The 230,686-nt window shown below is 44.0% G+C and carries 193 protein-coding genes, 3 tRNA genes, 2 pseudogenes and 1 riboswitch (2 of these 199 only partly in view); of the genes and pseudogenes, 116 read left to right on the forward strand and 82 right to left on the reverse strand.

Translation table 11 applies throughout. The features are described 5' to 3' along the window. A protein-coding gene (locus OCU50_RS03895; RefSeq protein ID WP_017056404.1) for a citrate synthase crosses the window boundary here: on the reverse strand, positions 1-574 show its start. The gene continues 716 nt to the left of window position 1, outside the view; 574 of the gene's 1,290 nt are visible here — the first part of the coding sequence; its start codon is at positions 572-574; the stop codon falls past the left edge of the window. A 417-nt stretch (positions 575-991) separates the two neighbouring features. On the opposite strand from OCU50_RS03895, the gene sdhC reads away from it, so the two are divergent. The 8 genes from sdhC (at position 992) to sucD (ending at position 10,608) form a co-directional block, all read left to right on the forward strand. Then, complete coding sequence (gene sdhC, locus OCU50_RS03900; RefSeq protein ID WP_019820486.1) at positions 992-1,384, forward strand: succinate dehydrogenase cytochrome b556 subunit; 393 nt, start codon at positions 992-994, stop codon at positions 1,382-1,384. Beyond that, positions 1,378-1,725: a succinate dehydrogenase, hydrophobic membrane anchor protein gene (gene sdhD / locus OCU50_RS03905; protein ID WP_017056406.1), complete on the forward strand. Its 348-nt coding sequence runs from the start codon at positions 1,378-1,380 to the stop codon at positions 1,723-1,725. Before sdhC ends, sdhD begins: the two co-directional genes overlap by 7 nt. Beyond that, a complete protein-coding gene (gene sdhA / locus OCU50_RS03910) occupies positions 1,726-3,492 on the forward strand; it encodes a succinate dehydrogenase flavoprotein subunit (RefSeq protein WP_060468257.1) in 1,767 nt (588 codons plus the stop codon). A gap of 12 nt (positions 3,493-3,504) precedes the next feature. After that, positions 3,505-4,218, forward strand: a complete 714-nt coding sequence (locus OCU50_RS03915; protein ID WP_017056408.1) for a succinate dehydrogenase iron-sulfur subunit — start codon at positions 3,505-3,507, stop codon at positions 4,216-4,218. A gap of 98 nt (positions 4,219-4,316) precedes the next feature. Then, positions 4,317-7,133 (forward strand): 2-oxoglutarate dehydrogenase E1 component, encoded by a 2,817-nt coding sequence (gene sucA / locus OCU50_RS03920; RefSeq protein ID WP_060468256.1) that lies wholly within the window; start codon positions 4,317-4,319, stop codon positions 7,131-7,133. Positions 7,134-7,154: 21 nt separating this feature from the next. After that, positions 7,155-8,363 (forward strand): 2-oxoglutarate dehydrogenase complex dihydrolipoyllysine-residue succinyltransferase, encoded by a 1,209-nt coding sequence (odhB, locus tag OCU50_RS03925; RefSeq protein ID WP_060468255.1) that lies wholly within the window; start codon positions 7,155-7,157, stop codon positions 8,361-8,363. 206 nt (positions 8,364-8,569) lie between these two features. Continuing rightward, positions 8,570-9,736, forward strand: a complete 1,167-nt coding sequence (gene sucC / locus OCU50_RS03930) for an ADP-forming succinate--CoA ligase subunit beta (RefSeq protein WP_010436793.1) — start codon at positions 8,570-8,572, stop codon at positions 9,734-9,736. After that, the gene (gene sucD, locus OCU50_RS03935; protein ID WP_060468254.1) at positions 9,736-10,608 is read left to right on the forward strand and encodes a succinate--CoA ligase subunit alpha; all 873 of its coding nucleotides are present in this window, start codon (positions 9,736-9,738) and stop codon (positions 10,606-10,608) included. The genes sucC and sucD overlap by 1 nt, the downstream gene beginning before the upstream one ends. A 135-nt stretch (positions 10,609-10,743) precedes the next feature. On the opposite strand, the gene znuB is transcribed toward sucD, so the two are convergent. Both znuB and znuC read right to left on the reverse strand, forming a co-directional pair. Continuing rightward, entirely contained in the window at positions 10,744-11,529 is a 786-nt protein-coding gene (znuB, locus tag OCU50_RS03940) for a zinc ABC transporter permease subunit ZnuB (protein ID WP_060468253.1), read from the reverse strand. Next, positions 11,529-12,311 carry a zinc ABC transporter ATP-binding protein ZnuC gene (znuC, locus tag OCU50_RS03945; protein ID WP_060468252.1) on the reverse strand — a complete coding sequence of 261 codons (783 nt, stop codon included), beginning with the start codon at positions 12,309-12,311 and terminating at the stop codon, positions 11,529-11,531. Before znuC ends, znuB begins: the two co-directional genes overlap by 1 nt. A gap of 83 nt (positions 12,312-12,394) precedes the next feature. Between znuC and znuA the strand changes: the two genes are divergently transcribed. The 5 genes from znuA to OCU50_RS03970 all read left to right on the forward strand — a co-directional run bounded on the left by znuA (position 12,395) and on the right by OCU50_RS03970 (position 20,193). Continuing rightward, positions 12,395-13,285 (forward strand): zinc ABC transporter substrate-binding protein ZnuA, encoded by an 891-nt coding sequence (gene znuA / locus OCU50_RS03950; protein ID WP_060468251.1) that lies wholly within the window; start codon positions 12,395-12,397, stop codon positions 13,283-13,285. A 280-nt stretch (positions 13,286-13,565) separates the two neighbouring features. Next, positions 13,566-16,916 (forward strand): AraC family transcriptional regulator, encoded by a 3,351-nt coding sequence (locus OCU50_RS03955; protein WP_060468250.1) that lies wholly within the window; start codon positions 13,566-13,568, stop codon positions 16,914-16,916. A 554-nt stretch (positions 16,917-17,470) separates the two neighbouring features. Continuing rightward, a complete protein-coding gene (locus OCU50_RS03960; RefSeq protein ID WP_008221191.1) occupies positions 17,471-17,692 on the forward strand; it encodes a FeoA family protein in 222 nt (73 codons plus the stop codon). After that, on the forward strand, positions 17,693-19,966 hold the full coding sequence (gene feoB / locus OCU50_RS03965; protein ID WP_060468249.1) for a Fe(2+) transporter permease subunit FeoB: 2,274 nt from the start codon (positions 17,693-17,695) through the stop codon (positions 19,964-19,966). Continuing rightward, positions 19,963-20,193: a FeoC-like transcriptional regulator gene (locus tag OCU50_RS03970; RefSeq protein WP_017630655.1), complete on the forward strand. Its 231-nt coding sequence runs from the start codon at positions 19,963-19,965 to the stop codon at positions 20,191-20,193. The genes feoB and OCU50_RS03970 overlap by 4 nt, the downstream gene beginning before the upstream one ends. 136 nt (positions 20,194-20,329) lie before the next feature. Here the strand turns inward: OCU50_RS03970 and OCU50_RS03975 are convergent, their stop codons facing one another. Together OCU50_RS03975 and argS are read right to left on the reverse strand one after the other, a co-directional pair. Continuing rightward, positions 20,330-20,758 carry an HIT family protein gene (locus OCU50_RS03975; RefSeq protein ID WP_060468248.1) on the reverse strand — a complete coding sequence of 143 codons (429 nt, stop codon included), beginning with the start codon at positions 20,756-20,758 and terminating at the stop codon, positions 20,330-20,332. Between the two features lie 110 nt (positions 20,759-20,868). Then, the gene (argS, locus tag OCU50_RS03980) at positions 20,869-22,602 is read right to left on the reverse strand and encodes an arginine--tRNA ligase (protein WP_060468247.1); all 1,734 of its coding nucleotides are present in this window, start codon (positions 22,600-22,602) and stop codon (positions 20,869-20,871) included. 347 nt (positions 22,603-22,949) lie between these two features. Here argS and OCU50_RS03985 point away from each other — a divergent pair, with 347 nt between their 5' ends. Further along, the gene (locus OCU50_RS03985) at positions 22,950-23,546 is read left to right on the forward strand and encodes a VOC family protein (RefSeq protein ID WP_060468246.1); all 597 of its coding nucleotides are present in this window, start codon (positions 22,950-22,952) and stop codon (positions 23,544-23,546) included. 96 nt (positions 23,547-23,642) lie between these two features. On the opposite strand, the gene purU is transcribed toward OCU50_RS03985, so the two are convergent. After that, positions 23,643-24,476: a formyltetrahydrofolate deformylase gene (gene purU / locus OCU50_RS03990; protein WP_029626983.1), complete on the reverse strand. Its 834-nt coding sequence runs from the start codon at positions 24,474-24,476 to the stop codon at positions 23,643-23,645. A gap of 316 nt (positions 24,477-24,792) precedes the next feature. On the opposite strand from purU, the gene yoaA reads away from it, so the two are divergent. The 7 genes from yoaA to rnd all read left to right on the forward strand — a co-directional run bounded on the left by yoaA (position 24,793) and on the right by rnd (position 32,512). Next, entirely contained in the window at positions 24,793-26,721 is a 1,929-nt protein-coding gene (gene yoaA, locus OCU50_RS03995; RefSeq protein ID WP_060468245.1) for a DNA repair helicase YoaA, read from the forward strand. Positions 26,722-26,780: 59 nt separating this feature from the next. After that, a complete protein-coding gene (gene tsaB / locus OCU50_RS04000; RefSeq protein WP_060468244.1) occupies positions 26,781-27,482 on the forward strand; it encodes a tRNA (adenosine(37)-N6)-threonylcarbamoyltransferase complex dimerization subunit type 1 TsaB in 702 nt (233 codons plus the stop codon). 133 nt (positions 27,483-27,615) lie between these two features. Then, complete coding sequence (locus OCU50_RS04005) at positions 27,616-27,921, forward strand: hypothetical protein (protein ID WP_017074520.1); 306 nt, start codon at positions 27,616-27,618, stop codon at positions 27,919-27,921. Positions 27,922-27,960: 39 nt separating this feature from the next. Then, positions 27,961-28,521 (forward strand): Slp family lipoprotein, encoded by a 561-nt coding sequence (locus OCU50_RS04010; protein WP_060468243.1) that lies wholly within the window; start codon positions 27,961-27,963, stop codon positions 28,519-28,521. A gap of 47 nt (positions 28,522-28,568) precedes the next feature. Beyond that, a complete protein-coding gene (locus OCU50_RS04015; protein ID WP_060468242.1) occupies positions 28,569-29,450 on the forward strand; it encodes an alpha/beta fold hydrolase in 882 nt (293 codons plus the stop codon). A 105-nt stretch (positions 29,451-29,555) separates the two neighbouring features. Next, complete coding sequence (gene fadD / locus OCU50_RS04020; RefSeq protein ID WP_060468241.1) at positions 29,556-31,250, forward strand: long-chain-fatty-acid--CoA ligase FadD; 1,695 nt, start codon at positions 29,556-29,558, stop codon at positions 31,248-31,250. A 143-nt stretch (positions 31,251-31,393) separates the two neighbouring features. Then, positions 31,394-32,512, forward strand: coding sequence for a ribonuclease D (rnd, locus tag OCU50_RS04025; RefSeq protein ID WP_060468240.1), 1,119 nt, complete (start codon positions 31,394-31,396; stop codon positions 32,510-32,512). A 127-nt stretch (positions 32,513-32,639) separates the two neighbouring features. On the opposite strand, the gene minE is transcribed toward rnd, so the two are convergent. From minE to minC, 3 genes are read right to left on the reverse strand one after another with little or no spacing between them, the layout of a single operon-like run. Continuing rightward, positions 32,640-32,903 carry a cell division topological specificity factor MinE gene (minE, locus tag OCU50_RS04030; RefSeq protein WP_017056428.1) on the reverse strand — a complete coding sequence of 88 codons (264 nt, stop codon included), beginning with the start codon at positions 32,901-32,903 and terminating at the stop codon, positions 32,640-32,642. Positions 32,904-32,909: 6 nt separating this feature from the next. Beyond that, positions 32,910-33,722, reverse strand: a complete 813-nt coding sequence (minD, locus tag OCU50_RS04035; protein ID WP_017056429.1) for a septum site-determining protein MinD — start codon at positions 33,720-33,722, stop codon at positions 32,910-32,912. Between the two features lie 21 nt (positions 33,723-33,743). Next, entirely contained in the window at positions 33,744-34,406 is a 663-nt protein-coding gene (gene minC, locus OCU50_RS04040) for a septum site-determining protein MinC (protein WP_060468239.1), read from the reverse strand. A gap of 221 nt (positions 34,407-34,627) precedes the next feature. Here minC and OCU50_RS04045 point away from each other — a divergent pair, with 221 nt between their 5' ends. From OCU50_RS04045 to OCU50_RS04060, 4 genes are all read left to right on the forward strand, one after another. Further along, entirely contained in the window at positions 34,628-34,918 is a 291-nt protein-coding gene (locus tag OCU50_RS04045) for a YcgL domain-containing protein (protein ID WP_017056431.1), read from the forward strand. 30 nt (positions 34,919-34,948) lie between these two features. After that, the gene (locus tag OCU50_RS04050; RefSeq protein ID WP_060468238.1) at positions 34,949-35,947 is read left to right on the forward strand and encodes a lytic murein transglycosylase; all 999 of its coding nucleotides are present in this window, start codon (positions 34,949-34,951) and stop codon (positions 35,945-35,947) included. A gap of 152 nt (positions 35,948-36,099) precedes the next feature. Continuing rightward, positions 36,100-37,020 carry a LysR family transcriptional regulator gene (locus OCU50_RS04055; RefSeq protein WP_082710344.1) on the forward strand — a complete coding sequence of 307 codons (921 nt, stop codon included), beginning with the start codon at positions 36,100-36,102 and terminating at the stop codon, positions 37,018-37,020. Between the two features lie 205 nt (positions 37,021-37,225). After that, positions 37,226-38,425, forward strand: coding sequence for a NupC/NupG family nucleoside CNT transporter (locus OCU50_RS04060; RefSeq protein WP_017056434.1), 1,200 nt, complete (start codon positions 37,226-37,228; stop codon positions 38,423-38,425). 114 nt (positions 38,426-38,539) lie between these two features. Here the strand turns inward: OCU50_RS04060 and folD are convergent, their stop codons facing one another. Then, complete coding sequence (gene folD / locus OCU50_RS04065; protein ID WP_017056435.1) at positions 38,540-39,397, reverse strand: bifunctional methylenetetrahydrofolate dehydrogenase/methenyltetrahydrofolate cyclohydrolase FolD; 858 nt, start codon at positions 39,395-39,397, stop codon at positions 38,540-38,542. 211 nt (positions 39,398-39,608) lie between these two features. On the opposite strand from folD, the gene OCU50_RS04070 reads away from it, so the two are divergent. Both OCU50_RS04070 and aroC read left to right on the forward strand, forming a co-directional pair. Continuing rightward, a tRNA-Arg gene (locus OCU50_RS04070) sits at positions 39,609-39,685 on the forward strand. A 271-nt stretch (positions 39,686-39,956) separates the two neighbouring features. Next, positions 39,957-41,042 (forward strand): chorismate synthase, encoded by a 1,086-nt coding sequence (gene aroC / locus OCU50_RS04075; protein ID WP_060468236.1) that lies wholly within the window; start codon positions 39,957-39,959, stop codon positions 41,040-41,042. Between the two features lie 150 nt (positions 41,043-41,192). On the opposite strand, the gene OCU50_RS04080 is transcribed toward aroC, so the two are convergent. Beyond that, entirely contained in the window at positions 41,193-41,816 is a 624-nt protein-coding gene (locus OCU50_RS04080; RefSeq protein WP_017056438.1) for a trimeric intracellular cation channel family protein, read from the reverse strand. 301 nt (positions 41,817-42,117) lie between these two features. On the opposite strand from OCU50_RS04080, the gene OCU50_RS04085 reads away from it, so the two are divergent. The 3 genes from OCU50_RS04085 (at position 42,118) to OCU50_RS04095 (ending at position 43,618) form a co-directional block, all read left to right on the forward strand. Continuing rightward, the gene (locus tag OCU50_RS04085) at positions 42,118-42,648 is read left to right on the forward strand and encodes an elongation factor P hydroxylase (protein WP_060468235.1); all 531 of its coding nucleotides are present in this window, start codon (positions 42,118-42,120) and stop codon (positions 42,646-42,648) included. Between the two features lie 9 nt (positions 42,649-42,657). Beyond that, on the forward strand, positions 42,658-42,921 hold the full coding sequence (locus OCU50_RS04090) for a YfcL family protein (protein WP_017056440.1): 264 nt from the start codon (positions 42,658-42,660) through the stop codon (positions 42,919-42,921). A 175-nt stretch (positions 42,922-43,096) separates the two neighbouring features. Beyond that, the gene (locus OCU50_RS04095) at positions 43,097-43,618 is read left to right on the forward strand and encodes an NADPH-dependent FMN reductase (RefSeq protein WP_046222661.1); all 522 of its coding nucleotides are present in this window, start codon (positions 43,097-43,099) and stop codon (positions 43,616-43,618) included. 130 nt (positions 43,619-43,748) lie between these two features. On the opposite strand, the gene mnmC is transcribed toward OCU50_RS04095, so the two are convergent. Then, positions 43,749-45,827, reverse strand: coding sequence for a bifunctional tRNA (5-methylaminomethyl-2-thiouridine)(34)-methyltransferase MnmC2/FAD-dependent 5-carboxymethylaminomethyl-2-thiouridine(34) oxidoreductase MnmC1 (mnmC, locus tag OCU50_RS04100; protein WP_060468234.1), 2,079 nt, complete (start codon positions 45,825-45,827; stop codon positions 43,749-43,751). 128 nt (positions 45,828-45,955) lie between these two features. On the opposite strand from mnmC, the gene fabB reads away from it, so the two are divergent. The 10 genes from fabB (at position 45,956) to purF (ending at position 60,588) form a co-directional block, all read left to right on the forward strand. Then, complete coding sequence (gene fabB / locus OCU50_RS04105) at positions 45,956-47,182, forward strand: beta-ketoacyl-ACP synthase I (protein WP_060468233.1); 1,227 nt, start codon at positions 45,956-45,958, stop codon at positions 47,180-47,182. 471 nt (positions 47,183-47,653) lie between these two features. Then, a complete protein-coding gene (locus OCU50_RS04110) occupies positions 47,654-48,787 on the forward strand; it encodes a 4-phosphoerythronate dehydrogenase (protein ID WP_060468232.1) in 1,134 nt (377 codons plus the stop codon). Positions 48,788-48,799: 12 nt separating this feature from the next. Further along, positions 48,800-49,813, forward strand: coding sequence for an aspartate-semialdehyde dehydrogenase (locus OCU50_RS04115; RefSeq protein WP_060468231.1), 1,014 nt, complete (start codon positions 48,800-48,802; stop codon positions 49,811-49,813). A 208-nt stretch (positions 49,814-50,021) separates the two neighbouring features. Next, positions 50,022-54,557 (forward strand): FimV/HubP family polar landmark protein, encoded by a 4,536-nt coding sequence (locus OCU50_RS04120; RefSeq protein WP_065311173.1) that lies wholly within the window; start codon positions 50,022-50,024, stop codon positions 54,555-54,557. A 154-nt stretch (positions 54,558-54,711) separates the two neighbouring features. Then, positions 54,712-55,506, forward strand: coding sequence for a tRNA pseudouridine(38-40) synthase TruA (truA, locus tag OCU50_RS04125; protein WP_060467290.1), 795 nt, complete (start codon positions 54,712-54,714; stop codon positions 55,504-55,506). Between the two features lie 176 nt (positions 55,507-55,682). Then, a complete protein-coding gene (gene accD, locus OCU50_RS04130) occupies positions 55,683-56,609 on the forward strand; it encodes an acetyl-CoA carboxylase, carboxyltransferase subunit beta (RefSeq protein ID WP_060467291.1) in 927 nt (308 codons plus the stop codon). A gap of 42 nt (positions 56,610-56,651) precedes the next feature. Continuing rightward, the gene (gene folC, locus OCU50_RS04135; protein ID WP_060467292.1) at positions 56,652-57,914 is read left to right on the forward strand and encodes a bifunctional tetrahydrofolate synthase/dihydrofolate synthase; all 1,263 of its coding nucleotides are present in this window, start codon (positions 56,652-56,654) and stop codon (positions 57,912-57,914) included. Then, positions 57,915-58,487 carry an SPOR domain-containing protein gene (locus OCU50_RS04140; protein WP_060467293.1) on the forward strand — a complete coding sequence of 191 codons (573 nt, stop codon included), beginning with the start codon at positions 57,915-57,917 and terminating at the stop codon, positions 58,485-58,487. A gap of 61 nt (positions 58,488-58,548) precedes the next feature. Further along, a complete protein-coding gene (locus tag OCU50_RS04145) occupies positions 58,549-59,040 on the forward strand; it encodes a CvpA family protein (protein WP_017056451.1) in 492 nt (163 codons plus the stop codon). A gap of 33 nt (positions 59,041-59,073) precedes the next feature. Continuing rightward, a complete protein-coding gene (gene purF, locus OCU50_RS04150; RefSeq protein ID WP_017056452.1) occupies positions 59,074-60,588 on the forward strand; it encodes an amidophosphoribosyltransferase in 1,515 nt (504 codons plus the stop codon). A gap of 98 nt (positions 60,589-60,686) precedes the next feature. Here purF and OCU50_RS04155 read toward each other — a convergent pair whose 3' ends face one another. Beyond that, positions 60,687-61,562, reverse strand: a complete 876-nt coding sequence (locus tag OCU50_RS04155) for a LysR family transcriptional regulator (protein WP_060467294.1) — start codon at positions 61,560-61,562, stop codon at positions 60,687-60,689. Positions 61,563-61,790: 228 nt separating this feature from the next. On the opposite strand from OCU50_RS04155, the gene OCU50_RS04160 reads away from it, so the two are divergent. The 7 genes from OCU50_RS04160 to recR all read left to right on the forward strand — a co-directional run bounded on the left by OCU50_RS04160 (position 61,791) and on the right by recR (position 67,701). After that, positions 61,791-62,894, forward strand: a complete 1,104-nt coding sequence (locus tag OCU50_RS04160) for a response regulator (RefSeq protein WP_060467295.1) — start codon at positions 61,791-61,793, stop codon at positions 62,892-62,894. Between the two features lie 155 nt (positions 62,895-63,049). Beyond that, positions 63,050-63,187 carry a hypothetical protein gene (locus tag OCU50_RS04165; RefSeq protein WP_004734169.1) on the forward strand — a complete coding sequence of 46 codons (138 nt, stop codon included), beginning with the start codon at positions 63,050-63,052 and terminating at the stop codon, positions 63,185-63,187. Between the two features lie 119 nt (positions 63,188-63,306). After that, the gene (locus OCU50_RS04170; RefSeq protein ID WP_077680152.1) at positions 63,307-63,678 is read left to right on the forward strand and encodes a YbaN family protein; all 372 of its coding nucleotides are present in this window, start codon (positions 63,307-63,309) and stop codon (positions 63,676-63,678) included. Between the two features lie 161 nt (positions 63,679-63,839). Continuing rightward, positions 63,840-64,385, forward strand: a complete 546-nt coding sequence (apt, locus tag OCU50_RS04175; protein WP_060467296.1) for an adenine phosphoribosyltransferase — start codon at positions 63,840-63,842, stop codon at positions 64,383-64,385. 18 nt (positions 64,386-64,403) lie between these two features. Beyond that, positions 64,404-66,542: a DNA polymerase III subunit gamma/tau gene (gene dnaX / locus OCU50_RS04180; protein WP_060467297.1), complete on the forward strand. Its 2,139-nt coding sequence runs from the start codon at positions 64,404-64,406 to the stop codon at positions 66,540-66,542. Positions 66,543-66,693: 151 nt separating this feature from the next. Then, entirely contained in the window at positions 66,694-67,023 is a 330-nt protein-coding gene (locus OCU50_RS04185) for a YbaB/EbfC family nucleoid-associated protein (RefSeq protein WP_009848672.1), read from the forward strand. Between the two features lie 78 nt (positions 67,024-67,101). Continuing rightward, positions 67,102-67,701: a recombination mediator RecR gene (recR, locus tag OCU50_RS04190; protein ID WP_029626987.1), complete on the forward strand. Its 600-nt coding sequence runs from the start codon at positions 67,102-67,104 to the stop codon at positions 67,699-67,701. A 220-nt stretch (positions 67,702-67,921) separates the two neighbouring features. Here the strand turns inward: recR and OCU50_RS04195 are convergent, their stop codons facing one another. Beyond that, entirely contained in the window at positions 67,922-68,170 is a 249-nt protein-coding gene (locus tag OCU50_RS04195; RefSeq protein WP_017056459.1) for a YkgJ family cysteine cluster protein, read from the reverse strand. A gap of 159 nt (positions 68,171-68,329) precedes the next feature. Between OCU50_RS04195 and OCU50_RS04200 the strand changes: the two genes are divergently transcribed. Next, positions 68,330-68,767, forward strand: a complete 438-nt coding sequence (locus OCU50_RS04200; RefSeq protein ID WP_060467298.1) for a YcgN family cysteine cluster protein — start codon at positions 68,330-68,332, stop codon at positions 68,765-68,767. A 122-nt stretch (positions 68,768-68,889) separates the two neighbouring features. On the opposite strand, the gene OCU50_RS04205 is transcribed toward OCU50_RS04200, so the two are convergent. The 5 genes from OCU50_RS04205 to rlmA all read right to left on the reverse strand — a co-directional run bounded on the left by OCU50_RS04205 (position 68,890) and on the right by rlmA (position 75,137). Continuing rightward, a complete protein-coding gene (locus tag OCU50_RS04205; RefSeq protein WP_060467299.1) occupies positions 68,890-70,467 on the reverse strand; it encodes an alkaline phosphatase in 1,578 nt (525 codons plus the stop codon). Positions 70,468-70,660: 193 nt separating this feature from the next. Next, positions 70,661-72,547, reverse strand: a complete 1,887-nt coding sequence (locus OCU50_RS04210; protein ID WP_060467327.1) for a BCCT family transporter — start codon at positions 72,545-72,547, stop codon at positions 70,661-70,663. Between the two features lie 111 nt (positions 72,548-72,658). After that, positions 72,659-73,012, reverse strand: a complete 354-nt coding sequence (locus OCU50_RS04215) for a hypothetical protein (RefSeq protein ID WP_046222669.1) — start codon at positions 73,010-73,012, stop codon at positions 72,659-72,661. 274 nt (positions 73,013-73,286) lie between these two features. After that, positions 73,287-74,246, reverse strand: a complete 960-nt coding sequence (locus OCU50_RS04220) for a ChaN family lipoprotein (RefSeq protein WP_060467300.1) — start codon at positions 74,244-74,246, stop codon at positions 73,287-73,289. A 75-nt stretch (positions 74,247-74,321) separates the two neighbouring features. Next, on the reverse strand, positions 74,322-75,137 hold the full coding sequence (gene rlmA / locus OCU50_RS04225; RefSeq protein WP_060467301.1) for a 23S rRNA (guanine(745)-N(1))-methyltransferase: 816 nt from the start codon (positions 75,135-75,137) through the stop codon (positions 74,322-74,324). A 205-nt stretch (positions 75,138-75,342) separates the two neighbouring features. Between rlmA and OCU50_RS04230 the strand changes: the two genes are divergently transcribed. Then, the gene (locus OCU50_RS04230; RefSeq protein WP_060467302.1) at positions 75,343-76,311 is read left to right on the forward strand and encodes a nucleoside hydrolase; all 969 of its coding nucleotides are present in this window, start codon (positions 75,343-75,345) and stop codon (positions 76,309-76,311) included. A gap of 101 nt (positions 76,312-76,412) precedes the next feature. Here the strand turns inward: OCU50_RS04230 and OCU50_RS04235 are convergent, their stop codons facing one another. Together OCU50_RS04235 and gap are read right to left on the reverse strand one after the other, a co-directional pair. Further along, positions 76,413-77,297 carry a D-hexose-6-phosphate mutarotase gene (locus tag OCU50_RS04235; RefSeq protein WP_060467303.1) on the reverse strand — a complete coding sequence of 295 codons (885 nt, stop codon included), beginning with the start codon at positions 77,295-77,297 and terminating at the stop codon, positions 76,413-76,415. 242 nt (positions 77,298-77,539) lie between these two features. Beyond that, positions 77,540-78,535 (reverse strand): type I glyceraldehyde-3-phosphate dehydrogenase, encoded by a 996-nt coding sequence (gap, locus tag OCU50_RS04240; RefSeq protein WP_017056468.1) that lies wholly within the window; start codon positions 78,533-78,535, stop codon positions 77,540-77,542. A 319-nt stretch (positions 78,536-78,854) separates the two neighbouring features. Here gap and msrB point away from each other — a divergent pair, with 319 nt between their 5' ends. Beyond that, entirely contained in the window at positions 78,855-79,292 is a 438-nt protein-coding gene (gene msrB / locus OCU50_RS04245; protein WP_082710317.1) for a peptide-methionine (R)-S-oxide reductase MsrB, read from the forward strand. 147 nt (positions 79,293-79,439) lie between these two features. Here the strand turns inward: msrB and OCU50_RS04250 are convergent, their stop codons facing one another. Next, positions 79,440-80,246, reverse strand: a complete 807-nt coding sequence (locus OCU50_RS04250; RefSeq protein WP_017056470.1) for a DUF2989 domain-containing protein — start codon at positions 80,244-80,246, stop codon at positions 79,440-79,442. A 114-nt stretch (positions 80,247-80,360) separates the two neighbouring features. Between OCU50_RS04250 and OCU50_RS04255 the strand changes: the two genes are divergently transcribed. After that, a complete protein-coding gene (locus OCU50_RS04255) occupies positions 80,361-80,642 on the forward strand; it encodes a YeaC family protein (protein WP_017056471.1) in 282 nt (93 codons plus the stop codon). Positions 80,643-80,802: 160 nt separating this feature from the next. Here the strand turns inward: OCU50_RS04255 and ansA are convergent, their stop codons facing one another. Together ansA and sppA are read right to left on the reverse strand one after the other, a co-directional pair. After that, complete coding sequence (ansA, locus tag OCU50_RS04260; RefSeq protein WP_060467305.1) at positions 80,803-81,819, reverse strand: asparaginase; 1,017 nt, start codon at positions 81,817-81,819, stop codon at positions 80,803-80,805. Between the two features lie 110 nt (positions 81,820-81,929). Further along, complete coding sequence (gene sppA, locus OCU50_RS04265; protein ID WP_060467306.1) at positions 81,930-83,780, reverse strand: signal peptide peptidase SppA; 1,851 nt, start codon at positions 83,778-83,780, stop codon at positions 81,930-81,932. 289 nt (positions 83,781-84,069) lie between these two features. Between sppA and OCU50_RS04270 the strand changes: the two genes are divergently transcribed. The 3 genes from OCU50_RS04270 to OCU50_RS04280 all read left to right on the forward strand — a co-directional run bounded on the left by OCU50_RS04270 (position 84,070) and on the right by OCU50_RS04280 (position 88,961). Next, on the forward strand, positions 84,070-86,079 hold the full coding sequence (locus OCU50_RS04270; RefSeq protein ID WP_060467307.1) for an NADPH-dependent 2,4-dienoyl-CoA reductase: 2,010 nt from the start codon (positions 84,070-84,072) through the stop codon (positions 86,077-86,079). 206 nt (positions 86,080-86,285) lie between these two features. Further along, positions 86,286-86,834: an NAD(P)H nitroreductase gene (locus tag OCU50_RS04275; protein WP_060467308.1), complete on the forward strand. Its 549-nt coding sequence runs from the start codon at positions 86,286-86,288 to the stop codon at positions 86,832-86,834. Positions 86,835-86,948: 114 nt separating this feature from the next. Continuing rightward, on the forward strand, positions 86,949-88,961 hold the full coding sequence (locus OCU50_RS04280; protein ID WP_060467309.1) for a DNA topoisomerase III: 2,013 nt from the start codon (positions 86,949-86,951) through the stop codon (positions 88,959-88,961). An 18-nt stretch (positions 88,962-88,979) separates the two neighbouring features. On the opposite strand, the gene OCU50_RS04285 is transcribed toward OCU50_RS04280, so the two are convergent. Both OCU50_RS04285 and OCU50_RS04290 read right to left on the reverse strand, forming a co-directional pair. Continuing rightward, positions 88,980-89,981, reverse strand: coding sequence for a DUF3080 domain-containing protein (locus tag OCU50_RS04285; RefSeq protein WP_060467310.1), 1,002 nt, complete (start codon positions 89,979-89,981; stop codon positions 88,980-88,982). Between the two features lie 7 nt (positions 89,982-89,988). After that, the gene (locus OCU50_RS04290) at positions 89,989-90,675 is read right to left on the reverse strand and encodes an SDR family oxidoreductase (protein WP_060467311.1); all 687 of its coding nucleotides are present in this window, start codon (positions 90,673-90,675) and stop codon (positions 89,989-89,991) included. A 261-nt stretch (positions 90,676-90,936) separates the two neighbouring features. Here OCU50_RS04290 and OCU50_RS04295 point away from each other — a divergent pair, with 261 nt between their 5' ends. Further along, on the forward strand, positions 90,937-91,857 hold the full coding sequence (locus tag OCU50_RS04295; RefSeq protein ID WP_060467312.1) for a histone deacetylase family protein: 921 nt from the start codon (positions 90,937-90,939) through the stop codon (positions 91,855-91,857). Positions 91,858-92,051: 194 nt separating this feature from the next. Then, positions 92,052-94,178 carry a methyl-accepting chemotaxis protein gene (locus tag OCU50_RS04300; protein ID WP_060467313.1) on the forward strand — a complete coding sequence of 709 codons (2,127 nt, stop codon included), beginning with the start codon at positions 92,052-92,054 and terminating at the stop codon, positions 94,176-94,178. A gap of 77 nt (positions 94,179-94,255) precedes the next feature. Here OCU50_RS04300 and OCU50_RS04305 read toward each other — a convergent pair. The 3 genes from OCU50_RS04305 to OCU50_RS04315 form a co-directional block, all read right to left on the reverse strand. Then, positions 94,256-94,346: transfer RNA gene (locus OCU50_RS04305), tRNA-Ser, on the reverse strand. Between the two features lie 138 nt (positions 94,347-94,484). Beyond that, positions 94,485-96,287, reverse strand: coding sequence for a DUF3413 domain-containing protein (locus OCU50_RS04310; RefSeq protein ID WP_060467314.1), 1,803 nt, complete (start codon positions 96,285-96,287; stop codon positions 94,485-94,487). A 28-nt stretch (positions 96,288-96,315) separates the two neighbouring features. Further along, positions 96,316-96,543 (reverse strand): YejL family protein, encoded by a 228-nt coding sequence (locus OCU50_RS04315; protein ID WP_017056482.1) that lies wholly within the window; start codon positions 96,541-96,543, stop codon positions 96,316-96,318. A gap of 84 nt (positions 96,544-96,627) precedes the next feature. Between OCU50_RS04315 and yejK the strand changes: the two genes are divergently transcribed. From yejK to OCU50_RS20740, 3 genes and pseudogenes are all read left to right on the forward strand, one after another. Further along, a complete protein-coding gene (gene yejK / locus OCU50_RS04320; protein ID WP_017056483.1) occupies positions 96,628-97,632 on the forward strand; it encodes a nucleoid-associated protein YejK in 1,005 nt (334 codons plus the stop codon). 106 nt (positions 97,633-97,738) lie between these two features. Next, on the forward strand, positions 97,739-99,166 hold the full coding sequence (locus tag OCU50_RS04325; protein ID WP_060467315.1) for an Hpt domain-containing protein: 1,428 nt from the start codon (positions 97,739-97,741) through the stop codon (positions 99,164-99,166). A gap of 83 nt (positions 99,167-99,249) precedes the next feature. Beyond that, positions 99,250-99,390 (forward strand): annotated as a pseudogene (locus OCU50_RS20740) (chemotaxis protein); the annotation flags it as partial. A 92-nt stretch (positions 99,391-99,482) separates the two neighbouring features. On the opposite strand, the gene nhaC reads toward OCU50_RS20740, so the two are convergent. Further along, complete coding sequence (gene nhaC, locus OCU50_RS04335) at positions 99,483-100,919, reverse strand: Na+/H+ antiporter NhaC (protein WP_060467316.1); 1,437 nt, start codon at positions 100,917-100,919, stop codon at positions 99,483-99,485. A 509-nt stretch (positions 100,920-101,428) separates the two neighbouring features. Between nhaC and asd the strand changes: the two genes are divergently transcribed. Further along, positions 101,429-102,547 (forward strand): aspartate-semialdehyde dehydrogenase, encoded by a 1,119-nt coding sequence (gene asd / locus OCU50_RS04340; RefSeq protein WP_060467317.1) that lies wholly within the window; start codon positions 101,429-101,431, stop codon positions 102,545-102,547. Positions 102,548-102,626: 79 nt separating this feature from the next. On the opposite strand, the gene OCU50_RS04345 is transcribed toward asd, so the two are convergent. Both OCU50_RS04345 and OCU50_RS04350 read right to left on the reverse strand, forming a co-directional pair. Then, on the reverse strand, positions 102,627-103,472 hold the full coding sequence (locus OCU50_RS04345; RefSeq protein ID WP_060467318.1) for an ion transporter: 846 nt from the start codon (positions 103,470-103,472) through the stop codon (positions 102,627-102,629). Between the two features lie 145 nt (positions 103,473-103,617). Further along, on the reverse strand, positions 103,618-104,256 hold the full coding sequence (locus tag OCU50_RS04350) for a YchE family NAAT transporter (protein WP_060467319.1): 639 nt from the start codon (positions 104,254-104,256) through the stop codon (positions 103,618-103,620). 638 nt (positions 104,257-104,894) lie between these two features. Between OCU50_RS04350 and adhE the strand changes: the two genes are divergently transcribed. Next, positions 104,895-107,600: a bifunctional acetaldehyde-CoA/alcohol dehydrogenase gene (adhE, locus tag OCU50_RS04355; protein ID WP_060467320.1), complete on the forward strand. Its 2,706-nt coding sequence runs from the start codon at positions 104,895-104,897 to the stop codon at positions 107,598-107,600. A gap of 203 nt (positions 107,601-107,803) precedes the next feature. Here the strand turns inward: adhE and OCU50_RS04360 are convergent, their stop codons facing one another. The 3 genes from OCU50_RS04360 to sodB form a co-directional block, all read right to left on the reverse strand. Beyond that, a complete protein-coding gene (locus tag OCU50_RS04360; protein WP_060467321.1) occupies positions 107,804-108,487 on the reverse strand; it encodes an SDR family oxidoreductase in 684 nt (227 codons plus the stop codon). 269 nt (positions 108,488-108,756) lie between these two features. Further along, positions 108,757-109,260 (reverse strand): VC2046/SO_2500 family protein, encoded by a 504-nt coding sequence (locus OCU50_RS04365; protein WP_261809198.1) that lies wholly within the window; start codon positions 109,258-109,260, stop codon positions 108,757-108,759. Between the two features lie 248 nt (positions 109,261-109,508). Beyond that, positions 109,509-110,093 carry a superoxide dismutase [Fe] gene (gene sodB, locus OCU50_RS04370; protein ID WP_010437112.1) on the reverse strand — a complete coding sequence of 195 codons (585 nt, stop codon included), beginning with the start codon at positions 110,091-110,093 and terminating at the stop codon, positions 109,509-109,511. Between the two features lie 269 nt (positions 110,094-110,362). Here sodB and OCU50_RS04375 point away from each other — a divergent pair, with 269 nt between their 5' ends. Together OCU50_RS04375 and OCU50_RS04380 are read left to right on the forward strand one after the other, a co-directional pair. Next, positions 110,363-110,701, forward strand: a complete 339-nt coding sequence (locus OCU50_RS04375) for a Grx4 family monothiol glutaredoxin (RefSeq protein ID WP_017056493.1) — start codon at positions 110,363-110,365, stop codon at positions 110,699-110,701. 98 nt (positions 110,702-110,799) lie between these two features. Next, positions 110,800-111,429, forward strand: coding sequence for a DsbA family protein (locus OCU50_RS04380; protein WP_060467323.1), 630 nt, complete (start codon positions 110,800-110,802; stop codon positions 111,427-111,429). A 231-nt stretch (positions 111,430-111,660) separates the two neighbouring features. On the opposite strand, the gene OCU50_RS04385 is transcribed toward OCU50_RS04380, so the two are convergent. Then, entirely contained in the window at positions 111,661-112,986 is a 1,326-nt protein-coding gene (locus OCU50_RS04385; RefSeq protein ID WP_060467324.1) for a Na+/H+ antiporter family protein, read from the reverse strand. A 65-nt stretch (positions 112,987-113,051) separates the two neighbouring features. Continuing rightward, positions 113,052-113,696 (reverse strand): ribonuclease T, encoded by a 645-nt coding sequence (gene rnt, locus OCU50_RS04390; RefSeq protein WP_017061178.1) that lies wholly within the window; start codon positions 113,694-113,696, stop codon positions 113,052-113,054. A 188-nt stretch (positions 113,697-113,884) separates the two neighbouring features. Here rnt and motY point away from each other — a divergent pair, with 188 nt between their 5' ends. After that, complete coding sequence (gene motY, locus OCU50_RS04395) at positions 113,885-114,766, forward strand: flagellar protein MotY (RefSeq protein WP_060467325.1); 882 nt, start codon at positions 113,885-113,887, stop codon at positions 114,764-114,766. A gap of 111 nt (positions 114,767-114,877) precedes the next feature. On the opposite strand, the gene OCU50_RS04400 is transcribed toward motY, so the two are convergent. The 10 genes from OCU50_RS04400 to OCU50_RS04445 all read right to left on the reverse strand — a co-directional run bounded on the left by OCU50_RS04400 (position 114,878) and on the right by OCU50_RS04445 (position 123,474). Continuing rightward, positions 114,878-115,312 (reverse strand): DUF2753 domain-containing protein, encoded by a 435-nt coding sequence (locus OCU50_RS04400; protein WP_017056498.1) that lies wholly within the window; start codon positions 115,310-115,312, stop codon positions 114,878-114,880. Between the two features lie 212 nt (positions 115,313-115,524). Beyond that, positions 115,525-115,941, reverse strand: coding sequence for a lactoylglutathione lyase (gloA, locus tag OCU50_RS04405; protein ID WP_060467326.1), 417 nt, complete (start codon positions 115,939-115,941; stop codon positions 115,525-115,527). A 173-nt stretch (positions 115,942-116,114) separates the two neighbouring features. Then, positions 116,115-116,750 (reverse strand): endonuclease III, encoded by a 636-nt coding sequence (gene nth / locus OCU50_RS04410; RefSeq protein ID WP_060467328.1) that lies wholly within the window; start codon positions 116,748-116,750, stop codon positions 116,115-116,117. A gap of 178 nt (positions 116,751-116,928) precedes the next feature. Next, positions 116,929-117,621, reverse strand: a complete 693-nt coding sequence (locus OCU50_RS04415) for an electron transport complex subunit E (RefSeq protein WP_029626991.1) — start codon at positions 117,619-117,621, stop codon at positions 116,929-116,931. Then, entirely contained in the window at positions 117,621-118,250 is a 630-nt protein-coding gene (rsxG, locus tag OCU50_RS04420) for an electron transport complex subunit RsxG (protein WP_060467329.1), read from the reverse strand. Before rsxG ends, OCU50_RS04415 begins: the two co-directional genes overlap by 1 nt. A gap of 12 nt (positions 118,251-118,262) precedes the next feature. Further along, positions 118,263-119,309 (reverse strand): electron transport complex subunit RsxD, encoded by a 1,047-nt coding sequence (gene rsxD, locus OCU50_RS04425; protein WP_060467330.1) that lies wholly within the window; start codon positions 119,307-119,309, stop codon positions 118,263-118,265. Next, positions 119,309-121,855, reverse strand: a complete 2,547-nt coding sequence (gene rsxC / locus OCU50_RS04430; protein WP_060467331.1) for an electron transport complex subunit RsxC — start codon at positions 121,853-121,855, stop codon at positions 119,309-119,311. Before rsxC ends, rsxD begins: the two co-directional genes overlap by 1 nt. Positions 121,856-121,862: 7 nt before the next feature. Beyond that, complete coding sequence (rsxB, locus tag OCU50_RS04435) at positions 121,863-122,456, reverse strand: electron transport complex subunit RsxB (protein WP_060467332.1); 594 nt, start codon at positions 122,454-122,456, stop codon at positions 121,863-121,865. A gap of 2 nt (positions 122,457-122,458) precedes the next feature. Further along, a complete protein-coding gene (gene rsxA, locus OCU50_RS04440) occupies positions 122,459-123,037 on the reverse strand; it encodes an electron transport complex subunit RsxA (protein WP_046222689.1) in 579 nt (192 codons plus the stop codon). Between the two features lie 361 nt (positions 123,038-123,398). Further along, positions 123,399-123,474 (reverse strand) — tRNA-Asn (locus OCU50_RS04445). Between the two features lie 509 nt (positions 123,475-123,983). Here OCU50_RS04445 and uvrB point away from each other — a divergent pair. From uvrB to luxU, 3 genes are all read left to right on the forward strand, one after another. Beyond that, a complete protein-coding gene (gene uvrB / locus OCU50_RS04450; protein WP_060467333.1) occupies positions 123,984-126,014 on the forward strand; it encodes an excinuclease ABC subunit UvrB in 2,031 nt (676 codons plus the stop codon). 301 nt (positions 126,015-126,315) lie between these two features. Beyond that, positions 126,316-127,704, forward strand: coding sequence for a quorum-sensing sigma-54 dependent transcriptional regulator LuxO (luxO, locus tag OCU50_RS04455; protein ID WP_060467334.1), 1,389 nt, complete (start codon positions 126,316-126,318; stop codon positions 127,702-127,704). A 23-nt stretch (positions 127,705-127,727) separates the two neighbouring features. After that, positions 127,728-128,072 (forward strand): quorum-sensing phosphorelay protein LuxU, encoded by a 345-nt coding sequence (gene luxU / locus OCU50_RS04460; protein ID WP_017056506.1) that lies wholly within the window; start codon positions 127,728-127,730, stop codon positions 128,070-128,072. Between the two features lie 99 nt (positions 128,073-128,171). Here the strand turns inward: luxU and OCU50_RS04465 are convergent, their stop codons facing one another. After that, positions 128,172-129,059, reverse strand: a complete 888-nt coding sequence (locus OCU50_RS04465) for a YvcK family protein (protein ID WP_060467335.1) — start codon at positions 129,057-129,059, stop codon at positions 128,172-128,174. 193 nt (positions 129,060-129,252) lie between these two features. After that, positions 129,253-129,405, forward strand: a riboswitch (molybdenum cofactor riboswitch). Here OCU50_RS04465 and moaA point away from each other — a divergent pair. The 11 genes from moaA (at position 129,394) to OCU50_RS04520 (ending at position 139,806) form a co-directional block, all read left to right on the forward strand. Next, complete coding sequence (moaA, locus tag OCU50_RS04470; RefSeq protein ID WP_060467336.1) at positions 129,394-130,383, forward strand: GTP 3',8-cyclase MoaA; 990 nt, start codon at positions 129,394-129,396, stop codon at positions 130,381-130,383. It overlaps the preceding riboswitch by 12 nt. 356 nt (positions 130,384-130,739) lie before the next feature. Then, on the forward strand, positions 130,740-131,252 hold the full coding sequence (moaB, locus tag OCU50_RS04475; protein WP_010437177.1) for a molybdenum cofactor biosynthesis protein B: 513 nt from the start codon (positions 130,740-130,742) through the stop codon (positions 131,250-131,252). 12 nt (positions 131,253-131,264) lie between these two features. Beyond that, a complete protein-coding gene (gene moaC, locus OCU50_RS04480; RefSeq protein WP_060467337.1) occupies positions 131,265-131,744 on the forward strand; it encodes a cyclic pyranopterin monophosphate synthase MoaC in 480 nt (159 codons plus the stop codon). Continuing rightward, complete coding sequence (gene moaD / locus OCU50_RS04485) at positions 131,741-131,986, forward strand: molybdopterin synthase sulfur carrier subunit (protein ID WP_055319720.1); 246 nt, start codon at positions 131,741-131,743, stop codon at positions 131,984-131,986. The genes moaC and moaD overlap by 4 nt, the downstream gene beginning before the upstream one ends. Before the next feature lie 2 nt (positions 131,987-131,988). Further along, positions 131,989-132,462, forward strand: a complete 474-nt coding sequence (gene moaE / locus OCU50_RS04490; protein WP_060467338.1) for a molybdopterin synthase catalytic subunit MoaE — start codon at positions 131,989-131,991, stop codon at positions 132,460-132,462. A 638-nt stretch (positions 132,463-133,100) separates the two neighbouring features. Continuing rightward, entirely contained in the window at positions 133,101-134,732 is a 1,632-nt protein-coding gene (locus tag OCU50_RS04495) for an ABC transporter substrate-binding protein (protein ID WP_060467339.1), read from the forward strand. 116 nt (positions 134,733-134,848) lie between these two features. Then, a complete protein-coding gene (gene oppB / locus OCU50_RS04500; RefSeq protein ID WP_017054957.1) occupies positions 134,849-135,769 on the forward strand; it encodes an oligopeptide ABC transporter permease OppB in 921 nt (306 codons plus the stop codon). A gap of 15 nt (positions 135,770-135,784) precedes the next feature. Then, entirely contained in the window at positions 135,785-136,687 is a 903-nt protein-coding gene (oppC, locus tag OCU50_RS04505; RefSeq protein WP_017054958.1) for an oligopeptide ABC transporter permease OppC, read from the forward strand. 42 nt (positions 136,688-136,729) lie between these two features. Then, positions 136,730-137,701, forward strand: coding sequence for an ABC transporter ATP-binding protein (gene oppD / locus OCU50_RS04510; protein WP_060467340.1), 972 nt, complete (start codon positions 136,730-136,732; stop codon positions 137,699-137,701). Further along, positions 137,698-138,684: a murein tripeptide/oligopeptide ABC transporter ATP binding protein OppF gene (gene oppF, locus OCU50_RS04515; RefSeq protein WP_017054960.1), complete on the forward strand. Its 987-nt coding sequence runs from the start codon at positions 137,698-137,700 to the stop codon at positions 138,682-138,684. The genes oppD and oppF overlap by 4 nt, the downstream gene beginning before the upstream one ends. Positions 138,685-138,867: 183 nt before the next feature. Then, positions 138,868-139,806, forward strand: coding sequence for a glutathione S-transferase family protein (locus OCU50_RS04520; RefSeq protein ID WP_060467341.1), 939 nt, complete (start codon positions 138,868-138,870; stop codon positions 139,804-139,806). A 92-nt stretch (positions 139,807-139,898) separates the two neighbouring features. On the opposite strand, the gene pta is transcribed toward OCU50_RS04520, so the two are convergent. Next, positions 139,899-142,064: a phosphate acetyltransferase gene (pta, locus tag OCU50_RS04525; RefSeq protein WP_017054962.1), complete on the reverse strand. Its 2,166-nt coding sequence runs from the start codon at positions 142,062-142,064 to the stop codon at positions 139,899-139,901. Positions 142,065-142,211: 147 nt separating this feature from the next. Continuing rightward, positions 142,212-143,408 carry an acetate kinase gene (locus OCU50_RS04530; RefSeq protein ID WP_046222695.1) on the reverse strand — a complete coding sequence of 399 codons (1,197 nt, stop codon included), beginning with the start codon at positions 143,406-143,408 and terminating at the stop codon, positions 142,212-142,214. A 342-nt stretch (positions 143,409-143,750) separates the two neighbouring features. Here OCU50_RS04530 and yfbV point away from each other — a divergent pair, with 342 nt between their 5' ends. The 3 genes from yfbV (at position 143,751) to OCU50_RS04545 (ending at position 147,163) form a co-directional block, all read left to right on the forward strand. Then, positions 143,751-144,203 carry a terminus macrodomain insulation protein YfbV gene (gene yfbV, locus OCU50_RS04535; RefSeq protein ID WP_017054964.1) on the forward strand — a complete coding sequence of 151 codons (453 nt, stop codon included), beginning with the start codon at positions 143,751-143,753 and terminating at the stop codon, positions 144,201-144,203. A 267-nt stretch (positions 144,204-144,470) separates the two neighbouring features. Then, the gene (locus tag OCU50_RS04540) at positions 144,471-145,436 is read left to right on the forward strand and encodes an ABC transporter substrate-binding protein (protein ID WP_060467342.1); all 966 of its coding nucleotides are present in this window, start codon (positions 144,471-144,473) and stop codon (positions 145,434-145,436) included. A gap of 254 nt (positions 145,437-145,690) precedes the next feature. Then, entirely contained in the window at positions 145,691-147,163 is a 1,473-nt protein-coding gene (locus tag OCU50_RS04545) for a sensor domain-containing diguanylate cyclase (protein WP_060467343.1), read from the forward strand. A 123-nt stretch (positions 147,164-147,286) separates the two neighbouring features. Here OCU50_RS04545 and dusC read toward each other — a convergent pair whose 3' ends face one another. Further along, complete coding sequence (gene dusC, locus OCU50_RS04550) at positions 147,287-148,243, reverse strand: tRNA dihydrouridine(16) synthase DusC (protein ID WP_082710318.1); 957 nt, start codon at positions 148,241-148,243, stop codon at positions 147,287-147,289. A 203-nt stretch (positions 148,244-148,446) separates the two neighbouring features. Between dusC and OCU50_RS04555 the strand changes: the two genes are divergently transcribed. Further along, positions 148,447-149,067: a YecA/YgfB family protein gene (locus OCU50_RS04555; RefSeq protein WP_060467345.1), complete on the forward strand. Its 621-nt coding sequence runs from the start codon at positions 148,447-148,449 to the stop codon at positions 149,065-149,067. Positions 149,068-149,188: 121 nt separating this feature from the next. Here OCU50_RS04555 and dsbB read toward each other — a convergent pair whose 3' ends face one another. Further along, positions 149,189-149,698, reverse strand: coding sequence for a disulfide bond formation protein DsbB (gene dsbB / locus OCU50_RS04560; RefSeq protein WP_060467346.1), 510 nt, complete (start codon positions 149,696-149,698; stop codon positions 149,189-149,191). A 147-nt stretch (positions 149,699-149,845) separates the two neighbouring features. After that, complete coding sequence (nhaB, locus tag OCU50_RS04565) at positions 149,846-151,438, reverse strand: Na(+)/H(+) antiporter NhaB (RefSeq protein ID WP_060467347.1); 1,593 nt, start codon at positions 151,436-151,438, stop codon at positions 149,846-149,848. 640 nt (positions 151,439-152,078) lie between these two features. Here nhaB and fadR point away from each other — a divergent pair. Next, entirely contained in the window at positions 152,079-152,918 is an 840-nt protein-coding gene (gene fadR, locus OCU50_RS04570; protein ID WP_060467348.1) for a fatty acid metabolism transcriptional regulator FadR, read from the forward strand. A 126-nt stretch (positions 152,919-153,044) separates the two neighbouring features. On the opposite strand, the gene OCU50_RS04575 is transcribed toward fadR, so the two are convergent. Both OCU50_RS04575 and metG read right to left on the reverse strand, forming a co-directional pair. Then, on the reverse strand, positions 153,045-153,524 hold the full coding sequence (locus OCU50_RS04575) for a YehS family protein (protein WP_060467349.1): 480 nt from the start codon (positions 153,522-153,524) through the stop codon (positions 153,045-153,047). A 220-nt stretch (positions 153,525-153,744) separates the two neighbouring features. Further along, positions 153,745-155,820 carry a methionine--tRNA ligase gene (metG, locus tag OCU50_RS04580; protein WP_060467350.1) on the reverse strand — a complete coding sequence of 692 codons (2,076 nt, stop codon included), beginning with the start codon at positions 155,818-155,820 and terminating at the stop codon, positions 153,745-153,747. 156 nt (positions 155,821-155,976) lie between these two features. On the opposite strand from metG, the gene apbC reads away from it, so the two are divergent. The 3 genes from apbC to OCU50_RS04595 all read left to right on the forward strand — a co-directional run bounded on the left by apbC (position 155,977) and on the right by OCU50_RS04595 (position 160,177). Further along, positions 155,977-157,053: an iron-sulfur cluster carrier protein ApbC gene (gene apbC, locus OCU50_RS04585; protein WP_060467351.1), complete on the forward strand. Its 1,077-nt coding sequence runs from the start codon at positions 155,977-155,979 to the stop codon at positions 157,051-157,053. Between the two features lie 247 nt (positions 157,054-157,300). Beyond that, positions 157,301-157,942, forward strand: coding sequence for a uridine kinase (udk, locus tag OCU50_RS04590; RefSeq protein ID WP_017054975.1), 642 nt, complete (start codon positions 157,301-157,303; stop codon positions 157,940-157,942). Positions 157,943-158,050: 108 nt separating this feature from the next. Continuing rightward, positions 158,051-160,177, forward strand: a complete 2,127-nt coding sequence (locus OCU50_RS04595; protein WP_060467352.1) for an AsmA family protein — start codon at positions 158,051-158,053, stop codon at positions 160,175-160,177. A 215-nt stretch (positions 160,178-160,392) separates the two neighbouring features. On the opposite strand, the gene cobO is transcribed toward OCU50_RS04595, so the two are convergent. Next, a complete protein-coding gene (cobO, locus tag OCU50_RS04600; protein ID WP_017054977.1) occupies positions 160,393-160,998 on the reverse strand; it encodes a cob(I)yrinic acid a,c-diamide adenosyltransferase in 606 nt (201 codons plus the stop codon). A gap of 84 nt (positions 160,999-161,082) precedes the next feature. Here cobO and OCU50_RS04605 point away from each other — a divergent pair, with 84 nt between their 5' ends. Continuing rightward, positions 161,083-161,532: a low molecular weight protein-tyrosine-phosphatase gene (locus OCU50_RS04605; protein WP_060467353.1), complete on the forward strand. Its 450-nt coding sequence runs from the start codon at positions 161,083-161,085 to the stop codon at positions 161,530-161,532. A gap of 111 nt (positions 161,533-161,643) precedes the next feature. On the opposite strand, the gene OCU50_RS04610 is transcribed toward OCU50_RS04605, so the two are convergent. Together OCU50_RS04610 and rne are read right to left on the reverse strand one after the other, a co-directional pair. After that, positions 161,644-163,191: a SulP family inorganic anion transporter gene (locus OCU50_RS04610; RefSeq protein WP_060467354.1), complete on the reverse strand. Its 1,548-nt coding sequence runs from the start codon at positions 163,189-163,191 to the stop codon at positions 161,644-161,646. 259 nt (positions 163,192-163,450) lie between these two features. Beyond that, a complete protein-coding gene (gene rne / locus OCU50_RS04615; RefSeq protein ID WP_060467355.1) occupies positions 163,451-166,627 on the reverse strand; it encodes a ribonuclease E in 3,177 nt (1,058 codons plus the stop codon). A 618-nt stretch (positions 166,628-167,245) separates the two neighbouring features. On the opposite strand from rne, the gene rluC reads away from it, so the two are divergent. Further along, positions 167,246-168,190 carry a 23S rRNA pseudouridine(955/2504/2580) synthase RluC gene (gene rluC, locus OCU50_RS04620; protein ID WP_060467356.1) on the forward strand — a complete coding sequence of 315 codons (945 nt, stop codon included), beginning with the start codon at positions 167,246-167,248 and terminating at the stop codon, positions 168,188-168,190. Between the two features lie 188 nt (positions 168,191-168,378). On the opposite strand, the gene OCU50_RS04625 is transcribed toward rluC, so the two are convergent. Next, complete coding sequence (locus OCU50_RS04625) at positions 168,379-168,960, reverse strand: Maf family protein (protein WP_060467357.1); 582 nt, start codon at positions 168,958-168,960, stop codon at positions 168,379-168,381. Positions 168,961-169,109: 149 nt separating this feature from the next. Between OCU50_RS04625 and yceD the strand changes: the two genes are divergently transcribed. The 15 genes from yceD (at position 169,110) to OCU50_RS04700 (ending at position 182,192) form a co-directional block, all read left to right on the forward strand. Then, positions 169,110-169,637 (forward strand): 23S rRNA accumulation protein YceD, encoded by a 528-nt coding sequence (gene yceD / locus OCU50_RS04630; protein ID WP_050711771.1) that lies wholly within the window; start codon positions 169,110-169,112, stop codon positions 169,635-169,637. 35 nt (positions 169,638-169,672) lie between these two features. Then, positions 169,673-169,843, forward strand: coding sequence for a 50S ribosomal protein L32 (rpmF, locus tag OCU50_RS04635; RefSeq protein WP_004737376.1), 171 nt, complete (start codon positions 169,673-169,675; stop codon positions 169,841-169,843). A gap of 9 nt (positions 169,844-169,852) precedes the next feature. Further along, positions 169,853-170,878: a phosphate acyltransferase PlsX gene (gene plsX, locus OCU50_RS04640; RefSeq protein WP_060467358.1), complete on the forward strand. Its 1,026-nt coding sequence runs from the start codon at positions 169,853-169,855 to the stop codon at positions 170,876-170,878. Positions 170,879-170,883: 5 nt separating this feature from the next. Further along, entirely contained in the window at positions 170,884-171,834 is a 951-nt protein-coding gene (locus OCU50_RS04645; protein ID WP_060467359.1) for a beta-ketoacyl-ACP synthase III, read from the forward strand. A 78-nt stretch (positions 171,835-171,912) separates the two neighbouring features. Then, entirely contained in the window at positions 171,913-172,836 is a 924-nt protein-coding gene (gene fabD, locus OCU50_RS04650) for an ACP S-malonyltransferase (protein ID WP_060467360.1), read from the forward strand. Between the two features lie 25 nt (positions 172,837-172,861). Then, on the forward strand, positions 172,862-173,596 hold the full coding sequence (gene fabG / locus OCU50_RS04655) for a 3-oxoacyl-ACP reductase FabG (RefSeq protein ID WP_026084209.1): 735 nt from the start codon (positions 172,862-172,864) through the stop codon (positions 173,594-173,596). A gap of 166 nt (positions 173,597-173,762) precedes the next feature. Next, positions 173,763-173,996: an acyl carrier protein gene (acpP, locus tag OCU50_RS04660; protein ID WP_004737381.1), complete on the forward strand. Its 234-nt coding sequence runs from the start codon at positions 173,763-173,765 to the stop codon at positions 173,994-173,996. Between the two features lie 93 nt (positions 173,997-174,089). Further along, entirely contained in the window at positions 174,090-175,334 is a 1,245-nt protein-coding gene (fabF, locus tag OCU50_RS04665; protein WP_060467361.1) for a beta-ketoacyl-ACP synthase II, read from the forward strand. A 104-nt stretch (positions 175,335-175,438) separates the two neighbouring features. Then, positions 175,439-176,299, forward strand: a complete 861-nt coding sequence (gene pabC, locus OCU50_RS04670) for an aminodeoxychorismate lyase (RefSeq protein ID WP_060467362.1) — start codon at positions 175,439-175,441, stop codon at positions 176,297-176,299. Next, positions 176,296-177,312, forward strand: coding sequence for an endolytic transglycosylase MltG (mltG, locus tag OCU50_RS04675; RefSeq protein WP_060467363.1), 1,017 nt, complete (start codon positions 176,296-176,298; stop codon positions 177,310-177,312). The genes pabC and mltG overlap by 4 nt, the downstream gene beginning before the upstream one ends. A 9-nt stretch (positions 177,313-177,321) precedes the next feature. Beyond that, complete coding sequence (gene tmk, locus OCU50_RS04680; RefSeq protein ID WP_060467364.1) at positions 177,322-177,954, forward strand: dTMP kinase; 633 nt, start codon at positions 177,322-177,324, stop codon at positions 177,952-177,954. A 6-nt stretch (positions 177,955-177,960) separates the two neighbouring features. Further along, a complete protein-coding gene (locus OCU50_RS04685; protein ID WP_060467365.1) occupies positions 177,961-178,926 on the forward strand; it encodes a DNA polymerase III subunit delta' in 966 nt (321 codons plus the stop codon). Beyond that, entirely contained in the window at positions 178,917-179,684 is a 768-nt protein-coding gene (locus OCU50_RS04690; RefSeq protein ID WP_060467366.1) for a TatD family hydrolase, read from the forward strand. The genes OCU50_RS04685 and OCU50_RS04690 overlap by 10 nt, the downstream gene beginning before the upstream one ends. 444 nt (positions 179,685-180,128) lie before the next feature. Beyond that, positions 180,129-181,559 (forward strand): PTS glucose transporter subunit IIBC, encoded by a 1,431-nt coding sequence (gene ptsG, locus OCU50_RS04695; protein ID WP_017054993.1) that lies wholly within the window; start codon positions 180,129-180,131, stop codon positions 181,557-181,559. 228 nt (positions 181,560-181,787) lie between these two features. Then, a complete protein-coding gene (locus tag OCU50_RS04700; RefSeq protein WP_060467367.1) occupies positions 181,788-182,192 on the forward strand; it encodes a hypothetical protein in 405 nt (134 codons plus the stop codon). 127 nt (positions 182,193-182,319) lie between these two features. Here the strand turns inward: OCU50_RS04700 and OCU50_RS04705 are convergent, their stop codons facing one another. Next, positions 182,320-182,913 carry an outer membrane protein gene (locus OCU50_RS04705; RefSeq protein ID WP_060467368.1) on the reverse strand — a complete coding sequence of 198 codons (594 nt, stop codon included), beginning with the start codon at positions 182,911-182,913 and terminating at the stop codon, positions 182,320-182,322. Between the two features lie 145 nt (positions 182,914-183,058). Between OCU50_RS04705 and cydH the strand changes: the two genes are divergently transcribed. Together cydH and OCU50_RS04710 are read left to right on the forward strand one after the other, a co-directional pair. Further along, on the forward strand, positions 183,059-183,148 hold the full coding sequence (cydH, locus tag OCU50_RS20745; RefSeq protein ID WP_099049783.1) for a cytochrome bd-I oxidase subunit CydH: 90 nt from the start codon (positions 183,059-183,061) through the stop codon (positions 183,146-183,148). Between the two features lie 41 nt (positions 183,149-183,189). Next, positions 183,190-184,392, forward strand: coding sequence for a patatin-like phospholipase family protein (locus OCU50_RS04710; RefSeq protein WP_060467369.1), 1,203 nt, complete (start codon positions 183,190-183,192; stop codon positions 184,390-184,392). 151 nt (positions 184,393-184,543) lie between these two features. Here OCU50_RS04710 and pyk read toward each other — a convergent pair whose 3' ends face one another. Beyond that, positions 184,544-185,992 (reverse strand): pyruvate kinase, encoded by a 1,449-nt coding sequence (gene pyk, locus OCU50_RS04715; protein WP_060467370.1) that lies wholly within the window; start codon positions 185,990-185,992, stop codon positions 184,544-184,546. A 318-nt stretch (positions 185,993-186,310) separates the two neighbouring features. Between pyk and mlc the strand changes: the two genes are divergently transcribed. Further along, on the forward strand, positions 186,311-187,528 hold the full coding sequence (gene mlc / locus OCU50_RS04720) for a sugar metabolism global transcriptional regulator Mlc (RefSeq protein ID WP_060467371.1): 1,218 nt from the start codon (positions 186,311-186,313) through the stop codon (positions 187,526-187,528). 159 nt (positions 187,529-187,687) lie between these two features. Then, entirely contained in the window at positions 187,688-188,629 is a 942-nt protein-coding gene (locus tag OCU50_RS04725; protein WP_017054999.1) for a chemotaxis protein CheV, read from the forward strand. A gap of 163 nt (positions 188,630-188,792) precedes the next feature. Here OCU50_RS04725 and OCU50_RS04730 read toward each other — a convergent pair whose 3' ends face one another. The 4 genes from OCU50_RS04730 to OCU50_RS04745 form a co-directional block, all read right to left on the reverse strand. Continuing rightward, positions 188,793-191,885: an error-prone DNA polymerase gene (locus tag OCU50_RS04730; protein WP_060467372.1), complete on the reverse strand. Its 3,093-nt coding sequence runs from the start codon at positions 191,883-191,885 to the stop codon at positions 188,793-188,795. 97 nt (positions 191,886-191,982) lie between these two features. Next, positions 191,983-193,455, reverse strand: a complete 1,473-nt coding sequence (locus OCU50_RS04735; protein ID WP_060467373.1) for a Y-family DNA polymerase — start codon at positions 193,453-193,455, stop codon at positions 191,983-191,985. A gap of 3 nt (positions 193,456-193,458) precedes the next feature. Beyond that, the gene (gene imuA, locus OCU50_RS04740; protein WP_060467374.1) at positions 193,459-194,166 is read right to left on the reverse strand and encodes a translesion DNA synthesis-associated protein ImuA; all 708 of its coding nucleotides are present in this window, start codon (positions 194,164-194,166) and stop codon (positions 193,459-193,461) included. A 154-nt stretch (positions 194,167-194,320) separates the two neighbouring features. Beyond that, positions 194,321-195,061, reverse strand: coding sequence for a YciK family oxidoreductase (locus tag OCU50_RS04745; protein WP_016792973.1), 741 nt, complete (start codon positions 195,059-195,061; stop codon positions 194,321-194,323). A gap of 137 nt (positions 195,062-195,198) precedes the next feature. Between OCU50_RS04745 and sohB the strand changes: the two genes are divergently transcribed. Beyond that, positions 195,199-196,266: a protease SohB gene (sohB, locus tag OCU50_RS04750; protein WP_060467375.1), complete on the forward strand. Its 1,068-nt coding sequence runs from the start codon at positions 195,199-195,201 to the stop codon at positions 196,264-196,266. 184 nt (positions 196,267-196,450) lie between these two features. On the opposite strand, the pseudogene OCU50_RS04755 reads toward sohB, so the two are convergent. The 8 genes and pseudogenes from OCU50_RS04755 to OCU50_RS04790 form a co-directional block, all read right to left on the reverse strand. Beyond that, positions 196,451-197,999: pseudogene (locus tag OCU50_RS04755) on the reverse strand (SpoVR family protein). A gap of 11 nt (positions 198,000-198,010) precedes the next feature. Further along, positions 198,011-199,282, reverse strand: coding sequence for a YeaH/YhbH family protein (locus tag OCU50_RS04760; protein ID WP_060467376.1), 1,272 nt, complete (start codon positions 199,280-199,282; stop codon positions 198,011-198,013). Positions 199,283-199,367: 85 nt separating this feature from the next. Continuing rightward, positions 199,368-201,302, reverse strand: a complete 1,935-nt coding sequence (locus OCU50_RS04765; RefSeq protein ID WP_017055006.1) for a PrkA family serine protein kinase — start codon at positions 201,300-201,302, stop codon at positions 199,368-199,370. Positions 201,303-201,925: 623 nt separating this feature from the next. Then, a complete protein-coding gene (locus OCU50_RS04770) occupies positions 201,926-202,426 on the reverse strand; it encodes a YfbU family protein (RefSeq protein WP_060467377.1) in 501 nt (166 codons plus the stop codon). 219 nt (positions 202,427-202,645) lie between these two features. Next, positions 202,646-203,386, reverse strand: coding sequence for a pyruvate formate lyase 1-activating protein (gene pflA / locus OCU50_RS04775; RefSeq protein ID WP_060467378.1), 741 nt, complete (start codon positions 203,384-203,386; stop codon positions 202,646-202,648). Positions 203,387-203,549: 163 nt separating this feature from the next. Next, positions 203,550-204,551, reverse strand: a complete 1,002-nt coding sequence (locus OCU50_RS04780; protein WP_060467379.1) for a lipid A deacylase LpxR family protein — start codon at positions 204,549-204,551, stop codon at positions 203,550-203,552. 207 nt (positions 204,552-204,758) lie between these two features. Continuing rightward, entirely contained in the window at positions 204,759-207,035 is a 2,277-nt protein-coding gene (gene pflB / locus OCU50_RS04785) for a formate C-acetyltransferase (RefSeq protein ID WP_046222727.1), read from the reverse strand. A gap of 308 nt (positions 207,036-207,343) precedes the next feature. Continuing rightward, positions 207,344-208,885 (reverse strand): DUF3360 family protein, encoded by a 1,542-nt coding sequence (locus OCU50_RS04790; protein WP_060467380.1) that lies wholly within the window; start codon positions 208,883-208,885, stop codon positions 207,344-207,346. Between the two features lie 790 nt (positions 208,886-209,675). On the opposite strand from OCU50_RS04790, the gene OCU50_RS04795 reads away from it, so the two are divergent. The 4 genes from OCU50_RS04795 to OCU50_RS04810 all read left to right on the forward strand — a co-directional run bounded on the left by OCU50_RS04795 (position 209,676) and on the right by OCU50_RS04810 (position 212,852). After that, on the forward strand, positions 209,676-210,446 hold the full coding sequence (locus OCU50_RS04795) for an ABC transporter ATP-binding protein (RefSeq protein WP_017055012.1): 771 nt from the start codon (positions 209,676-209,678) through the stop codon (positions 210,444-210,446). 136 nt (positions 210,447-210,582) lie between these two features. After that, positions 210,583-211,353, forward strand: coding sequence for an ABC transporter substrate-binding protein (locus OCU50_RS04800; protein WP_010437364.1), 771 nt, complete (start codon positions 210,583-210,585; stop codon positions 211,351-211,353). A gap of 78 nt (positions 211,354-211,431) precedes the next feature. Beyond that, positions 211,432-212,172 (forward strand): ABC transporter permease, encoded by a 741-nt coding sequence (locus tag OCU50_RS04805; RefSeq protein WP_060467381.1) that lies wholly within the window; start codon positions 211,432-211,434, stop codon positions 212,170-212,172. Between the two features lie 2 nt (positions 212,173-212,174). After that, positions 212,175-212,852 carry an ABC transporter permease gene (locus tag OCU50_RS04810; protein ID WP_017055015.1) on the forward strand — a complete coding sequence of 226 codons (678 nt, stop codon included), beginning with the start codon at positions 212,175-212,177 and terminating at the stop codon, positions 212,850-212,852. 82 nt (positions 212,853-212,934) lie between these two features. Here OCU50_RS04810 and xthA read toward each other — a convergent pair whose 3' ends face one another. The 3 genes from xthA to emrD form a co-directional block, all read right to left on the reverse strand. Next, entirely contained in the window at positions 212,935-213,741 is an 807-nt protein-coding gene (gene xthA, locus OCU50_RS04815; protein ID WP_060467382.1) for an exodeoxyribonuclease III, read from the reverse strand. A gap of 169 nt (positions 213,742-213,910) precedes the next feature. Then, positions 213,911-216,001: a S9 family peptidase gene (locus OCU50_RS04820; RefSeq protein WP_060467383.1), complete on the reverse strand. Its 2,091-nt coding sequence runs from the start codon at positions 215,999-216,001 to the stop codon at positions 213,911-213,913. Between the two features lie 333 nt (positions 216,002-216,334). Further along, the gene (emrD, locus tag OCU50_RS04825; protein WP_060467384.1) at positions 216,335-217,540 is read right to left on the reverse strand and encodes a multidrug efflux MFS transporter EmrD; all 1,206 of its coding nucleotides are present in this window, start codon (positions 217,538-217,540) and stop codon (positions 216,335-216,337) included. Positions 217,541-218,247: 707 nt separating this feature from the next. On the opposite strand from emrD, the gene OCU50_RS04830 reads away from it, so the two are divergent. Continuing rightward, entirely contained in the window at positions 218,248-220,365 is a 2,118-nt protein-coding gene (locus tag OCU50_RS04830; protein ID WP_060467385.1) for a methyl-accepting chemotaxis protein, read from the forward strand. Between the two features lie 139 nt (positions 220,366-220,504). Here the strand turns inward: OCU50_RS04830 and OCU50_RS04835 are convergent, their stop codons facing one another. The 5 genes from OCU50_RS04835 to dinG form a co-directional block, all read right to left on the reverse strand. Then, the gene (locus OCU50_RS04835) at positions 220,505-221,638 is read right to left on the reverse strand and encodes a ribosomal protein uL16 3-hydroxylase (RefSeq protein WP_060467386.1); all 1,134 of its coding nucleotides are present in this window, start codon (positions 221,636-221,638) and stop codon (positions 220,505-220,507) included. A 36-nt stretch (positions 221,639-221,674) separates the two neighbouring features. Continuing rightward, on the reverse strand, positions 221,675-221,845 hold the full coding sequence (rsmS, locus tag OCU50_RS04840; protein ID WP_017055021.1) for a pleiotropic regulatory protein RsmS: 171 nt from the start codon (positions 221,843-221,845) through the stop codon (positions 221,675-221,677). Further along, positions 221,835-222,383: a primosomal replication protein gene (locus OCU50_RS04845; protein WP_060467387.1), complete on the reverse strand. Its 549-nt coding sequence runs from the start codon at positions 222,381-222,383 to the stop codon at positions 221,835-221,837. The genes rsmS and OCU50_RS04845 overlap by 11 nt, the downstream gene beginning before the upstream one ends. Before the next feature lie 22 nt (positions 222,384-222,405). Then, positions 222,406-223,185, reverse strand: a complete 780-nt coding sequence (locus tag OCU50_RS04850; protein ID WP_017055023.1) for a sulfite exporter TauE/SafE family protein — start codon at positions 223,183-223,185, stop codon at positions 222,406-222,408. Between the two features lie 127 nt (positions 223,186-223,312). Then, positions 223,313-225,388: an ATP-dependent DNA helicase DinG gene (dinG, locus tag OCU50_RS04855; RefSeq protein ID WP_060467388.1), complete on the reverse strand. Its 2,076-nt coding sequence runs from the start codon at positions 225,386-225,388 to the stop codon at positions 223,313-223,315. A 512-nt stretch (positions 225,389-225,900) separates the two neighbouring features. Here dinG and OCU50_RS04860 point away from each other — a divergent pair. Both OCU50_RS04860 and OCU50_RS04865 read left to right on the forward strand, forming a co-directional pair. Then, entirely contained in the window at positions 225,901-226,899 is a 999-nt protein-coding gene (locus OCU50_RS04860) for a porin (RefSeq protein ID WP_060467389.1), read from the forward strand. A gap of 191 nt (positions 226,900-227,090) precedes the next feature. Next, the gene (locus OCU50_RS04865; protein WP_060467390.1) at positions 227,091-227,747 is read left to right on the forward strand and encodes a DUF2057 family protein; all 657 of its coding nucleotides are present in this window, start codon (positions 227,091-227,093) and stop codon (positions 227,745-227,747) included. Positions 227,748-227,827: 80 nt separating this feature from the next. Here OCU50_RS04865 and OCU50_RS04870 read toward each other — a convergent pair whose 3' ends face one another. Next, a complete protein-coding gene (locus OCU50_RS04870; protein ID WP_060467391.1) occupies positions 227,828-228,562 on the reverse strand; it encodes a pseudouridine synthase in 735 nt (244 codons plus the stop codon). A 321-nt stretch (positions 228,563-228,883) separates the two neighbouring features. Between OCU50_RS04870 and OCU50_RS04875 the strand changes: the two genes are divergently transcribed. After that, positions 228,884-230,686: the 5' portion of an NADP-dependent isocitrate dehydrogenase gene (locus OCU50_RS04875; RefSeq protein ID WP_060467392.1), read on the forward strand. 423 nt of this gene lie beyond the right edge of the window; only the first 1,803 of its 2,226 coding nucleotides appear in the window; the start codon lies at positions 228,884-228,886; its stop codon lies beyond the right edge, outside the window.

Here is a 230,686-nt window from a genome sequence, read left to right on the forward strand (position 1 = left end):
GGTCGTTACGTGGGTAGATAAACGGTTGACCGATTGAATATTTATAACACATTGCGGCCAGTGTTGGCATTTTTGAAATCAAGCGGTAAGCCGCAATTTCACGGTGTGTGTCGTTGTGAATATCAAGTGAGTCGTGGTAGAACGCTGCTAGAGCGCCTACAACACCACACATTACAGCCATAGGGTGAGCGTCACGGCGGAAACCGTGGAAGAAACTAGCAATTTGCTCATGCACCATAGTGTGACGTGTTACGGTAGTCTTGAACTTTTCGTACTGAGTTCGAGATGGGGCTTCACCGTAAAGAAGTATGTAACACACTTCTAAGTAATCAGCGTTATTGGCAAGTTGGTCAATTGGATAACCACGATGTAAAAGAATACCTTTTCCACCGTCAATAAAAGTGATTTGAGACTCACAGGATGCAGTGGCAAGAAAACCAGGGTCAAAAGTGAAAAAACCGTTAGAACCTAGTGTTCGAACATCGATCACAGGCGTACCGAGTACACCCTCTGTAATCGGTAGCTCGATTGGCGCTTGACCTTCAATGTGAAGGGTCGCTTTCTTATCCGCCATAACAATCTCCTTTGTTTATTATTTAATCCATCCAGGATGTTTATGTGCCGTTTTTTTACTGGTCTTACGTGAGAAAGTCAATTTTTCTGCAGCTTTGTGTGCACTTGTTAGTGTTTTTTAGATTAAATTCGTTAAAAGTCTGGTCTGTGTAGCATTATTTGTTACGTCAATTGTATTAGAATGTTGCCAGCCGTATAGTGGCGCTGAAAAGTTTGGTTAAAACCTTATAAACGCAAGGCTAAGAAGAAATGTGAGGTGGCTTTCTTAGTCTAGCGATTAACAATTATTTTACAATTATCTAAGGCTCAACTTCAGTTATTTGTTAAGTTAATGTTAAATTTTGAAGGTTTGCGATCAAATTTTGTCCATAACAATATCATAAGGTTATTTAATGACCATAATGCTCAATGGAGCTGAGTGAGCAAGCCCGTGAAAGAAAGAAAGACAAGACCTGTTAATTTAGATTTACAGACCATCCACTTTCCGATCACAGCAATAGCTTCCATCCTACACCGTGTGTCTGGGGTGATAACTTTTGTCGCGATTGGAATTTTGCTTTGGTTACTATCCATTTCCCTCTCATCCCCAGTAGGCTTTATGGAAGCTAGCGACATTGTCGATGGTTTCTTCGTGAAGTTTATTCTGTGGGGCATTTTAACCGCTTTGGCTTACCACATTGCTGGTGGTATTCGTCACCTTCTTATGGACTTAGGTCACTTTGAAGAGCTGGAGTCTGGAGCTAAGAGCGCTAAGGTTGCATTCGCAGCAACAGCGGTATTGTCTCTATTAGCGGGGATCTTAGTATGGTAAACAACGTTTCCACTTTTGGTCGTAATGGTGTTCACGATTATCTACTTATTCGTGCAACTGCCATCATTATGACTCTTTACACTATCTACCTAGTGAGCTTCTGTGCTTTCTCTGGTGATATCTCTTACGTATCTTGGACTCAATTCTTTGGTGGAACTTTCACTAAAGTATTCACCATGTTAGCGCTTACTTCTGTTTTGGTTCACGCGTGGATCGGATTATGGCAAGTACTAACTGACTACATCAAATGCGCAAAACTGCGTGTTGGTCTTCAAGTCGGTGTTGTTGCAGTTCTTCTTGGATATTTCTTCTCTGGTCTGTTTATTTTGTGGGGTGCGTAAGTGACTATTCCTGTTCGTGAGTTTGATGCCGTAGTTATCGGCGCTGGTGGTGCAGGTATGCGTGCCGCACTGCAAATTTCTGAGCAAGGCCTATCTTGTGCATTGCTTTCTAAAGTTTTCCCTACTCGTTCTCATACGGTTTCAGCACAAGGCGGCATCACTGTTGCTCTTGGTAACGCGCACGAAGACCATTGGGAACAACACATGTACGACACCGTTAAAGGTTCTGATTACATCGGTGACCAAGACGCTATCGAATACATGTGTAAAAACGGTCCTGAGTCGGTAATCGAACTTGAAAAAATGGGCCTACCTTTCTCTCGTTTCGAGAACGGTACTATTTACCAGCGTCCTTTCGGTGGACAATCTAAAAACTTTGGTGGTGAGCAAGCGGCTCGTACTGCAGCTGCAGCCGACCGTACTGGTCACGCACTGCTTCACACACTTTACCAACAAAATATTAAGCACAAAACGACGGTTTTCTCTGAGTGGTATGCACTGGATCTTGTTAAGAACGAAGATGGTGCAATCTTAGGTACAACCGCGCTTTGTATGGAAACGGGCGAAGTTTGCTACTTCAAAGCGAAGGCAACAATCCTTGCGACTGGTGGTGCTGGTCGTATCTACGCTTCGACAACTAACGCACACATTAACACTGGTGATGGTGTTGGTATGGCGATTCGTGCTGGCGTTCCAATGCAAGACATCGAAATGTGGCAGTTCCACCCAACGGGTATCGCTGGCGCAGGTGTATTGGTAACGGAAGGTTGTCGTGGTGAAGGTGGTTACCTTCTCAATAAAGACGGCGAACGCTTCATGGAACGTTACGCACCAAACGCTAAAGACTTAGCGGGTCGTGATGTTGTTGCTCGTTCAATGATGGTTGAAATCCGTGAAGGTCGCGGCTGCGATGGTCCTTGGGGTCCACACATCAAGCTGAAACTTGATCACCTAGGTAAAGAGACACTTGAGTCTCGTCTTCCTGGTGTATGTGAACTGTCTCGTACCTTTGCTCACGTTGATCCAGTGAAAGAGCCAATTCCAGTAATCCCAACATGTCACTACATGATGGGTGGTGTCCCAACACAAGTTTCTGGTCAAGCTATTACGCAAACTGAAGACGGTAGCGATGTTGAAATTCAAGGCTTATTTGCTTGTGGCGAAATCGCATCGGTATCAGTACACGGTGCAAACCGTCTGGGTGGTAACTCACTGCTTGATTTGGTGGTATTTGGTCGTGCGACAGGTCTACACCTAGGTGAGACACTGAAGAAGCAAGACGAAGCGAAACCAGCAACAGAAGCTGACATTGAGCGTTCACTAGAACGTTACAACCGTTGGGAAAACAGTACTGACGGTGAAGACCCAGCGCAAATCCGCAAAGATCTACAGCAATGTATGCAGAACAACTTCTCTGTATTCCGTGAAGGCAAAGCAATGGCGGAAGGCCTAGAAGAGCTTAAAGCGATTCGCGAGCGTCTGAAGAATGCACACCTATCTGACAAATCGACAGAGTTCAACACGCAACGTATCGAGTGTCTAGAACTTGAAAATCTGATGGAAACGGCATTCGCAACGGCTGTTGCTGCAAACTTCCGTACAGAGAGTCGTGGTGCACACGCTCGATTCGATTTCCCTGACCGTGATGATGAGCAGTGGCTATGTCACTCTCTTTACAATCCAGAGTCAGAGAGCATGACTAAGCGCGGTGTCAATATGGAACCTATTCATCGTGAAGCGTTCCCACCTAAAGCTCGTACGTACTAAGGAGATATGATCATGAAACTTAATTTCTCTTTATACCGTTACAATCCGGATGTCGACCAGAAACCTTATATGAAGGAATACACCTTAGAGGTGGATGAAGGTTCAGACATGATGCTTTTGGATGCGCTTATTCTGTTGAAAGAGCAAGATCCAACTATCTCATTCCGTCGCTCATGCCGTGAAGGTGTATGTGGTTCGGATGGTTTGAACATGAATGGTAAAAACGGTCTGGCGTGTATCACTCCATTGTCTGCGCTTTCTGGCCAAGACAAGATTGTGATTCGTCCATTGCCTGGCTTGCCTGTTGTTCGAGACCTGATTGTCGACATGACTCAGTTCTACGATAACTACGAGAAAGTGAAGCCATTCTTAGTGTCTGATGGCAATGTACCACCGGCACGTGAAAACTTACAAAGCCCTGAGGAACGTGCGCACTTAGATGGATTGTACGAATGTATCATGTGTGCATGTTGTACAACATCTTGCCCATCGTTCTGGTGGAACCCTGATAAATTCATCGGGCCAGCAGGCCTGCTAGCGGCGTACCGCTGGCTAATTGATAGCCGAGATACTGCGACAGACGAACGCTTGTCCGATCTTGATGATGCATTTAGCGTTTTTCGTTGCCATGGCATCATGAATTGTGTAAGTGTTTGTCCTAAGGGATTAAATCCGACGAAAGCGATTGGTCACATCAAGACCATGTTAGTGAATCGCTCGGTTTAAGTGATATGAAAAATTGCCGCCCTAGAAGCTTTGGGGCGGCCTTTTAATAGCTCGGCATAGACCGCAGCAAACGTGAAAACTACTGGTTAAGGGAAAATATGCACAACGGCGTGATGAAGGCATGGCTCGAGTCTTCACACTTGGCTGGCGCCAATGCAACGTACGTAGAAGAACTCTACGAACTGTATCTAAGTGACCCCGACTCGGTAAGTGACGAATGGAGAAGTGTTTTCGAAGAATTGCCTGTGCAAGCTTCAGAAACGGTGGAACAACCACACTCTCGCATTCGTGAATACTTCCGTCGACTCGCTCAAGAAACAAAGCATTACAATGTCCAAGTTAGTGATCCAGATGTCGATGCGAAACAAGTAAAGGTTCTGCAACTAATTAATGCTTATCGATTCCGAGGGCATCAAGCAGCAAATCTAGACCCCCTAGGTTTATGGAAAAGAGCGACAGTTGATGAACTGGACCCTTCTTTTCACACTCTTACCGAAGATGACCTCAATGAGACGTTTAACGTCGGCTCTTACGCGATTGGCCAAGAGACGATGGTGCTTAAAGATCTCTACAAATCTCTAAAGCAAACTTATTGTGGCTCTATTGGTGCTGAATACATGCACATGACAAATACAGAGCAAAAGCGTTGGATACAACAACGTTTAGAGTCTGTATCTGGTCAACCCTCTTTCAATAAAGAAGAAAAGCAAGCTTTCCTAGAAGAGCTAACTGCTGCTGAAGGTCTTGAGCGCTATCTTGGTGCTAAATTCCCAGGCGCAAAACGCTTCTCATTGGAAGGTGGTGATGCGTTGATCCCAATGACGAAGGAACTTATTCGTCATGCTGGTGGTCAAGGTATGCGTGAAGTTGTTGTTGGTATGGCGCACCGTGGTCGTCTAAATATGCTGGTCAACGTGCTCGGCAAAAAGCCACAAGACCTATTTGACGAATTTGCAGGTAAGCACGACGACACATGGGGAACTGGGGATGTGAAATACCACCAAGGTTTCTCTGCGGACTTCGCAACACCAGGCGGCAACGTTCACTTAGCATTAGCATTTAACCCATCTCACTTAGAAATTGTAAACCCGGTAGTTATCGGTTCAGTACGTGCTCGCCAAGATCGCCTAGACGATAAAGATGGCAGTCGTGTACTTCCAATTACTATCCACGGTGATTCTGCTATTGCTGGCCAAGGTGTGGTACAAGAGACGTTTAACATGTCTCAAGCGCGTGGTTTCTGTGTAGGCGGTACGGTTCGTATCGTTGTAAATAACCAAGTTGGTTTTACAACATCTAACCCTCGCGATACTCGTTCTACTATGTACTGTACTGATATTGCAAAGATGGTTCAGGCGCCTATTTTCCACGTGAACTCGGATGATCCAGAAGCGGTGGCATTTGTGTCTCGCCTTGCATTAGATTACCGAAATACGTTCAAACGTGATGTTGTTATTGATTTGGTTTGTTACCGTCGCCACGGTCACAACGAAGCCGATGAGCCGAATGCAACACAGCCCTTGATGTATCAAAAAATCAAGAAGCATCCAACACCACGCAAGCTTTATGCAGATGTGTTGATGGAGCGTGGTGAGTTTGGTATTGATACTTCTACGCAACTCGTTAACGAATATCGTGATGCGCTTGATCACGGTGAAGTTGTGGTTAAAGAGTGGCGTCCGATGGCGCTTCATTCAGTAGACTGGTCTCCTTACCTAGGGCACGACTGGAATATTGAGTGGGATAACAAAGTTGATCTCGAGCGTCTAAAAGAGCTTGGTAACAAACTTTGCCAATACCCAGACAGCCATAAGCTGCAAAGCCGAGTCAATAAACTGTACAACGATCGAATTGCCATGGTGAATGGTGAGAAACAAGTCGATTGGGGTATGGCTGAAACTCTGGCTTACGCAACACTGGTTGACGACGGAAAACGTATTCGTATTTCTGGCCAAGATTCTGGTCGTGGTACTTTCTTCCACCGTCACTCAGTACTGCACAACCAATCTGATGCTAGCACGTATGTTCCTCTTGAGAACATTCATGATAAACAAGGGCCATTCCAAGTGTTTGACTCCGTGTTATCTGAAGAAGCTGTACTGGCGTTTGAGTATGGTTACGCGACAGCAGAGCCTGGTGGTCTAACGCTTTGGGAAGCACAATTTGGTGACTTCGCAAACGGTGCACAAGTGGTTATCGACCAATTTATCTCGTCAGGTGAGCAAAAGTGGGCACGTTTATGTGGTCTAACAATGCTACTTCCTCACGGTTATGAAGGCCAAGGCCCTGAGCACTCTTCCGCTCGTCTTGAGCGTTACCTTCAGTTATGTGCTGAACAAAACATGCAGGTTGTTGTTCCTTCAACACCGGCTCAGGTTTACCACATGATCCGCCGTCAGGTTGTTCGTCCAATGCGTCGTCCTCTGATTGTAATGTCACCAAAATCATTGCTTCGTCATCCTCTGTGTACTTCTTCTATGGAAGACTTAGCAGAAGGCACGTTCCAACCAGCTATCGCAGAAATTGATGATCTGGCTCCTGAAAACGTAAAACGCGTCGTATTCTGTTCAGGTAAGGTTTACTTTGACCTACTTGACCAAAGACGTAAGAACGAGCAAGACGATGTCGCTATTGTGCGTATCGAGCAACTTTACCCGTTCCCTTACGAGGACGTGAGAGCTGCAATCGCACAGTACACGAATGTAGTCGATTACGTTTGGTGTCAAGAAGAGCCTCAAAACCAAGGTGCTTGGTACAGTAGCCAACATAATTTCCGAGCTGCTATCCCAGTGGGTGCTGATATTCAATACGCAGGTCGCCCTGCATCAGCTTCACCAGCTGTTGGCTATATGTCGGTACACTTGAAACAACAAAAAGCGTTAGTTGACGACGCTTTGACCCTACTTAAGAACTAGAAGTAAAAGGAAAATACGCACATGACAATTGAAATTCTGGTTCCAGATTTACCTGAATCTGTGGCTGATGCAACAGTTGCTACTTGGCACAAAAAACCGGGTGAAGCGGTTGCACGTGATGAAGTCATTGTAGATATCGAAACAGATAAAGTAGTTCTAGAAGTTCCGGCTCCTGAAGCGGGTGTTCTGGAGGCTATCATCGAAGAAGAGGGTGCTACGGTACTTTCTAAGCAGCTTTTGGCTAAAATCAAACCTGGCGCTGTCGCTGGTGAGCCAACGAAAGATAAAACGGAAGATACAGAATCTTCTCCTGATAAGCGCCACAAAGCTGCGCTTACAGAAGAAAATAACGACGCGCTAAGTCCAGCGGTTCGTCGCTTGCTTGCAGAGCACAACCTACAACCAGCTGACGTTAAAGGCACTGGTGTTGGTGGTCGTATTACTCGTGAAGATATCGACGCACACCTAGCAGCAGCGAAATCGGCGCCGGCAGCAGCATCTGCACCAGCAGTTGAAGCGCCAGCAGTGGCTCGTAGCCAAAAACGCGTACCGATGACTCGCCTACGTAAGACAGTTGCAAACCGTCTTCTAGAAGCGAAGAACAGCACTGCGATGCTGACTACTTTCAACGAAGTGAACATGAAGCCAATCATGGACCTTCGTAAGCAATACAAAGACCAATTCGAGAAGCGTCACGACACGCGTCTTGGCTTCATGTCTTTCTACGTGAAAGCAGTAACAGAAGCGCTAAAACGTTTCCCAGAAGTGAACGCTTCTATCGATGGTACAGATATCGTTTACCACAACTACTTCGACATCAGCATGGCAGTATCAACGCCACGTGGCCTAGTGACTCCAGTATTGAAAGACTGTGACACACTAGGTTTCGCTGATATCGAAAAAGGCATCAAAGAGTTAGCAATCAAAGGCCGTGACGGCAAGCTAACAGTTGATGAACTGATGGGCGGTAACTTCACTATCACAAACGGTGGTGTATTTGGTTCTCTAATGTCTACGCCAATCATCAACCCGCCTCAAGCGGCAATTTTGGGTATGCACAAAATCCAAGATCGTCCAATGGCTGTTGATGGCAAGGTAGAGATTCTACCAATGATGTATCTAGCGCTTTCTTACGACCACCGTCTAATCGATGGCCGTGAATCAGTTGGCTTCCTAGTGACCATCAAAGAGCTACTAGAAGATCCTGCACGTCTGCTATTAGACGTTTAGTATCGCTAAAACGTCTAGTTAACCCCGTTAGCTAGACGTAAAAAGTTTCAAAGGCTAGGCTGCTCAACGTCTGGCCTTCACTTGAACTGTAAAGCCATTAGAAAATGGACAGCAGTTGATTTGAGAAGACCCTACAGACGTAACACAGGAAACTGTGTCGTTATGGAAATAATAATCCCTTAAGGGAAAATAAACGGAATATCAAAATGAATTTGCATGAATACCAAGCCAAACAGCTGTTTGCAGAATTCGGTTTGCCTGTACCAGAAGGTTTCGCATGTGATACTGCACAAGAAGCTTTCGAAGCTGCAGGTCGTATCAGTACAGCCAAGAAAGTCGTTAAGTGTCAAGTACACGCTGGTGGCCGCGGTAAAGCGGGCGGCGTAGAGCTACATGACACAAAAGAAGGCGTTAAAGAGTTTGCACAAAAGTGGCTAGGTAAAAACCTAGTGACTTACCAAACAGACGCTAATGGTCAGCCTGTAACAAAGATCCTAGTTGAAGAAGCATCGAACATTGCTAACGAACTTTACCTAGGTGCTGTTGTTGACCGTGCAACGCGCAAAATTGTATTCATGGCGTCAACTGAAGGCGGTGTGGACATTGAGAAAATCGCTGAAGAAACTCCAGAGTTGATTCACCAGTCAGCGATCGATCCTCTAGTGGGTCCTCAAGCTTACCAAGGCCGTGAACTTGCGTTCAAACTTGGTCTAGTTGGCGATCAAATTAAACAGTTCGTTAAGATCTTCATGGGTCTTGGCCAAATGTTCTCTCAGTACGACCTAGCGCTACTAGAAATCAACCCGCTTGTGATTACTGGCGAAGGCAACCTGCTTTGTCTAGACGGCAAGATCAACATCGACTCAAACGCGATGTACCGTCAGCCTAAACTACGTGAAATGCACGATCCATCTCAAGAAGATGAGCGCGAAGCACACGCAGCACAGTGGGAACTGAACTACGTAGCACTAGATGGCAACGTTGGCTGTATGGTTAACGGTGCAGGCCTTGCGATGGGTACGATGGATATCGTAAACCTACACGGCGGCAAGCCAGCAAACTTCCTTGATGTAGGCGGCGGCGCGACAAAAGAACGTGTAGCTGAAGCATTCAAGATCATCCTTTCTGATGATAATGTTAAAGCAGTACTCGTAAACATCTTCGGTGGCATCGTTCGTTGTGACATGATCGCTGAAGGTATTATCGGTGCGGTTAAAGAAGTTGGCGTAACCGTTCCTGTCGTTGTTCGTCTAGAAGGTACCAACGCAGACCTAGGTCGCGAAGTACTTGCTAATTCTGATGTTGATATCATTGCAGCTGAATCTCTAACAGATGCTGCTCAGAAAGTTGTTGCTGCTGCGGAGGCTAAATAATGTCTGTATTAATTAACAAAGACACTAAAGTAATCTGTCAGGGTTTCACTGGCGGTCAAGGTACATTCCACTCAGACCAAGCTATCGCATACGGTACGCAAATGGTTGGTGGTGTTTCACCTGGTAAGGGTGGTCAAACTCACCTAGGCCTTCCAGTATTCAACACAGTACGTGAAGCAGTGGAAGTAACTGGTGCAACAGCAACCGTTATCTACGTACCAGCACCTTTTTGTAAAGATGCAATCCTAGAAGCGATTGATGCAGGTATCGAACTGATCGTAACGATCACTGAAGGTATCCCTACAACAGACATGATCGACGTTAAAGTGAAGCTAGAAGAAACTGGCGTTCGCATGATCGGTCCTAACTGTCCAGGTCTTATCACTCCAGACGAGTGTAAGATTGGTATCATGCCTGGTCATATCCACAAGAAGGGTAAAGTAGGTATCGTATCTCGCAGCGGTACTCTGACGTACGAAGCAGTTAAGCAAACAACAGATGAAGGCTTTGGTCAGTCTACATGTGTTGGTATCGGTGGTGACCCTATCCCGGGTTCAAACTTCATTGATATCCTAAAACTTTTCCAAGAAGACCCAGAGACTGAAGCAATCGTAATGATTGGTGAGATCGGTGGTACTGCGGAAGAAGAAGCGGCTGAGTTCATCAAAGCGAACGTAACTAAACCAGTAGTTTCTTACATCGCTGGTGTTACTGCTCCTCCGGGTAAACGTATGGGCCACGCAGGCGCAATCATCTCTGGCGGTAAAGGTACTGCTGAAGATAAATTCGCAGCACTAGAAGCAGCAGGCGTTAAGACAGTTAAGTCTCTTGCTGAGATCGGTAAAGGCCTACGTGAAATCACAGGTTGGTAATCAGCTAACTTTTATCGAATGAGATAGAAGCTAACTGAACGATATTAAAAAGGCTTGGTCACTGACCAAGCTTTTTTTGTATGTCTTCAATGATACGAGATACGAGATACGAGATACGAGATACAAATCGTATGATTACGCTCGGGTTTTGACCATCTGAGATAGCATAAACATTGCAGCTGCACTGATAACCACAGAAGGGCCTGCAGGCGTGTCATAGAACCAAGATAAGCTTAATCCACCGAATACAGCGATAGAGCCAATAATCGATGCGAGGAATGCCATCTGCTCAGGGGTATTGGAGAACTTCCTTGCCGTTGCTGCAGGAATGATCAGTAGCGATGTCATTATTAACGCACCGACAAACTTCATACCCACCGCGATAACAATACCAACTAGTAGCATCAAGATAAGACGCATTAAATCAATGTTTATACCGTCAACAGCTGCGAGGTCTTCGTTGACCGTCGTTGATAATAGTGGTCGCCAAAAGATAGCCAGTACCAGTCCAATTACAGCGGCACCCGCATAGATGAACACTAAATCAGTCGGAGATACCGCCAGCAAGTCACCAAATAGATAGCTCATCAGATCAACACGAACATTATCTAAGAAGCTGACAGCAACCAAACCAAGTGATAGTGCACTGTGCGCCAAAATACCGAGTAGGGTATCGGTCGCGACGAGCTTTTGTTTTTGCAGTGTCACGAGCAACACAGCCAGCATCAAACAGCAAATCAACAGCGCAAAGTACAAATTAATATTGAACAGGAAACCAAGCGCTAAGCCCATTAGAGAGGCGTGTGCAAGGGTGTCACCAAAGTAAGCCATCTTGCGCCACACCACGAACGAACCCAGTGGGCCAGCAATAAGAGCAATGCCTAGGCCTGCAAGAATAGAAGGTAGAAGAAACTCAAGCATTAGTGGTGATGTCCGTGTTTATGGTTGGAGCAGTCGTGCACATCCCCAGAAACTGGCTGGCCGGTCAAGTCATGGTGATGGTGGTCATGTTGGTGGTGGTAGAAAGCCAAACTCTCTTGAACCGCAGTACCAAATAGCGCGATATAAGAAGGGTGATGTTTAATATCAGCCGGTGCGCCAGAGCAACAGATGTGGTGATGCAAACAGATCACGTCGTCTGTTTTTGCCATCACTAAATGCAAGTCATGTGAAACCATAAACACAGCGCAACCGAAGCGGTGACGAATGGAATCGATCAGATCGTAAAGATCGATTTGGCCTTGTACATCAACACCTTGTGCGGGCTCATCAAGAACGAGCAGGTCGGGTCTTTTCAATAATGAGCGAGCGATCAGCACACGTTGGTTTTCACCACCAGACAGTTGATGCATGTTACTTTTCATTAGGTGCTCAGCGCCCACTAGCATCAAAGATTCTAGAATTTCTTGCTTGCTGAATTTTCCGGTGAGCTTAAGAAAACGCTCTACATTGAGAGGCAGAGAGTCGTTCAGCTTTAGCTTTTGAGGAACGTAACCAATTTTTAGTTTTTTTGATTTGGTGATCTCTCCGGAATATTTGTGCTGGAGCCCCAGTAGTACCTTAACTAAGGTTGATTTTCCCGCGCCATTTGGCCCAATTAGGGTAGTGATTCTACCACGCTCTAAATTTAGAGAGATGTTGTCTAAAACTTTTCGACCGTCAAATTCGACGCTCACAGAATCTAGTTGGATTAAGTTATCCATGAATAGAACTCATTTGCAATTCGCTAATGTTATAATGTAACATTTACCTCAAGCCTAAGCTACTTTTCTATTATCGAGGGATTATGTCACGTTCATTTTTTATACTTGCTACTTTGCTTTTAGCGCCAAGTGTTGCAAGTGCCAATACTATTTTAACAAGTTTTAAACCAATTCAAATGATTGTGACGGAATTAACGCAAGGCGTTAGTGAACCGGGTGTGTTGATGAACAGCAACGCTTCGCCGCACGATTATGCGCTTAAGCCATCTGATGTGAAAAAAGTTCACAGTGCAGACATGGTGGTTTGGTTCGGTCCTGACCTAGAAGCCTTCTTGACGAAAGTGATCGGTTCAAAAGAGAACGTTATCCAGATCAGTGAGATCCCTGGTATTAACTTGAGAGAGTTCGGACATGAAGAGCATGATCACGATGCCCATGAAGGACATAACCACGGCAGCCATGATCCTCACTTCTGGTTAGGTATCGATCAGGTTGAGGTAGCAGCAAAATACATCTCAGCTAAGTTGATTGAATCTGATCCTGACAACGCAATGGCGTATCAAGAGAATTTAGATTCATTCTTGATTACTCTGAAAGAAAAACAGCAGTCAATTCGCGAACAACTTGCGCCAGTAAAAGACAAAGGTTACTACGTGTTCCATGATGCGTATGGCTACTTTGAGCAAGAGTTTGAGTTGAATAACCTAGGTCACTTCACGGTAAGCCCTGAACGTAAACCGGGTGCAAAAAGCCTAATTGCTATCAAGAAAACCCTAGTGCGTGAGAATGTTCAGTGTGTGTTCTCTGAGCCTCAATTTACGCCTGCTGTAATAGAATCAGTGACGCGCGGAAGCAATGCGAAGCAAGGTCAACTTGATCCAATCGGTTCAACCGTTGAAGTGAAGAGCGGAAGTTATTTCGATTTTCTTCAACAAGTTACAGACAGCTACACGAGCTGCCTAAGTGCTAAGTAATCGCTAGAGAGTATTCCTTACTCTAGTTTGCTCTCGTTAATTTATGAATCATGCCGCTTTTTGCGGCATTTTCGTGACCGCTAAGATAAAACCTTCCAACAAATCGCAAACCTCCTTTCTCCTTTGTTAATTTCAGCTAAAATAGAAAGATAATAATAAGCACAAAAAAACTCAGTTTTTGGTTAAGCAACGATAAGCGTTGTGGGCACACAAATTTTCATGTGTTTTTTCTGTTCAGGATTTAAAGTTGTATCGAATTATCTTCAAAATGTTCATATTAATGAGCATTTCATTTAGCGTTCTTGCGGTAAATACATCATCCTCTGTTTTCTACCCTTTGCCCGTTCAAGCGCAAGGGAACTTTCTTGCGGCTAAAAAGCTATACCTGGGTGCCGGAGGTGGGCTCTGGCTTCATGATGTACATGGAAAAATACTTTTTTATGATGGTCGAACCCTGTTTCCTAGAAAGGGTAGCCTTTTGCAATTCTCCTCAGAAAGGGTCGCGTTTCTTAATGATGAATTTTGGACTTTTTTCGATAATGAGGTGTATCGACATAGCCCAGGTATTGGCAATGAGCTTGTATTTAGTCTCAGCCCTGGTTCTGAGATCGCGAATATCGGATCATCTGGTGATTTTATATGGGTGACAGATGGCAGTAATTTTTATACTTACAACACCCAGTCTTTAGAATTTGATACCTATTCACTGCTCAAGTTATATCGATATAACAACAGTAGTGACATTGTAATTAATGACGCTGAAAAGGTGCTGTCGAAGTGGGTGTTAGCGACAAACGCAGGTGTTTACCTTTCAGAGGACCAAGAGTTTACTCATGTCAAAGCATCAGAGAAGAACCATATTGAGACGGTTTATTTCTCGAAGGCAAGACGAGAGCTCGTGATTGGTACATTAAATGGTGCAGTGATTGTCGATCTCACTAATTCAAATAAAGAGACTTGGGTTCGTGGGTCGCATGTCCTCTCTTTTGCTGAAACGCCTGACCAATATTGGATAGGCACGGAACATGGACTTATTAGCTATAATTTTATTACGGGTAAAATTACACGATTTGCACAATCGACCAATCAAGGTTTTTCGTTACCAGGCGAGAAAATATATTCGCTGGTAAACGACCACGCTGGTGGAATGTGGATCGCGACGAATAATGGGATTCGGTACTTCTCATTGTTCAGCAAGACGTTCTCCAGAACGCCATTAGATGAGATTGACATGCATTCTAGTAATGTCGTGATAAATAAGGTATTGCCAGTTAATGACCGTAGGTCTTGGATTGCGTCTTCAATGGGGCTGTATTTAGCCGACTCTGATAGCGATGAACGTCCGATTCGTGTTTATCCCAAACCAGTTCAAGATATTGAGATGTTTTCCTCCTCTATTTGGCTTGCGACCGAAGAGGGAATAATTAGCTTTGATACTAATACCTTAAAGCCTAGACCTCTAGATTTACCAAGAGCAATCGTGGGCGTACACGTCGAAAACTTTGCACTTCAGGCAAACCAAGTTCTTTGGATGAGTTCTGGGCAAAACCTTTATTCTTTATCTATTGAGGCAATGGAACTGACATCTTATGGAGCAGATTGGTTAGTTGATAAGTTTTTGCCGGCGAAAATAACGGCTCTCGATATAGGCTTAAAAGACAGCATTTATATCGGCACGGATCACGGTTTTTATTCCTTTGTTGATAAAAGAATCAGTTTTAGCCGTTCAAGTGAACGATTTGGCAAAGTGCTTGATATCGAGAAAGCCAAAGATGGGTCGCAGTGGTTTGCTAGTAGTTACGGCGTATACCGAATTCCTTATGATACCAACGTCATCGAAGAGGTTGCTCTCATTGAAGATAACATTAGCCCTAATTGCTTGATTAGTGACGATGATGGTATTTGGTTAGGGTCCTCAAAAGGTATTAGCTACTATGGACTCGATGGGCAATTGTATAAACACATCGGCTCTCCATTTGGTTTAATTAATAATGAGTTGTCAGTTGGCGCTTGCACGGTGTTTTATAGTGAAGAAAGTCAATCATCCAGACTGGTCTTGGGCTCTAAGTATGGTGTAGTGAGTGCATTGTCTAATGAGCTATTGGTATCAACAACTCCTCATAGCCGAGCATTGCTTAGTAAGATAAGTGTCAATCAACAAACCGTATCACTTGGCGGAAAAGCGGTTGATTTAGAGGAAATGCCTTACGGTTCATCCATTAGTTTTAAGCTTGGTATTTTACCTGCATCATTTGCACCCGCTATGGAATATCGACTGAACGACGATGAACCTTGGAGCGAATTTGAGGGGGGGCTATTAACATTGGATCATTTACTTCCTGGTGATTACACACTTGAAGTTAAACCAGTGCAGGACTCTCACTATCGATTTGTGTCTACTACCCAAAGCTTTTCAATTGCAGAGCCTTGGTACTTGAGTCGCTGGGCTGTAGCGAGCTCTTTTATTATATTAATCGGCTTGGTTACTGTTCTCGTTTTTTGGCGCTCGCGCTATGTCACTTTTGCCAACAGACACCTAAAAGCGCAAGTCGCATTAAAAACGGACCAAATGAGGCACCAAAGTCGCATCTTGTTGACAACCAATCAACAACTTAAAAAACAGCTGTTGGTTAAAAATGTTTTAGTATCTCATACAGCGAAAGAGCTTTCCGATGAAGTCAGCCATGTTGCTGCGCTGCTTCCTAGTTGGAATGATGACCTAGGTCGGTCACCAATCCTGGCATTGAAAAACGGGCTTGCTCAACTTAGTAATAGCCAAGAAGAATCGGGGACTGTTTGTTGCGATGTGATCTTAGTTTTGGAATCTGTGCTTAAAGCGTGGAAAAGTGAGTTGGCAAAAACAGGTATTGAGCTCGATGTTAAAGTTGAAACTAAGTACAGACATGTGTCGTTGCTGTATTTCAATCTGGATATCATTTTTAACAGCCTAGTTGCGAGCATCATTAAGAGAAATTTTAAATCGCAGAGCATGTTGGTCTTAGTAGAAGAGGTGGAAGAGCATTTAGTCGTTACCATTCGCGATCATGGCATGCCTTTCCCCAAATTAGCTTCATCGATAAATGAGAGCAATGGAAAGCCAACAGATATTAATATCGATAAATTACCGTTATTGATGAATCAAAGCGGTGGTCAACTTAACGTTTTTGTCTCTGACTCTCAGAATAAGATTCAGCTTTCGTGGCCTATCGAGTTTCAAGTGTTAGACAGGCTCGAAGCAAGTACGATTGAGAGAATTGAAACCATCAAACATGCAACCTCAACGCCTGAGCAACAGAAACTTAGCGCAGAACAAGAGTGGCAAAATAAAGTGTCTCAGCTTGTTAGTGAGCACTATGCCGATGCGGAGTTTGGTACTGCAACTGCTGCTAAATACCTGTTTATGTCTGAGAGAAGCTTACAACGGCGCTTCAAATCTGCCTATGATAAAACATTTAAAGAACACCTTAACGAGGTTCGTCTGGAGCATGCGTGTGAAAGGTTATTGGCCGGAGAAAAGGTATCAGACGTCGCTTTTGACTCAGGCTTCAATGACCCTTCCTATTTCAGCCAGCGGTTTAAGCACCATTTTGGTATGTCTCCGTCTAAGTTTGCGGAAAATAACGAAGATTGATCAGTTGCGGCGCAAAAATAGATAAATATACAGGAGCCTCGACATTAGTGTTGGGGCTTTTTTATGAGATATGGGGGCTAGAAGTATTCAATGTTTTTGTGGATAGAGAGATTGGAAACGAAAAAAAATATCGTGGTATAGCCGGGGGACTATACCACGGGTGCCAAGGGCACCTTCGCTTGCTGCCGGAGTGATATGGAAAACCACATCACCTCTGGAATAAAATTAAAGAGAAGGAGTTTCTCTTCGATGGAGTAACTATACGGTTTGCTACTTATTTTACTTATAAAATTAACGCCAGATATCTGTGATAAATACGACAATGTTGTAACTTGTTGATATATATGTACTTGTTTGGTGTTTTTATGATTGATAGCCATAGGAAAGACCTCGATAACTGTTGAAAATAACGTTTTTGACGTAAACGGTTTTAACGAAATTTACGAGTATGTATTTCCGAAAACTTTGATTTTACACAATAGAATTGTGGTCATGCATGTGTATTATGACGCTAATAACAATATTTCTCATTATCAGTCACAGATTGGGTACTTATGAAACTCTCACAACTAGAGCAAGGCAAAGCGGCTTCTATTGTTGCGCTAACCGGTTTAACACCAGAAGTTAGAAAAAAACTTATGGTCATGGGTATGTTGCCGAAAACCGAGGTGACTCTGATTCGCCGTGCACCTATGGGGGATCCGCTTCAAGTTGAAGTGAGAGGGGTTTCAATTGCCATTCGTGAAAGCATCGCAGAACAAATCGAGGTTATCTAAATGGATTATCAAGTTCTCACCGTTGGTAACCCGAATAGTGGTAAAACAACATTATTTAATGCATTGACTGGTGCCAAGCAGCACGTTGGTAACTGGGTTGGTGTAACTGTAGAGAAAAAGACAGGTGTATATTCGCACGCTGGTGATCAGTTCCAGCTTACCGACTTACCAGGTATCTATGCGCTAGACAGTGGTAATGACGCGAACAGCATCGATGAGTCGATTGCATCTCGCGCGGTTCTTACTCATCCAGCGGACGTAATCATTAATGTGGTAGATGCAAGCTGTCTGGAACGAAGCTTATACATGACATTACAGCTGCGAGAGTTGGGAAGACCAATGATCGTTGTATTGAACAAAATGGATGTACTAAAGCGCGAGCGCCAGACGATTAACCTTAAAGCGCTTGAGAAAGAGCTTGGTTGTCCAGTATTAAGCTTGTCTGCAAACGACAAAGGCCAAGTGGTTCGCTTTAAAGAACGCCTACATAAATTGCTTGTTCAAGGTGTGAGCCTTGATCCGATCTCTATTGATTACGACGCAGCATTAGAAGCGCTTATCCCTTCTGTTGAATCACAATTTGATGATGCTGATGTTTCTCACCGAGCTCTGGCAATTCGTGCTTTAGAAAATGATTACTTGGTATTGAATGGACTGGCTCCTCAAACTCGTACTCAAATTGATGGCGTACGTCTTGGTGCTGACTTTGATATCGACCTTGCAGTCGCTGACGCGAAATACACATTCTTACATGACCTTTGTAAACGAGTGCGTCGTAGCGAAGGCAAGCTAAGCCGCAACTTCACAGAAAAAGCAGACCAATTCATTCTGAACAAATGGGTCGGTATTCCTTTCTTCTTTGTGATCATGTACTTGATGTTCATGTTCTCTATCAATATCGGTAGTGCGTTTATCGACTTCTTTGATATCGGTGTTGGAGCTATTTTGGTTGATGGCGGTCATCACCTATTAGATGGTTACTTGCCTGTTTGGCTAGTCACTGTATTGGCTGATGGTATCGGTGGTGGTATTCAAACCGTTGCGACCTTCATTCCGGTTATTGCAGCTCTTTACTTGTTCTTAGCAGTGCTTGAAAGCTCAGGCTACATGGCTCGTGCGGCATTTGTACTTGATAAAGTGATGCAGAAGATTGGTCTGCCGGGCAAAGCGTTTGTACCACTGGTGCTTGGTTTTGGTTGTAACGTGCCTTCAATCATGGCAACTCGTACACTTGACCAAGAGCGCGAACGTAAACTTGCTGCATCAATGGCGCCGTTTATGTCATGTGGTGCTCGTCTTCCTGTATACGCACTGTTCGCAGCGGCATTCTTCCCAGGTGCTGGACAAAACGTGGTATTCGCTCTGTACATCATGGGTATTGTAGCTTCTGTGTTTACGGGTCTGTTCCTCAAGAACACCATCTACCCAGGTAGCAGCGATAGCTTAGTAATGGAAATGCCAGATTACGAATTGCCGACAGTGCAGAACGTAATGCTTAAAACGTGGCAAAAACTGAAGCGTTTCGTACTTGGTGCAGGTAAAACAATTGTAATGGTTGTGGCAATCCTGAGCTTCTTGAACTCGCTAGGTATGGACGGCAGCTTTGGTAATGAAGACAGCGAGAACTCTGTGTTGTCTAAAGCGGCACAAGTAGTGACTCCTGTGTTCCAACCCATTGGTATTACTGAAGAAAACTGGCCTGCGACGGTTGGTATTATTACAGGTATTTTCGCAAAAGAAGCCGTTGTAGGTACATTAAACAGCCTATACACAACGCCTTCTGATGAAGAAGCAGCTGAATTTGATTTAGCAGCAAGCTTGCAAGAAGCGGTGATGACGATTCCTGAAAACCTGTCTGGTTTGAGCTACTCAGATCCACTAGGTATTGAAGTGGGTGACTTATCAGACTCTGGCTCAGTGGCTGAAGATCAAGAAGTTGATTCATCTATCTTTGGTAACCTGAAAAACAAGTTTGTTTCCGGCCATGCGGCATTCGCTTACTTGATTCTTATCCTGCTTTACACACCTTGTGTTGCTGCAATGGGTGCTTATGTACGTGAGTTCGGCCAGACGTTTGCACGCTTCATTGCAGTTTGGACAATGGCGCTTGGCTACTTTGGGGCGACCTTCTATTACCAAGCGGCAAACTTTGCTGCGCACCCAGTGACAAGTGCTGTGTGGATGGTGGTAATTGCTGGTGGCTTTGTGGTGACATATCGCGTGTTCAAGAAAATTGGTAACAAGCAGAAGGCGCTAGAGGTGCAAGTCGTATGATCTTAACTGAACTTCATCAATACATAGACAGCCAAGGTGTCGCGGCTCGTAAAGAACTCGCTGCAAAGTTTGGAATGAGTGAAGATGGCGTCGATGCGATGCTAGGTGTGTGGGTCAAGAAAGGGAAAATTTCTCGCTTGGTCGATACTAACAAGCATGGCCATACAACGCGCATTCGCTACACAATCAGCAAGCAAGATGGCCTGTCGCTTAATGTGATGATGTAGTTTTGGTTTTATACTCTCGTTGAAACGGCGAGATTAGACAATAAAAAGGCCGCTCACTTATTTTTTGATGAGCGGCTTTTTGTCATTTGTCTTTCCTGAATTGTCTTACTTTAAAGCGTAATGAGATGAACTCGAATTACGCTTTCTTGAAGATAGAGCTCAGTGACAGCACGTTTTGAATACGAGTCAGAATAGCGGCTTGATCTTCTTCACTGCGTTGTTCGCCTTTGGTGTTACCCCATACAGGGCCTGGCCACGCGATGTCTTCTTTGAAGCGTGCGATATGATGAATGTGCAGTTGAGGCACCATATTACCTAGCGCGCCTAGGTTGAGTTTGTCTGGTTGGAATGTGGCTTCTAGTGCTTGGCTTACCGCCTGAGATTCATGCAAGAACTGCTGTTGTTCTTTCATTGGTAAGTGGTGCAGCTCTTTTAGGTTGGCACGTTTTGGTACCAAGATAACCCAAGGTACGGCGCTGTCTTTGCTTAGCAGTGCTAAGCTCAGTGGAAATTCGCCGATAAGCGTGGTGTCTTTTGCTAACTGTGGGTGAAGTTCAAAGCTCATTGTTGTCTTCCCATTCATATAGTTTGAATCAGTATACGTCAGATAAAACAAAAGGTTGGCGCTTTCACGCCAACCTTTCTAATTTTCTCGAATCTCGAATCTCGAATCGCTTACATGCGCTCTAGCGTGTCGATACCTAGAAGCGATAGACCTTGCTTAATTGTCTTCGCTGTTAGTGCAGCAAGCTTCAGGCGGCTCTGTTTAACTGTCTCGTCTTCAGCCACAAGGATAGGGCACGCTTCGTAGAAGCTAGAGAACTGACCAGCAAGTTCGAACAGGTAGCTACACATGATGTGTGGTTGACCTTCACGAGCAACAGAATGCACGGCTTCTTCGAATTGTAGAAGTTTCGCGATAAGCGCTTTTTCTTTCTCTTCAGTGACTTTGATTGTCCCTTCAAGAGAGTCCATAGAAACGCCAGCTTTAGCGAATACAGAAGCAACACGAGTGTATGCGTACTGCATGTATGGTGCCGTGTTGCCTTCGAACGCAAGCATGTTGTCCCAATCGAACACGTAGTCAGTAGTACGGTGCTTAGAAAGGTCTGCGTACTTAACCGCTGCCATCGCAACCGTGTTCGCGATGGCTTTCTTCTCATCTTCTGCTAGTTCTGGGTTCTTAGACTCGATCAGTTGTGCAGCACGACCTTCTGCTTCATCAAGAAGATCAGCAAGACGAACCGTACCACCAGCACGAGTTTTGAATGGCTTACCGTCTTTACCTAACATCATGCCGAATGCGTGGTGTTCAAGAGAAACCGATTCAGGGATGTAACCTGCTTTACGAACGATAGTCCAAGCTTGCATTAAGTGCTGGTGTTGACGTGAGTCGATGAAGTAAAGCACACGGTCTGCGCCTAGTTCTTCAAAACGGTATTTAGCACAAGCAATGTCGGTTGTTGTGTAAAGGAAGCCGCCGTCGCGCTTCTGGATGATAACGCCCATTGGGTCACCATCTTTGTTTTTGTATTCGTCTAGGAATACAACTTGTGCGCCGTCATCTTCTTGAGCAATCCCTTTCTCTTTCAAATCCGCAACAATTGTTGGAAGCATGTTGTTGTACATGCTTTCGCCCATTACGTTATCACGTGTTAGAGACACGTTTAGACGATCGTAGTTGCGTTGGTTTTGAATCATAGTAACGTCAACTAGCTTCTTCCACATCTCTGCGCAGAACTCGTCGCCGCTTTGCAGTTTCACTACGTAGCCACGTGCTTTAAGTGCAAACTCTTCGTCTTCGTCGTAAAGTTTTTTAGATTCACGGTAGAAGCCTTCAAGGTCAGCAAGTTCCATTGAAACTTCACCAGATTCAGCCTGAACGCGCTCAAGGTTTGCGATAAGCATACCGAATTGAGTACCCCAGTCACCGATGTGGTTAGCACGGATAACGTTGTGGCCTAAGAATTCTAGAGTACGAACAACCGCATCACCGATGATAGTTGAACGTAGGTGACCAACGTGCATTTCTTTCGCTACGTTTGGTGCCGAGTAGTCAGCAACAATAGTTTGCGTTTCAGCAACGGCAACACCAAGGCGAGAGTCAGCTAATGCTGCGTCTGCTTGTTTTGCTAGGAAAGCTTCATCTAGGAAGATGTTTAGGAAACCAGGGCCGGCGATTTCAACTTTAGAAGCGATACCGTCTAGGTTTAGAACGTCCAATACTTTTTGAGCAAATTCTCGTGGGTTAGTGCCTAGTCGTTTAGCTACGCCCATAACGCCGTTTGCTTGGTAGTCACCAAATTGTGGTTTTGCAGATTGACGAACAGCAGCAGGAGAGCCTGCAGGTGCGCCAGCGGCTTCTAGAGCCTGAGATACTTTGTCATTAATAAGTGCTTGGATATTCACACGCGTTTCCTTCAATTCAAGGATGATAAGAGTGGCTGTTAATTCTTGGTCATTAAATTGGTTAATTATGCTTCTAGTTAACGGTTTAATGCCCAAACTGGCAGCAGACTCTGTTTAAGTTCATAGAAATGGCGTTAATCATACCAATTTTGTGAGGTTTCTTATAGGTGGAATTGATAGAAAATTAACATTTCATGAGGGGGTTTTGACAAACAACTTTTGCCAAGTCGAATTTGAATGTTTAAGGAATAGAATGAGCATACTTATTGAGTATTTTTTGCAAAAGCAACGCTTGTTGGAGAAAGCAAAAATGATAACATGCAGCTATTAATTGAAAAATACTGGCAATGATGATGAGCCTCAAACAAGCCGAACTAGAACCACAACAAATGATTGCCCGCCTTGATACGTTTATGGCGAAAATTGAGAACCTAGGCAACATACTGGGTTTGGACTTAAACTTTGCTCAAGCGGATCATATTGCGCTAAGAATCAATGAAACAGAACTTGCGAAATCTGCACATCAAGCATGGTCTGAATACGGTTCTACTATTTCACAGGCGATGATCAACGGTCGTCCTATTGTGGTGTTGGCTTTCGATGATCCATTGCAAAGTCTTGGCTGGAGCATTGAATGCTTAGAGTTGCCATATCCAGCAGAAGGTAAGATTTACCCAAGCCAAGATTGGGAGCATGTTGAATTCGTGATTCCTTCTCACGCGCAAACGGCTGATGAATATTTAGCGGATCTTAAAGAAACCTACCCACAGTTCGCTGCAAAGTTTGAAACTTTGGCGGACCAAGGTATCAAGATCAAACTCTCTAGCCCGAAAGGCGAAGGTGAACGTTTGAATAACCCGACGGTTGCATTTAAACATCAAGGGGTTTGCATCAAGTTACACCCTCATTCTTTGAAGAAGATTGTGGAATCAGAGCAAGCTTAAGCTCACCTGATAATCAGATACAAAAAACGCGTAATGGAGAAATCTTATTACGCGTTTTTATGGGTTCTAACGGTAAGTTGTACTTAAATAAGCGACTTACAGAATCACAGTCTTGTTGCCGTAAACAAACACGTGATCGTTGATCACCTTATTTAGCGCCTTACTCAATACATTCTTCTCTACGTCACGACCTGCTTGCGCCATGTCTTTCGCGCTGAAGTTGTGATCGACAGGGATAACGTCTTGCTTAATGATCGGGCCTTCGTCCAAATCATTAGTCACGAAGTGTGCCGTTGCACCAATGATCTTTACACCGCGCTCATACGCTTGCTGGTATGGTTTTGCACCAATGAATGCAGGTAAAAAGCTGTGGTGGATATTAATAATCTTGTGGTTGTACTTTTCAACAAATCCCGGAGTAAGCACTCGCATGTACTTCGCCAATACAAGGTAATCAGCTTGATATTGGTCAATCACTTCCAGCATCTTTTTCTCATGTTCTTCACGGTTTAGTCCTTCGTGAGCAACATGGTGGTAAGGAATATCAAAACGTTCGGTTAGGCTTTGTAGAATGTCATAGTTGCCAACAACGGCTGCGATTTCTACGTCTAAACTGCCATCGAAGTTCTTCATTAGAATGTCGCCAAGGCAGTGCGCTTCTTTGGTTACAAGTATCACAACACGCTTGCGAGAAGAGCTCATTAGTTTACGTTTCGCATTTTCTGGCAGCGCTTGGTCTAAATCAGCTAGCAAGGTTTCGTCATTGAAATACCCTTCTAGCTCAGTACGCATGAAAAAGTGACCACTTGTGTTATCTACGAACTCATTGTTGTGGACAATATTGAGTTGGTGCTTGTAACAAATGTTGGTGATTTTTGAGATGAGGCCAGGGGCATCAGTACAATGTGTTAGTAAAGTTTTTCTTTCCATTTGCATCTTACTTCCATGAAATATTTTTATTTTTCAAATTAAATGCAGGCCGTCGAACGGTGAACTGAGCTGCAATATCACCGTTATAATTAATCTATTATCAAGTTGGTTTCAACAAATTCTGCCGCGTTATCTCGTTATTTGAATCGTAAGTAGTTCAACAGCCCTTTTGTTTGTTTTGGGCTAGGTTGGTAAGAAGAGCTTAGCCTGCCATGTTTTATTCGATAGACTCCTCCTGTGATCAGTCATTTCTGATTCGCGCCAGCTCATTAAACCTGCCATAATTCGCCTTCTATTTTTCTAAATCTCGTACTCTATGATATCTAAAACGTTTTCTGCTGATGGCGCTCTGGGCAAAGCAATCCCTGGGTTTCAACCAAGACAAGCTCAGTTGGACATGGCTGAAGCCGTTTTACAGGCCATTCAGCAACAGAGCCAATTAGTTGTTGAAGCGGGAACAGGTACCGGTAAAACGTTTGCTTACTTAGTGCCTGCGCTGCTTAGTGGCAAGAAAACCATTATTAGTACGGGGTCTAAAAACCTTCAAGAACAGCTGTTTCATCGCGATTTACCATTAATGGTCGATGCGCTTGGTTTTTATGGTCAGGTTGCATTACTCAAAGGACGTTCAAACTATTTGTGTTTGGACAGGCTGAGTCGTCAAATGATCGAGAGTCATGGTACCCATACCGACCCAACGCTGTTAGCGCAACTGGTGAAAGTTCGTAGTTGGTCGTCAGCGACACAAACGGGTGACTTAGGGGATTGTGATGATATCGCGGAAGACAGCCCAATCATTCCTACAATTACCTCAACCAATGACAACTGCTTAGGGAAAGAGTGCCCAAGCTACACCGATTGCTTTGTGCTGAAAGCGCGTAAAAAAGCGATGGATTCCGATGTGGTCGTCGTAAACCACCACCTTTTCCTAGCGGATTTAGCGATTAAAGAAACCGGATTTGGTGAACTGATTCCTGAAGCCGATGTGTTTATCTTCGATGAAGCGCATCAGCTTCCCGATATTGCTAGCCAATACTTTGGTCAGTCTGTGTCGAGCCGACAGATCAATGAGCTCGCTAAAGACATCGAGATCGCCTACCGAACTGAAGCCAAAGACATGCGTCAGTTACAAAAGGTAGGGGACCGGCTCGTTCAGTCTGCCGCCGATCTACGTATTGTCTTGGGCGATACGGGCTTTCGTGGTAACTGGCGTGAGGCCTTAAAATCGGAGTCGATCGCCAGAGAACTTGTTCGTCTACAAGATGCGCTGCAACTGGCCGTTGATGTATTGAAATTAGCATTGGGTCGAAGCCAACTGTTAGACACCGCTTTCGAACGTGCAAACATGATTAAGTCACGCATTGAACGTGTGTGCGATGTGTCGATTACGGGATACTCTTATTGGTATGACACAACACCAAGGCAATTCGCTTTGCACATCACACCACTCTCGGTAGCGGATAAATTCCACGAGCAAATCGAACTTAAACCGGGCGCTTGGGTATTCACCTCTGCAACCTTGGCGGTGTCGGATGATTTCGACCATTTTACCTCGCGACTTGGCTTAAAGCCGTCGGCTCAGTTTTCACTGCCGAGCCCATTTGATTATCCGAATCAGGCACGTTTGTGTGTGCCTCGTTATCTTCCTGAACCGAATAGCCCGGGCTTGGCGGATAAGTTGGTTCGAATGCTGACTCCGGTGATCGAGCAAAACCAAGGCCGCTGTTTCTTCTTGTGTACTTCACACAGCATGATGAAAGAGTTGGGCGAGCGATTCCGAGAAACCCTCTCGGTTCCTGTTCTATTGCAAGGTGAGACAAGCAAGCAAAAAACCTTAGCCGAATTCATGGAATTAGGTAACGCATTGCTCGTCGCGACAGGCGCTTTCTGGGAAGGGATAGATGTTAGGGGCGATGCATTAAGCTGTGTTATCATCGATAAATTGCCCTTTACGGCCCCTGATGACCCTTTACTTAAGGCTCGAATCGAGGACTGTAAGCTAAAAGGGGGTGATCCTTTTGCTCAAGTGCAGTTGCCAGACGCAGTGATTACCTTGAAACAAGGTGTCGGCCGATTGATACGTGACAAGCGCGATAATGGCGCTTTGATTATTTGCGATAACCGATTGGTGACTCGCGATTACGGAGGCATATTTTTGGCGAGTTTACCGCCTATCCCTCGTACACGTGACTTAGGGATCATTAAAGAATTCTTAGCTAAAGACCATTCAACCGCTGCTGAGTAATTGGCATTGTTGAGTTTAGCCATTATTTTTAGATTAGATAACGAATATTTGAGACACGAATGAGCGCGAAAATTCTTGCAGTAGATACCGCAACTGAAAACTGTTCAGTTGCACTAGTAATGGGTGACCAGGTGTTCGCACGTAGCGAAGAGGCTCCTCGAGACCATACGAAAAAAATTCTACCTATGGTTGATGAAGTACTGAAAGAAGCGAATGTCGCTTTAACCGATATTGATGCTATCGCGTTTGGTCAAGGCCCAGGCAGCTTCACGGGTGTACGTATTGGTATTGGCATTGCTCAAGGCTTGGCTTTTGGCGCGGATTTACCAATGATCGGTGTCTCTACACTGACAGCGATGGCGCAAGGCAGCTACCGTAAATTTGGTGAAACTCATGTAGCAACAGCGATTGATGCGCGTATGAGTGAAGTGTACTGGGCTCGTTATAGCCGTGAACAAGACGGTCGTTGGACGGCAGTTGATGCTGAATGTGTCACACCACCAAGCGAATTGGCTGCGCAGCTTGAAGCGGACTCTGAAACATGGGCAAAAGTTGGCACTGGTTGGGAAGCGTACGCAGAACATATGGATACGCTAGCGATCAACACCAAAGCGTGTGAAGTGCTATTCCCAGAAGCTCAAGATATGGCGTTCCTTGCTCAATTTGCTTATGCAGAAGGCAAAGCGGTTGCAGCTGAAGAGTCTGAGCCAGTTTATCTTCGTGACAAAGTGACGTGGAAGAAACTGCCAGGTCGCGAATAAGCGGCTAGTTTGTGAGTAAACTACAATTAAGGCGTGTTGTTTCACGCCTTGTTTTGGTTCTGTCATTCATTTCACAGAGCCAAAATTAAAACAGATAAAGAATCATTAAACTCAGGTACAAAATTCCTTAAGCATGGTTTCAATAAACGGCTTACCTCCTTCTTCGATAGGCAATACATCCAAAACCAATCGAACCAATAAAAAGAATGAGGTAAAAAAAGGCGATGCAAAAACCTCAGTTGGTCAGCCAACTAAGGTTGCGAATGCTGTCTCGCATTCCATTCGCCAAGTCAAAGAATCTGAGATTCACAAAGCTCAGGTTCAATATGATCTTCCAGAAGGGCGTGGACGCCGTGCGATGGAGGAGTATATGGATGTGATGAATCAAGCTAAAAAAGAGGAACTTGCGAAGCTTATTGGGGTCGACATTTATATATAGCTTTGTGCTTTCATTTCTCCTGTTCTAAGGATCAGCATTATGTTTTCTCTCATGTCTAAATCTCGCTTATTTTTCCTTGTTGCCTTCTCTTTGATGGTGATGGGGTGCTCATCCCTACCTGAAGAACTGAATGCAAACTCTGAACAAGTGGTAACCGATTACCAAGAGTGGGTAAACACAGTACCAGACGCTGGTGATGTTCGTTTAGGTGGTGTGATTGCCAAGGTAACAAACTTACAAGATAAGACTCGAGTTGAAGTGGTTAATATGCCGATCTCAAGCAGCGGTAAGCCTGATATTGATGCTGAGCCCAAAGGCCGTTTTGTTGCTTATATCGATGGTTATGTTGAGCCATTGAGTTTTGCGGAAGGTCGTTTAGTGACCTTAGTGGGAACATCAAATGGCACGGAAGATGGTATTATTGGTGATTATCCTTACACCTTTCCAGTGATGAATGTATATAACCAACGACTGTGGAAAATCACAGAGCGAGTCGTGATCAACGACTTTGTACCAACGTATTATTCTTGTCGCAGTCTACATTGCCGTAGCTTCCAAACTATGCCTCAGCACGGGCGTGTGATTCAAGATGTGGAATAGTCGAGCCTTCATTCGACAAACTCAACTATAGGGGCAACATACAATCAATGATTGAAAAGTCATATTCCCTCGCGAGCGGGACGCTTGCTACACAACAGATTGGAAACCCAAAAACGACCGCAATGACGGTCGTTTTTATTCATGGTTGGTTAGATAATTCCGCGAGTTTCTCTTCTGTTCTCTCTAATCTAGCAACACTTTCACCAAACTCTCACTTGGTTGCGATTGATCTCTTTGGTCATGGCTTTTCGTCGCATAAGACGGACAGTTACTACCCGTTTCACGACTATATCGATGATTTGCACCAGTTGGTGATGAAATTATCGCCAAACAGACTGGTGTTAGTAGGACATTCACTTGGTGCATTGATCGCAAGTTGCTATAGTGCCGCCTTTCCTGAAAAGGTGTCAGGATTAATTCAAATTGAAGGTCACGGACCTCTTTCAGAAGCTCCCCAAGAAACGGTCTCTCGCTTGAGAGATGGGGTACTCAGTCGTCTTCGACAGCGAAGAAAGCCTTCACGTCTTCTAGCAAACCTTGAGGACGCTATTAAACTGAGAGCTCACGCCAATCAAATCAATGCTGAATTAATCGCTCCTATTGTTGAGCGAGGGGTTATTGAGCAAGGAATTGTTAATCAAGGTACTGCTGAACTAGAAAACGCCTGGCAATGGCGATGCGACCCAAAGCTTAAATGTGACTCGTTGTATCGCATGTCACAGGCGCATACCGAAGCGATTATGGCGGCTATTGAATGCCCTCAATTAATAATTTTAGGGAATGATGGATTTCGACATTTGCGGCACAATCGCTACAAATCAGCCCATAATTCTCTGAATGTAGAGACGATCCCTGGCGGACATCATTGTCATTTAGAGAGCCCAGAGCTAGTTTCAGAACTAATTCTTGGTGTAGTTAACAAAATTTAAACAAGTGTTTGAGCCTTTTAGTGCTCATGCTCTAAAGCTGTGCTGTAATACTGCTATGATAAATAGCGGCGAGCAGTCGTCAGCTGATAAACGAGGAGTAACATCGTGGATAAACCTTGGCTTTCACGTTATCCAAGTGGCGTACCAGAGACGATCAACCCAGATCAGTACCAATCTCTTGTAGAAATGTTTGAACAGTCGGTACAAAAGTTCGCGGACCAACCTGCATTCGAAAACATGGGGTCGATAATGACATTCCGTAAGCTTGAAGAGCGCAGCCGTGCTTTTGCCGCTTATTTACAGAATGATCTGAAACTGAAGAAAGGCGATCGTGTTGCATTGATGATGCCTAACCTGTTGCAATACCCAATTGCACTTTTTGGAGTATTGCGTGCTGGTATGATTGCTGTGAACGTCAATCCACTGTACACACCCCGAGAGCTTGAACATCAACTGAACGATTCTGGTGCAAAGGCGATTGTTATCGTTTCAAATTTTGCGAGCACGTTAGAGAAAGTCGTTGATAACACGCCAGTTAAACATGTTGTACTCACCAGTTTAGGGCAAATGCTGCCACGCGCTAAAGGTACGATTGTCGACTTCGTAGTGAAATACGTAAAAGGCATGGTGCCTAAGTATGATCTACCGGGGGCTATCTCCTTTAGAAAAGCACTACATAAAGGTCGCCGTCTTCAGTATGTGAAGCCTTTCATGGCTGGCGATGACATTGCATTCCTTCAGTACACAGGTGGTACAACTGGCGTAGCAAAGGGCGCCATTTTAACGCACCGCAATATGATCGCGAACGTACTTCAAGCAAAAGGCGCATACGGCCCTGTATTGCAAGAAGGTCGTGAGTTGGTCGTAACGGCACTGCCGCTTTACCACGTGTTTGCTCTTACCGTGAACTGCTTGCTGTTTGTTGAGATGGGGGGGCGCAACCTTCTAATTACTAACCCTCGTGACATTCCTGGCTTTATTAAAGAGCTGCAAAAGGTTCCGTTTACTGCAATCACAGGTGTCAATACACTGTTCAATGCGCTAGTAAATAATGAAGATTTCCACGAGTTAGATTTCAGTAATCTACGTCTATCTGTTGGTGGTGGTATGGCGGTTCAGCGCTCTGTTGCTGAGAAATGGAAGAAAGTGACAGGTATTCACTTGCTGGAAGGTTATGGTTTAACTGAATGTGCTCCGCTAGTTACAGGTAATCCATATGACCTGAAAGACTACACCGGTGCAATTGGCCTACCAGTACCGTCGACAGAAGTACGTATTGTTGATGATGAAAGTAAAGTCGTAGCCAATGACCAAGTAGGTGAGTTGCAAGTTCGTGGCCCTCAAGTGATGCAAGGCTACTGGCAGCGCCCAGAAGCGACCAAAGAAGTCATCGACCAAGATGGTTGGTTGTCTACGGGTGACATCGTTAAGTTCGATGACGAAGGCTTGCTGCATATTGTTGACCGTAAGAAAGACATGATTTTGGTGTCTGGCTTTAACGTTTACCCGAATGAGATTGAAGACGTCGTGGCTCTGCATGGTAAAGTGCTGGAAGTGGCAGCTATCGGTCAACCTCACGAAGTGTCCGGTGAGCTGGTTAAAATCTACGTTGTGAAGCGTGACCCTAGCCTGACCAAAGAAGACATTATCGCGCACTGTCGTGAGCACTTAACGGGTTATAAGATCCCTAAATTAGTCGAGTTCAGAGAAGACCTGCCAAAGACTAACGTAGGTAAGATCTTACGCCGCGTGCTACGTGAAGAGAACGATGCAGAGCTTGCGAAACGTGCGAGCGAATAATAAGCCAATGATGAGAAATCACTGCACAAGAAACCATTCAGGCGCTTAACCTAAGCGATCGTTGAAAAATGGTGTTAGAATGCCGACAGTTAATGTCGGCATTTTTGTGTCCGGCGATCAAATAGAAACCAGTGAGAGCTTTTGTGGATTACCAAATCATTACCCAATTGAAAGACCTTGAACGAGTTTGCCAACAAGCACGTCAAGCTGATGTTGTTATGCTTGATACGGAGTTTGTTCGTACAAGAACCTATTACCCTCAATTAGGCTTGATTCAGTTATTTGATGGTGAAACGCTATCATTGATTGACCCTATTGCTCTTGATGACATGACACCGTTTGTCACACTAATAAAAGATGCATCAGTGTTGAAAGTGCTGCACGCGTGTGGCGAAGATTTGGAAGTGTTCCAGAATGCATTTGGCTGTACACCAACACCAATGGTTGATACGCAGATCATGGCGGCTTTCTTAGGTCATGGTTTATCAACGGGCTTTGCTGCTTTAGTTTCAGAGTTCGTGGGAGTAGACCTAGACAAGAGTGAATCTCGCACAGACTGGCTGGCTCGTCCGCTTTCTCAAAAGCAATTGGACTACGCAGCGGCAGACGTGCATTACCTAATGCCAATGTACAATAAGCTTCTAGAAAAAGTGATGGAAGCTGGCTGGTGGGAAGCGGCTCAACAAGAGTCTGACTTACAAGTTGCCAAGCGCATCCGTAAAGTCAACCCAGACACTGCCTACCTTGATATTAAAGGTGCATGGCAGCTGAAACCTAAGCAGCTAGCGATTTTGAGACCGTTAGCCACTTGGCGTTTAAAAGAAGCGATTAAGCGTGATTTAGCGTTGAACTTTGTTTTCAAAGAACAAGATTTGTGGGCAGTGGCGCGATTCGCGATGAAAGATCCTAAGCACATGGAGCAAGAAGGTTTTGATTACCGCTCTGTACGCCGTCATGGCGCAAAGATTAGCTCAATCGTTAAGTTGGCTGAACACACGCCAGAAGAAGAATATCCAGCGCCAGTAGAACGTCTAATGGATTACCCGGGTTACAAACAAATCTTCAAAGTGTTGAAAGATGAAGTGAAAACGGCGTCACAACACAGTGGTTTAGCGACAGAGTTCTTGGCATCGAAGAAGCAACTTAACCAAGTGTTAAGTTGGGTTTGGAAGCACGATCGCAACCCAGAGAAGCTACCTGATGTGATGCAAGGTTGGCGTTTAGATGTGATTGGCGAGAAGCTGAGTAAAGCGATCAAATAATCTGTAATGGCGATAAAACGTCGCCAGCGACAGAGATAAAATTCCGACACAAAAAAGAGAGCCGAGGCTCTCTTTTTTATTCAATCAATATAAATCGCGTATGGCTTGTTGAGCTTGTTCAGAAAGATTATCGATCTTCTTCTGGCAGCTTAACGTTCAGCTCTAAGACTGAAATGTCGTCATCTTTGTGTTCGAAAGTCAAATCAACCATTGATGGATCGACTTCAACATACTTAGCGATAACCTTAAGAATATCTTCTTTTAGCTCTGGTAAATATGATGGTGCTGGATCGTCATGGCTGCGTCGTTCAGCAACAATGATCTGCAAACGCTCTTTGGCTAGGTTTGCGGTTGTCTTTTTCTGTGGTCTAAAAAACTCTAATAGTGACATTGCGTATTAGCCTCCGAATAGTCGTTTGAAGATGCCTTTCTTCTGCTCCGTTAAGAAACGGAAGTCAACTTGGCTACCCAGTAGGCGTTCTACAGTATCATTGTAAGCCATACCAGCATCGGTTGCTTCATCAAAGATAACTGGAACACCTTTGTTCGATGCGTTCAGTACCGCTTGGCTCTCTGGAATCACCCCCAGTAGAGAGATGTGTAGGATTTCTTCTACATCTTCCACGCCCAGCATTTCTCCTTGAGTAACGCGAGCAGGGTTGTAGCGAGTGAGTAAAAGGTGGGTTTTTACTGGCTCCAAGCCATCTTCAGAACGGCGAGATTTAGAATCCAGAATCCCGAGAATACGGTCTGAGTCACGGACAGAAGAGACTTCAGGGTTAGTGGTTACAATCGCTTCATCAGCAAAGTACAGTGCCATCAGAGCGCCTTGCTCGATACCTGCTGGAGAGTCACAGATGATGAAATCAAAGCCCATTTCATCAAGTTCATCAAATATACGGCGAACACCGTCTTTAGTGAGTGCATCTTTATCGCGAGTTTGAGAAGCAGGAAGAATGAACAAGTTGTCTGTGCGTTTATCTTTGATCATCGCTTGATTTAGCGTTGCTTCACCATTGATAACGTTGACGAAATCGTACACAACACGACGCTCACAACCCATAATTAAATCTAGGTTACGCAGGCCGATATCAAAGTCGATAACTGCGGTTTTTTTTCCTTTTAAAGCCAGGCCTGAGGCTATAGCTGCACTGGAGGTCGTTTTGCCTACCCCGCCTTTACCTGACGTTACAACGATAATGCGTGCCATTCTTTTTTCCTTTTATTTCTTTTATATTGCGAGGACATCAACGTGTAATACATCGTTTGCCATACTGAACATGGTTTTTTTCTGCCAGTACTCGCTTTCAATTTGATCGCTGAGCCAGTAATTTCCAGCAATGGAAACCAACTCGGCTTGTAAATCATTACAAATTATTTTTGCTTCAGTTTGACCACTGGCTCCTGCAATCGCGCGGCCGCGTAGCGTGCCATGAATATGAATGCTGCCATCGGCTATGACTTCGGCGCCTGCACTTACATGATTGAGTATTAACAGGTCACTATCTTTAGCATAAACCTGCTGACCTGAACGAATAGGGGTTCTCACCACTTTAATCGGTGCCATTTCGGCTGGTGCTTGAGATGGAGACTTACTGGCTGTCATGACTGCAAAACCCGCTTCTTTCGCTAGGTTTTGGGTTCGCCTATCTGAACAGCCTGCCACACCAACTGGGATCATCCCCGCTTGAGAGATCCCCTTTTTCAGTTGCACAAAATCGATATCGCCAACCACTTTACTAATGTTGATGACAACAGGTGCAGCAGCGAAAAAAGTGGGTGCTTGGTTTACCTTCTCTTGAAGAAAAGACACTGCATTTTCGACTTGATCATCGGATAAGTGCAAAACAGATAGCGTGAAACTACTACCTTTTAGATCTGGGTTACTAGACATCGAAAAACTACAGGACCTCAATTGCGGATTGGTACAATTTCTTTATCAATAAAATAAAGGGCATTGCCTGAAACTAGGTGTATCATGTTATATTCACAAACCAAGCACAGCAAGTAATCTTGTTGTCAAATGAACGTTTTGTTCCCAATATTTCGTTAACATAAACTATTGCTCTCGCAAGTGAGAGTTTTGTAGTCATAAACATTTAAAAAAGGTTTGTCATGCTGTGTTCTATATATAAAAGTTCAAAGAAAGAAGGAACATACCTTTATATCCCTAAGAAGGATGATTTTTCACAAGTTCCTGACGCATTGATGCAAATGTTTGGTAAACCTAGCTTTGTAATGGTAATTAAAATGGATGGCCGTAAACTGGCTCAAGTGAACATCGAAAAAGTGAAAGAATCACTGAATACCGATGGTTTCTTTTTGCAAGTTCCGCCCCCACCAGTTAACGAACTTGAACGTCACAAAGAGCGTAAAGCTCAACAAAAAGTTCAAGACGAAGAGTGATAGCCACCTCAATTCAAGGAGGAGTGATCGTTGAGTAAATTTTCGAAAAGCATATTGGTTGTGTCGGCATTACTATTGGGTAATAGCTTGACCATAAGTTCCGTACAAGCTGAAGAACTGAGCTTCGAACAATATGTAGAAAAACTAAAGCAACAAGGCCGTGAAGAAGGCATTTCTGAAGCGATCATTGATGAAGCCTTTGATGGTGTCACGTTTAAGCCAAGAGCGGTGAAAGCCGACAAAAATCAACCTGAGAAGAAGCTGACTCTGGATGAATACATTCCACGAGCAGTACCCGATTGGAAAGTGAAGCAAGCCAGATCACTTTATAAGAAGCATTACACAGCGTTAAAGCGCATTGGTGATGAATATGGTGTTCAACCGAGATTTATTGTCGCGCTATGGGGCGTTGAGAGTAATTTTGGTAAGTTCACGGGTAATTACAGTGTTATTGATGCGCTAACGACCATGGCTTACGAAGGGCGCAGAGAAGCGTTTTTCCGTAGCGAAGCAATGGCGGCATTGAAGATTCTTGATCAAGGCCATATTGCACCAAAAGAGATGAAAGGCTCTTGGGCTGGTGCCATGGGTCAGCCTCAGTTTATGCCAAGCTCATTCTTAGCGTTTGCCGCTGATGGTAACGGTGATGGTAAGAAAGATATCTGGGGGACTGAAGAAGATGTGTTTGCTTCGGCAGCCAATTACCTTAGCCAATCCGGTTGGGATGATAAGTACACTTGGGGCCGCCAGGTTCACGTACCGTCAACCGTGTCTATTGATTTGCAAGGCCGAACTGAAGACAAAGCGAAGTACTTAAAAGAGTGGTCTGAACTCGGTATTAAGCGTTATGACGATCGCCCATTGCCAACGCTTGATGAAGACATTAAAGCTTGGTTGATTATGCCGGACGACGAAGCGGGTCGTTCGTACCTCATTTACAACAACTACAATGTGTTAATGAAGTGGAATCGTTCTTACTACTTTGCTTTGGCAGTTAGCCACCTAGCAGACAGAATTAAGTTTGATTAATTGACTTGATTTGATTAATCGGAATAGTTTGCTTTGATAGCATTTGGCCTACCATAGGCATAACGAACTAAAGGACTCTTCGGAGTCCTTTTTGATTTTATATTTCAGAGATTTAATAAGGTGGTCTCGTGCTAACAGATAGAGCTGCACAGATGGTGATATTCCATGCGTTAATTAAGTATGAAGGCTTTACCAGTGCTGCAAAAAGCTTGAACGTTTCCGTGTCTCACATCAGTAAACAAGTTGCTTTGCTTGAAGACTCAATCGGCATCAAGTTGGTACAACGAACCACACGTAGTCTAACGTTGACCGAAGCGGGGGAGGTGTTCTATCAGCATTGTGAGCAACTGTTTAACACGGTAAAAGCAGCACAAATGGATATGGACAGCCAGCGTGAGGATATCTCTGGAATATTGCGCGTGGGGTTGTCACAGTCATTTGGTACCTTGCATATCATTCCGGCGATTGATCTGCTCAGACAGCTTTATCCTCAGCTGAGAATCGAGGTGCACTTGTTCGACTACAAGGTGGACATGATTGAAGAGCGTTTGGACCTTTGGATTACCAACAATGAAGACCTACCAGAAGGTTACATTGCGCAGCGCCTAGCAGACAGTCAGTTCGTGGTGGCAGCATCGCCCGATTATCTGATTAAGGCAGGGACTCCTCATACACCTTCTGATTTGATTGACCATAACTGTCTGATCTATCGCAGCCGAGAACGAGATTACACATCGTGGGCCTTTGATAACGGGCAAGAGAACCTTAGCGTTAAAGTTGCTGGTGATTACTCGGTCGATTTAGCCGAGGCTGTACGAGACGCAGCGGTAGCTGGGTGGGGCGTTGCTTATTTGGCAACCTACTTAGTCAAAGAAGAGTTTCGAACCGGTAAGCTAATCCAAGTATTACCAGAATGGCGAGCGAGTCAGTTGATGCCATTTTATGCCGTGTACCCGAGCCGAAAGAATATGCCGAAGAAGCTTTCAGCTGTAATTGAGTTCATCAAAGATCATATTGGGTCACCAACGTACTGGGACAAAAACCTCCAAACTTGCGTTGAACTGCATCACTAACTGTTTCCTAATTTATAAATATAATTTCCATATGGAAAAAGTATGCTTTTTAATCAATGCTAATTATTAAAATTCAATGACTTAATTATATTCATAGCTAAATGGTGATTACCCCAACATCACGTTAACAACCTCAACTTGCCGCAAACGATTTCCTCTATAGAATGCGTCGCCTTTCCTACCTACAACTTTTAGGTTGACGCACATGGCTTCCCTACTTGGAATTATCACTATTTTAGTTGCCGCTTGGTTACTATCTACGGACAGAAAAAATATTCCACTAAGAACAGTCTCTTTGGCTTTCTTATTACAAATCTCATTCGCGCTATTGGTTCTGTATGTACCAATGGGTAAAGAAGCGTTGAATGCAGCCACGGGTGCGGTATCTAGCTTGATCAACTACGGTCAAGAGGGGATTAATTTCTTATTTGGTGGCCTAACGAATAACGGATTTGTTTTCGCGATTAATGTTCTAGGCATCATTATCTTTTTCTCTGCACTGATCTCGGGTTTGTACCACATTGGTTTTATGCCAAAGGTGATCAACCTTATTGGTGGTGCGCTGCAGAAGTTCCTGGGTACAGGCCGTGCGGAGTCACTGTCTGCAACGGCGAACATCTTTGTTGGCATGATTGAAGCGCCATTGGTGGTTAAGCCTTACTTGAAGCACATGACGGATTCTCAGCTGTTTGCCGTGATGGTATGTGGTTTGGCTTCTGTTGCTGGTGGCACGCTAGTGGGTTATGCATCGCTTGGTGTAGACCTTAACTACTTGATCGCTGCGGCATTCATGTCGGCGCCTGCTGGCCTGTTAATGGCTAAAATCTTAGTACCGGGTAGTCCAGATGACGCTCAAGAAAATATTGAGTCTGATGTAGAAATTCCACGAGCAACAAACGTTGTTGAGGCAATGGCTGATGGGGCTATGTCTGGACTTCGTATTGCCGTTGCTGTAGGTGCAACACTTCTTGCCTTTATCAGTGTGATTGCAATGCTGAATGGTTTACTCGGTATCGTTGGCGGTTGGTTTGGCGTAAACCTAAGCTTCGAACTTATCCTAGGTTATGTGTTCGCCCCCGTTGCATGGTTGATCGGTGTACCCTGGTCTGAGGCTGTGGTTGCAGGCTCGCTGATCGGGAACAAGATTGTTGTGAACGAGTTTGTGGCTTTTATCCAGTTAATGGATGCTAAAGAAGCACTGAGTGAACACTCGCAAGCGATCGTGACTTTCGCTCTATGTGGTTTTGCTAACATATCAACCATGGCGATTTTGATTGGTGGCTTGGGTAGTTTAGTTCCAGAGCGTCGCTCTTTCATCTCACAATACGGCTTCAAAGCAATTTGTGCTGGTGTGTTTGCTAACTTAATGAGTGCAGCGATTGCTGGTGTGGTACTTTCGCTTTAACAGCGGCATCTTAAGTTACTTATACGTCTCGTTTTGTAATGGGTAATCATCAAAAAAGCCGCAACGTGATGAACGTTGCGGCTTTTTAATTCTGTTTATACCGTCATTCGCAGATTACTTCGAGTGAAACTGCTCACAAGCGATCATTGTGTTCTCGATTAGGCTCGCAACCGTCATTGGGCCGACCCCCCCCGGTACTGGGGTGATGAAGCTTGCGCTCTCTTTAGCGACATCGTATTCAACGTCACCCACTAGCTTGCCAGATTCTAAACGGTTGATACCAACATCGACCACAACAGCCCCTTTCTTAATCCAAGCTCCTGGAATGAAGTTAGGCTTGCCTACTGCAACCACAACAACGTCTGCTTGACGTACGTGGCCTTCAAGGTCTTTGGTGAAACGATGACAAGTCGTCGTCGTACAACCTGCTAAAAGCAGTTCTAGCGTCATTGGACGGCCTACAATGTTTGATGCGCCAACAACAACCGCGTGTTTACCACGTAAGTCGATGTTGTAGCGGTCAAGCAGCGTAATAATACCTTTTGGCGTACAAGAGCGAAGCTTAGGCATACGCTGAGCCAAACGACCTACATTGTATGGGTGGAAGCCATCCACGTCTTTCTCTGGTGTGATACGCTCAAGAATGTGAGTGCTATCAATGCCAGCAGGTAGAGGCAGTTGAACCAGAATACCGTCGATCTCTGGGTCTTGGTTAAGTTGGTCTACTAATGTTAACAGTTCATCTTCTGTCGCAGTGGCTGGCAAATCGTAAGATTTAGATACGAAGCCAACTTCTTCACACGCTTTACGCTTACTTCCAACGTAAACCTGAGAAGCAGGGTCTTCACCCACTAAAACAACCGCTAGGCCCGGAGCGCGTAATCCAGCTTCAGTACGAGCTTTTACACGTGCAGCAACTTCAGAGCGAACCGTTTGAGAAATTAGCTTTCCATCAATATTTTGAGCAGTCATGAATTTCCTTAGTATTGATATTCAAGTTAGTGGCTGATGTTTTTGGCGCATTATTCCAGAAAATCTTTTTGATTACCATTAAGCAAACGATTGCTTTGGTTTAATTTCCAACACTTATATGTTTGCTGCCCTTTTTTTACCCACTTAGATCAGAATGTTACATAAAGCCGTTGCTTTACTGATTCGAATTCGTATAATTCGTTCCTGTAGCGCGCCCTTAGCTCAGCTGGATAGAGCACGTCCCTTCTAAGGATGTGGTCGAAGGTTCGAATCCTTCAGGGCGTGCCATTATTTAAAGAAACCCGATAGCTCTCAGAGTTGTCGGGTTTTTTGCATTTCACCTAGCATAAAAACATCCGCGTTAAAGTGCCATCCTGTTTCCTTCCTTATTCATTTCATTTGGCTCATGTTATCGAAAGTTAAAATTGTTCGTTTTTTGGGGTTTACATCATTTGGTAATAGAGCCACTATGAAATCATGAAAAATAGACAAGTAAAGTAATTAGGCAGTGGGTTTATAAAATCACACCTTCTGATTAATTGCTGATTTAGAGGAAGTAATGGCAGGAAACAGTATCGGACAACATTTCAGCGTGACCACGTTCGGAGAAAGTCACGGTATCGCACTAGGATGTATCGTAGATGGGTGCCCACCAGGATTGGAAATTACTGAAGCAGACCTTCAAAGAGATTTGGATCGTCGTCGCCCCGGTACTTCTCGCTATACAACGGCTCGCCGTGAAGCGGATGAAGTAAAGATTTTATCCGGTGTATTTGAAGGCCAAACTACGGGAACTTCTATTGGTCTATTGATTGAAAATACAGACCAACGCTCTAAAGACTATTCCGAAATTAAAGACAAGTTCCGTCCTGGGCACGCCGACTATACGTACCACCAAAAGTACGGTGTGCGTGATTACCGAGGTGGAGGTCGTTCTTCTGCTCGTGAAACCGCAATGCGTGTTGCCGCAGGTGCAATTGCGAAGAAATATCTTAAACAAGCATTTGGTGTTGAAATCCAAGCTTACCTTTCTCAAATGGGTGATATCTCTATTGATAAAGTGGATTGGAACGAGATTGAAAACAACGCTTTTTTCTGTCCTGATGTCGACAAAGTACCGGAATTTGATCAACTGATTCGTGACTTGCTAAAAGAAGGTAATTCTATTGGTGCGAAGATTCAAGTGGTTGCGACTAAAGTGCCGGTGGGTCTTGGTGAGCCAATCTTTGATCGTCTAGATGCTGATATTGCGCATGCTCTAATGAGCATCAATGCTGTAAAAGGTGTTGAGATTGGCGATGGCTTCGATGTGGTTAATCAACGTGGTAGTGAACACCGTGATTCATTAACGCCTGAAGGGTTCAGTAGCAATCATGCTGGCGGTATCTTAGGTGGTATCTCTACTGGGCAAGATATTGTGGCAAGCATCGCGCTTAAGCCGACATCAAGCATTACGGTTCCTGGTGACACAATCACGAAAGAGGGTGAAGCAACGCAGCTAATCACCAAAGGTCGTCACGATCCATGTGTTGGTATCCGTGCGGTGCCGATTGCTGAAGCAATGCTGGCTATCGTGTTGCTTGACCACTTGCTACGCCATCGCGGTCAAAACTTTGGTGTGACAACGGAGACACCACAAATCTAGTTCTGCTTCTTTTCATTCAGACCAGAAAACAGATGTGCTAGAGACAAAAAAGGGTTGCTTCGTAATGAAGCAACCCTTTTTTACATTCGTAGGATTATTCATCCAGTTAGAGACCATCAATGAGCGTTATCAATACAAGGCTCTAAGCGATTAATGCACTGAACTTTCAGAATCAAGTTGGAACGACGGTAAGCGCCATTTGAATCTCACTGCAGCCATACGCAGCAAGTAACCAACCACAAGTGTGACGATGGTCGCGGTTACGTCGTTGATACCAAACTCAAGTAAACCTAGGTACAAACCTGAAGCGATAAGCGCGATAGAGGCATATAACTCCTCGTGCAGAACCAATGGCGTTTGGCGACAGATAAGGTCGCGTAATAAGCCACCAAATACACCGGTAACCAAGGCTGATACCATGCAAATCATTGGGTGCAGACCCATTGTCATCGCTACCTTAGTACCAATGATGCTGAATACAATTAGGCCTAGTGCATCCAAACGAATGAACAAGCCTTTTAGCTTGATGACCCACTTCGCCAGGCCTGTCGTGACGACGCCAGCGACACAAGTGATAGCCAAAAATTCTGGATTTTCAACCCAACCTAAAGGGTAATGGCCGAGTAGTATGTCTCGCACTGTACCGCCGCCAATTGCCGTTGCACTCGCAACTAGCATTACACCAAACCAATCCATTTTTTGTTTGCCAGCACTGAGAGCGCCGGTCATGGCTTCTGCCGTGATGCCAATGATATACAAAACACTTAGTAGCATTGCTGTAGCTCTATAATTTAGGTCTATAAATTCGAGTCTTATAGGCCTTAGGGATATAAAAATGAAGCGCGAGTGTAGTAGTAAAAATGCTTGTTGACGAATGAATATTTGTACCGTGAATGAGCGTTTCAGATTAGTTCCAGTAATCTGTTGAACCAGCTTGAGGTTACCTACCTTGAAGATAAACAGGCGTGCAATCACGGGGCTTGCTTGAACGGGGAAGGTTACGCTTGATATGGGGTTTACCAAGACGCGAAAACAGAGCAAAATACGGGGGTTTATTTTATTCTAAGCCAGTTTTATGACGCACCAATACTCAGACCTTATCGATATTTTTAATCAGACCTTTTTTGAAAGCTTTAATACCAAATTAGAGCTAGGTGATGATGAGCCGATCTATTTGCCTGCTGATGACACTATTCCACACCATCGAATTGTCTTTGCACGTGGTTTTTATGCTTCTGCTTTGCACGAAATTGCACACTGGTGTGTTGCTGGCTCTGAACGTCGGTTGCTGGAAGATTTTGGCTATTGGTATGAACCTGATGGTCGAACGGAATCGGTTCAAGCTGAGTTTGAAAAAGTAGAAATTCGCCCACAAGCGTATGAATGGATCATTGCGATGAGCGCAGGCTTTCCTTTTAATGTCAGCTGTGACAATCTACACGGCGATTTTGAGCCAGATCGTTTGGCCTTTATGAATAAAGTACACAGCGAAGTCATGGGGATCTTCGAAGTTGGCCTTCCGCCTCGCGTAAAAATGCTCTCTGAAGCATTACGCAGCTTCTACGATGTAGAACCTTTATGTGCTAGCCAATTTATTGTGAAATAAGAGAATATTATGATTATCGAATTTGAAGAAAAACTACTTGAAGTAATTGATGCTCGCATTGAAAACGCATCAGAGGACGAACTGTTTGCCGGTGGTTACTTACGTGGTCATATTTCTCTTTCAGTGGCTTCATGTGAAGAAGAAGGCATTGAAGACGTGGCTGAAGTTAAAGCCCGCATCGAGAAGAGCCTAGATGACGCTCGCTCTGAACTAACGCCTGCAGATCGCACTATTGTTAATGACCTTTGGGTTGAGCTGCAAAACCAAGCTTAATCGCTAACCATTTATCATTATCCGCTCAGTCCCTTCCTTTTCATTTTGCTGAGTCGTGAATTATTTGAGACTCATTCGAAATTTTTGAATGAGTCCGTTCAATCCTTGTGATGGTTCCATTTCCCGACTACGTTATTCTAAGCTCACTTAACGGAATTACAGAAAAGGTCACATCATGAAAGTTATCGCATTCGGCGCAAGCACAAGCTCTACCTCTATCAACAAAACTCTAGCAACTTACGCAGCTAACTTGATTGAAGGTGCTGAAGTAAAAGTCCTAAACATCAACGACTACAACGTTCCTATGTTCAGTGAAGACACTGAAAAAGAGATTGGCCAAGCGGAAGGTGCTCAAGCATTCTTGCGTGATTTAGCAGAAGCGGATGCGTTTGTTATCTCTTTTGCCGAACATAACGGTCACTACCCAGCGGCATATAAAAACCTATTTGATTGGGCAACACGTATTGAGCGTTCAGTGTTTGGCGAGAAGCCAGCGGTTTACTTAGCGACATCTCCGGGCCCTGGCGGCGCACAAACGGTACTTGGCGCGGCAACGGGGTCTGCATCATTCTTTGGCGGCAACGTGAAGGCTTCACTATCAGTGCCAAATTTCTATGATAACTTTGACTTTGAGTCCGGCGCTATCAGCAACGAAGAGATTGCTCAGCAGATCAAAGACGCGGTTGCTAAGCTGTAAATACTGCTCCGTTTAGAACATCTGTTTAGATCAACAAGAACAATAAAAAGCCCGAGTGACATAATGTCGCTCGGGCTTTTGAGCTTTTAGTTTCAGGTATTTCAGATGTTCAGAATAGTTGAACTAGAAACTATGGGCTTGTTCTAGAGTGTTTGTCTGCAACCCAACCAGCGGTTAATGCCTTACCTTTACGCAGCCTGCGCACCCACATTCTGCTTGGGTGAATCGCTTCAAGCACATCAACCGGTAAAGGTAGCGGATCGCCACATATTTGTGATGCTAACACTTCGGCCAGCAATGGAGCAGAGCTTAAGCCGCGCGAACCCAGCCCGATAAAGCAGTACAGATTAGGGAAGCTTGCTACCGTTTGAACACCATCAATCGAGTGGCGCTGTGGGTTAAAGTTGTGCAGATCTTGGTACTGCGCTTTGATTGATTCAAAATCACCAACATTGCCGACAAATGGTAAGTGATCACGGCTTACGCTTCGGATACCTTGGCGCGCTAAGTTGTCACTGGTGTCGACATCTTTTGTCCATGCTTGGTCTGGCAATGACCCGTTCAGGCGCTCGCCATTATGCTGTTGAACTTCAATATCAAACTCTTGGTCAATATTGGTTTTGTCGTAGTTCGCACCAATACAGTGATGACCATTGTTTGGGTTTTGCGGCGTTAGGTAGCCATCAAAGCACAACACGGTTTTTAACTTGGTTAAGTTTTCCGTGGTCGGAATATGGCTTACTTGGCCTTTAACCGGAGTCAGAGGTACTGGTTGAGTCTGCTCAAACTGGGTGAACTTGTGGCCGTTCGCAACAACCACTTGGTCATGTTTAGTTTGAATCTCACCTTGTGGTGTCTCAATGGTAAGTTGCCATAGTTGTTCAGCTTCGAGCCACTCAAGTTGAGTCACTTGATGTTGATAGTGAGCGCTAACTTGGTCGGTATACTCTAACTTTTCGATCAAGCCTTGTGTCAGTTGTATAGGGCTTAACCAACCACCCAGTGGGAAGTAAACACTCTCTTTATCAACTGGTAAGCCAATCTTTTCGTTCGCTTGTTCAGGGGTTAAGCGCCGAATCAAGTCTGTATGGAAATTGCCTTCCAACATGCGGTTAAGCTTTTTGGTTGAGCCTTCATCCCACATCAGAATGTTCACGCCACACCAGCTGTGGTCAAATTGAATAGATTGAGCCGCCTGATTGATGAACTGGCGAGCAAACAGTAAACCGGGGCCAAACACGCGAGAAACGTTCGAAGTCGCTTCGCTTAATAACGGATAAATTGCACCTTGATTGTTGCCTGAGGCATTGCTCGCGGCAAGTGGGTGTTCACAATAAAGGGTGATGTTTTTACCACGTCGGCTTAACGTTTTTGCAAGCGCAGCGCTGGCAACACCACCACCGATAATGGCGATATCTTGTGAATCACTGTGTTGAGCTAGGCTATACCAAGGTTTGATGTTGGTATGAGCGTGTTTCTCGTCAAGGCGGCCTGCAATCATTTCCCGCTTAGTACCAAAGCCTTTAACCTTCTTCATCGCAAAGCCAGCTTCGATTAAACCGCGTCGAACAAAACCAGCGGCGGTGAAGGTCGCACAGCTACAATCTTGTTTAGCCAGCTTGGCCATGCCGTTGAACAGGTTTTGATTCCACATCTCTGGGTTTTTGCTTGGGGCAAAGCCATCTAAGAACCAAGCATCAACCAAGCCTCGTTTTGGCGTAGGCACGTTAGGCATACAATCTTTAATATCGCCAAACCACAAATCAAGCGTGATTGTACCGTCGCCTAGCACAATGCGGTGACATTCCGGCAGAGCAATCGGATAATGTTCTTGGAGTTGCGTCGCATACTCGGCTAATTCTGGCCATGATTGGTGCGCTTTGATCAGATCCTCTTTGTTTAAAGGGTATTTTTCAAAACTGATGAAATGTAACTCTTTGGTAATAGCTTGTGGGTTATCTTTAAGGAAAGTATCGAACCACTGCCACACAGCAAGAAAGTTTAAACCGGTACCAAAGCCGGTTTCAGCAATCACAAAACGACGTTGTTGATGTTCAACCCAACGCTCTGGAAGGTGGTTTTGCTTTAAAAAGACGTAGCGAGTTTCTTCTAAACCGTTAACATTGGAGAAGTAAACGTCGTCAAATTGGTCTGAAACTGGCGTGCCAGACTCATTCCATTCCAGTTCTGCATTAGTAATTGAAGTCATAAAATCTATCATTTTGTGATTTGAAGCGATATGTTGGTAGGGATTGTACGAATTTCTAGGAAAGCTGACCACTTTTGTTAGGCTTCTTAGTTATCATCTAGCTGAATTTAGAATTATAGGAATGTCACATGAAACGAGTCGTAATCACCGGTATGGGTATTGTTTCAAGTATCGGTAACAACGTCGAAGAAGTTTTAGCATCACTGAAAGAGGGTAAATCTGGTATTACCGCTTCAGAGCAGTTCAAGGAAAATGGCTTGCGCTCTCAAGTTTGGGGTAACCTAAAAATGAACCCAGCTGACCATATCGATCGCAAAAAAATGCGCTTTATGGGTGATGCGGCGGCATTCGCATATCTTTCAATGGAGCAAGCAATTGCTGATTCTGGTTTAACGGAAGATCAAGTATCTAATGACCGCACGGGTATCGTTGCGGGTTCAGGTGGTGCTTCATCTCTAAACCAAGTAAACGCAGTAGACATCATCCGTGAAAAAGGCGTTAAGCGCGTTGGTCCATACATGGTTCCACGTACAATGGCTTCTACGGTTTCTGCTTGTCTAGCAACGCCTTTCAAAATCCGTGGTGTGAACTACTCTATGAGTTCTGCATGTGCAACATCTGCACACTGTATTGGTCACGCGATGGAGCTTATCCAACTTGGTAAGCAAGACGTAGTATTCGCTGGTGGCGGTGAAGAACTGGATTGGTCTCTGACTATGATGTTCGACGCAATGGGCGCACTTTCTACTAAGTTCAACGATACTCCTGAGCTAGCTTCTCGTACTTACGATGCGGACCGTGACGGTTTTGTTATCTCTGGTGGTGGCGGCATGCTAGTTATTGAAGAACTTGAGCACGCAGTTGCTCGTGGCGCAAAAATTTACGGCGAGATCGTAGGTTACGGCGCAACTTCAGATGGCTACGACATGGTTGCTCCTTCTGGTGAAGGCGCGGTTCGTTGTATGAAGATGGCGATGCAAAACGTTGATGGCGTTGACTACGTGAATACTCACGGTACTTCAACGCCCGTTGGTGACGTTAAAGAACTTGGCGCAATCCAAGAAGTTTTCTCTCAAGATAATGGCGGCGGCAAGAGCCCTGCAATTTCTGCAACTAAAGCGATGACAGGTCACGCTCTAGGTGCTGCTGGTGTACACGAAGCAATTTACTCAACACTAATGCTAGACAACGGCTTTATCGCACCAAGCATTAACGTTGTAAACTTAGACGAAGCAGGTAAAGGCCTAGACATTGTAACGGAAGCTCGTGAACAAGAGCTAACGACGGTTATGTCTAACAGCTTTGGTTTCGGCGGTACTAACGCAACGCTAGTAATCAAAAAGTATCAAGCTTGATTTAAGGGACAAGATTAATCGTTAAAGGGGGGCGAGTGCAGACTCAACACGCGCAAGTCTTCTAATAATAACGGCTATCAGAAGCTTGTTTAGATATAGGTTTTTAAGCGTGGTTTTTTAAACGTGTTTTTAACATGGTTTTTAAAATCGGGGTTTAGAAATTGAAAGGTTTCCAGAGCTTGATCAGTAGTGACTTAGTTAGTACTGGTTGAACAGACGCAAGACTCTGTCTCCTGGAGAGCGAGATAGGATCCTTTTGTTCTGGATGTTTGCCCGATTGTTTATTCAATCGGGCATTTTTCGTTTTGACCTTGGATATAACTCAATTCCTTTTCTTGTTTGTGAAGGCTAGGGGATTCAGCCCCTTATTCATAATGTATTCCAATTGTTACTCGACACCGTGTGTGTAATTTTGCACAATCATTTCAATTCACATTTAGGTCGATAGACCCCAACAAAAGTACTCGCCAAATGAAAATCTTAATCGACGAAAATATGCCTTACGCTGAAGCGCTGTTTAGCCAGCTAGGTGAAGTGACAATGAAGTCTGGTCGCACACTCACTGCTGACGACCTAGTTGACGTAGACGCATTGATGATTCGCTCTGTTACCAAGGTAAACGAGTCATTAATCAGCAAAGCCAATAAGCTGAAGTTTGTTGGTACTGCGACGGCTGGTATGGATCACGTTGACCAAGAATTGATGAAAGAGCGTGGCATTTTCTTCACTGCAGCGCCTGGCTGTAACAAGGTGGGTGTCGCTGAGTATGCCTTCAGCGCGATGATGGTGCTTGCTCAACAACAGGGTTTTTCTGTTTTCGACAAAACGGTCGGTATTATTGGTTGTGGTCAAGTGGGCAGCTACTTAGCGAAATGCTTAGAAGGTATTGGTATTAAAGTGTTGCTCAACGATCCTCTTAAGCAACTGGAGGGTGACACTCGTGAATTCACCGACCTTGAAACGTTATTAGAACAATCTGATGTGATCACGTTACATACGCCTATCACCAAGACGGGCGAATTTCCAACGCACCATATGATCAATGAGCAAGTGCTACACAACTTCCGCGCCGACCAAATCCTGATTAATGCGGCTCGTGGCCCAGTCGTTGATAACCAAGCACTAAAAGCTCGCCTGCAAAAAGCTGACGGCTTTACTGCCGTTCTTGATGTATTTGAGTTTGAACCTGAAGTCGACATGGAATTGCTTCCACTGCTTGCTTTCGCAACGCCTCACGTAGCGGGCTACGGTTTAGAGGGCAAAGCGCGCGGTACCACGATGATCTTTAACAGCTATTGTGGGTTTTTAGGTGCGGAACAACGTGCTTATGCAAGCGATCTTCTACCGACAGCCCCAGTGCCTCAAATGAAATTAGATAGAGCTTGGGATGAAGCAACACTGCACAATTTGACTCAGTTGATCTATGATGTGCGCAAAGACGACGCCTTATTCCGTCGCAATATCTCTACGCCGGGTTCTTTTGACAAGATGCGTAAAGAATATTGGGACCGTCGAGAGTACAGTGCTGTCGAGTTAACGGGCGACGAATCTTGTAATTTAACGCCGTTATCTAAACTCGGTTTTATGGTAAAGCCAACTTTATAAAAGAGAGAAACAATGAGCCAAGAATTTAATATTGCTATTTTAGGTGCGACTGGTGCGGTTGGTGAAACCATTCTTGAAGTACTTAAAGAGCGTAAATTCCCTGTCGGTGAAATGCACTTACTAGCAAGTGAACGTAGTGAAGGCAAAACTTCCCGTTTTAACGGCAAAACAATACAAGTACAAAACGTAGAAGACTTTGATTGGTCTCAAGTACATATTGCGTTTTTCTCTGCAGGTAGCGAACTTTCAGAGCGTTGGGCTCCAATCGCTGCGGATGAAGGTGTGGTTGTTATCGATAACACATCACGTTTCCGCTACGAATACGATGTTCCTCTGGTGGTACCAGAAGTGAACCCTGAAGCGATTGCTGAGTTCCGCAACCGTAATATCATTGCGAACCCTAACTGCTCTACTATCCAAATGGTTGTAGCACTTAAACCAATTCACGATGAAGTGGGCCTTGAGCGTATTAACGTTTCAACTTACCAATCTGTATCTGGTGCAGGTAAGCCGGGGATCGATGAGCTAGCGGGTCAAACGGCTAAGCTTCTTAACGGCATGCCAGCGGACAAGTCAGCGTTCTCACAGCAGATCGCCTTCAACTGTATTCCTCAAATCGATGAATTTACAGAGAACGGCTACACGCGTGAAGAGATGAAGATGGTTTGGGAAACTCAAAAAATCTTTGCTGACTCTTCAATCACGGTGAACCCTACGTGTGTTCGCGTACCTGTATTCTACGGTCACGCTGAATCTCTACATATTGAAACTCGCACTCCAATCGCTGCAGAGCAAGTGGTTCAGCTTCTTGAGAACACAGAAGGCGTTGAAGTATTTCAAGCGTTAGACTTCCCAACTCAAGTTCGTGATGCGGGTGGTAAAGATCACGTAATGGTTGGCCGAATTCGCAACGACATCAGCCATCACAGCGGCGTAAACATGTGGGTGGTTGCTGATAACGTTCGTAAAGGCGCAGCGACAAACGCAGTGCAAATCGCTGAAGTTCTGATTCGCGATTACTTCTAAGTTTCATTGCTTTGATAAATAAGCCTCACTCTTTAGTGGGGCTTTTTTAATCAATTGAAAATATTGTTAGGAAAATTGTGTGAAATTGCTGCGAATATTGTTGTCGTAACACATTTTTTGTCTTCGTCTCTATAGTTTTATGTCATTTATCCGATATATTTAATAGTTCATCACTTTATCCGAATTTAAGCACCTAGCTGAGCACTTTATGTTTCAAATTTTTAAGCCTTGGTTAATGCCTTTGGCCGTTATCATTGCGACTCAGATTCCCGTTGTTCGTGCAGATTCCATTCGAGTTGTAGGGCCTAATGGCCAGATACAATCAGCGCCTACTTTTTCCGAACCTCTGCAAAGAGCGCAGCCGCTTAGCGCCTCCAATGGTACTAGTGAGCCCTCACGTTTCTATGGTCCAACTCGTGGTTCAGAGACGCTGTGGTCTATCGCCTCAAAATTACGCCCGGATAACTCCGTGTCAGTCCAACAAACCCTGTTGGCGATTTATCGCTTAAACCCTCAAGCGTTTGAAAACCAGAATATTCATAGCCTGTTGCCTGCGAGCAACTTACGTGTGCCTTCTTTAGAACAAGCTCGTGCCAGCTCAACGCAGCAAGCTGTCAACATCATGACTTCGCATCTTGCCAAGCTTGATGCTCCAGTGGCTAAGCCTGTCGCGCCAAAAACAAAACCAGCGCCAGCGCCAACTCGACCTGATGTGAGTGATAAAAATGCGGCTTCAGCAAAGCAAGTAAGTACAGCTAAAGCGCCTACAAATCCATCTTCTCCAACTGATTCAACGTCTCCAACCAAGGAGATGAACGAATTAGAAAAGACACTAAAACTTTCAGAAACAGAGTTACTGTCATTGGAAGAGAAAAATCATCAGCTTCGTTTAATGCTGTCGAACGTGCAGTCTGAAGTGGATGTACTTAAAACGGAACTTAGCGACGAAGACCGTATCCGCAGCGAAGTTGAGAAGCTGCTTGCTGAAGAGCGTAAAAAGAACGCCGAAATCGAAAAAATGGCACCGACTGCTACAGAACAGTTGTTATCTAATGGCTGGCTAGTGGCAGCACTTGCGAGTATTCCAGGCCTTTTACTTGGCCTTATTATTGTGATGCTGTTGGGGCACCGATCTAAAAACGATGAACAGCAACAAACGACGCAAGAACAACCTATTCAACCTGAACCAAGCAGTGTGGCTCCTATCTCTTTAGGCGAAGAGATGAGCGATCTTGATAATGAGCTGTCTTTGGATGATGAACTTTTTGATACTGAAGACGACGCTACCAAGCTATTTGACGATCAAGCATTGGCTGAAGAAGACGATGTATTTGCAGGCTTAGATGAATCCGATCTTGATTTTAATCTTGATGGTGAAGACGATGACCCGTTTGCAAGTATCGGTGAAAACGGTGATTTAGACACCAACTTCGACGATCTGGACTTAGACAGTAACACCGGCATCAGTGTTAATGGTGAAGAAAAGGCGCTTGGTCTGGAAGAAATGGAACGCGCTCTGGATAAAACAGCGGAAAGTTCTCTTGATTCTGATGACGAGGACTTCGACCTTGCGGATGATAACGCGATGTCTGCTGATGAGGTTGAATCCCTACTATCTCAAGAGTCTGAGACTGAAGACTTAGGATCGAATGAACTAGATCAGTCTCTATTAGATGATCTGTTCGCGCTTGATGACGAAGACGATGGTAGTTTCGATATCGATGCTTTGATTTCGGAAGAGCAAAGTGATTCGCCTTCTAATAACAGCACCCCAGCAACCGATGATTTTGACATTGATGCGCTTATTTCAGAGCAACAGAGCGATGCCAAGCCAGCTGACTTGAGCAATGACGAGTTCGATATCGATACTTTGATTTCCGAACAGCAAACCGCTGAACCTTCGGCTTCTAGTGTCGAAGAGGATATTGATGATATTTTTGCTCAGGTTGCAGCTCAGAAAGGTGAAACGAATGCTCCCTTTAACCTTGATAATGACGATGAGATTGCCGCTAACCTAAACAGTGGTTTGGCGTCTGATGATGATATCGAAAACATCCTGTCTCAGTTTGATAAGCCAACTGAAGATGAAGAAGCTCAAGACAGCGTTGATCTGCTCGATGAGCAATTGGCAGGGGATGACGTAGACCTAAGTTATTCGACCGATCTTCTTGATGAAATGTTGGAAGGTGAATCGGATGATGAGTCTGAAAACGAACCTTTAGGGTTTGACGCTTTGTCTGAACTTGAAGAGCTTTCTGGCATATCGGCGGACGATGACCTAAACATTGCGGAAGATAGCACGGAAACCTTAGATGAGCTGATCGGTGATTCTGACGGTGATGATTTCGAACTCGATGCAGATAGCACTGATTTGCTTGATGATTTTCTTGATAGCGAATTGCTAGCCGATGATGCATCAACAGATGAAGCGGGCGAGAAGGAGACTGAATCTTTAGATCCGTTTGATGATCTACTAACAAGCGGTATTGAAGGTGAATTAGAATCGGAAGAGCAAACGTTTGATAAAGAACTAGAGGCGGCCTTTGACAAAGCCAATGAGGAGCCTATCAAAGAGTCAAGCGTTGAGACGACTCAGTCAACATCGGACCCTTCTGAAGCTGAGCCAGCGCAAGCTGCTGAGGTGAGTGAAACATCACAACCTGAACCAGTTAGTGATGAGCCGTTAGATTCGGAACCGACGCAAGCCAGCTCAGAACTTGAGCCAGAAAGCGATGAAGCCTTTAATCGTGATGACTTCATCGATGATCTATTTGGTGTAGCGCCAGCAACAGATGCTCTGCTTGATGATTCATTAGAAACCACAGACGAAGCGTTGATTGATGAGTTAATGACGTCTGATGACAGTGGCGTGTTGGAAGCGAATGAAGCGCAAGTTGAAGATCCAATCGAACAGGTTTCTGAACCAGATCAAACTCCAAATTCGGATATTCAAGAAGCACTTCCGGAAGAAACCGCATTACCTGTTGAAGAAAATGACGAACTGGATATTGAGTCGCTGTTATCTGAAAATTCTGATGTTGAAGAACCCGCTTTCGCTGAATCAGAACAAGAAGCGCTTGAGCCGAAAGCAACAGATACACAAGACAGTCACGAAGAAATTGCGCCTAGCTCTGAAAACCAAACTTCACCATCGTCACTGAGTGATGTCTCAGAAGACGAAGAAGAGACGGTTGAAGATTGGTTAGCAGAATCGATCGACGATGTTGAGTCGCTATCGAACATCGACTCTGATTTTGACTTTGAACCGAAAATTCAAGGTAGCGATGAATTTGAGGATGTTGTTGAATCCTTGCCAGAGCCAGAGCCAGAGCCAGAGCCAGAGCCAGAGCCAGAGCCAGAGCCAGAGCCAGAGCCAGAGCCAGAGCCAGAGCCAGAGCCAGAGCCAGTTCGTGCAGCAAATATGCCAGAGAGCATTCCAAATGAATTCGGCGTACCAGAAGATGACGATTGGCTGATTGAAGATGAGACGCCTGCACCAGAGGCAGAAACAACACCAGAACCAGCTGTTGAACCTCAATTAGACGCAGAACCGCAACCAACAGCTGAGCCGCAAGCTGAAGCGACACCGCAAGCAAGTGAAGAAGAGTTTTCATTTGATGATTTCGAACTGCCAGAGTTTGGTGAAGAAGACGCATTAGCAGAAGTGGCTAGCGAACCGGATGAAGCACAGTTAGAGCAAGATCTCTCTGATGGTAATGAAAAGTTTGAGTTTGATGACCTTGAGCTGCCTGAATACGATGAAGAGAGCGCAAAAGCCGATTCTGTTTTAGACGATATTGAACAAAGCAGCGCCGAGCCTGTAGCGGAAGAGACAGGTATAGAGTTCGATGAATTGGATTTACCAGAATATGGTGAAGATGAAGCAATCTCTGATGCGTTTGCTGAGAAACCAACACCGCTAACTTCTTTCAGCCCACAAGGCGAAGAGCAAGATGCGTTGCATGATTTGTTCTCAAACCCACAAAGCTTTGCTCATGCTGATGCTCTCTCGGATGTTGAAAGCTCAGAGGCTGATTTTACACAACCAGATGAATCACTGGACGCGCCTTCAGAGCCAGGCTCAACGTCAAAAGCGGTTCAAGATGAACCACTAGAAGATTTTGATGAGACTGCTCTGGCTGAGTTACTTTCAGAAGATGTTCAAAACACTGTCGATAATATGTTTGACAAACCACTGGATGCAACATCGATTGATAGCGCAGGTCTAGATATTGATGCGATGCTTGAAGTGGGCGGCGAAGATTGGAAAGGGTTTAACTTAGCGCCAGAGCAACAGTCGAGTATGCACAAGGATGTCCCTGATGATCAACAAGAGATTTGGGCGTCGGCAGAGCAACAAGCTGAACCTAAAATTAAAGAAGAGAATTGGGGACAACAAGACAACTTAACCGAATCAGGCAGAAGTCGTGATAAGCCATACATGACGATTGATGAATTGATGGCTCAAGTAGAGCAAGAAGGTGAAGAGGTCACTAATCCAGACGATGAAGAATTGAAGCTGGATGTTGGTTTAAATGAGTTCCCTGATGTTATCGGTGATATAGGCAATTTTGATGTTGATAGCAATGCAGAAGCTGCAGGTAAACTCGATTTAGCTAAAATCTACATCGAGATGAGCGACTCGCAAGGTGCGATTAAGCTTCTAGAGGAAGCTATTGTTGACGGAAGCGATGATATTCGTCGCGAAGCCAAGAATATCATCGATAAGTTAAACGGTCGGTAAGCTCAACGAAATAGAAAGGGTAGCATTGGCTACCCTTTATTTTAGGGCGAGGCTAAGAGCCTTTGTTTTATTATTACAGTTTTAGCCCCATCCTATTTGGGATAGCACCGATTTCCGTATATACTTCTCGCCCATTTTCAAAGAGAACAAGAACATGAAAATTGCTTTAGGTATTGAATATAACGGTACCCACTACTTTGGTTGGCAGCGCCAACGAGACGTGAAAAGTGTCCAAGAAGAATTGGAAAAGGCTCTTTCAGTTGTCGCGAATCACCCTGTTGAAGTTATGTGCGCAGGTCGCACAGATGCCGGTGTTCACGGTACGGGACAAGTCGTTCACTTTGAAACTAATGTCGATCGTAAAATGGTGGCATGGACAATGGGCGCTAATGCCAACATGCCAAAAGATATTGCGGTTCGTTGGGCGGCAGAAGTGAATGAAGATTTCCATGCTCGTTTCTCTGCTACTGCACGCCGTTACCGTTACATTATCTTTAACCATGCACTACGCCCTGGTATTTTGAATTCAGGTGTTAGCCATTATCATGGTCATCTTGATGAAAAAAAAATGCATGAAGCGGGTCAATACTTACTTGGTGAGAATGACTTTACTTCGTTCAGGGCAACACATTGTCAATCTCGTAGCCCGTGGAGAAATTTGATTCACTTAAATGTGACTCGTCATGGGCACTACATCGTGATCGACATTAAAGCGAATGCGTTTGTTCACCATATGGTGAGGAATATTACTGGTAGCCTTATTGCAGTAGGTAAAGGTGAGCAGAAACCAGAGTGGATCCAGTGGCTTTTAGAGGCCAAAGATCGAAAAGTTGCCGGCGCGACTGCAAAAGCGGAAGGCTTGTATCTGGTGGATGTTGATTATCCTGAACATTTTGAGCTACCACGAGAGCCGGTTGGCCCTCTTTTCTTACCAGATAATTTGAACTAAATGTGAGACTTAGGTTCAAAAAACATGGTGATTTCGTGTGTAAGATGGTGATAGAAAATAGGTACAACCAGTTTTTTATCTACAGTCGCTGTTTTATGTGCTTTAATTCCCACGCATAATTCCCAAATTTATTTCTTTCGCAATCAAGCGCAAGAATCGAAACAAAAAGGTCTTCCATGAGTTGGCTTGAAAAGATTTTAGAAAAAAGCAACATCGTAACATCTCGTAAAGCGTCTATCCCTGAGGGTGTTTGGACTAAATGTACTTCTTGTGAGCAAGTGCTTTACCATGCTGAACTAGAGCGTAATCTAGAAGTATGTCCAAAATGTGATCATCACATGCGCATGAAAGCACGTCGCCGTCTGGATACATTCCTAGATAAAGGTGAACGTGTTGAACTCGGTGCTGAGCTTGAACCACAAGACAAACTGAAGTTTAAAGACTCTAAGCGTTACAAAGAACGTATCTCTGTTGCTCAGAAGAACAGTGGAGAGACAGATGCATTAGTAGCAATGAAAGGCGAACTGCTTGGTTTACCTATCGTAGCGTGTGCTTTTGAATTCTCATTCATGGGCGGCTCTATGGGTTCCGTTGTTGGTGCTCGTTTTGTGAAAGCGGTCGATGCTGCTATTGAAAACAATTGTGGTTTAGTTTGTTTCTCTGCAAGTGGTGGTGCGCGTATGCAAGAGGCGCTTATGTCTCTAATGCAAATGGCGAAAACCAGTGCAGCGCTAGAGCGTTTATCGGCGAAAGGCTTGCCGTTTGTTTCCGTAATGACTGACCCAACAATGGGGGGGGTTTCTGCGAGTCTAGCAATGCTAGGTGACATCAATATCGGTGAGCCAAAAGCATTGATCGGTTTCGCTGGACGTCGTGTAATCGAACAAACGGTACGTGAAGATCTTCCTGAAGGTTTTCAACGTAGTGAGTTTCTACTAGACCACGGTGCTATCGATATGATCGTTGACCGTCGTGAGATGCGCCAGCGCGTAGCTAGCCTAGTTGGAAAAATGACCAACCAGCCTTCACCATTGGTAGTTTCTGTGAACGATTCACCGAATGAAGCCACTTATGAAGTACCAGAAGCGCCAGAAAAAGGGTAAAGTACCTTCTAACAAACCTACTTAATTATGGTTATGAGTTAGATGAGTCAACAACCTATTCCTCAAGCCACATCCTCTTTGGAGATGTGGCTTGATTATTTATCAAACATCCACACAAGCGCTATTGATCTTGGGTTAGACCGAGTTCAGGCCGTCGCTTCTAAGGTAAACCTCACCAAACCTGCTCAACACGTGATTACCGTTGCTGGAACCAATGGCAAAGGCTCAACGTGTGCCCTGATGGAAGCAATTCTGTTAGATGCTGGTTACTCCGTTGGTGTCTACAGTTCCCCTCACTTAATCCGCTATAACGAACGTGTTCGTATCAACGGCCAAGATCTATCCGATAAAAAGATTGTGCAGTCATTCGATTTTATTGAAAAAGAGCGTGGCGAAATCAGCCTTAGTTTTTTCGAGTACGGCACCTTAGCCGCGTTACGCGCATTTCAAACGGAAGCGGTAGATGTCGTGTTATTGGAAGTGGGATTAGGCGGTCGTTTAGATGCAACGAATATCGTTGATCATGATGTGTCTGTGATTACCAGTTTGGCTGTCGACCATGTTGATTGGCTTGGTGACGACATCAATGTGATTGGCTTTGAGAAAGCGGGTATCTATCGTAGTGGTAAGCCTGCTATCTGTGGACAGCCTAAGCCACCAGCAACAGTTGCTGCACATGCAGACGATATAAAAGCTGAATTTTACCAAGTGGGTATTCAATACACCTATGATGTTGACGGTGATATTTGGAACTGGCGCAGTGGTGCATTCCAATTAGAAGCTTTACCAATTCCAGATTTACCGTTACCTAATGCGGCAACCGCATTGATGGCGTTGGGAACTTCAAAATTGAGTATTAGCGATATAAATATCACTAATGGTCTAAAGAGCGCACAGCTTCCCGGACGTATGCAGAAAGTCAGCGATCAACCTGTGATTGTGCTTGATGTAGCGCATAATCCACATTCGGCTGAGTATTTTGCACAACAAGTTATTCAAAAGTATGCTGGGAAAAATTTACACGTTGTAGTCGCCATGCTTCATGACAAAGATATTCCCGCAACATTGGAAGTATTAACACCAGTTGCAACACATTGGTATCCAGCTTCACTACAAGGCCCTCGTGCGGCAACCGCTGCCGAATTGTGTGAAAGCCTACCAAAAGGCGTAGAGCAGTATTCAACCCCTGTAGCGGCGTTTGAAGCGGCTTTAGCTTCTGTCCAAGGTGACGATGTTGTGTTGGTGGTCGGTTCTTTCCATACTGTAGGTGAAGTGTTGGAGCATTGGCAGAAAAAAGGAAACTAAATGGCAAGTAAATTCCAAAGCCGATTAGTCGGCACTATCATTTTAGTGGCCATAGGCGTGATTGTATTGCCAGATGTGCTTGATGGTAAGAAGCTTCATTATAAAGAAGAGTTTGCAAGCATTCCAATTAAGCCTGAGCTTGATAGTAATGTTGAGGTTTTTGAAGTTCTCGATCCTGTTGAAGATCAGATTGCTCTGCCGGAGTCTCCGGTTGAGCAGGTGGTTGAAAGTGGTGGCGACAGTTCAAAGACCCAAACAGCGTTAACGTCTGATGATACAGAATCCGACAAAGTGGCTGTTGTGGTTAAGCCTGTACCTGAAAAAAATGAATACCAAGATAGCGCGTGGCTCATTCAATTGATGGCTTTAAAAAATGCTGACAACGCCAAAAATGTTGTTAAGGATTTACAAAAGCGTGGTTACCAGGCTCACACCAAGCAAGAAAATAGTTTTACGCGAGTAATTATTGGCCCGGATGTCTCTAAATCCAAACTTGAGCGACAAATTAAGGAATTAGAGAAAATTACGGGTTCAAAAGGTCAGTTGCTCAAATTTAAACCGTTAAATCCATAAGAAAACGTTTGCGTCAGCATTTTTTCTGTTAAAATGCGCGCCAACTTAAGATGAAGAATTCATGAATTGGTTAGATTTTGTCATTTTAGGCGTGATCGGCTTCTCTGCCGTGATCAGTTTAGTTCGTGGTTTCGCTAAAGAAGCGTTGTCATTGGTTATTTGGTTTGGAGCATTTTTTATTGCTAGTCAGTACTACGCTAAATTAGCCATGTACTTTACCAATATCGAAGATGAGATGTTTCGAAACGGAACTGCGATAGCAGCATTGTTTGTTGCAACGTTAGTTGTCGGTGCCTTAGTTAACTATGTCATCGGTCAGCTAGTTCAGAAAACAGGCCTGTCAGGTACAGATAGAATCCTCGGTGTCGTCTTTGGCGGTTTACGTGGTGTTTTGATTGTCTCTGCAGTGTTGTTTTTCATGGATGCGTTTACTGCATTCCCAAGTTCTGAGTGGTGGAAGAGTTCGCAATTGGTTCCAGAATTTAGTCGAATCATTGCGCCGTTCTTCGAGCATTTACAAGCAACATCTAGTTTCTTATCTGGCGCGCTTTAGCGCCAGTTAATATCGAAAATCGAGGGTTAGGACATGTGTGGTATTGTTGGAATCGTGGGTTCAACACCTGTAAACCAGTCAATTTATGACGCTTTAACGGTATTGCAGCATCGTGGCCAAGATGCCGCTGGTATTTGTACCATAGAAAGCAATCGTTTCCGTCTGCGTAAGGCGAACGGTTTAGTCAAAGATGTTTTTGAAGCAAAACACATGCAGCGCTTACAAGGTGAAGTTGGTATTGGTCATGTTCGTTACCCTACTGCGGGTAGTTCAAGTGCATCTGAAGCTCAACCTTTCTACGTAAACTCTCCTTTTGGCATCACGTTGGCTCACAACGGCAACCTGACAAACGCAAACGAAGTGCGTGAAAAGTTGTTCGAGAAAGACCGTCGTCATTTAAATACAACTTCTGACTCTGAAGTTCTATTGAACGTTTTGGCTCATGAGATCGATACCGTTAAAGGTAACGTGACTTCAGATGATGTTTTCCGCGCTGTCTCTAATGTGCACCGTACGATTCGCGGCGCTTACGCAGTAACGGCAATGATTATCGGCCACGGTATGATTGCATTTCGTGACCCACATGGTATCCGTCCTCTGTGTCTTGGTAAGCGTGAAGTTGATGGTAAAACAGAGTACATGGTTGCGTCTGAGTCAGTCGCGTTAGACGCTGTTGGTTTTGATTTTATGCGCGATGTTGCTCCTGGTGAAGCTATCTACGCAACATTCGATGGTGATCTTTTTACTAAGCAATGCGCAGACAACCCACAACTAAACCCATGCATCTTTGAATTTGTATACTTTGCACGCCCAGATTCATTCATCGACAAAATCTCGGTTTACAGCGCACGCGTTGAGATGGGTGAGATGCTAGGTAAACGTATTAAAGAAGAGTACGCCGACTTAGATATTGATGTGGTTATCCCAATTCCTGAAACTTCAAACGATATTGCGCTACGGATAGCTCAAGCGATCAACAAGCCATACCGTCAGGGTTTCGTGAAGAACCGTTATGTTGGCCGCACGTTTATCATGCCTGGTCAGCAACAGCGTAAAAAATCAGTTCGCCGTAAGTTGAACGCAATCCGTTCAGAGTTTAAAGGTAAGAATGTTCTATTGGTTGACGACTCTATCGTTCGCGGTACAACATCAGAGCAGATCATTGAGATGGCTCGTGATTCAGGTGCAAGTAAAGTCTTCATGGTTTCAGCAGCTCCAGAGGTGCGCTTTCCGAACGTTTACGGCATCGATATGCCGAGCGCGATAGAGCTGATTGCTCATGGTCGTGACAACGAAACAATTTGTAAGCAGATTGGCGCAGATGCTTTGATTTTCCAAACGCTACCAGATCTAATCTCTGCGGTAGGTATGGGCAACCAAGACATTTCTCGCTTCGATACTTCGGTATTTAACGGTGAGTATGTAACAGGTGATATCGACCAAGCGTACTTAGATTTCCTAGATTCTTTGCGTAATGACGACTCAAAGGTTCAGCGTGAAATCCAACAAGACCTAGCGAACCTAGAGTTACATAACGAAGGCGCTTAGTCTTTCCGTTAGGAATCGCGCTTTTTTGCTAGCGATTCAGAATTTAAAAAACCAGAGTATTCGCTCTGGTTTTTTTATTTTCGAAAAGAGAATTGGTTTTAATGAATGTGGTATGCGATCACAAAATCAATAAACAATCTTACCTTCTCTGGCAGGTGGTCTTTGTGATTATAAAGCATGTAAATATCACGAGGGTTAGCGCTCCAGTCTTCTAGGACCTGCACTAAGCTGCCATCTTCAATATATTCACGAATCATCACATCAGGCATTAGGGTGATACCTAGGCCTCCAGAACATGCTTGTCTCACTACATTGAGTGCATTGGCGTTGAAACGACCTTTCTCGCTGTTAACCACCGTCTCATCATTAGAGTTACTCAGTTGCCACTTAATTAGCGGGTAGCCTTTTAGAAGAGAGTGGTTAGCCAGTTCTTCCGCGTGGCTTGGTGCCGGGTTCTTCGCTAAATAATCAGGGCTCGCGATAAGAATATCTTTTACTTCACTGATTTTTCTTGCGATTAGACTTGAGTCACGTTGTGGGCCAACGCGGAAAATTACGTCCCACTCGGTTGGATCAAGTTGATCGGCTTGGTTGTTCATCATCAATTCAATATTGATATCTGGGTATTGAATCATGAAGTCGCTGAACATTGGCATCATCATGCGTTTGGTCAGGTTGGATGGGGCCGTAATACGAATCTTACCGGAAGCTCCTTTGCACACGTCCGTGAGCTCTTCTGCAGTAGAAGATAGGCGTTGCAATAGCGGAGAGCATTCATTGAAAAAACGTTCGCCAGCTTCTGTTAAAGAGAGTTTACGCGCGTGTCTATTGAGAAGCCTCAGATTCAGAGAGTCTTCTAAGGCTTGAATACGTCGTGTAATGGTCGCAACCGGAATCATAGTCTTGCGCGATGTTGCGGTGTAGCTCCCATTTTCAACGACGAGTCGAAAGAGGTTTAAATCATCTAATTTCATAAATCCAGACACATTTGTTTACAATCTCATCTAATTTATACGTAACAGTGAGATCAATGTTTGCGTTACGTCAACTCGTTGCACTATTTACAAGTATTCCAACCCTCGTCACGAATTACCAGTAAAGAGTGAACATTTGTGTATTTAGCATTTTGTTACTAAGTTTTATATTAGTTCTTAGAACAGATAACAATAATAATTCGACTTAGTTTTGTGAGGTTATAGATTATGTACAAAACTCACAGTCAGCCAGTAATGACCTCGGCTCAGGAAGTAATCAACCAGAAATGCGTAATGTTGGTTGATGATGATCCTATTTTTCGCCGTATAACCAGCGCGTACTTAGACACGATTGGTTATAAAGTGGTTGAGGCTGAAAATGGACTGGACGCTCTGCAAAAGCTCAGAGACTCGGCGCCAGATTTAATTGTGTGTGACTTGTCAATGCCGATCCTGGACGGCATTGAGCTTGTGGAAGAGCTCAGTTTAGAGTATCCATCATTGCCTATGATCGTTGTCTCAGGGACAGACGATATGTCGGATGTGGCGAAAGCATTACGATTTGGCATCAAAGACTTCTTAGCCAAACCTTTAGAGGATCACGGTCACTTAGGCAGTGCGATTGCGAATACGTTAAAAGATTCATTCGACAACATTTCGGATCAACGAGATTTTTCAAGCCAATGGTTTTGTGTGGATGACGGAGGAGAGATCCCCGAAGATCAAGAGCTGCATTGGCACCTGAATTATTTACAAGAAAACCCAAGTGCAGCAAAAGACTTACTGCATGCGCTGCTGCCTGAAAAAGATACAAGACAAGGCTCATGGTGTTGTAGTTATCGATTATTGCAATCAACAGAGATGATGCCGCTTGTGTTTGACTACGCATGGATGATGAATGGGCAGTTTGCTTTTTACCTCGTCGATTCGTCCTCTTCTGATAATGCCAGCTCAGCGTCTACATTGTTGGTGCGAGCGCTATTTCACGATTACATAAGAAATAGAAAAGATTTTAATGTTGATCTCAAAGATATTGCTGAGATTTTAGAGAAGGGGATTGAGTGCTCCAAATGTGCCACGCCCGTTAATGCATTGTTTGGTGTCGCCAACCTTGCCGAGGGTACCATCTCTGTTTTGCCTGCGGGTCTAGATGGACGCTGGTCGAATGGTGAGATGAATCAAAACATTGCCGCTGGTGAGCGTTTAGGCGAAAACTGTAAGAAGAATTTTATTACGAGAGACTTGCCGATTGAACAAGGCTGCCAACTCTCATTGAGCTTGCTTGGAGCGGCGAGCTTTAGTTTAGACATACACCAAGGGTCTACCGATTAACCCTATATTTCCTCGGTTTTTGTGAATAATTGATTAAGGTATAGTTGCGCAAATGGTGTGGCTATGCCTTTTTTGTTAAATGTCGATTTAGCAAAGCGGGTTTGGTTCGCCAGATAACAGATACTTACCTTTACTAACAAAAACAAGAAGCAATCATGGCAGATAACAAAGACTTTCAAGACCCGTTTAATGTATTCTATTTTTTAGGATTTTTAGCCGCATTTTTAGCGATTCCATTGTTACCAGCAACATTAACGTTGATCCGTGTATTCAATGGTTACGCAACATTTTAGTTAACCGATTTCCGTTTGCTGAATCGTAGTTGACTGATTCAGAGTTGACTGATTGAAAGTTAACGGGTCGTGATTAATTTAAGGAGGCCACAATTAGCGTTCGAGTTTTAAGTCTCAATATTGCTGGTGGCCTTTGCATATTTCTCGCAGTGCTAGGGATAGTTTTACCTGTTCTGCCAACCACGCCTTTTCTCCTTCTTGCTAGCGCATGCTTTATGCGAAGCAATCCTAAAGTTCATAAATGGATGCATGAACACAAAACGCTGGGTCCTTTACTGAACAATTGGTATCAACATGGTGCCGTCACCAAACAAGTTAAAACGCGCGGTGTGTTCTTTATCTTGTTGAGTTTTGCGTTATCCATCTGCTTTTCCCCGATCATTTGGGTTAAGGTTTTCCTAATTTGCGTACTTGTTATTCTTCTCACATGGTTTATGCGACTTCCAACCCATGAGTTGGTTGCTGACAGCAAAGAAAATCACTACCATTAAGCCAATGTGCCTGCTTGTAAAGCGGGCGTTTATTATTTTAGCAATCAGGGCTATGACTCTCGTTGCAATGAATACCAATCGTACCTTTCCTTAATTCCAAGCGTTGATGTTTGATTCGTTAACGAGGGTTTGGAAAGCGGCCTAATGAAGTGCATAAGATTATGAACACAGAAAAAATCTCTCTGATCAAAGCAAGCATCAAAAGCATCCCTGATTACCCTAAAGCAGGTATTTTGTTCCGTGACGTAACAAGTTTGATGGAAGACCCTGCGGCTTACAAAGCGACTATTGACCTGCTAGCGGAAACATTCAAGGACATGGGCTTTACTAAGATCGTTGGTACGGAAGCTCGTGGTTTCTTATTTGGTGCGCCTTTGGCTCTTGAGCTAGGTGTTGGCTTCATTCCTGTTCGTAAACCTGGCAAGCTGCCTCGTGAAACTGTGGCTCAATCTTATGAACTTGAGTACGGTACAGATACACTAGAAATCCATATCGACGCTATCGTTGAAGGCGATAAAGTGCTGATGGTTGATGATTTGTTAGCAACAGGCGGTACGATTGAAGCAACAACAAAGCTGATTCGTAGGCTCGGTGGTGTGGCAGAGCACGCTGCATTTGTTATTAACCTTCCAGAAATCGGTGGTGACAAGCGCTTAAAAGGCTTAGGTCTAGAAGTGTTTAGCATCTGCGAATTCGACGGTCACTAATCCTTTTCGGAATTATTCATGAGCTATCTTGCGTTAGCGCGAAAATGGCGACCAACCAAATTCAAAGAAGTGGTTGGTCAAGCCCATGTTTTAACAGCATTAGAGAATGCCCTTAGCCAAAATAGGTTGCATCACGCATACCTGTTCAGCGGCACACGAGGTGTCGGTAAAACGACCATCGGCCGTTTATTTGCTAAGGGTCTCAACTGTGAAACAGGCATTACCTCAACCCCTTGTGGTGAGTGTGCAACCTGTAAAGAGATTGATGAAGGTCGTTTTGTTGATCTTCTTGAAATCGATGCTGCCTCTCGAACTAAGGTAGAAGATACCCGCGAGCTTCTGGACAATGTTCAGTACAAGCCAGCACGTGGTCGCTTCAAGGTTTACCTTATCGATGAAGTACACATGCTTTCTAGGCACAGTTTTAACGCGCTTCTAAAGACCTTAGAAGAGCCGCCTGAGTATGTGAAATTTTTGCTCGCAACGACCGATCCACAGAAGCTTCCAGTGACGATTCTATCGCGTTGTCTGCAGTTCCACCTTAAGCCGATCAGTGTTGATAATATTCACGAACAGCTTGACCACATTCTTGAACAAGAAAGTGTGGCGTCTGAGTCTCGTGCGCTTGGCATGATTGCTCATGCGGCTGACGGCAGTATGCGTGATGCTCTGAGTTTAACGGATCAAGCTATCGCATTAGGCAACGGCAATGTTGTGACAGACACTGTGGCTCATATGCTCGGTACGCTAGACACCGACCAAGCCATTCACTTGCTAGAAGCGATCAGCAGTAAGCAGCCGCAAGTAGCAATGGCTTGCATCGAAGGTCTTGCCGAGAATGGTGTGGAATGGGATGGTTTATTGAGTCAACTTGCGACCCAGTTACATCGCCTTGCAATGTTTCAAGCATTGCCATCAACCCTAGATAAAGCACAGCCTGATGCTGAACGGATAGAACTGCTTAGCAACGCATTGAGCCCACAAGATATCCAACTGTACTATCAGATTGTGTTGAAAGGACGTCAAGACCTACCGTTATCACCCACTGCGCGTGTTGGTATTGAGATGGTGGCTTTACGTATGTTGGCGTTTAGACCTGCAGAACAAGCAATGGCAACGGCAATATCGACTCAGTCGACGAGCACTGCGCCAGTGGCAGCTCCGGGAGAGCCTCAGAGGCAACAACAGGCTCAGCAGCAGGGTTCAGCACAGTATTCCGATTCGCAAGGTTACGCTGGCCATTCAGGCAGCCAAGGTTATCCTGAGCAGGATTACTCGCACAGTCAGTATGATGCACCACCGACTTATGACGAACGCCCTAGCTATGGTGCAGAGCAGCCTCAACAGCAAGCAAATTATCAGAATCAGAGGCCAGCTCAGCCACACAACGATGCTTCACCTGTTTCTTCTGCTCCGCAAGGACAATCAGAACGTCCTGCTTCGCCTGTAAGTGGTTTACGCCACCAACTGCGTTCTCAACGCAGGGGCAGCGCAGCACCAGAGAGCAAAGGTTCAGCGCCAAAAAAGACTAAAGCGACACCGGCTAAAACTTCAGTTCTTGACCGAGTTGCTCAGCAACACGGTGGCTCTGAGCGGGTGTCGCCAGCTTCTTTATCTACCTCTTCGACAGAAAAGGTAACCAATGATAATGAACCTTATCGCTGGAAACCGTCTAAACCTGTAGTGAAAGAGGTGAACAAAGAGCTTACCCCCACTCAGATCAAGCGCGCGTTGGAGCATGTTAAGACACCAGAAATGGTCGAAAAATTGCTTCAAGAGTCTATTTCTCAAGATCAATGGTCCGCCACGATTCAAAAGCTAGAGACAGCCAAGCTTGTTGAACAGTTAGCATTAAACTCAGTGTTTTCTAAAAATGGAACATCAATTACTCTAACGTTAAGAGCGAGTCAGGCTCACTTGAATACGGACCGTGCGCAGAGCGAACTATTACAGTCTCTCAATGCTGTACTCGGAGAAGAGTGTCATTTGAGCGTTGAAATCGGTGAGGGTGGAGAAACGCCTCTAGAACTACGAGAAAGATTGTATCAAGGCAAGTTGAAAGACGCGTTTACCAGTTTGGAAAACGATGCCAACGTACAGTTTATCGAAAAGCGTTTTGCTGCGGAGCTCGACAGAGACAGCGTTCGTCCTATCTAGAACACTATTCGTTTAGTGACCGGCATATCATCGCAGATAATCAAATCTGAGAACTGAACATCGAGGGGTTGAATCGCATTGTTTTAACCCCCATTTAGGCACGTATAGCTTAATTAATTTTAATAAACCAATTAGACCAGAGAGTATTAACATGTTTGGTAAAGGCGGTATGGGCAACATGATGAAGCAAGCCCAGCAAATGCAAGAGCGCATGCAAAAGCTTCAAGAAGAAATCGCAAATATGGAAGTTACAGGTGAGTCAGGTGCTGGCCTTGTAAAGGTAACGATCACTGGTAGTCACAGCGTTCGCCGTGTTGATATCGATGAAAGTTTAATGGAAGACGATAAAGAGATGCTTGAAGATCTTATCGCTGCTGCTTTCAACGATGCGGCTCGTCGTGTTGAAGAAACTCAAAAAGAGAAAATGGCTGGCGTAACTGGTGGAATGCAACTTCCACCAGGTATGAAGATGCCTTTCTAAGTAACTTATTCTTAAAGATTAATTCAAGTAATGGTTTGTTGTGAACGAACGGTTACCTGAAAATCAGAACGGTTAAATATGCGTACCAGTCACATGCTGGAGCATCTGATGGAGGCCTTACGTTGTCTACCTGGGGTTGGTCCCAAGTCGGCGCAGCGTATGGCCTTTCATTTGTTACAGCGCGATAGAAAAGGCGGCCTACAGTTGGCTGAAGCTCTTAGCCAAGCAATGACTGAAATTGGTCATTGTAATGAGTGCCGTACTTTTACCGAAGAAGATACTTGCCATATTTGTACTAATCCTAAACGTCAGGATAACGGTCAGATATGTGTAGTAGAAAGCCCTGCAGATATTGCAGCAATTGAAGCTACTGGCCAATATTCAGGTCGTTACTTTGTGTTGATGGGGCATCTTTCACCATTAGATGGTATTGGTCCAAGTGATATCGGTCTCGATGTTTTGGACTACCGCTTACGCCGTGGTGATATCTCTGAAGTAATCCTAGCGACGAACCCGACAGTTGAAGGGGAAGCAACAGCGCATTACATCGCAGAGCTGTGTAGTGCCCATGAAGTGAACGCAAGCCGTATTGCTCATGGTGTTCCCGTTGGTGGTGAGCTAGAGCTGGTGGATGGCACTACGCTTTCTCACTCCTTACTCGGTCGTCATAAGATCTAAAAAAGCCGCTTGGTGAATTATCACTAAGCGGCTTTTCTTTTACCTGCATAGGTAGAAGCGACGATTAAGACGACACTACCACCTAACACCACCCCAAATGTTCCGACCATTTCTAACGTATACCTATTCATAACCATTCTTATTAATCTGGAATAGTCTCAACAAGACGTTGAGATTTCGAAAATTTGTGAAATCTGGGGGGATATAAGAGCAAATACGCTTAGGTAATCGCTTCTAACTCGATAAGGTTATCGAGTGCTTCTTGGTCCGTCTTTCCACAAACACTAGGGCAGGCTTTGAACTGATGGCACACTTTAGGGCGTGAAGGTTGCCCGAATAACTTACATAGGTCTTGTTCATTTAATTGGATGCAGCGTACACCAGCAGGTTTGCCATTAGGCATTCCAGGAATAGCAGATGTAATACTCGGAGCGATACAACAAGCTCCACAACCTAAACGACATTCCATCAAATTAAACTCACTAAATAACAGGGGGCGCGATAGTAGCAAAAAATGATGAGAGTGACAGCTGTTGATTGAATCAAAGAATGAACAATTATTATCCTTGAACTTTTTATGGGCTAGCGGTATAACACGCACCCCAGTAAACAAGTATGAAGTAATCCTATGACGAACCCATTTTGGCAAGAAAAAACACTAGAGCAGATGACAGAGGATGAGTGGGAATCACTGTGTGACGGTTGTGGTAAGTGTTGCCTACATAAACTAATGGATGAAGATAGTGATGAAGTCTACTACACCAACGTGGCGTGTAGCTGGTTAAATGACAAAACATGTTCGTGTAAAGATTACCCGAACCGCTTCACGTCAGGTGAAGAGTGTTTGAAGCTGACTCGTGACAAGATCGATGAATTTCATTGGCTACCAGACACCTGTGCTTACCGTCTTCTATCAGAATCTAAGCCGATTCCCAAATGGCACCCATTGATCACGGGTTCTAAATCAGAGATGCATGCAGCAGGTGAAAGCGTTCGTAATCAAGTGGTATACGAAATTGATGTAGTTGATTGGGAAGACCACATATTGAACCACCCGAATCGCTAGTTATTCTAAAAACAGCCGCTCTTGAGCGGCTGTTTTGCTATTCGGTAGTACCAAAAAAAACCAACAACTAGAATCAAAAAACGCCCCGAAGGGCGCTTGCTTAAACGAGTAAAAAGTTCAGGCTAGTTTACTTGTTGTTTAATGTACTCACCCAGTTCTGAGTGGTGCATGATTTTCGAAACTGGCAGTATTTTCTCTGCTGGGCCCCAAGCAAAAACGTTCACTGGTGTGTGAGTGTGTGTGCCTGTACCCCAAACGATGTTTTGACCTGTTGCTTGTTCACGAGCAAGTAAATTGCCACGGTCGTTATAAGGGAAGAACGCATCAAAATCGTTGATAGCAGGCACTTCTTCTGCAGACAAGTATTTGTGCTGAGCCAATCGGTATGGGTTCGGCTTACTGGCTAATATGTTTTTCGCCTGTTCCGCTGTGATAGGGAACTCACTATTCTGGTTGACGATCTCAGCCAGCTTTTCAGGTGTTTGCTGCGCTTTATCCAGCTTCTGATATTCGCTGATCATGCCATAGTAGCTTTGTTTCTGATTATATAAACCATCTAGAATGTCGAATGCACCAAAGTTAAAGTTGGGTGCATAGTCGCGATCAGCGAAAGCTTCGCCAGAACGTTTCTGTGGTTTTGGTAGGTTGTCAGAAGAGTAGCTAAACCCGAAAGAACCCGTTTCGTGGTCTGCGGTCACTATCACGATCGTGTCTTCACGATCTTTTGCCCATTCATACACCGTTTGGATCGCTTCATCAAACTTGAGCAGTTCATGCAGCATAGTGCCGGCATCGTTACTATGGCCCGCCCAGTCGATTTGACCGCCTTCAACCATTAGGAAAAAGCCGTCTTCATCTTTGGATAAGACGTTGAGTGCTTTTTGTGTCATCTCTTTCAAGCTTGGCTGAGTACGGTCGCCACTTTTTTTCTTGTTGCTGTAAGCGATGCCGTCATCCATGCCTGAGTAGGCGAACAGGCCAAGTAGCTTATCGCCTTTAGCTTCTTCTAACATGCTACGGTTAAACGCCAGTTGGTAGCCGTCCTTTTCTGCTTCAGTTAGAAGGTTACGGTCGTCTTTACGTTTTGATTTTAGGTAAACATCGCCCTGAGTCAATTTCTCAAGTTGCTTGTAGGTTTCGCCTTTGTCATTGGTCGATTTTGGAATCCAGTGACGTAGCCCGCCTGAAAGCATTACATCAACGCCCGTTTCTAGCATGTCGTTAGCAATTTGGTTTTCGAGTGAACGGTGAGGTTGGTGAGCCGCAAAAGAAGCGGGTGTCGCGTGAGTTAAACGCGTGTCGGACACTAGGCCAGTTGCTTTGCCTGCTTTTTTGGCTTTCTCAAGTACCGTCTCGACATGATTGCCTTGCGAGTCAATGCCAATCACTTCTGAACCACTATAGATACCCGTTGCAAGCATGGTTGCAGAACAAGCGGAATCTACCACAATCGCATCTTCTGGGTGAGTCAGGGATGAACCAATGACCCCTTCTTGAGCTAATTGGTAAAGGGCGGTTTTATTCCCTTTATAAATGGAATTTGGCGCCTGGTTCGCGTAGGTTTCCAATAAGCCAACTTGCTGAGGTCCCATACCATCACCAATCATCAGAATGACGTTTTTGATTTCTGCTGAAAGTACGTTGAATGAGAGTGTTGAGGTTGCCACTGCGGCAATGATTGGTTTAATAATGTGCTTCATTAGTTGTCCCTTTTCATATAAGCCGGATGATTAGAACATCAAAACATGTCAAAGTCGTTTCACATTTGTTTCATAATTATAAATTTGAGTAATAACTCAAAGTTCTGAGAGAACATAAAAAAAGGCTCACATTTCGGTGAGCCTTTTGCTTACTTAGGAGTGTCCAAGTAAATGGACGACGTTATGGCTAATGTTAAGCAAGTGGTAGTTGCGTAACCACTTGATTGAATGCAATTCGAGCATTCTGAGCTTGCTCAGATAACTCGATCTTCTTAGCTTGTGCGGTACTTAGATTACTCTCGGCCTGCTCAAGTGCTTGTTGCAGATTCTCTGGTAATTCGTGAGTTTCCATTTGTGAACCTTGTTCTAACACATAAGCGCGAATTTCTTTCTTCACTGTAGCAAGTTCTTTGTATGCAATACGCTCCAGTTCAGCGGCATCTTGTGCTGCATCTCTTTCTTTCTCAAACTGAGCCAGTGCCATACCTTCTGCAGACCATGGATCCATGTCTGGCAACTCTTCGATGTTAATCGTTGGTTCGATGTACGCATCTTGGTGGCGCAGGTCGAGGTTAGTCGCACGAACTGCTGAGATCATCAGCATCACAGAAATAACAAGCAACGGTAAACCACCGACAATTGCCGCGGTTTGTAGTGTACTTAAACCACCCAAGAACATCAGAATCGTTGGTAAGAACGACAGAGTGAATGCCCAGAACATACGGTTCCAACGCATTGGTTCTTCAGTCACATTGTTTTGAACCACAGACGCAAGGATGTATGAGATAGAGTCAAACGTCGTTGCTGTAAAGATGATACAAAGCAGAGTGAATACCGCGATAACTAGAGTGCTCATCGGCAGTTGCGCTAGCATCGAGAAAATGGCCTTAGTTGCGCCTTCGGCATTCAGGATAGCAACCACATCGAGTTCACCGGAAAGTTGTAGTGATAATCCGTAGTTACCTAGGATCATGAAGAACAAGAAACACCCTAGTGAACCGAAGAAGATAGAACCTGACACCATTTGTTTGATGGTTCTGCCGCGAGAGATACGCGCAACAAACAGACCCATACTCGGTGCAAATACTAACCACCATGCCCAGTAAAAAATGGTCCAGTCTTGTGGGAAGTGGGTGTTTTCAAAGGTACCGTAACCTCCAAATGGTTCTGCCCATGTCGCCATCACGAAGAAGTTAGACAGTAGGCGACCAATTGAATCTAAACCAGTTTCAAGCATGAAGATGGTTGGACCCGCAATCAACACGAAAACCAGTAGACCCATCGCACCCCAGAAATTGATATTACTTAGAATCTTGATGCCTTTTTCTAATCCTGCATAAGATGAGTAAGCAAAAATCGCAGTACACACTAAAAGCACCATCACTTGCGTTAGGTTATTTTTAGGTAGACCAAATAGGTGGTTCAGACCTTCAGTAATAAGAGGGGCTGCTAAACCTAATGTTGTCGCCGCACCGCCAAGTAGGCCGAAAATGAATAGGATATCGACGATTTTTCCAGGTACGCCTTTACTGCGGTGCTCACCAAGAACAGGCATCAGCGCACTAGAGATCTTTAGAACGGGCTGTTTACGAACATAGAAAAAGTAAGCAATAGGAATTGCAGGGATTAGATAGATAGACCAAGCAATAGGTCCCCAGTGGAACAAACCGTAAGTTGCTGCCCAGCGAACCGCCTCTTCGCTGCCCGGCTCTAGTTGGAAAGGAGGTGATTGGTAGTAGTAAGCCCACTCAATACAGCCCCAGTACAGGATACTTGCACCGATACCACCACAAAATAGCATTGCAGCCCATGATGCTGTTTTGAATTCAGGCTCTTCATCAGCTTCTCCTAGTTTGATTTGTCCCATATCACTGAAGACAACGTAAACCATAAATGCGCAGGCAGCGAGACCTAAAGCAAGATAGAGAAATCCAAGCTGATCTGTCATGAATGTTTTTGCAACCGCAATCCAGTCTGCGCCCTGAGTCGGGAACAAAATGAGCGGGAAAACTATCGTGAGTAGGAGTGCAATTGCACCAAAGAAGGTTGGCTTATCAATAAGCTCAAAAGCGTTTTTCACGAGCATAATTCCATTAAAATGAGAGAGGAATTATGGAGTGAACTCATTTTTTAGGGCAAATCGAATCTATTGTCGTAACAACAAATAGATTTAATTCATGAGGGGAGGGCGTTAAACCAGAGCGAGAAGGATCCCACCAACGGTTGCCGCTGCGGACAGGTATTGCCCTGCAGAATAAGAACCATCGTCCTCTTCTTCAATCTTATCTGGGTGATCCATACCTAAAGCGCCATGAGCAAATGACTCAACCTTATCGGTAACGGTCGCGTTTTCAGCTTCGACCTTTTTGGCTTCTTTATCGATCTCTTTAAGGGCAGATAATAGGGCTTTGCCTTCATCAGAAAGCTTCACGGTATTTTGCTCAACCTTAAGAGGTGCAGGCTTTTCAGCTTCATTGCTTTTAGCTTGTGCGCTCATTTGCGAAGGTGAATACAGCTGAGTGTTACTCGTTCCTACTGGCGTCATATCGCTCTCCTTACCTATCCTTAAATATAGTATCGGCAGAGGTGTGAAAAACTTGTGCAATTAATCATCGATAGTGATGCTTTTTATTCGCACATTACATTTTCTTCTGCTTAATCAAAACCGCTTGGTAATTAAGCAATTCCTATGCCGATATTAATATTTAACTTAGAGCGCTATTGAACAAACTTTTAGCGTGCCAGACTTCTAGGTTACCAGGTTTCTCGCTTACCAGACTTCAACTTAAATAAAGCTTAAGGCTGGATTGAGAATGTATTTAGTCGCACTTGAGATCAGAACCGCGTTTAGATAGGTGCTTGTATGCCTTCATTCGGTTCTCTTTTTGAACAAAGCGAGCGGGAGGCGAAAGTACTTTTAGTTGGTAGTCGCTCGTATCCGCTGATAACTCTTCAATAGGGCTGATAACGACCACTTTCAAATCAGGGTTACGACGTAGAATCGATACTGCCGTCCCTAAACCACCCTCGGTGTGGAACTTGCCAGCCACATGAATTACTTGTTTATTCGGATTCGACGCTAGGTAATCCACAATCGACTCTGCCATGGTTTCGTCCCACGTTACCTGAGCGGCAAACTGCTTTTCTGTTTGCTCTGGGGTGCCGTGATGCATCGAAGCCATGAACTTTTCTTTGTAAGGGCTATCACCAGTATCCACTTCGGCAGCAATCCATTGGCGTTGCTCGGTCGATAACTGGTCTAGGTAAGACAATCCTTTACGGCCAATACACTGAACAAATGGCTTTGGTGCATTTGCCGCAATAACATCGACGTCGTTGGCTTTTGCGAACTCAACTAACGCGCGGTAATCACTTTCGTAATTTGGCCAAGCTGCCGCTTGAGACATGAGAGTTTGTTCACCAATTTTGCCGCTTAAGTATTGGTCGAGTGTGGTTTGGTGTTCTCGAGTGAACTGTTCCATTGAAAGCGCAATGTTTGATGTGGCGTTGCGGCGCGCTTTTAAGAAGTCGGTTTGAAAGCGATGGATTGCCGAGTGAGTGTGCCATTCACCAATAAGAACCACATCAGCGTCAATCAACTGCTCAGGTAAAGCATTGAGAGAAAGCGTTTCACCTTGTGGAGAAGCAAGCTGGTAATCATAGAATGTGGAAATGGTTTCCGTTTGCGTGTTAGCCACTTTTTGAGAAGTGCTGTTTGAAGGTTGATTAGCACAAGCCGTGAGCAGGGTAGCTAATCCGATAAGAATAATACGTTGCATGAAATGCCTCCTTGAAGAACACGCATACTAAAGGAGGCAAGATTAGATTTCAATGCAAACGATAATCAATATCAATTAAATGTGTTTGCGATACACTCTTAGCATAAAGTCTGCTTCACAGTTGAATTGCTCAGCTTCGGTGAGTTGTTGTTTAAATTCCTCAGTCGCTTTCCAAGCAAACGGCGTCATCTGTAGCAGGTCGAATGCATCTGATCCCGATAGTTCCATTACATAGTTTAGTTGCTCTTGGTGCTCAAGCGTAAAACCTTCGATCACTTCTGGATCTTCGTCATGCAAGCGAACACCATCATAAATCGCATCACGCAGTTGGTATAAGTGTCGACTGGCTGGTGTCACAGTGATCACGACGCCATTATCTTTGATGGTACGTTGCAGCTCTTCAGCCTTACATGGCGCGTAAATGCGCAGAATGCCATCTAAGCTGTTTTCAGCAAAGGGGAGACGATGACTAGAAGCAACAGAAAAGTCGACAGCAGGGTAGCGCTTAGCGGCGTATTTGATAGCAATCTTTGAAATATCTAGGCCAAAAATAGCGCTGTTTTTATTTTGAAGATTCAACGCGATTTCGTTGGTGTAATACCCTTCGCCACAGCCAATATCCAACAGGCTAGGATCAGAGTCTGGCAGGTAGCTTGAGCATAAGCCGATTACCGCTTGGCGCATTGGGTGGTAATGGTTGCCTTCCAGGAAGCGACGACGTGCCTGCATCATCTCTTTATTGTCACCTGGATCTTTTGAGCGTTTGTGGTGTGCTGGCATCAAATTGACATAGCCTTCTTTCGCTAGGTCGAACTGATGGTTCTTTTCACACTTAAACGTACGATCGTGTTGAGACAAAGGTTGGTGACACAAAGGGCATTGGTAAGTCATGACGCTCTCAGGGGCATAGAGTTGGGCGCAAATTCTACCAAAAAGGTCTGCATCAGGCTAAATAAAAAGACGAAAACATTCGCTCTTAGAGTGATGAGTTTAAGTACTATTTCAATCAAAATCATAGCATTAGGTTTAGATCACGTTTATCTGATTTTTTTATGGGTATCGTTCCCTCCTTCCTACTGTTTAATTAGAAGCTGATATGACAAAGAAAATCATCTTAGACACAGATCCGGGCATCGATGATGCAATGGCAATCCTATTTGCAGAAGCGCACCCGGATATTGACCTGATGGGCATCACCACGGTTTATGGTAATGCGACGATAGACAACGGTACTCGGAATGCTCTCTATTTGAAGCAGAGATTTGGTATGAACGCGCTCGTGGCTAAGGGGACGGATAAACCCTTAATCAGAGATCCCGTTGGAGCCACGGTTGTTGTGCATGGCGAGGAAGGTTTTGGTGATGTAAAAGCGCCAAGTTCGTTAGATGTCACAGCGATTGATAAGCCAGCTTATCAGTTCATTGTCGACAGTGTTAGAGCTGAACCGGGAGAGGTTACTCTTGTGGCGGTTGGCCCTCTTACTAACCTCGCACTCGCTCTGGAAGCCGACCCAGAAATTGTCGATTTGGTAAAAGAAGTGGTCGTTATGGGAGGCGCGTTCGGTGAAAATGACCATAGAGGTAATGTGACTCCATTTGCTGAAGCGAATATCCATGATGACCCTCATGCAGCCGACAAGGTATTTACTGCCTCATGGCCTGTTGTGATTATCGGTCTTGATGTTACTGAGGAGAGCTTTTTTACTCGCCAATACCTAGATGATTTGCGAGACGAAGCTGGGGAGGTTGGACAGTTCATCTGGGATGTCAGCCGTTACTACTTAAAGTTCTATTCCGAAAAAGTAGGCATGGAAGGGTGTCATGTTCACGATCCTTCAGCGATTGCTTATGTTATACAACCATCTCTGTTTACCTGTCGTAGTGGCTCGGTCAGAGTCGTGACTGATGGCCCAGCTGAAGGGATGACAATTCAGAAAGGTGACCAACGTAAATATATGAATGATGAGTGGAGCCCGTTCCCTGCTCAAAAAGTCGGAGTTAAAGTGGACGACAATACGTTACTGTCACTCTATCGAGAAACTTTAGTTCACTATTCACAGCAGTAGAGCTAATTGATAGCCATCATAGTATTGTCAATAAGTCGCTTAAAAAAGTAGCTGTAAAAAAGGCCGGATGAGCCGGCCTTTAAATATTCTTATTGAGTCGCTTACTGAGCGGCAATCACCGTAATCAGTTGGTGATTTTCGCCAGGCTGTAGCGTTTTTCCTGCTTCTAGGCTTGGTGCATGCAGTGTTGATTCTACGCACAGCATGGTTAGGTAACCGTCGTCTTGCATGTCGCCCATACTTGCAGCGCCTTCAGCCCAAGGGTTCCATAGTACGGCAGAGTTATGACCGTGGTTTTCAACTGTTAGCGTGCGATCCAGCTTCTTGTCAGCAACAAAGATTTGCGCTTCTGGTTGTGTGTAAACACGGTCAATCGTGTCGGTCAGTACCAGTTCAGATCCACCTTGGCAGATCTTGCCACCTTGTAGGCTATCGATGTACTCAGCGCCCATACCTGTTGTGGTTGTGGTGTGAATATCACCAACGTTTAGGTAAGTGTGCAAGGCACCAGAGAAAGTCCATGGCTGAGAATCAGTGTTTTTCACATCCAAAGTTACTTTTAGTTGGTCGCCAATCTCAACGTTCAATCGAGCATCGAATTGATGAGGCCATACTGCCAGCGTCGCTTCGTTAGGTTTCAGACCTAAGCTCACAATCACGCCAGCTTCGCTTTCACGATGCTCAACCAATTGCCACTCACTTGAACGAGCAAAGCCATGAGCAGGTGCTGCAATGCGACCAAACCAAGGCCAACATACCGGAATACCGCCACGTAGAGCCGTTTTTCCGTCGAATTTAGCTTGTTGGCTCATCCAAACCAGGTCTTCTTGACCTTGTGGCTGGAATGACACGACATGACCGCCAAACAACGAAATCGCAGCGTTTGCTTTATCGTGGATAACGCGAACCAGTTTTACACCTTCGTGTTCAACGATAGTGACGTTATCAGAAAGTACCGCTAGTGCAGGTAGAGTAGATAAATCCATTACATGATCCTTCTAAGGAAATTGAATTCAAATGCTGACTAGAGTGATGCTTGATTTTTCATGAGTAACAAGCAGAGTAAGTATTAGAATTGAATTTTGCGTTTGGGCTATCTTGATGAGTTTAGATAGATGCGGTTTAAAAGATAGCAGGTATTAAAAAGGCGACACTAAGGTCGCCTTTTTCAAAGTCTGCTCAAAGCAGTCTTCGCTAATGCTTATCTAAAGCGATTTCTAAAAAGAAATTACTTAGAGATGTGAGCGATTAGGTCTAGAACTTTGTTTGAGTAACCGATTTCGTTGTCGTACCAAGATACAACTTTAACGAATTTGTCAGTTAGAGCAACACCAGCTTTAGCATCGAATACTGAAGTTTGAGTTTCGCCGATGAAGTCTTGAGAAACAACTTGGTCTTCTGTGTAGCCTAGAACGCCAGCCATTTCGCCTTCAGAAGCTTCTTTCATTGCAGCACAAATTTCTTCGTAAGATGCAGCTTCTTTTAGGTTAACAGTTAGGTCAACTACAGATACGTTAGCAGTTGGTACACGGAAAGCCATACCAGTTAGAAGGCCGTTTAGTTCTGGAAGAACAACGCCTACAGCTTTAGCAGCACCAGTTGAAGATGGGATGATGTTTTGAGAAGCACCACGGCCACCGCGCCAGTCTTTAGCAGAAGGGCCATCTACAGTTTTTTGAGTTGCTGTAGTAGCGTGAACAGTAGTCATAAGACCAGACTCAATGCCCCACTTATCGTTAAGTACTTTAGCGATAGGTGCAAGACAGTTAGTCGTACAAGAAGCGTTAGAAACGATGTCTTGGCCAGCGTAAGATGCTTGGTTAACGCCCATTACGAACATTGGAGTTGCATCTTTAGAAGGACCAGTAAGAACAACTTTCTTAGCACCAGCAGTGATGTGCTTACGTGCAGTCTCGTCAGTTAGGAAAAGACCAGTTGCTTCAGCAACTACGTCAACGTCGATAGCATCCCACTTAAGATCTTCTGGGTTACGTTCAGCTGTAACACGTACAGTTTTACCGTTAACGATTAGGTTACCGCCTTCAACTTCAACAGTACCGTTGAAACGGCCGTGAGTTGAGTCGTACTTAAGCATGTATGCCATGTACTCTACGTCGATTAGATCGTTAATACCTACTACTTCGATGTCTGCACGCTCTTGAGCTGCGCGGAATACGAAACGGCCGATACGGCCAAAACCGTTAATACCTACTTTGATAGTCATTGTAGTTGCTCCACAACTTAATTTCTGATTAAAGATAACTGGTAGTAAAATTACAGAATCCAGTATACATCTGCAATAGATAATCCGACTTAACTTGTTTAAAGTCAAAAAAAAGCGCCGCTTTTCTTAACAATTGGGTGTAAGTGGTTGAAAATTGACCATTGCGAATGGCTCTGTACCCTTCCAGTTGGGTAAAATACCCCTAAATGATGATTCATTTATGAGTGTATATGTACAATGTTTTCTAGTGAGAAAGTATGTGCTACAAAATGACTTACATGCAAGCCTTTATAGAAAAAAGTAAATATAATAAATGAGAATGTGGAGATATATTAACGTGATTCAAAAGGAAGAAAACATGATAAAGCCTGATGAATACTGGCGCGAGCGCCTATCAGACGACGAGTTTGCAGTGTGTCGTCAACGTGGTACTGAAGCCCCATATAGCGGTAAGTTACTACACAACCAAGAGACGGGGATCTATAGTTGTACATGCTGCGAAAGCCCTTTGTTTCTGTCGGATAACAAATACGACTCTGGGTGCGGTTGGCCTAGTTTTGATGCCCCTGTGACGGATGAAGCCGTACGCTATATAGAAGATCTAAGTCACGGAATGAAACGTGTAGAGATCCGTTGTACTGCTTGTGATAGCCATTTAGGTCACGTTTTCCCTGATGGTCCGAAGACAACCGGTGAGCGATTTTGTGTTAATTCGGTGTCGTTAATTTTCAACAAAAATGACAAAAATACGAAATAACTTGTCACTATTGTTTAATCCTTACAGATCGCATTTGTCGATTAAGGAACCTTGAACGACTCATATTACAGAGTTAACTCTAGTACAAATAAAAACAGCTACCATCATGGTAGCTGTTTTTATTTTTAATATGTGGGAACGGCAAGCTCAATAATTTGGGATTACGGAAGAGCTGTACACTCCATCTTCAATGGCTTCGACAATTTTATCAGCGTCTTTGTTTAACTGTTTGTATTTTGGCTTGGCGAAACGATAAAGAACAGCCAACTCCGCTTCAGATGCTATCGGTACATTAAATTCTTTAGCTACCATTGCCCACACGTACGCTTTTTCCATGTGACCTAGGCTGTGGTTGATGCTGGCCATAGACTTGAAGATTTCAGTATTAACGATTGAACCATTAGATAATGTCAGGGCATTATTGAGCAATTTTAACGTTTTAGCATGATCTCTCGTGGTATAGAAAGTCGCTAAGGCATACTGCATTTCTGCGGTATTTAAGGCTTCTTTTCCTTCTAACTGTAAGAAACTGCGCCTTGCACTGATGTCGCCAGTTTGTGACCACAAAAAGTAGAGTGTTTCAGGCGTGTCTGATTGAGCGAGTTCTTCAACAATGCGTTCAGACTCTTCAATGCTGTGCATTAAAGAAGTAAAGCGGCGTTCTTGAAGTTTGGATTGGTCAATCGTCTCGATCTGTGCGGCAAGCTCTAGGCATTTCTTATAGGCAGTGACCAGTTTAAATTCTTTAATCTTATTGGTTTCGGTTGGTTGTTTTTGGACTTCAAATCGATGCCATATAAGGTCGGTACGCGCAACGCGACATTGACCGTCATTCATGTTCAATTGCTCACACTGTAACGCCGGGTTGCTTTGGCACAACTGATCGGTATTTTTGTTCCCTTCAAGACACCCAACTAAAGTGAGAGGCAATATGCCAACCGCCAACCATTTCATAATTTTCATATTCCTTCACTTGTGATCAAATACACTTATTTTCGGTCAGGTTCTTGACTCAATTCTGTTACGGGTTATTTTCTGGTGAAAATTGTTAAAACTAAGGCTTTTACCATGGATGCAGAACAACTTCTTAGCGCAATGACTCCCGAAGTCTACGAACGTTTAACTTACGCTGTTGAAACGGGTAAATGGCCAGAAGGTACGGTGCTCTCAAAAGAACAGCGCGATTCGTGTATGCAAGCGGTTATGTTATACCAATCTAAACATAACTCTGAAGCTCAACATATGACAATTGCAGCTGGCGGTGAGATGAGTTTTAAATCTAAGTCTGAACTAAAGAAACAGTTTAAATCAGACCAAGAAGATATTGTTAGGGTTAACCCAAATCATTAATCTTAAATTACAACAAAGGGGTGGCACTGTGCCATCCCTTTTATTGTTAAGTTGTTTATTTGTAAGCAATAAAACGACTTAGTTCACGTTAAAATCTTTTGATTATCGTGAAGAGACAGGATTCACATCAAGGTCTTGGATCAACGAACAGTTAACAATCTTATAAGTTCATCTCACCACGTAACACTTGTTGCATCTGAATCTTCACTTCTTCGTAGCTCAAGTTTTGGCTTAGTAGATAGTGTAACTTCGCTAGTGCCGCTTCTGGGGTCATATCGTAACCACTGATTACACCTGCTTCCGCCAAGGCACAGCCTGTTGCGTACCCCCCCATGTTGACTTTACCCGCCAAGCATTGAGTTAAGTTCACCACAATGACACCTCGCTCTGAGGCCTCTTTTAAGTGTTGAAGAAGTTCGGGGTTTTGTGGGGCGTTGCCTACACCAAAAGTAAGCAGAATCATTGCGTTAACAGGCTGTAGTAACGTGTTACGGATCACTTCGTGTGAGATGCCTGGGTACATAGTGATGACGCCGATAGGTTGCGGAGTAATGTTATGAACCTTGAAATCACCTTCCGGTTGTTCGTTTACCTTTACGTTATTGCTAAGTTGGATGTTGATACCCGCTTCTAGCAATGGGGTCAGGTTTGGGGAGGTAAACGCATTGAAGCCATCAGCGTGTGATTTGGTGCTGCGGTTGCCACGCATCAATTTGTTGTTGAAGAACAGTGTCACTTCGTTGATAGGGTAGTTCGCCGCGATGTGCAGTGCGTTCAGTAGGTTGGCTTGTCCATCTGAACGTAGTTCTGCGAGTGGAATCTGAGATCCCGTTACAATCACAGGCTTGCCTAGGTTTTCTAACATGAACGACAGCGCAGATGCGGTGTAAGCCATAGTGTCTGTGCCATGCAGGATAACGAAACCATCGTATTTATCGTAGTTCGCCCGGATATCATCAGCGATAGTCTGCCAATCAAGCGGCGTCATATCTGAAGAGTCCATTAACGGAGAGTATTCATGAATGGTGTACTCAGGCATCTCTGGGCGATGGAATTCAGGCATGCCAGCTAGCTGCTTGTCCATGAAACCTGCGACTGGGACATAACCGTGATCAACAGATTTCTGCATGCCAATAGTGCCGCCAGTGTACGCGATATAGATGTGTTTTCTTTCCATAGCGATTAATACTTAGTGTGATATAGGGAACAGGGAGGCGATTATAGCGAATTGTCATGCAATAAAAAGAGGCACCTAACACAGAGGCGCCTCTTGGTTATTGGTTTAGCTTATTGAACTTGGCAGTTTAAGCAAAAAGCATAACGGCCTTGTGGGTCGTTAAAGTTGCCTAACAGTTGGCTATCTTGAGCTAGCTGCTGAGTAACTGGCTGTAAACTGCTTGGTATCATGGATTGAATATCAAGACCAATCGACATCTGAACTTGATTCATGAATTCTTGAATAAATTGTTCAGTTGCTGAAAGAGGCTCTTCTACCCAGTAAATGTTGTAGGCTTCTAACTCGGCAAGCGAAGCTGCCGCTGCAATCGCATCATCAAAATCACCAATTTCATCGACTAGGCCTCTCTGCATCGCATCTTGACCTGTCCATACTCGACCTTGAGCGATCTCGTCGACGGAACCAATGTCCATGCCGCGATTTTCTCCAACCAGGCTGATAAAACGGCGGTAACCATTTTCAATGCCCATTTGGAAAGCGTCTTTAGCACCATCACTTAGTCCTGTCGTAATACCCAGATCGGAGAAGGGTGATGTACCAACGCCATCAGTGTAAACACCAATGTCATTTAGTCCTTTTTCGAAGGTCGTGATAACGCTGAAGATGCCAATCGAGCCCGTTAGTGTGGTTGGTTGAGCTAAGATTTTGTCCGCGCTCATAGAGATCCAATAACCACCAGAAGCGGCGAGGCTAGACATAGAGACGACAACAGGTTTGCCTGCTTGTTTGATTGCTTCTATTTCATTACGTATTACTTCTGAAGCAAATGCGCTGCCACCGGGGCTGTCTACTCGAAGTACGACGGCTTTCACTTTGTCGTCGTTACGAGCTTGGCGAAGTAGTGCGGCAGTCGTGTCCCCACCAACCGTACCACGTGGTTGCTTACCATCCATAATGGCACCACTGGCAACAATTACAGCAACATCATGCGATTCACTTGTTAGGTCTGGAAGCATCGTTGCACGGTATTCGTAGTAGCCAAGCGCGTTGTAGCTGTCTTGACCGTCGCTGCCAAACACATCTGCAAGTTTGAGTCGTACTTGCTGGCGAGTCGCTAGCTCATCAATTAAGCCAAGCTTTTCTGCCAGTTTTGCGATATCACCGTCTACTGACTCAAGGTCTTCCAAGAATGATTCCATGCTTGGGTTTAGAGTTTTAGCATCTATTTGGCGATTGTTGGTCACGTCATCGACGTACGCACCCCATAGTTGGCCTAACCAACGTGATGCTGACTCTTTGGAAGCATCTGACATGTCATCACGAATAAAAGGTTCGATTGCAGACTTGTAAGTGCCTACTCGGAACACATGGGTGTTCACGTCTAGCTTTTCTAATAAGGTTTTGTAATAAAGTGAGTAAGCGCTGTAGCCTTTAAGAAGGACACCACCATCTGGCGACAAGAATACTTTAGTCGCGTAGCTCGCTAGGTAGTATTGGCTCTGGTTGTAAAAGTCACCTACCGCATAAATCGGCTTACCAGCTGCTTTGAACTCGTTCAGTGCCTTAGCAATGTAACGAAGCTTGGTTAGATTGGTTTCTGGTAGCTCTTTAAGCGCTAATACAATGCCCGTTACGTTTTCATCGTCTTTGGCGTAGCGAATCGTTTCAACAATATCAAACAGTACGTTTTCTTTCGGAAAGTCTTTACCAAGCAATGACCCTGTTACGGAGTCCATCGGGTTGATATAACGGCTTTGTTCTACAATTGGACCCGATAGGTTAAGTACTAAAGCCGATTGTTGTGGAACGACCGGCTTAGTCGTAGTCGAGTGGAAGTATACAAAGTAAATGATGGCGATACTGAGTAAAAAGATGATGTTAACAAGCGCAAGACGTACAAACGTAATGAGCTTCCAAATCCCTTTAAAAATCATACCGATAAATTTGAATATTTTTTTCATTCTTTCTCCACGGTGAGATAACGTTGCCTGAACAAGCCGTAAACCATTAATCTCATAATATTAAGCTGCTTAGTATCCTACGATAATTCCCAAGCTCAAACTACACCAAGAATAGTTTATCGATATATATTCTCATTAAGTATAGGGTCTATTGACCTTTAGAGTTGGCTTTTGAAGCATGAAAATTCAAAGCACTATGATCGGTGTTACAAAAATGTAAACGGTTGTTTGAACTTTTGATGATTGAACTATAGTGTGGTCAGACCACAAGGATAAAATAATAGAAGTGATGTCTGCCATGTACCCACATTTACTTGAACCACTCGATCTTGGATTTACTCAGTTACGTAACCGTGTATTGATGGGATCAATGCACACAGGTTTAGAAGAAAATAAAGAAGGCCTACACAAACTCGCCGCGTTTTATGAAGAGCGAGCAAAAGGAGGCGTTGGTCTTATTGTTACCGGTGGTTTCTCTCCTAATTTACGTGGCAGATTAACCCCATTCAGTGCTGAATTCAGTAAAGTAAAGCACGCCAAAGCGCACCAAGTTGTTACCGAAGCTGTCCACAAGCACGGCGGTAAAATTGCGCTTCAATTGTTGCATGCAGGTCGTTATGCGATGCACCCATTCGCGCAAAGTGCTTCTGGCATTAAAGCGCCTATCGCTAAGTTCGCTCCAAGTGAGATGAGCCCTCGCCAAATCAAAAAGACCATTGGTGCCTTTGCCAACAGTGCCGAGCTCGCTCAAGTCGCTGGTTACGACGGCATTGAAATCATGGGCTCTGAAGGTTACTTAATTAACCAATTCATCTGTAAGCGTACCAACATGCGTTACGACGAATGGGGCGGTTCTTATGAGAAGCGTATGCGTTTCCCACTGGAGATCGTTAAATCGATTCGCGAAGCAGTGGGTGATGACTTTATTATTATTTTCCGACTGTCGATGCTGGATTTGGTTGAGCAAGGCAGCACCTTTGAAGATGTTGTTCTACTGGCTCAAAAGCTAGAAGAAGCTGGCGTTACCATTATCAATACCGGTATCGGTTGGCACGAAGCGCGCATTCCGACCATCGCGACACAAGTACCACGCGGTGCGTTCTCTTGGGTAACCGAGAAAGTAAAACCGCATGTTTCTATCCCAGTGATTACTTGTAACCGTATCAATACACCAGAAGAAGCCGAACGTATTCTCAGCTCTGGACAGGCTGATATGGTGTCTATGGCGCGTCCTTTCTTGGCGGACCCTGATTTCGTTAATAAAGCCGCTCAAGACCAAGCTCAGTTCATCAATACCTGTATCGGTTGTAACCAAGCTTGTCTTGATAACGTATTCAAAGGCAAACGAGCGAGTTGTTTGGTTAACCCTAGAGCCTGTTACGAAACGGAAATGGTTGTTCAGCCTGCGGAAGCGACTAAAACCATTGCGGTTGTGGGCGCAGGCCCGGCAGGCTTGGCTTGTGCAACGACGTTGGCACAGCGTGGGCACAAGGTTGACTTGATTGAGAAAAATGACCGCATTGGCGGCCAGTTTAGATTGGCAATGCAGATCCCAGGTAAAGAGGAGTTCAGAGAAACCATTCGTTACTTTGCCAACCAAATCGATGCGTCAGGCGTCAATTTAAAACTGGATACCGAAGCGACGTTCGAGATGTTGTTGAAGTACGATGAAGTTGTTATGGCGGCAGGTGTCGAACCAAGAAAGCTCGATATTGAAGGCATTGATCAAGAAAACGTGGTTGATTACCAAACCTTGATTCGTGATAAGACACCAGTAGGAAAAAAGGTCGCAATTGTTGGTGCTGGTGGTATCGGTATTGATGTGGCAACTATGCTGACAGAGCCGACTTCACATAGCTTGGATGACTGGCTGCATGAGTGGGGCATCGATAAGAACATGGAACACCCAGGCGGGCTTTATCCTTACCCTGATTCGTTCAGCGATAAAACGGTGTGGGTAATGCAGCGTAAAGAAGGTCGTGTTGGTAAAGGCCCGGGTAAAACGACGGGCTGGATTCACAAACGTACGCTAGAAAAACGAGGTGTGAACCTACTTGGCGGCGTGAGCTACAATAAAATTGATGACCAAGGTCTGCATATCAGCGTTGGTAAAAAAGACCAAGTGTTGGATGCCGATTCCGTTGTTGTGTGTGCAGGCCAAGTGTCGGTTCGACCATTTGAAGGTATGTGGCAAGAGTTTGGTGGCAAACTGCACGTGATAGGCGGTGCCGATTATGCCGGAGAGCTGGATGCCGTACGTGCGATTCGTCAAGGTGTTGAGCTAGCTATTAAGTTATAGAATCAGCTATCAAACGGTAATTTTATCGGTAGATATTGTTACTTAATTTACTGAGCTAGATTTTGAACAAGGCTCCTAAGTCATAGATTTAGGAGCCTTTATTGTTTCTAATCTAGGTTAAAGAGACAGTCGTTGAGATTTATTATCGTTTGTATTCTGTGCTAAAGTTCAACTATACAAACAATAAAAATTAGTAAGGACTTCAAATGGATGCTTTGGATCTATTGCTCAACAGACGCTCAATCGCAAAACTCTCTGATCCGGCACCTGAAGGTGTCGCGTTAGAAAACATCATCAAAGCGGGCTTACGTGCACCAGATCATGGCGCACTAACACCTTGGCGCTTTGTTATCGCGCAAGGGTCAGGGCTACAGAAACTTTCTGATATCTTGGTTCGTGCTGCTGAAGCGGATGAAAGCGAAGAAGCTGTGATCGAGAAAGTTAAGAAAGCGCCGTTCCGAGCTCCAATGGTGATCACCGTGATTGCTAAAGTGACTGAGCACGAGAAAGTGCCCGCGATCGAACAACACCTTTCTGCTGGCTGTGCTGCGCAAGCAATGCAAATGGCAGCCGTCGCTCAAGGCTTCCAAGGTTTTTGGCGTTCAGGTAAGTGGATGTTCCATCCAGAAGTTCACCAAGCATTTGGCCTAGAAGGCGATGACGAAATTGTTGGTTTCTTATATTTGGGTACTCCGGGCTGTACGCCAATGAAAGTGTCAGAGCGTGAATTCTCAAAGTTCGTCGAGTTCTTATAAAGAACGTGGAAGCTGAATAGTGGAATGCTAACTGTATAAACAACCAGTTTCCCTTGATTTCTAGGGGCCACATTAGATAATGTGGCCCTAATTGTTTGTAGTATCTGGAAAAACATGTCTCGCCTTATTATTGCTGAAAAACCAAGCCTAGGCCGCGCGATCGCCGCCGCTCTACCGAATCCACAGAAGAAAGACCAAGGGTTTATCAAATGTGGTAATGGGGATGTGGTGACTTGGTGTATTGGACACTTATTGGAGCAGGTTGAGCCGGATGCTTATGACGACCGCTATAAAAAATGGAACTTGGCCGATCTTCCTATCATGCCAGAGCAGTGGCAATTAAGACCGCGTAAGACTTCAAGCAAACAGCTTACGGTGATCCGAAAGCTATTGAAGGACGCGACACAAATTGTTCACGCTGGCGACCCGGATAGAGAAGGGCAGCTGCTGGTTGATGAAGTGATTGACTACTGCAAGGTGTCCAAGGCCAAGAAAGAGTCAATGGACAGGCTGCTGATTAGTGACTTGAACTTGCCAGCGGTAAAGCGAGCGCTCTCTCAAATGCGCAGCAACCGTGATTTTATTCCACTGTCTATTTCGGCTTTAGCACGCTCTAGAGCTGATTGGTTGTATGGAATGAACATGACTCGCGCCTATACCTTGCTTGGCCAAAAGGCGGGCTACCAAGGCGTACTGTCGGTAGGACGAGTGCAGACTCCAGTACTTGGCTTGGTGGTGAGACGTGATGAAGAAATCGAAAACTTCATTCCAAAAGATTATTTCACTTTGCATGCGCTGATCCCTTATCAAAACAATGGGCAGAGCTTTGATATTAGAGCGCGTTGGAAACCAAGCGAAGCATGTAAACCATGGCAAGATGAAGAAGGCCGAGTACTCAATCGAAAGTTGGCTGAAAATGTGGCTAACCGAATTGCGAATCAGCCTGCGACAGTGACAGAATCAGAGCAAAAGCAAAGTAAACAAGCGGCGCCATTGCCTTATTCGTTGTCTGCGTTGCAGATTGATGCGTCTAAACGTTTTGGCATGAGTGCTCAGCAGGTGTTAGACACTTGTCAGTCTTTGTACGAAAAACACAAGCTCATCACTTACCCGCGTTCTGATAGCCGCTATCTCCCTAAAGAGCACTATTCTCAGCGAGAGTCGATCGTGGATGCTATCGCTAACAATGCGAAAGAGCTGCAAAGTGGGGCTCAAGGCGCGGACCTTTCTCTTAAATCCAAAGCATGGAACGACAGCAAGGTCGATGCTCACCACGCGATTATTCCTACTCCAAAGAAATCATCGGTGAATGGTTTGTCTGCCAATGAGATGAAAATCTATCAACAGATCGCTCGCCAGTATCTAATGCAATTCTACCCACCTGCTATTTTTGCCGATGCCAAGTTAGTCTTTGATATTGCTGGTGGCGTGTTCATCGCGAAAGGGCGTCAGCTTATCAACCCGGGTTGGAAAGTGTTGATGGGTAAAACCGACACCGAAGAGAAAGGTGATGGTACTGATACGGTTCCACCGCTCGATAAAGGGACTGTGTTGACCTGTCGTGAAGGTGTGATTGGCGATAAGAAAACCGAACCGCCAAAGCACTTCACCGAAGCGACCTTGCTACAAGCAATGACTGGTATCGCGCGCTTTGTCGCAAACAAAGACCTCAAAGCCATCTTGAAAGAGACCGATGGCCTTGGTACTGAAGCAACCCGTGCAGGCATTCTAGATACCCTTTTCAAAAGGCAACTGCTAACGCGACAAGGCAAAAATATTCACAGTAGCCCTGCAGGCAGAGGTTTAATTCATGCCTTACCTGAGGATTCTACCTTCCCAGACATGACGGCACACTGGGAGCACCAGTTGCAAGGTATGGCAGAACGAAATCAAGCATACCAACCTTTTATGCAAGCGCTGGAAAGCAAGATAGATGGGCTGATGGGTAAAGTAAAAACGGGAGAAGTTCCTGAATCACTCCGCCACCTTCCTAAAGTCGAAAGACCAGCGTTTAAACGTCGTAAAGGAGGTGGTGCGAAGAAGTCTTATGCCAAGAACGGTTCGTATGCTAAGAATGGCTCGTATGCTAAGAAAAGTACTTCCGCTAAAAAGGGCACTAAGAGCTAGTACTTATCGGTAGAGGGATTAACGTCCAACCTTGCGTCCGCAGCGCTTAAACAACTGCTGCCAGTAATCCACATGGCGGCGCGTTGAGGCGCGAAAGGCTTGGTGCGTATCTCGGATAGGAAAGTAGTAGCTGTGAAGTTCTGGCTGAGCATCAAACATAACAAGCTGCGATGCTAACTGCTGATAATAGCCATCCAGTTGCGCCATGTAAGGCTGAACTTTATCAATATACTGTTGTTCGAACACATTGTTGAGATAACGAAACTTAGTGGTGTCTCGTTGTTTTCCGCAGATGATATTGGCATCAAAAGTTGTGAGTTGTTTGGTGATGGTATCGAGCTCAACTGAAGCACGAGCGAGTGAGTAATACAAATCTCCAAGCGTAGAACTCTTCTCCAGTACTTCTTGCACTTCAATGGTTTTGCCCGAAACGAGCGACGTGTTTAACGCCTGATTGATATGTTTTAGGGCGTCACTTGTCTGTCTCACTTGATCGCCAATATCAGCACGTAACCACTGACTCCCCCGCATTTGCGACTGCATAGCATCACTGGCGTAGATGAGATTCCATTGATGTAGCGGAAACTGTACGAGTTTCTGTTGTTCAATTTCTCTTAATAATTCCACGATCTCTGGGTCTAACTCGTTATTAGCTAAACATTGACCAATACCCTCGAGTAGATCGACTTGATAATCGTAATTGCGGAACTCATCCGCGACTTTTCCGAGAACTGAATTCCTCTTGGCAATCAGATTAAATAACCCACACTGACGAAGCTGGTAGCTGTTGATGAGCCCGATAGAGAGCGAAGGTACATCCAATAACAGCTCTCGCTTTCTCGGTAAGCTTTCGAGTTCCCAGTTCTCTTTGATCTCATCGGCGTCTTGTACTCTGGCTATTTTAGTTTGATAGTCGTCGAACAAGTCTCCAGGGCCTTCCCCAAAACACCCACCGAGCACCATGGTTAACAGAACCAGTGGTGAACGCCGCAGTAAATTTGAAAGAAGGCGAGGATTCATGGGGAGCCTACCAATCTATATCGGTGCCATCGAAATTGAAGAAGTGACCACTTACTTCGGTATTGGCAGATTCGATGACTTTGATAAGGCCAGATGTCGAAGTGTCTGTATCGATTAGAGCATTTGGCCCACCCATTTCGGTCTGTACCCAACCTGGATGCAGTGCTAACACAGTAAAGCCACCATCGGTTAGGTCGTTGCTTAAACTCTTCACAACGGAGTTGAGAGCCGCTTTAGAGGAGCGATAGATGTAGCCGCCGCCGGAGGTGTTCTCTGTCATGCTGCCCACTCGAGAAGACAAGCAAGCGACCTTTTTCAGGTCACTGTTTTCTAAAACAGGTAATAGCGTTTCGACAAGCTTCAATGGTGCAATCGTGTTGACTTCAAAAACACGTCGCCACTCTTCAACATCGGTATTACCCAGTCCGTAACCCTTTGGCCCATAGTAGCCAGCATTGTTAATCAAGATATCAATCGACGGAATTTGAGAAGGAAGCTGGCTCACCGCTTGGTAATCGGTTATTTCTAACTGAATGCAGGTTAGGTTACTGTTGTGGTCTGCGAGTGAGAGCAGTTCTTTTGCTGAAGAGGCGTCACGGTAAGTTGCGTACACCTTGTGATTACCTTTCAAGTATTGTTGAGTCAAACTTAAGCCAATGCCGCGGTTCGCTCCAGTAATAAAAATAACGCTCATGGTGATTCCTTTTCAGTTCAATTAGTTAAGTTTGATGGCTTAACACGAGAAAATCAACGGTCCACCAACTGGCCATTAGCATTCCTACAAAAATCATTACTGCAGCCATCGAGCCGCAGATCACCCCAAGGATGAGTATTACGTTTTTCATTGTTGCCTCTGAAATGCATTGTAGATAATGATAATTGTTATCATTAATTAAGGTTGTCGCCAAGTCTGAGGCTGTTATGATTTTAAGAAAGATACGCAATTAACTTGATTATGATTCCTTTAATTTACCACCCAATCTATTCGCAACTGCCTTTACCTGAAGGTCACCGTTATCCGATTAACAAATATCAGTTGTTACACAGTGCTGTTGAGGTGCTAATGGATAGCGAGCCAGAATGGAAGAGCAAGTTCGAAGTGTTCCAACCAACGCCCGTTTCGGTTGAACAAGTCAAACAGGTACACGATAGCGAGTATGTGGATTTGCTTGTGTCTGGTAATTTGCCTGCGGCAAAGATGAGACGTATCGGCTTCCCGTGGAGCGAGTCTCTTATCGAAAGAACGCTCTATTCTAGCGGTGGAACCTGCTTGACCGCGGAAATGGCGATAGAGTGTGGTTTAGCGATTCATTTGAGTGGTGGCTACCATCACGCGCATCATGATTTTGGAAGCGGCTTTTGTTTGTTGAACGATTTGGTGTTAGCAGCAAAGCACGCCTTGACCTTTGAGCACGTAGATAAGGTGCTGATCGTTGATAGTGACGTACACCACGGTGACGGCACAGCGACACTCTGCCAAGACTGCGATGAGATTGTTACTCTTTCTTTTCACTGTGATAAAAATTTTCCAGCTCGAAAGCCATTATCGGATTTAGATGTGCCACTAAGTCGCGAAACCGAAGATGAAGAATTTTTGCGTTGTTTCGAGCAAGTCACCAAGCTTGCGATTGCCCATCACCAACCTGACCTCATCATTTATGATGCGGGTATCGATATCCATCAAGACGATGAACTGGGCTATTTGAATGTGTCTACACAAGGGATCTTTGAACGTGACTGCTTGATGATTGGCCTAGCGAAATCAGAATCCATTCCGATGGCGTGTGTCGTTGGGGGAGGCTATCGAACACAGCATGAAGATCTGGTTCCTATTCACATGCAATTATTGAAAGCGGCTCATCATGTTTACGATTAACTTCTCAAATTAACCACTGAACCCTCATTAAAAAGGTGATAAAGAAGAAGCATCGGTTGCACCAAAAAAGACACGACTTGCACCATTTTGATACGAAGAAAGTACTTTTTTATTAATTAGTTACGTATTCGTGTGATTAATTCTGGTCTGTAAATTGCTTTACCCATGTGAATATAAAAACACAAGGGATGTAAATGAACCTGACGGACAAGGAACGCAGTTGGCTTAAGTGGTTTGGCGCAACAGGGAAACTGGCAATGCGTAGAGCCTGTTTTCTAAATCGAAGTAGGACAGAAGAGCTTGAGCAAACATTTGAAAGTATCGCTCATACTCGGGTTCAACTTCTTCATCATTGGGTGAAGAACCAATGGGGCTTTTTAGAAGACTCTGCCGTTTATTTAGCAAGTAGAACAGAAGAGCAAGCTGAAGGTACATTGTCGAGTCTTCTTAAGCGCAGCACGGACTTTTCTGAGTTGGCGATTGTCGATTCGAAAGGCGTTGCACAAGCATCGAGTTATCACGACCATATCGGAGCTACTCTCGCAGATAAGAAGGCTTTAGTCGAAGGGGCATCGAAGCGTTATCTACACGGGCCGTATATGGACCAACGCACGTTGAATGTAGGGGCATCGAGTTCATCGTTTCATGATCAAGTCACGCTGATGTTTTATGTCCCCTTTTCTCGGGACGAAGGGACACAGCAGTTTTTATGTGGTCGTGTTCCAAATGATGTCATTGGTGACATTATTCAGAGAGAAGCGGGGCATATTTATAGTGAGTCGGGTGATAACTATATCTTTATGGTCGACTCTATTCATGACCCTCAAATTCAACCAGGTGTTGCGCTCTCTCGCTCCCGCTTTGAAGATAATACCTTTTCACATGGCGAGAACTTAAAACAAGGGATTCATACTGATTGGGGAACGGTTAAGATCCAACATCACACTGAATTTGAGATACGTTTTACGGATCCTGCCACGAATCAACTTCATCCCGGCGTCAGAGAAACCATCAAAAATGGCAGTAATCTGTTTATCGGTTATCCGGGGTATTCCGACTATCGCCACATACCGGTTATCGGTAAAGGTATTACTTTTCAACTGGACGGTTCACCAGACACCTTTGGTATGATGTGTGAATCCGACTTAGAAGAGGTCTATAGAGACCGCAGTCTCAGTTACACCTTATCTAAACATTTTATCGGCTGCATGTTACTGCCTTTGTCTGTTCCATTGCTGCTTGCTAACCTTTATAAGTTAACTCCTCTTCTGCACGGCGGTGTCATGTTCGCTTGCGCGCTTCTTGCTCTCGGTTTATTTCGTCTAGTGAGTGCTAAACCACTAGCAAATAAGGTTCATGAAATGACCGGGGTGATGCAAACTTTAGCCGAAGGTGATGGCAATTTAAGTCGGAGACTCGACCCAACCACATTCAGTCATAATGAACTTGGTAATTTGGGGCGATGGACTAACAGCTTCATCGATAACTTAGATAGCACGGTGAGTGACTTGATTCATGCGAGCCACGAAGTTAGGGAAGTATCGGAATCGATGTTTCGTCGCAGTGTTGTGATGAAGCAAACCAGTGATGATGCCTCACATGCGCTGAGTAATATGTTGGATCTGAGCCAGTATCAGCAGAGTGAAATCACTCATGCGACCGTTTCGGCTACGCAAATGGATACTGTGATGAAGCAAGCCGTTCTCAATGCGGAGAAGGAATACAATCAGTCGGTTGAAGGCATGGAGGTTGTTCGGAATATTGTAGAAAGCTCAGCCCACAGCGTAAATGAGGTGAATAATGAAATGACCAAAGTGTCTGACATTATAGACATCATTACCGACATTACTGCGCAGACTAACCTTCTGGCATTGAACGCGGCCATAGAGTCTGCAAGAGCAGGTGAACACGGAAGAGGGTTTTCTGTGGTTGCCTCTGAAGTAAGAACGTTAGCTGACCGCACTTCACAAGCAGCCAATCATATTAGTGACCTAATGAAAGAGCTGCATACCAAGTCTCGTAGTGCTGTTGAGTCTATGGAACGAGGTGTTGAGAATGTGAGTAAAGGGAATTTAACCGTCGACTCGAACGCCCGCAGTGAGCAAATTCAAGCAGCAGTGGCCGATCTCTTTACGACCATGTCAAACCTAGATGAAAACAGTCAGAAAAATGGACAAACGGCAGACAAAGCCCAACGTTCTATCTCTGACCTACAACTGTCGACGAAACAACTCGCACGCCGAGTCTCGTTAATGGGTAATGCATTGAGCCGCTTAGACCAATTGATAGGACGCTTTGAAGTGAGCCGAAAGGTGGCGTAGTGAAAAGGCTGTGTAAGCCCGATACGTAAACTTCAGATACAAAAAAGCCGCTGATTTATCAGCGGCTTTCTTTAATGTGGTGGAGGGATAGGGATTTGAACCCTAGAACCGCTATTAACGGTTGCCGGTTTTCAAGACCGGTGCTTTCGACCACTCAGCCATCCCTCCAGTGGCGTGAATAATATAAGGGGTAGAGGAACTTGTAAACCCTTAATTTTCATAATTTTGTTTGGTTGCTTGTTTTCTAATCGTTCATGGTTATAAAAAAAGGAAGCGACTGGCTTCCCTTTTATAATTGACGATCATTTAATCATTTTTTGTGTAGAAACGCTGTAGCTCAGTAAGGCCTTGCATCAATACAGGTAAGCGAGGGCTGGTATCTTTTAGGCGTTTATAGTTTTGGTCGTATAACTTGTAGTTACCAAATTTATCTAACACCGTTGTTTGCGTGTCTGTGATTAGAGCTAGCTCACGAGAGTCGCCAGCTAAAATCCATTTTCTATTACGTTCATCAAACAGATTGCGACCGCTGCTGAAATCGGTGGGGTTCGAAGATACCCCCAGTAATTCTTGCATTAGCGTGACAGACACGTCCAGATGACTCGAGCGATGAGTGTACTCAGATGGTGACTTCCCCGGCCAGCTGATAAACAGAGGAACCTGTAGCTGGTAACGACTATAGTTAGAGTTTGCACCCCAGCTATTAGTTTTAGTCTCATTAAATTCTGTACCGTGATTTGAGGTAATGATAACCACAGTATTATCGCTAAGCTCTAAACGTTCTAGTTCAGCATAAATAGTAGACAACTGCTTGTCAGCTGCTTGTGCTGATTTTTTGTAGTCAGCAGCAAAGCGTTCTTCAGTGCTTAACCCAGAATCAGAATTTAAATCGTAGTTCGAAAAGTTATCAAGTGTAGTCAGCTCAATAAAGTTGAACCAAGGACCTTTGGTTTTTGGTGACTGAACCCAATCAGACCATGCTTGAATAGCACTCTGATCATTGAGAGTCGCTTGCTCTGGCGCCACTTCACGACCACGGAAAATAATTTCTGAATACAGTGGATCTTCAAAGTTATCACCACTGAACGCAGCAAATTTATAATTATGATGCTCTAACACATCTAATAGCACGGCGCTTGAGCCTTGTGCTTTGATGCTGCTTGAATAACTACTTGGAAGGCCGTAAAACAAACCAAAAATACCAAACATATCGTTACTTGAGCTGTAATGATTTGTGAAGTTGATTGCTTGTTGAGAAAAGGTGTAGCTATTCGGCATTGCTGTTGCGTTTAATGCATCAGAGCGAAGGTTGTTTACACTTACCATCAGGATGTTTAGGTCATCACTGCGACGGTTGTATTGAATTTTTTCTAGCGGATAGCTAACTAAATTTACGCTTTCTTTGTTCTCTTCCAAGCGCTGTAGGTACTCTTCACGATCTAACAGACCATGTTTTTCCATAAAGCTTTTCGCTGTCATTGGGTAAGACAGTGGGAAGTTGGCTTTTTGGCTTGTTATCGGGTTATAGAAAAAGGCATCAGCCCACATATAAGTGAGGTGACTGCTGATGAAACATAAAAAGAAAACTGCCGCAATTGGTCGGCCGATGTGCTTGTGAGATAGTTTACGCTGTTTACGCCAAACCCATTCAGACAGACCTAGCTGTAATAAGAAGATAAGTGGCATAACAATGAAGAGGTGTTGCAAATCAGAAGTGAATGCAGACTCCTCTCCACTAAATAGAACCTCCCACACGACAGGTGTCAGGTGGAGGTTTATATTTTGATACGTTTGGGTATCAATTAGCAGGACAGTTAAACCTATGGTCGCGAAGCAAACGGCAACCAAACGTAATAACTTCCTCGACGGAAGAACAAAAGTGAGCGGAAACAGCACTAATAGATAGAGCGCGAAGACTAAAAAGCCAAAATGACCAACCCATGATGCAGCCAAATAAAATTGACCCAATAGGGTTTCTGGCCAAGCAGATTGAGTAATATAACGAGTACCGATCAACATCGCAGCAATGATGTTGAAAAATGCAAACCAGTGACCCCAACCAACCAGTCGAGATACGCGATCGCTATATGAGTTTGCGCTGTCTACCATTTATAATTCTTTTATCCGTCAATCAAACTTAGTGAGACTTTTTATCTTCAAGAGAAGAAATCAAAGCTTCGGCAAATTTTTCAGCAATTCCTTTGCGCTGTGAAGCAGCAACGTTCTGATTTAAGACATTGGTTGCGATATTTCCAGCGATCATCAGTGAAAGTTCTGGTGAAGCTTTGTGCTTAGATAACACAGCACCTACTTCAGCTAGGATTTTTTCAACTTGATCATCTGTGTATTTAGATGTAATCGGCATAAGGACTCTAATAATGATAGTAAAAGCGGCTTATGATAACCTACTATGCACAACAACTGAAACCTGAACGGTAATATTTTCACTATGAGCCTTCACCTTTCCAACGTAATTTTACATCAACTAAGCAAGAACGATCAGGAAGAGCTGATTGTTAACTATCGTGCTGAATCTCTAGAAAACGATGCTTCATCTGAAAGCCTAGTCGCTGAACTTCATCGAGTGTTCAACTCAAAAGCAGGTAAAGGGTTTGGTTCTTTCAAATCCGACAGCGAATTCCAGCAGTCGTTGCATGAATTTCGGGCGGGAGAGCAAAGTTTCTATGATTTTTCTCAGAAAAGTGCGCTACGTCTAAAAGATGAACTTTCAAAATACCCTTTTGCTGACGAAGGTACTTTGGTGTTAGCCGAATACCAATCACTGGCAACGGACTATCTTTTTATTGGTTTGTTGCCTTCGAATCAAAGTCTGAAAGTAACGGAAGGGCTAGACATTAGCGCGACTGACTACCTTGACATTTCAAAGATGGACATCGTCGCGCGTCTCGATCTTTCTACATACGATACAGATAAAGAATCGAACCGTTACCTCACTTATATTAAGGGGCGTGTTGGGCGAAAAGTTGCCGATTTCTTCCTCGATTTCCTTCAAGCCGAAGTGGGCTTAGATGCTAAGCAGCAAAACCAGGTACTGATGCAAGCGGTAGAAGATTTTGTTTCTGACTCTAAATTAGAGAAAGAAGAAGCGATTAGCTATAAAAAGCAGGTGGCGGATTACTGCAATGAACAGCTAAAAGCCGGTGATGAGGTTCAAGTTCGTGAGCTGTCTGGCGAATTACCAGCAAGCACTGATGGCACTAGCTTCTTTGACTATACTAGTGAACAAGGCTACGAGTTAGAAGATAGCTTTCCTGCAGATCGCGCAACCATGCGTAAACTAACAAAATTTGTTGGTGCGGGTGGTGGTTTGAATGTTAGTTTTGATAGTCTGCTTCTTGGTGAACGTGTTTTTTACGATCCGGAGACAGATACACTAACGATTAAAGGCACACCCCCGAACTTGCGTGATCAATTGACTCGTAACAAGTCATAACACCTGTTCATAGATAATAGCGGCAGCGGGATGTTGTCGCTTATTTTTCGCTTTACACTCTCTGATAACTGCAATGGTGTGAAGTCGATACGTACAAGGAATATTGATGGAACAATCAGTGGCAACGCCCCATCGCTTTAAAAAGCCTGCAACTTTCTTGGTTGTACTTCTGACTCTATGGTTACTTCCTGCGTTGGCCATCCTTCAGCTTAGCCGTTCTTACAACCATTCCCTTGCTCAAATTGAAGAACTCGGCATTCGTGTTACTGAGTTGAGGCAGTCGCTTTACTTCTCTGAGCCGCTTCGAGTCTCTCGTATTAATGACTTGGCCCTTGATGCACAGTTAGTGTATTCGATTCGATTGCAGATTGAATCTGATTTTCAACACACATTCTTTCGGCCTGATGTTAATCAGCTACTTTATGTTGTGGACCAATTTCTTGAGAAGTTTGATGAATTCATCCCAATAGAAAGTCAGGTTCAAGACCTTGTCGATAACATAACGATATTACGCGCTGATACTGGCCTGTATCCTGAGCTAAAACCATTACTGAATGAACTCGGTGTGGTTGTTTTTGAAGCCATGTATTCCGACACTCATAGTTCATCAGCGACTTATCGAGCTTTTGATTCTATTTTGGATAAGTCTTATTTGTTAGAAGATGAAGAGAAAGATGCTATCCAACAGTTACTGGCTGACGCTTCCGTATTGTTGGGTGATTATGCTCGGATAAATTTTCTGGTTGATAAAATTAAGAAAAACTCGGTTAACGAACAGATCATTAAACTCGAAGCTGAATTTAATGACCGTCAATTCAATCTATTAACTGTCATGCTAGGCTTAAGTTTAGTTGCGATAATAGCGTTGGTTTGGTGGGGAGTTAGCTCTAAACGAGTGATGCAAGAAGTAGAGCCAGAACTGGGTCAAGAGCCTGAAGTGAAGTCTAGTGAGGACAATGTCCCCCCGTTTTCTAGTGCAGAAGATAGATCGTTTGAAGAACATAATGACAATGTAATGTCCTCGGCTATCAAGCCGTCTGAAAATGATTATTACCTTGCGGAAAGGGACTCACGGGACCAAAACTTCGATCTTCAGCCTCCACAGCAGTCTGGATCTGCAAGACAACAATCTATTCAGCACAACACAGAAGAGGCCCCAATGTCTGAGGGATACATTGCCAGCGTGACGGATTCAAAGCCTGAGATTAATATCGAAGAGATGTTAGACACGCTCGATGGTGATGTTGAGTCCGTAGAATTGTTGCTTGGTGTCTTTGTACAAGATCATGCTGACGATTTCGCTAAGTTCCAATCTTTACTCACTCAAGATAAACCTGCTGCTGCTCGTGTTGTACATAGCCTAAAAGGTGTTGCTGGTAGCATTAAAGCGTCCCGATTAGCGATCATTGCCGCAAGTATTGAAATGACAATGAAGCAATCTAGACCTATCAGTGAACATGATTTAGAAGAGTTAGAGAAGGCGATTGAAGCCTCTGTTAGTTCTGCTCTCGAATATTTAGATAGCTTGCATTAATCGTTCAAAAGTTGGACATGTTAAGTGAAGAGCGAGTAGCGTTGGAACAATACGGTCACGAGTTACTTTGTCGCGTTTCTTAAGAGGTCGTTGTACTGGCGATAGAATAACTCACGGAATTCATCAAGAGTGTGATTATCTACTTCATCCTATTTATCTTTGTGGTGTTCTTTGCACCATTCGGTACTGGTTATTGGTTGGGTAAACGAACGGCCAACAAATAAGTAAATCAGCAGATAAGAAAAGAGCGCTCTAGAGCGCTCTTTTTGCATTTATACCATTAACGTTTTGTTTTTACGTTCTGAACGATGAAGCACTAGGCTTGTTGCTTAGTCAGCTCAGATGTTTCTTCAGTGTCAAGTGCTGGCGCTGTAGGTTCACACTTATCAACGAACCAGCCCATGTAAGACGTTACGATCGTTACGATGATACAGATAAAGCTTAGCCACATGAACGGTGCGTAAGACAGCGTCGCAACGCCAAGAATACTCGCCATGTAAATGCCGTTATCACTCCACGGAACCATGCCTGACGTTAACGTGCCACCAAACTCAGCGTTACGAGAAAGATTCTTACGTTTGTAGCCTAAACGGTCGTAGTTTTTCGCACAGATTTTTGGCGTAAGGATAAGTGATACATACATAGCCGAACCGAATACGTTACCCATGAAAGCCGTACCAATGGTGCTAGTTGCTAGTGAACCTGCACTGTTTACACGGCGCTCGAACACTTTAGCGATCGTCTCTAGTACGCCTACTTTATCCAGCAAGCCACCAAAACCTAGACCAAATACGATAACCGCAACCGAACCAAGCATTGAAGACATACCACCACGATTAAGTATCGAGTCAATGAACTCTACACCAGATGAGATAGAGAATGGTGCCCAAGCTGTATTAAATGCCGTCAGGAAGTCTATCTCTTGGATCATCACGGCCCAGATAATACCTAGTAGAGAACCGAAGCTGATCACTGGGAATGAAGGCATGCGGAATGCCAGCAGGCCAAGCACGATCAGTACTGGAACGAATGAGTAAGGCGTGATGTAGAACTGTACTTCCATTGCTTTAATCACAGAATCTACTTGGCTCATGTCAACGTTGCCCGCGTAGTGGAAGCCAAATGCGGTAAACATGATGCCTGTAATTACGTAGCTGATTAATGCGACAGGCAACATGCCTTTAATGTGTTCGACCACTTCGACACCAGACATAGATGAAGCAAGGATCACTGAATCAGAAAGAGGTGACATCTTGTCGCCGAAGTAACAGCCCGAAAGTACAGCGCCTGCGGTGATTGGTGCTGGAACACCTAGGCCTTGTCCAATACCCATCATTGCAATGCCGGCTGTACCCGCTGCGCCCCAAGAAGTGCCAGTAGCCAATGCGGTTAGAGAGCAGATGATCATGGTCGCCAAAAGGAAGATAGAAGGATGAATAGCTTTCAGACCATAATAGATGATAGTAGGTACGATCCCGCCCGAGATCCAGGTACCAACAAGAGCGCCCACAGCTAAAAGTATCAAAACTGCGCCTAAACCATTGGATATACCTTTGAGTGCTGCTTTTTCTAAATCTTTGTATTGGTGGCCAAGACGAATACCAAGAACCATGATAATGAACCAACCAATATACAAGGCAAGTTGAATAGGAAGGTCAAGCTTTGCTGTAAAGGAAAAAGCAAGGGATAGGAATAATCCTAACGCGATGAATACCTGCAATAAGTTCGGTAGGCGGGTTTTACTCTGCTTCATAAAAGCCTCTTGTGATTTCGAGCATTTATAGTGCTTCGTTATAGTGTATTTTACGAAGTGGACACTACAGTAATTAGTTTATTATATCGAAAAAATACCTCTAAGTTGTGATATTTGACTGTTAAGTGAATTAAATTTGGTTGCATAATCTGAAAAAGTGTTAAATTCATGATTATCATATGTTGATATTTATTGTTTGTTGTTTTTATTTTGTGAAGTATTATGCTGCTTAACCTTTCTTAAGTAGTGGTTATTGCTATTGTAGGGCGAGAGGGCCGTTTGAAAATTGAACGTTTTATCGAGGTAAACGTTTGAATTCAATAAATAGTGAGTGTTTTGTCAGTGATAAAGGAATGGAATGCTTAACTGAGATAACTGCACTATTCATCGTGTTCACTTAAAATAAACGAAAAAGTTACACTTTTTTACAAAAAGCACTTGAGTTCTGTTTCTGAAAAACTTATAGATGGGGGGTAATAATTTTTTAATTTATACATGGAGAGTGAGAGATGAGAGTAGGTCTAGTTGGTTGGCGTGGTATGGTTGGTTCTGTACTAATGCAACGTATGGTTGAAGAGAAAGACTTCGACCTAATTGAGCCTGTTTATTACAGCACATCTCAGATTGGTATTCCTGCTCCTGTTTTAGGTGGTAAAGATGCGGGTCTACTTCAAGATGCTTTTGACATTGATAGCTTAAAACAACTTGATGCAGTGATTACTTGTCAAGGTGGCGATTATACATCAAAGGTATACCCAGCACTGCGCCAAGCAGGTTGGAAAGGTTACTGGATCGATGCGGCTTCTACCTTGAGAATGGACACCGATTCAATCATAGCTCTTGATCCTGTTAACTTGGCTCAAATACAGCAAGGTATCCATGACGGTACAAACACTTTCGTTGGTGGTAATTGTACTGTGAGCTTAATGCTTATGGCGCTAGGCGGCCTATATGAGAAAGGCATGGTCGAGTGGATGAGTGCTATGACTTATCAAGCGGCATCAGGTTCTGGCGCTAAGAACATGCGTGAGCTTATCTCGCAAATGGGCGTAATCAACGACAGTGTAAGTTCTGAGTTAGCTAACCCTTCAAGTTCTATTCTTGATATTGATAAGAAGGTTGCCGATACGATTCGTTCATCTTCCTTCCCAACCGATCAATTTGGTGCTCCTCTTGCGGGCTCACTGATTCCTTGGATCGATGTAAAACGTGAGAACGGGCAAAGTAAAGAAGAGTGGAAAGCGGGCGCAGAAGCGAACAAGATTCTTGGCCTAGATGGCCAGCCAGTTCCCATCGATGGTACGTGTGTTCGAATCGGTGCAATGCGTTGTCACGCTCAAGCATTGACGATCAAGCTTAAGCAAGACGTTCCAATGGACGAAATCGAAGAGATCATTGCGACTCACAATGATTGGGTGAAAGTGATACCTAATGATCGTGATATCACAGCGCAAGAGCTGACGCCTGCTAAAGTAACAGGGACAATGTCGGTACCTGTTGGCCGTCTGCGTAAGATGTCTATGGGGAACGATTTCTTGAACGCGTTCACTGTGGGTGACCAATTACTTTGGGGTGCAGCAGAACCACTACGTCGTACCTTACGTATTATCTTGGCTGAGAAAGCATAACTGACTGATTTACTGAAAATAGTGAGTGAAGAAGCGCCTTAGGGCGCTTTTTTTTGTTTTTAATGACAAGGATTTATGTTCACTCTTGTTCTTTAACAACGACTCGCTTATCTGGGTCAGCCAATTCACTTGCACAGTGTTTGCAATACATTGCATCAGAATCATGGCCTGAACGGTTGCAGTTAGGGCACTTAACCAACTCTTTGTGAGAATTCATTTCATTGCTCAATTCTGCTGTGATAATTCCAGTAGGAACGGCAAGGATAGAATAGCCTAGTAGCATGGTTAGAGAAGCAATGGCTTTACCAAAAGCGGTTTGTGGTGTGATGTCGCCGTAGCCAACGGTGGTAATAGTAACAATGGCCCAATATATGCTCTGAGGTATGCTGGTGAAGCCATTTTCTGGCCCTTCAATAATAAAAATCAAAGCGCCGAATATCGTAACAAGAATACCGACGGTACTGAAGAAGATGAATATTTTCCTTCTTGCCATCAACAGTGAGCGCAGAAGGATATTAGAGTCCTGTAAGTAGCGAATCAATTTAAGAATTCTAAATATACGCATGACACGCAATAACCTAATAACGCTCATGAACGATGCGCCGGGGAAAAAGATAGCAATGTAAGTTGGAAGAATTGCTAATAGGTCAACCACACCGAAGAAGCTAGTGGCGTAAGATTTTGGGTTAGGTGAGCAATAGAGCCTTAACAGGTATTCCAATGTGAATAGTGCCGTGAAGCTGTACTCGATGTAGCGTAACTGTTGTGACCATTCGGTCGCCACACTAGGAATTGACTCTAAAATCAGGACGATAAGTGAGGCCACAATCGCGATGATAAGTGAGATATCAAACGCACGTCCAGCAGGTGTGTGGGTACCAAAGATAATGACGTATAAATGATGCTTTATAGGCTGGCGTGACATAAGGTGAAGTTCATCTTTTGTTAAAGTTGTTAATAACCATTATACAAGCTTCATAATAACGAGGCGAGTGAAAGTCCAATCGCTTTACCCACCTCATTGATATTACATAGCTGATTACCACTAATTAGATGACCCAAGCTAAACGTTACGCTAACCCTGGAAATAGGTTACGTAAGCCGTTGGCGATGAATTCGATACCTAATGCACCAAGAATCAACCCCATGATACGTGTAATAACGTTGATACCCGTTTGACCTAGGAAGCGAACGATAACCGGAGCTGAACGGAACAAAAGCCAAGAGCAGGTTGTGAAAGCAATAATGCTAATGCCGATGCCTACCGTATCAATAGCAGCGGGGTAGCGGGAACCGTAAACAATCGTAGAACTGATTGCACCCGGGCCAGCCATTAGAGGCATTGCCAATGGAACAACACCGATTTGCTCTTTACTGATGTATTCCGATTTCTCTTGTTTGTTCTGCTTATCTTCACCGAGTTTACCGCTCATCATCGAAAATGCGATGCTTAGTAATAGCAGGCCACCTGCAACGCGGAATGAATCCAGTGAGATGCTAAACATATCTAGGAGTAATTGTCCTGCAATCAGCGATACAATCAAGATAACGGCAACAGCAATATTGGCTTGCAAGGCTGTCTTGTTCCTCTCTTCTGGCGGCATATGGGCAGTAAGAGAAACAAAAACAGGCATGATGCCGATTGGGTTTACGGCAGCAACAAGCCCAAGGAAGAATTGCATAAAGATTGCGAGTTCTAAGCCTTGCATGAGAGCGATCTCCAGTTAGCGTACTTAATGTGGAAGGTTTGATCTGTGAATATTCTGAGCGCGTAATGTAAGGGACAATTTTAATTTGTACGAATGAAAAAAACTAACTTGAAATAGGTGATTGTTTTTAGAAAAACTAATTGAATCTCACTTTTGTATTAGTCTTGTTTCAAGTTAGTCGTTAGTGTTTCATTTTGTAACTTCTTGTTGGGTAACTGTTAGCTGTCGCACGAAATTAATAAAAGTTATGTCAGAAGCTAGCCCGTGCAATAGTATGGATATACCCTCAGTAGCACGAATATAGCTGTATACATGTAATTTAAAGGACTAAAAATGAAATTTTTTTACAGTTTATGACGCTATGTGGAAAAAACTTGTCTGTTTGATTGTTTTTTGTACGCGCGATAAGTGTGATTTTAATCTATATAAATCATGCTCTTAAGTTAAAGTTTGTGATTGTCTTACTACTTTCTGGTTAATTATTTTTGGGTAACTGATCTGGGTCAATTTTTTTCACACAATGAAATAATATACTCAGTCCTGAAAGCAATTTACTAAGAACGTTGTCGATTAAAGTTAAAGACAAGCAGCGAATTTAATAAAAAGTTTTTAATATTTATTATTTTAGGAGATCCACCATGCCTGTAACTAACTTAGCGGAACTTGATGCTCTGGTAGCACGCGTTAAAGCAGCACAAGAAGAGTTTGCAACATTCTCTCAAGAGAAAGTAGATGCAATCTTCCGTGCAGCGTCTCTTGCTGCTAACCACGCTCGTATTCCACTTGCACAACAAGCAGTTGCTGAATCTGGAATGGGTATTGTTGAAGATAAGGTTATCAAAAACCACTTTGCATCTGAATTTATCTACAACAAATACAAAGACGAAAAAACATGCGGCATCTTAGAAGAAGATGACAACCTAGGCACAATGACTATCGCTGAGCCTGTAGGTATCATCTGTGGTATCGTTCCAACAACGAACCCAACATCTACAGCAATCTTCAAATCTCTAATCTCACTTAAAACTCGTAACGGCATCATCTTTTCACCACACCCACGTGCGAAGAACTCAACGAATGATGCAGCGAAACTGGTTTTAGACGCAGCTGTTAAAGCTGGTGCTCCAAAAGACATCATCGGTTGGATCGACCAACCATCTGTAGAGCTTTCTAACGCGCTTATGAAGCACGACGGTATCGCACTTATCCTTGCTACTGGTGGTCCAGGCATGGTTAAAGCAGCATACTCTTCTGGTAAGCCTGCTATCGGTGTTGGTGCAGGTAACGTTCCTGTCGTTATCGATGAAACAGCTGACATCAAACGTGCTGTAGCATCTATCCTAATGTCTAAAACATTCGATAACGGCGTTGTATGTGCTTCTGAGCAAGCTGCGATCGTTGTTGGTGATGTATACGAAGAAGTGAAAGAGCGTTTCGCTTCTCACAAGGCTCACGTTCTATCTAAAGCTGACGCTGATAAAGTACGTAAAGTTCTGCTTATCGACGGCAACCTAAACGCTAAAATCGTAGGTCAACCTGCTCCAGCAATCGCTGAAATGGCGGGTGTTAAAGTGCCTGCTGATACAAAAGTGCTTGTAGGTGAAGGTCTTGGTAAAGTATCGATCGATGACGAATTCGCTCACGAGAAATTATCTCCAACTCTAGGTCTATTCCGCGCAGACGACTTTGAGGACGCCGTTGCTCAAGCGGTAACTATGGTTGAAATCGGTGGTATCGGTCACACATCTGGTCTTTACACTAACCAAGATACTAACGCAGACCGCATCCGTTACTTCGGTGACAAGATGAAGACGGCTCGTATCCTAATCAACATCCCTACTACTCACGGTGGTATCGGTGACCTGTACAACTTCAACGTTGCACCTTCTCTAACTCTAGGTTGTGGTTCATGGGGTGGTAACTCTATCTCTGAGAACGTAGGTCCTAAGCACCTTATCAACAAGAAAACTGTAGCGAAGCGAGCTGAAAACATGTTGTGGCACAAACTACCTAAGTCTATCTACTTCCGTCGTGGTAGCCTTCCAATCGCAATGAGCGACCTAGAAGGTAAGAAACGCGCATTCCTAGTCACTGACCGTTTCCTATTCAATAACGGTTACGCAGATGACGTAGTTAGGCTGCTGAAAGCACAAGGCATCGAAGTTCAAACTTTCTTCGACGTAGAAGCGGATCCAACGCTATCTGTTGTTGAGAAAGGCGCTGAAGCAATGAAGAGCTTCCAACCTGACGTAATCCTTGCTCTAGGTGGCGGTTCTCCAATGGATGCTGCTAAGATCATGTGGGTTATGTACGAGCACCCAGAAACTCACTTCGAAGAACTAGCAATGCGCTTTATGGATATCCGTAAACGTATCTACAAGTTCCCTAAAATGGGTCAAAAAGCTGAGCTTGTATGTATCACTACAACTTCAGGTACTGGTTCAGAGGTTACTCCATTCGCCGTTGTTACAGACGACAAGACTGGCGCTAAGTACCCACTAGCTGACTACGAAATCACGCCAAACATGGCTATCGTTGATGCGAACCTAGTAATGAACATGCCTAAGTCTCTAACAGCGTTCGGTGGTTACGATGCAGTAACTCACGCTCTTGAAGCTTATGTATCTGTTCTAGCGAACGAATACTCAGACGGTCAAGCTCTTCAAGCTCTTAAGATGCTTAAAGAATACCTACCATCAAGCTACAAAAATGGTGCGGCTGACCCAATCGCTCGTGAGAAAGTACACAATGCAGCAACGATCGCTGGTGTAGCATTTGCGAACGCATTCCTAGGTGTGTGTCACTCAATGGCTCACAAAATTGGTGCTGAGTTCCACCTACCACACGGTCTTGCTAACGCACTACTTATCTCAAACGTTGTACGTTACAACGCGAACGATAACCCAACTAAGCAGACTGCATTCTCTCAGTACGACCGTCCACAAGCACGTCGTCGTTACGCTGAAGTTGCTGACCACCTAGGCCTAAGCCAAGCTGGTGACCGTACTGCTCAGAAGATTGAACGTCTACTGACTTGGTTAGAAGAGCTTAAAGTTGACCTAGACATCCCACTGTCTATCCAAGCTGCGGGCGTTAACGAGTCTGACTTCATCGCAAAACTAGATGAGCTAGCGGTTGAAGCGTTCGATGACCAGTGTACAGGTGCTAACCCACGTTACCCTCTAATCACCGAGCTAAAAGAAGTTCTAACAACATCTTACTTCGGCCAACCATACGTTGAAGGTGAAACTTTCGAAGGTACTACAGTTATCCTTAAGAAAGCGGACCAAAAACCAGCTGAAGCGAAAGCGCCAAAAGCTAAAAAAGAAAAAGCTAACGCGTAATAAGTAAGCATTAGTTTTGAGATAAGTTTTCGCTAGCACGAACCTTATCTAATCGGGCAAAGAACAAAGCCCCAGTCGAGAGACTGGGGCTTTTTATATTTGTTTGTTTTTTTGGGTGATCTACTTAACGAAGGGTTATAGCTTTTTGCCTGCGCTACCCCGTAGGTTTAAGTTGCTTGTTTTTAATTTAAATGGGAGAGGAGTTAAACCTCAGCGGCAACTACTCGCCCACTGAAGTAGTCATTAGAGATGATGTATTCAGCGGTTCTGGTTAGCTCGTCTTGCAGCTGTGCCCAATGACAACGGTTGAACTTACCGTCGGCATTGTGAATAGCAGGAACAACACCACCTACACGGATATTAAACGGGGTTAATTCTTTGGCCCAGCTGTGGGTAAAACCCGTAATCATCGAGTTTGCACTCTCCAAGCCCGATACATCATGAAAGTCGTCGTGAGATATCACATTAACGATCACCCCCTCCTTATCCGCTTCACGTAATCTCTCTGCGCTAATCTGCCCAAATGCAAAAAGGGTCGACGCTTTCGAAGACAAATCCTCGATAAAGCTGCTGACTGGTTGGTCGCCAATCAGACTAGGCATTGGGGAGCTGATCCAATTATTTACTAATACATCAGGTGTGGTGTTGAAAGTGCGTTGGACAAAATCAAAGACATCTAATATGGCTTGATTATGGTTATCTTTGAGTTTGTAACGGTAGACGGAGTCTGAGACGCGAGAGCATTGGAGATAGGTTTCTTCAAGTGCTGTAGGATCCTTATCACAAAGGATAACAGTGGCTCCGAGGTTAACAAAGTGGTTCGCAATCGTCCCTCCTAAACGCGATCCTGCTGATGTCACCAATATGATTGAGCTTTTTATTTCCATCTCAGTACCTAAACAAATCGTCCATGTGGGATAAGGATGGGTTAAATTTTATACAATGGGTGTGAATTGGTTCAAACTAAGGTGTGCCAATTAATAAGTTTTTATGAACTTAGTGGCAAGTCACATTTTGTAGTAACTTCAAGAAGTAATCGACAACTCAAGTTTTGAGTTCACCCAAGGCCGGTGGTTCATATCACTCATATCAATCATTCTTAAACGTGAATGAAAGCGAGTACAGATGAATATAGAGCTAGAAAAGGAGAGTAAAGCTATACTTGAGCTTGAATTTGATACTGACGTTGGGCTGTAGATAACGCGTTATAGAGCGTGGCATGAGGCAGATCAGGGACATGCTTGTTCGCCAGCTTACGACGGTCGTGACCAGAAAGGTTTTGGTAAACCTCTTCCGGGAAGTCGGCGGTATCTTCAGGCCTAAAAGCGAGCGCTTCAGGTTTCAAATAATGGCTGAGCTTTGCGCTGGCGAGACTAGCTTGATGAAAATGGTCTGATTGTTGCGCCGAAATTTCATACGACGATTGGGTCGAACGCAGTTGTTGCGGCTCTGCTACGCCAAACTGGTTACGCAGGCGATCTTCACTTGTCTCTATAACTTGGAGGGTGTCGATGGGAGTGCAATCGCGCACATCATTAGAAAACATAGATAACAGCAACGAGAAATCGGCACGGCGACCTTGCTCAACCGCTTGGCTGATTCCGATGCCGAACTTCAGTTCGTTGATGACTCCTGCTTTGTCTAAAGTATGTATTTGCATGACGCCTCTCATTTGATACACCTTTAACGGCATGGAGTCAGCAAACTTTAGTCTTTAATTACAAGCGAATAGAGAATTTATGCAGGCTGGTTGAGAAAGGTAACCATAGGTTAAAAAAGCAAGCTTGATCGGTTACTTAGTTTTGTAATCTTCGTATGAACTAGAATACGGCAGATACAAAAAAGCTCACGCCGAGGCATGAGCTTTCAATAGGTAACTCGCTATAAATAGCGCAGCTTAAGTAATAATTACTTAGCTAGGTTCTCTTCTACGAAAGACCAGTTTACTAGGTTCCAGAATGCAGCCATGTAGTCAGGGCGAACATTGCGGAAATCGATGTAGTAAGCGTGTTCCCATAGGTCAACAGTTAGAAGTGGAGTAACACCTTCTTCTGTTAGAGGAGTAGCAGCGTTAGAAGTGTTAACGATGTCTAGAGAACCGTCAGCTTTCTTAACTAACCAAGTCCAAGAAGAACCGAAGTTGTTGATTGCTGAATCAGTGAATTTCGCTTTGAATTCTTCGAAAGAACCGAATGCAGCGTTGATAGCTTCTGCAACAGCGCCTGTTGGTTCACCGCCTGCTTTAGGAGCAAGACAGTGCCAGTAGAACGTGTGGTTCCAGATTTGAGCTGCGTTATTGAAAACACCACCCGTAGAAGTCTTAATGATCTCTTCTAGTGTTTTACCTTCAAACTCAGTACCAGGGATAAGGCCGTTTAGCTTAACAACGTAAGTGTTGTGGTGCTTACCGTGGTGGAAATCTAGCGTTTCTGCTGAAATGTGTGGTTCTAGTGCGTCTTTCGCGTAAGGAAGAGCCGGTAGTTCAAATGCCATTGATCAATTCTCCATTGATATGAAAGAGTTAACTCTTTCGATTGCTTCCAGTGATATTATTATTCATGGTTCGCTATACGGCTAACCATGGTCAATTTTCTGACTTGGGATATAGTTTAGCAAGTTTTTACTTTATTAAAAGCCCAATTCATCACTTTTATTTGAATTGCTAGCTCAGTTTTTTAGCCTTTTTTTTTATATGGTTTTTATTCTTTTGGTTTGGGGTAGAATAAAGGCAATAAAAGCCGTAATCCATCAACGAGGAAGCAATGGAAACTATCGATAAAATCAAACAGCAACTTGAAGAAAACACGATTCTACTTTACATGAAAGGTTCACCTAAGCTACCAAGCTGTGGTTTTTCTTCTCAAGCATCTCAAGCTCTAATGGCGTGTGGTGAAAAGTTTGCTTACGTAGATATCCTACAAAACCCTGATATCCGTGCAGAGCTTCCGGTTTACGCACAGTGGCCAACTTTCCCACAACTTTGGGTTGAAGGTGAGCTAATCGGTGGTTGTGACATCATTCTTGAGATGTTCCAAAAAGGTGAACTTCAGCCAATCATCAAAGAAGCGGCGGCTAAAGTTGCTGGCGATGACGCTGAGTAAGTTCTAGCCTTTGCGCTGAATAGTTAAAATGAGGGGCCTTAATCAGGCTCCTTTTTTATTGGAATTGATAGAAGAGTCGACTCGATAAGGAACGAACAATGAACGTAAAACTTCATTATGTGCATGATCCAATGTGCAGCTGGTGTTGGGGATACAAGCCAACGCTTGAGTTGTTGAAACAACAATTGCCTGCGAGCATTGAGTTTAACTACGTAGTGGGTGGCTTGGCGCCGGATTCTGATGAGCCAATGTCAGAAGAGATGAAAGGCAAGCTGCAAGCGATCTGGAAGCAGATCGAAGCTAAGCTAGGTACCGAGTTTAACCACGAGTTTTGGACTGAGTGCAAGCCTGTTCGCAGCACTTACCCTGCGTGCCGTGCTGTGATTGCCGCAGGTTTTCAAGATCACTACGAAGCGATGCTGGAAGCGATTCAACACGCTTACTACCTTCGTGCGATGTTGCCACACTGCCAAGAAACGCATATGCAGTTGGCTGAAGAATTAGGCATGAATGTACAACAGTTTGAAAATGACCTTTCTAGCAAGTTATTGGAAAGTGAGTTGGATGACCAATTAGGTTTTAAAGAAGCGATGGGTGTACATTCTTACCCGACCTTAATGCTTGAAGTGAATGGTATCTTTAGTGAAGTTGAATTGGATTATCAATCGACTGAAGTGACATTACGCTCAGTGAGAAGTGTGCTGGAAGAAAACCTAACACAAGGTTAGTCATCACTTTCATAAAATCAAAAGGCCGCTATATCGTTGTCTTACTCTAAGTGCTTAGTTAAAAACTAATTCTTAGTTGTCATCCGAGAGATAACGGCCTCTTTTATAAGTATTTACTTTCAATAAAATATCGAATTAAAGTAAGTGCTTACTAGCTGATAAATTGTTTAACTATCTAACTATGCGTTATTACAGTTTAGCTATGTATTATTTCAGCTAAATACAATGTAACTACAGCGTCATCGCTGCAATCCAACCGAATACGATCAGCGGGATGTTGTAATGCAGGAATGTTGGTACTACGGTTTCCCATACGTGCTCGTGTTGACCATCAGCGTTAAGGCCTGATGTTGGACCTAATGTTGAGTCAGAAGCCGGAGATCCCGCATCACCAAGCGCTGCCGCTGTACCTACTAGAGCGATCGTTGCCATTGGTGAGAAACCAAACGCTGCTGCTAGTGGAACGTAGATAGTTGCGAGGATTGGAATCGTAGAGAACGAAGAACCAATACCCATAGTTACCAGTAGACCAACAATTAGCATAAGCAGTGCTGCTAGAGGCTTGTTGTCACCGATGCTGGTTGAAAGCGCTTCAACTAAAGATTCAACGCCGCCAGTTTGCTTCATTACTGCTGCGAAACCTGCCGCTGCAATCATGATAAAACCAATCATTGCCATCATGTGAACACCCTTGGTGAAGACATCGTGTGTCTCTTTCCAAGCGATTACACCACCGAAAGTGAATACCATGAAACCAGCCAAAGCACCGATGATCATAGACCCCGTCGATAATTGAACCGTTAGTGCAGCAACGATACCTGCCGCCGCTACTAGGATGTGCTTCTTGTTGATCTCTTTTGTCTCAGTAGAAACAGCCGTATGAGACGTTTCTTTGTATTGGCGAGGCTTACGGTAAGTAAAAAACACTGCGGTAAGAAGGCCGAAGATCATGCCTGCTGCTGGTAGCAACATTGCCATAGGTACTTGGCTTGCTACAACGTTTTCAAGACCGTTGTCGTGAAGATTTTTAAGCAGGATGTTGTTTAGGAAGATGCCGCCAAAACCAATCGGCAACACCATATAAGGCGTAATCAGACCAAAAGTCAGCACACACGCAACCAGGCGACGGTCTAGGTTCATTTTTGCGAATACGCCTAATAGAGGTGGGATTAAGATTGGGATGAAGGCGATATGTACCGGAATCACGTTTTGCGAAGACATGGTCACTAAGATCAACGACGCAAGGATGCCGTATTTAAGACCGGTCGATGCCGCACTGTTCTCTTTACCGTGTATGCGTTTGATCACATTTTGAGCAAGGAGATCTGTGATTCCAGATCGAGAGATCGCAACAGCGAATGTACCAAGCATAGCGTAGCTAAGTGCGATCGTTGCACCGCCACCTAATCCACTTTCGAAAGCTGCTACAGCATCGTTCACACTCATACCAGAGGCTACGCCACCGATAATTGCGCTGAACGTAAGAGCAACGACAACGTTTACGCGCATCAAAGCTAAAACAAGCATGATGCAAACTGAAATTACAACAGGATTCATATTATTCTCGGGATGTTGTGTTTTTTATGAAGGTAGTACGAACAAACGTTTACCGACTTTATTTGTTATTCTTCGTCAACAAGCGGCCAACCACCAAGGGCTTTCCATTTGTTTACTATGCCGCAAAATAACTCTGTGGTTTTTTGCGTATCATACAAAGCAGAGTGTGCTTCTTTGTTGTCAAATTCCATCCCTGCAGTGCGGCAAGCTTTAGCCAAAACGGTTTGACCGTAGGCAAGACCACTAAGAGCTGCAGTGTCAAAAGTTGCAAATGGATGGAACGGGACGCGTTTAAGCTTACAACGTTCACTTGCCGCATTAACGAAGTTCAAATCGAATGTAGCATTGTGAGCGACCATGATTGCGCGACTGCAATCTGAAGCTTTTTGTTCTTTTCTCACTAGCTTATAGATTTCTTTAAGGGCTTCTTGTTCCGACACAGCACCACGTAATGGGCTAAATGGGTCTTTAATTCCGTTAAAGTCTAATGCTGCCTGCTCTATATTTGCGCCTTCAAAAGGCTCAATGTGAAAATGAAGCGTTGATGCAGGGTGCAAGTCTCCGTTCTCATCCATTTTTAATGTAATGGCACAGATTTCTAATAATGCATCGGTTTCTGCGTTAAACCCTGCGGTTTCCACGTCGATGACCACTGGAAAATAGCCGCGAAAGCGTTTTTTTAGGGTCAGAGCCTCGTTTTCTACAGTCATGTTAGCCCAAATAAGTGTGATTAAGCCTGCATTATTGCAGATAATAGCAGTGATAAAAACTAGGGAAGGGCAATAAATCATAAATTAGCCACCCCATTTCGGCTTGATAATTGCATATTTAAACGCGAGAGAAAAATGCGGCAATTGGCTGCATTGTTAAACGAATTGCTTAAGAGATACTCCACTTTATGAAGAAACAACTCATAACAGGTTCAATGCTATTTTCGCTACTTATGTCGTCATCGGTAATGGCACAAGAAAAGCGTTACGGAGCATCTCCTCAACAGTCAACGTGGGAGATGGTGGCAAACACGCCACTAGAATGCCGCTTAGTTCATCCAATCCCCAATTTTGGTGACGCTGAGTTTTCATCTCGCGCGAGTAAAAAAATCATTTTGGACTTTGAGCTTAAAATGCGCCGCCCAATGGGTGCGACACGCAATGTCAGCTTGATTTCCATGCCACCACCTTGGCGTCCGGGCGAAAGTGCCGATCGCATGACAACCATTAAGTTCTTCCAACAATTTGATGGATACGTAGGCGGACAAACGGCTTGGGGTATCTTGAGTGAGCTGGAGAAAGGGCGCTACCCGACATTCAGTTACCAAGAGTGGCAGAGCCGAGATCAGCGTATCGAAGTGTCGTTGTCGTCGGTGTTATTCCAAGAAAAGTACAATGTATTTAGTGACTGTATTGCAAACTTATTGCCTTACAGCTTTGAAGATATCTCTTTTACTATCCTGCATTACGATCGCAATAGCGATCAGTTGAATAAGTCGTCACGTAAAAGGCTAAGCCAGATCGCAGATTATGTTCGTTACAATCAAGATATCGACCTTGTGCTAGTCTCGACGTACACGGACTCTGCAGACAGTAAAAGTATTAGCCAGAACCTCTCTGAGAGAAGAGCTGAGTCGTTAAGAGAGTACTTCAAGTCACTTGGTTTACCCGGAGACCGTATTCAAGTTCAAGGTTATGGTAAACGTCGTCCGATTGCCGATAACAGCTCACCAATTGGTAAAGATAAAAACCGACGCGTTGTTATCTCTTTAGGTCGTACACAGGTTTAAGCTGAACGACCCTAAATGTAAAGAGACGGGCTTTTTTGTGCTTAAAATGGGGTGCTGAAATGTAGGCGCCTTAGCCACGAACAAACGATCTGAGTTTAATCAAAAGTAAACTTAATTTAGGCGAAAGCGGGCGATAATTTCACAGTTGGTTGCGGTATCTATTTTTTCAACCATAGAGGCAATTTTAGGGTTGGGATGGCGCTTCATGAAATCGATAAGTGCCTTTTTACAGCAGCCAATAGAGTCAATGAAGCTTGAACATTGCGTATTAGGGCATTGAGGAATAAGTGTCAGCACTTTTTCTGAAGCCAATTGGAGATATTTGAGTTCATAATCTGTCTCGCCAGCCCATCGCCAAAACTGGGCGAGATTATGGCAAGAGATGACTGAAATAAGTAAGCGTTCATCGGCTTGAATATCGGTACGCTCAGTGATTTTTTCGCTTAAGTTCAATGCCTGCTTATAGTGAAGAATACTTCGTACAGGATCGTCGAGTTGTAATGCCGTGTCGGCAAGTAACGTGTGTTTTTCCCATTCGCTAATCATTGTATGACCTCACTGGTTTAGAGAGGTTTAATTTAAATGATAATCATTATCATGTAAAGCTTATTAGATCGGATTGTTACAATAAATGATTGAGCGAAAAATATGAGCGATTGCAATAAACAAAAAGCGAGCACTATGCTCGCTTTCTACTATTGGTCAATCCACGTTTGAGGATTACTTTTCAAAGTCATCCTTGGTCTTTTAGGTTTAAATTAACCTTCTAAGCCCGCACTTGCTTGCTTGTTCTGAATAAGCTCAATCATGTAGCCATCTGGGTCTTTTACAAAGGCAATGTGTGTTGATCCTCCCTTAACTGGCCCCGCTTCTCGAGTCACATTACCACCCGCGGCTTTAATCGCATCACACGTTGTGTAGATATCGTCTACACCAATCGCAACGTGACCAAAAGCAGAGCCAAGGTCGTATTCAGACGTTCCCCAGTTGTAGGTAAGCTCAATTACAGCACCTTGAGATTCGTCACCAAAGCCAACGAAAGCTAGCGTGTATTCGTACTCTTTATTTTCGTTCTTACGTAATAGCTGCATGCCCATTACTTTTGTGTAGAACTCGATAGACTTATCTAGATCACCAACGCGTAGCATGGTGTGTAAAATACGACCGTTTGACATGATTTGCTCCTAGCTTTAACTATGTATACGTTTTGTAATTCTGTTGTTGTACCGCAAGAAGAGTGCGGCATTGTTTAGCTTCTTAGCTTCTTAGCTTCTTAGCTTCTTAGCTTCTTAGCTTCTTAGCTTCTTAGCTTCTTAGCTTCTTAGCTTTTTGATTAAACCTCATTAGTCTAGATGTCTGTTTTTTCTTTAAACTCGCACAGATCTTCAATGATACAGCTGCCACAACGTGGTTTACGCGCGACACAAGTGTAGCGTCCATGAAGAATGAGCCAATGATGGACATCCAGTTTGAATTCTTTTGGAATGACTTTGAGCAGCTTAGCTTCAACATCGTCGACCGTTTTGCCCATCGCTAACTTAGTGCGGTTTGATACACGATAGATGTGAGTATCCACGGCAATGGTTGGCCAACCGAAAGCGGTGTTCAATACTACGTTGGCAGTCTTACGACCAACGCCAGGAAGGGCTTCTAATGCCGCACGATCTTCCGGTACTTCACCATTGTGTAGGTCAAGCAGCATTCGACACGTTTTAATGGTGTTTTCTGCTTTTGAATTAAATAGGCCGATTGTCTTTATGTACTCTTTTAAGCCATCGACACCTAGGTCGAAAATCGCTTGTGGAGTATTCGCCACAGGGTAAAGTTTATCCGTTGCTTTGTTCACGCTGACATCGGTTGCCTGTGCAGACAAAAGTACGGCAATCAGCAACTCGAAAGGGCTGTTCCAGTTAAGCTCAGTCTCTGGCTTTGGGTTGTTCTCTCTTAAACGCTCAAGTATTTCTATTCGTTTTACATTGTTCATAGCGACATTACTTTCAAATAGTTAGGGCTTGAGTTTCGTTATTCAATTAACTCCGAATACTCAGGCTTTATCATCGGTTACGCGCTCTTATGAGCGTCATTATTATTTGTACTTGGTCAATCTATATAGCTGCTGAGCGGTTGAGCTTCTCAGCAGGGTTTTAAGCTACTGTAACTTATCAGGCATTGGTAACGCGAGCGCGTTCAATCGTTGGTTTTTCTTGTTTTGGCTGTCTAGATTTTACTTGGTTGTCGATGATGTTTTTCAAAGCAATCAAGAAACCAACACCAATAAAGGCACCAGGTGGAAGCAGAGCTAATAAGAAGCTGTTATCAAATTGGAATATCTGGATGCGTAACATTGAAGCCCAGTCACCAAGAAGTAGGTCGGCGCCATCAAACAGCGTCCCGTTACCTATCACCTCACGCATCGCACCTAACACAATCAGTACCGATGTCATGCCAAGACCCATCCAAAAACCATCTTGAGCAGCAGGCAACACCGCATTTTTTGAAGCGAATGCTTCCGCTCTGCCAATGATGATGCAGTTGGTTACGATCAGTGGTATGAAGATACCCAAAGATAGGTAAAGTCCGTACGCGTAGGCATTCATCAGAAGTTGGACACAGGTTACTAGTGAAGCAATGATCATCACGAATACTGGGATGCGAACTTCTTTCGGTACATGGTTACGAACTAAAGAGACACAAACGTTCGAACCGACCAGAACAAGTAACGTGGCAATGCCTAATCCAAGCGCGTTAGTCACGGTTGAGGAGACCGCGAGTAGAGGACATAACCCAAGAAGTTGCACTAGGGCAGGGTTATTGGCCCACATGCCATTTTTAATTAGTGTTTTATGTTCATTCATCATTCACCACCACAATTTAGAGGTTGAGCAAGCAATGCTTGGCGATTTTTATTAACGTATTCAACCGTTTGTTTCACTGACTTTACGACGGCTCTCGGCGTAATAGTTGCGCCGGTAAACTGATCGAAATCACCGCCATCTTTGCGAACCTTCCAGCGAGAAAGATTCGACTCAGTTACTTGCTTGCCTGCAAAAGAGAGAATCCAATCACTGACTCGCAGATCAATCTTGTCACCCAATCCCGGCGTTTCTTGGTGGGAAAGAACGCGAGTACCTAAAATAGTTCCGTCGATTTTCATCCCAACAATCACCTTGATTGCACCGTTGTAGCCGTCTGGTGCAATGGCTTCGATCGCGATTGCACTCGGTTCTTCGTTGAGTCTAGCAATGTAAGCTGGCATGGCTTGTTTGGTTCCAAGCGCCTCGGCTTCAACTAAGGTACAAGCTGAAAACAGCTCATTGTCATGTAACTCGTGTGGGATGACTTGGTTAAGTACTGATAGCAATTGAGCTTGTTCTTGCAGTGTTATCTGCTCTTTGGTTAGCTCGTGAGTCACCGCTACCAAACCGGTGGAAGCACACGCAAAAATAGCGAGTACAAGACCGTTTTTCTTAATTGCATTTAGCATGGTATCCGCTCCTTAGTGACCGTATGTACGAGGTTTGGTGTAGTAGTCAATCAGTGGAACACACATGTTGGCTAACAATACAGCAAACGCTACGCCGTCAGGGAAGCCACCCCAACTGCGGATGATAAAAACGAGAGCACCAATCAGGGCACCAAATACTAAACGGCCTTTCACTGTTGTTGAGGCTGAAACCGGATCGGTAGCAATGAAAAAAGCACCCAGCATGGTGGCACCAGACAATAGGTGAATGGTTGGAGAAGCGGTTTCTCCGGGAGTGAATATCAAGAACACTAAGCTAAATACAGTCAAACTGCCCAGAAATGCCACTGGGATATGCCACTGAATCACGCGTTGTTTAATGAGCACAAGGCCGCCGACTAGATAAGCAAGGTTCACCCATTCCCAACCTACACCAGCTAACCAGCTGAATTGTGGCTGAGACAGAGCTTCGGAAGCGGTGTTGCCTGCCGTTAATGCGGTTTTGAATGCATCGAGTGGTGTTGCCATTGTGGTGCCATCAATACCAAGACGCGCTTGTTGAAGAGATAACCCTTCATTGTTGAAGCCAGTAAAGATCATCAAAAATGAGTCAACAAAGCTCGTTGCTTCAGCCGTTAAACTGGTCGGTGCATTCCAACTGGTCATCTGGACTGGGAATGAGATCAGCAAAACAACGTAAGCGACCATCGCCGGGTTAAATGGGTTTTGTCCAAGACCACCATATAGGTGTTTCGCAATAATAATAGCAAAGAACATACCTATCACTACAATCCACCACGGTGAGTGCGGAGGAATAGCGATACTGAGTAGCCAAGCGGTCACAACAGCACTGTAATCACGCAGCGCCATCACTGACGGACGTTTTCTCAATAGCATTACGGCTGCTTCAAAGCTAACAGCAAGTGCGATAGCAAATACTAACTGGATGAGCGTACCCCATCCGAAGAAGTAGGTTTGAGCTAGTAGACCTGGCAATGCACAAATAGCGACCCATTTCATCAGATCTGGGGTGCTTCTACGATTGTGTGCGTGCGGTGAGCTGGCGATAAAGAAGGCCACTACTCTTTCTCCTCATTATTCTTTTTGTCTTGCTCTTGCTGCGCCTTTCTTGCTTTAGCACGAGCAATTGCGGCAGCAACAGCTGCTTTCTTAGGATCGACGGATTCTGATTGAGCTTCCGTTTCAATTTTATCTGCAGGTTCAGGAGCGGTTTCTTGTGCTTCGACCTGCTTAGCTTGTTGCGCTTTCTTCGCTTTAGCGCGAGCTATTGCGGCAGCGACGGCAGCTTTTTTTGGATCGACTGACTCTTGTTGAGTTTCAGCTTCAACGTCAATCACTGGCTCTGGAGCTTCTGCGGTTTCATCTTGCTTAGCTTGTTGCGCCTTCTTGGCTTTAGCACGAGCTATAGCTGCAGCGACAGCATCTTTCTTTGCGTCGCCAGAGCTTTTAACCGGAGCTTCACTTTCGGTTTGAGCAGCTGATTCCGCTTGCTGAGCTTTCTTCGCTTTAGCGCGAGCAATCGCAGCGGCGACTGCATCTTTCTTGGCATCACCAGTACTTTCAGCAAGAGCATCAGAAGCAGATTCCGCTTGCTGCGCCTTCTTCGCTTTGGCACGCGCGATAGCTGCAGCAACCGCATCTTTCTTAGCATCGCCAGAGCTTTCAGCTGGAGCATCAGAAGCAGATTCCGCTTGCTGCGCCTTCTTCGCTTTGGCACGCGCGATAGCTGCAGCAACGGCGTCTTTCTTAGTGTCGCCAGAGCTTTCGGTTGGAGCATCAGAAGTTGATTCTGCTTGCTGAGCCTTCTTCGCTTTAGCGCGAGCTATTGCGGCAGCGACTGCATCTTTCTTGCGATCACCAGAGCTTTTAGCCGGGGTATCAGCAGCAGCTTGTTGTGCCTTGCGTTCTCGAGCTTGTCGTTTACGCTCTTCACGTAGCTTCGACATTTCAGAGTTGTCTGGTTCAGCACCGTCTGCTTTCTGAGCCGCAGCTTGTTTCGCTTTTGCTTTAGCAATCGCAGCTGCAACCGCAGGTTTCACTGCTGGCTCTTCATTTGGAACCTGATCCGCAGCGGCTTTTTGTGCTTTAACACGAGCAATCGCGGCAGCAATTGCATCGTCACCGTCTGCCGCTTTCATGTCTTTGCGACGATTATCCGCGGCTTTCTTGAAGCGGTTTTCGCGTTCTGCCTTGTCACGCTCCATACGAGCGTTTTTCTCTTCGAAACGAACTTTGGCGCGCTCTGCGGCCGTCGCTTCGTCTTTTCTTGTTTTGATTTCGGCTTTTGCTTGGCGATAGTACTGAACGAGCGGGATTTCACTTGGGCAGACAAACGCACAAGCACCACATTCAATACAGTCTTTAATATTTAGCTCTTCGCACTTGTCCAGCTCATTGGCTTTCGCGTGCCATTGCAGCTGTTGAGGCAGTAGAGAGGCAGGGCAAGCTTCGGCACATGCACTGCATCGAATACATTCCATCTCGTAAGTGCTTGGTGAAATCTCACGACGCGTTGGTGCTAAAATACAGTTCGATGTTTTAGTGATTGGCACATTGGCGTGTGGCAGGGTGAAACCCATCATAGGGCCACCCAAAATCAAACGCGGCAGCTTTTTATCGGCTTTGTAGCCAAACTCTTCAAGCAACTCATGTACTGGTGTGCCGAGCAGCGCCCAAACGTTACGAGGCTGCTTAAAGGTTTTTCCGGTTAAAGTCACAACGCGGTTAACGACAGGTTCACCGTCGACTACTGCTCTTTTAATCGAGTAGAGAGAGCCGACGTTTTGAACCAATACACCAATGTCCGCAGGAATACCGCCAGCAGGCACCTCTTTGTTAGTGAGGATCTTGATGAGTTGCTTCTCACCACCAGAAGGGTACTTGGTTGGGATAACACGAATGACGATGTCTTTGTTTTTCGCTGCTATTTCAAGTGCTTTTATTGCATCAGGTTTATTGTCTTCAATACCGATAACGGTCAGCTTTGGTTGAAGGATATGTTCAACCACTTCAATGCCTTTTAATACTTCTTCGGCATGTTCTTGAAGTAACTTGTCATCAGAGGTGATGTAAGGTTCACATTCAGCAGCGTTGACGATCAAAATGTCGGTACGACCAAGGCCTGACTGAAGCTTTTTCGCGGTAGGGAAGCCTGCGCCGCCCATACCCGAAATACCAGCTTGGCGAATTACATCAAGCAGTTCGTCTGAGGTCTTGGTCGAAAAGTCTTCAACTGTTTTTTTTTCAATCCAAGTGTCTAAACCGTCAGGTTTAATAACCACACTGAGTTCGCTTAAGCCCGAAGGGTGAGCCGTGGTTCTTGGTTCGATAACGGTAATCACACCCGATGTTGGTGCGTGTACCGGCAACGTAAAACCCGTGTCCAAGGCTGTCAGTTGTTGGCCTTTTAGCACGGTGTCACCAGCAGCAACCAATAAGTTACCTGGCTTGCCGATGTGTTGTTTTACAGGAAGAACGATTTCTTCAGGAAGCCTTGCATGAACGATGTCAGTGGTATTGGATTGTTTCTTGTTTTCAGCAGGGTGCACGCCGCCCGGGAAGTTCCAAATAGAGCCCGTGCGAATTTGTTCAATTAAAGAGATCATACTAACCCTACGCCTTAGGCTCTGACGCAGCCGCATCAGTCGCTTGGTTAGTGATATCAGTAACAGGAATGATGTTCATCTGCCATTTCCAATTATCAGTCGTTGTTGCCACTGGAATCATTTCGATACAGTCAGTAGGGCACGGTGCGACACATAGATCACAACCTGTACATTCATCTTTAATTACTGTGTGTAGAGCCTTGGTGCCACCAACAATGGCGTCAACCGGACAGGCTTGAATACACTTGGTACAGCCGATACACATATCTTCATGAATGAAAGCAACGGTTTTTACTTTGTTATCTAAGTCATGAGCGGAGTCTTCAACTTCTACGCCCATTAAGTCTGCTAGCTTCTCAATGGTTGCTTGTCCGCCAGGAGGACATTTGTTGATCTTGTCTCCGTTAGCGATCGCCTCTGCGTATGGACGACAGCCTGGGTAGCCACATTGGCCACATTGAGTTTGCGGTAAAATGGTGTCGATTTGATCAACGATAGGGTCGGCTTCTACTTTAAATCGGATAGAAGCAAAGCCCAAAATAGCGCCAAAAACAGCGGCTAAAACGGCTAGCGCAATGATCGCAATTAAAATGGTACTCATGCTTATTTCACCAACCCAGTAAAGCCCATAAATGCCAGGGACATTAGGCCTGCTGTGATCATCGCAATCGATGCGCCTTTGAATGGCATTGGAACATCAGCAACCGTAATACGTTCACGCATCGCAGCGAATAGGATAAGAACAAGAGAGAACCCCACCGCAGCGCCGAAACCATAGATGATCGACTGAATGAAGTTGTGGTTTTCATTGATGTTCAAAAGCGCCACACCTAACACCGCGCAGTTGGTGGTGATAAGAGGCAGGAAGATACCCAACAGGCGGTATAGAGTCGGGCTGGTTTTGTGAACGACCATTTCCGTAAATTGAACGACCACCGCGATAACCAAGATGAAACTCATGGTACGCAGGTATTCAATACCCAGAGGGGTAAGGATGTAGGTTTCTACTAGGTATGCAGATACCGACGCTAACGTCAGAACGAAAGTCGTCGCGAGGCCCATGCCAATCGCAGTCTCCAGCTTCTTGGAGACTCCCATAAATGGACATAGCCCTAAAAACTTCACTAGCACAAAGTTATTGACCAGCACTGTGCCAACCAGCAACAAAAGGTATTCGGTCATAATGGATTAATTCTTGAGATTCCGATCCCGATATTATCCTGCTTTGCTCACCTAATAACAACCAAGGATCACTAGGGATTTAGACACTTGGTGAAAAAAACATCAGGTAATCGTTTGATTGTTAAAAGTCACACTAAGTATAGACGGCCAATTTTTACTTGCTGAGACACGTTTATAGCAGTGGCTAAATTGGATCTTTAATGAATGGAGACAGATCTTAGCACTAGCGACAAGGCAACAATCGTTGGTTCTTTGGGTGCAGGTTTATCCCAAGGAATCGTAAAAGGGGACAGTATAAGAAAAAGAATAAAAGGCATCAAAACGCAAAAAGCCGTATCGAGTGATACGGCTTCTTTAAATTTGGCTCCCCTTGCAAGACTTGAACTTGCGACATACGGATTAACAGTCCGCCGTTCTACCAACTGAACTAAAGGGGAATTACTTGTGAACGGCGAGAATTCTAATAACAGTCCGTTTTTCTGTCAACAAAAAATAGCAGAAAAAAGTAAGATAAAAAACTTTACTTTCTTGAACACCTTATTGGATTTAGCTTGGATGTAGTTATCCACCAAAATTGTGGATAAGTGTGTGTGTTAAACTTTAATAACAATAATTGAAATAAATCTAAAAATGTAACAAATGCAGCTAATCGTATGTATTTTAAGGAATTATTTAGAGATGTCGCTATTGTATAACTTTTTTAGATTACAGCGATAACAGTAAAATAGGCGGTATTTTTAGATTTTTTGGGGAAAAGTAGTGGATTAAAAATAGAGTAATTTAGCTGAAGAGATCTTGCAGGGGCACGGATAATACCAAGTTCTAAACGTAAAAGCTATAACTGATATCGAGTCTTAAGAAGCATTTCTCTAGATAATAGTTGCAACAACACTCCTCCTAGAGTGACAATGACCTGATTAAAAAAACAGTATGGAAATGGCGACCTATGAGTAAACTCTTTGACTTGGTATCGGACTACAGCCCGTCTGGGGACCAGCCGACAGCGATAACCAAATTACTAGACGGATTAGATTCTGGTTTGGCACATCAAACGCTATTAGGGGTAACGGGCTCAGGTAAAACCTTTACGCTTGCCAACGTCATTTCCCAATCTCAAAGACCTGCGATCTTGTTAGCGCCGAATAAGACGTTGGCCGCTCAACTTTATGGTGAAATGAAATCTTTTTTCCCCAATAACGCCGTAGAGTATTTTGTTTCTTACTACGATTACTACCAACCAGAAGCCTATGTGCCGACCACAGACACATTCATCGAGAAAGATGCGTCTGTGAATGCCCATATCGAACAAATGAGGCTTTCGGCAACCAAGGCCTTGCTTGAACGAAAAGACGCCATTATCGTCGCGTCTGTATCGGCTATCTACGGTTTGGGTGATCCTAAGTCTTACTTGAAGATGATGCTTCACTTGAGTCGCGGTGAGGTTATGGACCAACGTGACATCTTACGCCGCTTAGCTGAACTTCAATATTCGAGAAATGATGTCGCCTTTGAACGTGGTCAGTTCCGTGTTCGTGGTGAGGTCATTGATATCTTCCCTGCTGAATCTGACCAAGATGCAGTGCGAATCGAAATGTTCGATGATGAAGTCGACTGTATAAGCATCTTTGATCCCCTGACTGGCGCAATTAAACAAAGAGATTTACCGCGCTTTACCGTTTACCCCAAAACTCACTATGTAACGCCGAGGGAGAAAATCCTTGAGGCGATTGAGAACATTAAAGATGAACTTCGAGACCGAGCTCAATACCTAAAGGACAACAACAAGCTTTTGGAAGAGCAGCGTATTTCTCAGAGAACTCAATTTGATATCGAGATGATGACGGAACTTGGTTTCTGCTCCGGTATCGAAAACTATTCACGATACTTGAGTGGTCGTGAAGAAGGGGAAGCGCCTCCGACATTATTTGATTACTTGCCTGATGATGGCCTGTTGATTATCGATGAGTCACACGTGACTGTACCGCAAATTGGCGCCATGTATAAAGGTGATCGCTCTCGTAAAGAGACTCTGGTTGAATTTGGTTTCCGCCTGCCTTCTGCATTGGATAACCGCCCAATGAAATTTGACGAGTTTGAATCGATAGCTCCGCAGACTATTTTTGTATCAGCAACGCCAGGCAACTACGAGATCGAAAAGTCAGATGGTGAAATTGCTGATCAAGTCGTGCGTCCGACAGGTCTTTTAGACCCAGTTATTGAAGTAAGGCCTGTGTCGACTCAAGTTGATGACCTGTTGTCTGAAATCAGAATACGCTCAGTGAAAGAAGAGCGTGTTTTGGTCACAACATTGACTAAGAGAATGGCGGAAGACTTAACTGAATACCTAAGTGAGCATGGTGTTAAGGTTCGCTACTTGCACTCAGATATCGATACGGTTGAGCGTGTAGAGATCATTCGAGATCTACGTCTGGGTGAGTTTGACGTGTTAGTGGGTATTAACTTACTTCGAGAAGGGTTGGATATGCCTGAAGTGTCGCTGGTGGCAATTCTTGATGCAGATAAAGAGGGTTTTTTGCGTTCTGAACGTTCTCTTATTCAAACCATTGGTCGAGCCGCACGTAACTTGGAAGGTCGAGCTATCTTGTATGGTGATTCGATTACCAAATCAATGAGAAAGGCGATTGATGAAACTGATCGTCGTAGAGAAAAACAACAAGCTTACAATGAAGAGCAAGGTATTACGCCGCAAGCGCTTAAACGTAATATTAAAGACATTATGGAGCTGGGCGACCTAACTAAGTCGAAACAGCAGCGACAATCTAAGCAGGTTCCACTATCGAAAGTTGCCGAGCCTTCAGAAAATTACACAGTGCTTACGCCGCAGCAGCTCGATAAAGAGATCAGTAAGCTAGAAGCTGCGATGTATCAACATGCTCAGAACTTGGAATTTGAATTAGCGGCTCAAAAGCGTGATGAGATAGAGCAGTTGAGAAAGCAGTTCATTACCAACAGCTAATCTCACCCTTATTCATGAAGTTCATACCGGAAAAGTCTAAAGTAGAAAGTGTTCAGACAAAAAAACAGCCAGTAGTAAATGTTCTACTGGCCTACGTTTGTGAACAATGAGTCCACTAACAACGTCAGTTGGCTAGGTGACCCGAAGGTCAATTTAGCCGCTGCATCGTTCGTGCCATGTAGCTAATACATTGATTATTTGAAGCAGGCAAAGAAATACAGTACAAATGCTGTGGTTGATTTGCATAATGCAAAGCGGAATGCGATTATAATAAGAAATGCAAATTATAAATGGCTAGGATATGCAATCAAAAACGCTAGATAACAAATCAAAGTATTTGTTGATGGTGGAGGATACGGCTTCGGTCGCAGCTTTATATCGCTCTTATCTGACACCGCTCGAAATTGATATCAACATTGTCGGTACAGGTCGCGATGCAATTGAGAGTTTGAATCATCGAATCCCAGATCTAATTTTGTTAGATCTGCGTCTTCCTGATATGACGGGCATGGACGTGCTGTTTGCAGTAAAACAAAAATACCCTGAAGTGCCCGTTATCTTCATGACGGCTCACGGTTCTATTGATACTGCTGTAGAAGCCATGCGTCATGGTTCTCAAGACTTCCTTATCAAACCGTGTGAAGCCGACCGACTCCGTATTACGGTGAATAACGCGATTCGTAAAGCCACCAAGCTTAAAAACAGCTCGGAGCATCCAGGGAGCCAAAACTATCAAGGCTTCATTGGTAGTAGCCAAACCATGCAGCAGGTTTACCGAACCATCGATTCTGCCGCATCAAGTAAGGCGAGTATTTTTATCACAGGTGAAAGTGGTACTGGTAAAGAAGTATGTGCAGAAGCCATTCATGCAGCGAGTAAGCGTGGTGATAAGCCTTTCATCGCCATCAACTGTGCGGCAATTCCTAAAGACTTGATTGAAAGTGAGCTGTTTGGCCACGTCAAAGGTGCCTTTACGGGCGCGGCAACCGATCGCCAAGGTGCTGCTGAACTTGCTGATGGCGGAACTTTGTTCCTCGATGAGCTGTGTGAGATGGACCTTGAACTGCAAACCAAGCTTCTGCGTTTTATCCAAACGGGTACTTTTCAAAAAGTCGGCTCTTCGAAGATGAAGAGTGTGGACGTTCGTTTTGTTTGTGCAACCAACCGTGACCCTTGGAAAGAAGTACAAGAAGGTCGCTTTAGAGAAGATTTATACTATCGTTTATACGTGATCCCTCTTCACTTGCCGCCACTGCGTGAGCGTGGGGAAGATGTCATCGAGATCGCATACTCGCTACTAGGCTACATGTCGGTTGAGGAAGGTAAGGCTTTCGTACGCTTTGCTCAGGAAGTGCTTGATCGCTTTAATCAATACGAGTGGCCGGGTAACGTTCGTCAGCTACAAAATGTGTTGCGAAACGTGGTGGTATTGAATAATGGTAAAGAGATTACTCTGAACATGCTCCCACCTCCACTGAACCAGCCGATTGAGAATCGTCTGCGGTTGAAAGAGAAACAGAATGAAGACATCACGGTAAAAGATATTTTCCCATTGTGGATCACTGAGAAAACGGCAATCGAACAAGCCATTAAAGCGTGTGACGGTAATATCCCTCGCGCGGCTGGTTTCTTGGATGTCAGTCCATCAACGATTTACCGTAAATTGCAAACGTGGAATGCGAAGCCGTAATTACCAAACAATAAGAACGAACGATGATGAAAGTATTAAATCAGCAAAAAGTTGATGAGCTTGCCGGTGAAATAGGGCAAGAGAATGTTCCGGTGTTGCTGGAGATCTTTTTAGGTGAATTGAAGGGATACTACGAGCACTTGGAGCTAAATAAAGATACCGATACGTCCAAGTATTTGGCCGATATCAGTCATGCATTGAAGAGCAGTGCTGCGAGTTTTGGTGCTGATTCTTTGTGTAGTTTCGCCATTAGCTTAGATGCAAAAGTTAAGCAAGCGTTGCCAGTGACAGAGGTGGATTTTAAAGATATGCAAGAACTTCTGTTATCAACGTACACGGAATATCAGCAGTTGATGACTGATCTCTAAAACGGTTGATGATATAAGCGGGTATTAAAAAGGAGCATAACGCTCCTTTTTTGCTTTTACTGGTCTCTGTCGTTTATTCCGAGCTATAAGCTATGTGCATTAAGCTAGTTGAGCCCGAATCGCTTGTTGAAGTTTTAAACGGTCATGTCGCCAATCTCGGTTAGGAGAGGCAAGGTCGGTGGTCACGCAGTTCCAAAGTCCTTCAAGTTCAGGGTGCGGCGCATTACCCAGCACGATATCAATTTTTCTCGCTTTGCAGGTACGTTCACACCATTCAAGCTGTTCTTGAAGCGTCATTTTTCCTGCAGGGCCATGTTCTGGCGAAAGGTTTTCGATGAAGATAACCTTAGCCTTGGTGTTCTCAGCAATGGCTTTCCCAATCTCAGGAAGGAGAAGAGGGGGCATAACACTGGTCAGGAAGCTGCCAGGGCCAAGAACGATACAGTCGGCTTGTTCTACGGCTGCAACGGCTTCTTTGGTTGCCGGCACTTCTGGAGACAAGTCCATCATGCGCAGTTTTTCTGTCATGTCGTCAACGTTGGTTTCCCCCGTAACCCAGCGACCATCCATTGATAACGCTGTGAGATCGGAAGGATGCTCTGTCATCGGGACGATATTGACATCAACCTTGAGCATATTTCGAATTAGGTTAATTGCTTCTAGTGGGCGAACAGAGAGGTTGTCTAATGCTGTGAGCATCAGGTTACCCAGGTTGTGGCCGTCCAGTTCACCTTGACCGCGAAAACGGTACTCAAACATCATCGAACTGATGGAAGGTTCGGTGATCAATTGGTTGATGCAGTTACGAGTGTCTCCCCAAGCGATGCCCCCTTGGCAGTCTCGAATTCGTCCGGTTGAACCACCGTTATCTGTTGTTGCGACAATGCCAGTCGCATTGCTACCAAAGTCTTTTAATGCAGCAAGCATACGACCTAAGCCATGGCCTCCACCGATTGCTACGACTTTCTTTGATGAATAAATGTTCATTTTTTGTTCTATTAAATTATTACTAACTATAATTTAGGTTAAATGCTTCTTGTCAGATACCTAACAAGAGTTAATTTGAGGGTTTGGTACATTTTTTTTGTTGATATGACCCGTTTTTGGTTATCAAAGCTAGATTCACGTACAAATATTAAGTATTTTATTACTCAGCTACTGTACGTATAAATATAACGTGCAGTTGCCATAACTCCGAGCTCTCGCATGCTAAGTCGCACAGTGGTATTTGCTGTACCGATACGCCTCAAGAGCCAGTGACATGTTGTCACAAGGGCTTAATTGGAAATGATTAAGCCTCCCGTGTTTGGAAAGGTGTTCCGTGGCGCAACAATTCGAAGATAGATTCCATCGCAAATTTTATTATTTGCGCTTGTCGGTTACAGACGTCTGTAACTTTAAATGTACTTACTGCTTGCCGGATGGTTATAAACCGTCAGGGCAGAAAAACTCGTCTTTTTTAAGTGTTCCCGAGATCAAACGCATTGTAAAAGCGTTTGCAGATTGTGGTACCTCAAAGATCCGCATTACAGGCGGAGAGCCGAGCCTGCGTAAAGACTTTCCTGAAATCATACATACCGTTGCTTCTACTCCAGGCATCGAAAAAGTAGCCACGACAACTAATGGCTACCGCATGGAGAAACAAGTAGGGCAGTGGCGTGATGCTGGTTTAACCCATATAAACGTGAGCGTGGATAGTTTAGATTCACGTATGTTCCATCAGATCACTGGTGAGAATAAGTTTACTGAGGTTATGCGAGGCATTGATAAAGCGTTTGAGGTTGGCTACGAACAAGTCAAAGTCAACGTTGTATTGATGAAAGACCTCAACAGTCAGGAATTACCAGCCTTCCTTAATTGGATCAAAGACAAACCTATTCAATTACGTTTTATCGAGCTGATGAAAACCGGCGAGATGGACGAGTTGTTCGATAAACACCATGTCTCTGGCGTTGCGATTCGCAATCAGCTTATTGCTAACGGTTGGCTGTTAAAAGTCAAAGCTGTTAACGATGGCCCAGCACAAGTGTTTGTCCACCCTGACTACAAGGGTGAAATTGGTTTGATTATGCCTTACGAGAAAGACTTCTGTGAGAGTTGTAACCGACTGCGTGTATCTGCGATCGGTAAGCTTCATCTATGTCTGTTTGGCGACCACGGTGTTGAACTGAGAGATCTGTTGCAAGAAGATCGACAAGAGCAAGCGCTCATCGATCGTATTCAGGCTCAGCTTCAAACCAAGTCCGTTAGCCACTTCTTGCATGATGGCAACAGCGGTATGACTCCAAACTTGGCGTCAATCGGCGGTTAACCCGCTACACACTCTAAAGCATTTTATCGCTCAGCTTATTTAGGCTGGGCGAATCAGTCTAGGGTGTGTTGCTCTTTCGAGCTGATTTTTGCAGCGAGTTGCTGGGTATTTATACAAGGCAGAGGCTTTGATGTGTAGCTAGCCTACATGAGAAGCCGATAACGTAGTAGAAATGACCAGCAAACGCTGCCCGAAGGGTTCGGCTAAAAGCGTTTTACTCTTTGTTGAGGGAGATTTGCTTAGAATGACTAGGCTACTTCCCCCTCGCCGCGATTAAAACGCTTTTATCTCGAACAAAATTTAATCACGAAAGGTCAACACGCCCTAATAATTGAAAAGTTTATATAGGTGAACAAATGGGTCACGCAGAAAGCAAATTTCAAGCAGCAAACATTGCAGTACTAACCGTTTCAGATACGCGTACAGAAGAAAATGATACGTCAGGTGGTTATCTAGCTGAGCATGCTAAAGAAGCCGGCCACAACGTGGTTGATAAGCAAATCGTTATCGACGACATGTATAAGATCCGCGCTATCGTATCTCAGTGGATTGCTGATGACAGCGTACAAGCGATCATGATTACTGGTGGTACGGGTTTTACGTCTCGAGACAGCACACCTGAAGCGCTTAAGCCTTTGTTCGATAAAGAAGTAGAGGGTTTTGGTGAGCTATTCCGTCAAGTGTCTTACGAAGAGATCGGTACATCGACAATTCAATCTCGTGCGATTGCGGGTTTTGCTAACCACACGGTTATCTTTGCAATGCCAGGCTCTACGGGTGCATGCCGCACAGGTTGGACTAAGATCATCAAGCAACAGATGGATGCGAGCCACCGTCCTTGTAACTTTATGCCACACCTTTCTGTATAAGGCGGTTTGAGTATGAGCCAATTTACACACATTAACGCGTCTGGCGAAGCGAACATGGTCGATGTATCGGCTAAAGCGGAAACGGTACGCGAAGCAAGAGCGGAAGCGTTCGTTCAAATGTCGGCAGAAACGCTTGAGCTGATTGTCTCTGGTAGTCATCATAAAGGTGATGTTTTCGCAACGGCGCGCATTGCTGGTATCCAAGCGGCTAAGAAGACATGGGATCTGATTCCACTGTGTCATCCTTTGCTACTGACTAAAGTAGAAGTTCAGCTTGAAGCAATCAAATCTGAAAACAAGGTTCGTATCGAATCTGTCTGTAAGCTTGCGGGTAAGACAGGTGTAGAGATGGAGGCACTGACCGCAGCTTCGGTCGCTGCGTTGACTATTTACGATATGTGTAAAGCTGTTCAGAAAGACATTGTTATCGAGAACGTACGCCTGTTAGAGAAGACGGGTGGTAAATCAGGTCACTTCAAGGTGGAATCATGATTACAGTACTTTTCTTTGCTCAAACTCGTGAACTGGTTGGTGTGGACAGCGTGGAAGTTGATGCACAGTTCAAGACGATTGAAGCGATTCGTAGCCACCTTGTAGAACAAGAAGGGAAATGGGATATTGCATTGGAAGAGGGCAAGCTTCTCGCTGCGCTTAACCAATCCATCGTACCTTTGACTACGGAAGTGAAAGATGGCGATGAAGTCGCTTTTTTCCCTCCAGTAACTGGAGGCTAAGTATGAATGATTCTCGAGCTATTGATCCAAGAGTATTAGTGACTGCTGAAGACTTTTCTGTGGGTGATGAATACGACTACTTGGCTCAAGGTACAGCTGCTGGAGCGGTAGTGACGTTTGTTGGTAAAGTTCGCGACATGAATCTTGGCGACAATGTGATTGGTTTGTCTTTGGAGCATTACCCTGGCATGACAGAGAAGTCGCTGAGCGAGATCTGTGATCAAGCTGAAGCGCGCTGGCCTATTCAGAAGATGCGAGTGATTCACCGCGTTGGTGACCTAGATATCGGTGATCAGATTGTTTACGTTGGTGTATCCAGTGCACACCGCGGTTCAGCCTTTGAAGCCTGTGAGTTTGTTATGGATTTCCTCAAAACCAAAGCACCGTTTTGGAAAAAAGAACGTACTACCGAGGCGACTCGTTGGGTTGATTCTCGAGATTCAGATGCAAAAGCTGCGGAGCGTTGGGGAAAGTAAGCCTCTCAACATTGTGTTTGATCCAGAAGTAAACAGTAGAAAGCCGACGATTAACGTCGGCTTTTTTTGTGGATACTATAAAGTTTTTGTATAAAAAACGTGGTCCTAATAAATAATTACTCGGCTAGATTGCATGTAAATTCAAGGGTTTATTTGGTCTGGATTGGTGCGTCGCTTTATCCGTTTTAGTGCAGAGCACTATGCTGTTTTGTTTAAAGTGATGACCCTCACAAATAGTGCAGTCTGTTTAGGTGATATGTGATATGCAATTAGATTTAATGTGGCATTAATGTTAATTTTCTGGCGGTGTTATAGGACAAGATGCTAAAAAAAAGTATCAATACAGATACATCAACACTAAAGGCTGTTTCTTAATAAAGTTACTCTGTGTAATTCACTACGCATTAGGTTTTTATTAGATATTTACACTGATATCATGAATATTTTGGGAAATTCTCCGATTTTTTGCGACATGTTAATAGCAAATTACTTCAATGATTGATAGTGTGAGCCGCAATCTTTGTAAGGTTTTAGGTTTTAATGCTTAATATTTGAGCTAAATACATCTAAATCACTGCCTTTCAGTGAGCCGAACAAAGAAGTCATGGATGCAATACAAAAAACTTGGAGTTTATTAAATGTACAAGAATAAAATCACTCAAGCCCTTCTTCTAGGTGCAGGTCTGGCAGTGGCTGCCACTTCTACTCTTTCTATCGCTGCTGACGTTCCAGCAGGTACAGAACTAGCAAAAGTTCAGGAACTGGTCCGCGGTAACGGTACTGAAGTTGCGACTATCGACCCTCACAAATCTCAAGGTGTACCAGAATCTCACGTAATTCGTGATCTTCTAGAAGGTCTAGTGAACCAAGACGGCGAAGGTAACACTATCCCAGGGGTAGCCGAAAGTTGGGAAACGACAGACAACAAAACATTCACTTTCCACCTACGTAAAGATGCAAAATGGTCTAACGGCGATCCTGTAACAGCTGAAGATTTCGTTTACAGTTGGCAACGTGCAGTCGATCCTGCCACAGCTTCTCCATACGCTTGGTACATGGAATATACCAAGATGGTGAACGCGAAAGACATCGTAGCGGGTAAGAAAGACAAGAGTGAACTCGGCGTTAAAGCTGTAGATGAATACACGCTTGTTGTTGAATTAGAAACAGCGGTACCATACTTCGTAATGATGATGGGCCATACCACAGTGAAGCCAGTGCATAAGGCAACTGTTGAAAAATACGGTGACCAATGGACTAAGCCAGACCACTTCGTTGGTAACGGTGCATTTGTTCCAAATCAATGGGTCGTTAATGAGCGTCTTGAGTTAGTTCGTAATGAAAATTACTGGGATAACGATCATACCGTTCTTAATAAAGTAACGTTCCTACCAATCGAAAATCAAGTAGCGGAAATGAACCGCTTCCTATCTGGCGAAATCGATTTCACATACGAACTTCCAGTAGAGCACTTCAAGCGTCTTAAGAAAGAACACGCTGAAGATGTATCGGTAGCGGGTAACCTATGTACTTACTACTACATCTTTAACACTAAGAAAGCACCATTTGATGATGTTCGTGTACGTAAGGCTATCTCTTACGCAATTGATCGTAATATCGTAAGTGACGCAATCCTAGCGCAAGGTCAAAAACCAGCTTACTTCCTAACGCCTGAAATTACAGCGGGCTTCAATCCTGAGCTACCAGTTTACGGTAAGATGTCTCAAAAAGAGCGTAACGCAGAAGCAGAACGTCTTCTTGAAGAAGCAGGTTACGGTAAAGATAACCCACTTAAATTCAACCTACTTTACAACACTTCAGAGAACCACAAGAAGATTGCTGTAGCGCTAGGTTCTATGTGGAAGAAAACACTGGGTCTTTCTGTAACACTTGAGAACCAAGAGTGGAAAACGTACCTATCTTCTAAAGATTCTGGTGACTTCGAAGTAGCACGTGCTGGTTGGTGTGGTGACTACAATGAAGCGTCTTCGTTCCTAACGCTAATGAAGAGTAATAACACTACCGGTGGTGTTCACTACGATAGCGCTGAGTACGACCAAATCATTGATAAAGCACTTAACTCTACATCAGCAGAAGAGCGTGAAGCACTTTACCTAGAAGCTGAGGCGTTAATGGCTAAAGATATGCCAATCGCTCCTATCTACCAATACGTGAAATCACGTCTACTGAACCCGCATGTCGGTGGCTTTCCAGCTAATAATGCGGAAGAGAAAATCTACTCAAAAGACCTCTATATCAAAGCTCAATAATAAGCGCTTCGATTATAAAAAGTTAATATAACTATAACGATACAGACACTACATGCACAGGGCGTGCATGTAGCGTTTTTCTAATTTTCATTGTCACAGACTGAAAGAGTGAGTTTATGTTTAAATTCATTATGAAAAGGATATTTGAAGCGATTCCAACCATGTTGGTGTTGATCACTATCTCTTTTTTTCTTATGCGTTTTGCTCCGGGCAATCCGTTTTCAAGCGAACGTCCATTACCGCCAGAGGTTATGGCGAACATCGAAGCAAAATATGGCTTAGATAAACCTGTATTTGAGCAGTACACCACGTACTTGACCAATATTCTACAAGGTGATTTTGGCCCTTCGTTCAAATATTTAGATTACTCTGTTAACGAGTTAATCTCGGTTGCACTTCCCGTATCGGCAAAGGTAGGCCTTGTTGCTTTTATCTTTACGTTATTAATGGGGGTTACCATAGGGACGATAGCCGCGCTGAAGCACAACACCTGGGTTGATTACACCATAATGTCGACCGCCATGCTCGGTGTTGTAATGCCTTCGTTTGTATTGGCTCCAGCTCTTATCTATGTGTTTTCTTTACACTTAAATCTTTTTCCTGCCGGTGGTTGGCTCGATGGGTCGGCTAAATATCTCGTGCTACCGGTTATTGCGATGTCTCTTCTATATGTAGCAACCTTTGCTCGTATCACTCGCGGGAGCATGATCGAAACCTTAAATAGTAACTTTATCCGTACTGCTCGAGCTAAAGGTCTAAGCTACCGTTATATTGTTCTTAAACATGCACTTAAGCCGGCAATGCTACCTGTTGTTTCATACATGGGACCAGCGTTTGTCGGTATCATTACAGGTTCAGTTGTTGTAGAAACCATCTTCGGCTTACCAGGTATCGGCAAGCTGTTTGTTAACGCCGCGTTTAACCGTGACTACTCGCTAGTAATGGGTGTAACCATCTTGATTGGTTTCCTATTCATCTTGTTCAACGCAATTGTTGATATTTTACTAGCGCTTATTGACCCGAAAATTCGCTACTAACAGGGACGCATGGTTATGTTGAATAAAAAAGAAAATTTAGAAGCGATCGAAAACTTCTCTGAGAGTTTGGAAATTGAAGGTCGTAGCTTATGGCAGGATGCACGTATTCGTTTTATGCGAAATAAAGCCGCAATGATCAGTCTGTTCATTCTAACGATTATGGTGCTATCGGTAATCTTTTTACCGATGCTGGCACAGCATGCTTACGATGACACTGATTGGTACGCAATGCACGTAGGTCCAAATGCTGATCACTGGTTTGGTACCGACAGCTTAGGTCGTGACCTATATGTTCGTACGATGATTGGTGGCCGTATCTCTCTTATGGTGGGTGTGATGGGCGCATTCGTAGCGGTACTGATCGGTACGCTTTACGGTGCTGCTTCAGGCTTCATTGGTGGTCGTACTGACCGAGTGATGATGCGTATCCTAGAGATCTTATACGCGGTGCCATTCATGTTCCTAGTGATCGTATTGGTAACGTTCTTTGGCCGTAATATTGTACTTATCTTTGTTGCTATCGGCGCGATTGCTTGGCTCGACATGGCGCGTATTGTACGTGGCCAAACATTGAGTTTACGCAGTAAAGAGTTCATTGAAGCTGCGCACGTATGTGGTGTCAGCAAATGGAAAATCATTACACGTCATATCGTACCGAACGTATTGGGTATTGTTGCGGTTTACTCAACGCTACTGATTCCAAGCATGATCCTTACAGAATCATTCTTATCTTTCCTTGGTCTTGGGGTTCAAGAGCCTATGACAAGTTGGGGCGCGCTGTTACAAGAAGGTTCGCAAACAATGGAAGTTGCTATTTGGCAACTGGCATTCCCTGCGGCATTCATGGTAGTCACGTTGTTCTGCTTTAACTACGTAGGTGATGGTCTGCGCGATGCGCTTGATCCAAAAGACAGATAACGAAATAGCAATCAAAAGCTATAAAAGATTAAGGAAGCAATAATGAGCTTATTAGATGTCAAAGATCTGCGCGTCGAATTTACCACTCAAGATGGTATTGTCACTGCAGTAAATGATCTGAATTTCTCACTCAACCAAGGCGAAACGCTAGGTATCGTGGGTGAGTCAGGTTCGGGTAAATCTCAAACGGTATTTGCACTGATGGGACTGCTGGCGAAGAACGGCATCATCTCAGGCAGTGCAAAGTTTGAAGGCAATGAAATTCTCAATCTGCCAGAGAAAGAACTTAACAAGGTTCGCGCCGAACAGATCGCAATGATCTTTCAAGATCCAATGACCTCACTGAACCCTTACATGAAAGTAAGTGATCAGTTGATGGAAGTACTTATGCTGCATAAAGGCGTGGGTAAAGCCGAAGCGTTTGAAGAATCAGTACGCATGCTTGAAGCGGTGAAAATCCCTGAAGCTCGCAAGCGTATTACTATGTATCCGCATGAGTTCTCTGGCGGTATGCGTCAGCGTGTGATGATTGCAATGGCGTTATTGTGTCGTCCAAAACTACTGATTGCTGATGAACCAACAACCGCTTTGGATGTAACTATTCAAGCGCAAATCATGGAATTGCTGAACGAATTGAAAGATGAGTTTAATACGGCAATTATCATGATTACCCATGATTTGGGGGTGGTTGCGGGTTCTTGTGAAAAAGTACTTGTGATGTACGCCGGTCGTACCATGGAATACGGTACGGTTGATGAAATTTTCTACGAGCCAAGCCACCCATACGCCGAAGGCTTACTGAAAGCGATTCCTCGTTTGGATACCGAAGGTGAAATTCTACCGACGATTCCAGGTAACCCTCCTAACTTACTTCGCCTGCCTACAGGTTGTCCTTATCAGGATCGTTGTCACCGTGTAATGGACCGTTGTAAGCAAGAAGCACCAATTTTGCAGCCATTTGCAAAAGATCGTCAGCGTGCTTGTTTTTCTGATTGGGAGACTTGGACAAAATGAGTAAAGAATTACTATTAGATATTAAAGACCTGAAAGTTCACTTTAGCATCGCGGCTAAGTCAGCTTGGCCATGGGCGAAACCATCAAATCTTAAAGCGGTTGATGGTGTAGATGTTCATCTTTACGAAGGTGAAACGCTGGGCGTAGTCGGTGAGTCAGGTTGTGGAAAATCAACGTTTGCACGCGCTATTATCGGATTGGTTGAAGCAACTGACGGTCAAGTAATGTGGTTAGGTCAAGACTTAACTAAGATGCAAGAAGTGAAGCGTCGTGAGACTCGTAAAGAAATTCAGATGATCTTCCAAGATCCGCTAGCGTCGCTGAACCCACGTATGTCAGTAGGCGACATTATTGCCGAGCCTCTACAAACTTTCTATCCAGAGCTTTCTAAACAGGAAGTGAAGGACAGAGTTAAAGAGATGATGGCAAAGGTTGGTCTGCTGCCAAACGTAATCAACCGTTATCCGCATGAATTCTCTGGTGGTCAATGTCAGCGTATCGGTATTGCGCGTGCGCTTATTCTGAAGCCTAAGATGATCATCTGTGATGAACCTGTTTCAGCATTGGATGTGTCTATCCAAGCTCAAGTCGTAAATCTTCTTATGGAACTACAGAAAGAGTTAGGTTTGTCTTTGGTATTCATCGCACATGATTTGTCAGTGGTTAAACACATCTCTGACCGCGTGTTGGTGATGTATTTGGGTAATGCGGTAGAGCTGGGTGAATCGGATGCTTTATTCGCTGACCCCAAGCACCCGTACACCAAAGCCCTGATGTCTGCAGTTCCGATTCCAGATCCTCGCTTAGAGCGCAGCAAAACGATCCAGATGTTGGAAGGTGATTTACCATCGCCAATCAACCCGCCATCGGGTTGTGTGTTCCGTACTCGTTGCCCACAAGCAACCGAGATCTGCGCACAGACCAAGCCAACCATTCAAGGTAATGACGTACACGCAGTCTCTTGCTTGCATGTACAAGTCTAGAACCTATTGATATCGGTTCAGCCTGTGACAGGCTTAAGCGCAACTTATTGATGAGTTGCGCTTTTTTTGTATCTGAACAAACCTCCTTCAAATAATTCGAACAACTAAGCCAACTTATTCTAGTTTTGAAAAAATGGGCCTTTTTTATACTAGAGAAAAGATTTGCAAGGCAGAGGTTTAGATATGGGCAAGTTAGTTGAAGGTGTTTGGCACGATGTGTGGTACGACACCAAAGAAAACGGCGGTAAGTTCGTTCGTGAAGACGCAGGCTTTCGTCACTGGGTAGAGAATAAGCCGGACGCACAGTTTCAACCGGAAAGCGGCCGTTATCACTTATACGTATCATTGGCTTGTCCCTGGGCGCATCGCACTCTGATCTTCCGTGAGCTGAAAGGCCTAACCGATCATGTTGATGTGACGGTGGTTTGCCCTGATATGATGAGCGAAGGGTGGCAAATGGGGTTACCGGAACCTCTTTTCGGCCACACTCGTATGCACCAAATCTACACCCAAGCCAAACCGGACTATTCAGGAAGAGTAACAGTACCTGTTTTATGGGATAAGAAAACCAACACTATCGTGAGTAACGAGTCGTCTGAAATCATCCGAATGTTTAACTCAGAATTTAACGAGTTAACAGGCAACACGGATGATTACTATCCGTGGGAATTGGCGAGCAAGATTGATGAGTGGAACGATTATATCTATCCGAACATTAATAACGGCGTTTATCGTACCGGCTTTGCGACAACACAAGAAGCCTATGAAGAAGCGTATGACGCCTTATTTGAAGCGTTAGATAAAGTTGATGCTCATCTTAGCGAACACCGTTATCTGGCGGGTAATAAGATTACAGAAGCGGATTGGAGATTGTTTACCACTCTAGTTCGATTCGACGCAGTGTATGTGGGTCACTTCAAGTGTAACAAGCAGCGAATAGCGGATTACGCTAATATTCAGGGCTACCTGAAAGAGCTGTTTCAGGTCGAAGGTATTAAAGAAACAACTGATTTTTACCACATCAAACGTCACTATTATTACAGCCACACAGGTATTAACCCAACCCAAGTTGTGCCGAAAGGGCCTGCACTTGATTTAGAATCGGCCCATGGACGAGGTTAGATTAATCTTAAGAGTATCAAATAACCTCAAGCATTAGACATAAAAAAACCCTAGATAAGAATCTAGGGTTTTTGCTTTCTACAAAAGAAAAATTAGTTAATTACTTTTTCTTCAGCTTGAGCTGCTTGATCTGCTTGGATAGCCGTTAGAGCTACGGTGTAAACGATGTCGTCTACTAGAGCGCCACGAGACAAGTCATTTACTGGCTTGCGCATACCTTGAAGCATTGGACCGATAGACACTAGGTCTGCTGAACGCTGTACCGCTTTGTAAGTCGTGTTACCCGTGTTTAGGTCTGGGAATACGAATACTGTCGCTTTACCTGCAACTGGAGAGTTAGGCGCTTTAGAAGCAGCAACGTTTTCCATGATAGCGGCATCGTACTGTAGAGGGCCGTCAATCACTAGATCAGGACGTTTCTCTTGAGCAAGTTTGGTTGCTTCACGTACTTTATCTACATCTGCACCTTTACCAGATTCACCAGTAGAGTAAGAGATCATAGCAACGCGTGGGTCGATACCGAATGCCGCAGCAGAATCTGCAGATTGGATAGCGATTTCAGCAAGTTGTTCCGCTGTTGGATCTGGGTTGATCGCACAGTCACCGTATACAAGCACTTGATCAGGCAGAAGCATGAAGAAGATTGAAGATACGATAGAAGCATCAGGAGCCGTCTTGATGATCTGGAACGGAGGAACAATAGTGTTCGCCGTTGTGTGAACAGCACCAGAAACTAGACCGTCAACTTCACCCGCTTCGAGCATCATAGTGCCTAGGAATACAGAATCGTTTAGCTTTTCGCGAGCGACGACTTCAGTCATTCCTTTAGCGCCACGAAGTTCTACTAGACGAGCAACGTAGTTTTCGCGAACTGATGCAGAATCAATGATCTCAACGCCAGCGCCAAGCTCAACACCTTGCTGTGCAGCAACACGACGAATTTCTTCTGGGTTACCAAGAAGTACACACGTTGCGATACCGCGCTCAGCACAAATAGCCGCAGCTTTCACTGTACGTGGCTCATCACCTTCAGGAAGAACGATACGCTTAGCCGCTTTACGAGCGAATTCAGTTAGCTGGTAACGGAATGCTGGTGGGCTTAGACGACGAATACCTTGAGTTCCTTCAGATAGAGAATCAATCCAAGGGCCATCAATGTGGCTAGCAACGTGATCGTTAACGAACTCGATACGCTCTTTATCGTCCGCAGGAACTTCTAGGTTGAAGCTTTGTAGGTTTAGAGACGTCTGCCAAGTGTTACCTTGAGCTTTGAAGATCGGCAAGCCTGAAGCAAATGCTGGTGCACAAAGTTTAGCAATGCTTTCTGGGATGTCGTAACCGCCAGTCAGCAAAATTGCACCAATTTCAACACCGTTTTTCGCAGCAAGTGCCGCAGCAACGATAACGTCAGGACGGTCTGCAGAGGTTACTAGCAGTGAACCTGGCTTAAAGTGCTCAATCATGTGCGGTAGAGAACGTGCACAGAAAGTGATGCTCTTAATACGACGTTTAGAGATCTCACCTTCATTAACGATTTCAGCGTTAAGGTGCTTAGCCATATCAACCGCACGAGTTGCGATTAGGTCGATGCTCCATGGCACGCAGCCAAGAACACGGATAGGACTAGAGTTGAAGATTTGCATGACTTCAAGATTCGCTTGTTGAGCGCTATCTGCATCATCGAAGATTTCAGAAAGGTCAGGACGAGTACGGCCAGCTTCATCAACAGGAGCGTTAAGCTTGTTGATGATGACACCTTTAATACTCTTGTTCTTAGTACCGCCGAAGTTAGAACATGCAACTTCGATACGCTCTTTAAGTTGCGTAGGGTTGTCAGTACCAGGAGTCGCAACGAATACGATCTCCGCGCCAAGTGTCTTCGCGATTTCTGCGTTTACTTGGTTTGCAAATGGGTGCTTACGAGTTGGAACTAGGCCTTCAATAAGCGTGACTTCTGCGTCTTTGTTGATCTTGTTGTATTGTTCAACAACAGACTCAAGAAGTTCGTCCATTTTTTCGCTACCGATCAAAGCTTCAGCTTTAGTCATCGCGATCGGCTCACCAATCTTAATGTCGCTGTTTACGCTGATAATAGTAGACGTTAGATCGGGTTGATCACCACCGCTACGAGGTTGAGCAATTGGCTTGTAGAAAGAAACACTTACGCCCTTGCGCTCCATAGCGCGAAGAACACCCATGCTAACACTAGTAAGACCAACACCAGCGCTTGTAGGGATAAGCATAATAGTACGTGACATTGACGAACACCTTTGACTATTGGAAATAAAAAAAGCTCAACGGCTATCCCCACCGATATTTAAATTGGGGTAGGAATAGAAGTTGAGCCCCATTTTCTTAGTATGAAAAGCTGACTAGCTTCAAGTGAAACTAGTCAGAAAAATCAATTAAAGACCTGCTAGTTCCGCAGTGTCTTCAGCAATGACTAGCTCTTCGTTAGTTGAGATAACCATTGCAGGGATGCGGCTGTTAGCTGTAGTGATAGTACCTTCGCCGCCGAAACGAGCTTTAAGGTTAGCTTCGCTGTCAACTTCGATGCCGAAGATGCCTAGGCGGTTAAGCACCATTTCACGGATTGGACCAGAGTTCTCGCCGATGCCGCCAGTGAAAGTGATTGCGTCTAGACGACCTTCTAGAGTTGCAGTGTAACCAGCAACGTACTTAGCTAGACGGTGACAGAACACGTCCATTGCACGAGTTGCTTCTTCTTTCTCACCGTAGTTGTCTTCAACGAAACGACAGTCAGAAGTCACTTCAGTCAAACCAGCAAGACCAGACTCTTTAGTTAGCATGTTGTTGATTTCTTCAACAGAGTAACCAAGAGCGTCGTGTAGGTGGAAGATGATCGCAGGATCTAGGTCACCACAACGAGTACCCATTACAAGGCCTTCAAGAGGAGTAAGACCCATAGACGTATCTACAGATTGACCGTTCTTGATAGCGCATACAGAAGCGCCGTTACCTAGGTGACAGTTGATGATGTTAACTTCTTCAACTGGCTTGTTTAGTAGGCCTGCAACTTCACGAGTGATGAATAGGTGAGAAGTACCGTGCATGCCGTAACGACGGATACCGTGCTCTTTGTATAGGTTGTACGGTAGAGCGTATAGGTAAGACTCAGAAGGCATTGTTTGGTGGAACGCAGTGTCAAATACAGCAACGTTCTTAAGGCCAGGGAAGTTCTGTTGAGCCGCTTCGATACCGATAAGGTGAGCAGGGTTATGAAGAGGTGCGAAAGTCGCAGCGTCTTGAATACCTTTAAGAACTTCATCAGTGATAAGGGCAGAAGAAGTAAATTGCTCGCCACCGTGTACGATACGGTGACCGATAGCGCCAAGGTTAGCTTTAAGCTCAGGCTTAGAAGCAAGAATAGTTTCTACCATGAAAGATAGTGCTTCTACGTGAGCTGCGCCCGCGCCTAGTTGTGCTTCGTGCTTGCCATCAAGTTTCCACTTCATACGAGCTTCTGGAAGACCTAGACACTCAGCAAGACCAGTGAGGTGCTCCGCACCTGTTTCTGCATCAACCACAGCGAATTTAAGAGAAGAACTACCACAGTTTAAAACTAAAACTAGCTTAGACATTAATGACTACCTGTTAATTTTTCTGATCGAAATCAGTTAAGGATGAAAATTAATCTCAAGAATAGACGAAGCACGTGGGCTTGCGTACTAACCTTGGTCAAAAAAACGTTAATTTCCGTATAAAGTGAAAGCGCACTTTTTCAAAAAAGAGGCTTGAGCATTCCTTGCAGAAGTCTTCTCAAAGTTGCTTAAATTGTAAATAAGGGCAACAATGAGATTGAGGTCTGCAAATAATAGCGATATTGTGCAAATATAACAAAAAAATTTGAAATAATATTATTTTTCGTCAAATTCTTGTGTTTTTAGTTGATGATTTCAACTTTTTTTTAGTGGGAGACTCATATGAGCAATAGAGTTGGTTTAACGAGCAGTTTAAAAGATGGCCAAAAATACATGGATCTTTGGCCTGTCCGAAAAGAGTTAAACGCTATTTTCCCAGAGCAACGCATCATTAAAGCGACGCGCTTTGGTGTAAAAGTGATGCCCGCGATAGCTGCTATCAGCGTTCTGACGCAAATGGTCTTTAATAATAACCAAGCGATACCGCAAGCAGTGGTTATGGCTTTGTTTGCTATTAGTTTACCGCTTCAAGGTATGTGGTGGTTAGGCAATCGCTCAAACACTCAACTCCCGCCAGCGTTAGTATCGTGGTATCGCGAACTGCACGAGAAGATCACTGAAACGGGTTTTGCTTTAGAGCCAATGAAGCCACGCCCTCGCTATAAAGAATTGGCGATCATTTTGAATCGTGCATTCCGCCAGTTAGATAAATCGTCAATGGAACGCTGGTTCTAACAATACCTCATCGATCCCTATCGTCTGAGAACGGCTACACATCGTGGTGGCTTGTTCTCAGATGTTGTGCATTTACTTGTGCTCACCTAGTTTGTTATCTACTGATTCATCCCGACCAATTTTTCTCACATAATTCGAACTTTGTTGTGTTTCTGTTAGATATCACTTCAAGTTATTAATGGTTGTTATTAATACTATCAGTAGTGGGTGTGATATTATTCTCTTAGATCGAACAATAACAACGAGATCTTGATGAAGGAAGTATTGATGGTTTCGGGAAAAAAAATATCAACGGCTGCTTTGAGTGGTTTTCTGTTGCTATGGACTGGCAGCGTGATGGCAAATATCGCCAAAGTATCAGTATCGCAAGTGGTAGACCATCCTGATTTAAACGCGACACGTTTAGGATTGATTGAAGGGCTACGAGCTAACGGTTTTGAATCCGGTAAAAACTTAGAGTTTTCCTATGAGGTGGCTGATGGAAATCCAGCGCAAGCTGCGAAAATAGCTAGGAAGCTAGTCAGTGAAAATCCTCATGTGTTAGTCGGCATCGCGACACCTACCTCTCAGGCTCTGGTCTCGGCAACACGATCCATTCCTATTGTGTTTACAGCGGTGACAGATCCAATCGGGGCAAGGCTTGTAAAACAGTTGGAAAAACCGGGTCGAAATGTCACTGGCCTTTCTGACTTATCACCGATCTCTCAACATGTATCGTTAATTAGAGAACTTTTTCCTCAGGCAAGTTCAATTGGTGTCGTTTATAACCCGGCAGAAGCTAATGCGGTTGCTTTAATTGGACTATTGAGAAAGGCTACGCGAGACTTTGGTTTCACTCTCCTCACTGAAAAAGCATTGAGCGTTGAAGACGTAGAAGCAAAAGCAAAATCTGTGGCTAGGAAGTCTGATGTTATCTACGCCTTAACGGACAATACCGTCGCAAGCGGCATGGAAGGTCTTATCAAAGCGGCGAATCGAGCAGGGACGCCAGTGGTTGCAGGGGCGACGTCTTATGTTGGGCAGGGAGCTATTGCAGGTTTAGGTCTAGATTATTATGACGTTGGAGTGAAAACCGCTGACTATGTCGTAGAGATTCTGAATGGACAAAAACCTGGAAAGTTGAGTGTCAAAACTGCCCAGAGCTCTCAACTCGTTGTCAATTTGAACGCGGCTCGTAAGCTCGGCGTGACATTGCCTCGGTCTGTGATTGAGCGCGCGGTCGTTAGCCGATAAACCTCTTTAGGTCTTAATTGACGGACGATCTATCAGTTACTTTGTTAACAGAGCTTGAATAAGTTTTTAATGATTCAAACTTAATCACATTGATATCAAACAGCGTTCTTTTTTTATTAGTTTGTGAATAGTTAGCTCACCGTTAGGCCTGCTGTTAATATCAATTTACATTATTTTATATCGAGAGGGTTGTGGGTTAGTGTAATAATATTAATGGTATAAATGAAAGAAGCTAAACGCTAAGAGCAAATTATATGAAAGTAAACAGGCACTTTAGCCTTCACTTTGTCTTCGGATTTCCTGCTGTGATCGCCTTAATGCTGCTTGGTTTAATAGGTAAGAACCATTTTGATACTGTAGGAAAGGAAATCGACAGCGAATTTCACCGTATCGAAGAAGTGTTTAAACGAACGACTAAAATAGTCACTGCCTTAGATTACAGCTTTTCTAATTACTATAAATCCGGTAATCCTTTCTCCCTCGACCATAACAAACAAGTGGTTGGTGGCCTTTGCCGTATTTGGCCTATTGACGTGTTACTGCTTGCTGATGGCAAAACTTCAGACATTCCCTCTATTGATATCAACTATATGTTGGTTGGTGAGGAGTCTTTATGTTCTGAAAGCAGTGATAGTGACAGTTACATAAATGCCTCAAAAAAGATTACTTTGGCGCCTATTCTTTCATTCTTATCCCAGATTGATGAATACCACAACGGCATTTACTTTATTGATGCACGTGGTTACGTTATTTCATCACCTGAAGATTTTGCTAAGGGGTTAAACAAAGAATTGCTGTCGACAATCAAAAGTCGCCCTTATTGGCAGAAAACAGCTAACAACCCAGAGCATCTAACGCTATCTGGCCCTGTATACCGGTTTGACTCTCTTGACCGAATTATTAGTATGACAATGCCAGTATTCCACAAAGGAGCCCATCAAGGGATGTTATCGGTGGATATTGATGCTGATAAGTTACTTGCTAACTCTAATGAACATCTAGTGGGCCGAATTGATATCATTGATATCACATTAGTCAATTCGACCGATAATGCCACTTTCTATCACGAGATCGCATTGGAAGGGGTTGCGTCTCATCAAGCGATTTACTATGAGTTTGACCTTGCTAAAGAGATCGAGCACTTTTTTGTTTATGAGAAAGACAGCCTTATTGTGGCTATTATCGTGTATATGTTTTCTGTAACGATTTTTTTCTACGTTAATTCCAATATGGAACGTATCTATTTTAAAGATCTTGCAGCCAAAGATCCTATGACTGGGTTATTGAATCGACGTGGCTTGGAAGTTTTTTGGAGTAGTGTAGAACATGACCAATTGTTTGCCTTAATAGTATTTGATATTGATGACTTCAAGTCGATTAATGATACCTATGGTCATGATAAAGGTGATGATGTGATTCGTTATATGTCGCGTCAGATTAGTAGTAGCATTCGAAATAGCGATGTAGCTGCAAGGTTTGGTGGGGAAGAATTCGTCGTTTATCTGGAAGGTGATGATCGAGCGGCCATGATAAGAACATTACAACGCGTTAAAAATGCAATTAGCGCGAACTCAACGGACATTATCCCTGATGGTTTCACGATATCTGGTGGGGTTTGTATTGTTGAGGCTGAACACAACAACCTCAACTTTGACGAGATATTCAAATACGCGGATGAAAAGCTGTATGTGGCTAAGACGACGGGTAAAAACCGAATCGAGTTTTAGCCATGTTATTGAATCGATGTTTTTGTCAGAAAGAGGGAAGCGCCACGTGTCTATCTAAACGTTTTTGTCTAGGTAAATGCGGTTTTAATAAGTAAACACGCTTGTATCGGTAAGCGTAAATAGTTAGACAGGTTGGCGATGTGCTTCTTGATAACGCTGAAGGCGCTCTACAATGGGAGGCGCTTTCTTGAAAGTACGAATTTCTTTAAATAGTTCGTTCGCTTCAGGGTAACCTTTACTCAGGTAGACAAACCACTGCTTTACTCTATTGGGGTAGTACATGCCTTTATCCCCTTTAATTTGAAACTCTGAATAACGCAGTAAAAGTTCAATCACTCTATTCCACGGCATTTTCTGATGGTCGTGCTTAACGACATTACCAAGGTTCGGAATATTGAAGGCGCCGCGGCAGACCATCAATGAATCCACTCCTGTTGCCTTAATGCAATCTTGGCCATCTTGATAGTTCCAAATTTCCCCATTGGCAATCAACGGCAGAGACGTTTTCTCTCTTATTTGATTGATGTAGTCCCATTTGATTTCGCTGGCTTTATAGCCACCAACTTTGGTTCGTGCATGTACGGTGAGTTCGTCAGCTTTTGCTTGTTCGATAGCGTCGACAATTTCAAAGCACTCTTCAGGGTGCTCCCAGCCTAATCGAATTTTTGCGGAGACTGGAATGTGTGCAGGCACGGCTTCTCGGCAGGCTTTTACCACTTGATAGATGAGTTCTGGCTCTTTTAACAGTGAAGCTCCACCATTACTTTTGTTTACCGCCTTTGCAGGGCAGCCAAAATTAATATCAATGCCTTTAGCGCCTAAACTCGCAGCTTGGAAGGCATTTTCGGCCATCCAATTTGGGTGTTGTCCAAGAAGTTGGAGATGGATAGGCACACCTGCCATAGTTTGAGAGCCTTGATGTAATTCAGGACAAATACGGTGGAAAACATGCGGAGGCAGAAGTTGATCAACTACGCGCACAAACTCTGTTACACAGAGGTCATAATCATTGATCTCTGTCAGAATTTCGCGCATTAGGTGATCTAGTACGCCCTCCATAGGGCCAAGTATTACTCGCATATTGTTTGCTACCGAAACTGAGTGTACCGAAAATTTAAGAGGCGTGATTGTACGGTGTGCTTACAGGATTGTCACTATGAGTGTGGTGTACCTACTACTATATCTTTGCCGGTTAGATGTGATGTCGGTTTCATCGGTTAGTAGCGACATTTTAGGAGCGATGGCGTTATAATACCGAAAATGCCCCAATATCCAGAGCTTTCATGACATATCAATTATTAAGCCTACCTGAATCTATCTCAGACATTACGCCGCCGTTTATTGAAGGTGCAATCCTTGCGTCTAACCTAGCGACAAAGCCACTCGATCCTGAAGAATGGCTTGCTATTGTAGCGCCTGAAGCGGGCAAAGAGCTTGTAACATTAGTGACGGAACAGATTAACCGCCAGCATAACCTGATTCAGCGTAGTGAATACTTACTGACTGACGTTTTGGCTGAAGGTGACTTCAATGAGCAGTTCGCAGATTTTGCGGAAGGTTTCATGATGGTTTGGCCAACAGTGGAAGAGCAGTGGCAGAGCGTGACGGTCGCGGATGGTACACTGCGCATGTTACAAGCGCTCCTAACAACCTTGATGTTAGCGATTGATGAAGAACAAACTCAGCAACAAATGGTCGCTGCAGGGCTTAAAAACCCACCATCGCTTACAGATTTAGTTGGTCAAGTCGATCTAATGATTTCAGAAGTAGCTATGGCGGCTGATGAAGCTATGTTGGGTAATAAATCCCAGAGCGTGAATCCATTTAAAGGCATCGGTCGAAATGACCTTTGTCCTTGTGAGAGCGGCAAAAAGTTTAAACAATGTTGTGGTAAAAAGAGCTAATCACAGTTTGTTGACGAAATTAGCTTGAGTAAGTAACACGCTTTAAGTAATAAAAAGTCTAAGCATAAAAAAGTCGACCTTTGGGTCGACTTTATAGCTTCTGAACATGATGAGCTAAATGTTAGTCATTCTTTGATCTAACAAATTGAGAAATGACAACAAAACCGAAAGCAACCAAGTTACCCGCAAAGACAATCACGAGCCATTGTGGCATTGAAAGTTCTAAGAACTGCCACACCACTTTACTGCAGTCTCCGTAAGCCTCAAACATCCACGGAGCCCATTGGTTTAAAGGTGCCCAGCTAGGGAAGGTCACGAATAAGTCACAGGTTGCGAAAGGAGACGGATTAAACTGATAGTCAACGTGCTCTAAAGCCAGTGTCAAACCTTTGTATGCGCCAAATCCCCAACCAGCTAGGCCCAACCAGCGCGATATTGGATTGTTCGGAGCAATTGCACCAATGAGGGCTGCAACACCAATTGCGAGCATAGCAACGCGTTCATAGATACACATCACGCAAGGGCCAAGCATCATCACATGCTGGAAAAAAAGAGCGCACGCCTCAAAAAATACAATAAAAGCCAGCAATAAAAGCCAAGATAAACGTCCCTTAGAGAAGTCTTTGAGCATTATAAAAAAGTTCACGAATTTAACCCTGTCTATAAAATAAAAAAGCTCTGAATACTCAGAGCTTTTTATCTTGGATAAGTTTCCTAATCAACGAATATTTTTGATTAGTTAGTTATACTTATTGTGGTTTGCGACACAGTGTTTAGCTTAATGACCACCAGAGATAACGGGTGCAACTACTTCACCTGCTCGATGAATGATCCAACCAGCATCGTAGAACCATGCTGTCATCGGCTCTACCAAGAACACGATGCCTGCTAGGCCAACCAGTGCCAAAACGATTGTGTAAGGCAGTGCCATGATAACCATGCGCCCGTAAGATAGTCTAATTAACGGAGCCAGTGCTGATGTTAATAGGAACAAGAATGCTGCCTGACCGTTTGGCGTTGCAACCGAAGGTAGGTTAGTACCCGTGTTGATCGCCACTGCGAGTAGGTCGAATTGGTCACGAGTGATGATACCTTCAATAAGCGCTGTTTTCACTTCGTTAATGTAAACCGTACCTACGAATACGTTATCTGAAACCATCGATAAGATACCGTTGGCCACATAGAATAGTGCGAGTTGAGCACCTTTATCTTCAACGTGAAGTACAGCATCAATTACAGGCTTAAATAATGATTGGTCGATGATTACTGCAACGATGCAGAAGAAAACAGCTAACAGAGCGGTGAATGGCAGTGCTTCCTCAAATGCTTTACCCATTGAGTGCTCTTCGATAACGCCAGTAAATGCTGTTGCCAGAATGATAACTGAAAGGCCAATCAAACCCACTTCAGCAACGTGAAGCGCAAGGCCTACAATAAGCCAAACTGCGATTGCACCTTGAACCCATAGTTTTGCTACGTCTTGTTTGGTACGATTTGCTCGTTCTTTATTGTCGAACTCGACCAAGATTTGGCGAACGTTATTTGGTAGTTTGGCTCCATAGCCAAACACTTTGAATTTCTCTACAAGTGCGCAAGTTAGAATACCGCAGATGAATACGGGCAGCGTGACTGGCAGCATACGGATGATAAACTCACCAAACTCCCAACTCGCTTGCTTAGCTATCACTAAGTTCTGTGGTTCACCGACCATGGTCATGACACCACCTAGTGCCGTGCCCACGCCTGCATGCATGAGTAGTGAACGTAAGAAGGCCCGGTAGTTTTCTAAGTCATCACGAGTTAGCTCAGAGATCTCTTCATCATGAGTATGATCGTGTGCAGACGTTGAGCCTTTGCCTGATGCCACTTTGTGGTAGATAGAATAGAAGCCAACCGCAACACTGATCACAACGGCAATTACTGTTAGCGCATCTAGGAATGCCGATAAAAAAGCGGCAGCGATACAGAAAGCAACAGAAAGCAGAATTTTAGATTGGATACCGAGCAGTATCTTCGTGAAAATGAACAAAAGCAGTTCTTTCATGAAGTAGATGCCAGCAACCATGAATACCAACAAGAGTAATACAGGAAGGTTAGCTTGTAGCTCGTGGTAGACCATTTCAGGTTTGGTCATGCCTATGGCGACCGCTTGAATCGCCAGTAAACCTCCTGGTTGAAGAGGATAGCATTTCAAAGCCATTGCTAAAGTGAAAATAAACTCAACCACTAATAGCCAGCCCGCAACAAATGGGTCAACTAGGAAAAAAACAAATGGATTGATGATTAAAAAGGAAATGATGGCAAGTTTATACCAATCAGGAGCTTTACCAAGGAAGTTCTTGATAAAAGCGTTTCCGAGAGACATCGGCATGTTAATACTCTTTTATGTTGATTATGAATAGACAAGCAATACAACATTTTGAAAATCGAGCTATAGAAATCATTAAAAACTATAGCTAACAGTGACTTAGAAAAACTACATTCCATGTAACGTTCTGTGGTCTTGCCAAGTCACTCCCTTAGAAACTCAAGCACTGCTTATTTTTGAGCGAAACTCTACTCTTAGATAACATTTAGTCAACAGGAAAAGTTCTGTAGTGCTAAAAATACCACTTTTTTGTTGAGAAACGCGATCAAAGTAGTGCGAGCATATCACTTAAAATTTAATAAAAACCGACTAGAATCAATATTTAATCGAAATGATTGAAAATCACAGAATAAAGGCGGTTTATGTGTGATTTTTACAACTTAATATTGCAATTTAATGGTTCTTAAATTATGACCAATGTCATTGATTTTAAAGAATTTTTGTTGTGTTAATGAATTGTTGGAATGGTTGTTTATAGTCACTTGCTTTCTAAAGCTTGGGTGCAAACGTGTGTTTATCTTTAGAGTTTTAACTCTATTGCTTGATATGAGTGAGTTAAGTTTTTGAGGGTGTTTCCGCTAGGTGTGACTAGTGGTATGATGAGTAAATTAGAACAGAATAATTTAATTGGATTGAAGTGTAGATGGTCATTAAGGCGAAGAGCCCGGCAGGTTTTGCAGAAAAGTATATCATTGAAAGTATTTGGAATGGCCGTTTTGCTCCTGGCTCTATCTTACCCGCTGAGCGTGAGCTTTCTGAACTGATTGGTGTAACACGCACCACGCTTCGTGAAGTGCTTCAGCGTCTTGCTCGTGATGGTTGGTTGACAATCCAACACGGCAAACCAACCAAAGTAAACCAGTTTATGGAGACTTCTGGTCTCCATATTCTCGATACGTTAATGACGTTGGATGTTGATAACGCAAGTAAAATGGTCGAAGACTTACTCGCTGCGCGTACCAATATCAGCCCAATCTTTATGCGTTATGCATTCAAAGTAAACAAAGAAGCTTCAGAGCGTACTATTAGCAACGTGATTGAATCTTGTGAAGCGCTACTTGCGGCACCTACATGGGATGAGTTCTTAGAATCCTCACCATACGCCGACAAGATTAAGCAAGCAGTCAAAGAAGATTCAGAGAAAGATGAAGCGAAACGTCAGACGATCTTAATCGCGAAGACTTTCAACTTCTATGACTACATGCTTTTTCAACGTTTGGCGTTCCACTCCGGTAATCAAATTTATGGTTTGATTTTCAACGGAGTACGTAAATTCTATGACCGCATTGGTAGTTACTACTTCTCCAACCCAGAAGCTCGACGTTTGGCGATAAACTTCTATAAAGAGTTATTCGTTATTTGTGAGAGTGGTCAACGAGAAAACTTGCCACTGGTGATCCGTAATTACGGCATCGCAAGCGCGCAGGTTTGGAATGAAATGAAAACAACGTTGCCAACTAACTTCACTGAAGACGATAGTTAATCCGGTAAACGCTAATCTGATAAATTTTAGGTTGATTCGGTAAGTGACATAAAGAAAACGAAAAAGCGGCGAGATAATTAAATTATCTCGCCGCTTTTGTATTTCTGAAGAGCGGGTGTTAGTAACTTAAGCTACAAACTCTTCTGAATCTGGGCGGTTCGTAAATTGGACGCCATTTAGAAAATCACAAAGTAGTTGGTCTTCACATATCTTGTAGTTTTTGTTTTCTGGTTTACGGAAGTACGCACCAATCTCGTGCTTGCTCAAGCTAATGCCGACGACTTCTAACACGTCTAGCACATCTTCTGCTTTCATGTTTAACGCAATACGTAGCTTCATGAAAATCATGTTGTTTGTCAGTGCTACCTCAGGTTTAGGCTGAGCACCTTCTTTTTTGCCACGCTTCAGGTTGATGAAACCATTCAGGAATACCGCTAGCTCTTTATCTTTCATTTTAGAGCATGACTTGTCGTTATCGTCTTTCAGCCAGTTAATCACTTGGTCATGAGCAACAGTCACATCAGCTTGCTCGATAGCTTTGATGATTTGTGCATTTTTAAGGTTTAGTGCGTGCTGAATACGACGCAAGATTTCATTGTTAGTCACTGAGGTGTCCTAAAAAGGTTTAGAGAGTAAAGTGGATTCAAACGGCGCATTGCCATTGATAAACCGTTTCATACTTTACTTAGCATAGTTGATGGCGACTCTAACAGAGAACGCTTATTTTCGGTAGATATAAAAAATCCCCAATGCTGGTTAGCTCTTTCAAGCTAAAAGTACATTAGGGATTTTGCTATGAGTGTTTTTTATCTGACAGAAGTCAGAATTACATTACACGCATACCAGGTTGAGCACCCTCGTGTGGCTCAAGGATCCATAGGTCGCTGCCGCCAGGGCCCGCCGCTAAGATCATGCCTTCAGACATGCCAAACTTCATCTTACGAGGTTTTAGGTTTGCTACCATTACGGTTAGCTTGCCTTCTAGCTCTTCAGGTTTGTAAGCTGACTTAATGCCAGAGAACACTTGGCGAGTTTCACCACCGATGTCCAATTGGAACTTCAGTAGTTTGTTCGCTTTCGGAACTTCTTCACAAGAGATGATACGAGCAATACGCATATCGACTGCAGCAAAGGCATCGAACTCAATCTCGTCTGCGATTGGTTCTTTGTCTAGCTCAGTTTGGTTGGCTTGCTCTTTTTCAGCTTCTGCTTTTTCTTTCGCAGCTGCTTCTGCGGCTGCATCTTCTTTAGAAGACTCGATCATGGCTTCCACTTTCTTCGGATCAATGCGGCTAAATAGCGCTTTGAACTTAGTGATTTCGTGATCAGTTAGCGGCGCTGCAATACTTTCCCACGTTAGCTCTTCGTTTAGGAAAGCTTCGGTGCGAGCCGCAAGCTCAGGCATCACTGGTTTCAGGTAAGCCATCAGCACGCGGAATAGGTTAATACCGACAGAAGAAACTTCTTGAAGCTCTTTCTCTTTGCCTTCTTCTTTTGCAAGAACCCAAGGTGCTTTATCATCGATGTACTGGTTAGCTTTGTCTGCTAGTGCAGTAATTTCACGGATAGCGCGGCTGAACTCACGAGTTTCGTATAGCTCACCGATACGCTCAGCAGCAGCAACGAATTCATTGTAAAGTTCTGGTTCTGCAAATTCAGCAGAAAGCTTGCCTTCAAAACGCTTAGTGATGAAGCCAGCGTTACGCGAAGCTAGGTTAACGATCTTGTTTACGACATCAGCGTTTACACGTTGAGTGAAGTCTTCAAGGTTAAGGTCTAAATCATCGATACGGCTGTTTAGCTTAGCAGCGTAGTAGTAACGTAGACACTCAGGGTCTAAGTGATTTAGGTACGTACTTGCTTTAATGAATGTGCCTTTAGATTTAGACATCTTAGCACCGTTAACCGTTACGTAGCCGTGCACAAATACGTTGTTTGGCTTACGGAAGCCCGCGCCGTCTAGCATTGCTGGCCAGAATAGGCTGTGGAAGTAAACGATGTCTTTACCGATGAAGTGGTAAAGTTCAGCTGTGCTGTCTTTCTTCCAGTATTCGTCGAAGTCTAGGTCATCGCGCTTGTCACAAAGGTTTTTGAATGAGCCCATGTAACCGATAGGAGCATCTAGCCAAACGTAGAAGAATTTATCTTTCTCGCCTGGGATTTCAAAACCGAAGTAAGGTGAGTCGCGAGAGATGTCCCACTGTTGCAAGCCTGACTCAAACCATTCCTGCATTTTGTTTGCAGTTTCATTCTGTAGAGAGCCAGAACGAGTCCACTCTTTAAGCATGCTTTCGAACTGAGGTAGGTCGAAGAAGAAGTGCTCAGAGTCTTTCATTACTGGAGTTGCACCAGAAACCGCTGATTTAGGGTTAATCAGTTCAGTTGGGCTGTATGTCTCACCACAGTTATCACAGTTATCACCATACTGGTCTTCTGACTTACACTTAGGGCAAGTACCTTTTACGAAGCGGTCTGGTAGGAACATCTCTTTCTCAGGATCGAAAAGCTGAGAAATAGTGCGGCTAGAAATAAAGCCGTTCTTTTTAAGTTCTAGGTAAATGTGAGAAGCCAGTTCACGGTTCTCTTCGCTGTGTGTGCTGTGGTAGTTATCAAAGCTAATATCGAAGCCTGCGAAGTCTTGTTGGTGCTCTTCACTTACTGCAGCGATCATCTCTTCTGGTGTAATACCCATCTGTTGTGCTTTAAGCATGATTGGTGTGCCGTGGGCATCGTCAGCACAGATGAAGTTTACAGTGTTGCCACGCAGGCGTTGGTAACGAACCCAAATGTCAGCTTGGATGTGCTCAAGCATGTGACCTAGGTGAATCGAACCGTTAGCGTACGGAAGGGCACAAGTAACCAGTAATTTCCTTGGATCAAGAGTTCTTGGATCGTTTGCCATACTTAATATTCGCTTTTATTGATAGGTATAAATTTGATGGGTAATACTACTTTATAACGTGTGTTACGCCAAGGAGTCAGATACAGGATTCCCTTAGTTTTTTAGGGGTTCAGTCTTTATCTCGTGGGTGATAGCATAAATAAAAAAGGAGCTCCAATGCGTAACTTTACTTCTAAGCAAGATTTCTGTTCATGGTTGAATGAGTTCGAGTCACCTATCCTCATTCCTGAGTGGGCGTTACACCAAAATATCGTCTCTGTTGATCCCCGTGGATCATTTGTTATTACATTGCCTTTCGCTGCCAATCAGCTTGCTGTTGATCTTGAAGATTGGATTAATGCCCAGATTGAGCAAAAGCTTGTGAGTACTTTCCAATTTCAAGTGAAGGTGAAGCCATCTGCGTTAGAAACCACGGTTGCGACACCATTGAAGGGCGTGAAGAACATCATTGCCGTGACATCTGCAAAGGGTGGGGTGGGTAAATCGACGACTTCAGTCAACCTTGCTTTGGCTTTATCTAAGTCTGGTTCAAAAGTGGGTTTATTGGATGCAGATATCTATGGCCCTTCTGTGCCGATGATGCTTGGCCAATTAGACGCGAAACCAGAAGTTCAAAATAACAAGTGGATGATGCCAATTGAGGTGCACGGTATTTTCACTCACTCCATTGGTTACCTTGTATCGAAAGATGATGCTGCCATTTGGCGTGGCCCAATGGCGGCCAAGGCATTAGGCCAACTTGTTAATGAAACGGTATGGCCAGAGTTGGATTACTTAGTTATCGACATGCCACCGGGCACAGGGGATATTCAGTTAACATTGTCACAACAGATTCCTGTGACAGGGGCTGTTGTGGTGACTACGCCGCAAGATTTGGCATTAGCCGACGCACGTAAAGGTGTCGCTATGTTTGATAAAGTAAGTGTGCCAGTAGCAGGACTAGTAGAAAATATGAGCTACCATATCTGTAGCCACTGTGGTGAGAAAGAGCATATCTTTGGTGCTGGTGGCGCAGAAGCGATGTCAGAAGAGTTTCACCTTGATATCTTGGCGCAAATTCCATTGCATATTGATGTGAGAGAAGACATTGACGCAGGTTGCCCGACGGTAATACGTCGTCCAGATAGTGAGCATACGCGTCACTATCTAGAACTTGCTGAAAATATCGCTGCGAAAATGTTCTGGACGGGAAAAGCGAGACCAGAAGCGATTAACTTTTCGATGGTTGAATAGCGCGGATCAATGCAAAAAGTATCTAGGTTACCAACATAGCTGTTTGAAGTTGGACAAATAATCATTGGGGTGCGCAAATAGTTATAAGGGTGCTGTTTGAAAGCAAACGATTGTATTCATGAAATGCATTGATATCATCAATTTGACTGCAATTAGCTAGAATGGCGACTAGAATCTATGTTGTTTAGCCCCTATAATCAGGCGGTTTATCTATTCCCACCACCAAACCATATCGGGTGCAAAATTAATGTCTGATAATAATCAATGTGTCATCGTAGGTATCGCTGGCGCTTCAGCTTCAGGAAAAAGTCTGATTGCTAGTACGATTTATAATGAGCTGCGCGAAAAAGTAGGCGACCATCAAATTGGTGTTATCACGGAAGATTGCTATTACAGCGACCAAAGTCACTTGAGTATGGAAGAGCGTGTTAAAACTAACTACGATCACCCAAATGCATTAGATCATGATCTTTTATGTGAACATCTACAGCAGCTAATGAGTGGCAATGCCGTAGAAGTTCCTGAATACAGTTACACTGAGCACACACGTACTTCTGAAACGACTACACTTACACCTAAGAAAGTGATCATTTTAGAAGGTATTCTGCTATTAACAGACCCGCGTCTTCGTAACCTAATGCACGCAAGTGTTTTTATGGATACACCGTTAGACATCTGTCTATTGCGTCGTGTTAAACGTGATGTAGAAGAGCGTGGACGTACAATGGATACTGTACTTAAACAATATCAAAAAACAGTGCGTCCAATGTTCATGCAGTTTATCGAGCCTTCGAAACAACATGCAGACATCATCGTTCCTCGTGGTGGTAAAAATCGTATTGCGATTGATGTGTTAAAAGCGCACATTGCGAAGTTGTTGAAGTCTTAATCGAATAAAACTTTAGCCTAAGTGACTCACTTAGCTTTATTTTTTACCGAATCAGTGGCACTTTTATAGTGCCACTTTCTTTTTGGAATCTAAGCAAGGAATATGCGGATGAAGAAACTACTCATTTTCGTAGCCGTACCAGTATTTGTTGTCATTGCAGCAGTTCTGGCACTAGTGTTGTTAGTGAATCCTAACCAATTTAAGCCATTAATTGTCGAACAAGCCCAGAAACACACCGGCCTAGAGCTAGTGATCGAGGGCGATATCAGCTGGCAATTTTTCCCATCGATTGGCTTTGAACTTGGTCAAACTGAATTACGTAATCCTGAAGGGTTTACCCAACCGAACTTATTTAAGGTTGATACCGTTGGCGTTGATGTTTCGGTTACTCCGTTATTTAGCAATCAATTAGAGATTGGCAACATTACTCTAGACGGCGCAGAGTTCTATTTGGAAACGCTTAAAGATGGCCGTAAGAATATCGATGCACTAACACAAGCGGCAGCACCTCAAGAGTCAGAGCCGGTAGCAGATACAACGGCTGAGTCAGCCTCAGTACCTCAAGAAAAAAGTGCGGCTGAAGCTTCTAATTGGACGATCAATCTTGCAGGTGTCACCATCTCAAACGCACTGTTTGAAATGGACGACAAGCAAGCCGGTTCATTCACTAAGTTATACGATGTATCTTTGAATTTGTCTGAGTTCGCCGTAGATACATGGACAACCGCAACTTTTGCCGCTTCTGGCGAAAATAACCAACAGAAATTCTCTGCAAATGGCAGTGCTGAATTTAAACTAGCGGAAGGCTTCGCTAGTTACGCGCTACGCAATATTGATCTAAACGCCAAGTTTAATGACCCTGCTACATCAATTGACTCCGCAAAAATTGGTTTAGATACATTTGAGTTCGATAAGGTAAGCCAACTGACTTACGCGGTGGTAGGTAAAGCGGCTGGTCTTGATCTCGACCTGAAAGGTAGCGGTGAACTAACCGTCGATAGCGCGATTTCAACAGTGGCACTGAATAAGCTAACGCTAGACTCAACATTCAAAGGTGACACGCTTCCTCAGTCACCAATGAAAGTCGATATGTTGTCTGATTTGAGCTTTGACCTAACTAAGAGTCATTTGAGCTTCGTGTTAGAGAAGCTACAAGCTAACGCTATCGCGTTAGACGGTAAAGCAGACGTAACCCTGTCTGAAGTTCCAAAGATTCGTTTCTCTCTTCATAGCCCGAACATCGACCTTGATGAGTTCTTGGGCTTAGGTAATACGCCAGAAACGGAGAGCACGGCTCCTTCTGGTTCTGCTGCTGGTTCAACTCCAAAACCAGGTAGATCAGCGCCTGCGAAAGAAGTGGAACCTGATCTGTCTGCGTTGAAAACGTTAGACGTGAAAGGTGATATCACGATTGATAAGTTCAAGGCGAGCAATGCGAAAATGCAGAATGTTAAAACAGCATTTTCGGTTAACCGTGGTATCGCAGAGCTAACCTCATTCACATCAAACCTTTACCAAGGCTCTATTTCTGCGACAGCTAAGTTAGACGCACGTAAAACACCGGCGACTTACACGGCTAACAAGAAAATTAAAGGCGTGAAGGTTCAGCCTTTACTGGTGGACGTTGCGAACAACGATATGCTGGAAGGTACCGGTAATATTGATGTTAACGTTAAAGGTAAAAGCCTGACTCCGACTGGTATTAAGAAAAACTTAGTTGGCACAATCGTGATTAATTTTGAAGATGGTGCGGTAAATGGCATCAACGTTGCTCAACTGATTCGAGAAAACTACGCTAAGATCAAAGGCGAAAAAGTCGAAAGCAAAGGAGAGGCTCAGAAAACGGATTTCAGTGCAATGAAAGCGACGCTGAAGGTCGACAAAGGTTGGGTTTCAACGAACGACTTGTCGGCACAGTCGCCACTACTGCGCGTTACTGGCCAAGGTAAAGCGAACTTCATTAATGAAACGGTCGACTTTCTCGTTCGTACATCGATAGTGGGTTCGCTTGAAGGTCAGGGCGGTAAGAGTATTGATGATCTGAAAGATGTCACTATCCCAATAAAGGTGACTGGCCAGTGGGCTGATCCGAAATTCGCGCTTGTTTTTGATGATGTACTGAAACAAAAAGCACAAAAAGAAGTTGACCGTGGTGTAGAAAAGCTAACAGATAAGATTAAAGATAAAAAAACCAAAGAAGCGGTAGATGGTTTGTTGAAAGGTTTGTTTAACTAATCTTTATCTCATTTGAAAACGAATAAAGCGTCATTCCTGTTGTAGGAATGGCGCTTTTTTGTTCTCGCGTTGGCAATAATCAAGAGACTTCCTGTGACACTCGTCTCTAGTCCTAGGAAGTGACGACAGTGTGGTTGTCACTCCTAGATAATTGAGGACAACCGTCATCCTCGAGAGGGGCGAATGACCGAGTCGAGGATGACGGTTGAATGCGATTACCAGTCGACGCCTTGTAGCGCTTTAACTCCAGATTCGAAAGCGTGCTTCACGTTACGAACTTCAGATACCGTATCTGCCATCTCTGTTAGAGTACGGTGAGCACCACGGCCTGTAATGATTACAGACTGCATCTTCGGACGGTTATTCAACGCTTCAACCACTTCATCCAGTTCGATGTAGCCATAACTTACCATGTAGGTTAACTCATCAAACAGAATTACATCAATCGACTCGTCAGCCAGCATGCGTTGACACTCTTTCCATACGCGCTGTGCGGCTTCAATATCTTGAGCTTTGTTTTGAGTTTCCCACGTAAAACCGGTGCCCATGACTTGGAACTCTACATCGAGTTTTTGCAGAACGTTCTTTTCGCCGTTATCCCAAGTGCCTTTAACAAACTGAGCAACGGCACACTTCTTACCGTGACCCACTGCGCGAGTAATGGTGCCGAAGCCTGATGTTGACTTGCCTTTACCGTTGCCAGTGATCACCAATAATAGGCCTTTAACTTCTTGTGCTGCAGCGACACGTGCATCGACTTGTTCTTTTACTTTTTGTTGTCTTGCTTTATGGCGTTGTTCTTTGTTGTCTTCGGTCGACATAACAAATCCTTTTAAGTTGTGATTACGCCTATCATAGCCTAACTTAACGATAGCAAAAACCATCGGAAGAACAGGTGATTACGGATGAAAAAGATACTCGTGGTTTGCATGGGGAATATTTGTCGCTCGCCAACTGGTGAGGCGGTACTCAGAAAGAGAGCACAACAGCTTAATATTGATGTTGCGGTCGACTCTGCGGGGACGATTGGTTTTCATCAAGGAAACCCGCCAGACTCACGCTCCAAAGCGGCAGGCGAGAAGCGAGGCTACAGTTTCGAAGGTATTACGTCACGCAAAGTCATGATGAATGACTTTGAAGAGTTTGATCTAATACTCGCGGCTGATAAGGCGAATTTAGATGACTTAATGAGCCAGTGTCCGGCTCATCTGCAATACAAGATTGCGCTGTTTTTGAGTTTTGGCGAGTCGCAGTATCAAGAGGTACCCGATCCGTATTATGGCGAAGGGAATGGTTTTGAGTTGGTTTTGGATTTAATTGAAGAGTCCAGTGAAGCGATTCTGCGTTCGATTTAATGTCGAAGTTATGTTCAGCATCTGAGTGAACAGTAACTCACAGATATAAAAAAGGCCGGCATTCAATTCAATGTCGGCCTTCTTAAATCTAGCTTTAAGCTATGGCTAAGATTACTTAGACATTACTTTGTAGATTGGGTCTTCTGCAACGTTTGCTTCAACCAAGCTACCTGCTTTGTGTAGCATAGTGACGCAGTCTTGGCTTAGGTGGCGAAGGTGAAGCGTTTTACCTTGTGCTGCGTAACGCTCAGCAATCGTATCAATCGCTTCAATAGCAGAGTGGTCAGTAACGCGTGAGTTTGCGAAATCAACGATAACATCTTGTGGATCGTTGTATGCGTCAAATAACTCAAGGAAGTTAGCCGTTGAACCAAAGAAGATTGGGCCATTAACTTTGTACTCTTTAGAGCCTTTGCCGTTTACCGATGTGTCTGCGTAGATATGCTTAGCATGTTGCCATGCAAACATCAGTGCTGAGGCAATAACACCCACAAATACAGCAACCGCAAGATCCGTCATTACAGTTACAACCGTAACAAGAACGATAACGAAGAAGTCTTGCTTAGGTACGCGACGTGCAAGCTTGAAGGTTGCCCATTCGAATGTACCGATAACAACCATAAACATGACACCCACTAGCGCTGCTAGAGGGATCATTTCGATAAGCGCAGAGCCGAATAGGATGAACATCAGTAGTGCAACGGCAGCAACGATACCAGAAAGACGACCACGACCACCTGAGTTTACGTTGATCATCGATTGACCGATCATCGCACAACCACCCATCGCGCCAAATACTGAACACGTCACGTTAGCCATACCTTGACCAACACATTCACGGTTAGATTGACCACGAGTGTTTGTCATTTCGTCTAGTACGGTTAGCGTCAGTAGTGATTCAATTAGACCAATCGCAGCAAGAATCACGGCGTATGGTAGGATGATGTATAGCGTTTCTAGGCTAAACGGTACTGCTGGAATCGAGAATGTTGGTAGAGAGCCCGCTAGTGTTGCTGCTTCGTCACCAGACATAGTGCGTAAGAAATCAACAACAGTACGAGTTTCTAGGTCAAGGCCAACAACCAAAGCGGTTACCGTCACAATAGCAACCAATGACGATGGTACCGCTGTTGTTAGTTTAGGTAGAAAGTGGATGATAGCCATAGTCAGTGCAACAAGGCCTAACATCAGTGTCATTTGACCACTTGGTAACCAAGTTAGTGCACCTGTTACGTCTGGTGCCTTAAATTGTCCAAGCTGCGCTAGGAAGATAACGATCGCTAAGCCGTTCACGAAACCAATCATTACTGGGTGCGGAACGATACGGATGAATTTACCTAGCTTAAATACACCCGCTGCAATTTGCAGAAGGCCGGCTAGCATAACTGCCGCAAATAGGTATTGAACGCCATGGGTTGCTACTAGGCTCACCATTACAACAGCCATTGCGCCAGTTGCACCAGAAATCATACCTGGACGACCGCCGAAGACAGAAGTAATTAAACCTACGATGAATGCAGCGTATAGACCAACCATTGGGTCAACGCCTGCAACAAAGGCGAATGCTACGGCTTCAGGTACCAGAGCTAGGGCTACTGTAAGACCTGAAAGCACATCATTCTTTACAGAGTGCTTTGAAAATTGTGGGAATTCGAACATGTTTGCTCAGCTATGCTTAAGATGGATGTACCCGACACGAGTGTATTGCGTAGCCAAACAGTGATGGAAAAGAGCGGCAATAGCGAAGTGTCGAAAAGATAAGTGCGCGAATGCTACCCAAAAATGTGATTAAGTTCAAGGTTGAACCTAACTTTGAGTAATATATCTATTAATTTTTATTCAATTAGAAGATATGAAAAAGGCTGCTTTAATAAGCAGCCTTTGATTCGATTTTCTAGTGATTACTTAGCAGTAAACGCTAGTAGTGTGGCTTAGTCATGCCTGCGCCAGCTTTGTTCGACGCTACCTGACTGCCTGCACCTTTCGGTACAAAGCGCTCAGTACGGAATGGAGCAGCAACAACTTCAATCTCTTTGATCTCTTGAGGACCAGGAGCTTTAGTCATTGGCGAACCCGCTTGTTTCTTAGCAGCTGCCACTTTTGGTGTTGCTTCTGAAGCTGGTGCTTCTACCACAGGAGCTTCTTCAACTTTCACACTTTCAGCTTTAGGCGCTTCAACTGCTTTTGTTGGTTCAACGACAGCAGTTTCAACAACTGGTGCTTCAACTACGACTTCTTCTGCTTTCACAGTTTCAACCGGAGCTTGTTCAACTTCCACACTTTCAGCTTTAAGCGTTTCAACTTTTTGTGCTTCAACAACTGGAGCTTCTTCAACTACAGCAGGAGTCTCAGCTACTTGAGCTTCAACAGCAGCTTCTTCGCGACGGATAATCACTTTGCCCATAGCCAGTTCAGGGCATGCAAAGCCGCCTGCCATTGCTGCGTTGCTTTGTGATGCAGTTTCTAGAGCGGCATGCTGTTCTTGAATAGATGTTTGCTCTTCAACAGCCACTTGAACTTCAGCCACTTCAGGTTTTGCCTGTTTGTGGTGAGGTTTTGGAATGAAGCGAGGCATCACTTTACCCATAGCCATCTCTGGAGAAGCTACACCACCTTTACGTAGGCGGAATGGGTTAGGGCGACGATCACGACCGCGACGACGACGTTGACCACTTGCACGTAGGTGACGTGGAGAACGACGGTTACGACGTTGCTTCGGTTCTTCCTGTTCAGTTTGCTCAGCATTTGCTTGAGTTGCTTCTACTTGCTCTGCAACTTTTTGCTCTTGAACGACTGATTGCTCTTTCGAAACAGATTGCTCTTTTGCAACAGCTTGTTCTTTTGAAGCGTTTTCTGTCGCTTCAGCTTGAGCTTGTTGGTCTTTAACACGAACTTGTTTGTTCAGTTTACGACGCTGACGACGTTCTTTAATCTTAGCTGCTTTTGCTTCAGGCTTAGCCTTAGGCGCTTCTGGTTTATCAGCTTGAGCTTCTGCCGCTAGCTGTAGACCTTCTTCTGCTAATTTAGATGGCGCTTGCTCATCGCGTTGCTTATGCTCATCGCGTGGTTTGTTACGACGATCTTGCTTAGGCTTACGAGGCTGACGATTTTGCTGTGGAGCTGCTTCTTTCTGCTCTTCAGGCTTCTCGTCACGAGCTGGCTTACGACGACGTTTGTTGTCACGGTTTTCGTTACGATTGTCACCGCGCTCGCTACGTTCACCACGTTGGTTACGACGACGGTTATCGTTACGATCACGGCGCTGACGATTGCCGTTGTTTCGATTGTTTTTAGGTTTTTCTTCTTCTTTTTTCTCTTCTTGTGCTTCTTGCTTCTCTTCTTGATCTGCAGAGCTAAAGAGGAAACTACCGATAGCTTTGAAGAAACGACCAATCAGGCCTGGCTCTTGAGTCGTTGCCGGCTCAGCTTTCTTCTTCTCTACCGCTTTAGGTGCTGGATCCGAAGATGGAGATGGTGCTGATTGAGCTGGAGCTGCAAAACCTTTCAGAGCTGGCTCTTCAAGTTTTTTAGGACGAACAGTCTGTTCTGCTGGTTCTTTGCTTTCCGCTTCTTTTAGAGCTTCTAGCTTGTTAGGCAGTAGGTAAGACAGTAGATCAAACTCTTCACCTTCACGTACACGGATAACCTCAAAATGCGGTGTTTCCATGTCAGAGTTAGGTACAACAGTGATCTTAACTTCTTGGTTCTTCTCGATGTGATTTACTGAGCGACGTTTCTCGTTCAATAGGTAAGAAGCGATAGGAACAGGGACTACAGCAAGAACTTGCGCAGTGTTGTCTTTTAGCGCTTCTTCTTCAATCAGACGTAGAACAGACAGTGCTAGAGATTCGTTATCACGAACAACACCAGTACCTGTACAACGAGGACAAATGTGGTGGCTTGCTTCTGCTAGTGATGGGCTCAAACGTTGGCGAGACATCTCTAGAAGACCAAAGCGAGAAATACGACCAATCTGAACACGTGCGCGATCTAAACGAACGGCATCACGTAGACGGCTTTCTACTTCGCGTTGGTGGCGAACCGGAGTCATATCGATAAAGTCGATTACAACAAGACCACCTAGGTCACGTAGACGTAATTGACGTGCAATTTCATCGGCCGCTTCTAGGTTAGTGTTTAGCGCTGTTTCTTCGATATCGCCGCCCTTTGTTGCACGAGCAGAGTTAATATCGATAGAAGTTAGAGCTTCTGTTGGGTCGATTACGATAGAACCACCAGATGGAAGGCGAACTTCACGTTGGAAAGCAGATTCGATCTGGCTTTCAATCTGGTAATGGCTGAATAGTGGAACTTCACCATCGTATTTCTTAACGCGATTCATGAAATCTGGGCGTATTAATTGAATGTGCGCTTGTGCACGTTCAAAAATTGTATTGCTATCGATTAGAATCTCGCCAATATCACGACGTAGGTAGTCACGAATCGCGCGAACAATAACGTTACTTTCTTGGTGGATTAGGAAAGGAGCTGCATTTGAATCAGAAGCTTGCTTGATAGCGCCCCAGTGATTCAATAGCACATTAAGATCCCACTCTAACTCTTCCGCACTTTTGCCAACACCAGCTGTACGCACGATTAAACCCATACCTTGAGGAAGTTCAAGAGTGCTTAATGCTGCTTTCAGTTGAGTGCGTTCATCACCTTCGATACGACGAGAAATACCGCCAGCACGAGGGTTATTAGGCATAAGAACTAAGTAACTACCTGCCAAAGAGATGAAAGTTGTCAGTGCAGCACCTTTGCTACCACGTTCTTCTTTCTCTACTTGTACGATTACTTCTTGGCCTTCTTTTAGCACTTCTTTAATGCTAGGACGGCCTTGATATGTATAACCTTCAGGGAAGTATTCGCGGGCAATTTCTTTAAGAGGGAGGAAACCGTGACGTTCTGCGCCGTAATCAACAAATGCCGCTTCTAGGCTTGGCTCAATACGGGTAATACGTCCTTTGTAGATATTCGCTTTTTTTGACTCGTGACCTGGACTTTCGATATCGAGATCGAACAGTCGCTGGCCATCAACCAAAGCGACACGCAACTCTTCTTTTTGAGTTGCGTTAATTAACATTCTTTTCATTTAGAAATTCTCATTGTCTTTTCTTATTTTCATCATTGTTCTTATCGCTTTATTTCGTTTCTCATGGTGCCAGATCCCATGGCTTTATCGGTGCAGCCTCCCGGCTGGAGAGGGATGCTCTGGGGCACGTCAGTCATCATAGGGAGTTAGCCTATGATCCGCGATGTGGCGGTGAATACTCAACATGAGTTTACGTGAGTAGAGCGATAAGGAGCTCAGTTGACCGTGTCTTACGCCGGTTGCAGCACTGTCTAATCTGAGTTATCTACTCATTTACTTGCTTATGAATGGTTAGCTGTTTAAATATTAATCAAACCATTGATAGCAGCTGTGAACTATAGCAGTGGTCGGTAAACACAGCAATCTGCTTTGTAGTAATGCGGTAAAAAAAACAGTTTTTGTTTGGGTTTTGATAGCTCTAACTCACTGTCTATAAATAATTTATCTACTGATATTTCAATTTGCACGAATCCTGGTGCTTTTTTGTTCGAAGAATCAAAGAAATATCAAACTTTGACCACTATTTGAGGAGTGAACGGTAGGTAATCTGGATAAATAAGTTTGGAATAGGCTTAAGAAAATCTCAATAATCAAAAGTGACAGTGATACAATATCCAGATGAGCGAAATTAGAACCCAAGTCCAATTTGTCGACATTGACGAAGATATGGCTGGTCAGCGTATTGATAATTTCTTACGCAACCAATTAAAAAACATCCCGAAAAGCATGATTTACCGAATCGTTCGTAAAGGCGAAGTCCGCGTAAATAAAAAACGCATCAAGGCAGAGTACAAACTAAAAGCGGGTGATTTAGTTCGTATTCCACCTGTAACGATTGAAGAGAAAACGGAAGAGAACGTGCCAAGCACGAAACTCAACAAGGTTTCAGAATTAGAACAGTGCATCATCTATGAAGATGACCACATGCTGATTCTTAATAAACCGTCGGGTACAGCGGTCCATGGTGGCAGTGGGCTTAAGTTTGGCGCAATTGAAGCATTACGTGCCCTTCGCCCTGATGCTCGTTTTCTCGAATTAGTGCACCGTATTGATAGAGATACGTCTGGTATCTTGCTAATTGCTAAGAAGCGTTCGGCGCTAAGACACCTTCAAGCACAGTTCCGTGAAAAAACAGTTCAAAAATATTACTTCGCTTTAGTGATGGGCGAATGGAAGAACAGCTGTAAGGTTGTGAACGCACCCTTGTTGAAAAATGAAGTGAACAGCATTGTTCGTGTGAACCCGAATGGTAAGGCATCTGAGACGCGTTTTAGGGTGTTAGAGAAATTCAAAGATGCGACGTTAGTTCAAGCAAGTCCAATTACGGGGCGTACACACCAAATCCGTGTGCATACTCAATATACTGGCCACCCAATTGCTTGGGATGATCGTTACGGTGATCGTCGCTTTGATGCTTACACGGGTAAGGTTGGTCTGGATCGTTTGTTCTTACACGCAGCAAACATTAAGTTCATTCACCCAGGTAGTGAGGAAAAGATGGATATTTCAGCGCCAATGGAAGTGAGATTGGAAAAAGCACTGACTGGTTTGCGTAAGCTCTAAGAAAATATGAGATATGAAAGGAGAGCACTCTTTCAGGGTTTAGTATTAGTTATCTGATAATGATAAAGGTTGACGAATATCGTCAACCTTTTTTGTTTGTGCTGTTGCAAAAGCTCTCCCCAACTCGCTAGTCTTTCAACTGACGAAGGAAGGAGTAGGGAGCTTCCAGTCGAGGTGGTTGATACCCGTTAAAGCACGCTCATCCCTTGTGCCTCAAGCATATCGACTAAGTCGATAAGAGGCAAACCAATAAGCGTGTTCGGATCTTTGCCTTCCATTTGCTTGAACAAAGCAATACCTAACCCTTCACACATAAAACTGCCCGCGCAGTAATAAGGCTGTTCTTTCTCAACGTAAGAGATGATCTGTTGCTTGGTTAAATCACGGAAATGCACGATGAAGGTGTCGAGACGCGTGTCAGCTTTGTTGGTCTCGCTGTTCCAAACCGAAAGACCAGTATAGAAAGTGATGCTTTTACCGCTTTGACGAGATAACTGCTCAATTGCTTTTTCACGAGTGTGTGGCTTACCAATGATCTCTCCATCAATCACACAGACCTGATCAGAACCAATCACTAAGCTTGGTTGTTCTACCACGCAGGACTTAGCTTTTGTCTCGGCAAGGCGCATAACTAACTGTTGAGGTGTCTCATTTGAAAGCGGCGTTTCATCGCAGTCTGGTTTAGCAGTAATGAAGCTTAACTGTAGTTTTTTGAGGATCTCTTGCCTAAATGGTGATGTAGAGGCTAAAACTAGTTGGTAATTTCTCATTTTAATTTACAATTCAAGGAAGCATTTATCTCAGGATAACGTAACTTGTCCTGCTATTCATAATGCTCTGAATAGGAAAGGCAGGAAAGTACATTTTTTTTGCCATTTCCTTTGACTAAACATGATTTGGAAGATAAGATTCGCGCCCTATGCAAAAGGAAAAAATACCGCGTACAGTTGATCCGGCAAGAACGGCTCAAAAACGACTGGATATGAATGGCATCATTCAAGTCAGTCTTTTAAAGCGTTTAACTGAAGCAACTGAAGGCGTAAAACGTGACGCGCAAGTCTCAATGTCATTTGGGCTTGATGAACAACGATTAGTCGTTATCTCTGGTAAAGCTAACGTCGAAGTCGATTTAGAGTGTCAACGTTGTAATGAGGTTTTCGCACATGAGTGCGATGTCCAATTTACTTATACTCCTGTTTACAGTGAGAAAAGTGAAGAGGAAGCACCGGAAGAGTACGATTTGGTAGATCTGAACGAGTACGGTGAGTTAGACCTGATTCAATTAGTTGAAGACGAGTTCATCCTTGGATTGCCACAAATAGCAATGCACGACGATGCGAAATGTAGCGTTAACTCAAATAATTTGGTATTTGGCGAACTTCCTGAAGAAATTGAGGAAGATAAAAAGCCGAATCCATTTGATGTTTTAAAAAGCTTGAAGAAGTAACAGCTTCTTTAAGAATTTACATAGGAGTAGGGTCAATGGCCGTACAAAAGAGCAAGAAATCACGTTCAATGCGTGGCATGCGTCGTTCACACGATGCACTAACTACAGCTGCACTTTCTGTAGACGCAACTTCAGGTGAAACTCACCTACGTCACAACGTGACTGCCGAAGGTTTCTACCGCGGCAAAAAGGTTATCAACAAGTAAGGTTGACCTTTGCAAAATCTAACCGTTGCGCTTGATGCAATGGGCGGGGACTTCGGTCCTCGTGTAACAGTGCCTGCCGCCGTGCAGGCACTGTCGTATTTCCCAGAGCTAAAAGTCATTCTCATAGGTGATCGAAACGCGATCACATCTCAATTATCTTCATTAGGTCGAATGCCTGATTCTCGCTTGAGTATCCAGCATTGTGACCGAGTTATTTCCAATTCTGAAAAACCTTCACTAGCCTTACGTAATAGTCAGGGCAGTTCTATGCGTGCCGCTATCGATCTGGTTGCCGAATCACAGGCTGATGCTTGTGTGAGTGGTGGTAACACTGGCGCACTGATGGCTTTGTCTCGTTTTCGACTCAAACTTCTGCCCGGTATTGATAGGCCTGCATTGGTTTCCGCTCTGCCTACTGCCTCTGGTAACCGGACCTGGATGCTTGACTTAGGAGCGAACGTATCTAGTGATGCGGATTCACTGTTTCAGTTTGCTGTCATGGGCAGTGCATTAGCAGAACAACATTTAGGTCGCGCGCCACGCGTCGCTATTTTGAATATTGGTGCAGAAGAAATTAAAGGCAACGACCTTGTAAAACGATGCGCCGAAATGTTGGCTAATACTCAATCCGTGAACTTCATAGGCTATATTGAAGGTAATCAATTACTTCAAGATTCTGCTGATGTCGTCGTATGTGATGGTTTTGTGGGCAATGTCTGCTTAAAAACGTGCGAAGGTACGGCTCAGCTCTTTATTGATAAGCTAAAAACGCGCATGATGGCTTCAACAATAAAGGGTTGGATTGCCAGAATGCTGTTTTCTGAGCTATTTACTGAATTAAAAACCTTGAACCCCGACCAGTATAACGGCGCAAGTTTGTTAGGATTGCGCGGCATTGTCATTAAAAGTCATGGAAGTGCTGATGTGTCTGCAGTCGTCAACGCGATTGGTGAAGCAGTACACGAGGTCAAACGACAAGTCCCCAGCCGCATTAGCGATCGTTTGGAAGCGGTTTTACTCGAGAGGCATTATTAGTCTTCATGTATAGCAAAATTTTAGGTACTGGCAGCTACTTGCCATCTCAGGTGCGTACTAACGCAGACTTAGAGAAAATGGTAGAGACTAGCGATGAGTGGATCGTTGCTAGAACAGGTATTAAAGAGCGTCGTATTTCAGCGGAAAATGAAACCGTTGCGGATATGGCGTTCTACGCTGCTGAGAATGCCATTGATATGGCGGGTATCGACAAAGAAGATATTGATTTAATCATCGTTGCGACAACCAGCAGTAGCCACACATTCCCGTCTTCGGCATGTCAGGTACAAGGTAAGCTTGGTATTAAAGGCTGCCCTGCGTTTGATTTGGCTGCGGCATGCTCTGGCTTTGTCTATGCATTGTCTGTTGCTGATCAACATATCAAGACTGGCATGTGCAAGAACGTTTTGGTAATTGGTGCGGATGCACTGTCAAAAACCTGTGATCCGACTGACCGCTCTACCATCATCCTATTCGGTGATGCAGCAGGCGCGGTGGTTGCAGGCGCAAGCGAAGAGCCAGGTATTTTGTCTACTCACATTTACTCTGATGGTAAATACGGTGAGCTTCTAAGTTTAGAAGTACCAGAGCGTGGCGGTGATGCAGACAAATGGCTGCACATGGCGGGCAACGAAGTATTCAAAGTGGCGGTAACTCAGCTTTCTAAGCTAGTTAAAGACACATTAGCGGCGAATAATATGGATAAGTCAGAGCTTGATTGGTTAGTTCCACACCAAGCGAATTACCGTATTATCTCAGCAACCGCTAAAAAGCTGACGATGTCGCTTGATCAAGTAGTGATTACTCTTGATAAGCACGGCAACACGTCAGCAGCTACCGTGCCAACGGCCCTAGATGAGGCTGTTCGCGATGGGCGAATTAAACGTGGCCAAACGCTTTTGCTTGAAGCATTTGGCGGCGGCTTCACTTGGGGTTCTGCGTTAGTTAAATTCTAACCCCAAGCGATAATCAACAAAAAGGCACATAACTAATGTGCCTTATTCAATTTTTGCTTTGCTTAAAGGAAAATTACAATGAGCAAGTTTGCTATCGTATTCCCAGGCCAAGGCTCTCAAGCTATTGGTATGCTTGCTGACCTGGGCGAACAGTATGATGTTGTTAAACAGACATTTTCTGAAGCTTCAGAAGCACTTGGTTACGATCTATGGGCATTGGTCCAAGATGGTCCAGTAGAAAATCTAAATGAAACTTTCCGTACTCAACCGGCTCTACTAACAGCGTCTGTTGCAATTTGGCGTGTATGGCAAGAGCTTGGTTTAGAGCAACCTGTAAACCTAGCAGGCCACAGCCTAGGCGAATACTCTGCACTCGTATGTGCTGGCGTTATCGACTTTAAAGAAGCGATCAAGCTGGTTGAACTACGTGGTCAACTGATGCAAGAAGCCGTTCCTGCGGGTGTTGGCGCAATGTACGCAATCATCGGTCTAGATGATGAAGCGATTGCTAAAGCGTGTGAAGACGCTGCGCAAGACGAAGTTGTGTCGCCAGTTAACTTTAACTCTCCTGGCCAAGTTGTTATCGCAGGTAACAAAGCAGCAGTAGAGCGTGCTGGTGCACTATGTAAAGAAGCGGGCGCTAAGCGTGCACTTCCTTTACCTGTTTCTGTGCCGTCTCACTGTGCACTGATGAAACCTGCAGCAGACAAGCTAGCGGTTGCTCTAGAAGCTCTAGAATTCAATGCGCCTGCACTGCCTGTTATCAATAACGTTGATGTTATTGCTGAAACAGACCCTGCAAAAATCAAAGATGCACTTGTTCGTCAGCTATACAACCCAGTTCGTTGGACTGAAGGCGTACAAGCAATGAACGAGCAAGGCGTTGAGAAGCTACTAGAATTAGGCCCAGGTAAAGTTCTTACTGGTCTAACAAAACGAATCGTAAAAACTATGACAGCTGCTGCAGTTAATGATACTGCATCACTAGAAGCTGCTAAGTAATTAACCACTTAATAGAGAAGTTATGATGAATTTAGAAGGCAAAGTTGCACTCGTTACAGGCGCAAGCCGTGGTATCGGTCGTGCAATCGCTGAACTTTTAGTTGAGCGTGGTGCTAAAGTTATCGGTACGGCTACTTCTGAAGGCGGCGCTGCTGCAATCAGCGAGTACCTTGGTGAGAACGGTAAAGGTCTTGCTCTTAATGTTACTGATGTTGACTCAATTGCTGCTACACTGAAAACCATCAACGATGAATTCGGTGCGATTGATATTCTCGTTAACAACGCAGGTATTACTCGTGATAACCTTCTTATGCGTATGAAAGACGATGAATGGAATGACATCATCGATACTAACCTAACGCCTATCTTCCGCATGTCTAAAGCTGTATTGCGTGGCATGATGAAGAAGCGTCAAGGCCGTATCGTTAACGTTGGTTCTGTAGTAGGTACTATGGGTAACGCTGGTCAAGCTAATTACGCCGCGGCTAAAGCTGGCGTAATTGGTTTTACTAAATCAATGGCTCGTGAAGTCGCATCTCGTGGCGTTACAGTGAATACTGTTGCTCCTGGTTTCATCGAAACGGATATGACTAAAGCGCTAAATGATGACCAACGTGCAGCAACTTTGGCGAATGTACCAGCAGGTCGACTAGGTGACCCTCGCGAAATCGCTGAAGCTGTGGTATTTTTGGCGTCACCTGCGGCAGCTTATATCACAGGTGAAACACTTCACGTCAATGGCGGTATGTACATGGTGTAAATTATGTGCAACATTTGTGCATGATTTAAGTCAAGATCATACGTAATTTCGGTTAAAATCGTGAAAATTGTGGTTTGACCAGAAAAGTTGACCTTGCAACTTTCAATAGATTGAATAAACTACGGAAAACATCGCATAAAGCGAACTCTGTAAAGGAAAAGAAAAAATGAGCAACCTCGAAGAACGCGTAAAGAAAATCATTGTTGAACAGCTAGGTGTAGACGAAGCTGAAGTTAAAAACGAAGCTTCTTTCGTTGATGACCTAGGTGCAGATTCTCTAGACACAGTTGAGCTAGTAATGGCTTTAGAAGAAGAATTCGACACTGAAATCCCAGATGAAGAAGCTGAGAAAATTACTACTGTTCAAGCAGCTATCGATTACGTAACTAGCGCTCAGTAATAATCTCTCCCAGGCGGTCACCTCGACCGCCTGTGTTTTATCTAACTCATCTATCCTCATCTTAAATCACCTCAATCTCCGGAGTGTAAAATCGTGTCCAAGCGTCGTGTAGTTGTCACTGGCATGGGTATGTTGTCACCGGTAGGCAACACTGTAGAATCTTCTTGGAAAGCCCTGCTCGCTGGTCAAAGTGGTATCGTTAATATCGACCATTTTGATGCAACCAATTTCTCAACTCGTTTTGCAGGTCTAGTTAAAGACTTTAACTGCGAAGAGTATATGACTAAAAAAGATGCTCGTAAGATGGACTTGTTCATCCAGTACGGCGTCGCAGCAGGTATTCAAGCTTTAGATGATTCAGCCCTAACTATTACTGAAGAAAACGCTCCACGTGTTGGCGTTGCAATCGGTTCTGGTATTGGTGGTCTTGGTTTGATCGAAGCCGGTCACCAAGCTCTCACTGAAAAAGGCCCTCGTAAAATCAGTCCGTTTTTCGTTCCGTCGACGATCGTGAATATGATTGCAGGTCACATGTCTATCATGCGTGGCCTACGCGGTCCAAACATCGCGATCTCTACTGCATGTACGACTGGCCTACATAACATTGGTCACGCGGCTCGTATGATTGCATACGGCGATGCTGACGCAATGCTAGCAGGTGGTGCTGAAAAAGCGTCGACACCGTTAGGTATGGGCGGTTTTGGTGCGGCTAAAGCACTGTCTACTCGTAACGATGAGCCTCAAAAAGCTTCTCGTCCGTGGGACAAAGGCCGTGATGGCTTCGTTCTTGGTGACGGTGCTGGCATGATGGTTCTTGAAGAGTACGAACATGCGAAAGCTCGTGGTGCTAAGATTTACTGTGAGCTAGTTGGCTTCGGTATGTCGGGTGACGCTTACCACATGACATCTCCAAGTGAAGATGGCTCTGGTGGTGCACTAGCAATGGAAGCGGCTATGCGTGATGCAGGCATTACTGGTGAACAAATCGGTTATGTAAATGCTCACGGTACCTCGACTCCTGCCGGTGACGTAGCGGAAGTGAAGGGCATCAAGCGTGCTTTAGGCGAAGCAGGTAGTAAGCAAGTCTTGGTTTCTTCTACGAAATCAATGACAGGCCACCTTTTAGGTGCTGCAGGCTCTGCTGAAGCTATCATCACAGCGATGTCTCTAATTGATCAAATTGTTCCACCAACAATAAACCTAGATGATCCTGAAGAAGGTTTAGATATTGACTTAGTACCTCACACTGCGCGTAAAGTGAGCGGCATGGAATATGCTGCATGTAACTCATTCGGGTTTGGTGGTACAAACGGCTGTTTGATCTTCAAAAAGATTTAATCATCTTATTAAAGACATAAACACTCGTAGATAGTCACAATTAGACTTGTTTTTAAACGGCTTGATGCTTTAGCATTGAGCCGTTTCTTTTTATGGGGAAAAACATGTTTTGGGTTGATGGACAAAGCCAGCAAACTATCGATATTTTGGATCGCTCGTTTCAGTACGGAGACGGCTGTTTTACGACAATGCTTGTCCTAGGTGGTCAAATTCAACATTTTCACGATCATCAACGTCGTGTCGATGAATGCCTGAAAGTGTTACGCATTTCTACTCTTGATTGGGATGTGGTTAATGTTTGGATCAATAGTGCACTTCAATACATCCAACACAACGGTACCCATGGAACAAAGAACCTCCATAATACAAACAAGTCTCATAGGGACAAAGCAGGGATAAAGCTGCACGTTAGTCGCGGCTCTGGTGGCAGGGGCTATAGCGCGAAGAATATCGCTAAACCTACGGTCACCATTAGTACGTTTGATTTCCCAAGCCATTACTCAACGTGGCAAGACTCTGGTGTTGAACTCGGTGTCTGCCAACAAGCGTTGGGTTTGAGCCCACTGCTTGCTGGACATAAACACAATAATCGCCTCGAGCAGATCTTGATGAAAGATGAAATGGATCAAGCTAATGAAGTCGATGGTGTGGTGCTTGATATCTCTGGCAATGTCATTGAAACCACCGTGGCTAACCTGTTTTGGCGGAAAGGGCAGACGATTCACACACCTCAACTAACGCAAAGTGGCGTCGCTGGTGTTATGCGTAAGCAAGTGTTAACCGCGCTGAATCAAGCTGCACTTTCCGTTACTATGAGTGACTACTGCTTATCTCAACTCATGAAAGCTGATGAGGTTTTCATGACCAACTCCATTTTAGGGATTGCCCCCGTTACCCGTATTAGTGAAACCCAATTTAACATTGGAACCGTTACTCGTAGCCTTCAAGGACAACTAAACTCGTGATCAAAAAGTTATTTATTTTTACTATCTTGTGCCTAATCGCAGCGGGCGCTGCTGGGTTTTATGTTTATAACCAAGCGCAAGATAACCTGAAACAAGTCATCCAATTAGGAAAACCACAGGTCGTAACCGTTGCTTCAGGCAGCAGCTTTAATCGTGTTCTGGCACAGTTGATAAATGAGGGGCTATTTGAGGCTTCTCCTTACGAGAAATTAATCCGTAAGTTACATCCTGAGCTGGTTGACGTAAAAGCGGGTACATTTCTGCTAGAACCGGGGTTGACTCTAGAGCAGGCGCTACAAGTGCTTGTTGAGGGTAAAGAGCACCAATTCACGATTACCTTCGTTGAAGGCAGTCGCTTTGATGAATGGCTTGTGCAGCTAAAAGACAATGAATTCATTCAACAGACGCTAGGTGGTGTTTCTGAAAAAGAGATTGCTGAAAAGCTGGGCGTTGAAAATGAAAAGCTAGAAGGCCTTTTCTTAGCGGAGACTTATCATTATACCTACGGTACGACCGATTTAGATTTGCTGAAGCGTGCTCATCGCGACCTCATGAACGTGGTGAATGACGAGTGGGAAAACAGAGCCGAAAAACTGCCTCTTAAGTCACCTTATGAAGCTTTGATTCTTGCGTCTATCATTGAGAAAGAGACCGCTGTTGCTTCGGAGCGTGAGCGTGTTTCTTCTGTTTTTATTAACCGTTTGAACAAGCGTATGCGTCTACAAACAGATCCTACGGTTATTTACGGTATGGGCGATAGCTACAAAGGTAATATTCGTAAGAAAGATTTACGGACTCCAACGCCGTACAACACTTATACAATGAGTGGTTTGCCACCAACGCCTATCGCCATGGCGGGCCAAGCATCTATTCATGCAGCTCTGAATCCAGAGAAGAGCAACTACCTGTATTTTGTTGCGAGTGGAACGGGTGGTCACGTATTTTCAAAGAGTTTGACAGAGCATAACCGTGCCGTGCGAGCTTACTTAAAACAATTAAGAAAAAATAAATAAAGAAAAATTATGAATCAGTCGAAATTTATCGTGGTTGAAGGCCTTGAAGGCGCAGGTAAAAGTACAGCAATTAAAGCCATCGTTGAAACATTAAAAGCATCTGGTGTCGAAGACATTGTTAATACTCGGGAGCCGGGTGGAACAGTCTTAGCTGAAAAAATGCGTTCATTAGTGAAAGAAGAACACGAAGGCGAGAAGCTTCAAGATATGACTGAATTACTGCTGATGTACGCAGCACGCGTTCAATTAGTAGAGAACGTTATCAAGCCAGCACTCGACAGTGGTCAATGGGTATTGGGTGATCGCCACGATATGTCTTCTCAGGCTTACCAAGGTGGTGGTCGTCAGATAGCACGCACTACTATGGAATCACTGAAAGCAACCACGCTGGGCGGCTTTAAGCCAGATCTCACCTTATACTTGGACTTAGACCCTCGAGTAGGACTTGAGCGTGCTCGAGGTCGTGGTGAGCTAGATAGAATCGAAAAGATGGATATCTCATTCTTCGACCGTACTCGTGAGCGTTACCTAGAGATTGCAGCGCAAGACGAAACGGTTCTTGTTATTAATGCACAACAAGAGATAGAGCAAGTGGCTGACGATATTAAACAAGCGCTTAGTGCTTGGCTCGACAAACAGTAGGTGGTCATGGCTGAAGTGTATTCTTGGCTCACTCCCGTATGGAGTGAGTGGAAAAAAAGTCTCGATGCTGAGCGTTTTCCTAATTCGGTGATTGTTAATTCACCAGAAGGGCTTGGCGTTGATGCGTTGATTGAACAGCTTACCGCGGCATTAATGTGTACTAACTACGAAAGTGAGTCTTGCGGGTTTTGTCATAGTTGTGAACTGATGAAATCGGGAAGTCATCCTGATTTCCACGTGATTGCGCCTGAGAAAGAAGGTAAGTCGATAACAGTTGACCAAGTGCGTGCGAGTAACCGCTGGGCCCAAGAGTCTTCTCAGTTGGGTGGTTTACGAGTCATCTTGCTTAATCCCGCTGAATCAATGAACGAATCTGCGTCGAACGCGCTTTTGAAAACATTAGAAGAACCTTCGAGTAATTGTATTTTTATTCTTTCAACGCGTAGTAGTAATCGTTTAATGCCTACCATCTTAAGCCGTTGCCAACAGTTTAATGTTGTTAGCCCACAATTGGAGGTAGGATCGGCGTGGTTAGATGGTGAAGTCGGTAAAGCGGTTCCGCAGTATATTTTAGCTCTTAATGGCAATGCACCTTTAAAAGCAAAAGCGATGTTTGAGCAAGGTGGCGTTGAAGCCTCAACAAAAGTGCTCGATGGCTTTGTAAATGTCATCAAGGGAATTCAACCTGACATGTTAAAGTTCTCTACAGAGCTTAGCAAAGATCCTTTGATTCAATTGGGTTGGCTATGGCATCTACTGTCGGATGTACAGAAGCTTCACTTTGGCTTGGTCAATCAAGCCGTGACACCTAGCGCGAAAGCACTGGTTGAAGTGATGTCTTACCAAAGTGCTTACGCTGCATCGAATAAACTGCTTATATTGATTGAGCAGTTAAAGCAACACCCTGGGCTCAATATGGAGCTACTCATAATGAATTGGCTGATAGCCACTTGCGAGGAAACATGTTCGTAGATTCCCACTGTCATTTAGACAAACTGGATTATCAAGATTTACACACAAGTGTAGAAGACGTTGTGAACAAGGCGAAGGCAGCAAATGTAGACCAGCTGTTGTCTGTTGGTGTGACACTGGACTCGTTTGAAAATATGCTCGAGATGATCTCGCCGTTTGATAACGTTAAAGCCTCTTGTGGCGTTCATCCTCTCGATGTAGAGAGTGATTTCTGTTTCGAGAGAATGCGTGAATACGCGAGCAACCCAAAAGTAGTAGCGATTGGTGAGACAGGCCTAGATTACCACTATCAACCTGAGACGGCTGAGTTACAACAGCTGAGATTTAAACAGCATGTTGCGTTGGCCGTAGAGCTTAATAAGCCTTTGATCATCCATACACGTAACGCGCGTGAAGATACTCTTGCTATTTTACGTGATGGTGGCGCAGAGAAGTGTGGTGGTGTGATTCACTGCTTTACCGAAGATCAAGCGTTCGCTGAAGCGGCAATGGAGTTAGGCTTCTATATCTCAATTTCAGGTATTGTGACCTTTAAGCAGGCTACAGAACTTAAAGAAGTTGTTAAGAACCTACCACTAGACAGGTTACTGATCGAGACGGATTCTCCATACTTGGCACCCATTCCATATCGTGGCAAACAGAATCAGCCCGCATATGTCGTAGAAGTGGCTGCCTATATTGCGCAGTTGAAAGGTTTATCGATGAAAGAGGTTGCTGAACAAACAACCAAAAATTACCAGAAACTTTTTTTGCGATAAAAAACTAGGTCAGTAAATAAAAGGGAGCAAAAGCTCCCTTTTTGTGTTTTTGATCACCAAAAGTGCGTTTTTTTTTAATGTTTACTAATTATGTTGAACTTGAGAGCGTTATTTATAGTATTTGTAATTTTGTTACTAAAAATAACATTTACCTTTATTTTATTCACTTAGTAAAATAATAGGGGTGTTAAAATAAATTCTTATATTTCAATTGCTTGTATAGTTGAAAAGCATTTCATTTCTAGATTTGACATGTGATCCAAGACGTGTTTTGAAACTAAATTTCGTAAGTGACTAGAAAGTTAGTTACCCATCAATATATATTTAGCGGCAGAAAATATAATGCAATACATGGTTACATTTTCGCGGGGTGCTAACATATAGGCTACGGGGGTGTGCCGTTAGAACCCATATAATTATTTTATCTTTATCAGGAGCATAAACATGTTTAAGAACCTTTTTGCCAACTTGCAAAAAGTCGGTAAGGCTCTGATGCTACCAGTATCAGTTCTTCCGGTTGCGGGTATTTTGCTAGGTGTCGGCGCAGCAAACTTTAGTTTTCTTCCAGAAGTGCTTTCTCACTTAATGGAACAAGCGGGTGGTTCAGTCTTTGGTCAAATGGCTCTGCTATTTGCTGTTGGTACTGCACTTGGTTTTACAAACAATGACGGTGTAGCAGGCCTTGCCGCTGTTGTTGGTTACGGCATTATGGTTGCTACATTAAAAGTAATGGCAACGGTAATGGGTGTTGATGGCATTGAGACTGGTGTACTTGGTGGTATCCTTGCTGGTGGTGTTGCAGGTTGGGCTTTCAACAAGTTCTACCGTATTCAACTTCCAGAATACCTAGGCTTCTTCGCTGGTAAGCGTGCAGTGCCAATCGTTACTGGTTTTGTATCTATCGCTCTAGGTTTAGTTCTTTCTGTAATTTGGCCTCCAATCGGTGGCGCAATTGCGACATTCTCTGATTGGGCTGCAAACCAAAACCCAGTAATGGCATTTGGTATCTACGGTGTAATCGAACGTTCTCTTATTCCTTTTGGTCTTCACCATATCTGGAACGTACCATTCTTCTACGAAGCGGGTTCTTGTGTGAACAACGCTGGTGAGCAGGTAAATGGTATCATGACTTGTTTCCTTACTGCTGATGACGCATCTCGCGCTGCTGGTAATGGTTTCGGTCAACTAGCTGGTGGTTACTTATTCAAAATGTTCGGTCTTCCTGCTGCTGCAGTTGCAATTGCACATGCAGCAAAACCTGAAAACCGCGCTAAAGTAATGGGTATCATGGCTTCTGCTGCGTTAACTTCATTCCTTACTGGTATCACAGAACCGATTGAATTTGCATTCCTATTTGTTGCTCCAGTGCTTTATGCTATCCACGCTGTACTTGCTGGTGTTGCATACATGCTAACTAACGCACTAGGTGTTGTTCACGGCCACACATTCTCAAACGGTTTCATTGATTTTGTCGTTCAATCTCCACGCGCTGAGAATATGCTTCTTCTTGTTGGGCTTGGCCTTGTTTATGCGGTTGTTTACTACATTGTATTCCGCACCGTGATTAAAGCTCTAGACCTTAAAACTCCAGGTCGTGAAGACGAGTCTGAAGAAGAGTCAGTTGCGACTGGTTCTGAACTTGCTGGTGAGCTAGTTGCTGCCTTCGGTGGTAAAGCGAACATCACGGGTCTTGACGCTTGTATTACTCGTCTACGTGTTGCAGTTGCTGATACAGCAGTTGTTGACCAAGACAAACTGAAGAAACTAGGCGCTGCAGGTGTTGTTGTAGTTTCTGGTGGCGTTCAAGCTATCTTCGGTACTAAGTCTGACAATCTTAAGACAGACATGGATGAGTGGATCCGTAACAACGGTTAATTCACTGATTCAATAAATTAAAAGGAGGCCGAGAGGCCTCCTTTTTTGTTTTCCGCCTTATGAAAGCTCTTCCTGCACTTATTCTTTTCCACTCAATCGGTTATCGTTCAGCTCGATGTTCTGATGCTCGATTACCCGCTTTGGGTACCTCTTATCTTTAACTTTATGATGACAACATCCGTTTTGATTTAAGTAATCTACCGTTTTTAAACACATTCTGAGAATATTATGAAACATCGTTACTTGTTCGGCCTTATGTGCTGCAGCGGAGCCTCGTTTGCTCATGCTTCTGAAGCTCCAGATTTAGAAGTTGGTCTCGCCATTGACCAAGACCTGAGTGTCGTTGTTGAGTTTGATCAGAAGTACCGTGCAACCGTTGGTAACGACGGCGCGGCATTCGACTACATTTGGAAACGTGGTCAGTTTAAAACGGAAGTTCCGTTAAATTGGTACGTAGGTGCAGGTGCTTGGGCTGAATGGAATGACGATTTTGGTTTAAGAGTACCGTTAGGAGTGAAAGTTAATTTTTACGAAGGTTGGAATGCTTACGCACAAGTTCATCCTGAGCTAGACATGTACAAAGGCGTCGAGTTGCAAGTCGGCGGTGCTCTGGGTGTCACCTATAAGTTCTAAAGTGAACTTAAACTGTTTTTATAGTAAAAAAGCCAGCATCGCATGAAGTTGGCTTTTTTGTTTTGTTAGGTCTTTATGCCTCATGCGAACTGAGTAGCCTAGAAAGCGTGGCTTAAAACGGTTTGGTTTAGAAAGTAAAGCTCAGTCCGACATTGGCTTGGAATTGGTTCATCCAATCGGTATCAAATCGGATAATACAGTCTTGCCCCGTGCTGGGTACGTTACAAACTCCAGACGTGTCGTTGTCGACCACAGTACCTAGCCAACGCACTTGAGTGTTAAGTGCTAAGCGGTCACTAAATTTGTACTCTAAGCCACCAAAGATAGAGGTTGAGAATCCAAATTTATCTTTCGCCCAGTCTACATCCACGTAAGATGCACCAATCCCCAAACCTAGGTACCCAGACAACACCGGAGAAGCAGGGTAGTAAATACTGCTTTGAAAGTGTAGGTATTGAATTGAGGAGCTTAGGTTGAGTTTTTCTAGCTCTGAGCTCTGGTTAGAATAGAAAAAGCCGATGCGACCTTTATCAAGTGGCGTTTCAATCGCAAAGGTGTAGTTTTCAGACGGTTTCATGTCGTAGGTTTTACCATCCTGGTCTTCGACACTACCACCACCGGTATAACCCACCATCGGGGTAATGATGATCTCCGGCGAAGCATACACACTCGATACGGAGAAAAGCGCAATAAGCGCCATCATATTTGCTTTGTTATTCATGAGTATATCCTTATCCATACACTTACTAATTGTGATGGTTACATCAATATTGTGCGACTAATTTCGACGATTCTTGAAGATACTTCACACACCTGATAATAATTAAACAGTGACTCGACAAATTAATAATAAGCCAGAGGTGTCTATGGACCATAATCTGAAAAACGCCCTACAAATAACAGTGTTAATTTACACAATCATTCTTTCATTCGGCTTTATCGCAATTGGTAGTTAATACTATTTGTGGAGAGGCCGGGTTTTATACTCAGGGAATAAATGAATAGTGGTATTATAACCAATATTGATACAGCAATAGATTTGGATTACTACGCTAAGTTTATTGCTGGAAAAACTGCACTGGTTGCTCAAGGGGGCGGGCAGAGAGGCATTTTCACCTCAGGGGTACTGGATGCGTTCCTGATCTCTAACTTTGACCCTTTCGATGAGTTTTTTGGCACTTCTGCTGGCGCTCTCAATTTATGCGCTTACCTATGTCGCAATAAAGGCTTAAGTCGTTCTTTTGTCCTCGAACTCACTACTTCTCCAGAGTTCTTTAACCTATTTTCTTATATACGACATCGAAAAAAGTTGGGGTTAGAGTGGGCCTTAGAGAAAATCATGGCCTATCCATATAAGCTCGACCTTGATTTGGGAAGACAAACGTTGGGTGATCGTCAACTCTTTGCCGCGGTCACCGATTCGAAAGATCTTCAAGATTACTATTTTCCTGTATTAAGTGAAGACTGGTACAAGGTAATGGTTGCCACGTGCGCCATTCCACGCCTATATAACGATGAAATACGTATTGGCAATGGTTCTTATGTGGATGGTGGTGTGTCAGCATCTATTCCTGTACAAGAAGCTTGGCGCCGCAATGCTCGTTCTATCGTCGTAATTAGAACTGAGCCTGCGTTTGAACTAAATCCGGTCCATAGCAAGCCAATTTTACCTGTAAAAAATAAGGCGCTACTATCTTTAGAAGAACTTGAATGGTTTCGCGGTCCGTTTAATAACGTTCACGGTCATTGGCAACAAAAAGTGGACCAATGGAAAACCGATTGGACATCGTTTTTTCAACAACAAATCTTGAGCTCAAAAGAACAAAAGAGAGATAGGGTACATTTAGACCTTCTAAATGGCGGTCGATGGTTATTTGGTGCTGATGATATCTATCGTTTAAGTCATTTGATTGGTGATAAATTTGATTCAGGATTAGCTGATATGTTGATGGTTCATTACCAGACTTACTCGCTGACTCAGAACTTCCTTAACTCACCTCCCGATGATACTTTTGTGGTTCAGATAGCACCTAGTCAAACGCTTAAATCGAGCTCATTAATGAGTCATAAAGATGATTTACTGCATGATTACGAATTGGGGTTAGAAGCTGGATATCGTTTTGTTGAAACTTATTCTTCCACTGACAACGCTCGTAGCTCACATACGCCACATTTGGTAACCGGTGCTGCCGGAAAATAATACTTGTAGAAAAGTTTTTGAAATGAAAAGGGTTATTGAACTTGGTCCGATAACCCTTTCTTTTTTATTTGCTCTCGAAAACCAAAACTTTAAACACTGAATAGTTAGCCTTCGGGCTTTAGATGATTGAACAAACTTGAAGATTTTAGAGTTAGGTTACAGGCAGAATTCTCATACAGTTTGTCGATCCGGCGACATCCATAATGTCCCCTTGCGTGATGATCACTAGATCGCCACATGTGAGATATCCTTTTTCTTTCAAGCAGGCGAGCGTAGAGAGCGCAATATCAAGGCTGTCTTTGGCTTCTGTTTCAAAGTAGATTGGGGTAACCCCTCTGTACAATGTGCACCGGTTAAGTGTGCTTTCGTTACGAGATAGTGCGTAGATAGGCATATCGGCGCTGAGGCGTGACATCATCAGTGCTGTGCGTCCGGACTCAGTGAGAGTGACCACGCCCTTAATTCCTTCCATATGGTTCGCAGAATAAATAGTCGCCATCGAAACGGTTTCTTCCGCTGTTACAAAGGTACGATCAAGACGGTAATTAGAGTGGTTGTTAATACCCGCCATCTTTTCAGCGCCAATACAGACTTCTGCCATTGATTTCACCGTTTCGACTGGGTAATCGCCTGCTGCTGTTTCACCGGAAAGCATTACGGCATCCGTCCCATCAAGTACGGCATTCGCTACATCCATGACTTCTGCCCGAGTTGGCATTGGAGCGGAGATCATCGACTCCATCATCTGAGTCGCGGTGATCACTGTTCGATTAAGCGCCCCTGCACGACGTATAAGCTGTTTTTGTACTCCAACCAACTCTGGGTCACCAATCTCTACTCCTAGGTCACCACGGGCCACCATGACCACATCTGAGGCCATTATGATGTCATCCATGTTCTCAATAGTGGCTACCGTCTCTGCTCGTTCCACTTTAGCCACAAGATGCGCTTCTAAGCCGGCTTCATGTGCGAGTCGACGCGCGTAATGCATATCTTCGCCATTGCGAGGGAAAGACACCGCTAGGTAATCTACTTTGATTTGTGCTGCTGTTACGATATCGCGCTTGTCTTTTTCTGTCAGCGCTTCTGCGGATAAGCCCCCCCCTTTTTTATTAATACCCTTGTTGTTGGAGAGAGGGCCTCCGATGAGCACTTCAGTGTGGACTTTGCACCCTTCGACACTGGTCACTTTTAATTGAACACGACCATCGTCGAGTAATAAGATGTCGTTAGTTGATACGTCGTTTGGCAGCTCTTTGTAATCGAGGCCAACGGCTTGTTGGTTGCCTTCACCTAAACCTAGGTTACTGTCTAGAGTGAACCGGTTCCCCACGGCTAATTGGATCTTGCCATCTTTGAATGTCGACACACGAATCTTCGGACCTTGCAAATCTCCTAGAATGGCGACTTGAGTGCCGAGCCGTTTAGCGATCGCTCGAACTTGTTCTGCGCGTTGGATGTGATCGTCGCTGCTGCCGTGAGAGAAGTTCATACGGACGATATTGGCACCGGCTTTGATGATAGCTTCAAGCACATTACCTTTATCTGTTGAAGGGCCTAGCGTGGTGACGATTTTCGTTTTTCTTAATGCGGCTGTCATGAATACTCCTAGAGTGAGGACTGTAATCTGATTTAAGGCTGAATTAAGTATATGCATTAATTGATAATTTATTGGGAGCTAGGAAGGTATTTCTCCAATTATCCACAATGATTGAATTCAAGCCTCAGTCGTGATGTTTTTTTTCGAAAATTAAGTCTTAATTTCTCAATTTGGATGATAATTCTTCTCGAACTATTTGACTCGATACACAAAGATTCATGTATATACGTGATACTGGTCACGGCGATATACCAAGTGACTTCACAATTACTTCGCAAAGTAAAAAAATTATCCAGTTGATGATTTTTGGAGCGTAAAATGTACATGGCTCAACCGGGCCATATTGATCATATCAAACAGGTCAATGCTGGTCGTGTATATAAACTAATTGACCTTAAAGGTCCTATTTCTCGTATCGATTTGTCCAAGCAAAGTGAGTTGGCTCCGGCGAGTATTACTAAAATTACCCGTGAACTCATTGAAGCTCACCTTATTCATGAAACGACGGTTCAAGAAGCCACCACTCGTGGGCGTCCGGCTGTCGGTCTGCAAACCAATAACGAAGGTTGGCAGTTTCTGTCGATGCGTCTTGGTCGTGGATACTTGACAATTGCTCTGCATGAATTGGGTGGTGATGTTCTTATCGATACCAAAATCGATATTCATGAACGTGACCAAGACGATGTGCTTGCTCGCTTATTGCATGAGATTGATGAATTCTTCCAAACCTATGCTGAACAACTCGATAGGGTAACCAGCATTGCGGTTACGCTACCTGGCCTTGTGAATTCTGAGCAAGGTATAGTGTTGCAGATGCCACACTATAATGTTGAAAATTTAGCGTTAGGGCCGGAGATCTATAAAGAAACGGGCTTGCCAGTCTTTATTGCCAATGACACCCGAGCATGGGCATTGGCAGAGAAGCTGTTTGGTAATTCACAAGACAACGACAACTCTGTTCTTATCTCGATTCACCATGGTTTAGGTGCCGGGATTATTCTTGATGGTCGTGTTTTGCAAGGGCGTCATGGCAATATCGGTGAACTGGGGCATATCCAGATCGATAAAGAAGGCAAGCTTTGTCATTGTGGTAACCGAGGCTGTTTAGAAACGGTAGCGAGTTCACAAGCGATACGTGACCAAGTGAAAGCAAGACTCGCAAATGGTGAAGCATCAACCTTGTCTGTGTTTGAAGATGTCACCATTGAGCAAATCTGCGCGGCAGCAGCAAATGGAGATGAGTTAGCCGTCGAAGTGATTGAGCAGTTAGGTCGCTACCTAGGTGCGGCTATTGCGATTGTGATTAACCTATTCAACCCAGAGAAAATATTGGTTGGCGGTGTTATTAACCAAGCAAAAAGTGTCCTATACCCTGAAATTCAAAAGTGTATCGAAGAGCAGAGTTTATCGGTTTACCATCAAGACTTAGAGTTGGTGGAGTCTCGTTTTTATAAGCAGGCGACCATGCCGGGTGCTGCGCTTATCAAGCAGGCTTTGTACGATGGTCAGCTATTGATGAAAGTTATTGAAGGTTAGCTTCTTTACTACTGTTATAGTCTACTCCAACCATACACCTAAGCTTCGTATTGCAGTATTTTTGGTGCTTAGTTTAAGTATTCTGTGATTGGCGCTTTGTGTTATCCTATTGAAGTAGGCTATTGTAGCCAAATTTATTATTTGTCACTAAGGTGTTGTATGTCTGGAGTTTTAAATTCGGTTGATCAAAGAACCAAACTGGTAGGTGAAAACCGTCTGGAACTCTTATTATTCAGTTTAAATAGTCGTCAACTCTTTGCGATTAACGTGTTTAAAGTGAAAGAAGTCCTAAAATTGCCAGTACTCACTCGCTTTCCAGGCTCCCATCATAATATTACCGGCGTTGCTTCTTTGCGCGGTGAATCCGTCCCTGTAATTGATTTACGTAGTGCGATAGGCTTTCCGCCATCACGTGCCGATTCTCAAGAAAGTAATTTGATTATTACGGAGTACAACCGAACCGTTCAAGGTTTTTTGGTTGGGCAAGTTCGTAATATTGTGAATACGATGTGGACTGAAATCCAGCCACCACCCAAGACAGCAGGGCGTGCAAACTACCTAACAGCGATTACGCATATTCAAGAAGAAGATCAACATAAAATTGTTGAGATCATCGATGTTGAAAAGGTACTAGCTGAGATCATTGATTACGATGTTTCTATCTCTGAAGGGGTTTTAGACGAGCAGCTCGCCAATGAGATGGTTGGACGTAACGTTCTTATTGTTGATGACTCTTCAACAGCACGTAACCAGATTAAAGGCACTTTGTCACAACTCGGCCTGAATATTATTGAATGTTGCGATGGCTTAGAAGCTTTGAATCTGCTTAAGGGATGGTGTGACGAAGGTAAAGACATTAATCAGGAAATATTGTTGATGATTACCGATGCTGAAATGCCTGAAATGGACGGCTATAAACTGACTCATGAGGTTCGTAGTGATCCAAGAATGCGTGACTTATTCATTACGCTAAATACTTCATTAAGTGGTAGTTTCAATGAAGCAATGGTTGAGAAAGTAGGGTGTAATCGCTTCATTTCTAAATTCCAGCCAGACCTATTAGTTGAAGTGACTCAAGAACGAATGCGCCAGATTTTGTAAGTAATACTGCTAATGGTTTATAGAGCCTTTAAGAAAAGGCTTACGGCGGATAGCGTTGAGGTATCATTCAATAATTTGAACTGAACTGAACTGAACTGAACTGAAGGGAAGCAGATGCTTCCCTTTTTCGCTTTTAGCGTTTATGAAACGGCTATCTGAGTCGCTAATGGAAATCCCGTGATTTGGTTTTCAAACCAACAATTTCATCGGTAATATCGATGAGCTTCCCAGCAATCACATGCATTACTTCGCCTTCCTTTTCTAATATTCCTTGTACTTTTAATGCTTTGGCTGTGAGGTAGGCTTTCTGTTGAGCTCGTGCGGTAGCTCCCCATACCACAACATTAATGTTGCCAGTGCTGTCTTCCAGAGTGACAAAGGTGACGCCTGTTGCGGTACCAGGTGATTGCTTACCAGTGACTAATCCGACAACAGTGACCATGGATTTGTGTCTTTGTTGTATTAGGTCTTTCATATGAGTGAATCGACCGAGTCGGTTCGCTTCTTCTAACAAAGTGATAGGGTGTTTGTTTAATGAAATCCCGATACTGGTAAAATCTTCAAGTAGATCTTGCATCTCATTGGGTTTGTGCAATGTGTGTTCGCCATCCTCATCCTTAGTATCGTCATAGACTTGGCTAAATAGAGGCAGGTCAGAAGCGGAATCCATAATTGCCCAGCGTGTCTGAAAGCGGTCACCAGAAACGTTGTGCAGCGCATTAGCCGAGGCGAGTAATTCAATGTCTGTTTTACTCATTGATAGTTGCTTCACCTGGCTAGGGTGACGATAACCGGAATGCGGACGATTGGCGAGTACGCTCTGGATACCGTGTTCGCTCAAGCCTTTGATTTGTCGCAGCCCTAATCGAATCGCTAGACCATTCTGATGAGAAACAACCGTGTGATTCTCTTGAGAGGTATTCACACATATCGGCAAAATCACCAGATTGTGCCTCTGTGCATCTTGTACCAACTGCGACGGGCTATAAAAACCCATGGGTTGGCTATTCAGTAAAGAAGCGTAGAAACATTCTGGGTAGTAACATTTCAACCAAGCTGAACAATAGGCTAATACCGCAAACGAAGCGGAATGGCTTTCCGGAAAACCGTACTCGCCAAAACCGCATATCTGTTTAAATATCTGTTCGGCAAACTCGGTTTTGTAGCCGCGTTTTTGCATGCCTTCGATGAGTTTGTTTTTAAACTTAAACACGTTACCGTTTTTCTTCCAAGCGGCCATCGCGCGCCTGAGTTGATCCGCTTCTCCGCCAGTGAACCCTGCAGCTACCATCGCGAGTTTAATCACTTGTTCTTGAAAGATAGGTACACCTAAGGTGCGTGATAGTACCGATTCCACCTCTTTGGATGGGTAACTTATGGGCTCAATGCCATCTCGACGTTTTAGAAATGGATGTACCATATCGCCCTGAATTGGCCCTGGGCGCACGATAGCGATTTGAATCACCAAGTCGTAATAAGTTTTCGGTTTAAGCCTTGGCAGCATACTCATTTGCGCTCGTGACTCAATTTGGAATATCCCGACGGTATCGGCTTGTTGAATCATGCCGTAAACCTGAGGATCGTCCTTAAGACGAGTGATCTCAGCGATCGTAAGGGAGCGACCATGGATATTCTTGATCTGGTCGAAACATTTACGAATCGCAGAGAGCATACCCAATGCGAGTACATCGACTTTCAGCAGCCCCAAGGTTTCTAGATCATCCTTATCCCATTGGATAATGGTGCGATCGTGCATTGCCGCATTCTCGACAGGAACCAGTTCATACAGAGGCCCTGAAGAGATCACAAAGCCGCCGACGTGCTGAGACAGGTGACGTGGAAAGCCAATAATGTCATTAACTAAATGGATAAATTGCTGACCCTTTAAAGAATCAGGTTGTAGTCCTAATTGAGTTAATTGTGCTTGCCAACCTAAGCTTTTATCTCTGCGATTCGTGTTTTTAATGAAGTAATCAAGCTGGGTTTCTTGTAGCCCTAATGCTTTGCCGACATCCCTTACCGCACTTTTAAAGCGATATGAAATGACAGTGGCGGCAAGTGCTGCGCGTTCTCTACCGTATTTCTTGTAGATGTATTGGATGACTTCTTCACGGCGTTCATGCTCAAAATCGACATCAATATCAGGCGGTTCGTCGCGCTCTTTACTGATGAAGCGTTCAAATAGCACTGAGATCTGTCTTGGATCGACAGAGGTGATCTCTAAGCAGTAACAGACCACGGAATTGGCCGCTGAACCTCGACCTTGGTAAAGAATCCCTTGGCTTTTGGCAAACATGATGATGTCGTGGATCGTGAGAAAGAAGAAAGGGTAGTCGAGCTCGTTAATCAGCCCGAGTTCTTTATCTATGATCTGCTGGATGTCGTTAGGCACACCTTGTGGGAAGCGAGCCTGTTTTCCTTTCTCGACCAACATTCGCAGATAGCTCATGGGCGTCTCACCTTGAGGAATAAGTTCACTTGGGTATTCGTAACGTAAGCTGTCTAAATCAAATTCGCACAGCTTAGAGATACGGTTACTCTCTTCTAGCCACTCAGTTTTGAAGATATGAGAGAGCTTATCAAGACTTCGCAAACAGCGCTCAGCATTCGCCAGTAAATGGCAGCCTACTTCTGTAATTGGCTTTTGGTACTTAATCGCGGTGAGTGAGTGCTGTAAGGGCAAGCGATTAGTGTTGTGCATCAATACACCACCACAAGCCGTAATGGGTAGTTGGTGATGTTGTGACAGCTCAACACAGTAATCCATGTACTGCTGGTCGGTTTGTTTTAGGTGTCGTTGTAGGCCAATCCACAGCCGGCCGGAGTGATGCTGAGAAAGCCATTGTCCCCAATGTGAATCTTCACTTTTCTGTTGAGGCAGCCAAAGAATGAAGCAATGCTTAGCCGACATGATATCCCATTCAGAGAGCTGATAATGTCCTTTGCTGCTACGACGTCTCGCGTTGGTAATAATGCGGCATAGCTCGGCATAGGCCGTTCTATTTGGGCATAACAAGACAACTTGGCATTCGTCATTTAACCAAAACATGCTCCCGACGATTTGCTTGAGCGACAGTTTATGTTGCTTGATTGCAGAGTGAACCTTCACGATGCCCGCTACCGAGCACTCATCGGTGACCGCGAGTGCTTTGTAACGTAAGAAATCGGCTTGTAAAACAAGTTCTTCTGCGTGCGAAGCTCCCTCAAGGAAGGAGTAATTACTTTGGCAGAAAAGCTCTGAGTATTGCTGAGACATAGCGTAATCTCACTTAATCATTGCGAGTGAACATGATTGAAAAGAGGCGTTTAAATGGAACAAGTGGCAAGAACGACTTACCAAACTGTCTTACTGACTAGCTGAACAAACCGTGCAAGAACCACTGTTTATCTGGTGTTCTAAATACCCATAACCACCGCCCGTTTTTGCTGTAAGCAATAAAGTAGTCACGAATGATTTTCTCTCCGTCCCACCACCCAGACACAATGCGTTCAGGGCCTTGAGACAAGGTGACGCTCTCTGTTAATACTTCAGGCTCAGGCAGCAGAATACTCGGCCTGAGTCGCTGTTGATTAATACTGATAGCTGTTGTGGTTTGTTGGTTGGCCTTTTGGGGAGTCAGAGCCTTTTTTGCCACATGACTTAGTGTTGGTAGTGAATATTGATTGTTTTTTTCTGGCCTAGGATCCTGTTGTATTTTCGGAGTTTGAATACAGGCTTGCCCAAGCTTCGCCTGTAACAGTGAAAGTAGGTCTAGCGCAGCAAGTGTTCCGGTATTGCCATCAAAAAGATCATGGTAGGTCATTTGGGGGGATCCATGACGAATCAAGGAGAGAGTTAGCCCTTGAACGGGTGCCGTGAGCTTTAGAGACTCTAAGGCGAGATGGGTAAGGTTCGCCCATTTGCTTGCAAGATAATCGCCCTGTGCTGAATAAAAAGAGACATGGTGGTCGTTTTTATCCCTTAGATGCAAAGTCAGCGTCAACTCGAAAGCCACTCGGTCACGTAGCTTCAAAAAACACTCGAGTTGATTTAATAATTTCAGTAACGGCTTTTCGATAAACAGGATGTTTTCAATATCAAACAATAGCTCGAGATATTGCTGAAAATTCTCCGGTGGATGGTAGAAATCAATCGGGTGCTTGAACTGTCCGTTAAGGCGACCAACATAATTCACTAAGTCGATATCAAAGCGACGTGCGACTTCTTGCAAAGGCAGCTTTAATAGGTCTTCAACGACATTGATACCAACACGGTTCAGGCGCTCAATTTGCTTAGCTGGTAATTCGCTTGAACTTAGCGCCTGCTGACTTACCCAAGCTTTCATTTGCTCAACATTGTTTGTTGTTTGGTTGATGGATTGCTTGCCTAAAAGGATTGCAGAAAGCGGCGAATAACCTGTGGCAAAGCTGAACTGGATGTTGAGTGACTCTAAATGGCTTTTGAGTTCGAGCCAGTAATTGTCTAGCCCGTTGTAAAGCGACAGCATGTTAGAGGCTTTAATTAATAAACCATTGGGCGGCAGTAACGCCATATCTGATGTAACTAAATATGCCCATTGAGCGATCTCTTTCAGTTTATTTTTCTCTAGCTCAATACTGTAAGGGTGAACGTGTAAGTTGTGGCAAAGTGCCGCCGCAGACCCGAGTCCCATGCTTAGTGTGATGCCTGATTGCAGTGCGGCTGGGTTAGCTTGCAGCACACGGTGATCTTTTTCATCCACGATGATAATAGGTTTCTCGTGTGATGTTTCGTTCAAACCCAACTCATTAGAGTTAAACAAGGTATCTAACTGCAGAGATGGAAAGTGTAGATAAAGCCACAACATACGTTAGCCTTGCTTCGCAATAGGGAAAGCCGGCACCGTATTACTAGACAAAGCGTGAGTCGAACTGTTTTGATTGATGACTTTTTCTGTGAGTAACGGCCAATTTTGGCTCATGTCGAGAATAAAGCTGCCATACGACCAGCTGCCTTTTCTTTTCGTGACCTCAACCTTTAACCCCTGCGCGTGAGAAGAGAGTTTCATGCTTAAAGAAACGGGTAGGGACAACGGATTATGGCTGGTGGCTTTAAAGTGAAATTGCAGGCACTTACCCGTTTCGCTTGCTGCTTGCAGGCGCTTGGTTTGGTGGATTTCGAGATCGGCTCCCCATAGCAATACAGAATGACAAGCACCACTCTTGAGGCATTGTTCAGCAGCCCATAGTGCATCGAGAGCACGCTGAGGTTGGATGACTAGGATGTTCTCTAATGGAATATCTTGGTCGTTGAAAAACTCGGCACAGATCTTCCCTGGTGGGTTGATGAAAATGGCCAGTTTCTGTGAGTTTTGTTGAGCTAAATAAGGCGTGAGTAGACGAAGTTCGCCGATCCCTTGTTGTGATTCCACCTCAATAACGCCGTGCATCGGAAAGCCTCCATCAAGCTGTTTATCCAATTGAGGGTAGCCTGTCGAAGTGGTACTTCCTTGCGTTGTTGGTTGTAATCCTTTCCAGATTAACTGGCGGTCTTGTAAGTTTTTTATGAGTTCATGCATAATCAAATACCTGTATATCTATACAGTATATTTAACAATGAAAAAGATGCAAAGCAAAATGACGAAAATCAGATGAACTAACTGTTAGATACTTGATTTAGATACAAAAAAAGCCGCGATTAAGGCGGCTTCTTGCTATTGGTTATAATATCAACTACTTAGGTTGAGCATCTATACATTGGCCATTAATGTCTGTCACACTTGGGTTCATTAAGTGTAGGTACAGCGGGATGATGTCTAATGGCGTTTTTAGCTTGTTCGCATCTTCACCTGGGTACGCTTTTGCACGCATACGTGTTTGAGTGCCGCCCGGATTAATCGCGTTAACACGGATGTTTGTGTCTTCAAGCTCATCCGCTAAGATCTGCATCATACCTTCGGTAGCAAACTTAGAAATCGCGTAAGTGCCCCAGAACGCACGGCCAGAATGACCCACCGTTGAAGAGGTAAAGACAATACGACCCGCTTCCGCTTTCTTAATGACAGGCAGGAGTGCTTGAGTCATTAGAAACTCAGCTTTAACGTTGATTTGCATGACGCCATCAAAGGTCTCTTCATCGATTTGATCAAATGGACTTAACGTGCCAAGCACACCTGCGTTATGCAGTAGGCCGTCTAAACGACCAAACTGTGATTCAATGGTTTCAGCCATATCAACGTAGTTCTGTTTTGTCGCGCCTTTTAAATCCAATGGGATAATCGCAGGTTGTGGGTAACCTGCGCTTTCGATTTCGTCGTAAATCAATTCAAGGTTTTTAACATTGCGGCCTAACAGAATGACAGTTGCGCCATGTTGAGCGAAGCTTAGTGCGGCTTGGCGACCAATGCCAGCACCGGCACCTGTAACCAAAATTACTTTATCTTTGAGGGCATCTGTAGAGATTGGGTAATCCACTGTGCTTATCCTTCTTTCTTTTATTATGTTCGTCATTCCATTGATGTTTAATTACACAGATAACCGCAGGAATGATGAGAAATTCTTGGTAATCGTGACAAGATGGTTACAATACACTAATTCATACAATAGGGGATATGACATTGGAATTTTTGTTGGACTACGGCTTGTTTTTAGCCAAGATTGCGACCGTTGTAATCGCCATCATTGCCATTTTAGTGATTGCTAAATCGGTGGGTGGTAAATCAAGCGCAATTAAAGGTGAGCTGGAAATCACTAACCTATCGGAACATCATAAACAGACTATTGAACAATTAGAGCACCATTTGCATGATGATACTTTCATCAAAGCACGTGATAAAGCAGAAAAGAAAGCAGAAAAAGAGAAAGTAAAGTCACGCAGTAAAGAAGTGAAGAAAGCAGCGAAAGAGGGGGAGCTTGATAGCAAGCGTGAACCACATCTATTCGTTCTTGATTTTAACGGCAGCATTGATGCGAAAGAAGTGGCTTCATTACGTGAAGAAGTAACGGCGGTTCTAGCTGTGGCTCGTGAAGGTGATGAAGTATTACTTAAGCTTGAATCTGGCGGTGGCATGGTTCACGGCTATGGTTTGGCCTCTTCTCAACTTGATCGTATTAAAGCGGCAGGCCTACCTCTGACTATCTCGGTAGATAAAGTCGCAGCAAGTGGCGGTTACATGATGGCATGTATTGCAGACAAAATCGTATCTGCACCTTTTGCTATTGTTGGTTCTATTGGCGTTATCGCTCAGTTGCCTAACTTCAATAAATTGCTTAAAAAGCATGATATTGAGTTCGAACAGTTAACGGCGGGTGAGTACAAACGCACGCTAACTATGTTTGGTGAGAACAGCGATAAAGCACGTGAGAAGTTTAAAGAAGAGCTAGAAGAGACACACGGCTTATTCAAAGACTTTATTCGTGACCACCGTCCAGCGCTAGACCTTGATAAGGTTGCAACGGGCGAACACTGGTTCGGTACACAAGCTCATGAACTTGGGCTGGTGGATGAGATCAGCACTTCTGATGATTTAGTCGTAGCAGCATGTAAAGACAAGACGGTTCTAGCGATTCACTACGTACAGAAGAAAAAACTATCAGACAAGCTAGCGGGCGTTGCAGGTAAATCAGCAGACAGGGTGCTGATGAAGCTGATCGAACGCGGTCAAAAACCGATTGTTTAAATTTATACCAATTGTAGTAAATAATTGCTCGTCTTAGCTTGTTAAAAGGCTCGATAACTTCACTAGAATATTTGATTGTAGAGTAACTACTTATCGAAAAATTCTGCTTGGTTTTCAAGCCTTTTCCAGCACCATTCCTGAATGTCTTTTTACATATAGAGTATCAACGTTAGCGAGTTAAGCGTTAAATCTTGGTTCCATAATCATTACGTTTTGGACAAGTGGTCAGGATCTCTCTATGACCCGTATCGTTGAGCTCTTCCAAAATGACATCAAAACCCCATAAGCGGTATAGATGTTTCATGACTTCATCATAGCCTTTATCAAGAGGAATCCGGTCGTGAGGCCTATATTGCAGTGTCATCGAGCGATCACCACGGACATCTACTATTAGGTTCAAGGTTACTTAAGTTATATTGTGCAGCGAGCTTCTCTCGAATCAAACTGTAGCCTGGATCATCATGGATAGCGCTGACTTCAATCGTGTTCTTATGGTCATCGTCGAGCACAGAGAACAGCTTAAAGTCCCTAATGATTTTTGGAGAAAGATACTGGCTGATAAAGCTTTCATCTTTGAAGTTATGCATAGCAAAATGCACGGCTTCTAACCAATCACTTCCGGCTAACTCAGGGAACCACTCTTTGTCTTCATCGGTTGGTTCTTCACAGATGCGTCGGATGTCTCTAAACATCGCAAAACCAAGCGCATAAGGATTTATGCCATTGAAGTAAGGGCTGTTGTAAGCCGGTTGTGCGACCACGCTAGTATGGCTGTGTAAAAATTCTAAGATGAACTTATCACTGACTAAGCCTTCATCGTAAAGGTGGTTAAGGATGGTGTAGTGCCAGAAGGTTGCCCAACCCTCATTCATTACTTGGGTTTGTTTCTGTGGGTAGAAATACTGGCTGACTTTACGGACGATACGGACACATTCACGTTGCCAAGGTTCAAGCAGTGGAGCGTTTTTTTCGATGAAGTAGAGAATGTTCTCTTGAGGTTCGCTAGGAAAACGAATCGTTTCCTTTTCTTCTTTGTCTTGACTTTTAGGCACCGTTCTCCATAACTCATTGACTTGAGATTGCAGGTAAGCCTCTCGCTCTTCCTGTCTTGCGGTTTCTTCTGCGATTGAAATCTTCTCTGGACGTTTGTATCTATCTACGCCGTAGTTCATCAGTGCGTGACAAGAATCGAGAAGTTGCTCGACTTCTGCAACGCCGTATTTTTCTTCGCACTCAGTAATGTATTTTTTAGCGAACAATAGGTAGTCGATGATGGAACTGGCATCGGTCCATGTTTGGAACAGATAGTTGCCTTTAAAGAAAGAGTTATGGCCGTAACAAGCATGAGCCATAACGAGTGCCTGCATAGTGACGGTGTTCTCTTCCATCAGATAAGCGATACAAGGGTCTGAATTGATGACAATTTCGTATGCTAAGCCCATTTGGCCGTGTTTGTAGTTTTGTTCGGTTTGAATGAATTTTTTACCAAAAGACCAGTGGTTGTAATTGATGGGCATACCAATGCTGGAATAAGCGTCCATCATCTGTTCTGAGGTAATCACTTCAATTTGGTTCGGGTAAGTATCTAAACGGTAATGCTGCGCCACACGCTTAATTTCAACGTGATATTGCTCTAATAGGTTGAACGTCCAATCGGGTCCGTCAGGTAGCATCTTCTCGTTTTTCTTCTGCGTAGCTTCGTTCTTTTCTGCAACGTTTGATTTCGCTGTCATGGCAAGCCCCCTTACGCTGTTTCTTTTTGGAATAGCTCTCTAAACACAGGAAAAATATCATCCACTGTTCTAATATTTTTCATCGCAAAGTTGTCAAAGCTGTTTTCGAGTTTTTCGTATTCGTGCCAAAGGGTTTGATGAGAGCGGCGTGTTATTTCGATGTATGAGTAATATTGGCAGATAGGCAGAAGCTTATTCACCAGCAGTTCTTTACAGCGAGGGGAGTCATCAGCCCAGTTATCGCCGTCAGAGGCTTGAGCGGCGTAGATATTCCATTCACTCGCTGGGTAACGGTCAGCTACAATTTCTTTCATTAATTTTAGTGCGCTGGAAACGATAGTGCCACCCGTTTCTTGCGAGTAGAAGAACTCATGTTCGTCGACTTCTTTCGCCTGAGTATGGTGACGAATAAACACCACATCGACATTTTCATAAGTGCGATTGAGGAACAGGTACAGCAGTACGTAGAAACGTTTTGCGATGTCTTTGGTGGCTTGATCCATTGAGCCCGACACATCCATCAAACAGAACATCACCGCTTGGCTAGATGGAATAGGGCGCTTCTCATAGTTTTTAAAACGTAAGTCGAAGGTGTCAATGAAGGGCACGTTTTCAATTTTTTTGCGTAGCTCGGCGATCTCTTCTTTTAAGCGATTTTCTTCGAAGGGTTGTGCCGGTTCCGTCATTTTAACTTGGTCAAGTTGCTCCATCAGTAGGTTAAGCTCGCGTTTTTTACTAGCTGTCATCGCGGTTCTTCGAGCTAGAGACTGCTGCAGTGAACGCACGATAGCGATGTTGGATGGAATCCCCGCGCTTTGGTAACCAGAGCGGTGTGTTTTCCATTCGGTGATTTTATTGACTTGATTCTTTTCTAGATTAGGCAGGGCTAAATCTTCAAATAGAATATCAAGATATTCATCTTTTGAAATTTGGAAGGTAAATTCATCTTGGCCTTCGCCATCAGGGCTCGCGTCCCCTTGCCCCGAACCACCACCTTGGCCCCCACCTTTAGGGCGCTCAATTTTATCGCCAGTAATGAACTGGTCATTACCTGGATGTACGCGTTCTCTTACGCCGCCTTGACCTTGATGAAAGCTTGGCTCTTTGATGTCTTTATGAGGAATAGTGACGTCTTCACCAGTTTCAGTATTGGTGATTGAGCGTCGGTTGACTGCATCGGCCACAGATTCTTTGATTTGCTCTTTATGGCGTCTTAAGAAGCGCTGCCTGTTTACAGCGCTCTTATTTTTGCCATTGAGCCTCCGATCGATAAATTGTGCCATAAGAACTCCCTCTCAGCTGATGTCGCGATCCTACTTTTATTTAGGTTGTACGAGCGGTTCACTTGAACTGCTCTGTACAGTTTAGTTATGAGGATTTGCGAACTCTTAGGTACCACTCAGATAGTAGCCTAACTTGTTTTTCGGTGTAGCCTTTCTCCATCATACGAGCAACGAAGTCGTCGTGTTTTTTCTGATCATCCGTAGAGGTTTTAGCATTGAACGAAATAACAGGAAGTAGTTCCTCTGTGTTAGAGAACATTTTTTTCTCAATCACAGTGCGCAGTTTTTCGTAGCTTGTCCAAACGGGGTTTTGCCCGTTATTATTGGCTTTGGCACGAAGCACAAAGTTCACAATCTCATTTCGGAAGTCTTTAGGGTTACTGATTCCAGCTGTTTTTTCGATTTTTTCTAGCTCAGCATTCAGAGAAGCGCGATCAAATAGCTGTCCTGTTTCTGGATCACGGTACTCTTGGTCTTGAATCCAGAAGTCAGCATAGATGACATAGCGGTCGAAAATATTCTGACCGTACTCAGAGTAAGACTCTAGATATGCGGTTTGAATCTCTTTACCGATGAATTCTACGTATCGAGGCACTAGATACCCTTTCAAGAACTCGAGGTACTTCTCGGCGGTTTCTTGAGGGAATTGCTCACGCTCGATTTGCTGTTCGATGACGTAGAATAGGTGAACAGGGTTAGCTGCTACCTCTGCTTGGTCGAAGTTGAACACACGAGAAAGGATCTTAAAGGCGAAGCGCGTCGAAAGCCCTGACATGCCTTCGTCAACACCGGCATAGTCTCGGTACTCTTGGTAACTCTTCGCTTTTGGATCGGTATCTTTCAGTGTTTCGCCGTCGTAGACACGCATTTTGGAGAACAGTGATGAGTTTTCTGGCTCTTTGAGTCGAGACAAAATACTGAATTGTGATAGCAGTTCTAGTGTACTAGGTGAGCAAGGTGCTTTAGACAATTCACTGTGCTCAAGCAGTTTCTGATAGATCTTCACTTCTTCAGAAACACGTAGACAGTAAGGTACTTTTACAATGTACACACGGTCTAGGAAAGCTTCGTTGTTTTTGTTGTTGCGGAAAGTTTGCCATTCTGACTCATTCGAGTGAGCTAAGATCATGCCATCGAACGGTAATGCAGAAAGTCCTTCGGTACCGTTAAAGTTACCTTCTTGTGTTGCCGTTAAGAGAGGATGTAGGACTTTAATAGGCGCCTTAAACATCTCTACGAATTCCATTAAACCTTGGTTTGCTTTACACAGCGCACCAGAGTAGCTGTAGGCATCAGGATCATCTTGAGAGAAGTGCTCAAGCTTGCGAATATCAACTTTACCAACAAGAGATGAGATATCTTGATTATTTTCATCTCCTGGTTCTGTCTTCGCGATCGCTACTTGATCGAGAATCGAAGGGCGTAGTTTGATGACCTTGAATTTGGAAATATCACCGCCAAAATCGTGCAGACGTTTTGCTGCCCACGGAGACATAATAGAACGGAGGTAGCGCTGCTCAATGCCGTATTCGTTCTTCAGTAAGTCACCATCTTCGTTTACATCAAATAGGCAGAAGGGGTGATCATTCACAGGGCTTCGTTCACCGTTGGCAGACAGCACATAGATGGGTAGCTTTTGCATTAGTGCTTTGAGCTTTTCGGCAAGAGAAGATTTACCACCACCCACGGGGCCAAGTAGGTAAAGGATTTGTTTACGTTCTTCTAGGCCTTGTGCGGCATGCTTTAGGTAAGAAACAATCTGCTCAATCGCGTCTTCCATCCCATAAAAATCTTCAAATTCACGGTAACGTGCTATCACTCTGTTGGAGAAAATACGACTTAGATGAGGATCTTGAGCTGTGTCAATCACCTCCGGTTCGCCAATAGCTAGCAGTAAGCGCTCAGCAGCGTTAGCATAAGCACTCTTATCGTCTCTACACAGCCCCAAGAATTCTTGCAATGTCAGCTCTTCTTCCTTGGCCGCTTCATAACGTGATTGATAGTGGTCAAAAATACTCATAGTCACATTCCCCTTGTTAACCAGTCAAAACTGACGAGCGATTGAAAAATAGGCTCTTCCTACATTTTAAGGTTAGACCCGCTTCCACAATTTTGCTTAACAATTATGTATTTATTTACAATTTTGCGTGTGAAAAGCTCGGCGAAAGCAATAGGTAACTTGAAGCGAGCAAAATCAAATTATTTTGCATTCGAGAGGGGCTAGCCGTTTGTTTTATGATTTTAGGCAGCTTTCCAATTCTTGAACTGGATTTATGTGTATTAGACGTATAATCGAGCTTGATGTTTCTTTTTCGAATGAGCCTCTTTATCGTGCGCTGCGTTATCATAAATTGATGGCTGAATAGGTCGAATCAGTGAAAAAATCCTTCGTTAAAACAGCCGATGTGGGACAACCATATAAATGGCAGTGACAACACATGAAAAGTGGAAGGCGCGAGAAACGTCAGTGTGGAATCCATTCTCAAATAATTATATGAGTAGGGCTGTAAGCAATAGTGGATTCAAGCCTAGTATTTAAGATTCAAGTAATAAAAAGGGCTACTCAGTTGAGTAACCCTTCTTTGTATATATCAATGTTGTAAATCAGTTGGTGTCGCTGCAATCTAGTGTTGTTTATTAAGCTTAAGCATTAAAGATTTGAGATAGCTCTGTCGCACATAGGTGGTACTGACGAGGGCAATTGCGCCATGTCATTAACATGCGACGGTATTTCTCTAACATTGGCATTTGGCTATTAAAATGGTGGTCAGCTTTGTCGAATTGAGGGTAAAGCCCTTCAGAGCCCACTAGGAAGCGTACGTAGTGTGTTCTCTGCACTTCAGAAGAGATATCAAAACCGAGAAACTGTAGACGACGTTGGTCAACCTCAGTACGTTCTTGATTTTCTAGCATTTTGTGTGATTCTTGCATTGCATGGTACATTTCCATGATGTCGATAATTTCACGACACTCAGCTTCAGTTAAACAACCAAATTCTTTGTTAAGCTCTTGCATTTGGAGTTCGTAACCGCGCTCTACAATCGTTTGTAGACGTTGGTATTTAGCTGAATTCTCAGGATCCATTTGAGACATTAGGTAGTATTGATTCGATAGAATTAGACGCTGAGCATTGGTCATTTCCATGGGAGGAGCCTCACTAAAAACTAAATGTTGTATTCTTTTGTTGCAGTAAGAGTAACAGCATTCCTACGAGTGGAAACATGATCTCAACACGGATTTAATATGATTTTTGAATTGATAAACAAAAGTTGTAAAGAAAAGTGAAAGGATTGTTTGGCTCGAAAAAGAAAACGCCCCAATCGAAATTGAGGCGTTTGAAATCACTATCAACGTAAGCTTAGACTAGTATTTGACGTTTGGATGATACTGACTAAGTACGGCTACAATCTCGTCCATTTTCTCTTTACTTGGAGGTTGTATACCTTCAAGAGGGTAGTCATGGCCGAGTGCTTCCCACTTGTGAGCACCAAGCTTGTGATATGGAAGTAGTTCTATTTTTTCAATGTTGTCCATGTCTTTAATGAATTCACCTAAAAGGTGAGCATCTTCTGGAGTATCGGTGTAACCCGGAACAATCACGTAACGAATCCAAGTGGTTTTTCCGATCTTGTGTAGGTAGCGTGCAAAATCAAGCGTACGTCTATTCGATACACCAATGAAGTCGTGGTGAATCTCATCTCGCATATGCTTAATATCCAGCATCACTAAATCTGAGGCTTCTAGAACTTCATCGATCACTTCAGTGTGCTTGCGAATGTAGCCATTAGTATCGAGACAAGTGTGAATGCCTTCAGCCTGAGCAGCGCGGAAAAAGTCACGGACAAACTCAGGTTGCAACATTGCCTCACCACCTGAACAGGTTATACCACCACCAGAGGCTTTCATGAAATGACGGTACGATTTTGCTTCGTTGATGATCTCTTCGACCGTTACTTCCTTTCCATCATGAAGATCCCATGTGTCGCGATTATGGCAGTACATACAACGCATTAAGCAGCCCTGAAGAAACACAATAAAGCGGATACCAGGGCCATCGACAGTACCACAAGATTCGAATGAGTGAATACGACCAGTTGTAGACATGAGCTATTCTCGTAGAGGAATTTATGCCCCTTATTTTATTACAAAAACGGTACATAAAATAGGGTCAAATGGTAACGAGGTCTTTAAAAGTAAAGGCAACCATCGATGAAGATGATTGTCTTTCTTAAACTGGAAAAGTAAAGGACAAAAGGCCTTATGGTGCCTAGAAGAAAGCAAACATGGTGATGCCACCCGTGGTGTACACTGACTCTTTCGCTTCTTTGTAATCAGGCGTTTTTGCCGTTAGCGCCAAGGATGCACCAACGTGTTGGTTATACCAAGCAAAACCCAGAACGGCTGTCGCTTGTATGTTCTCTAATGTAACATCGTAAATAGCAGGATCTTCGTTGTTTTTATTCGCATACTCGTCCACACCTGAACGATCACCTTCGATAGTCAGGTCGTTAAATCGGTAACGACCTTCAAGGCCAGCATAGGTAAACCAACCCGTGTTTGACGCGCCGATCATACCTGCCTTAAATGGGTTTTCTGTGCTGATGTTTGCTGCGCCAAAGTTGCCACCTAAGTCTGTACCCCAACGGAACATGAAGCCTGTTGAAATATTACTTCTAAAGTTACCCACGTTGATTTCTGAAACGTTAGAGATTTCGAAGTCAGTGTTTACTAACGCTTGATTGCGCATTAGGTTGAAATGACTCAGATACCCCACACTACCGGCGTACTCATTATCAACTTGATATTCCCAACCCATAGGTTCGTCTGATTTCGTGATCGAGTGGACTAGCTTTTGAGCGTCTTCAGAAAGTGCACGTTCACCCGTTGTACCAAACGTGATGTTAAAGCGTTGGGCTTGCTGCGGATTCAAGCTAATGTAGTTGAATTCTGTGTGTAGGAAACCGGCATATGGGCGATCATTGGCTGATGGTGTTTCCAATTCAATATCAGAAGGGGTATACATTTTGTGGCCAATGGTGATCTCCCACTTATCTAGAGAGTTTGCGCCCCAATAAGAAAGACTTAATGGTTTCACCCAATTGTACGGAGTAATACTTGATGATGTGTAACCCAGAAATAAGCCGTTGGTGTAGTCTTGGTCGACACCAAAGATACCATCATTGTCTAAAGCGAAAGTTAATGTAGAACGTTCAGATGCTAATGATGCAAAAGAGAGAAGAATCAATGGTAAACAACGAAGGTAATTCATGTAGCAGTTACTCTAAAATTATGAGCCAAGATAGTACCGTAGTTTGAGTTAATCTATAGAAAAAAAAGTGAATAGAAAGGGAGATTTCTGCTCAATCTAACACTTTGAGATATTGGTGAGGTCAGTACTATTTATATCGAATATAAAAAAAGCCTCGCACATTGGCGAGGCTCATTATTACTGAATGGTCAGTTTAAACGTTGATGTTTATAGAGACTCAGTAAATGTACGTGCGATTACGTCAGCTTGCTGCTCTGTAGTCAGAGAGTTGAAGCGTACAGCGTAACCAGAAACACGAATCGTTAGCTGAGGGTATTTCTCAGGGTGCTTAACTGCGTCTTCAAGAGTTTCGCGGTTAAGAACGTTAACGTTAAGGTGTTGACCACCTTCAATGCCAGCTTCGTGGTGGAAGTAACCATCCATTAGGCCTGCAAGGTTAGCACGTTGGCTGTCTTGTTCTTTACCTAGTGCGTTTGGCACGATAGAGAACGTGTAAGAGATACCATCTTGTGCGTCAGCAAACGGTAGTTTACCGACAGACGTTAGTGAAGCTACAGCGCCTTTCTCATCACGACCGTGCATTGGGTTAGCACCAGGAGCGAAAGGAGCGCCAGCACGACGACCGTCTGGAGTGTTACCTGTTTTCTTACCGTATACCACGTTAGACGTGATAGTAAGAACTGACTGTGTAGGGATAGAGTTACGGTAAGTCTTAAGCTTACGGATCTTGTTCATGAACGTAGAAACGAGTTCACAAGCAATGTCATCTACACGAGAGTCGTTGTTACCGTATTTAGGGTAATCGCCTTCGATTTCAAAGTCAGTTGCGATGCCATCTTCGTCGCGGATTGGTTTAACAGTCGCGAATTTGATTGCAGACAGTGAGTCAGCTGCAACAGATAGACCAGCAATACCACAAGCCATAGTACGACGAACGTCACGGTCATGAAGAGCCATTAGAGACGCTTCGTAGCTGTACTTGTCGTGCATGTAGTGAATGCTGTTTAGTGCAGTCACGTATTGCTTCGCTAACCAGTCCATGAAGTGATCTAGACGGTCCATTACTTTATCGTAATCAAGAACAGCGTCAGTCATTGGAGCTTCTTTAGGACCAACTTGCATCTTAAGTTTTTCGTCCATACCGCCGTTGATTGCGTAAAGCATTGTTTTCGCAAGGTTAGCACGAGCACCGAAGAACTGCATTTGCTTACCAACGATCATTGGAGATACACAACAAGCGATTGCGTAATCATCAGAATCAAGGTCAGGACGCATTAGGTCATCATTTTCGTACTGGATAGAAGAAGTATCGATAGATACCTTCGCACAGAAACGTTTGAAGCCGTCAGGCAGTTGCTCAGACCAAAGAACAGTGATGTTTGGCTCTGGAGAAGGACCCATAGTGTATAGAGAGTTAAGGAAACGGAAGTTCGAACGCGTTACTAGCGTACGACCGTCGATGCCCATACCACCCATAGACTCTGTTGCCCAGATAGGGTCGCCAGAGAATAGCTCATCGTACTCAGGAGTACGTAGGAAACGAACCATACGTAGCTTCATTACGAAGTGGTCGATCATTTCTTGAGCTTGGTCTTCTGTGATTTTGCCAGCAGCGATATCACGCTCGATATAGATGTCTAGGAAAGTCGAAGTACGACCTAGAGACATTGCAGCACCGTTTTGAGACTTAACAGCAGCTAGGTAGCCAAAGTAAGTCCACTGGATAGCCTCTTGAGCAGTTTGAGCTGGCTCAGAGATATCGAAACCGTATTTAGCTGCCATTTGCTTGATTTGACCTAGAGCACGATGTTGCTCAGAGATTTCTTCACGCAGTTGCATTGTTTCTGCTAGGTTTTCGCCGTTTTCGAATTGCTCTTGAAGAGAAGCAAATTGAGCTTGCTTGTCTTTCATTAGGAAGTCGATACCGTATAGAGCTACGCGACGGTAGTCACCAATGATACGACCACGGCCGTATGCATCAGGAAGACCAGTCAGAACACCAGACTTACGACATTTTAGGATATCAGGCGTGTAGATATCGAAAACGCCAGCATTGTGTGTTTTGCGGTATTCTGAGTAGATTTTTGAAACCATTGGGTCAAGAGTTTCACCGTATGCTTTACAAGAACCTTCAACCATACGTACACCACCGTTAGGGATGATGGCACGTTTTAGTGGTTTCTCAGTTTGTAGACCAACGATAGTTTCAAGATCTTTCTCAATGTAACCTGCATCGTGAGCAGTGATGGTAGAGATAACAGAAGTATCGAAATCTACAGGTGCCTTAGTTGCGTTTTCCTGTTTGATACCTTCCATTACCGAAGACCAAAGCTTGTTAGTTGCTTCAGTACCCTCAGAAACTAGGAAAGACTCGTCGCCTTCATACGGCGTGTAGTTCTTTTGAATGAAATCACGAACGTTTACTTCGCTTTGCCACTCACCTGCAGCAAAATCTTCCCAAGCTTTAGCAAATTGCTCTGCCATGACATACCTACCTTTTTAGTAGAAAAAACACGTACATTAACACTGTTGAGCCAGTGCCCCTGGTAAGGGTAGTACACTCTTATTAATAACAATATGTATGAGCATATTCGCTTCATATGATTATATATATTGTCACTACTCTTTATATGTTGTCTTTAACTCTATGTAATCAAGACTACGCTAAAAAATTTCTGTAAACCTTAAACTAAATCAATAAATACCAACAAAAGTTGAAAAAATTTGAGTAGCAGGGGTTGCTACCCAAACTTTTTTTTAATCTTAATACTACTTTTGTGTAGTAAAAGAGGTTATAGCCAAGATGTTAGGCCATACTGACTCTCTAGCATACCAACTGCAAGCATTGCTACTAGACAGATAACTAAAACGCCAACTGGGATAACAATTTTGTCTACAAATGATAGACGCTTCGCACGCTCTTTATCACCAATTAGGCCGTTGTTATCAAGAAGCATAGTTAACGCCCAAGCTAATACTGGGTTAACAACTGCAGAACCAAAGATACAGATACCAGCGGCTTGAGAATCTTTCGAATCTTTAACCATTTGCATACCCGCTTCCAGTAGAGGTAGAGATACACCGACGAGTAGCGCAACACGCATCACAGGTGGCCATACCGCAACATCCATCGGGAAACCAAGAATCGCAACAATAATACATAGCGAACCAAGTAAGATTGCGCCACCAGGAATGGGACGTTTAGCGATTGCAGCTGGGATCATATAAGTACCCCAAGAAGAAGTGATGTTACCACCACCTACTGCAGTACCAACCATTTGACGAACTGAACACATAGTCATTGTGTCATCTACGTCCATCAGAACTTTTTCAGAACGTTTAGGGTAGTTCAACTCTTGGAAGATACGGTGGCCTAAGAAATCAGGTGACCACATTGCTACTGCAAGAATTGCGAACGGTAAAGAAGCGATAAAGTGTTCAATGTTTGGCAAGCCAAGCATCCAACCTTCAGAAGTCGAACCCCACCAGTAAATTGGGTTTAGGTTTGGAATACCCATTTCAGTTTCGAACACGATATCGAAACCAGCGCCTAGTGCTAATGCAATAGCAAGGCCTGTAAACGCACAGACTGGGATAGCTAACCAACGCTTGTTCACTTTTGCTAGGAAAGCGTAAATAGCAATAGTAATAGCAAGAACGATAAGACCCACGTAACCCATGCTACCCGCTTCAACAGTAGAAGATTGAAGACCAACCGCCCATGCTTGAATTGAGTTGATTTGGCTCATAGTACCGGTTAGACCTAAGAAAATGAGCAAGCCACCAGCAGTACCTTCTGAAGTCAGGTTAACGAGCTTGGAGCCGCCTTTTAGGAAGCTTAGGATTAGACCGAAAATACCGATAAGGATAGCCAATGCAAGAGGGTGAGCACCAGCTAGAGCGATGGTACCAATAAGAGGGATCATTGGGCCGTGGTTACCGGCAAGGTTGGCTTTTGGATTAAAGAAACCAGAGGCAAGGATACAGAACAGCAGTGCAGGGATAAGCATTTCTACACGAGCGACTTCAATCGCAAATTCTTTACCAAGGTTTACGTGATCCCAAGCTTGAGTGAGGCCATCAGCCCAAGACATCATTACTGCAGAGTACATTGCGATGATACCAATGGTGCCAGCAAGTGCAGGAACAAGGTCTTCAAGTTCAAAGCGGAAATCACGGCCTGGAAGGTTTAGGCCAAAACGACGAGGCTTCATGATTTGAAGTTCGTGGTCTAGGTAATCTGAGCGGCTCTCAAATTCAGAAGAAGGTCGGTGTAGCTCTTTATAGCTTTTCTCTTCTACTTCAGAGTTCGCATTATTGACAACGTCTGACATAGATTCCTCATATTTTTGTGTTAGTAATTCTAAGATTGAATTCTATAATTTCGCATAATTGCGTTATTTCTTAGTTTTAACTTGTTAGCACTATGTTGCGCAGTTTTAATGTGCATTATGCTGTGAAGTTAAAAGAAACATTTGGCATTTTTTTATGCCTTATTGTGTGTCGAGGAGTTTAACAAGCTTACTCTTTAGGGTGATTGATCTTGATCACTTTAAGAGTGTATGTGAAATAAAGCTACAAAATGAAGCGATTCATTAACGTACCATTGATGAATCATGTAATTTGTTTTCACAAGTTAACGTTTACTATCTTCTTTAAACTCTGTTGCCACAGCGTTCGTTGATGTGCCTAAAACTTACTAGATTGTTTAATTACTACCTGCTTGTCCTGCTTATTAGCGAAACTCTTACAATCTAGTCCCTTTATAATAATTGTGATTTATGTAATGACTTGTGTATTTATGTGTGCGCTATATGTTGTCGGCAATAAAGCATCTTAGTCACATAACTTGTTTTCCTTACCGAGTATAAGGTTACGACAATCTCATTTTGGTTAACTTTATTTAAACAATGTAAGAGAGGGCATTACGAGTTATTGATATAACTCATTCATTAAATTGAGGGTAAAACGCTACATAGTGCATAATAAATCAGTGTGAAGTGCTATTTATTCTGAATTTGCCAGGTTAATAATTTGTTGCATGTTGATCCGTGTGGTGCTAATTTGTATCGCATGAAAAGGTCGGAGTACCTTGCATTTTCACAAACTTGGGAGAGAAAGCGCATGAAAGATGTACCAGCGCTGGACATAAAGGATCTACACAAAACGTTTGGTCAAAATGAAGTTTTAAAGGGAATTTCACTTTCAGCGCATAAAGGCGACGTGGTATCAATTATCGGATCTTCAGGATCGGGTAAAAGTACTTTCCTTAGATGTATCAATCTTTTAGAGACACCTACCGCCGGCGAAATTTGGGTTAATGGCGAATTAATTCAAATGAAAAATAATCGTCAAGGTGTTTCTGTTCCTACCAATGAAAAACAAGTTCAGCGAATCCGTTCTCGTTTGGCAATGGTTTTTCAAGGTTTTAATCTATGGTCTCACCTGACCGTTCTCGAGAATGTTATTGAAGCACCTGTTCACGTATTAGGTGTGCCTAAAGCACAAGCGATTGAAAATGCAGAGTTACTATTGAAGAAAGTAGGGCTGTATGAGCGTAAAGACTACTACCCAGGACACTTATCCGGCGGGCAACAACAGCGCGCTGCGATTGCACGAGCGTTAGCGGTCGACCCCGAAGTGATGTTGTTTGATGAACCAACATCGGCACTCGATCCTGAGTTAGTTGGTGAAGTTCTTGGCGTAATGCGTGATTTGGCTGAAGAAGGAAGAACCATGCTTGTGGTAACACATGAAATGGCTTTTGCTCGTGATGTATCAAACCACGTAATGTTTTTGCATCAAGGGCTAGTGGAAGAACAGGGCGATCCAGCAAAACTGTTTACGGAGCCTGAATCTGAGCGTTTACAACAATTTATCTCGTCGATTTACTAATCAGAATTGAAATACCGTTGCCAAGGTAAATAGCAACGGTGTGAACAATGAAACACAACACGTAAGTTAATAAGCAACAACAAACACAATATTAAAACTAGCAAAACATAAAAACCTAAATCACAGGAGTAGGGATATGAAAAAGTGGTTATTAGTCGCGGCACTTGCTGCAACTGCTGCAACGGGCGTAGCTCAAGCAAAAGAATGGAAAACAGTACGCTTTGGTATTGAAGGTGCTTACCCTCCATTTAGCTGGACAGAAGCTGACGGTTCACTGAAAGGCTTCGATGTCGATATGGCTAACGCGCTTTGTACTGAAATGCAGGTGCAGTGTAAGATCGTTGCACAAGACTGGGATGGCATCATTCCTTCTCTACTTGCTCGTAAATATGATGCGATCATCGCCGCAATGTCTATCACGGAAGAACGTAAGAAAAAAATCGACTTCACTGGTAAATACGCACTTATCCCAAACAAGTTCATCGCTAAAAAAGGTGCAGGCCTTAACTTTGATGATCTAAGTGGTCAAAAGATTGCCGTTCAACGTGCAACAACTCACGATAAATACCTAACAGACAACTATGGCGACACAGTAGAGATCGTTCGCTACGGTTCATTCGACGAAGCTTACCTTGATCTAGCAAACGGTCGTGTTGCTGCTGTACTCGGTGATGCATCTGCTCTAGAAGAAGGCGTGCTGAACAAAGCGGGTGGTGAAGACTACGAATTCGTTGGTCCATCACTAACTGATCCTAAGTGGTTCGGCGAAGGTTTTGGTATTGCTTTACGTAAGCAAGACAAAGATCTGACTAAGCAATTAGATGCGGCAATCCTTTCACTACGTGAAAAAGGCATCTATCAAGATATCGCGGCTAAATACTTCAACTACGACGTATACGGTCAGTAATCTCTAGCGTCATTTCTTAAGGGAGAGGTTCTCCTCTCCCTGTCTTACCAACTTTTCGCAGTTCTGTTGGAATTCATTATGTTTGATTTACAAGGATATGAAGCGTCGATCCTAAAAGGGGCGGTGCTTACAATCGAAGTTGCTTTATTGTCGCTGATTTTAGCTATGGCGCTTGGCATGCTAGGCGCTTTGGCAAAGCTTGCACCCTATCGTTGGGCTCGCGCCATCGCAACCCTCTACACAACCGTCATTCGAGGCATTCCAGATCTCGTATTGATGATGCTGATTTTCTTTGGTGGACAAATCCTTTTAAATAACAGTTTGTACTCCATCAATGAGTGGCTCAATGAGTGGTTCACATCAAGTGATCCTAACCATGAATGGACCGCTTACTTACCCGATTATATTGATGTCAGCCCATTTATTGCTGGTGTTTTAACGATAGGCTTCATCTTTGGCGCTTACATGGCAGAAACATTCCGTGGCGCGATCATGGCGGTGGATAGCGGTGAAATGGAAGCGGCGAAAGCTTACGGCATGAGCCCTGTACTGGCATTCCGTCGTATTCTATTGCCACAAATGATTCGTCACGCCTTACCGGGTTTTGGCAACAACTGGTTGGTATTACTTAAAACCACCGCGTTAGTTTCCATTATCGGCTTAGAAGATATGGTGCGTGTTAGCGCATTAGCCGCGGGTTCAACCAAAATGCCATTTACCTTCTATATGACAGTGGCGCTTATCTTCCTATTCTTCACCAGTGTTTCGACGGGCTTGCTAAAGCTGGTTGAACGTAAATTCAGTATCCACGCGAGGTAGTTATGGACTTTTCATTGATAATTGAAAGCCTGCCGATTTACCTTAGTGGTTTATGGACAACGGCTTGGATGGTTTGCTTAGCTTTGATCATTGGCTTATTTGTCGCCATACCATTAGCTATCTCTCGCAACAGCCCAAATATGCTGATTAATGCCCCTGCTTGGTCATTCATCTATTTCTTTCGTGGTACGCCGTTATTGGTGCAGTTGTATCTTATTTACTACGGTATGGACCAGTTCTTCCCAGTAAAAGACACATTGTGGGAAAACGCTTGGTTCTGTGCTCTGGTGGCATTCATTCTTAACACATCAGCATATACAGCAGAGATCATTCGCGGTGCTATTAATGGCTTACCAAAAGGTGAAGTTGAAGCGGCAAAAGCATACGGCATGAGTACAGCGAAGACTTATAGACGTATTATTCTGCCAAGCGCTCTACGCCGCGCACTACCGGCTTACAGTAACGAAGTTATCTTCATGCTTCACGGTTCAGCGGTAGCCGGTATCGTAACGATTATGGATCTTACGGGTGCTGCGCGTTTGGTTAACTCACGTTACTACGCTCCGTTCGAGTCTTTCCTAACAGCGGGTCTTTTCTACATGGCGTTGACGTTTATCATTATTGCGATTTTTAAATTCGCAGAAAAACGTTTCTTAGCTTACCTAAGACCGCTTAGCTAATAAGCAGACAGCAATAATTTCAGTTGAACAAACGGCGCTTTCATAGCGCCGTTTTTTTATGGATAAACTCGTTTGCGTTGAGCTATTTAAACGTCGACCAAATTGGTGCGTGATCAGACGGTTTTTCAATACCACGCAGCTCGTAGTCGATGCCTGCTTCAGTACATTTATCTATAAGTTTCTGTGTGGCTAGGACTACATCAATACGTAGGCCACGGTTGTCTACGAAACCTTTCGAGCGGTAATCGAACCACGAGTATTGATCGTTTACTTCAGGGTGCAATAAACGGAAGCTATCCACAAAACCCCAATCCATCAATGTTTTCAACCATTCACGTTCTTCTGGTTGGAAAGAACACTTACCGGTTTTCAGCCAACGCTTCGCATTAGGTTCACCAATACCGATATCAGCGTCGATAGGGCTGATATTAATGTCGCCCATCACAATCACTTGTTCATCTTTGTTGTGGTAATCGTTTAGGTAAGTCATCAAATCTTTGTAGAATTGACGCTTGTACGGGTATTTGGTTTCGTGCTTGATGTTATCACCTTGAGGGAAGTAGCCATTTAGCACAGTAACCTTTTCACCATTTTCATCTTCAAACGTCGCCATGATCATGCGCTTTTGATGGTCTTCATTGTCTGTTGGAAACCCCTTCTGCACAGAGATAGGCTCTTGCTTACACAACATAGCCACACCGTAGTGTGCTTTTTGACCGTGGAAGTAAACCTTGTAGCCCATTGCTTCAACATCAGCAATAGGGAAAGCTTCATCGTGCACTTTTATCTCTTGCAGACCAATTACGTCCGGTTGGTGTTTGTCGATAACAGCTTGCAGTTGATGAAGTCGGGCTCTTAGGCCGTTGATGTTGAAGCTAATTACTTTCATTTGTTTTTATACCTCTCGTAAACCTTTGTCACTGCGAGTTTTCAAAGATTTTTGATTTGGTGGATTTCATGGTTCATCGTATTTAACCATGCTTAATAATTTCTGTCGCCATTTTGTCGAGACTAAATGGCGACGTTAAATTGTGTGAATACCTAGAGTTACGCTGAGTCTACTGAGTTTTTAGTAAGTCTAAAAAGAAGGCGTATTCAAGAGCATTTTCTTTTAATCGCTTAAATCGACCAGAAGCGCCGCCGTGACCGGCTTCCATATCGGTTTTGAACACCAGTACATTGTTGTCTGTTTTCATTTCACGCAGCTTCGCCACCCACTTCATTGGCTCAAAGTATTGCACCTGTGAGTCATGGAGACCTGTTGTCACCAACATGTTCGGGTAGCTTTGCACTTTTACATTGTCGTATGGTGAGTAACCCAACATGTAATCGTAGTAGGTTTTATCGTTTGGGTTGCCCCATTCGTCATACTCGTTGGTGGTTAGAGGGATCGATTCATCAAGCATGGTTGTCACAATGTCTACAAACGGAACATGTGCACCAATACCACGGTACAGTTCTGGCGCTTGGTTGATGATTGCCCCCATTAGTAGACCGCCAGCAGAACCGCCCACCGCAAATACTTTATCTTTAGCGCCGTAACCTTCTTCAACAAGCTCTTTGGTTACATCGATAAAGTCATTGAACGTGTTTTGTTTGGTCAGCTTTTTACCGTCTTCATACCAAGGACGTCCTAGCATTTCTGAACCGCGGATGTGAGCGATCGCAAAAACGAAGCCTCTATCAAGCAGGCTGAGACGAGTTGAGCTGAAGGTCGGTTCAATGGTGGAGCCGTAAGACCCATAGCCGTATTGGTAGATTGGGTTAGTGCCGTCTTTTTTGAACAAATCTTTACGATACACCAAAGAGACAGGGACTTGCTTACCATCGCGAGCCGTAACCATAATTCGCTCTGATTGGTAGTTATCCGCTTCAAAGTCACCTAATACTGGTGTTTGCTTTTTGATTTCAGACTCACCCGTGCTGAGGTCAAAATCATAGTAAGTACCTGGCGTGGTTAAGCTGCTGTAATAGATACGAACTTTTGAGTTATCTAATTCATAGTTACTCGTTAAGTAAGCGGCGAAAGCGGTGTCGTTAAATTCAAGTGGGAACTCGTTGCCTGTTGAGAGTTGGCGAACTTTTACTGTAGACAAGCCATCCGCGCGTTGCTCGTAAACAAGATGGTCATCAAAGAACTCGAAATCAACAAGTTGAGTGTTGTCGTCTGCTGCGATGACATCGACCCATTTTGAGCGGTCATGCATGTCTTCGGCTGTGACTTTCATTAAACGGAAGTTGACTGCTTGGTAGTTGGTGTAGATGTAATACCAATCACCTAGCTTAGCGATGCTGTACTCAATACCCGTTTCTCGTGGGTAAAAAGCTTCAGCTTTAGCCTTCGGGTTGTTGGCATCGATGACTGACACACCACTGGTTTCTGTGCTCGAGTGCCAAATGTAGACCTGTTCACCATCTTTGCTTTTACTTAAAGAGGTGTAGTAAGCGCTGTCGGTTTCTTCGTAGATTAGCTCATCGCTTGTTTGAGGTGTGCCTAATACGTGGCGGTAAACTTGATAACCTAGCAGCGTTTGTGGATCTTTCTTAATGTAGTAAAAGGCTTGGTTATCGTTTTGCCACGCGATAGCACTCGAAGCACCTTCTATTTCGTCTTTTAGGTATTCACCAGTGGTGAGGTCTTTAATCTTGATGGTGTAAATGCGGCGACTCAGAGTATCTTCGCCATAGGCCAACAAGTTTTCGTCTGGGCTGATTGTTAGGCCACCAATACTGAAGAATTCGTGTTCTTTTGCTAGTTCGTTAACGTCTAAGATGACTTGCTTGTCTGTGCCTAAAAAGTCTTTTTCACGCAAGTGAACTGGGTATTCGTTGTCACCTGTAACTTCATTCGAGTAGTAGTAGCTGCCTTTGCGAACTGGTACCGAATTGTCGTCTTTGGCGATTCGTCCTTTGATCTCCTCAAATAGCTGTTCTTGCAATGCTTCAGTGTGTTTGAGCACAGTGTTGGCGTACTGATTCTCTTGCTCGAGGTGGTGCAAGATCTCTGGATCTTGGCGTTCGTCGTCACGCATCCAGTAGTAATCATCGATTCGGGTATCACCATGAATCGTCATTGCATGAGGGACTTTCTTAGCAACAGGAGCTTGTGTTTGCTGAGCGATGAGTTGCGATTGAGAGTAGTGGTTCATGGTTGGTATTCCTTGATTGCTGCATCCGGCGACAAGTGCGACCGATGATATGGCTAATGTGGTTAAAGCTAAACGCATCTGTATATCCTTATTGTGTTCCTTACTCGTTTTAATGCCAGCATCCTTTTTCTAGTTACCTTGGTTTTCTTCCAGTGATGTTGTTTATATTGGATTCTGGATTTATATTTTTAACGTAAGTCTCTGTTATTGTTTTCAAAAAATCAAAGTAATGTTGAATGAAATTGCTGATTCGTGAGAGAGGAAAAAATAAATGTGAAAAAAGGGACATACTCTTCAGTATGTCCCTCTTCGTTGTTTGGGCAGGGTTGAGTTTTAGATTACCAACGGCATTTCGTTTGAGTGATCATGTTTACGATTGACCCAACGTAAACCAAGCATCACGATAAATGACATTACAATCATCAAACAACCGAGTGGCAGTTGGTCTTGAGCGGGGAAGAACGATGCCAATAGTGTTGCGATACCAGCTCCTAAGTTCTGCATGCCACCTAAAATAGCACCTCCCGTGCCTGCATGGTATGGGAATGGCGAAAGCGCCCCTGTTGTTGCGGCTGGGAATAGGATGCCAGCGCCCAAGAAGTAAATAGTTGCACCGCCAATCAGAGTTAATGCTGTCGTTTGACCAAACAGGCCCGGAATCAATACCACGGTTGAGCCTACTAAGATCGCCACTAGACCAACATTCAGTGAGCGGCGCTCAGAGCGACGTTGTGCGATGTAACTCGATAAGCCAGCACCGACTAAGTAACCCGGAATGGGTAAGACAAACAACAAGCTTACTGTGGTCGCTGGTAAGCCTAGTACGCCGCCAAGCAGTACGCCTGCCGCAGCTTCAAATACGGCTACTCCAGCAAATGTTGCGACCAATATCAGTAAGAAACCTTGGAAGCGTTTGTCGGACAGAACGAATTTGTAGCTATTGACCACCGATTCATGTTTGCGTCGCTCTTTTGGTAGGGTTTCCATCATGCTCGTCATCATGGTGATCACAACGGCTATGCCAAACAGCGCAAGGAATAGATAGCTAGAACGCCAACCGAAAACTTCTGTTAGATAACCACCCAATACAGGCGCCATCAATGGTGAGAAAATCACACACATGCTGATTAAACTGTTTGCACGGTGCAGCTCTGCGCCTTCAAAACAGTCACGAGTCAATGTACGAGACATCGCCCCACCACAACCGATTCCCAACCCTTGGATAAAGCTACCTGCTAAGAACCAGTCATATTCATGAGCGAATAATGCCATCAAAGTACCAATGATATAGATGATTAACCCAGCAACGATGATTGGTTTACGACCTAGACGATCAGAAAGCGGGCCGTAGACAAATTGCGACAGGCCATAAGGGATCAGGTAACACGCCATCACCGCTTGAAGTGAAGACGCTGATACTAAGAACTCACCCGCCATATGACCGATAGAAGGCACATACATCGTTTGAGTCATTTGACCTACGGCAGTCAGAATTGCGATTAAAAAGGTAAGTTTCGCTAATGGAAACGAGGCGGACATTTGCGTATCTCTCCAAAAAATAGGACGTAAAAAGCCTTAGCGCTCCATTAAGGAGAGCCAAATAAGTAAAGTGATTAGGGAATCTAGGCGCGAGATATTAGAACTTGAGTGGCGACTTAGCAATCAAAAAATGTGAAGTTGGACAAGATAAAAATCTATAACTTGGATTATAAAAACTAATCCGAAATTAGTGCGGTTTAACGATAAAAAGGGTGAATAGGTTTCCTTGAAATATCACAATTACGATGACCTACTTGAGGTATTCATAATATTCATAACCTGAAGTGCAGACGAAAAGAAGTTTAAGGAGAAAGGTTTCAGTAGCCGAGTGAAATATAACCGTTTTTATCAGAGTGACGATGTAGAAAATAAAAAAGGTTGCCTTGATAAAACAGCATTCCCATTAATGATGACAGGTTAAACGTCTCTCTAGTTGCGTCTATCTTAGTTGCGAACACCGTTAGTTGGGCATTTTCGCTTCAATCATTTAACTTGGCGTGACAAGCTGAAAGCTCTTGAAATCACAGTAACAAAAGACAAAAACACGACTTATTAACATTTATGTAAACTTTCGTTTTATATGTCTGCAAATTGTGCTGTAATTATCCGCTAAGCTATTCGTCTAACCTCATTAGCATTGTATGCAGGTAGTTATCAATGTGAGAGTTAGGGTTAAGGAAGTCTTTTGGCTTAAATAAGGATATTCAATGCGCTCTCTATCGGTACAGTGGAAAATAACCCTCTTAGCAGGTTGTTGCCTACTCATTACTTCACTGTCTCTTATTGGTTTCTCGATCTACAACGCGACGAGCAATCAACAAGTCATCAAATCTCAAAGCTCAGAATCGGTTATCAACAAAACTCAGCAGTTGTTGGCGTCAGTTTCTCAGCTCAATGCTCAAGAAACGCAACGTTATATCGACGAAGCTATTTACCGCGCCGAGATGCTAGCGGCGAGTGCTCTGTTTCTAAAGAATAATGCGGATGAAAACTTTACCCCAAGTGAAGAACTTCGTACTGCATTGGATGAAATGGTGCGTCGTTCAGTTTTAAATTTTGATTCGATTCAAGGGGCGTACTTAGTCTTTAAGCCAGATTTGCTTGATAGTGAAGACGCGAACTATGTGAATGCAGATTATGTCGGCTCTAACGAAAAAGGCCGTTTCGCACCTTATTGGAAGGTGGCTGATAACGGTGAGAATGTTTTGCCGAACGTGATCTCAGAATCAACATTGAGCGATGATAGCAATAGTGAGCGTTTTTATTGTCCTTTGTCATCAGGGCAAACGTGTATTAGTACACCAAAAGTTGTAAACAGCGGTGGTAAAACCTTACTGACTTCCTCAATTTCTGTGCCTATTTTAGTCGATGATGTAGCCATTGGTTTCTTAGGGATAGACCTAAGGCTTGATGGCTTAGTGGATGTAGTCACTCAATCTGATCAAAGTTTGTTTGATGGTGCTGGTGCTATTTATGTCGTTAGTTTGGACGGTTCGGTTATTGCTTCTGATGATTCTAGTATTGCTGTTGGTTCGACTTTCCAGAGTGACCACACGAACAGTGATTTGATGACCGACTTTATCTTTGGTGGCGAAGTGACAACGCAATGGAGCAAAAACGACGAGTGGTTACTCGCATTTGCTCCTGTTATAGCGGCTAACCAAACTTGGGGAGTTCTATTCGAGATCCCAAGAGAGAGTGTCGTCGCTGATGCAAACCAGTTGGATTCCATCATTAGTACTAAGTTAAGTCAAGGTATCAAAACAGAAGTTATCGCAGGCACTCTCTTTACTCTATTTGGCTTGGCCATTATTGCATTTGCTTCACTGTCCATTGTTAAGCCAATTCGACAGGTGGTTGAGAGGTTGAATGATATTGCTTCTGGTGAAGGTGATTTAACGCAGCGTTTAGAAGTGAAATCTCAAGATGAAATAGGTCAGCTATCGAAAGGCTTTAATCTGTTCCTAGATAAGCTTCAGCACACAATCAAAGAAGTGGTTTTAACTACAGAGCAAGTGGCGAGCACAACAGGCCAAGCGAAAGCATCCGCATCAAGCACTCGTGAAAGCAGCGAATCTCAATTCAAAGAAGTGGATTTAGTTGCAACAGCGGCAGAAGAGATGACTCAAACAGCAGGTTTGGTGGTACAAAACGCAGAAGTGGCCGTTGATGCGGCTAGCGAAGCTAACCGTTCTGCTCAACAAGGCCAAGAAGTTATCGAGCTTTCTGCCGGTGAAATGAGAAAGCTGGTGGAGCGTATGTCGAGCGCGGTGCCTATTGTTGAAGAGCTAGCAAAGAATAATGGAAACATCACCGAGATCTTAAGTGTCATTGAAGGGATTTCTGAGCAAACTAACTTATTAGCACTGAATGCGGCGATTGAAGCGGCGAGGGCCGGTGAGCAAGGTCGAGGTTTTGCGGTTGTTGCGGATGAGGTGAGAAACCTAGCAAGTCGCACGCATTCATCGGTTGGTGAAATCAGAGCGGTTATCGATAAGGTTCACGCAGGTACTCAAGATGTTGTTGAGGCGATACAAGAAGGTAATATTCTCGCCAATGATACCGCGTTACATGTTCAAAAAGCGGTTGAAGATCTTGGTTCGATCTTTACCTCGATAGAAGCGATCAGTGACATGAACAATCAGATCGTCAGAGCGGCAGAAGAGCAGCAATCCGTTTCTGGTGAAGTGAATCAAAGCGTGGTTAACATACGTGATTTGAGTGCTAAGATTTTAGAGCAAGCTGCGGCGTCTGAACAAGTCGGAAGTGAAATTGATCAGCTGTCTCAACAGCAACAGAAATTAGTTAATCAGTTTAAGGTCTAGTGGTTTAGAACTGATTAAAAAGGTGAATTAAAAAAGGACAAATGAAGATTTCATTTGTCCTTTTTTTTCTTCTGAGGTTTGCTCTAACGTTCTAGCTTCTAAAATTCAGTAATTTCCGCCGAAACCTCTGCTAGCGAAGTTAGTCTTCAATAAACCAGTAACCTTTGTTCACTAACTCAGTCACAATCGTTACGCCCGAAGGAGATAGAGTGGCAGCTGAATTAATCACGGCCTCATCGCAAAGTATGTTGAGTAGTGATGAGTCAGCTTCGTCAACCTTAACCACTTCACCATTGATGTAAGCCGTGTTGCTTTCATTTTCATGGTAGAGCGCTTTTAAGCCTGATACACGATGAATCTCGCCCTCAGACTCTAAGTGCTGAGCGATCTCTTCTTGAGTCCACAAAGGCTCAGGTGCAACGATATCAAGCTGGTGGCGTGACTGGCTTAGCAAGCAACCCATGAAATCACTGATCGTTTCTGGTTCTTCCAAGGCTGACTTCAACATATCAGTCAGGTTATCTAAGTCTGATGAGCGAATCTTGCCGTAGCCTTCTTGCGTTTTGAACTCTGGATCATGCAGGTGAACGTCACCCATATCATGAGCAAGTACAAAGTCGGCAAAGTTGCTGATCAGCTCTTGTTCTTTAGGGGAGCGATAGCCAATAGAGTAGCTCATTGACGGCTCTAACGTGTTCCCTTCATGCGGGAAACCTGGTGGGATATAAAGGATATCGCCAGGTTCTAAGATTTCGTCAATGATTGGCTCAAAGCCTTCTATTTGACGAAGTGCAGAGGCTTGAACGGATTCTGTGTACTGACCTATATCCTTCGCACCAACCTTCCATTGACGCTTACCTTGACCTTGGATGATGAATACATCGTATTGATCAATGTGAGGGCCTACACCGCCTTCAGGTGCTGAATAGCAGATCATGAGGTCGTCGAACAACCAGTTTGGTAATTGTTGGAACGCTTCAGTCAGCTGATGTGCACCTTGATGCCAGTGGTTCGCCGCTTGAACAATCAATTGCCAATGGCTTTCAGTGAGTTCACCAAACTTTTCTTCAGAAAAAGGGCCATGTTCTGCTGTCCATTGGTTGTCGAGGTTAGAAACAAAGCGAGAATCCACTTCTTCTTCCATCGATAAACCAGCAAGTTCTTCCGGCGAAATGGGGTCGACGAAGTTTTGGAAGCCACCTTTTAAGATGGTTGGTTTTTTATGCCAGTAATTTTCAAGAAATTCTGGCATAGAAAAGCTAAGTTGGTACATGTGAATCCTGTATATTTTAATGCTAGATGCTAGATGCTAGATGCTAGATGCTAGTTTGGCTTGTAAATCTTGCTGGACAATTTTGATTGCTTCTAACGCTACTTTTGGATCGATTTCGTTGCTTTCGAGCAGATAGATCAGGTCGACAGCCAACTTAACTTCTTCTGGTGCGTTATCCAGTGGTGATGGTGTGTTATCAGTGTTCATTTCGCTTAGGGTTCTCTAAGTTAATCAGTCTCTCAATATTTTTCATTGAGTCTTCACAGCGCTCTAATCGTTCTTTTGCTAACTGCCAAGCCTCTTCCGCTTTTTTCTTACTGTGACGAGGCGCAGAATCAAACGCTAACTTTCGTGCTTGAACTAAATCGACTAGCCGCTTTTGCCAATCTTGATGCTGTGCAAGTTCATTGTATAAATCGTTTAAACTTTTCCCTGATTTACTTTTTCTATCTAGACGCAAATCGTGGTTGGCTAACTCTCGTTGAATCGCAGCAATCTGGTTGGTCAGCTTTTCAGTTAGATAATTCGCTCGTGATGAAGTGAGTTGATTGGTGCTCTGTTCACGAATGATTGTGTTATAAGTCGCCTGAGTTTCGAGTGCATAGGGAAGCAGAATAGAGGAACCACACTTAAACAAGGCTCGATCAAACAGTGCTTGATGGTAAGCACCACGAGATTTATCGACCTGAGAGCAATGGCCAATCAAGGTGTCAATAACACTTTTTAGTTTTGAAAACTGATTCATGTTGCTTCCTGTTTGCTGGTGGCTATAAGTTTACAAACCACGCTTCGTAAGCCAGTTTAATGGCAAGAACACTGACCACAGTCACAAAGACAGGTCGTATAAACGTCGCACCAAAACGAATCGCAGAGTGTGCACCAACAAATGCCCCTGCCATTAAGCAAACACCCATGGTTAAACCAAGAACCCAATCAATATGACCCAAAATGGCGAAAGTTACCAAAGAAGTGAAGTTACTGGTAAAGTTCATTGCTTTAGCTAGGCCAGAAGCAAGTAAGATATTCAGGCGGTAAAGTGCCATAGAACTTACGGTCCAAAATGCGCCGGTTCCTGGGCCTGCAACACCATCGTAAAACCCAAGAATGAACCCTTGGTACTTTTGTTTTCTTTTAAGTACCGGACACGGTTTAGGAGACACATCGTGGCTCACGTCTGGAGTCTTGTGGAAAATGGTATAGACCGCCGCCGCTAAAATAATGAGCGGTAAGACTTTCTCTAACCATTCAGTACTGATTGCATCAACGGTTAATGTGCCAATAGTCGCACCTATTAGCGTTGCTATGAATGCGTTGACCCAGCACTCAGGTTTAAATAATTTCTTACGGTAATACGTAAAAGCCGCTGTCGATGATGCAAACGTCGCAGCGAGCTTATTGGTACCCAGCGCAATGTGTGGTGGTAGGCCAAGTGATAACAAAGCGGGGACGGTTAACATCCCACCACCGCCTGCTACAGCATCAATAAAGCCAGCTGCAAATGCAACCAGAGCAAGAATAACCAACATGGTTGGTTCAATCATTTCCATAAATAGCTAGTGTTCTCGTTGTCGGCTGGTCGTACAGCCACACGAATAATCGATGGATTAGTCATGTTGGGTTGTGAATGCAGGGCCTAGCGATAACTGGCCCATAACTACCTTAAGGGTAGGAAAATTAGTAATTTATTGTTCTTTTAAAAGGCGGTAGCGAGTCGAGTAGGGACTTCCCGTATCGCTTCGTCACTATACGTCTATCAAGGATGGTGACTTTACCAGAATCTCGTTCTTTTCGCAGTAGCCGACCGACAGATTGAATAAGCTTTTTACTCGCATCTGGAACCGTAATCTGCATAAAGGGATTACCGCCACGTGATTCAATATATTCTGAATGTGCTTGTTCTACTGGGGAGGTTGGAACGCCAAAAGGAATCTTGGTAATAACTAGGTTTTCAAGAAGTTCTCCTGGTAGATCAAGGCCTTCTGAAAAGCTTCCAGTTCCAAAAAGAACGCTTGTTTTACCTTGGTCTATGAGCTTTTTATGTTTTTTTAGGATTTCAGTGCGTGAAGTGTCACCTTGAACCTGTAAAGCCCATGACTTTTTAACGAAAACTGTTGCCAAAGCTTCTGCAACTTTATTCATTTGCCAGTAAGAAGAGAATAGAACGAGATTGGCTTTGTTGTTTTCTATTACCTTAGGCAAAATTTCAATAAGATAGTCGGTAAACTGAGGCGCTTGCGGTTCGTATTTCATGGCAGGAACGATCAGCTCCGCTTGATTCTGATAATCAAACGGTGATGCCAAAGCCAGAAATTGTACGCCATCGTCTTCTTTTTGACTGATCCCCGCTTGGTGACAGAAAAAGCTGAACGAGTTGAGAGCTCTCATCGTCGCAGAAACAAGCACTGCACCGACACAACGACTCCAAATCTGTTGGTCAAGTTGCCAGCCAACTTCGAGTGGTGAAACATTAACAACGAAATCGCCTTCATTCTCTTTATTGAGTTCAAGCCAGCGAGCTAAAGGCGCGCCTTTTTCACGTTTCGGCTCGGCCATTAAGCGCCAAACTTGCGCTAGGTTTTCTGTTCTTTGTATATAGAAGCCGATTTCAGCAAGCGCGGGCTCAGCTAATTTCGTTGAAAGTTCTCCATCTTTAACACGCTCAGCAATAAGGTCTGCAATCTTAGCGACAGCCTGACTCGCTTTTTGACTCAATTGTTTGAGGTCTTTAGATTCGTTCTCTAACCATTCTGGTAAGTCACCATGTTCAAAACGGTACAATCCATCTTCAAAATGGGTGGCGTCAAACTGCTTGCTGAGCTGCGTGAGTGTGGGAATCAGCTGTTGTACGGAATCTTGTAATTCATTTCTGAAACGACCCACTCGCTTTTCATCCGCCAAGCCCGAAAGCTTGGTGATGGATTGATTCAAGCGCTCTAACCAAGATGCGGCACCTTTTAAGCTTGCCGCAGCAGAAGAGTGATCTCTTGCTACGTGTGGTAAGTGATGAGCCTCATCGAATATATAGATGCTGTTTTCTGGCTCTGGCAGTATTACCCCGCCACCTAAGTCAGCGTCTGCCATCACCAAGCTGTGATTGGCAATAATCACGTCCGCTTTATCTAGCTCCGAGCGTGCTTTTTGGAAAGGGCAGTCTCTATGAGAAGGCATACTGTTATTACAGCTGTGCTTATCACTGACAATCATTTGCCAAATCATGTTGTCGATCGGTTTCGGCCATGAATCACGGTCGCCATCCCATTTACCTTGAGTCAAACTGCGGTACATGGTCTGTAATTGTTCGATGTCTTTTTGCTTTGGCTTGGATTCGAACATAGCCATCTGACCACCATCAACCCCACAAGCTGTGGCTAGCTTCTCGGCACAGCAATAACGCTGTCTACCTTTGGCGAGTATAAAAGAGAACTCTCTATCAGTAAGTCTTCTATATAGAGGGAGATCTTTATTGACGAGTTGTTCTTGAAGTGCAACTGTCGCCGTTGAAATGACGATTTTTCGATTGTTGAGTACCGCAACAGGAATCGTCGCCATTAAATAAGCCAGTGATTTGCCAATCCCCGTTCCTGCCTCTGCAACAATCATGCGATTACTTTTGTGGTATTGCCCACAAAGTGTCTTTGCTATTTCTGCAACAAGGTAATTTTGAGCACGTCGAGGTACAAAGTTGTCCAACTGATATTGGAGGTTTTGATAACTGGTGCGGATAGAGTTTTGAATTTTAGTAGTTAGCATACTGTGACCTACGTAACGGAGCGAGGATAGTAGCACATATCACTAGCCGGTACATTTACGGCAAAATAGCTCGCTTTTGAATCAAAGGTAGATCTCGTTCACAAAAAAAAACTGAACCATCAGGAACTTAACTATTTTATTTATCTTGTGAAATATAAATATTAAAAAAGACTGGCTATTAGGTGTAAAATTCTTATTCAGTGGTTTTTTTTATACTTTTATGGTTTTTAATGCTGTATTTTTTATTTTTATAGTTATTATATTTCCCAGTGAAACTAAGGATAAGTTACTCGTAAAACAATGAAAAAAAATGTAAGTGTTTGATTTTTAGCTGTTTATGTTTTTTTTGAGTGTTTTTTTAGTTTATTTGACACGCAGGATAATCTTTTGCAATCTAGACCTCGAAATTTAGTGACAGTGGTTAGCCAACAAAGAGTGGTAATTACTAGTCACAAAAATAATAGGGAACCGGGCAAGGATCTCCCATTCTTAGAAAAGGCAGTGGATTTATTATGAAAAAGACTCTAATCGCATTAGCACTAGCGGGTATCTCAACTTCTACGCTAGCAGCAGGCAACATTTATGACGACGGCACTACAGCGTTCAACGTTAAAGGTGAAATCGATACTTACCTAAGTACTGCTGAATCAACAACAACAGCTAGTGGTACAGCGACAAAAACCAAGTCTGACATTGACGTGGATCTATGGGCAAAAATCCAAATCGATGCAACGCATAAGTTGAACGATAGCGTATCTGCATTCGGCTCTTTCGAAATCCAAAACGGTAACGGTTTTGATGGTTGGAAAGGTAAGGTAAGCGACGATAATTCAATGCAAACTGATGACCTTTACTTCGGTTTCAATATTGGTGAAAACTTCGGTATTGCTGCTGGTGAAGTAGGTGACTTCGGTGACTCTCTAGACGCAGTAACACTAGACAACACTAACGAAGGTTTAGGTTACATGGATGATTTTGTTAGCTCTCTTGAGTCTGCTGGTCATGCAATTTCAGCTAAGTACACAACTGGTGGTCTTAAGTTAATCGCTGATACTTACCTATCTTCAGATGAAAATGAAGATGCTGCATACGGTGTATCTGCTGAATACACTTTCGATGAGATGTTCACTCTTGGCGCTACTTACCAAGATCAAGGTAACCGCGGAAATGGTACTGACCACAGCATCATGGGTGCAAAAGCTGGTCTTACTCTAGGTAACTTCGGCGCGGCAGTGAACTACATCTTTGAAGACATCGATGGTGCTTCAGATCTAGACACAATTTCTGCTGCTTTAGATTACCAAATCGAAAAAGCACGTCTATACACGTCATTCGGCTTCACTGACGGTGATAACGATGAAGAAATCAACTACTACACTATCGGTGCTGATTACTCAGTTTCTAGCAACATCTTAGCATTTGTTGAATATACTGATGCAGAAGATGTAACTGATAACAACAACAAAGTTGAAGGTGACGGTGTTGTTGCTGGTATGTACTACACATTCTAATCACTTGATATCAAGTTGAATGTAAACAAAGGTCGCAATTATGCGGCCTTTTTGATTATATAGGAAAGCTGTCAGTGTTATACCCAACTGAGCTTAAATCTCTGGCTAGTAAGCTATATTTTTATGCATGGTGTTAGCGAGACCTCGAGGTTATTTGGGTATAAGACTTAATGATAAAAAAGGGTTAAATCATGAAACGTACTATTTGGACTTCGATTTTAATGGCGCTTTCTGCGTTGAGTGTCCCGAATGCATATGCAAACACCAATTCGTCGACCGAGCTAGATGCGGCTCAAGGGGTTGAAGTGTTATTTATCAATAGTCAAAAGCAGATGGATGAACCGTTTATGCTTACCACGGGATCGAATCAAATCGTGTTACGCATTGATACGATGTTGGGGCGAGGTGAGCAGCGTGGCAACTTCACTTCAGCGCCTTATATTCTTACCTTGGATGTTAATGGTGGCGAATTGGACATCGACGGTCCGAAACTGAAGGGCGTACTTCAAGCAAGAAAAGTGTTTGAAGGCGATACGATTGACTGGAATGTGAGCCTCAATGGCAGCGATATAGATTACGACCAAATCAAAATGGTGGGGAAAAAGGGCATGCTCCCATATTCAAACCTTGACGAACAACTTGCGATTTATAACGCAGCCAATGGCATCAGCTTTGCGGGTAATGTCATTGCACCTGTTGCCGGTGCAAGTTTAGTAAACGGTAAGCAACAAGCAGCTAAGTCTGTAGGCCAAGATAGCCTAGAAATGCAAAAAGCAAAAATGTCGTATTTGAAATTGTCGCCAACTGAGCGTAAATCACTCCGTAAATGGTTGGTTGACCAGCAGTAATTGTACTCAATCAACGTTGATGACTGTTTTTAGGAAGCGAAGCCAGGAGCACTAGCTGCTGGCTCTATTCGTTCAAGCGGTTAAAGGTCTACCTCTCTCCACTCACCAGGCTGAAGCTCACCGACGTTCATATTACCCATCGAATAGCGAATGAGGCGCAGGGTAGGGAAGCCGATATTGGCTGTCATACGCCTTACCTGACGGTTACGTCCTTCAATGATAGTCATCGCTATCCATGTAGTCGGTATTGCAGCTCTAAACCTAACTGGAGGGGTTCTTTCCCAAACCTCTGGCTCTGGCATTATTTCTACTCTTGCTGGCAGTGTCATACCGTCTTTTAGTTCGACACCTTTTCTCAATTTATCTAAATCTTCCTCAGAGGGGCTTCCTTCAACCTGCACCCAATAAGTCTTTGGTGACTTTGAGTTGGGCTGAGTTAGTTTAGCTTGAAAGATGCCATCATTGGTTAAGACCATTAATCCTTCGCTGTCGCGGTCAAGTCGTCCTGCGGCATAAACATCTTTAATTGGTATAAAATCAGCCAATGTTTTTCTGCCTTCACCATCAGTGAACTGGCTGAGAGTATCAAAAGGCTTATTGAACAGAATCACTTTTCGCTCTTCCAATGTTACCTTGGGTTTGGTACTCATAGGTTTACTCTTGTAACGGTGTTTACTTGAGTGAGGTTTTTTATGTGAATTACCAGTGCTATGTTTATCACTGCTTCGGCTCTGCCTATTACCGCTTTGTTTTAATGTTGCGCCAGAACGAGTTGGTTTGTCTGAGCGAGATGCGCTGCGTGAGCGAGTAGACATGTTAACTACCTTGCAAAAATGTAAATGAAGTGTGCTGAAAAGTTTTCACTGAAACGGAATTGAGCTATCATTTGCGCGCCTAAAAGACACAAAATAGAACAAGTTGATGGACTCTTAAGCCTGATTTGTTTAATTATACCTTCGTGTTTTATTATAACAACGCACTCACGGATTTGGTTCATGCTGTCATCAAGATAGCATGAGGAATAAGATAGAGTACGACTACCAAGTAAGCAGTTTTTACTCTCAGAGTCGCTTATTGGTCAATTTATAACATGCTCACTACTTTAGGTGAGCTTGTAAGAACTATAGGGAAATTTCATGCCTACTGAAAAACCAACTATCATCTATACCATCACAGACGAAGCTCCGGCACTAGCAACTTACTCTCTGCTGCCAATCATTCAATCTTTTACGGCTTCTTCTGGTATTGACGTTGATACTCGCGATATTTCACTTGCAGGGCGCATTATTGCCAACTTCCCTGACTACTTGAATGAAGAGCAGCGTATAGGTGATGCATTAGCCGAGCTAGGTGAGCTGGCTAAGACACCAGAAGCGAACATCATTAAGCTTCCAAATATTTCAGCATCTGTACCTCAACTTCAAGCAACGATCAAAGAGCTACAGTCAAAAGGTTACGCACTTCCTAATTACCCTGAGGAAGCGAATACTGATGAAGAAAAAGCAGTAAAAGCGACTTACGACAAGATTAAAGGCAGTGCAGTAAACCCAGTACTACGTGAAGGTAACTCTGACCGTCGTGCTCCACTTTCTGTTAAGAACTACGCGAAGAAAAACCCACACTCTATGGGCGCTTGGTCTGCAGACTCTAAGTCACATGTTTCAAGCATGGACGACAAAGACTTCTTCGGTAGTGAAAAGTCAGTGACAATTGAAGGCGCTACTCAAGTAAGCATTGAGTTTGTTGGTAAAGACGGTTCTAAGAAAACGCTTAAGCCAGCTTTTGCACTGCAAGATAAAGAGATCATCGATGCATCAGTAATGAACAAAGCTGCTTTGGTTGCGTTCTTTGAAAAAGAGATCGTATCGGCTAAAGAGCAAGGTGTACTGCTTTCTCTTCACATGAAAGCGACGATGATGAAAGTCTCTGATCCAGTGATTTTTGGTCACGCGGTTAAGGTTTACTACAAAGACGTATTCGCTAAGCACGGCCAACTATTTGAAGAGCTAGGTGTTGATGTTAATAACGGCATCGGTGATGTATATGCGAAAATTGCTGAGCTTCCCCAAGCGCAGAAAGAAGCAATAGAAGCTGACTTACAAGCGGTATACGAGACTCAGCCTCCACTAGCTATGGTTGATTCGGACCGTGGTATTACTAACCTACACGTACCAAGCGATATCATTGTTGATGCGTCTATGCCTGCAATGCTGCGTTCTTCAGGTCAAATGTGGGACCCAGAAGGTAAGCAAAAAGATACGAAAGCAATGATTCCAGATCGTAGCTATGCGAGTATCTACCAAGCAGTTATTGATTTCTGTAAAGAGAACGGCGCTTTTGATCCTACGACTATGGGTAGCGTACCAAACGTTGGTTTGATGGCTCAAAAAGCGGAAGAGTATGGTTCTCATGATAAAACTTTCATTCTTGAATCTGCTGGTCAGGTTCAGGTTGTTGACGCTTCAGGCTCAGTGCTTTTGGAGCAAGATGTCGAGGAAGGCGATATCTTCCGTATGTGTCAGGTTAAAGATGCGCCAATTCAAGACTGGGTTAAACTGGCGGTAACTCGTGCTCGAGCTTCGGGTGTTCCAGCGATATTCTGGCTAGATGAATCTCGCGCGCACGACGCTCAGCTTATTAAGAAAGTTGAAACGTACCTTTCTGAATACGATACTGATGGTCTTGAAATTAAGATCCTTGCTCCACTTGAAGCAACTCAATACTCATTGGCTCGTATTAAAGAAGGTCTAGATACGATTTCAGTTACAGGTAACGTTTTACGCGATTACCTAACTGACTTGTTCCCAATTCTAGAGCTTGGTACATCAGCTAAGATGCTATCAATTGTTCCGCTAATGAACGGTGGTGGTTTGTTTGAAACAGGTGCTGGCGGCTCGGCTCCTAAGCACGTGCAGCAAGTAGAGAAAGAAAACCATCTG

It is taken from the genome of Vibrio toranzoniae (genome assembly GCF_024347655.1).
In the GTDB taxonomy this organism is placed as follows: Bacteria; Pseudomonadota; Gammaproteobacteria; order Enterobacterales; family Vibrionaceae; genus Vibrio; species Vibrio toranzoniae.

Bases quoted from the DNA above. Each gene is read 5' to 3' on its own strand.
- oppD (WP_060467340.1), top strand. From the start codon at position 136,730: ATGAGCTTATTAGATGTCAAAGATCTGCGCGTCGAATTTACCACTCAA.
- OCU50_RS04345 (WP_060467318.1), bottom strand. From the start codon at position 103,472: ATGTCACGCCAGCCTATAAAGCATCATTTATACGTCATTATCTTTGGT.
- OCU50_RS04375 (WP_017056493.1), top strand. From the start codon at position 110,363: ATGGAAACTATCGATAAAATCAAACAGCAACTTGAAGAAAACACGATT.
- OCU50_RS03985 (WP_060468246.1), top strand. From the start codon at position 22,950: ATGATGATGAGCCTCAAACAAGCCGAACTAGAACCACAACAAATGATT.
- rsxC (WP_060467331.1), bottom strand. From the start codon at position 121,855: ATGATCTCTTTAATTGAACAAATTCGCACGGGCTCTATTTGGAACTTC.
- minD (WP_017056429.1), bottom strand. From the start codon at position 33,722: ATGGCACGCATTATCGTTGTAACGTCAGGTAAAGGCGGGGTAGGCAAA.
- OCU50_RS04220 (WP_060467300.1), bottom strand. From the start codon at position 74,246: ATGCAACGTATTATTCTTATCGGATTAGCTACCCTGCTCACGGCTTGT.
- moaD (WP_055319720.1), top strand. From the start codon at position 131,741: ATGATTACAGTACTTTTCTTTGCTCAAACTCGTGAACTGGTTGGTGTG.
- OCU50_RS04090 (WP_017056440.1), top strand. From the start codon at position 42,658: ATGATTATCGAATTTGAAGAAAAACTACTTGAAGTAATTGATGCTCGC.
- OCU50_RS04465 (WP_060467335.1), bottom strand. From the start codon at position 129,059: ATGAACATTTATTCATCAAAGAAAGTCGTAGCAATCGGTGGAGGCCAT.
- OCU50_RS04280 (WP_060467309.1), top strand. From the start codon at position 86,949: ATGTCTCGCCTTATTATTGCTGAAAAACCAAGCCTAGGCCGCGCGATC.
- sohB (WP_060467375.1), top strand. From the start codon at position 195,199: ATGACATTGGAATTTTTGTTGGACTACGGCTTGTTTTTAGCCAAGATT.
- sucA (WP_060468256.1), top strand. From the start codon at position 4,317: ATGCACAACGGCGTGATGAAGGCATGGCTCGAGTCTTCACACTTGGCT.
- OCU50_RS04555 (WP_060467345.1), top strand. From the start codon at position 148,447: ATGACATATCAATTATTAAGCCTACCTGAATCTATCTCAGACATTACG.
- sppA (WP_060467306.1), bottom strand. From the start codon at position 83,780: ATGAAAAAAATATTCAAATTTATCGGTATGATTTTTAAAGGGATTTGG.
- fabD (WP_060467360.1), top strand. From the start codon at position 171,913: ATGAGCAAGTTTGCTATCGTATTCCCAGGCCAAGGCTCTCAAGCTATT.
- feoB (WP_060468249.1), top strand. From the start codon at position 17,693: ATGGATTATCAAGTTCTCACCGTTGGTAACCCGAATAGTGGTAAAACA.
- moaC (WP_060467337.1), top strand. From the start codon at position 131,265: ATGAGCCAATTTACACACATTAACGCGTCTGGCGAAGCGAACATGGTC.
- OCU50_RS04385 (WP_060467324.1), bottom strand. From the start codon at position 112,986: ATGAATCCTGTTGTAATTTCAGTTTGCATCATGCTTGTTTTAGCTTTG.
- apt (WP_060467296.1), top strand. From the start codon at position 63,840: ATGAACACAGAAAAAATCTCTCTGATCAAAGCAAGCATCAAAAGCATC.
- dusC (WP_082710318.1), bottom strand. From the start codon at position 148,243: ATGCGAGTAATACTTGGCCCTATGGAGGGCGTACTAGATCACCTAATG.
- OCU50_RS04845 (WP_060467387.1), bottom strand. From the start codon at position 222,383: ATGAATCAGTTTTCAAAACTAAAAAGTGTTATTGACACCTTGATTGGC.
- OCU50_RS04605 (WP_060467353.1), top strand. From the start codon at position 161,083: ATGAAAAAGATACTCGTGGTTTGCATGGGGAATATTTGTCGCTCGCCA.
- pyk (WP_060467370.1), bottom strand. From the start codon at position 185,992: ATGACAGCCGCATTAAGAAAAACGAAAATCGTCACCACGCTAGGCCCT.
- OCU50_RS04060 (WP_017056434.1), top strand. From the start codon at position 37,226: ATGGCTTCCCTACTTGGAATTATCACTATTTTAGTTGCCGCTTGGTTA.
- OCU50_RS04700 (WP_060467367.1), top strand. From the start codon at position 181,788: ATGAAACATCGTTACTTGTTCGGCCTTATGTGCTGCAGCGGAGCCTCG.
- OCU50_RS04780 (WP_060467379.1), bottom strand. From the start codon at position 204,551: ATGAATTACCTTCGTTGTTTACCATTGATTCTTCTCTCTTTTGCATCA.
- OCU50_RS04870 (WP_060467391.1), bottom strand. From the start codon at position 228,562: ATGTCTACTCGCTCACGCAGCGCATCTCGCTCAGACAAACCAACTCGT.
- yceD (WP_050711771.1), top strand. From the start codon at position 169,110: ATGCAAAAGGAAAAAATACCGCGTACAGTTGATCCGGCAAGAACGGCT.
- OCU50_RS04080 (WP_017056438.1), bottom strand. From the start codon at position 41,816: ATGCTACTAAGTGTTTTGTATATCATTGGCATCACGGCAGAAGCCATG.
- acpP (WP_004737381.1), top strand. From the start codon at position 173,763: ATGAGCAACCTCGAAGAACGCGTAAAGAAAATCATTGTTGAACAGCTA.
- fadR (WP_060467348.1), top strand. From the start codon at position 152,079: ATGGTCATTAAGGCGAAGAGCCCGGCAGGTTTTGCAGAAAAGTATATC.
- metG (WP_060467350.1), bottom strand. From the start codon at position 155,820: ATGGCAAACGATCCAAGAACTCTTGATCCAAGGAAATTACTGGTTACT.
- OCU50_RS03955 (WP_060468250.1), top strand. From the start codon at position 13,566: ATGAGCATTTCATTTAGCGTTCTTGCGGTAAATACATCATCCTCTGTT.
- pflA (WP_060467378.1), bottom strand. From the start codon at position 203,386: ATGTCTACAACTGGTCGTATTCACTCATTCGAATCTTGTGGTACTGTC.
- dinG (WP_060467388.1), bottom strand. From the start codon at position 225,388: ATGCTAACTACTAAAATTCAAAACTCTATCCGCACCAGTTATCAAAAC.
- OCU50_RS04315 (WP_017056482.1), bottom strand. From the start codon at position 96,543: ATGCCGATTACATCTAAATACACAGATGATCAAGTTGAAAAAATCCTA.
- xthA (WP_060467382.1), bottom strand. From the start codon at position 213,741: ATGAAAGTAATTAGCTTCAACATCAACGGCCTAAGAGCCCGACTTCAT.
- OCU50_RS04145 (WP_017056451.1), top strand. From the start codon at position 58,549: ATGAATTGGTTAGATTTTGTCATTTTAGGCGTGATCGGCTTCTCTGCC.
- OCU50_RS03915 (WP_017056408.1), top strand. From the start codon at position 3,505: ATGAAACTTAATTTCTCTTTATACCGTTACAATCCGGATGTCGACCAG.
- fabG (WP_026084209.1), top strand. From the start codon at position 172,862: ATGAATTTAGAAGGCAAAGTTGCACTCGTTACAGGCGCAAGCCGTGGT.
- pabC (WP_060467362.1), top strand. From the start codon at position 175,439: ATGTTTTGGGTTGATGGACAAAGCCAGCAAACTATCGATATTTTGGAT.
- OCU50_RS04155 (WP_060467294.1), bottom strand. From the start codon at position 61,562: ATGAAATTAGATGATTTAAACCTCTTTCGACTCGTCGTTGAAAATGGG.
- OCU50_RS04730 (WP_060467372.1), bottom strand. From the start codon at position 191,885: ATGTCTCAGCAATACTCAGAGCTTTTCTGCCAAAGTAATTACTCCTTC.
- mlc (WP_060467371.1), top strand. From the start codon at position 186,311: ATGTACATGGCTCAACCGGGCCATATTGATCATATCAAACAGGTCAAT.
- OCU50_RS04310 (WP_060467314.1), bottom strand. From the start codon at position 96,287: ATGGTAGACAGCGCAAACTCATATAGCGATCGCGTATCTCGACTGGTT.
- znuB (WP_060468253.1), bottom strand. From the start codon at position 11,529: ATGCTTGAGTTTCTTCTACCTTCTATTCTTGCAGGCCTAGGCATTGCT.
- OCU50_RS04110 (WP_060468232.1), top strand. From the start codon at position 47,654: ATGAAAATCTTAATCGACGAAAATATGCCTTACGCTGAAGCGCTGTTT.
- purU (WP_029626983.1), bottom strand. From the start codon at position 24,476: ATGGAAAGAAAAACTTTACTAACACATTGTACTGATGCCCCTGGCCTC.
- adhE (WP_060467320.1), top strand. From the start codon at position 104,895: ATGCCTGTAACTAACTTAGCGGAACTTGATGCTCTGGTAGCACGCGTT.
- motY (WP_060467325.1), top strand. From the start codon at position 113,885: ATGAAGAAACAACTCATAACAGGTTCAATGCTATTTTCGCTACTTATG.
- OCU50_RS04015 (WP_060468242.1), top strand. From the start codon at position 28,569: ATGATTGAAAAGTCATATTCCCTCGCGAGCGGGACGCTTGCTACACAA.
- OCU50_RS04185 (WP_009848672.1), top strand. From the start codon at position 66,694: ATGTTTGGTAAAGGCGGTATGGGCAACATGATGAAGCAAGCCCAGCAA.
- yoaA (WP_060468245.1), top strand. From the start codon at position 24,793: ATGATATCTAAAACGTTTTCTGCTGATGGCGCTCTGGGCAAAGCAATC.
- nth (WP_060467328.1), bottom strand. From the start codon at position 116,750: ATGAACAATGTAAAACGAATAGAAATACTTGAGCGTTTAAGAGAGAAC.
- OCU50_RS04795 (WP_017055012.1), top strand. From the start codon at position 209,676: ATGAAAGATGTACCAGCGCTGGACATAAAGGATCTACACAAAACGTTT.
- dsbB (WP_060467346.1), bottom strand. From the start codon at position 149,698: ATGCTCAAAGACTTCTCTAAGGGACGTTTATCTTGGCTTTTATTGCTG.
- minE (WP_017056428.1), bottom strand. From the start codon at position 32,903: ATGTCACTATTAGAGTTTTTTAGACCACAGAAAAAGACAACCGCAAAC.
- OCU50_RS03960 (WP_008221191.1), top strand. From the start codon at position 17,471: ATGAAACTCTCACAACTAGAGCAAGGCAAAGCGGCTTCTATTGTTGCG.
- msrB (WP_082710317.1), top strand. From the start codon at position 78,855: ATGTGGAGATATATTAACGTGATTCAAAAGGAAGAAAACATGATAAAG.
- apbC (WP_060467351.1), top strand. From the start codon at position 155,977: ATGCGTAACTTTACTTCTAAGCAAGATTTCTGTTCATGGTTGAATGAG.
- OCU50_RS04275 (WP_060467308.1), top strand. From the start codon at position 86,286: ATGGATGCTTTGGATCTATTGCTCAACAGACGCTCAATCGCAAAACTC.
- OCU50_RS04350 (WP_060467319.1), bottom strand. From the start codon at position 104,256: ATGCAAGGCTTAGAACTCGCAATCTTTATGCAATTCTTCCTTGGGCTT.
- OCU50_RS04115 (WP_060468231.1), top strand. From the start codon at position 48,800: ATGAGCCAAGAATTTAATATTGCTATTTTAGGTGCGACTGGTGCGGTT.
- OCU50_RS04010 (WP_060468243.1), top strand. From the start codon at position 27,961: ATGTTTTCTCTCATGTCTAAATCTCGCTTATTTTTCCTTGTTGCCTTC.
- OCU50_RS04295 (WP_060467312.1), top strand. From the start codon at position 90,937: ATGATTCCTTTAATTTACCACCCAATCTATTCGCAACTGCCTTTACCT.
- OCU50_RS04865 (WP_060467390.1), top strand. From the start codon at position 227,091: ATGAAACGTACTATTTGGACTTCGATTTTAATGGCGCTTTCTGCGTTG.
- OCU50_RS04005 (WP_017074520.1), top strand. From the start codon at position 27,616: ATGGTTTCAATAAACGGCTTACCTCCTTCTTCGATAGGCAATACATCC.
- OCU50_RS04365 (WP_261809198.1), bottom strand. From the start codon at position 109,260: ATGCAAATACATACTTTAGACAAAGCAGGAGTCATCAACGAACTGAAG.
- tmk (WP_060467364.1), top strand. From the start codon at position 177,322: ATGAATCAGTCGAAATTTATCGTGGTTGAAGGCCTTGAAGGCGCAGGT.
- OCU50_RS04195 (WP_017056459.1), bottom strand. From the start codon at position 68,170: ATGGAATGTCGTTTAGGTTGTGGAGCTTGTTGTATCGCTCCGAGTATT.
- OCU50_RS04790 (WP_060467380.1), bottom strand. From the start codon at position 208,885: ATGTCAGACGTTGTCAATAATGCGAACTCTGAAGTAGAAGAGAAAAGC.
- OCU50_RS04595 (WP_060467352.1), top strand. From the start codon at position 158,051: ATGAAGAAACTACTCATTTTCGTAGCCGTACCAGTATTTGTTGTCATT.
- OCU50_RS04610 (WP_060467354.1), bottom strand. From the start codon at position 163,191: ATGTTCGAATTCCCACAATTTTCAAAGCACTCTGTAAAGAATGATGTG.
- rnt (WP_017061178.1), bottom strand. From the start codon at position 113,696: ATGACTGTAGAAAACGAGGCTCTGACCCTAAAAAAACGCTTTCGCGGC.
- OCU50_RS04270 (WP_060467307.1), top strand. From the start codon at position 84,070: ATGTCTGCCATGTACCCACATTTACTTGAACCACTCGATCTTGGATTT.
- OCU50_RS03975 (WP_060468248.1), bottom strand. From the start codon at position 20,758: ATGAGCTTTGAACTTCACCCACAGTTAGCAAAAGACACCACGCTTATC.
- OCU50_RS04520 (WP_060467341.1), top strand. From the start codon at position 138,868: ATGGGCAAGTTAGTTGAAGGTGTTTGGCACGATGTGTGGTACGACACC.
- oppB (WP_017054957.1), top strand. From the start codon at position 134,849: ATGTTTAAATTCATTATGAAAAGGATATTTGAAGCGATTCCAACCATG.
- uvrB (WP_060467333.1), top strand. From the start codon at position 123,984: ATGAGTAAACTCTTTGACTTGGTATCGGACTACAGCCCGTCTGGGGAC.
- OCU50_RS04645 (WP_060467359.1), top strand. From the start codon at position 170,884: ATGTATAGCAAAATTTTAGGTACTGGCAGCTACTTGCCATCTCAGGTG.
- OCU50_RS04690 (WP_060467366.1), top strand. From the start codon at position 178,917: ATGTTCGTAGATTCCCACTGTCATTTAGACAAACTGGATTATCAAGAT.
- oppF (WP_017054960.1), top strand. From the start codon at position 137,698: ATGAGTAAAGAATTACTATTAGATATTAAAGACCTGAAAGTTCACTTT.
- fabB (WP_060468233.1), top strand. From the start codon at position 45,956: ATGAAACGAGTCGTAATCACCGGTATGGGTATTGTTTCAAGTATCGGT.
- OCU50_RS04085 (WP_060468235.1), top strand. From the start codon at position 42,118: ATGACGCACCAATACTCAGACCTTATCGATATTTTTAATCAGACCTTT.
- rne (WP_060467355.1), bottom strand. From the start codon at position 166,627: ATGAAAAGAATGTTAATTAACGCAACTCAAAAAGAAGAGTTGCGTGTC.
- OCU50_RS04250 (WP_017056470.1), bottom strand. From the start codon at position 80,246: ATGAAATGGTTGGCGGTTGGCATATTGCCTCTCACTTTAGTTGGGTGT.
- OCU50_RS04770 (WP_060467377.1), bottom strand. From the start codon at position 202,426: ATGGAAATGACCAATGCTCAGCGTCTAATTCTATCGAATCAATACTAC.
- moaB (WP_010437177.1), top strand. From the start codon at position 130,740: ATGGGTCACGCAGAAAGCAAATTTCAAGCAGCAAACATTGCAGTACTA.
- cydH (WP_099049783.1), top strand. From the start codon at position 183,059: ATGGACCATAATCTGAAAAACGCCCTACAAATAACAGTGTTAATTTAC.
- rluC (WP_060467356.1), top strand. From the start codon at position 167,246: ATGAGCGAAATTAGAACCCAAGTCCAATTTGTCGACATTGACGAAGAT.
- yfbV (WP_017054964.1), top strand. From the start codon at position 143,751: ATGAGCAATAGAGTTGGTTTAACGAGCAGTTTAAAAGATGGCCAAAAA.
- cobO (WP_017054977.1), bottom strand. From the start codon at position 160,998: ATGTCGACCGAAGACAACAAAGAACAACGCCATAAAGCAAGACAACAA.
- imuA (WP_060467374.1), bottom strand. From the start codon at position 194,166: ATGCATGAACTCATAAAAAACTTACAAGACCGCCAGTTAATCTGGAAA.
- dnaX (WP_060467297.1), top strand. From the start codon at position 64,404: ATGAGCTATCTTGCGTTAGCGCGAAAATGGCGACCAACCAAATTCAAA.
- emrD (WP_060467384.1), bottom strand. From the start codon at position 217,540: ATGTCCGCCTCGTTTCCATTAGCGAAACTTACCTTTTTAATCGCAATT.
- znuA (WP_060468251.1), top strand. From the start codon at position 12,395: ATGTCACGTTCATTTTTTATACTTGCTACTTTGCTTTTAGCGCCAAGT.
- OCU50_RS04200 (WP_060467298.1), top strand. From the start codon at position 68,330: ATGACGAACCCATTTTGGCAAGAAAAAACACTAGAGCAGATGACAGAG.
- folC (WP_060467292.1), top strand. From the start codon at position 56,652: ATGAGTCAACAACCTATTCCTCAAGCCACATCCTCTTTGGAGATGTGG.
- sdhD (WP_017056406.1), top strand. From the start codon at position 1,378: ATGGTAAACAACGTTTCCACTTTTGGTCGTAATGGTGTTCACGATTAT.
- OCU50_RS04285 (WP_060467310.1), bottom strand. From the start codon at position 89,981: ATGAATCCTCGCCTTCTTTCAAATTTACTGCGGCGTTCACCACTGGTT.
- accD (WP_060467291.1), top strand. From the start codon at position 55,683: ATGAGTTGGCTTGAAAAGATTTTAGAAAAAAGCAACATCGTAACATCT.
- minC (WP_060468239.1), bottom strand. From the start codon at position 34,406: ATGTCTAGTAACCCAGATCTAAAAGGTAGTAGTTTCACGCTATCTGTT.
- OCU50_RS04325 (WP_060467315.1), top strand. From the start codon at position 97,739: ATGGAACAATCAGTGGCAACGCCCCATCGCTTTAAAAAGCCTGCAACT.
- OCU50_RS04685 (WP_060467365.1), top strand. From the start codon at position 177,961: ATGGCTGAAGTGTATTCTTGGCTCACTCCCGTATGGAGTGAGTGGAAA.
- OCU50_RS04800 (WP_010437364.1), top strand. From the start codon at position 210,583: ATGAAAAAGTGGTTATTAGTCGCGGCACTTGCTGCAACTGCTGCAACG.
- OCU50_RS04230 (WP_060467302.1), top strand. From the start codon at position 75,343: ATGACAAAGAAAATCATCTTAGACACAGATCCGGGCATCGATGATGCA.
- rsmS (WP_017055021.1), bottom strand. From the start codon at position 221,845: ATGAACACTGATAACACACCATCACCACTGGATAACGCACCAGAAGAA.
- OCU50_RS04495 (WP_060467339.1), top strand. From the start codon at position 133,101: ATGTACAAGAATAAAATCACTCAAGCCCTTCTTCTAGGTGCAGGTCTG.
- sucC (WP_010436793.1), top strand. From the start codon at position 8,570: ATGAATTTGCATGAATACCAAGCCAAACAGCTGTTTGCAGAATTCGGT.
- OCU50_RS04625 (WP_060467357.1), bottom strand. From the start codon at position 168,960: ATGAGAAATTACCAACTAGTTTTAGCCTCTACATCACCATTTAGGCAA.
- OCU50_RS04530 (WP_046222695.1), bottom strand. From the start codon at position 143,408: ATGTCTAAGCTAGTTTTAGTTTTAAACTGTGGTAGTTCTTCTCTTAAA.
- OCU50_RS04810 (WP_017055015.1), top strand. From the start codon at position 212,175: ATGGACTTTTCATTGATAATTGAAAGCCTGCCGATTTACCTTAGTGGT.
- rsxB (WP_060467332.1), bottom strand. From the start codon at position 122,456: ATGAGTACCATTTTAATTGCGATCATTGCGCTAGCCGTTTTAGCCGCT.
- ansA (WP_060467305.1), bottom strand. From the start codon at position 81,819: ATGGAAAGAAAACACATCTATATCGCGTACACTGGCGGCACTATTGGC.
- gloA (WP_060467326.1), bottom strand. From the start codon at position 115,941: ATGTCAAACGGTCGTATTTTACACACCATGCTACGCGTTGGTGATCTA.
- OCU50_RS04160 (WP_060467295.1), top strand. From the start codon at position 61,791: ATGTACAAAACTCACAGTCAGCCAGTAATGACCTCGGCTCAGGAAGTA.
- nhaB (WP_060467347.1), bottom strand. From the start codon at position 151,438: ATGCCGATGTCTCTCGGAAACGCTTTTATCAAGAACTTCCTTGGTAAA.
- sodB (WP_010437112.1), bottom strand. From the start codon at position 110,093: ATGGCATTTGAACTACCGGCTCTTCCTTACGCGAAAGACGCACTAGAA.
- luxU (WP_017056506.1), top strand. From the start codon at position 127,728: ATGATGAAAGTATTAAATCAGCAAAAAGTTGATGAGCTTGCCGGTGAA.
- OCU50_RS04400 (WP_017056498.1), bottom strand. From the start codon at position 115,312: ATGATTAGCGAATGGGAAAAACACACGTTACTTGCCGACACGGCATTA.
- rsxA (WP_046222689.1), bottom strand. From the start codon at position 123,037: ATGACCGAATACCTTTTGTTGCTGGTTGGCACAGTGCTGGTCAATAAC.
- pta (WP_017054962.1), bottom strand. From the start codon at position 142,064: ATGTCACGTACTATTATGCTTATCCCTACAAGCGCTGGTGTTGGTCTT.
- ptsG (WP_017054993.1), top strand. From the start codon at position 180,129: ATGTTTAAGAACCTTTTTGCCAACTTGCAAAAAGTCGGTAAGGCTCTG.
- rpmF (WP_004737376.1), top strand. From the start codon at position 169,673: ATGGCCGTACAAAAGAGCAAGAAATCACGTTCAATGCGTGGCATGCGT.
- OCU50_RS04835 (WP_060467386.1), bottom strand. From the start codon at position 221,638: ATGTACCAACTTAGCTTTTCTATGCCAGAATTTCTTGAAAATTACTGG.
- OCU50_RS04300 (WP_060467313.1), top strand. From the start codon at position 92,052: ATGAACCTGACGGACAAGGAACGCAGTTGGCTTAAGTGGTTTGGCGCA.
- OCU50_RS04725 (WP_017054999.1), top strand. From the start codon at position 187,688: ATGTCTGGAGTTTTAAATTCGGTTGATCAAAGAACCAAACTGGTAGGT.
- OCU50_RS04055 (WP_082710344.1), top strand. From the start codon at position 36,100: ATGGTGATATTCCATGCGTTAATTAAGTATGAAGGCTTTACCAGTGCT.
- OCU50_RS04830 (WP_060467385.1), top strand. From the start codon at position 218,248: ATGCGCTCTCTATCGGTACAGTGGAAAATAACCCTCTTAGCAGGTTGT.
- OCU50_RS04380 (WP_060467323.1), top strand. From the start codon at position 110,800: ATGAACGTAAAACTTCATTATGTGCATGATCCAATGTGCAGCTGGTGT.
- OCU50_RS04710 (WP_060467369.1), top strand. From the start codon at position 183,190: ATGAATAGTGGTATTATAACCAATATTGATACAGCAATAGATTTGGAT.
- OCU50_RS04765 (WP_017055006.1), bottom strand. From the start codon at position 201,302: ATGAGTATTTTTGACCACTATCAATCACGTTATGAAGCGGCCAAGGAA.
- odhB (WP_060468255.1), top strand. From the start codon at position 7,155: ATGACAATTGAAATTCTGGTTCCAGATTTACCTGAATCTGTGGCTGAT.
- pflB (WP_046222727.1), bottom strand. From the start codon at position 207,035: ATGGCAGAGCAATTTGCTAAAGCTTGGGAAGATTTTGCTGCAGGTGAG.
- luxO (WP_060467334.1), top strand. From the start codon at position 126,316: ATGCAATCAAAAACGCTAGATAACAAATCAAAGTATTTGTTGATGGTG.
- rlmA (WP_060467301.1), bottom strand. From the start codon at position 75,137: ATGACTTACCAATGCCCTTTGTGTCACCAACCTTTGTCTCAACACGAT.
- OCU50_RS04095 (WP_046222661.1), top strand. From the start codon at position 43,097: ATGAAAGTTATCGCATTCGGCGCAAGCACAAGCTCTACCTCTATCAAC.
- yejK (WP_017056483.1), top strand. From the start codon at position 96,628: ATGAGCCTTCACCTTTCCAACGTAATTTTACATCAACTAAGCAAGAAC.
- recR (WP_029626987.1), top strand. From the start codon at position 67,102: ATGCGTACCAGTCACATGCTGGAGCATCTGATGGAGGCCTTACGTTGT.
- OCU50_RS04290 (WP_060467311.1), bottom strand. From the start codon at position 90,675: ATGAGCGTTATTTTTATTACTGGAGCGAACCGCGGCATTGGCTTAAGT.
- OCU50_RS04735 (WP_060467373.1), bottom strand. From the start codon at position 193,455: ATGTTGTGGCTTTATCTACACTTTCCATCTCTGCAGTTAGATACCTTG.
- OCU50_RS04255 (WP_017056471.1), top strand. From the start codon at position 80,361: ATGGATGCAGAACAACTTCTTAGCGCAATGACTCCCGAAGTCTACGAA.
- OCU50_RS04165 (WP_004734169.1), top strand. From the start codon at position 63,050: ATGGCAGATAACAAAGACTTTCAAGACCCGTTTAATGTATTCTATTTT.
- purF (WP_017056452.1), top strand. From the start codon at position 59,074: ATGTGTGGTATTGTTGGAATCGTGGGTTCAACACCTGTAAACCAGTCA.
- OCU50_RS04820 (WP_060467383.1), bottom strand. From the start codon at position 216,001: ATGAACCACTACTCTCAATCGCAACTCATCGCTCAGCAAACACAAGCT.
- truA (WP_060467290.1), top strand. From the start codon at position 54,712: ATGAAAATTGCTTTAGGTATTGAATATAACGGTACCCACTACTTTGGT.
- tsaB (WP_060468244.1), top strand. From the start codon at position 26,781: ATGAGCGCGAAAATTCTTGCAGTAGATACCGCAACTGAAAACTGTTCA.
- rsxG (WP_060467329.1), bottom strand. From the start codon at position 118,250: ATGCTAAATGCAATTAAGAAAAACGGTCTTGTACTCGCTATTTTTGCG.
- OCU50_RS03970 (WP_017630655.1), top strand. From the start codon at position 19,963: ATGATCTTAACTGAACTTCATCAATACATAGACAGCCAAGGTGTCGCG.
- OCU50_RS04805 (WP_060467381.1), top strand. From the start codon at position 211,432: ATGTTTGATTTACAAGGATATGAAGCGTCGATCCTAAAAGGGGCGGTG.
- OCU50_RS04860 (WP_060467389.1), top strand. From the start codon at position 225,901: ATGAAAAAGACTCTAATCGCATTAGCACTAGCGGGTATCTCAACTTCT.
- oppC (WP_017054958.1), top strand. From the start codon at position 135,785: ATGTTGAATAAAAAAGAAAATTTAGAAGCGATCGAAAACTTCTCTGAG.
- OCU50_RS04540 (WP_060467342.1), top strand. From the start codon at position 144,471: ATGGTTTCGGGAAAAAAAATATCAACGGCTGCTTTGAGTGGTTTTCTG.
- mnmC (WP_060468234.1), bottom strand. From the start codon at position 45,827: ATGACTTCAATTACTAATGCAGAACTGGAATGGAATGAGTCTGGCACG.
- udk (WP_017054975.1), top strand. From the start codon at position 157,301: ATGTCTGATAATAATCAATGTGTCATCGTAGGTATCGCTGGCGCTTCA.
- OCU50_RS04120 (WP_065311173.1), top strand. From the start codon at position 50,022: ATGTTTCAAATTTTTAAGCCTTGGTTAATGCCTTTGGCCGTTATCATT.
- nhaC (WP_060467316.1), bottom strand. From the start codon at position 100,919: ATGAAGCAGAGTAAAACCCGCCTACCGAACTTATTGCAGGTATTCATC.
- OCU50_RS04850 (WP_017055023.1), bottom strand. From the start codon at position 223,185: ATGGAAATGATTGAACCAACCATGTTGGTTATTCTTGCTCTGGTTGCA.
- OCU50_RS04205 (WP_060467299.1), bottom strand. From the start codon at position 70,467: ATGAAGCACATTATTAAACCAATCATTGCCGCAGTGGCAACCTCAACA.
- OCU50_RS04360 (WP_060467321.1), bottom strand. From the start codon at position 108,487: ATGGAAATAAAAAGCTCAATCATATTGGTGACATCAGCAGGATCGCGT.
- znuC (WP_060468252.1), bottom strand. From the start codon at position 12,311: ATGGATAACTTAATCCAACTAGATTCTGTGAGCGTCGAATTTGACGGT.
- OCU50_RS04140 (WP_060467293.1), top strand. From the start codon at position 57,915: ATGGCAAGTAAATTCCAAAGCCGATTAGTCGGCACTATCATTTTAGTG.
- OCU50_RS04415 (WP_029626991.1), bottom strand. From the start codon at position 117,621: ATGAATGAACATAAAACACTAATTAAAAATGGCATGTGGGCCAATAAC.
- asd (WP_060467317.1), top strand. From the start codon at position 101,429: ATGAGAGTAGGTCTAGTTGGTTGGCGTGGTATGGTTGGTTCTGTACTA.
- OCU50_RS04545 (WP_060467343.1), top strand. From the start codon at position 145,691: ATGAAAGTAAACAGGCACTTTAGCCTTCACTTTGTCTTCGGATTTCCT.
- aroC (WP_060468236.1), top strand. From the start codon at position 39,957: ATGGCAGGAAACAGTATCGGACAACATTTCAGCGTGACCACGTTCGGA.
- OCU50_RS04760 (WP_060467376.1), bottom strand. From the start codon at position 199,282: ATGGCACAATTTATCGATCGGAGGCTCAATGGCAAAAATAAGAGCGCT.
- folD (WP_017056435.1), bottom strand. From the start codon at position 39,397: ATGACTGCTCAAAATATTGATGGAAAGCTAATTTCTCAAACGGTTCGC.
- moaE (WP_060467338.1), top strand. From the start codon at position 131,989: ATGAATGATTCTCGAGCTATTGATCCAAGAGTATTAGTGACTGCTGAA.
- gap (WP_017056468.1), bottom strand. From the start codon at position 78,535: ATGACTATCAAAGTAGGTATTAACGGTTTTGGCCGTATCGGCCGTTTC.
- sucD (WP_060468254.1), top strand. From the start codon at position 9,736: ATGTCTGTATTAATTAACAAAGACACTAAAGTAATCTGTCAGGGTTTC.
- OCU50_RS04045 (WP_017056431.1), top strand. From the start codon at position 34,628: ATGCTGTGTTCTATATATAAAAGTTCAAAGAAAGAAGGAACATACCTT.
- OCU50_RS04215 (WP_046222669.1), bottom strand. From the start codon at position 73,012: ATGACGCCAGTAGGAACGAGTAACACTCAGCTGTATTCACCTTCGCAA.
- OCU50_RS04705 (WP_060467368.1), bottom strand. From the start codon at position 182,913: ATGAATAACAAAGCAAATATGATGGCGCTTATTGCGCTTTTCTCCGTA.
- OCU50_RS04235 (WP_060467303.1), bottom strand. From the start codon at position 77,297: ATGGATTTATCTACTCTACCTGCACTAGCGGTACTTTCTGATAACGTC.